Genomic DNA, 191,894 nt, shown 5'->3' with positions numbered 1-191,894 from the left:
TTCCCTTCGGTCTTGCGTTTCCGACTCTATCAGATCTTTTCTCGATCCGATTTCCTCGGTGCTTTCCAGGTTCCCGCTCTCGCGTTTCCCTTTCCGGCGGTTCCGACTTTATCAGAAACTTCGGACCGCTTTGACCGGCCATCTGTTTCCGAAACGTCGGGAGGGGCTTCCTCGAAATCAGCGATCAATGATCGATTTTCGCGAAGCAGATAGGTTACTCACTGCTACCGACCGGTGAACCCAGTTCCAGGCAACTGTTCGAATCTACCTCCCCACCAGCTCCGTGTCAACGGCTCTTGTGGGGCGAAGGAGACAGTAGCAGTTCGATCGCCGTGCTCGCACATCAGGCAGCTGTCGGGACCGTGGCGCTGCGTTCGGCTTCCTCGACGTCGCCGGTGTCGCCTGCTCGGGCCGCACGACCGCCCAGGACGAAGACGTACGCGAGGAAGGCCAGCTCGGCGAGGACGCCGATGGCGAGGCGTGCCCAGGTGGGCAGGCCCGACGGGGTGACGAAACCTTCTATGGCGCCCGAGACGAAGAGGACCAGGGCGAGGCCGATGGCCATGCCCACGGCGGCGCGGCCCTCTTCGGCCAGAGCGGCGCGTCGGGTGCGCGGGCCGGGGTCGATGAGGGTCCAGCCGAGGCGGAGACCGGTGCCCGCGGCGACGAAGACCGCTGTCAGTTCGAGCAGGCCGTGCGGGAGGACCAGGCCGAGGAACGTGTCGAGACGACCGGCGGAGGACATCAGGCCGAAGCCCACGCCCAGGTTGAGCATGTTCTGGAAGAGGACCCAGAGGACGGGAAGGCCCAGGAAGACACCCAGGACCAGGCACATCGCGGCGGCCTGGGCGTTGTTCGTCCAGACCTGGGCGGCGAAGGCAGCCGCGGGGTGGCTGGAGTAGTAGGTCTCGTACTCGCCGCCGGGGCGGGTGAGCTCGCGCAGTTCGCTGGGGGCCGCGATGGTGGACTGGACTTCGGGGTGGGTGCCGATCCACCAGCCCAGGAGGACGGCGACGGCGGTGGAGATCAGCGCGGTGGGTACCCACCATCGGCGCGACCTGTAGACCGCTGCGGGGAAGCTTTGGGTGAGGAAGCGGGTCACGTCGCGCCAGGAGGCACGTCGGTTTCCTGTCACCGCACTACGCGCGCGTGCCACCAGCTGACTGAGCCGGCCGGTGAGCTGGGGGTCGGGTGCGCTGGACTGGATCAGCGACAGGTGAGTCGCGGTGCGCTGATACAGGGTGACGAGTTCGTCGGACTCCGCACCGGTGAGGCGGCGCTGACGGCGGAGGAGGGCCTCGAGGCGGTCCCACTCGGCTCGGTGGGCGGAGACGAAGACGTCGAGGTCCATCGGTTTTCCTGCTCCTCGGCTGTTCGTCGACGACCGGTCTTGAGCGTCAGCTTGTCGTACTGCGGCGCGATGTGCCCTCAGCTTGGCAGACTGGCCGTTCTCGGGGCAGTGCAGGGGAAGGGACGACGGACGTGAGTGAGCTGGTGACCGGCGAGGCGGTGGCGTTGGAGCTGCGCCCCGCGAGGCTGCCCAGCAGGGCGTTGGCCATCGTGCTGGATCTGCTGGTGACCGTGTTCGCCTACATCGTCGTGACGATGGTTCTGGTGGTGTCCGCGGCTTCGTTGGACGAGGCCGCGCAGGTCGCGCTGTCCATCGCCTCGTTCCTGCTCGTGCTGGTGGGTGGTCCGATCGCGGTGGAGACGCTCAGCCATGGGCGTTCGCTCGGGAAACTGGCGTGCGGGTTGCGCGTGGTGCGGGACGACGGCGGGCCCATACGGTTCCGGCACGCGCTGGTGCGGGGAGCGATCGGCGTGGTCGAGATACTGCTGACGTTCGGCGTGGTGGCTTGTATCGCGTCGCTCGTCTCGGCGCGGGGGCGGCGGCTCGGGGACGTGTTCGCGGGGACGCTGGTCGTCCGGGAGCGGGTGCCTGTCGGGCACGCCGGCTTTGTGCCGCCTCCTCCGCCCTGGCTCGCCGGGCGCTTTTCCGGGCTCGACCTGTCGGCGGTTCCCGATGCCCTGTGGCTCGCGATCCGGCAGTACCTGGGCCGAATGCAGCAACTGGATCCGGCGGTCGGCTGGACGATGGCGGAACGCCTCGCCGCCGACCTCGCGACCCGTACGGGCACTCCGGTGCCGCCGGGAGTTCCGCCGACCGCGTATCTGGCGGCCGTGGTGCAGGAGCGGCAGGTGCGGGAGGCGCGTCGGGCCTTCGGGAACGGTCCTGTGGAGGGGCGGCAGACGGTGCCGGGCGCGGAGGGGTCTCCCGCGGGGCAACAACCGGCAGTCGGCGCTCCTCCTCTGACTCTGACGCCCTCCCCTGCGCCCCTTCACGGGCACCATCAAGGGCAGCACCACGGGCAGCACCAGAGGCAGCAGTCTCAGCCGCAGGCGTCCGCGGGCCGCTCCGCGGTCCCGGAGGACGAGCCGCGGGTCGATCTTCCGGCCACCGGGTTCGTGCCGCCTGCGTGACCGGTCGGCCGGCACGTCGGCAGCGCCTCAGCCGAACACCGACGGCGGTGACTCGAGGTCTTCGAGCTCGATGCCGGGGGCCGCGAGGACCACGTCGCCGGCGATGTGCACGGTGTGCTGTTCGCCGGTGTCCAGGGCTGTGACCTGGTATTCGTCCACGCTGAGAGGGCCGTTGTCAGTGGCGTGTGCTTCGCTTTTCACCAGGGCCCAGGACTGGTCGACGGTGCGCGGGGCGAGGACCGGGTCCGTGAAGGCGACGAGGCGTACGCGGGTCGCGGAGGCGGAAGGAGTGAGGCGTAGGAGACGGGTGGTGGCGATGAGAAATGCCGGGGATGTGCCGGTGAAGGCGTGGGCGGGGACGTTGCCTTCCGTGGCCTGAGTGCCGGTGGGGTCGGTGCGGACCCAGGTGACGCCGTCGAGGGCGGCGCCGCGCACCTGCCAGCTCCGGGCGTGGAGTTCGAGGCGGATGGGTCGGCCGAGTTCGTCGAGGACGAGGTCGACGGAGCCGGAGTGGTCGCCCGAGGGGGTGGTCAGCTGGGAGACGTAGCGCCAGCCGGAAGGACCGGGGGCGCAGTGGAAGTGCTCTTCTGCGAGGGGGGTGTGATCGTGCGGATCGTGGAGCGAATAACGGCCGCGGGGCATGGGGGTCCTGGATCTTGACGGGCTGACCGGGGTCGGTGCGGTCGAAGGCCAAAGGGGCAGGCCCCCGGCACGGGGGTGCGGGGGCCTGCCTCGGAGGACCTGCCGCCGCGGGCGCGTCAGTGCACGGGCGCGCTCGCGGCGGGCGGGGCTGCCGACTCGATGGCTGCCATGGCGGCTGCCTCGGCTGCCGCGGTGACTGCCGACCTGCTCAGTAGCGGTAGTGGTCCGACTTGTAGGGGCCCTCGACCTCTACGCCGATGTAGGCGGCCTGCTCCGGGCGCAGCGTGGTGAGCTTCACGCCGAGCGCGTCCAGGTGGAGACGGGCGACCTTCTCGTCGAGGTGCTTGGGGAGCACGTAGACGCCGGTCGGGTACTCGTCGGGCTTTGTGAACAGCTCGATCTGGGCCAGAGTCTGGTCCGCGAAGGAGTTGGACATCACGAACGACGGGTGCCCGGTGGCGTTGCCCAGGTTCAGCAGGCGGCCCTCGGACAGGACGATGATCACCTTGCCGTCGGGGAACTTCCAGGTGTGGACCTGCGGCTTGATCTCGTCCTTGACGATGCCGGGGATCCGGGCGAGGCCGGCCATGTCGATCTCGTTGTCGAAGTGGCCGATGTTCCCGACGATGGCCTGGTGCTTCATCTTGGCCATGTCGGCGGCCATGATGATGTCCTTGTTGCCGGTCGTGGTGATGAAGATGTCGGCCTTGTCGACGACCTCGTCGAGGGTCGTGACCTGGTAGCCGTCCATCGCCGCCTGCAGGGCGCAGATCGGGTCGATCTCGGTGACGATGACACGGGCGCCCTGGCCGCGCAGGGACTCCGCGCAGCCCTTGCCCACGTCGCCGTAGCCGCAGATGACCGCGGTCTTGCCGCCGATCAGGGTGTCGGTGGCGCGGTTGATGCCGTCGACGAGGGAGTGGCGGCAGCCGTACTTGTTGTCGAACTTCGACTTGGTGACCGCGTCGTTCACGTTGATCGCCGGGAACAGCAGGACGCCGTCGCGCTGCATCTCGTACAGGCGGTGGACGCCGGTCGTGGTCTCCTCGGTCACACCGCGGATCTCGGAGGACAGCTGGGTCCACTTCTGCGAACCGTCCGTGATGGTGCGGTGCAGCAGTTCGAGGATGACGCGGTGCTCGTCGGACTCGGCGGTGTCGACGGACGGGACCTTGCCGTCCTTCTCGTACTCGACGCCCTTGTGGACGAGGAGGGTGGCGTCACCGCCGTCGTCGAGGATCATGTTCGGGCCGCCGGTGGGGCTGTCCGGCCAGGTCAGAGCCTGCTCGGTGCACCACCAGTACTCCTCCAGGGTCTCGCCCTTCCAGGCGAAGACCGGGACGCCCTGGGGGTTGTCGGGCGTGCCGTTCGGGCCGACGGCGATGGCGGCGGCCGCGTGGTCCTGGGTGGAGAAGATGTTGCAGGAGGCCCAGCGGACCCGGGCGCCCAGGGCGGTCAGGGTCTCGATGAGGACGGCCGTCTGCACGGTCATGTGGAGGGAGCCGGTGACGCGGGCACCGGCGAGGGGCTGCGCCTCGGCGTATTCCTTGCGGATCGCCATCAGGCCGGGCATCTCGTGCTCGGCGAGGGTGATCTCCTTGCGGCCGAACTCGGCCAGGGAGAGGTCGGCGACCTTGAAGTCCTGTCGGTTCTCGACAGTCGTCATTACGAGCTGCTCCTCGGGATTGGGTCGAGGGTGGGTACGGCTGGTCTGCGCGGCGGCGGACACAGGGGTGCCCGAAGGAGGACACAGGCATGCCCGCGTACGCGCAGCGCAGTCCGTCGGAGGCCCTCTCTCCCTCGGCCGGTCCACGGCGGGACCGCCCGACCGCCATCAGCAGCGACGTCTGGCTCCGTCCCAAGCTACACCGGTCGCCCCGGCCACCCCAGTCCGCCTTCGTGGACATCCTGCCAAGCACCGGCGGTCGTCCGGTGTCCGTGGTCGCGGCTGGGTGCCGTTGACCAGGCGTGCAGCAGGGAATCGGGAGCCGGGAGGGCCAGGGGTCGTCGCGGTTGTGAGTCCCGCAACTGTGGCGCCACGTCTTTGAGGGCGGGCGTGCGGTTGGCAGGATGCGGGGAGATCGGAACGAGTGATCGATCTTGCGGGCCGCCCGGGACGGCGGTCCGTGACAAAGGCGTGAGGAGATCGATGTGACCAGTCCGGCCGGCCCTCCCCCCACGGGCAGCGGCGATGGCGAGCGGAAGCGGCTGAAGCTGCTCGCGGTGACCGCGTGTCCGACCGGCATCGCGCACACGTACATGGCGGCGGAGAAGCTCGCACAGGCCGCCGAGAGCCGCGGTATCGAGATGAAGGTGGAGACCCAGGGATCCATAGGGGTTGAGAATGTCCTCGACGACAACGATGTCAGCACTGCCGACGGCGTCATCGTCGCGGCGGACAAGGACGTGGACCTGAGCCGTTTCGTGGGCAAGCGGGTCCTCACCGTCGGGGTGGCCGAGGGAATCCGGCACCCCGAGCGGCTGATCGAGCGGGTGCGTTCGGCGCCCGTGCACACGGCGGGCGGCACCGCGTCGACCCTGTCGTCGGCCAGTGGCGGTCAGGGCGGTGGCACGGAACGGAGCACGGTGTACAAGGCGCTGATGAACGGCGTCTCCTACATGATCCCGTTCGTGGTCGTGGGCGGTCTGCTGATCGCGGTGTCGCTGGCGCTCGGCGGTGATGCGACGGCCAAGGGCTATGTGATTCCGGAGGGCACGTTCTGGGCCCATGTGAACCAGGTCGGGGTCATCGGGTTCCAGCTGATGATCCCGGTCCTGTCCGGGTACATCGCGTACGCCATCGCCGACCGGCCGGCGCTGGTGCCGGGCATGATCGGCGGGTGGATCGCCAACACCGGTTCGCTGTACGACTCGGAGGCCGGGGCCGGGTTCATCGGGGCGATCGTGACCGGGTTCCTCGCCGGGTACCTGGTGCTGGGGATCAAGCAGGTGCGGGTCCCGAAGTTCGTGCAGCCGATCATGCCGATCATCGTGATCCCGATCGTGGCGACCACGGCGCTGGGGCTGTTCTTCATCTACGTCATCGGCAAGCCGATCTCCTGGGTGTTCGAGCACCTGACCAGCTGGCTCAGTGGGATGACGGGCACGAGCGCGGTGCTGCTGGGCGCGATTCTGGGGCTGATGATCGCGTTCGACATGGGCGGGCCGGTCAACAAGACGGCGTTCCTGTTCGGGGCGGGGCTCATCGCGACCGGCAACCAGACGGTCATGGGCATGTGCGCGGCCGCGATCCCGGTGATGCCGCTGGGTCAGGGGCTCGCAACGCTGGTCCGCAAGCGGCTGTACACCGAGCAGGAGCGGGAGACCGGGCTGGCCGCGCTGTTCATGGGGTGCTTCGGCATCTCCGAGGGCGCGATCCCGTTCGCGGCGGCGCGTCCTGCGCAGGTCATCCCGGCCAACATGCTGGGCGGCGCGGTGGCCGGTGCGGTGGCCGGACTCGCCGGGGTGAAGGACGCGGTGCCGCACGGCGGGCCGATCGTGGCGGTGCTGGGAGCGGTGAGCGGTGTGCCGATGTTCTTCGTGGCGGTGGTGATCGGCACGGTGGTGACCGCGCTGACGACGGTTCTGCTCGTGGGCCTCGGGGAGCGCGGCCGGCCCGGAGCGCCGGGTGTCGGCGCGGGAGTGTCCGGTGCCGAGCCGGTGCTGGTCGGGGCCGGTGTGGGGGCGCCGGGTGCGGGGGGTGCCGTAGCGGCTGAGGGTGCGGGGGTGACCGTACCGGCGCAGGCCCCGGAGTTGGTCGTCGCGCAGAGCGCGGGCGTGGCCGGGCCGGCGGCGGAGGCGGACGCCGAGCCGGAGGTTCTGTCCGGGTATCTCACCGGGCAGACCGTCGACGTGCGGCTCGCGGCCGCCGGGAAGGAGGCGGCGATACGGGAGCTTGCGGGGCTGCTGGTGCGGACCGGGCGGGTCGCGGATCAGGACGAGTTGGTGCGGACGGCGCTGCGGCGTGAGGAGCAGGGCACGACCGGGCTCGGCGAGGGGATCGCGATACCGCACGCCAAGACGGACGCGGTGACCGCGCCGGTCGTCGGGTTCGCGCGGTCCGACGAAGGCGTCGATTGGGGCTCGCTGGACGGTACGAAGGCCCGGCTGGTCTTCATGATCGCCGTACCGGAGGCTGCCGCGGGCGACGAGCATCTGCGGATCCTGGCGTTGCTGTCGCGGAAGCTGATGGACGCCGGGTTCCGGGAGCGGTTGCTGTCGGCGCCGGACGTGCGAGCCGTGCTCGGGGTGCTGGCCGAGATCCGGTAACCGGGGGCTGCCTCGGTCGCACGAGCTGATCGGTCACACGAACTGTTCGGTCGCACAGGCTGTGCGAAGGGGCCCGGCGATGTGGTCACCGGGCCCCTTCGGTGTGTGGCTCAGTGCTCGGCGGGGTGCTGTGCCGGGCCGCCGGGGGTCGCCTCGCGGTCGGGGCCCTTGGCGGCCTCGGCCTCGCTGTAGATGTCGGGTTCGAGGTAGATCACGCGGGCGATCGGCACGGCATCGCGGATACGGCCCTCGGCGGCGTTGATGGCGTTCGCGACCTCGGCGGCCGTGTCGTCGTGCTGGACGGCGATCTTGGCGGCGATGAGCAGCTCCTCGGGGCCGAGGTGCAGGGTGCGCATGTGAATGATGCCGGTGACGGTGTCGCCGTCGACGATCGCGGCCTCGATCTTCTTGACCTCCTCGACGCCCGCCGACTCGCCGAGCAGCAGGGACTTGGTCTCTGCGGCCAGGACGAGGGCGATCAGGATGAGCAGGATGCCGATGCAGAGGGTTCCGATGCCGTCCCAGACGCCGTCGCCGGTGAGGAGCGCCAGGCCGACGCCGCCGAGGGCGAGGATCAGGCCGACGAGCGCGCCGAAGTCCTCCAGGAGGACGACCGGGAGCTCGGGCGCCTTGGCTCGGCGGACGAACTCCTTCCAGGAGAGGTCGCCGCGCAGCGGGTTGGACTCCTTTATGGCGGTCCGGAAGGAGAAGCCCTCGGCGATGATCGCGAAGATCAGGACACCGACCGGCCAGTACCAGTGCTCGATCTCGTGCGGGTGCTTGATCTTCTCGTAGCCCTCGTAGATCGCGAACATGCCGCCGACCGAGAAGAGGACGATCGAGACGAGGAAGGCGTAGATGTAGCGCTCGCGGCCGTAGCCGAAGGGGTGTTGCGGGGTGGCCTCGCGCTGGGCCTTCTTGCCGCCGAGCAGCAGGAGGAACTGGTTGCCGGAGTCGGCGAGCGAGTGCACCCCCTCGGCGAGCATCGACGACGAGCCGCTGAACGCGAACGCCACGAACTTCGATGCCGCGATCGCGAGGTTGGCACCGAGTGCCGCCACGATCGCCTTGGTGCCGCCTGACGCGCTCATGTGTTCGCGTGTTCCCTTCGCCTTCGTGCCTAAGCCGTCCAGGCCTTTGCCCGTGCTTTGCCGGTGGGTCATTGTTGCAGCCCGGTCCGGCAGCGGTGCGGCTGGCCGCCCGCCCGCGGCCCCGGCGGCGGGGTCGTCAGGCGACGACGGTAGCCCGGAAGAGCGTTCCGGTTCCGGACACCTCGGTCTTTTCGCCCGCCGGGACGAAAACCGACTGGCCGGGCGCCAGTTCGTGCTCTCCCGCGCGGACGGTGCCCGACGTGCAGAGCAGGATCTGGGGGGTCGCGCGGGTGAGGTCGTGGGTGCCGCCGCCCTCGGGGAGGACGTAGCGGGAGAGCCGGAACTCGTCGATGGGGGTCTCGTAGACCTCCTCGCCGTCCGGTGCGGCCTCCGGGCGCAGCACGCCCGGGTCGCCGGCCTCGAAGCGGACGACGCGCAGGAGTTCGGGCACGTCGACGTGCTTGGGGGTGAGGCCGCAGCGCAGGACGTTGTCCGAGTTGGCCATGATCTCGACGCCGAGGCCGCTGAGGTAGGCGTGCGGTATGCCGGCGCCGAGGAACAGGGCTTCGCCGGGCTGGAGCCGGACGTGGTTGAGGAGCATCGCGGCGATGACGCCCGGGTCGCCAGGGTAGTGGTGGGCGATGCCGGCGTAGGGGGCGTAGTCGCCGCCGAGGCGGTCGCAGGCGGCCGCGGCCTCGGCGACGGTGTGTGCCATCTCCTCGGGGTCGGCGGTCAGTACGGCGGTGAGGACCTCGCGCAGCGCCGCGTCCTCGGGGTGGGCGCGCAGGACGTCGACGTACGGCTTGAGGGAGTCCACGCCGAGGCCTTCGAGCAGGTCGGCGGCGCGGGCCGGGTCGCGGAAGCCGCACAGGCCGTCGAACTCGGTGAGCGCGCAGATCAGTTCGGGCTTGTGGTTGGCGTCCTTGTAGTTGCGGTACGGGGCGTCGACGGGGATGTCGCGGCGCTCCTCGTCGGCGTAGCCCTCCTTCGCCTGCTCCAGGTCCGGGTGCACCTGGAGGGAGAGCGGGGCACCGGCGGCGAGAAGCTTGAGGAGGAAGGGCAGCCGGGGGCCGAACCGGGCGACGGCTTTGCCCCCCAGTTCCCGCTCGGGGGCGGCGTCGATGACCTCGACGAGCGTGCCGCGCGCGGTGCGCGAGGGGGCGCCCGGGTGCGCTCCCATCCACATCTCCGCCTGCGGTTCACCGGTCGGCTCGACACCGAGCAGCTTCGGGATGGCGGTCGGGGAGCCCCAGGCGTAGGGGCGCACGGTGTTGTCGAGGCGGTCCATGTGCGTCGTGCTTCTCTCTGCCGGTTCTCTCGTACGGCTCTCGGGGCGTCCGTACGGTTCTCAGGGCGTCCGCGCGGTCGCAGGGCGCCGTATGGCTTTCAGCGGCTCTCCGGGCGTCCGTGCGGCTCTCAAGGCGTCGCTGTCATGATCGGGTTTTCGAGGCGAGCGCCAGGTAAACGGCGGCGAAATCCGTGATGGCGATCAGTTCGGCGAGGGTCTCCAGCTCGCCGCCGGGCTCGGGCTCGAGTTCGCTGATGGGTGTGTCGTGGCTGAGGGCCAGGTCGCGGGCGGAGGGGGCGGCCGTGAGTCCCCCGATCGGGCGATCGCGGAGCAGCACCACGCGCGCGTGGAGGGCGGGGGGCTCCTCGACGCGGTCGCGGAAGAAGTCGTCGGGGTCGGCACTGGCGGCCAGCGGGCCGGCGAGCAGGGCGCTGTGGGCGGCGAGTGCCTCGGGCAGTTCGGCGACGACCGCTGGGGTGCCGGAGAGCTCCGCGAGGGCGGCGGCGAAGCGGTGGCCGGCCGGGCCGGCCGAGGTGCCCTCGGTCCAGATCACCGGGAGGGAGTCGGCGAGTTCGGCGGCCAGTTTCTTGGCGGGGTTGCTGTAGGTCGCGATGGCGGGGCCGCAGCGTTCGGCGACCTGGTCGAGGCGGTCGGCGACCTTCTCCAGGGCGTCGGGCTGGGCGGAGATCAGGCCGGCGCGGTCCAGGATCGCGAGGAGCGGGGTGAACAGGGCCCACAGGACGCCGGGCGCCGAGGCGGCGACGGGGGGCTGTTCGTCGAGCTCGTAGGGGGCGGTCGCCATCGGCACGTAGAGGCTGTGCGAGGTGGTCACCGCGTCCGTGAGCGGCGAACCGGTGGGGGCTACGGCGACGACGGTGACGCCGCGTCGGTAGGCCTGCTCGGCGAGCAGGGAGAGGGACGGCTCCGAGCCGTCCGGGGTGGCGATGATGAGCAGGTCCACGGAGCCGGCCCAGCCCGGGAGTTCCCAGCGCAGGGCACCCGCGGCGGGGGCCACGCCGGTGGGAGTGAGCCGGATGACGGGGCAGCCGGTGCCGGCGAGGGAGCCGAGGAGGTCGGCGACGCAGGTGGCGGCGGCGCCGGGGCCCGCGATGAGGATCGCGCGCGGGCGGCCGTCGGGTTTGAGGTCGTTGACCCCCGCCTCGGTGGCGTGCCGGAGGGCTGTGCGGACGCGGGCGCCGGCTTCGGCGGCGCCGCGCAGGAGGGCGCGGCGGTCGGCCTCGGCGAGGGCCTCCGGCGTGTCGAGAAGCGATTCGTCGAGCATGGGCGGGAGTCTCCGATCGCCGGGTCGCGGGTCGTCGGTACGCGTTACGCGGGGCGGCGGGCCTCGTCGACGAGAAGGACGGGGATGCCGTCGCGGACGGGGTACGCCAGGCCGCAGTCCTGTCCGGTGCAGATCAGCTCGGTGTCCTGCTCCTTGAGGGGGGCGTGGCAGGCCGGGCAGGCGAGGATCTCCAGGAGGCCGGCTTCGAGCGGCATGGGGGTTCCCTTCGGGACGGGCTTGTGCGGTTTGAGGTTGTGCGGATGCGCCTGGTCAGGTTACCGCCGGTGGGGTGTGCGGTGGGGGCTGGGCGGAGGGGGGTGGGTTCGGGGGCCCGGCGCTGGGGTTGAGGGCGCCCGGTGCTGGGCTGGGCGGGGGCGGGTCGCGCAGCCCGGTGCCGCGGGTTGCCGCCGCGCCCACCCTCCCGAGCTCTCGGCTTCGCTGGAGCAGGGCCGCCTCGCCCCAGTGGCACGCCTGTCCGCGGGATGGACGGCGTGGCTGGGCATGGCGCCCAAGGGGCGCCGCCCATGTGGCTGGGCGCCGCCCTTGATGCTGGGCGCCGCCCTTGATGCTGGGCGCCGCCCGTAGTGGCTGGACAGCGCCCCTGGTGGCTGGGCGGCGCGGTGGGCCGACGTCCTCCGGTGTTCCGGGGAGCACCCACTGGGCGGGCTCGAAGTCAGCGCCCATCGGTGGCCCCACCGCAGCGGCTCACCGTGGCCCCGCCACTGCGGCGGTGGCCCCGCCACAGCGGCTCACGGAGCCCGGCGGCGCCGTCGTCCGGAGGTGACGTGGCAGCGCCCCTGGCCGGTCGTCAGCCCCTGATGATCGCCAGGACCTCGTCGCGGACCGCGGTGACCGTTTTCTCGTCGCGGGCCTCGGCGTTGAGGCGGAGAAGGGGTTCGGTGTTGGAGGGGCGGACGTTGAACCACCAGTCGAGGGCGGTGACGGTGAGGCCGTCGAGGTCGTCGAGGGTGACGTCGTCGCGGGTCTCGAAGGCGGAGCGGACCGCGGCGAGGCGGCCGGCCTGGTCGTCGACGGTGGAGTTGATCTCACCGGACGCGGCGTAGCGGTCGTACTGGGCGACGAGGGCCGAGAGCGGGCCCTCCTGGCCGCCGAGGGCCGCGAGGACGTGGAGGGCGGCCAGCATGCCCGTGTCGGCGTTCCAGAAGTCCTTGAAGTAGTAGTGGGCGGAGTGCTCGCCGCCGAAGATCGCGCCGGTGCGCGCCATCTCGGCCTTGATGAAGGAGTGGCCCACGCGCGTGCGGACCGGTGTGCCGCCGTTCTCCTTGACGACCTCCGGGACGGACCAGGAGGTGATCAGGTTGTGGATGACCGTGCCCTTGCCGCCGTGCTTGGCCAGCTCGCGCGAGGCGACCAGCGCGGTGATCGCGGACGGCGCGACCGGGTCGCCGTGCTCGTCGACGACGAAACAGCGGTCGGCGTCGCCATCGAAGGCGATGCCCAGGTCGGCGCCCTCCTCACGGACCCGCTTCTGCAGATCCACGATGTTCGCCGGGTCCAGCGGGTTCGCCTCGTGGTTGGGGAACGTGCCGTCGAGCTCGAAATACATCGGGACGAGCTCCAGCGGCAGGCCCGAGAAGACCGTGGGGACCGTGTGGCCGCCCATGCCGTTGCCCGCGTCGACGACGACCTTCAGGGGGCGGATGGAGGTCAGGTCGACCAGGGAGCGCAGGTGGGCCGCGTAGTCCTCCAGCGTGTCGCTCTGGGTGATCGTTCCCGTCGTCGACGTCGGCGCGGGGGCGCCCGCGTCCGTCCACTGCTCCACCAGGGCGCGGATCTCACCCAGGCCGGTGTCCTGGCCGACCGGCGCCGCACCCGCGCGGCACATCTTGATGCCGTTGTACTGCGCCGGGTTGTGCGAGGCCGTGAACATCGCGCCTGGCAGGTTCAGCGCGCCCGACGCGTAGTACAGCTGGTCGGTCGAGCACAGGCCGATCTCGGTTACATCGACACCCTGTGCCGCCGCCCCACGCGCGAACGCCCGTGACAGGCCGGGGGACGACGGCCGCATGTCGTGGCCGGTCACAATCGCCTCCGCGCCGGTCACCCGGGCGAAGGCCGCTCCGAAGAGCTCGGCCAGCGACTCGTCCCACTGGTCGGGGACGACACCGCGTACGTCGTACGCCTTCACGATCTGCGACAGATCAGCAGCCACGGCCAACCCTCCTGAAAGTCCTATCGGTCATCCCAAACTACCCGCCCAGGCCGACAGTCCGCTGTGTGGACCATGAGTGGATTCCAAGCCGTCACCTCAGGTCAGGGCTGAGTTCGCGCACGGCCGAGGAACGGCTCCGGGCAGCCTCCGGTCCAGCAGCGGAGAGTTCTGGCCGGCCACGGCAGGCACATCACCAGCGTCAAGCCCCGTTCCGCGGCAGCGCCTTGCTCAGCAGATCCCCCTCGCGGCCTGTTCGGAGAGGTTCAAGAGGTAGCCGGCGCGGACACGTACGTCACCGTCAGGATCACGAACCGCAGTTCGCGCACGGCCGCGGCCCTCTCCGCGACCGTCACGCGCGCGTGCGCCCAGCAATGGCCGCCGCCCTCTCCGCGACCATCACGCGCGCGTGCGCCCAGGACGACCGCCGTCAGCACCCCTGCGAGCAGCACGAGCGTGCCGCCCGTCGAGACGCCGGGCTCCTCGCTGCGTGCCCGGTCACGACGGACGCGCGGACGGACTCGGCGGCGGGCACACGCGCGTGCGGTACGGCGGCCAGGGCGGCGCCGAGTTGGGCGGAGATGTGCTGGGAGGCGGCGAACTGGGCGACGGCGAAGGGGAGTCCGCGAGGCACACCTGGCGGACCGCACGGGACTCCTGGCGGCCGTCGCGGCCGCCTGGCTCCCGGGTGTGCCATGCCCCGGGCCGGACGCTCTCCAGCGGCGTACAGGGAGCCGTCGTCGGCCTCCCACTGGACTCCGTGCCTCCTTGGGGGTCGTCGGACGCCTGTGCCGGCCCTGGTGGTGCCCGTGATGCCGGTCCGGCCGGTGTCCAACTGGTCGACGGCCGACGCGGGCTGCGCGAGCCCTGGGTGCCCGCCCTGGGAGGCGGACGCCTGCGAGGAGGGCCAGGGCGAAGGACGAAGGGGCAGGGCGCGCCACGAGGGCGGACAGGCCGAGTGAGCGGAGCGGGCTTGTCGCGGACGTGTCGTAGGCCTGTGCGTCCGTTTCAGCCGGAACGAGAAATCGCTTTCCTCATGACGGTGTCGGGGAGGAACCCGAGTGACTCAGTTGTCGGGCGAGCGCAGCACCCGCAGGTGGCCGCGTCGCGCGACCTCCATCGGGTCGGCTCCGCGTCCCCCGCCGCCGCCACCGGCCCCGGCCGCCCGCTCCTGCGGACGGGCCGCCTCGCGCACGGCGTTGGCAAGCGCTTCCAAATCGTCTCCACTGGGCCGCGCGGGAGCCGAGCCGTCGAGGAGACGGACGACCTCCCAGCCGCGCGGGGCGGTGAGGCGCTCGGAGTGCTCGGCGCACAGGTCGTAGCAGTGGGGTTCGGCGTAGGTGGCGAGCGGGCCGAGGACCGCGGTCGAGTCGGCGTAGACGTACGTCAGCGTCGCGACGGCGGGTCGGCCGCAAGCGGTGCGCGAACAGCGACGTACAGGGCTCACGACGTTGGACGGTACCGCACTCTTGAGCGGGCCGCGACGACTCTGCACCAGGTCGCTCCACCGTGTCGCCATGTGAAACGCCCCACACACCCCTCTCGACGCACGTCGCTGACCTGCATCGACCTACTTGTCCGAGGCGTCGGACGACTCCTGATCTGTTCACCAGTCGGTACAAACACTGTCAATTGCCTTGTGTTCGACCGTCTCGGAGGGATACGGAATCGAGCCCAAGCTTGGCTGGAATGGTCATCCCGCGACCTGCCCGTACGCGGCCTCGGGGGGTGTCCTGAAGGGTCCGGCCGAACCGCGTGGGGCCGGGCGCGCGGCCTCGCCTGGGACTACGCTTCACCAGTGATGGACAACCCCGTACCGCCCCGTGCCGCCGGCCCCGGGCCCCGCCGTCGCGACCGACACGGCCGGGGCATGCGCGGCCCGATCGCGCCGCCGCAGGTGCCTCTCGCCGCGAGCCGTGCCGAGGTGTTCGCGGACTTGGTGCAGGACTCCGTGGAACGCCTTGAGCGACGGTGGCCGCAGCTCGCCGACATCGACTTCCTGGTGCTGGAGGTACCGCGCCTCGACGGGCCCGGCGGGCCCTGGAACGACGAGGCCGTGCCACTGGGCGGCACCGTGCCGGCGCGCGACGGACGCCCGGGCCGGGTGGTCGTGTACCGGCGGCCCGTCGAGATCCGCACGAAGGGGCGGGACGAGCGGGCGGCGCTGGTGCACGAAGTGGTCGTCGAGCAGGTCGCCGAGCTGCTGGGGCTGACACCGGAGACGGTGGACCCCCGCTACGGCGAGGACTGACGCCAGAACCGGTGGACCCCGGCCGACTAGGACTGCCGCCGGAACCGGTGGGACCCCGGCCGACGAGGACTGCCGCGGAGAGAGTGGACCCCGGCCCGGTGAGACTGCGCCGGGCCGGTCGGCCGGTCCGGCGGCTACTTGTCCAGCACCGAGAGGTCCTGGTCCGCCTTCGGTACGGCCACCGTGCCCCGGTCGTCCGGCAGGGTCTGGATGGTGAAACCCGGGACGCCCTCCTCGGTGGCCGCCAGGGTGCGTGCGGCATACACCGCGGCGCCGGAGAGCTGCTCCACGGTGAGTGCGTACGTGCCCTTCAGGCCGCTGGGGACGGGCGGCTCGACGTCCTGGGTGGTGCCGGTCTTGATCGTGTACGTCTTCGACACCGCCGTACCGCCCTCGCTGCCCGCGGAGGCAGTGACCTTCACCTTGGCGGTGCCGGTGGGGGACGTCAGGGAGAGCGTGGAGCCCTTGCCGCTGTTGTCGGCGGACGTCGCGCGTGTGCCGACGGGGCGGGTGGCGGGGATGAAGGCCGTCTCCCGCTTGTCGCCCTTGCCGCGGACCACCCGCAGGGCCGCGACGACCGGCACCGACTGGTCCGTCGGGGTCAGCACCAGCGAACCCGCCTCTCCGCGCGTGACGTCGCCCAGGTCGACGGCGGTGGTCATACCGCCCTTGACGTGCACCGTCTCGTTCCCGGCCGGGGTGATCAGGCCGCTGGGTGAGGCGAGGCGCACCTTGAGGTCCGCGTCGGCGTCGCCCGGCGCGAACGCGATCAGACGCACCGACGTGGCGTCCTTCGGGATGCCCGGCATGACCAGGTTCGCCGCCGGGTCGGTGGACGCGGGCAGCCAGTCGCCGCCGAGCTTCTCGTCCAGCGCCTGGACGGCGGCCCCGACGCGGCCGCTGCGGACGTTCACGTGCACGGTGACGTCGTCCTGCTTGGCGTCGGTGAGCGTGGACAGCAGGACCGGCTCACTGGAGTGCGGCTGGACGGTGATGCCCTCCCCCACCGTGGTCTGCAGGGCGCCGTCCTTGCCGTACAGCTCGATGTCGACGACGGCGGCGGAGTCGTCCGGGTTGGTCAGGTGTACGTAGTCGGTGCGGTCGCCGGCCGTGCTGGCACCCGGGAACCAGAACTCCGTGTCCGGAGCGGTGCAGTTGACGCCTTGGAGGCCGCGTCCGGTGCCGGCGGCGACCTCGGTGGTCTCCTGGACGGTCCAGCCGGGGGCGAACTTGCCGTCGGCGGTGCCGACCAGGGCGGGTGAGTCGGCGCCGGAGTCGTCCACGGTGACGGGCGTGCCGGGCTGCTTGGGCGTCAGGACGGACTTCGCGCCCTCGTCACCCCCCTTGCCCTTCTTGTCCCCGTCGCCCTTCTCGCCCTTCTCGCCGTTCTTGTCCTTCTTGCCCTTGGCGTCCTCGTCCCCCGTTCCGTCGTCCGACTGCACGGTGGCGGCCTGGAGTTCGGCCGTGCCGTCGTTCTCCGTGCCGTTGGTGACGGGGGTGAAGGACGTGTAAGACGTCTCGGCGAGGTCGGAGGTGCTGGGCGCCGGGCAGAGCAGGCTGGTTCGCTCCACGGGCAGTTCGGCGGCCGCTTTCGCGGTGTCCGTGGTGCCCGAGGCGTCGGGCGGTGTCAGCGCTGCGAATCCGGTGACGGCGGCGAGCGCGGCCACGCCGGCGAACAGGGAGATGGTCGTGCGGTTCACTGCTGGCTCCCGTCGGGGCGCTCACTGCCGTTGCCGTGCGGTTGCTGCTGCGTCGGGTCGTACGCGGGGCCGTAACCCTGGCCGTACGTGGTGTCGTAGCCCTGGTCGTACGTCGGGTCGTACGCCCCCTGCTGGTTCTGGCCGCCGTAGGCGTACGGGTCGTACTGGCCGCCCTGGTAGGGGTCGTAGGTCTGCGTCTGGTCGTAGCCGCCCGCGGGATAGGGCTGTTGGGCGTCCTGGTACTGGTCGCCGGCGTAGGTGCCGTACTCGGCGCCTCCGTAGGTCGCCGGGTTCCACTCGCCGTAGCCCTGCTGCTGCTGGGGTACGGCCGCGGCGGGCTCCGGCTCCTGCGGAGAGGCAGGGGCTTCCGGGTCCTGGGCGGCTTCCTCGGCCTCCGCCTGGGCGCGCAGCCGGCGGGCGCGACGGCCCTCGCCTTCGACGGCCTGGGCCGGGACGACGGGCTCCTCGGGGAGGTCGTCGTCGACGTCGCGGCGGCGGCCGGGCAGGGCCAGCACGACGAGGACGAGGGCGAGGGCGCCCTGGGCCCACAGCCAGGCGGTGTGGCCGATCGGGTCGTCGTAGGTGACGTCGAGCCTGCCGCCGGAGGAGGGCAGTGTGAAGCCCTGGGCCCAGCCGTCGACGGTGGTGGGGGCGAGCGGCTTGCCGTCCAGGGTGGCGGTCCAGCCCTCGGCGGCGGTGTCGGCCAGGCGCAGGACCCGGCCGTCCGGGCCGCTCGGGATGGTGGTGTGGATGTCGACGGGCCCGGCGGCGACCGACTGCGGGGTGCCGGAGCCGGAGCCGGGGACGATGGCCGCGCGGGAGACCTGCTGGTCGACCCGCCACAGGGCGCTGCCGTGTTGCTCGCTGAGCCGGCGCAGTCCGGGCGTGGCGTCCAGGACGCGGGTGACCTCGCGCGGTGCGCCCTGGTGGACCAGGACGTAGCGCACGGCGAATTTGCCGAGCTGGTCGACCTGGTCGGCGCCGGAGCCCGCGACCAGGTTGGCGACGATCTTGCCGAGCTTGGCGTTCTCCCCGTCGGCGGCGGCGAGTTCGGCGTCGCCGAGGCGGGCGCCGGAGCCGCGGACCAGCACGTAGGCGACGTGCGCGGCGGAGTCGCTGTCGAGGACGAGGGTGCGGGCCTGGTCGCGGTTGTTGCCGTCCTCGGCGACGAACGCGGGTACCTGCACCGGATCGCGGCGCTCCAGGGGGTCGTCCGCGCCGCGGATCATCCAGCCGGCGGCGATGAGCAGCGGGCCCGCGGCGGAGGCGAAGGCGATCAGGGCGGCGACCGGCTGGCGCCAGCCGAAGCTCTGCTCGGCGACGCGGGAGCGGGCCCCGTCGGCGCCGAGCGCGGCGGCGGCCAGCAGGGCGATGCCGTAGACGAGGGTCGCGGGGCCCGCCCAGGTGGAGCCGTTGGACAGGACCGCGAAGAGGAGGCCCACCAGTGCGACGACCCAGGCCGCGAGGATGCCGGCCTGACGCTCGGAGCGCAGCAGTGCGGCGAGCGCGGCGAGGACGATGCCGATGAGCATGAGTCCGCTGACCGTGCCGGGGCCGCCGGGGCTGGCGCCGAGCAGGTCGAGGGCGGATGCGGCCGAGGGGCCGTAGTCCAGGCCGGCCTGCTTGAAGAAGCCGAACGGCAGCAGCGACAGCGACCAGGGCGCGAGGATCAGCAGCGGGGTGCCCAGCTGGGCCAGGAAGCGCAGTCCGTAGGCGGTGATGTCGGAGCGGCGCACGGCCAGCATGCCGATGCCCAGGATCAGCGCGATGGGCCACACGATCGGGGTGAACGCGGTGGTGACGGTCAGCAGCAGCGCGTACGCCCAGGTGGCACGCCAGCTGCCGCGGGTGTCGGCGGCCTTGGTGAGGCCGGCCGCGGCGATGCCGGCGCGCGCGATGAGCGGCAGCAGTACGGCCAGGACGGCGGTGCCGATGCGGCCGCCCGCGAGGGCGCCGGTGGCGGCGGGCAGGAAGGCGTAGACGACGGCGGCCCACGCGCGCAGGAGGCGTGACTCGACGAGGGGGCGGGAGGCGAAGTACGCGCTGACGCCGGCCAGCGGGACGGAGCAGACCAGCAGGATCGTGACCGCCAGGCCGGTCGAGCCGAACAGCAGGGACGCGAGCAGGGCGACGATCGCGAGGTACGGGGGTGCGGACGGAGTGCCGCCGGCGCCGACGGGGTGCCAGGCGTCCAGGTAGCGCGCCCACAGTTCGGAGGCGTCGGCCGGGGCGGGCAGCAGGGCGCCGCCCGCCAGCGCGCCGCCGCCGAGGAGGGCGCGGCAGGCGGCCAGGGAGACGAGCAGCAGCACCAGGAAGAGCACCGGCCCCGGCTTGCGGGCCATGCGCTTGAGGCGGGCGAACTGCTCGATCTCCAGGAAGTCGGCGTCGTCACCGCCGGGTCCGGACTCGACGGCGCCGCCGTGCCGTCCCGCGCCCGCGACGGCCTCGGGGTCGTCGCTGCCGACGAGGTTGCCCGCGACCTGTTCGACGGTGGCCCGCACGGTGGCGCCGGGCGGCGGGAACAACGCCCGCAACTCGCCCTTGTCGATCACCGGGCTGCCGCGCCGGCGCCGCCCGGCGATGATCCGTTCGGGCCGCAGGAGGGTCCCCAGGAGGCCGCGGATCTCGTCGACGGCCTGTCCGGGGACCTTGCCCACGAGGTAGGCGACGGTCCGCAGCAGGGTGCCGAGGACGAGGCGCAGCAGGACCCAGGGCAGGAGGGCGGTACGGGTGTTGACGAGGAGGGTGTAGACGGCACCGGCCTTGTCGACCTTGTGCGGGGAGGCGGTGGTGCGTCCCGCGCAGTCGACGGTCCGGCGCTCGCGGGAGGCTGCCTCGGCGTGCCGTACGACCGCCTCGGGGGCGACGAGCACGCGGTGGCCGGCGGCCTGGGCGCGCCAGCACAGGTCGACGTCGTCGCGCATCAGGGGCAGTCGGCGGTCGAAGCCGCCGAGCTGCTCGAAGACGTCACGGCGGATGAGCATGCCGGCGGTGGACACGGACAGGACGGAGCGGACGTGGTCGTGCTGTCCCTGGTCCTGCTCGCGGCGGTCCAGGCCGGTCCAGCGGCGGCCGGAGTGGGCGATGGTGACGCCGACCTCGAGGAGCTGGCGGCGGTCGTACCAGCCGCGCAGCTTGGGGCCGACGACGGCGACGTCGTCGCGACCGAGTTCGAGTTCGTTCTCCACGACGCGCAGCAGCTCGGCCAGGGCGTCGGGCTCGGGGGCGCAGTCGTCGTGCAGCAGCCACAGCCACTGGACCGGCTCTCCGTGCGGGAGCTCGGGCATGTCGTAGGCGTCGTCGCGCCAGGAGCGGGTGACGGGGTCCCAGCCGCTGGGCCGCTTCAGGTACGGCAGGTCGTCCGGGGTGAGGACGGGGGCGGTGCGGGTGGCCTCCTCGACGGCCTGGCCGAAACCGGTGCGTCGGGCGAGGTGCAGCACCTGGTCGGCGCCGAGGGCGTCGGCGAGCAGCTGGGCGGAGTCGTCCGCGCTGCCGGTGTCGGCGGCCAGGGCGGACTGGACCGGGCGCTCCTGGCCGAGCAGTCCGGCGAGCGCGTCGGGCAGCCAGCGGGCGCCGTCGTGGGAGACGAGGACCGCGGTCACCACATGACGCGGAAACTCGGGTGTGGCAGCGCCGTCTTGGCGGGCTGCCGTGTGGCTGTGCACGGACATCGAGGTACGGGCCCCGGTTCGATGGACTGCGGTGGACGCCTGTGCCACCAGGGGGCGGCGGGGCGTGTCGGACGAGCGACCACACTATCGGCAGAACCAAAAGGGGCGACGCGAAGCGTCTCGATGAGGGGCGGTGGTCGGGCGACGGGCGGGCGGCGAGAGCCCGCCGCCTGTGGACAACCCACCTGCGGCGGGCCGTTCGCCCTGTGGACAACCGGCCGCGCGCGGACGCATGCCCTCCGCTCAGACGGCCGCCTTCTTCAGTCGACGGCGCTCCCGCTCGGACAGACCGCCCCAGATACCGAAGCGCTCGTCGTTGGCGAGGGCGTATTCAAGACATTCGGAGCGGACCTCGCAGGCGAGGCAGACCTTCTTGGCCTCGCGGGTCGAGCCGCCCTTCTCGGGAAAGAAGGACTCGGGGTCGGTCTGGGCGCACAGTGCGCGCTCCTGCCAGCCGAGTTCCTCGTCCGCGTCGTCGACCAGCAGTTGCTGCACCAGCTCGGTCATGTGCGCCCCTCGTCTGCTCTTTCGCGTCCCCGTGACGTTGCCGTTACCGATTCCGGCTGAACGACACGAGTGAAATTACAAGTGTGCGGCTCCGGGCGAGTCAAGCCGAGATCTGCTATTGGGCCCCTTATTCACTCTGCGGAACCAGTCTGGCGCAGAAAGTGTTCAAATCGCCATAAAGATAGACACACAGACGAGCCCCGGAGGGCTTGGGGCTCCGAACAGAACCACGCACAGGAATAGACGCCCGCGAGTTCGATCCCGTTGCGACACGCACGCCGAAGCGAACCGGATCACAGTCGGATCACGGGACCGCAACGACGCTTGCGCGACCGGATGGACGCCATGTGTCCCGAGGACCCCATGCACAAACCTTTCACCTTTGAGGTGAACCGGATGAGGTGAAACACACCCCACCGACCGACTGTCGAGTTGACAGCCGAGGTGTGAACCGATGTCCTTATGGGCATGCTCGCGAACTTGGCACTCACCTCGACCCGCACCGCCGGGTCCCACGGTGCTGCCCGAGCTCGCTGTAGCTGTTGCTGTCCCAGCTGTTGAGCCCAACGCGCTCCGGCTGCCTCTGAGTCCACCGCGACTCGGCTGCTGTTCCCTCGTTGCCCCCATCCGGGCTCCCCTCCCGCTCGCGACCCGGGCGGACGGTACGCGCCATCCAGCCAGCCCCCACTCTTCCGCCGAGGAACAACCGCACCCATGAACAGCGACAGCGACCTCCAGATCGCCGGCGACATCCTCGAAGTCCCGCATCTCCTCCAGACCCCGCGCGAGCACCCGGCCACCGTCGCCGAGTTCGTCGGCCTGGCGCGCTCCATCGCCGCCGACCGCTCCCAGTGGGAGCACCTCGTCCAGTACGACGCGACCACACGCTGGTACCACCGGCTGCGCACCGGCCCGGGCTACGAGGTGTGGCTGCTGTCCTGGGTGCCCGGGCAGGGCAGCGGACCGCACGACCACGGACCCTCCTCCGGGGTGCTGACCGTGCTGGAAGGGACGCTCACCGAGCGCACGGAGCGCGGCACGCGCGTGTTGGCGGCCGGAAACGAGCGGGTGTTCGCCCCGGGATACGTGCACGAGGTCGTCAACGACGCGCTGGAGCCCGCGGTCAGCCTGCACGTCTACTACCCGGCACTGACCGAGATGCCCATGCACGAGCCACGCTGCTCGGTCTCGACGGCGCACGGCCCGGCCCACGCCGTGACAACTGCCTGACGCGTTGTCCTACCCGCCTGCAACACTTCTCCCATGCGCATTGTGGTTCTGGCAGGCGGCATCGGCGGTGCCCGTTTCCTGCGTGGTCTGAAGCAGGCCGCGCCCGACGCGGACATCACGGTCATCGGCAACACCGGGGACGACATCCACCTCTTCGGGCTGAAGGTCTGCCCGGACCTCGACACGGTGATGTACACGCTCGGCGACGGCATCAACGAGGAGCAGGGCTGGGGGCGGGCCGACGAGACCTTCCACCTGAAGGAGGAGCTCGCCGCCTACGGCGTCGGGCCCGAGTGGTTCGGACTCGGCGACCGGGACTTCGCCACGCACATCGTGCGGACGCAGATGATCGGCGCCGGGTTTCCGCTGAGCGCGGTGACCGAGGCGCTGTGCGACCGCTGGAAGCCGGGCGTACGGCTGATCCCGATGACCGACGACCGCGTCGAGACGCACGTCGCCGTCGAGGTGGACGGCGAGCGCAAGGCGATCCACTTCCAGGAGTACTGGGTACGGCTGCGGGCCTCCGTGCCGGCCGAGGCGGTCGTCCCCGTCGGCGCCGAGCAGGCCAAGCCCGCGCCAGGCGTCCTGGAGGCCATCGCCGAGGCGGACGTCGTCCTCTTCCCCCCGTCCAACCCGGTCGTGTCCGTCGGCACGATCCTCGCCGTCCCCGGCATCCGGGAGGCCATCGCCGACGCCGGGGTGCCGGTGGTGGGCCTCTCCCCCATCGTCGGGGACGCGCCCGTGCGGGGCATGGCCGACAAGGTGCTCGCGGCCGTCGGCGTGGAGTCCACGGCCGCCGCGGTCGCCGAGCACTACGGCTCGGGCCTCCTCGACGGCTGGCTCGTCGACACCGTCGACGCGGGCGCGGTCGAGCGGACAGAGGCGGCCGGCATCCGCTGCCGCGCCGTACCGCTGATGATGACCGACCTCGACGCGGCCGCGCAGATGGCCCGGGAGGCGCTGGCGCTCGCCGAGGAGGTACGAACCGCATGAGCGACGCATCCGCCGACGGCTACCGGGTCTGGGCCGTACCCGGCCTGCCGGAGGTCGCCCCCGGTGACGACCTCGCCAAGCTGATAGCCGCCGCCGCGCCCGGACTGGTCGACGGGGACGTGCTCCTCGTCACCTCGAAGATCGTCTCCAAGGCGGAGGGCCGCGTGGTCGAGGCGGCCGACCGGGAGGCCGCGATCGACGCCGAGACCGTCCGGGTCGTGGCGCGGCGCGGCCCGCTGCGGATCGTGGAGAACCGGCAGGGGCTCGTGATGGCCGCGGCCGGCGTGGACGCCTCCAACACCCCTTCCGGGACGGTTCTGTTGCTGCCCGAGGACCCGGACGCGTCCGCGCGGGCGATCCGGGACGGGCTGCGGGACGCCCTCGGCGTCGAGGTCGGGGTCGTCGTCACCGACACCTTCGGGCGGCCCTGGCGCGCGGGACTCACCGACGTCGCGATCGGCGCGGCCGGCGTCAACGTGCTCGACGATCTGCGCGGGGGTGCGGACGCGCACGGCAACCCGCTCAGCGCGACGGTCGTGGCCACGGCGGACGAACTGGCCGCCGCCGGCGACCTGGTGAAGGGAAAGGCCGCCGGGCTGCCCGTCGCCGTCCTGCGCGGGCTGCCGCACGTGCTGGCCGAGGGCGACGGGGAGGGCGCGCGGGCCATGGTGCGCGGCGCGCGCGACGACATGTTCCGGCTCGGGACGTCGGAGGCGGTACGGCTGGCGGTCACCCAGCGCCGCACGATCCGGGCCTTCACCGACGAGCCCGTCGACCCCGGGGCGGTACGGCGGGCGGTCGCCGCGGCCGTGACGGCACCGGCACCGCACCACACGACGCCGTGGCGGTTCGTGCTGCTGGAGTCGGCCGGGGCGCGGACGCGGCTGCTGGATGCCATGCGGGACGCGTGGATCGCGGACCTGCGGCGGGACGGGAAGTCGGAGGAGTCCATCGCCAAGCGGATACGGCGCGGGGACGTGCTGCGCAACGCGCCGTATCTGGTGGTGCCGTGTCTCGTGATGGACGGGTCGCACACGTACGGGGACGCGCGGCGGGACGCGGCCGAGCGGGAGATGTTCGTGGTCGCCACGGGCGCGGGCGTGCAGAACTTCCTGGTGGCGCTGGCCGGGGAGCGGCTGGGGTCGGCGTGGGTGTCGTCGACGATGTTCTGCCGGGACGTCGTGCGGGAGGTGCTGGCGCTGCCGGAGGACTGGGATCCGATGGGTGCGGTGGCGGTCGGGCATCCGGCGGAGGAGCCGAGGGCTCGGGGCGAGCGGGATGCGGGGGTGTTCATCGAGGTGCGGTGAGGGCGCGTCTCGTACGGCTCTTTCCGGCCGCCTAATCTCAGTCTCGTAGGCACCCCCTTCGACTCTCCGGGGACTTTCCCGTGGCAGGACGATTCGCTCCGCGGCCCACGCGTACAACCGTGCGCGGTGGGCATGTCGCCGTGCCCCCGGGTGTGCCCGGGCAGGCCGGGGGGCCGGTGCGCGAGCGCGTGCGGGTGCGGACGTGGGTGCCGGACGGGCCGTTCGATCTGGGGCTCGTGCTCGGGCCGCTGCGGCGGGGGCCCGGGGATCCGACGTTCCGGGCGACGCGGGACGGGGCGGTCTGGCGGACCTGTCTGACCCCCGCGGGGGCGGGGACGCTGCGGGTCGTCGCGGTCGGCGGTGAGGTGCGCGGTCAGGCGTGGGGGCCCGGGGCGGAGTGGCTGCTGGAGCAGTTGCCGGAGTTGCTCGGGGCCGCCGACGACCCGTCCGTCTTCGTGCCCCGGCACCGGGTCGTCGCGCTCGCGCGGCATCGGCGGCCGGGGTTGCGGCTGACGCGGACGGGGCGGGTGCTGGAGTCGTTGATCCCGTCGATCCTGGAGCAGAAGGTCACGACCGACGAGGCGTACCGGGCGTGGCGGTTGCTGGTACGGAAGTTCGGGGAGCCGGCGCCCGGGCCCGCGCCCGAGCGGATGGCCGTGCTGCCCGGGCCTCGGACCTGGGCGCTGATTCCGTCGTGGGAGTGGCACCGGGTCGGGGTCGACAACAAGCGGGCGTCGACGATCCTGCGGGCCGTACGGGTGGCGGAGCGGCTGGAGGAGGCGGTCGGGATGGAGCCGGCGGCGGCTCGGGCGCGGCTGCAGCTGGTGTCGGGGATCGGGCCGTGGACGTCGGCGGAGACGGTGCAGCGCAGTCACGGGGCGCCGGACGAGGTGACCGTGGGGGATCTGCATCTGCCGGGGATCGTGGGATGGGCGTTGGCCGGGGACCGGGACGCGGACGATGAGGTGATGTTGTCGTTGCTGGAGCCGTATGCGGGGCAGCGGCACCGGGCGGCTCGGTTGATCCTGCTGAGCGGGGTTGTGCCGGCCCGGCGGGCACCGAAGATGCCGCGGTTCGACATAGGACGGCTTTGACGTCGGCTCTGCAGTCGGCTTGGTGGGCCGTGCGTCGACGGTGCGCGGTGTGAGGGTCGCCGTCGAGTGGTTCGCCCCCGCCGCCCCTACCCGTCCCGTCCCCTGGGGGCTGCGCCCCCTGACCCCCGCTTCGGCCCTGAACGGGCCTCGTCCTCAAACGCCGGACGGGCTGGAATGCCGACCGGCGTCGGGGAGGACCGTCCGGGTTACTCGTCCGAGGAGAAGCGGACCGCGCCCGCTGGGATCTTGGCGTCGCACCAGACCCGGGCGCCGTCCCGGAGTTCGTTGTCGGGGCCGATGACCGCGCCGTCGCCGATGACCGTGCCGGTGAGGACGGAACGCTCGCCGACGCGGGCCCGGGTGCCGATGAGGGAGTCGGTGATGACGGCGCCGGGTTCGATGACGGCGCCGGGCAGGATCGTCGAGCCGAAGACCCGGGCGCCCTCCGCGACGAACGCGCCCTCGCCGACGACCGTTCCGCCGGTCAGCTTCGCGTCGGGTGCGACGGTCGCCGTCGGCAGGACCAGGCGGTCACCGCAGCGGCCGGGGACCGCGGGGGACGGGGCACGCCCCAGGACGAGGTCGGCGGAGCCGCGGACGAAGGCCGCCGGGGTGCCGAGGTCGAGCCAGTACGTCGAGTCCACCATGCCCTGCAGGTGCGCCCCGGCCGCGAGGAGGTCGGGGAAGGTCTCGCGTTCGACGGAGACCGGGCGGCCGAGCGGGATCGTGTCGATGACCGAGCGGCGGAAGACGTAGGCGCCCGCGTTGATCTGGTCGGTGACGATCTCCTCGGGTGTCTGCGGCTTCTCCAGGAAGGCGAGGACCCGCCCGGTGTCGTCGGTGGGGACGAGGCCGTACGCGCGTGGGTCGGTCACCTTGGTCAGGTGCAGGGAGACGTCCGCGCCCGTCGTCTCGTGGGTGTCGACGAGTCTGCGGATGTCCAGTCCCGTCAGGATGTCGCCATTGAAGATCAGGACCGGGTCGTCGGGGCCCGAGTGCAGACGGGACGCGACATTGCGGATCGCGCCGCCCGTGCCCAGGGGCTCCTCCTCCGTGACGTACTCGATGTGGAGTCCGAGCGACGCACCGTCGCCGAAGTACGGTTCGAAGACCTCCGCCAGATAGCTCGTCGCGAGCACGATGTGTTCCACGCCCGCCGCTCTCGCCCGCGCCAACTGGTGCGTGAGGAACGGCACCCCCGCCGCCCTGACCATGGGCTTGGGCGTGTGCACCGTGAGCGGGCGCAGCCGGGTGCCCTTGCCGCCGACCAGGAGGATCGCTTCTGTCACCTTCGTCTCTGCTTCCTGCCGGGACCGGCCGAACTGTCTTTCGACCGGCCAGTGTATGCAGACCGTTGTGTGGCGCCTTCGATGGCCGTGCGGTTCGGGTGCGTTCCCGTACTCGTCCCGTATCCCCCGGGTCAGCGCCCCTGATAACGCGCCGCCGTCGAGCGGGCCGAGCCGAGCTTGCCGTAGAGCTTCCGCCCTGGGCATTCCGTGGCGAAACCATCCCGGTGTCCGGAGATCACATGCAGTCGCACGTTCCTACCTTTTGCGTAGAGGTTGCCACCGCCGGACTTCAGGTATGTCTTTCCGTTCGGATTCGCCCCGAACAGGCCCAGCTTCCACGCCGTCAGCCGGGCGATGCCCTTGACCGCTGAGGAGGACGGTTTGGACGAGCCGAACGTTCCGAGTACGGCGATCCCCATGCTGTTGGTGTTGAAACCGAGGGTGTGGGCGCCCAGGACGGGCTTCGCCACGCCGCCGGCGCGGCCTTCGTAAATGGTTCCGCACTTGTCGACGACGAAGTTGTAGCCGATGTCCCGCCAGCCCATGCTTCTGACGTGGTAGCGGTAGATACCCCGGATGAGCGAGGGAGACTGCGAACATGTGTACGCGTTGCCGGACGCGGTGTGGTGCACGAAGGCGGCCTTGACCTTCTTCGTGTAGACGAACGTCCTCTCGCGCAGCGACTCGTCGGCCCCCCAGCCGCGCCGGGTGACGATGTGCGGGCGGGGGCCGATGTACGGCTTCGCCCGCTGCTGCTCCGTCAGTTCGCCTTCGCCCAGGCTGGAGAGCTCCTCCTCGGTCTCCTGCGGGCTCAGCGCGGGGATGTCGGTGGCGCCGAGCGGGACGCGCAGGAGGTCGGTGTTGGTGGCTGAGGCCGCGGCGGCCTCCGTGCTCAGGGCGGTCTGGTCGTCGGGGTTGCGCAGGGGGCCGGTGCGCGGGGCGTGCACCGGGACGTGGCGGGGCGGGGCGGCGCCAGCCCGCTCGGCGGGGTCGTCGGCGCCCGGGTCGACGAGTTCGAGGCGCAGACCGGAGGGGAGGGGGGCGGCGGACGTAACCGCGCGGGGGGCGCGGGTGCCGGCGGACCGGTCGGTGTCGTCGTCCGCGTGGACGCGTACCTCGACGCCGTCCGAATCACCCACCCACAGTGGTGTGGTTGCGCCGCGTACCCGGCCCGAGGTGCCTTCCGCGGTGTCGGGGTCGGCGCCGTGGTCGGCGTTGTGCGTCTCCACGTCCTGCCAGCCGGACCAGGTGCCGGTGCCTGCCGCGCGGGTCCGGACCTGGACGCTGCCGTGCAGTTCTGTGGCCGGATCGTCCCAGATGACGCCGACGAGGGAGAAGTGCCGTACGTCGCGGCGGGGCAGGCCCTGGTCGGCGGCGGGGCCACGGGCACGGGAGAGGGGGGCGAGGGGCAGCGACTGGGTGCTGCCGGGGAGGTCGGGAAGGCCAGGGCGGCCGAGGTGGGCCGGGTGTCCGGGGTGCGGGGCCGGCGGGAGGGCGAGGGCGGCCGCACAGGTGACACCGATCGAAGAAGCAAGCAATCCATGCATGCCCCCGATCCTGGACATATCTGATGATTTCTGTCCATCGGGGAACTGACGGACTGTCGGGCGCCGTTCGTCCGATCCGGTGGTGGAGCGGTGGGGTGGCGATGGGTCCGGCGGTGGGTGGGAAGGTGTGTCGGCGCGTACGCTTGCGCGGGTGAACGCCACTGATCGCACCCCTGCCGACCTGCTGCGTTCCGCGCTTGCCGCGGACCCCGCGCGGCCCTTGGTGACCTTCTACGACGATGCCACGGGCGAGCGGGTCGAATTGTCCGTGGCCACCTTCGCCAATTGGGTGGCCAAGACCGCGAACCTCCTTCAGGACGGGCTGTCCGCGGAACCCGGTGACCGGGTCGCGCTGTTGCTGCCCGCGCACTGGCAGACGGCTGTGTGGCTGCTGGCGTGTTCGTCGGTGGGGGTCGTCGCGGACGTGGGCGGTGACGCGGGGCGGGCGGACTTCGTCGTGGCCGGGCCCGGGGAGTTCGAGGCGGGGCTGGCGTGCCGGGGCGAGCGGTACGCGTTGTCGTTGGCCCCGTTGGGGCGGCGGTTCGTGCCGTCCCCTCCGGAGGGGTACGCCGACTACGCGGTGGACGTGCCCAGTCATGGGGACCGGTTCGTGCCGTACGCGCCGGTGGATCCGGACGCGGCGGCGCTGATCGTGGCCGGGCGGGAGTTCAGCGGGGCGGAGATCGTGGAGCGGGCGTCGGCGGAGGCGCCGACGGTGGGGCTCACGGGGCCGGGGGCTCGGGTGCTGTCGGCTCTGCCGTACGACACGTGGGAGGGATTGAGCGCGGGGTTGTACGCGCCGTTGGCGACGGGGGGGTCCGTGGTGTTGTGCCAGCATCTGGAGATGCTGGAGGGGGAAGCGGTGGCCAAGCGGATCGAGAGCGAGCGGGTCACGGCCACGGCGCGGTAGCCCTTCGGGGGGCGGGGGGTGGTCTACCGCCCGCCGGTCTACCGCCCGCCGGGGAGTGTGCCCAAGGCCGCAATTGCTCGATCGTGTGATGGTCGTCTTCCGGTTGCGGTGTCCCGGGCCGTTCGGGGCTTCCCGGGCCGGGCCGGCGGGGCTGCCCGAGGACTGCCGACGGCGGGGCCGCCCCCGGCCCTGAGGGGTTGCCGCCGGGCCCCCTCACCCATTCGGCTCACCCCCACCCCGCACCCCCGCCCGTCCCGCGCCATCGTCGTAGGTGGAGACGCGCGGGTCGGCTGGTTGGGGGGCGGAGGTGGACGTGGGTGGTGATGTGGGGCCAGGGGCCGGGGTTTCCGCTCTGGGGGTGGGGCTGGCGCGGCGGAAGCGGCGGCGGTGGGTGCGGTGGGGGGCGGGCGGGGTCGGTGGGCTGTTGATCCTGGTGGTGGGAGTGGGCTGGGGGGTCTATCTGAAGCTGGACGGCAACATCACCGCCGACGAAGCGGCCGAGGCCGAGCTCAGGCGGTACGAGAAGGACCGGCCGACCTCACTGGTGAGCGGTGCGCAGAACATCCTGTTGATCGGGTCGGACTCGCGTTCGGGGGACGGCAACCGCAAGTACGGGCGGGACAGCGGGACCGAGCGGTCGGACACGACGATCCTGTTGCATCTGGCCGCGAAACGGGACAGCGCCACGGCGATCTCGCTGCCGCGCGACCTCATGGTGGACGTACCCAGCTGCCGGCGGCCCGACGGCACCCGCACCGGCCCCAGGTTCGCGATGTTCAACTCCGCCTTCCAGACGGGCGGGTCGGCCTGCACCATCCGTACCGTCGAGAAGCTGACCGACATCCGCGTCGACCATCACGTCGTCGTCGACTTCCACGGGTTCACGAAGATGGTGGATGCAGTCGACGGGGTCCAGATCTGCCTCAAGGAGCCCGTCAACGACAAGGCCGCCAAGCTGCGCCTGCCCGCGGGGCGGGTGACGCTGAACGGGGAGCAGGCACTCGGGTACGTGCGGGCCCGCAAGTCACTGGGGGACGGCAGCGACACCGAACGCATGGGCCGGCAGCAGCGGTTCCTCGGGGCGCTCGTCAACAAGGTGCAGAGCAATGACGTTCTGCTGAACCCGGTGAAGCTCTACCCACTGCTGGACGCGGCCACGTCCTCCCTCACCACCGACCCCGGTCTGGCCAGTCTGCGTGGTTTGTACCAACTCGTACGCGGGGTGCGGAACATCCCCACCGAACATGTGCGCTTCCTGACCGTTCCGAGGGAGTCGTACCTCTACAACGCCGATCGCGACCAGCTCATGGAGCCGGAGGCCGAGAAACTGTTCGAGCGCTTGCGCCGGGACGAGCCCGTGGAAGTCGCCCAGGGAGGCGGTTCGAGCGCCGAAATCAGGCTCGGGAAGGGCTCCCGGGAACCCGGCGGGGCCGATTCGCCCGCCCCCACGTTCAGCGGCAACACGGCCGCCGAGCACACCTGCGAGTAAAGCGCTTGCCAAGTTGGCGAACCCCAGTTCAAAGAAATGGGCGAATTGCCCAGTTGTAGGGACGTGGAATTTGTCACCGTCGTCGCTTGACGCTGAACTGGGCGGATAGTGTGAGCGATCCGGTGCACCCGGCCCAGTAGGTCCGCCCTGGGGTCGCGCACTTTTGTACGAGACCCGAGCGCCTTGGAGGGGAAAGGCGCCGCGTGGCCCCGACGGAGGATTCAGACAACCGTGGACGCGCAAGGCCGTGGGCGGGCGGACAACATCGACCCCGCAGACCAGTGGGTGCTCAATCCGAACACCGGTGAATACGAACTGCGACTGAGTGCTTCCGCACCGCAGTCGGCGGTTCCCGGGCCCCGTAGACCCGCCTCGCGCGGATCGGGACCCGGCACCGGCGGCGCGGCGCGCGGCGGTACGGCCGCGCCCAGCCGGGATCTGCCGGGCGCGCCCGGCCGTGAGGTCCCGGGGCCGCGCAGGCGGCGGGGTGCGCCCGCACCCGAGGATCCGCTGCCCGGGCGGCGCGGACGCCGGCCGGTGAAGAAGAAGTCGAAGGCGAAGAAGGTCCTGGCGTGGACCGGCGGCACGATGGCGTTCATCGTGCTCGCCGCGGCCGGAGCGGCCTACCTCTACATCGAGCACCTCAACAACAACATCGCGTCCTCGCCGGACGACGGTGCGAGCACCGGTGGCTTCCAGAAGGACAAGGCCATCAACATCCTGTTGATCGGCACCGACAAGCGCACCGGCGCGGGCAACGAGGGCTACGGCGACGCCGGCAGCGTCGGCCACGCCGACACCACGCTGCTGCTGCACGTCTCCAAGGACCGTACGAACGGCACCGTGCTCAGCATCCCGCGCGACCTCATCGTGAACGTGCCGGACTGCCCGACCACGCAGGAGGACGGCTCCACCAAGGTCATCCCGGGCACGCGGAACGTCCGCTTCAACACCAGCCTCGGCCAGTACGAGCGCACGCCCAGCTGCACCATGCGCACGGTCACCGAGCTGACCGGGATCACCCCGGACAACTTCATGGTCGCCGACTTCAACGCGGTCAAGACGCTGACCAGCGCGGTCGGCGGCGTGGATGTGTGCCTCGCCAAGGACATCAAGGACCCGGACTCGCACCTGAACCTGAAGAAGGGCACGCGGCACATCGAGGGCGAGACGGCGCTGGCCTTCGTCCGCACCCGGCACGCCGTCGGCTTGGGCGGCGATCTGAGCCGGATCGCGCTGCAGCAGCAGTTCCTCAGCGCGCTGATGCGCAAGCTGAAGTCCAACGACACCCTCACCAGCCCGACCAAGATGATCAAGCTGGCCGAGGCGGGCACCAAGGCGCTGACCGTCGACTCCAAGCTGGACAGCATCGGCAAGCTCAAGGACCTCGGTCTGGAGCTGGGCAAGCTCGACACCAAGAACCTGACCTTCGTCACCGTGCCGGTGGTCGACAACCCTGCCGAGAAGATTAAGGCGACGGTCATCCCCAACCCGGCGACGGCGCCCCAGGTCTTCCAGGCGATCCAGGACGACGTCTCCTTCACCGCGGTGAAGCAGAAGGAGAAGGAGAAGAAGAGCGCGGCCGCCAAGGCCGAGGCCGCCCGGCTGGAGGGCACCAAGTCCGAGGCCTCCGACGTGCGGGTGCGGGTCCTCAACGGCGGGGCTCCGGCCGGCAGCGCGCAGGAGACGCTCAACTGGCTCCAGAACACCGAGGGCGTGGAGAAGTCCGAGAACGGCGGCAACGCGCCGGCGCAGCTGAGCAGGACCACCCTCGTGTACGGGCCCGACGAGGCCGACCAGGCACGCAAGCTCGCCGAGCTCATGGGGCTCTCCGGGGCCGCGATGAAGCCGGGCAAGAGCGTGACCAACTCGCAGGGACTGCCGGCGATAACACTGACCCTGGGCAAGGACTTCAAGGGCGCGGGCGTCTCGCTCACCGCCCCGACGAAGGCCCCTGACGTCGAGAAGTCCACGGCGGACAAGGTCGAGTGCGCCAAGTGAGCCCACATGTGCGCCGAGTGATCCAAAAAGCGGGTCAAGTCATCTGAACGACACGTCGGATGACCTAACCAAACGGGTCCGTCAAGCGTCTAACGGGGCGCGGGGCGGACCCGTGGCAGGCGCAGGGTGGGGAGGGGCTGGAGTTGGCGGGCAGCAGTGTGCGGGGGGAGGCGCCCGCGGCCGGGGACACGTCGTCCTCCGGATCGCGGGGCGAGGGGACACCGGGCGGGCGTGGCCGGCGCGGCGGCAGTGGGGGCCGGCGCCGTGGCGGCGCGCGCGGCGCCGGACGGGGGCCACGCAGACGGCGCGCGCTGCGCTGGTCGGCGTCGGTGCTGACGATGGTGATACTGGGCACCGCCGGGGCCGGGTACCTCTACTACCGCCATCTGAACAGCAACATCAAGAAGGACGCGCTGAACATCGGCGACGAGAAGGACCGGGCCGCCAAGACGGAGGCCAACGCCGCCGGTCAGACGCCGCTGAACATCCTCCTCATCGGTTCGGACGCGCGGAACACCAAGGAGAACCAGAAGCTCGGCGGTGCCAAGGACACCTTCGACGGTCCGCCGCTCGCGGACGTCCAGATGCTGCTGCACGTGTCGGCGGACCGCTCCAACATGTCGGTCGTCAGCATGCCGCGCGACACGCTGGTGAACATCCCCAGGTGCACCGACCCGAAGACCGGCGAGAAGTTCGAGGCGCTCACCCGGAAGATCACCAACCGCTCGCTGAGCCGGGGTGGTCCGGGCTGCACGGTGGCGACCTGGGAGAAGCTCACCGACATCCACATCGACCACTTCATGATGATCGACTTCTCGGGTGTGGTGTCGATGGCGGACGCGATCGGCGGTGTCCCGGTCTGTGTGCGGGACAACGTGTACTCGCACACCCGCGACGGCAAGGGCTCGGGCCTCAGGCTCAAGGAGGGCACCTGGCCCATCAAGGGCAAGCAGGCCCTGCAGTGGCTGCGCACCCGCTACGGCTTCGAGGACAACACCGACCTCGCGCGCGCCAAGGCCCAGCACCAGTACATGAACTCGATGGTCCGCGAGCTGCGTGAGAACGCCACGCTCAGCAACCCGAACAAGCTGCGCAAGCTCGCCGAGGCCGCCACGAAGGCGATCACGGTGGACCCGGACCTGGGCAGCCTCAAGAAGATGTACGACCTGGCCAACGAGCTGAAGAAGGTGCCGACCGAGCGCATCACCATGACGACGATGCCGAACCAGTACGTCGGCGAGCGGGTGGAGCCCACCGAGGACGCCGACAAGCTGTTCCGGCTGGTGCGTGAGGACATCGCCCTCGACGGCAAGGACAAGGGCAAGGACAAGAAGAAGGCCACCGAGGAGCCGACCGCGACCGATCCGGCCGCCGCGGACGGCGAGATCGCGGTGCAGGTCCGCAACGGCACCGCCGACGCCACGCTGGGCGCCGCCCGCGGGCGCGCGACGGCCGTGAAGGACCTGCTGGTCGGCAAGGGCTTCACGCAGGCCGTGGCGGACCCCTCGACGGCGGCGTCCGAGAAGACCACGGTGATCCGCTACCCGAGCGCCGACCTCCAGGGCGACGCGGAGCGGGTGGCCAAGGTCCTCGGCCTTCCCACCAGCGCGGTGAAGAAGTCCACGGACGTATCCGGCGTCACCCTCGTCGTCGGCGCGGACTGGCGGTCGGGTACGGCCTACGAGGCGCCGAAGGAGGACGACACGACGCCCGACACGGCCAACGCCCTCAACGCCTCCGACAAGTCGGCCTGCATGGACATCGCCCCGGGCTTCACCTGGTAGGGCGGGGGCCCGGGCCCCGTGCGGCGGTGCTCACTGCGAGGTGAGGACCGCCGGGCGGCGGGAGGCGATGACCTTCCTGGCCAGAGCGCGGGGGCTGGTGAGGAAGCCCCAGCCCCACGACATGTGCATGGTGGCGAGAGCCACCGGGATCTGCAGCCGCGCCTTCAGCGGCAGCCCCTTGCCCGCGGGCAGCGACCCGGCGACGATCGCCGCGAGGTAGCCGCCGGGGACGACGAAGCCCCACGGGGTGAGCAGGCCGCCCACCAGGATCCCGGCCGCGATCGCGCACACGGCGGTCGGCGGGGCGAGGTAGCGCAGGTTGATGGAGCCCTCGTGGTAGCGGGCGACGACGTGCCGCCAACGCCCGTAGTCCTTGTACTGCTTGGCGAGCGCCTTCACGCTGGGCCGCGGACGGTAGGACACCCGCAGCTCCGGCGAGAACCAGATCAGCCCGCCCGCCTCCCGTATCCGGAAGTTGAGCTCCCAGTCCTGGGCGCGGATGAACTCCTCGTTGTAGCCGCCCTGTTGCTCCAGCGCCTCGCGCCGGAAGACGCCGAGGTAGACCGTCTCCGCGGGAGCGGCCTGGCCACCGGTGTGGAAGGCCGCGTTCCCGACGCCGATCTTCGAGGTCATCGCGGCCGCGACGGCGTGCTCCCAGTCGTTCTCGCCCTCGGCGTGCATGATGCCGCCGACGTTCTGCGCGCCGGTCTCCTCCAGCAGCCGTACGGCCGTGGCGATGTAGTTCGGCGAGAGCATGCCGTGTCCGTCGACGCGCACGACGATCGGATGGCGGGAGGCCTTGATCGCGGCGTTCAGCGCGGCCGGCGTACGGCCCGTCGGGTTCGGCACGGTGTGCACGCGCGCGTCTTCGGCCACGAGCTGGGCGGCGATCTCGTCCGTGCGGTCCGTGGACGGACCGAGGGCGATGACGACCTCCATCTCGCCGGCGTACTCCTGCGCGAGGATCGCTTGGACGGCTCCGCGCAGATGCCGCTCCTCGTTGAGGACGGGCATGATCACGGACACGGCGGGGAGCTGCACGTCGGAGTTGGCGTTCATAGGGGGCTCACGTTACCGCGAACGGGGGACAGCCCCGCGCCCCGCCGGGTGCGCTGCTCCGGTCGACAGATCGTATGGGCCTACGGTGCTCACGGATCCCCCCACGTCACGGCCGCAGCCCGGAGGTGTCATCTTGCCCACGCCGCCTCGGCCCCCCGCCCGGCCGCAGCGCCCCCCGACCCCGTCCCGCCGCCCGGGCCGGATGCCCGTACGGCGCAAACGGCCGCGTTGGGCCATGCGGGCGGCGACCACGCTGTCGGTGGTGGTGCTGGCCGCCGCCGGGATCGGGCACTCGCTGGTCGCCGGCCTCGACTCGGGCATCGACCGGGTGGACGCCTTCAAGGACATGAAGAACCGGCCCCGGGCGGGCCACGGCATGAACGTGCTGCTGGTGGGGACCGACGGGCGCGAGAAGATCTCACGGGCGGAGCGGCGCAGGTACCGGCTGGGCGGGGAACCCTGCCACTGCACGGACACGATCATGATCGTGCACATCTCGGCGGACCGGGAGCGGGTGAGCGTGGTCAGTCTGCCGCGCGACTCGTTCGTCGAGACGCCCGCGCACATCGACCGGACGACCGGGAAGCGGCACGCGGGACATCCGCTGAAGATCAACGCGGCGTACGCGGAGGGCGGGCCGCAGTTGACCGTGCGGACCGTCGAGCACATGACCCGGGTGAAGATCGACCACTATCTGGAGGTCGACTTCACCAGCTTCATGAAGACGGTGGACGTGCTCGGCGGGGTGCGGATCTGTACCGCCGAGCCGTTGAAGGACACCTACACGGGCCTCGACCTCCCGGCCGGCACGCACACGCTCAACGGCGGGGCAGCGCTGCAGTACGTGCGTTCCCGGCACGTCGACACGGCCTCCGACCTGGGCCGGATGAAGCGCCAGCAGCGTTTCCTGGCGGCCCTGGTGGACCGTGCGAGTTCCTCCGGTGTCCTGCTGAACCCGCTGCGGTTCAGGGACGTGGCACGGGCGGTGCTGGGGTCGGTGCGGGCGGACCGGGGGTTCGGCACGGACGAACTGCTGGACCTGGGGCGGGCGATGCGCAATTTCTCGCCCTCGTCGTCGGAGTTCACGACGGTGCCGATCGGTCAGGTGGGTTACGCGGTGCGGGGCATCGGCTCGACACTGAAGTGGGACCCGGCCCGCTCCGAGCGCGTCTTCCGGGCCCTGCGCGACGACAGGCAGCTGTCCGCCGGGACCCGGCCGCGCAGCCCGTTCACGCGCGTCGAGGTGGCCCCGGAGCAGATCCGCGTCCAGGTGGAGAACGGCACGACGACGTCCGGGCTCGGCCGACGGGTGGACACGGCGCTCGCGGCGACGGGGTTCCGTACGACGGGACGGCCGGTGACGGCGGACCACACCGTCAAGCGCACGGTCGTGGCCCACGATCCCCGTTGGGACCGCTCGGCGGGGTCACTCGCGGCCGCGCTGCCGGGCAGCGAGCTGCGGGCGGTGCCCGGTCTGGGACCGACCCTGAAGGTGATCGCGGGGCCGGACTTCCGCACCGTGCGCAAGGTGCGCGCGGAGGACCCGGACCAGGCGGAGTCGACGGTCGTACGGGGCGACGAGGTGGGATGCCGGTAGCCCATCGTGGGCTTGCCTCGAAGCGCGAGGTCAGTCCTCGTACCCCTCGGCCGCGCGCCGCTCCCGGAGTTCCCTGATGGCGCGGCGGCGGGCCAGGCGGTGGGTGCGGCGGATCTGGGCCTCCTGGTAGCGGCGCTTGTCGCGTTCCGTCTCGGGGACGACCGGCGGCACCGGGCGGGGCTTGCCGTCGGCGTCGACGGCGGCGAAGACCAGGTAGGCCGAGCCGACCTGGGTGGCCGGGGCGGACTCGTTCCAGCGTTCGGCCAGGACGCGCACGCCGACCTCCATGGACGTCCGGCCGGTCCAGTTGACCTGGGCCCTCACATGGACGAGGTCGCCGACGCGGACCGGCTCCAGGAAGACCATCTCGTCCATGGACGCGGTGACGGCGGGCCCGCCGGAGTGGCGCCCGGCCACCGCGCCCGCCGCGTCGTCGACGAGCTTCATGATCACGCCACCGTGCACGGTCCCCAGCAGGTTCGTGTCGTTGTGGGTCATGATGTGGCTGAGAGTCGTCCGGGAGGCCGCGGTCGGCTTGCCCGGGATATCCGGAGTTTCCGATTCCGCTGCCGAGGCCTGTTCTGTCATGGCCTCCACCTTATGTTGAGGTGACATCTGCGGAATTTGTGTCAGCTTCGCAACAGCCGGGCCCTTATTTTCCTACGAACCTTGTAAGCCACATGGCCCTGCCCTGCACACTGGGGCGCATGAACGATTGGCCCGAGGGATGGTCCGACCAGAACCGCGGCTCCCGGTACGGAAGCGGCAGCGGCAGCGCACAGCCCGAGAGCGCGCGCGTCATGCGGCAGGTCCGTCGGCCCGCCCCGGGCGCCTACGGCGGCGGCCCCGACTCCGGCCCGCCCCAGTACGTCGGCGGGATCCCTGAGCAGCCGTCGTACGTCGACGGCGGCGAGGGCTACGACAGCGGCTACAACACCGGGCAGGTGTACGGCGGTGGCGGAGGGGGTGATCTGCCCGGTTCCCGTATGCGGGAGCGCCCCGCGCCGAACTGGCGACGGCGGATCAAGTGGACGACGATCACCGTGGTCACCGTGCTGGTGGTGACCACCGTCGGCACGTACTTCTGGGCCGACTCCAAGCTCAAGCGCGAGGTCGACCTGTCGACGGTCATCGACCGGCCCGAGGCGGGCGACGGCACCAACTACCTGATCGTCGGCTCCGACAGCCGTGAGGGCCTGACCTCCGCGCAGAAGAAGGAGCTGCACACCGGGTCCGCCGACGGCAAGCGGACGGACTCGATGATGATCCTGCACGTCGGCGGCAGCGGCGACACGCTGATCTCGCTCCCGCGTGACTCGGACGTGGAGATCCCGACGTACGTGGGCTCGGAGTCCGGCAAGACCTTCAAGGGCACGGGCCGGCACACCAAGCTGAACGCGGCCTACGCGGAGGACGGCCCGACGCTGCTGGTCCGCGCGGTCGAGTACAACACCGGTCTGCACATCGACCACTACGTGGAGATCGGCTTCAACGGCTTCGCGAACATCGTGGACGCGGTCGGCGGTGTCGAGATCACCATCGACAAGGGCTTCAAGGACAAGTACTCCGGCGCCGACTTCAAGGCGGGCAGGCAGACCCTGAACGGCGAACAGGCGCTCGCCTTCGTCCGCACCCGGCACGCCTTCGCCGCGTCCGACCTGGAGCGCACGAAGAACCAGCAGAAGTTCCTGTCCGCCCTCGCCCACCAGGTGGCGACCCCGTCGACGGTCCTGAACCCCTTCAAGCTCTACCCGACGATGGGCGCGGGCCTGGACTCCCTGATCGTCGACAAGGACATGAGCCTGTGGGACCTGGCGTCGATGTTCTGGGCGATGAAGGGCGTCAGCGGCGGTGACGGAATGTCCCTCAACATGCCCATCTCGGGCAATACACCCAACGGCAACCTTCAGTGGGACAAGACGAAGGTGAAGACCCTGGTGAACGAGCTGAACAACGGCGACAAGGTCACGGTCTCCGGCAACTGAGACCTCGCGCACACACTCAAGGGCACCCTCGGCGGGTGCCCTTGAGCGCGTTCGGGGGACGTCACATCGCGGCGCCCGCCATCGTGCGGCAGCTCTCGGCGCAGCGGCGACACGCCTCGGCGCAGCGCATCATCATGGGGTCGTCCGGCATGGACATACACGCCTCGGCGCACATGTCACAGGCCTTGGCGCACATGGCGCACATCTCGGCCGACATCGGCGAGCGGCGCATCATCATGTCGGCGCACATACGGGTCGTCTCGGAGCAGTCCATCAGGGCGCGCATGATGTGCATGCGGTCCTGGCCGCCGGCCTGCATGCAGGAGCTCATGGTCTCCTCGCAGACGGTGTGGCAGGACATGCACGCCTCGACGCAGGCCTGCATCTCCCTGCTCATGGCGGTCATGCCGGCGGACTGCGTTCCAGGCCGCATTCCGGACTGGGTCATGGCTCCTCCTCGGGTGAGTGTGCCCCGGGCTCTCATGGGTCCGGGTGCCCTTCCGGCATACGCCTCCCCGGGCTCCCTCGCCATTCGGCGGACGTCGGTAATCCGCTTCGTGTCCGAAGGGGCCGGTGGAGTTACGGCTTGCGGCCCACTCCGGCGAAGTGCGTCACGTCGACGATGTCGAACTCGGCCGCGTCGGGGCGCCAGCGCGAGCAGGTGACCACGCCGGGGTCGAGGAGTTCCAGGCCCTCGAAGAAGCGGAGGAGGTCGCCGCGGCCGCGCAGGGTCATCGGGGCCGAACCCTGGCTGTTCCAGTACTCCACCGCGCCCGTCATCGCCTCTCCGTCGACCTCCGTGGTGGGGTGGGAGACGACGAGGTGGCTGCCCGAGGGGACGGCGTCCAGCAGGCGGCGCACGATGGCCACGGCTTCCTCGGTGTCCATCACGAAGTTGAGGACGCCCAGCAGGGTGACGGCCACCGGCCGGTCGAGGTCGAGGGTGCGGGCCGCCTCCCGCAGGATGGACTCCGGGTCGTGCGCGTCGGCCTGTACGTAGTCGGTGGCGCCCTCGGGGGTGCTGGACAGCAGCGCGTGGGCGTGGGTCAGCACGAGGGGGTCGTTGTCGACGTACACGATCCGCGCCTCGGGCGCGACCCGTTGGGCGACCTCGTGGGTGTTGTCCGCGGTCGGCAGACCCGACCCGATGTCCAGGAACTGCCGTATCCCCGCCTCCCCCGCCAGATGGCGCACCGCACGGGCCAGGAAGCGGCGGTCGGCCACGGCCGAGCGGGGCAGCGCCGGGACGAAGGAGAGGATCTGGTCCCCGACCTCCTTGTCGACCGGGAAGTGGTCGGTGCCTCCCAGCCAGTAGTTCCAGATCCGGGCCGAGTGGGACACGTCTGTGCGGAGGTCGGACATGACGGTCGGTCTCCTAGGGGCAGCGGTGATCGGACTGCGCAATAACGTAGTGAGGGAGACGGCGGACCATGACGGCTTTTACCGGGAGCGGAGTCGCGGGCATGTGGCAGGATTCCGCGATGATCCCCAGCACACCCGTCCCTGCCGTCGTCCCCTCCGGCCGGATGGCCGACAACGCCCAGCCGGTGCTGCCGCTGCCTGATTCCGGCCTCGAACTGCGGCCCTGGGAAGCGGCCGACGCCGGCGCCCTGGTGGCCGCCGGTCTGGATCCGGGGATCCGGCAGTGGAACCTCCTGAGCGTGGGGACGGCCGAGGAGGCACGGCTGCGCATCGCGCGCATGCACGAGCGGTGGCGGGCCGAGACCGGTGCCGTCTGGGCCGTGGCGCGGCCGGGCCGTGGTGAGGCCATGGGGCTCGTCGGGCTCAACGACGTCGATCTGGCGGGCGGCAGCGCCGAGGTCGTCTACTGGTTGCTGCCCCCGGCCCGTGGAAACGGGGTCGTGGTCGAGGCGGCCCGTCGAGTCGGCCGGTGGGCTCTGGACGACCTCGGTCTGCACCGGCTGCGGTTGTGCCACGCGGTGGCCAACGAGGCGTCCTGCCGGGTGGCCGCCAAGGCCGGGTACGCCTTCGAGGGCACGATGCGGGGTGCGTTGCTGCACGCGGACGGCTGGCACGACCAGCATCTGCACGCGCTGGTCCAAGGGGACGTGGTTCACAGGGACGTGTGAGAGAAGGGCGCCCGGAGTTCCGGGCGCCCTTCGCAGTCGTCGACCCGCCCGCGGTTACGGCAGGTTGCGGGCCATGACGATCCGCTGGACTTGATTCGTGCCCTCATAAATCTGGGTGATCTTGGCGTCGCGCATCATGCGCTCGACCGGGTAGTCGCGGGTGTAGCCGTAGCCGCCGAGGAGCTGGACGGCGTCGGTGGTGACCTCCATGGCGACGTCCGAGGCGAAGCACTTGGCCGCCGCGCCCTGGAAGGTGAGGTCACTGTCGCCGCGCTCGGACTTCGCCGCCGCCTGATAGGTCAGGGCGCGGGCCGCCTCGATCTTCATGGCCATGTCGGCGAGCATGAACTGGATGCCCTGGAAGTCGGCGATCGGCTTGCCGAACTGCTTGCGCTCCTGGACGTAGCCCTTGGCGTAGTCGAGGGCGCCCTGGGCGACACCGAGGGCCTGGGCCGCGATGGTGATGCGGGTGTGGTCGAGCGTCTTCATCGCCGTGGCGAAGCCGGTGCCCTCCTCGCCGATCATGCGGTCGGCCGGGATGCGCACGTTGTCGAGGTAGACCTCGCGGGTCGGGGAGCCCTTGATGCCGAGCTTCTTCTCCGGAGCGCCGAAGGAGACACCCGGGTCCGACTTCTCGACGACGAAGGCGGATATGCCCTTGGAGCGCTTCTCGGGGTCGGTGACGGCCATCACCGTGTAGTACTCGGAGACGCCCGCGTTGGTGATCCAGCGCTTCACGCCGTTGAGGACGTAGTGGTCGCCGTCGCGGACCGCCTTCGTCTTCATGCCGGCCGCGTCGGAGCCCGCGTCGGGCTCGGAGAGGCAGTACGAGAACATCGCGTCGCCCTTGGCCAGGGGGGACAGGTACCTCTTCTTCAGGTCCTCCGAGCCGGAGAGGATCACCGGGAGCGAGCCCAGCTTGTTCACGGCCGGGATGAGGGAGGAGGACACACAGGCGCGCGCCACCTCCTCGATCACGATCACCGTGGCCAGCGCGTCCGCGCCCGCGCCGCCGTACTCCTCGGGTACGTGCACGGCGTGCAGGTCGTTGGCGACCAGGGCGTCCAGCGCCTCCTGCGGGAAGCGGGCCTCCTCGTCCACCGCTGCGGCGTACGGCGCGATCTTCGCCTCGGCCAGTGAACGGATCGCGTCCCGGAGCATGTCGTGCTCCTCGGACGGGCGGTACAGGTCGAAGTCAGCCGATCCGGCCAAGGTCTCTCACGCTCCAAAAACGCTGGGGTGATGCTGGGTTGATCTCGCTAATTACCGTTAAGTAACTCAAATTTTAGAGCTCCGCCCACGCGACTGATACGTGACCTTGGCGACAGGTGGAAATCTGCCCGGTGAAAGCGCTCGGCACGCCCCGACTATGCTCGCTCCCGCACCGACGACGTCCAGACCAGGAGCACCCATGGCCCTCAAGATCACCGTGATCGGCACCGGTTATCTCGGCGCCACGCACGCCGCGGCCATGGCCGAACTCGGCTTCGAGGTGCTCGCCCTGGACGTCGTCCGGGAGAAGATCGAGAAACTGGAGCGGGGCGAGGCCCCGATGTACGAACCCGGCCTGGAGGAGCTGCTGCGGCGGCATGTCGCCGGGTTCCAGGGTACGACCGGGCGGCTGCGTTTCACCCAGGACTGGGCCGAGGTCGGAGCGTTCGGCGACGTGCACTTCGTCTGCGTGAACACCCCGCAGAAGCACGGCGAGTACGCCTGCGACATGTCCTACGTCGAGTCGGCCATCGCCTCCCTGGCCCCGCACCTGCACGGCCCCGCCCTCGTCGTCGGCAAGTCGACCGTGCCGGTCGGGTCCGCCGACCGGCTGGCCGCCTACCTGGCCGAGAACGCGCCGGCCGGCGCGGACGCCGAGCTGGCCTGGAACCCGGAGTTCCTGCGCGAGGGCTTCGCCGTGGACGACACCCTGCACCCCGACCGGATCGTGGTCGGGGTGCGCAGCGAGCGCGCGGAGAAGTTGCTGCGCGAGGTGTACGCCACGCCGGTCGAGGAGGGATCGCCGTTCGTCGTGACGGACTTCCCGACCGCCGAGCTGGTGAAGACGTCCGCGAACTCCTTCCTCGCCACCAAGATCTCCTTCATCAACGCGATGGCGGAGGTGTGCGAGGCGGCGGGCGGCGATGTCGCCAAGCTCGCCGAGGCGATCGGGTACGACGACCGGATCGGCAAGAAGTTCCTGCGGGCCGGGATCGGCTTCGGCGGCGGCTGCCTGCCCAAGGACATCCGGGCGTTCATGGCGCGCGCCGGTGAGCTCGGCGCCGACCAGGCGCTGACCTTCCTGCGTGAGATCGACTCCATCAACATGCGCCAGCGCGGCCAGATGGTGGAGCTGGCCCGGCAGGTACTGGGCGGCGGCCCGTTCCTGGGGAAACGGGTCGCGGTGCTCGGTGCCACCTTCAAGCCCGACTCCGACGACGTGCGCGACTCCCCCGCGCTGAACGTCGCGGGGCAGATCCACCTCCAGGGCGGTCAGGTGACCGTCTACGACCCCAAGGGCATGGACAACGCCCGCCGGGTCTTTCCCACCCTCGGCTACGCCGACTCGGCGCTGGAGGCGGTCCGGGGCGCCGATGTCGTCCTGCACCTGACGGAATGGCGGGAGTTCCGTGAGCTGGACGCGGCCGCGCTGGGCGAGGTCGCGGCGGCCCGGGTGATCCTCGACGGACGCAACGCCCTCGACCCGGAGCTGTGGCGCAAGGCCGGCTGGACGTACCGGGCGATGGGTCGGCCCACCGCTTAACCGTACGCACGACGCCGGTTCGGCCGAGGCTCAGTCGGCCGAACCGGCGTCTGTGTGCATTCTGCCTCACGGGACGGCCGCGCGGCCGGTGAACTGCCTGTGGATCACGCGTCCTTGGCCCGGTACCTCCGCATCTTCGCGCGGGCCCCGCACACCTGCATCGAGCACCAGCGGCTGCGCCCGGCCGGGCTGCGGTCGTAGTACGCCCAGTGGCAGGTCACGGCCTCGCAGGCCTTCAGTCGGGTCCAGGTGCCCGCGACGAGTGCCTCGGCGACGGCCGCGGCGACCCGGGAGAGCAGCGGGCCCTCGTCGCCGGGCGCGAGCCGGGCGGAGCCGTCCGTTGCGTCGACCGTCACCAGCAGCGGGGCAGCCCGGAGCAGGTCGCCGAGCGGGGTGACCGCGCGGTGCGGGGGGTGGCCGGCGTGGGCGAGCAGGGTCGCGCGCAGGGATTCGCGCAGCTCGCGGGCGTACGGCAGATCGTCCTCGGTGAGCCCGAAGCGCTCACGCACCTCGGCCGCGCCGAGGGCATCGCTGTCTCTCTCGACGTCCAGCGTGTTCACCAGGGACTCGATCAGAGCCAGGCCGCCCGGCGCGAGCGATCTTTCACTCATGGCTGCACGCTACCTCCCGCGATTCCCCTTGCGACGTTACCTCTTATGGGGGAGCATGCGGTAACGGTTACTGGTTAATCGCCTCTATGGGTAACACTCGCTTCGAGGAGGAAGTCATGGCACTCGCCAACCTGGGCGCCGTCGTCCTGGACTGCCCGGACCCGCGTGCGCTGGCCGGTTTCTACGCCGAGGTGCTGGGCGGCACCGTCGAGGGGGAGGGTGACTGGGTCGACCTGAAGGTGCCCGGCGGGCCGTCGCTGTCCTTCCAGGCCGCGCCCGACTTCGTACCGCCGACGTGGCCCGCGGGCGACCGCTCGCAGCAGTTCCACCTGGACCTCACCGTCGACGACCTGGACACGGCCGAGAAGGGCGTGCTGGCGCTGGGCGCGAAGCCGCTGGACGCGGCGGACCGCTCGCGTACGTTCCGTGTGTACGCGGACCCGGCGGGGCACCCGTTCTGCCTCTGCGCCTGCTGAGATCTGGAGGTCCCATGCCGCCCGTGGCACGTATCCGCAACGTCGTGATCGACTGCCCCGACCCGCACGCGCTCGCCGACTTCTACGCCCGGCTCGGCGGCGGGACGCCCCGGGCGGAGGACGACGACTGGGTCGTCCTGCGGATCCCCGCGGGGCCCCGGCTCGCCTTCCAGCGGGCCACGGGCCTCACTCCGCCCGAGTGGCCGCGCGCCGACCGCAACGCCCAGCAGTTCCATCTGGACTTCGATGCCGGAACAACCTGGGAGGAGATGGACGCGGCCCACGAGAAGGTGCTGGCCCTGGGCGCGCGGCCGCTGGACCTGGAGGACCGCGAGAAGAAGGACTTCCAGGTGTACGCCGAGCGAAGCCGAGCGTGGGGGAGTCGGCAACCGACGACAACGCCGCAGGTGGGCGTGCCAGACCCCGCGTCTGCGGCATGATCCGCCGGACAGCCCCTGAGGGCCCGCTCAGCCGTCCAGGTCGGCGATCCTCGCCGTCGACGGTTCCCGGCGCTGCTGGGCCGCCTTGGCGGTGAAGTCCGCCGTGCGCAGGACGCGCTGGACGTTGCCCCAGGCGATGAGGGCCACGTCCGGCTCGGACCAGCCGCGGCGCAGCAGCTCGGCGATAAGACGCGGGTAGCAGGAGGCGTCGGCGAGGTCCTGGGGGTGAGCCGCGCCGGAGTCGTAGGTGCCGGACAGGCCGACGCACTGCGGCCCGGCGACCTCGCGCACGTGGTCGAGGTGGTCGGCGACGTCGCGGACCGTCGGGCCGGTCTGCTCGGCGGTCAGCGGCACCAGGCACAGGCCCTTGGCGGCACCGAGCTCGGCGAGCAGTTCGTCGGGGAGGTTGGCCGGGTGGGGGCGCAGGGCGCGGGCGGCGGAGCGGGTACACATCGCGGGTGCCTTGGACAGGGCGAGGACGCGGCGGATGGTGGCCTCGGAGGCGCCGGAGAGGTCGGCGAGGACCCCGAGGCGGTTCATCTCGCGCACGACCTCCTCACCGAACCGGGTCAGCCCCGCCTCACTCGCCCAGGAGGTGCCCGTAAGAGTGAGCACGCGCAGGCCGAGGGAGTGCAGGACGCGCAGGATGCTCACCGAGTCGTCGACCGCGGCGGCCGCGGCGGGGCCGAGCAGGACGGCGACCCGGCCGCAGTTGCGGGCGTCGATGACCTGCCCGGCGCTGCGGGCCAGGCGCAGCCCGTCGGGATGGGCACCGATCACCGACCGCACCAGGTCCAGCTGCTCCAGGGTCGCCCCGACGGCCCGGTCGGCGGCCAGGCCCTCCGGCAGGTGCAGCGACCACAGCAGCGCGCCGACATGGCCCTCGCGCAGCCGCGGCACATCCGTGTCGACGGCGCTCTCGCCGTCCTCCAGGTCGTACCAGGGCAGATGGCGCAGCGCCCATGGCAGCCCGCTGTAGCCGTCGGCGACGGGGTGCGCGGCGAGGATGGCGTGGGCCCGCTCCAGCGGGGCGGCGTCGGGGTCGGAGACGAGGGTGTACGCGTCGAAGGGATCAGGCAGGTCGTCGAGCTCGCCGACCTCGGGGGTGGTGTGCAGTTCGTCCTGGAGGTCTGCCATGGAGGTCTCCGTACGTCGTGATCGGCGTCCTGATCAGCAGTACGGTTCACCGTCCCACGGAGCCGGGGCGGCTTCCTGGTGGGTGGGGCGTTCGGGGTGCTCCCCCGGTCCCGGCCTCGCCGGTCAGCGGCCCTGGGCCACCTGGATGACCTCGTCCAGGGTGTCCCGGGAGCGGACCAGGTCGCTGATCATCCGGTCGATGCGGTCGCGCTCGGCGGTGAGGTCGGCGACCAGTTTCGGCGTGGCGCGGACGGAGGGCCCGCCGTCGGTGTCCCGCATGCAGGGCAGCAGCTGTGCGATCTTCGAGCTGTGCAGCCCGGACGCGAACAGCTCCTGGATGCGGACGACCCGATCGACGGCCGACTCCGGGTAGTCCCGGTGACCGCCGGGCGTGCGCTCGGGACGCAGCAGCTCCTGCGTCTCGTAGTAGCGCAGGGACCGCTCGCTCACGCCCGTGCGCCGGGCCAGTTCACCGATCCGCATACCCACTCCAGGGCTTGAATCTGACACTGGTGTCAGGTTCTAGCGTACGGGCATGACGCACACGACACAGCTCTTCGAACCGGCCCGGCTGGGGCAGCTCGCACTCCCCCACCGTCTCGTCATGGCGCCGCTCACCCGGAACCGAGCCGCCGCCGACGGCACCCCCACCCCGCTCATGACCACCTACTACGCCCAGCGCGCATCCGCCGGGCTGATCATCGCCGAGGCCTCGACACCGAACCCGGTCGGGCAGACGTACCCGAACATCACCGCCATCCACACCCCGCGGCACGTGGCGGGCTGGCGGCAGGTCACCGACGCGGTGCGGGAGGCCGGCGGGCGAATGTTCCTGCAGCTCCAGCACGGCGGCCGGGTCGGCCATCCCGCGACGAGCGGGCTGACCCCGGTCGCGCCCTCACCGGTCCCGCTGCCCGAGACGATCTTCACGCCGGACGGTCACCAGCCGTCCGTCACCCCCCGCGAGATGACCCCGGACGACATCCGCACCACTGTCGCCGACTTCGCCAGGGCCGCACGAAACGCCCTGGACGCCGGGTTCGAGGGCGTGGAGGTGCACTCCGCCAACGGCCACCTCCTGCACCAGTTCCTGGCTCACAACACCAACCGCCGTACCGACGTCTACGGCGGCCCGGTCGCCGCTCGGATCCGGTTCACCGCCGAGGTGACCGAGGCCGTGGCCGCCGAGATCGGCGCCGAACGGGTGGGGCTGAGGGTCTCCCCCGGGGGCACGGTCAACGGCATCGCCGAGGGCGAGACGGAGGAGCTCTACCCGGCGCTCGTCGAGCGGCTCGGCGGGCTGGGTCTGGCGTATCTGCACCTCGTGCACGCCGACCCGGACTCGCCGGTGTACCGGACGTTGCGGGAGGGATGGCCCGGGACGCTCATCGCCAACCCGGTGCTGCGGGACATGTCCACGGAGGCCGTGCTCAGCGCCTCCGAGCGGCTCCTGGCCGCCGGGGCCGACCTGGTCGCACTCGGCCGGCCCTTCCTGGCCAACCCCGACCTGGTCACCCGGCTGCGGCGGGGCGCACCGCTCAATGCGGTGCGCGACCGGTACCTGATGTACACGGGCGGGGCGACCGGCTACACCGACTACCCCGCCCTGGATCAGCCGTCGAGCGACTCGATCGTGGCGCGGGACGGCGCACGCGTGGCCTGAAGGTCGCGGGCCACGTCCTCCGCCGCGCCCAGCACCCGTACCGCGTTCCGCCAGGTCAGCTTGGCCAGGTCGGACTTCGACCAGCCACGGTCGAGCAGTTCCGCGATCAGGTTCGGGTAGCCGGAGACGTCGTTCAGTCCGTCAGGGGTGAACGCGGTGCCGTCGTAGTCGCCGCCGATGCCGAGGTGGTCGACGCCGGCGACCTCACGCATGTGGTCGAGATGGTCGGCGACCGTGGACACGGTGGCGACCGGACGCGGGTCGCGCTCCTCGAAGGCACGGTGGACCTTCATCGCCTCGGCCGTGGTGTCGAGGTGGTGGAAGCCGTGGGCGCGCATGTTGTCGTCGGCCCTGGCGGTCCAGTCCACGGCCGCCTGGAGCACGAACTTCGGCACGAACGTCACCATCGCCACACCGCCGTTGCCGGGCAGCCGCTCCAGCACGTCGTCCGGGATGTTGCGCGGATGGTCGCAGACGGCCCGTGACGAGGAGTGGGAGAAGATCACCGGGGCGCTCGTCGCGCCCAGCGCGTCCCGCATGGTCGTCGCCGCCACGTGGGAGAGGTCGACGAGCATGCCGAGACGGTTCATCTCCCGGACCACCTCGCGCCCGAACGCCGACAGTCCGCCGACCGCCGGGGTGTCCGTCGCCGAGTCCGCCCACGCCACGTTGTCGTTGTGCGTGAGGGTCATGTAGCGCACGCCGAGTCCGTACAGCCCGCGCAGGGTGCCCAGCGAGTTCGCGATGGAGTGGCCGCCCTCCGCGCCCATCAGCGAGGCGATACGGCCCTCCGCGCGCGCCTCCTCCATGTCGGCCGCGGTCAGGGCGCCCCGCAGGTCCGTCGGATACCGCGCGATCAGCTGCCGTACGCAGTCGATCTGTTCCAGCGTCGCCGGGACGGCGTCCGGCAGGTCCGCGCGGACGTACACCGACCAGTACTGCGCACCGACGCCGCCCTCGCGCAGGCGGGGGAGGTCGGTGTGGAGGTGGGCGCTCTGGGAGGCCGCGATGTCACGGGCGTCGAGGTCGTAGCGCACCTGCTCCCGCAGCGCCCAGGGGAGGTCGTTGTGCCCGTCGACGACGGGGAACTCCCGCAACAGTTCCCGGGCTTCGTCCACCGAGGTCATCGGCGTCACTTCCCGAAGCCGAAGCCGCTGCCCGAGCCCTCGACCTTGGAGCGCAGGCGCTTGCCCTTCTCGGTGGCCTGGTCGTTCAGTTCCTGCTGGAACTCACGCATGCGGCCGAGGAGTTCCTCGTCGTGCGCGGCGAGGATGCGGGCCGCGAGCAGGCCGGCGTTGCGCGCGCCGGCGACCGAGACGGTGGCGACCGGGACACCGGCCGGCATCTGCACGATCGACAGCAGCGAGTCCATGCCGTCCAGGTACTTCAGCGGCACGGGCACGCCGATCACCGGCAGCGGGGTGACGGAGGCGAGCATGCCGGGCAGATGGGCGGCGCCGCCCGCACCCGCGATGATCACCTTGAGACCCCGGTCCGCCGCCTGCTCGCCGTACGCGATCATCTCGCGCGGCATGCGGTGCGCGGAGACGACGTCGACCTCGTACGCGATCTCGAACTCGTCGAGGGCCTGGGCGGCGGCCTCCATGACGGGCCAGTCGGAGTCCGAACCCATGACGATGCCTACAACTGGGCTCATTCGGTGATCGTGCCTCTCAGGTAGCCGGCAGCGTGACGTGCGCGTTCGAGAACGTCGTCCAGGTCGTCGCCGTATGTGTTGACGTGTCCGACCTTGCGGCCGGGCTTCACGTCCTTGCCGTACATGTGGATCTTCAGCTGGGGGTCGCGGGCCATGCAGTGCAGGTACGCCGCGTACATGTCCGGGAAGTCGCCGCCGAGGACGTTGACCATGACCGTCCACGTCGCGCGCGGGCGCGGGTCGCCGAGGGGCAGGTCCAGCACCGCGCGGACGTGGTTGGCGAACTGCGAGGTGACCGCGCCGTCCATCGACCAGTGGCCCGAGTTGTGGGGGCGCATCGCCAGTTCGTTGACGAGGATGCGGCCGTCGCGGGTCTGGAACAGCTCGACGGCGAGGTGGCCGACGACACCGAGTTCCTGGGCGATCCGCAGCGCCATCTCCTCGGCGCGCAGGGCCAGGCCGTGGTCGAGGTCGGGGGCGGGCGCGATCACCGTGTCGCAGACGCCGTCGACCTGCTGCGACTCGACGACCGGGTAGGCCACGGCCTGGCCGTGCGGGGAGCGCACCACGTTGGCGGCGAGCTCGCGGACGAAGTCGACCTTCTCCTCGGCGAGCACGGGGACGCCGGCGCGGAAGGGGTCGGCTGCCTCCTCGACGGAGTCCACCACCCACACGCCCTTGCCGTCGTAGCCGCCGCGGACGGTCTTGAGGACGACCGGGAAGCCGTCGCCCTCGGCGGCGAACGCGGCCACGTCCCGCGGGTCGCTCACGATGCGGTGCCTGGGGCACGGCACACCGATCGCGTCGAGTTTCGCGCGCATCACGCCCTTGTCCTGGGCGTGCACGAGCGCGTCGGGGCCGGGGCGCACGGGAATACCGTCCGCCTCCAGGGCTCTGAGGTGCTCGGTCGGCACGTGTTCGTGATCGAAGGTGATCACGTCACAGCCGCGCGCGAACTCGCGCAGCGTCTCCAGGTCGCGATAGTCGCCGATGACGACATCGTTCACGACCTGCGCCGCGGAGTCCTGAGGGGTGTCACTGAGGAGCTTGAACCTGATGCCCAACGGGATGCCCGCTTCGTGTGTCATACGCGCGAGCTGGCCCCCGCCGACCATGCCGACTACCGGGAACGTCACGCCCCTAGGGTATCGGCCGGGCCGCGCGGCCCTGATTCAGTCCCTCTTACCCATCCCTTTCCGGCCTCATAACGGGTGTTTCACGACCTCTTTCCGTGCTGTGGCCGACCCGTGAGCCGGTCCACAGGCAATCCCCGGAGGGGGTGGTTAGCATGACTGGGTTGACGAATCCGACCGGACGGGGGCCTGTACGACCATGGAACGTGGTTCCTCCGGGCTTCGACGGCTCGTGCACGAAGTGGCCAAGTTCGGTGCCGTGGGTGGTGCCGGAACTCTCGTCAACCTGGGTGTGTTCAACCTGGTACGCCACGTCACCGACCTCCAGGTGGTGCGGGCCAGTGTGATCGCGACCGTCGTGGCGATCATCTTCAACTACTTCGGCTTCCGCTACTTCACCTACCGGGATCGCGACCGGAGCCGCCGAACCAAGGAACTCACGCTGTTCCTGCTGTTCAGCGCGATCGGCCTGGTCATCGAGAACGGCGTTCTGTACGTGGCGACGTACGGATTCGGCTGGGACAGCCCGCTGCAGAGCAACATCTTCAAGTTCCTCGGCATCGGCGTCGCGACGCTCTTCCGGTTCTGGTCCTACCGCAGCTGGGTGTTCCGCACGCTGCCGGCCCGGGAGGCCGTGGCCGACGCGGAGTCGTTCCTGGAGGCGGAGGCACAGGAGAAGCCGAGGTCGCGGGTCAGCTGACGCGCGTCGTGCGAGGGCCGGGGGCGCGTGGCGGGGCTGGAGCGCGCGTCGGCCTCAGCGGACCGTCGGCTCGTCCTCGTCCGGCACCAGGGAGCGCTTGATGGGCTCGCGGGACAGGAACAGGCCGAAGACCGGCGGCTGGGCCTGGAGCATCTCCAGGCGGCCTCCGTCGGCCTCCGCGAGGTCGCGGGCGACGGCCAGGCCGATGCCGGTGGAATTGCGTCCGCTGATCGTCCGCTCGAAGATCCGCGCCCCGAGGTCGGCGGGGACGCCGGGGCCCTCGTCGGTCACCTCGACGACCGCCTGGTTGCCGATGACGCGGGTGCGCAGCGCCACCGTGCCGCCCCCGTGCATCAGCGAGTTCTCGATCAGCGCCGCCAGCACCTGCGCCACCGCGCCGGGTGTCCCGACGGCCTGGAGATGGCGCTTGCCCGAGCTGACGATGGCGCGGCCCGCGCTGCGGTAGGCGGGGCGCCACTCCGCGAGCTGCTGCTGGATGACCTCGTCCAGGTCGAAGGAGACGGCGGAGCCCGTGCGGGGGTCACGGGAGTTGGTCAGGAGGCGCTCGACGACGTCCGTGAGCCGCTCGACCTGCGTGAGCGCGATGGTCGCCTCCTCCTTCACCGTGTCCGGGTCGTCGGTGAGGGTGATCTCCTCCAGGCGCATCGACAGCGCGGTGAGCGGTGTGCGCAGCTGGTGGGAGGCGTCGGCGGCGAGGCGTCGCTCGGCGGTGAGCATGCGGGCGATGCGCTCGGCGGAGGAGTCGAGGACGTCGGCGACCCGGTCCAGCTCATGGACGCCGTACCGCTTGTGGCGGGGGCGCGGATCGCCGGAGCCGAGGCGCTCGGCGGTCTCGGCGAGGTCGGTCAGCGGGGACGTCAGACGGTTGGCCTGGCGGATCGCGAGGAGGACGGCGGCGATCACGGCGAGCAGCGCCACCGCGCCGATGATCAGCAGGGTCCGGCCGACCTCCCGGGTCACGGTGGAGCGCGACTCCTCGACCCGGACGAGCTCGCCCTCCTCGCCCCGCTCCTCGGCGCGGATGACGTCACCGGCCGGTTTGGTGCCGACCTCGATGACCGGGCGTCCGGGGATCGTGATCACGGCGTAGCGGTCCTGGGTGACCTGCTCGTGCAGGATGTCCTCGGTGACGTCCTCCTTGCCGAGCAGCCGGCTGTCGACGATGCCGACCAGCCGGACCGCCTCGGAGTCGACGCGTTCCTGGGCGCTGCTGCTGATCGTGCGGCTCTCTACGATCACCAGGGACACGCCGAAGACCGCGATGACGACGAGAACCACGGCGAGCGTGGACTGGATCAGTCGGCGGCGCATGTCCTCTTATCCCGGAAAGCCCGTTGTCCCGTGGGAGCCCGTGGGCTCAGCTCTTCTCGAAGCGGAAGCCCACGCCGCGCACCGTCGCGATGTAGCGGGGGTTCGCCGCGTCGTCGCCGAGCTTCTTGCGCAGCCACGAGATGTGCATGTCGAGGGTCTTGGTCGACGACCACCAGGTGGTGTCCCAGACCTCGCGCATCAGCTGGTCGCGGGTGACGACCCGGCCCGCGTCCCGCACCAGCACCCGCAGCAGGTCGAACTCCTTGGCGGTGAGCTGGAGCTCCTCGTCACCCATCCACGCGCGGTGCGACTCGACGTCGATGCGCACGCCGTGGGTGGCGGGCGGCTGCTGCGGCTCGGCGGCGCCGCGCCGCAGCAGGGCCCGGACGCGGGCGAGCAGCTCGGCGAGCCGGAAGGGCTTGGTGACGTAGTCGTCGGCGCCCGCGTCGAGGCCGACCACGGTGTCCACCTCGTCGGCGCGCGCGGTCAGGATCAGGATGGGGATGGTGTGCCCTTCGGCACGCAGCCGGCGGGCCACCTCGAGCCCGTCCATGCCGGGCAGGCCGAGGTCCAGCACGACCAGGTCGATGCCGCCCTGGATGCCGGCGTCGAGCGCCGTCGGGCCGTCCTCGCGGACCTCGACCTCGTAACCTTCCCGGCGCAGTGCGCGGGCCAGCGGCTCCGAGATGGACGCATCGTCCTCGGCGAGCAGTACACGGGTCATGAGCTGATGGTAGTCCGCCCGGTGGTCACTCATAGGTGTGATCGACGCCTCTGTTTCTTACCGAGGGACATGCCGGACACAACTGCGCACAGGTTTCTCACCGAGCCCCCGCAACCCCGCCGCGATCTTGGTACGGACCTGCGGTCAGGGGGTGTCATTCTGATGGGGACCTTCGAAACAGCGCCCAGAGTTCCGTGATCCCCTGTGATCCCTGTCTCAAGTCCTTCCATATCCGGCACTGTCCTGCCGTATGGTGAATCTACGCCTGTAGCACCGTGGGGACCTTTGGCGCTCATCTGCCGCTGAAGGTCTCTTTTGTGTGCGGGCCGGCAACCGCCGGCCTCGAAAGGAAAGCCCCTCAGCAAGGAACGACCATGGCGTCCAGCCTGACGACGGACTCGGTCCGACCGGGCACCCCCGGCACCGGGAAGACCTTCTTCGGCCACCCACGAGGACTGGCCACTCTCTTCATGACCGAGATGTGGGAGCGCTTCTCCTACTACGGCATGAGGGCCCTGCTCCCGCTGTACCTGGTGGCACCGGGCGGGCTGCACCTGAGCGCGGCGACCGCGACCGCGATCTACTCGGTGTACGTGTCGCTGGTGTACCTGCTCACCCTCCCCGGTGGCTGGTTCGCGGACCGTGTCCTCGGTCCCCGCAAGACGGTCGCCGTCGCGGGCGCGGTCATCATGGTGGGCCACCTGACCCTGGCCCTGCCGAGCGCCAGCACCTTCTACGCGGGCCTCGGCCTGGTCGCGATCGGGTCCGGCCTGCTGAAGGCCAACATCTCCACGATGGTCGGCCACCTCTACGACGGCCCGCAGGATCCGCGCCGCGACGGCGGCTTCACGATCTTCTACATCGGCATCAACCTCGGTGCCTTCGCGGCCCCGCTGGTCATCGGCACCATCGGTGAGAACGTCGGCTGGCACCTGGGCTTCGCGCTCGCCGCGCTCGGCATGGCGCTGGGTCTCGCCCAGTTCCTGCTGGGCAGCCGTCACTTGAGCGCGCGCTCCAGCGTCGTCCCGACGCCGCTCTCGGCCGAGGAGAAGGCGGCCACGCTGCGCAAGTCTGCGCTGTGGGCGGGCGTCGCGGCGGTCTTCTACGCGATCGTCGGCTTCTCCGGCCACTACACGCTGAACTGGCTGCTGGTCCCGCTCACCCTCGCCGGTGTGATCATCCCGATCCTGGTCATCGCCCGGATCAAGCGGGACAAGGAGCTGACCCGCGCCGAGCAGTCGAAGATGTCCGCGTACATCTGGTTCTTCGTGGCCGCGGCCGTGTTCTGGATGATCTACGACCAGGGCGGCTCGACGGTGTCGCTGTTCGCCGAGTCGTCGGCGAAGAACACCGTCTTCGGCTGGGAGTTCCCGGTCTCCTGGTACCAGTCCGTCAATCCGGTCATGATCATGGCGCTGGCCCCGGTCTTCGCCTGGGCGTGGCTGGCGCTGGCGCGGCGCGGCAAGGAGCCGAGCACGGCCGTGAAGTTCACGATGGGCCTGGTCCTGGTCGGCGCGTCGTTCTTCCTGTTCCTCGCGCCGCTGTCGATCGCCGAGGGCGGTCACAAGGCGGCCGCGCTGTGGCTGGCGGCGATCTACTTCGTGCAGACCGTCGGCGAGCTGACCATCTCCCCGGTCGGCCTGTCCGTCACCACGAAGATGGCTCCCGCGAAGTACGCCTCCCAGATGATGGGCGTCTGGTTCCTGGCCGTCACCGCCGGTGACGCCACGACCGGCCTGCTCTCCATCGCGGGCGTCGACCTCAACAAGACGGGCGTGGTGGCCCTGGAGGCGACCCTCGCCGTCGTCGCCGGCGCGGCGGTCTGGATGTACCGCAAGCGCGTCAAGGAACTCATGGGCGACGTCAACTGACGTCACGTCCGGCTGTCCTGCGGGGGGCCACCGCATCCTCGGATGCGGTGGCCCCCTGGTTTTGTGCGGGGTGCGGGTCAGCGCGTTCGCCTGCCCGGCAGGAGGGTGAAGACCGCACCGCCCAGGAGGACCGCTGTACCGGCGACCAGGGCGAGGGCCTTGAGGCTGCCGTGGTCGGCGGCGCCGGTCTCGGCGAGGCCGCCGGAGGACGACGTACCGCCCGAACCGCCGGAGGTGCCGCCGGAGGAGGATCCGCCCGAGGCGCCGCCCTCCTGCTTGGAGGTGTCCAGGGTGAGGGAGACCAGCGACTGCTTCGGGGTGCAGGTCGTGGTCGTACCGAGGGCCTTGATCGTCAGGGTGCCGGGCGACAGCGTCGACTTGCCGGACGCGCCCGGCTTGTAGGTGCCGGTCAGGTCGGGGATCTCGATGGGGTCGCCCGCCTTGATGTCCGCCGCGTTGGCCGGGCCCGCCACCTGCACGGAGCCGGTGTCCGCGCCGCCCAGGACGATCTGCATCGACGGCTCGACCGAGCCCTTGGGAATGTTCGCCGGGCTGTCCATCACCGACTTCCCGAACTTCACGGTGAGGTCGTAACTCCCCCCGTTCTTCTTGGCGTTGATCTGTACCGGCGAGGTCGCCTCCTTGTCGCCGATGGGCGTCCTGCAGGCGTAGGGGACCTGGACCTGCTTGCCGGTGAAGTCGGTCTGCCCGCCGTCGCCGGTCGGGGTCAGGCTCGGTGACACGCTGGGCCTGCCGGACGGCGTCGGTGAGGTCGACCCGGAGCCCGTCGGATCCGGCGTGGTGCTCGGCGTACCGCCGCTTCCCGCCGTCACCGTGATGGTCGCCGCCGAGGCGACCGCCTGCGTCGGCGCGCACTTGGTGTCGGTCCCCATGGCGTTGACCGTGTACGCGTCCGGCGTCAGCGTCACCTGCCCCGCCGCCGTCAGCTTCAGGGTGCCCTTCATGTCGGACAGCACCATGGCGCCGCCCTTGGGGATGGCAGGGTTCTCCCGCGGCCCCTGCAGCGCGATGTCGGCTGTCTGCGCGCCGGCCGCCTTCAGGGTGCCGGACGGCTGGACCGAGTTCGCGGGCAGGTCGATGATGTCGGGGTTCTTCGATGCGGCCTGTGTGAACTTCCAGACGACGTCGACGGTGTCGCCGACCTTCGCCGTCGCCGGTGCGGTGATCTCGACCTTGGTGGTGCCCTCGACGTCGGGCAGGCCGACGCCCGCCGGCGGTATGCACTTGGTCGCGTACGACACCTCGGCGGCCTGCGCCGGGGTGGCCACCGCCACGCCCAGCAGGGCGGCCGCCCCGCCGCACAGCAGCGCGACGCCCGCCGCGCCCGCTCTCCTTCGCGTTCTCACATGGGTCCCTTCCTGGTGGGAGTCGTAGGACTCGTCGGGCTGTCGTCGTGCGGTGCGGAGAGCCGGCCGGGCGTGCCCGGGTCGGAGTCCGGGGTGAACCACGGCAGGGTCGGGGACGTCGGGGACGCGCTGTCGGCGGCGCCGAACCCCGGCAGGCGCGCGGTGCGTTCGGGCGGGCGCCGGCCACGGAACCGGGCACCGCCGGGGAGCCCGAGTCCGGGCCACGTCCGGCGCGCGCCGCCGGGCCGGGTGCGGCTCGCCGCGCCGGGCTGTGTCCCGCCCCCGCCGCCGTGTCCCGGCCTCCGGGGCCGGACCCGGTCCACCACGGCCATGCCGATGCGGAACAGGGCCGTCGGCACGACCAGGCAGAGCAGGAGCCAGAACAGGGTCACGCCCCAGGGACGGCCCACGGCCCACGGCTGCTCGGCGAGGACCTTCCCGCCGTACTTCAGCGAGACCGTGTAGTCGCCGTGCGCCCCGGCCGCGAGCTCGACCGGCAGTCTGATCCGTGCCTTGCCACCGGGTGCGAGGGTGCCGCGCCACTGCTGTTCCTGCCACTGCGGGGCGAACACGCCGTGCGCGGTGCCGACCTGGAAGACGGGGTTCTTCACGGGGCCGGGGCCGACGTTGCCGACGGTGAGGACGAGCGTGCGGGCCGGTGGCGCCCCGAACCAGGTCAGCAGGCCGCTGGAGCCCTCCAGCCGGGTGTCGGTGAGCACCGAGAGACGTCCGCCGGCCGTCTGCTCGGGCAGCGGCCGGACGGGGTGCCCGGCGACCTGGAAGACGGCGTCAGCCTCCGCCTTCGCGCCCGTCACGGTGGCCACGTGCACCACGCACGGGCACGGCACCGGCGGTTCGGTCACCGGCAGCCTCCTGCTGAAGTGCCCGCCGGCGTCGGTGGTGACGGCCCGGCCGTCCGCGTTGGCGCAGGAGTTGGTACCGCCGAGCACCCCCCGCGAGGGCACCGACTGCCCGCAGACCAGCAGCATCAGCAGCGTCCGGGGACGCCAGCCGCTCCCGCTCGCGGTGATCGAACCCCCTGTCCCCGCCTGGGACTTGTCCAGCCTGACGGTCGGCCCGTCCGCAACGGCCGTGCCCGCCAGGGGCAGCAGGAGCAGCGCGAGCACCGCCACCAGCGCGGTCACGATCCGCCGCCCGCCGCTCATCCCACCGCTCCCGTAAACCCGGCCTCCGGGCTGGGGGATTCGGGGACCGCTCGCTCGTCCTTACGACGCCCTCGCCGCCGTACGGCCACGGCGGTCCCGGCGAGCAGCGCGGCGGCCGCGGTGCCCGCCACCGCGTCCCACGGCACGAACCGTGCGGAGGCCTGCGCGGTTTCGCGCGCGCCGCCCGCAGCGGTCGCCGTCAGCCGGACGTCCACCGCGTCCAGGGCGGGCGGGTCGGGCCACGGTTCGGTGAGCCTCAGGCGGCTGCCCGGGGCGAGTTCGACGGGCAGGGTGCGCGGGGCGCGGTCCAGAACCCGGCCGAGGACCCCGTCCGCCCGCACCTCCAGGCGCGGCGTGAGGGCCGTCGTGCCCCGGTCGACCAGCTCGTACGTGATGCGGTCGCCGCGTACTGCCACGTGCTCCACGGTCAGCGCGGCGAGCTTCGGGCCGCCGGTGCGCAGCAGCAGCCGTACGGTGGTGTGCCGGCCGTCGGCGTCCCGCGCGACGATGGCGCCGGTACGGTCGCCGGTCGCCCTGTCCGCCGGGAGGCGCACGGTGAACGGGATGTCGGCGCGGGTGCGGGCGGGGATCCGGACGGCGGCCTCGGCGAAGGTCACCGGCGCGCCGGTGGCGGTCAGCCGTACGGTGACCGGTCGCGTGTTCCGGTTGGTCACGGACACCGTGTCCCGCAGGTCCGCCCCGGGGACGCCCTCGGCGTAGAAGGACGGCCGCCCGCCGCCGGAGGGCGCGAGGGACCAGCCGTCGGCGGCGCCGGCCGCGGGGATCGGGCCCAGGGCACACAGCGCGGCCAGGAACAGGACACGGGCGGCGAACGACATCGGCGGCTCCAGCGGTGGTATCGACTCCGGGTCGGTCGACTCCAGCGGGTCGGCGGAGGTCAGCGGCGGGTGCGTACCGGCTGGTTGCGCCGGGTCAGCCACAGGGCGCCCGCGGCGCCGGCGAGCAGCACGGTGCCGCCGAGTGTGCCGAGGGCGATGGCGGAGTCCTCGGGGCCGGTCTGCGGGAGCCGGGCGCCGGAGTCGCCGCCGGTCTGCGCGCCACCGGTCCCGGACGTGCCGCCGGAGCCGCCCGACCCGCCACCGGACGCCGCCGTCACGTCGAGGGTGAGGGACGCGCCGGGGTTGGTGGTGGGGGTGCACGTGGTGGTCGTACCGAGGGCCTTGATGGTGAGCGCGCCGGCCGTGAAGGTGACCTTGCCGGTCTTCTTCGGGATGTACGTGCCGGACAGGTCGTTGATCTTGATGGGGGTGTCGGCCGGGATCGCGGTCTGGTTGGCGGGGCCGGTGACGGTGACGGTGCCGCTGTCCGCGCCGCCCAGCTTGACGGTGGCGCTCGGGTTCATCGCGCCCTTGCCCAGCTCTATGGGGCTGGAGGAGACGCCTTTCTGCCAGGACATGGTGATCTTGTAGCCGGAGCCGCTTCTGACGCCCCTGATGTCGATCGGCGAGACGGCACTCTTGTCGCCGATGGGCGTCTCGCAGGCGTAGTTGACGTCGACGACCGCGGCCCGGGCCACCGGTGCGGCCCCCCACACCGCCGACCCCGCCAGGGCCGCGACAGTCGCGAGCGCGGCGGTTCGCTTCTGATTCGACACGGTCCCCTCATTTCTGACGGCACATCAGATCGGTCCGTCAAGGTACGCCCGGGTACGTGAGGAAGGAAGACACGGGCGGACCGGAGTTGTGGGGATCGGGAGCCGGGCGCGGGAGGGGCCGGCGCGGTGCGGGGCACAGCAGGGACAGGTGGGCCGACGCCGCGCGGGCGGCCCGGGTGACGCGGCGAGCCCGGACGGGAAGCGCGGCGCGGGCGCAGGCCCGCCGGAGGAAGCGCGGCGCGAGCACGCCGGACGGGAAGGACCGCGCGAGCACGCCGGACGGGAAGGACGGACGTGGCGTACGTGCGGCAGTGCGGCTGGGCGGGCACGTCGGGCGTAGGCGAGGCGCGGGGCGGGACGGCGCCGTGAGCGCACGGCGGCGGGGGTCGCCGTCGAGCGCCGCAGGTGTGGCGTTGGTTACGCCGGGGCGCCCAGTTCTGCCCAGACCTTCTTTCCGGCCACGCCGGGGATGCGGACGACGCCCCAGTCCAGGCAGAGTCGCTGCACGATGAACATGCCATGACCGCCGGGGCGACCGGCGCGGTGCGGGGTGCGGGGGGCCGGCTGGCCGGTGCCGCGGTCGGAGACCTCGACGCGGATCACCTTGTTGTCGCAGCCGATCTGGAGTTCGTCCGGCCCCTCGGCATGCAGGCAGGCGTTGGTGACCAGCTCGGACACGACGAGCAGCACGTCCTCGGCGGCGGCCCGCTGGTCGGCCGTCGCGGCGGGCAGCCAGCCCCACGCGTACAGTGCCTGACGTGCGAAGTCACGGGCGAGAGGTACGACCCCGCTCACGTCGTCGAAGCTCAGCCGGCGGACCTGGCGGCCCGTCGACGCCGCTCCGGCCGGGCTCGGCGTCGCGGACGCCCCCGGTGCCCCCGTCGTGGCCGACGGCACGGCCGTGCCGTCGCCGGACGCACTGCCCCCCGGCACGCCCCCCGGGGTCGCCCCGGACCCCGGCGCGTCGCCTCCATGGAACGCCCCGGAAGCGCCGCTGGGCTCAGGGGAGCCCGGCGAATAAGGCCGGGTGGTGCTCATCAGCGCTTCACCTCACCGATTCACCAGTTCACGATTCAAAAGTCATTCTGTCCGGTCAGTCAGTACACACGGCTCTTGCAGTACACACGGTTCCGGCTCGGTCCACCGGCGATCCTTCCGGATTCACGGCCGGTCGTCCTCGATTCTGGCTCCGGAACGCCGGTTCCGCGTCCTCCCGCCACCATTTGCCACCGACATGTTCAGGTTGTCTCCTGCCCGGGCGAACCGGCAGAACACCCCTCTGTTCGGCTTGGAAGATGTGACGTGCGGGACGTGCCGACGCAAGAGCGTCGGGGAGGCTGCGGTGAACAGGCACGAAGGGCGGGCCGCGAAGGGCGGTCGTCTCACCGGTCCCGTCCGCCGGGTCAGCCGGCGTCGCCGGCCAGGGCCGCCTCGACCGTCTCGTGCACGGTGAAGACCGCGTCCGCGCCCGTGATCTCGAAGACCCGTGCGACTACGGGCAGCATCCCCGCCAGATGCACCCCGCCTCCGGCGGACTCCGCCTTGAGCCGGGCCCCGAGCAGAACGTTCAACCCGGTGGAGTCGCAGAACTCCAGGCGCGAGCAGTCGACGACCAGCCGACTGAGGCCCTTGTCGAGGCAATCCTCGAGTGGCTCACGCAACAAATCGGCCGTGTGGTGATCCAACTCACCTGCCGGAGTCACGACGGCACTGGAGCCTTCTTGCCGCACCTCCACCAGAAGCCGGCCCGACTGCGCGCTGCCGACCGTCCCGTGGTCCATGCCGTCTCTCTCCCGAGGTCGTGGCTGCTGACTGACGCCCTCGAACACTACGCCTTCCTCACACACTCCGACACCCGAACAACCACCCACAAACGGACATTTGCGAACCAAACGCACTTGCGGGCGGCTCGGGAAAGCGGGTAGGGCTAGTAAGGACACGTACCCGACACGGCCGGCTTTGGAGGCGCCGCACACCGCAGTGCACGAACTGGCTCCGGCAGCCTTATGCCGAGAACGATGGAGGACATCATGTCACCCCGGCTCGACGCCTCGCATACCCGGACGACGACGTCGACACCCCCTCCGGAACATCTGGATCCCATCGAACAGGACCACGGCGTACTCGCCGACCAGGACGACGTCCTGTCCGGACTTCCGGAGATACCCCCGTACGACGAGGTCGGACCCGTCGACGCGCGGGCCCTGTCGAAAACCCTCTTCGAGCGTCTGGAGTCGCTCGAGGAAGGCACCCACGAATACTCGTACGTCCGCAACACCCTCGTCGAACTCAACCTCGCCCTGGTCAAGTTCGCCGCCTCCCGCTTCCGCTCCCGCAGTGAGCCCCTCGAGGACATCATCCAGGTCGGCACCATCGGCCTGATCAAGGCGATCGACCGCTTCGAGCTCTCCCGGGGAGTCGAGTTCCCCACGTTCGCGATGCCAACCATCGTCGGCGAGATCAAGCGTTTCTTCCGTGACACCTCATGGTCCGTACGCGTCCCGCGGCGGCTCCAGGAGCTCCGGCTCGACCTGGCCAAGGCCGGCGACGAGCTCGCCCAGAAGCTGGACCGGGCCCCCACCGTCCAGGAGTTGGCGGAACGCCTCGGCCTCACCAAGGACGAGGTCGTCGAGGGCATGGCGGCGTCCAACGCGTACACCGCCTCCTCCCTGGACGCCCAGCCCGAGGAGGACGACTCCGAGGGCGCGCTCGCCGACCGGATCGGCTACGAGGACCACGGCCTCGAGGGCATCGAGTACGTCGAGTCCCTGAAGCCGCTCATCGCCGAGCTCCCGCAGCGGGACAGAAGGATCCTCTCCCTCCGCTTCGTCGCCAACATGACCCAGTCGGAGATCGGCGACGAGCTGGGCATCTCCCAGATGCACGTCTCGCGACTGCTGTCGCGGACGCTCGTACGCCTCCGCAAGGGACTCACCGTGGAGGAGTAAATCCGACACGGGACAACAAAACCCCACACAGCGGACTGCCTCGCGGCTCTTCTGCGCCGGCCCCAGCCTCCGATCATGAGGCTGAGACTGGTACAGAGGAGCCGCGGCGCTGTCCGGGTGCCCGGTGGGCGGCTCAGGCCACCCGTACGCCCCTGCGCCAGACCTCGGACACCAGCGGAACACCGGGCCGGTAGGCCAGATGAACGTGGCTCGGGGCGTCCAGGAGGATCAGGTCGGCGTAGGCGCCGGGGCCGAGGCGGCCGATGTCGTCGCGGCGCAGGGCCGCCGCGCCGCCCGCCGTGGCCGACCAGACCGCCTCGTCCGGGGTCATGCGCATGTCCCGTACCGCGAGCGCGACGCAGAACGGCACGGACGAGGTGAACGACGAGCCCGGGTTGCAGTCCGTGGACAGGGCGACGGTGACGCCGGCGTCGAGGAGGCGGCGGGCGTCGGGCCACTCGGCGCGGGTGGAGAACTCGGCGCCGGGCAGCAGCGTGGCGACCGTGCGGCTGTGGGCCAGGGCGTCCACGTCGGCGTCGGTCAGATGGGTGCAGTGGTCGGCGCTGGCCGCGTCGAGTTCGACGGCGAGCTGGACGCCGGGGCCGTAGGACAGCTGGTTGGCGTGGATGCGCGGGTGCAGGCCCTTCGCCTTGCCCGCGGTGAGGATCGCGCGGGCCTGGTCGCCGTCGAAGGCGCCCTTCTCGCAGAACACGTCGATCCACCGGGCGTGCGGCGCGCAGGCGTCCAGCATCTCGCCGGTGACCAGGGCGACGTACGCGGCCGGATCGCCGGCGTGCTCCGGGGAGACGATGTGGGCGCCGAGGTAGGTGACCTCCTCGGTGTGGGCGGCGGCGATGCGCAGGGCGCGGGCCTCGTCCTCGACGGTCAGGCCGTAGCCGGACTTGGTCTCGAAGGTGGTCGTGCCCTGGCGGAGGGCCTCGGCGAGGTAGCGGGTGAGGTTGGCCTCCAGCTCGGCGTCGCTCGCGGCCCGGGTGGCGGCGACGGTCGTCCGGATGCCGCCCGCGCTGTAGGGCCGGCCGGACATGCGGGCGTTGAACTCCTGTGTGCGGTCGCCCGCGAAGACCAGGTGGGAGTGGGAGTCCACGAAGCCCGGCAGGACGGCCCGGCCGCCCGCGTCGACCCGGTTGTCAGTGGCGGGTGCTTTGCTTTGATCACCGGTCCACGCGATGCGGTCGCCCTCGATGACGACGGCCGCGTCCTGGACCAGTCCGAGGGGAGAGTTGTCACCGAGGGAGGGGTCGTTGGTGACCAGGGCGGCGATGTTGGTGATGAGCGTGCTCGCGGTGCTCGCGGAGTGGGCGGGGCTGTCGGTCGTCGCGTTGCTCATGGCGTCCTTGCTGGCCTGGTCGGCGGTGGGGTGGGGCTCGGAGGCGGAGGCGGGCCGCGCCGGCGGGCGGCCCGGGGTCATCCGCGCAGGGCTGCGACGGCGTCCGCGAGGGCCTTCGGCACATCCGGTACGAGGCGGTGCACCCCGTCCCGTACGACGTGCCGTCCCCCCACGACCGTATGCGACACGTCTGCTGCCGACGCAGCGAATACGGCCGTCTCGGCCGCGAGCCGCGGAAGCGGTCCCGCTGTCCTGACCGAGTCGAGCGCGATCGTCGTGAGGTCGGCGAGCGCGCCGGCCTCGATGGTGCCGGCGTCCTCCCAGCCGAGGGCGGCGTGGCCGTCGGCGGAGGCGGCCCGCAGCAGGGCGGCGGCCGTCCAGTGGCCCCGGGTGCGGGTGCGCAGGCGCTCGTTCAGCTCCATCGCGCGTGCCTCTTCGAGCAGGTCGATCACGGCGTGGCTGTCGGAGCCGAGCGAGAGCGGGGAGCCGGCCAGCTGAAGGGCGGCGGCCGGGCCGATGCCGTCCGCGAGGTCCCGCTCCGTGGTGGGGCACATGCAGGTGCCGGTCCCGCTGCCGCCGATCAGCGCGATGTCCGCGTCCGTGAGGTGGGTGTTGTGGACGCCAGTGGTGCGGGGTCCGAGGACACCGTGTTCGGAGAGGAGCTGCGTGGGCGTGCAGCCGTGGGCCTGCTCGCAGGCGTCGTTCTCGGCGGTCTGTTCGGAGAGGTGGACGTGCAGCGGGGCCCGCCGTTCCTCGGCCCAGCGCACCACGGTCGCCAGCTCCTTGGCCGGCACGGCCCGCACGGAGTGGATGGCCGCCCCGATCCGCGCGTGATCCCGTTCCTTGAGAACTGAACAGCGTTCGGCCCAGGCCTCCGCGCTGCCGTCGGAGAAGCGGAGCTGGTGGGTGTCGGGCGGCTGTCCGAAGCCGGAGGAGAGGTACGCGGTGTCGAGGAGGGTGATGCGGATCCCGGCGTCGGCGGCGGCCGCGACGAGGGCCTCGCCCATCGCGTTGGGGTCGGCGTAGGGGGTGCCGCCGGGGGCGTGGTGCACGTAGTGGAACTCGCCGACGGCCGTGATCCCGGCCAGCGCCATCTCTGCGTACACGGCGCGGGCGAGCGCGTGGTAGGTCTCCGGGGTGAGCCGGTCGGCCGTGGTGTACATGACCTCGCGCCAGGTCCAGAAGGTGCCGGAGCCGACCTGGACGGTGCCGCGCAGGGCCCGGTGGAAGGCGTGCGAGTGGGCGTTGGCCAGCCCTGGGAGGGTCAGTCCGCGCAGGATCTCGGCGCCGGGTGGCGGGGTTGAGGTGCCGGTGCGGACGTGGGTGATGCGGCCGTCGCCGGTCTCCACGGTCACGCCCGGTTCGACGTGGGTGTCGAGCCAGGCGTGCTCCAGCCAGTACGTCTGCGTCACGAGCAGGCCAGTCCTTCCAGTACGTCGGCGAGTGCGAGCACCCCGGCCACGCAGTCGTCCTCGGCGGCGAACTCGGCCGGGGAGTGCGAGACGCCTGTGGGGTTGCGCACGAACAGCATGGCGGTCGGGACGGTCCCGGAGAGGATGCCGGCGTCGTGCCCGGCCCCGGTGCCGAGCACCGGCACCTTGAGGTCCGTGTCCGTGCCGAGGACGCGGGCGAGTTCGTCGCGCAGGGCGTGGTCGAACTCGACGACGGGTGTGAAGGACTCACGGACCACGTCGAGGTCGACGCCGTGGCTCGCGGCGTACTCGCGGGCCGCCTTCTCGATGCCGGAGACCACCTGGTCGAGGCCGTGCTGGTCGGCGGCGCGGGAGTCGAGCCAGCCACGCACCAGAGAGGGGATGGCGTTGACACCGTTGGGCTCGACGGCGATCTTGCCGAAGGTGGCGACGGCACCGGCGAGCCGTGCCTCGCGGCGGGCGGCGAGGACGGTCTCGGCGTACGGCAGCATGGGGTCGCGCCGGTCGACGAGCCGGGTCGTACCGGCGTGGTTGGCCTCCCCGTGGAAGTCGAACCGCCAGCGCCCGTGCGGCCAGATGGAACTCGCGATGCCGACGCGGTCGCCGGACAGGTCGAGGGCCCGCCCCTGCTCGACGTGCAGTTCCACGAACGCGCCAACGCGGGCGAGGCGTTCGGGGTCCGCCCCGATGGCCTCGGGGTCGTGTCCGGCGGCCTCCATGGCCTGCGGGAGCGTGATCCCGTCCCCGTCGGTGAGCCGGTGCGCCTGCTCGACGGTGAGCCGGCCGGCGCTCAGCCGCGACCCGACACAGGCGAGCCCGAACCGGGCGCCCTCCTCGTCACCGAAGTTGACGACGGCGAGGGGCTTGGCGAACGTCACGTTTCGCGTGCGGAGTTCATCCAGGGCGGCGAAGGACGACACAACCCCGAGGGGCCCGTCGAAGGCCCCGCCGTCGGGCACGGAGTCGAGATGCGACCCGGTGACGACGGCGTCCCCGGCGCCCGGATCCCCCAGCCAGGCCCACTGGTTGCCGTTCCGGTCGACCTCGTAGGCCAGCCCGCGGGCCTCGGCCTGCCCCTGGAACCAGGCCCGGCACTCGGCGTCGGCGGGGGTCCAGGCGAAACGCCGGTAGCCCTGGGTGTCGGGATGGCGACCAAGGGGGTGCAGCTCGCGCCACATCTGGTGAAAGGAGGACCCGGCCGCAGCTCGACCCGCGCCCGGCGACGAGGCATCAGTCCCCGCCGGACGGTCCCCGCCGAGCTCGCTCACGTCGCCTCACCCTCACGCATCGGCACCCGGACATCTCGCTCGTCCGCCACCGACTCCGCGATCTCGTACCCCGCGTCCACGTGCCGAATCACACCCATTCCGGGATCGTTCGTCAGCACCCGCCGGATCTTCTCCCCGCCCAGCTTCGTACCGTCGGCGACCGTCACCTGTCCGGCGTGGATGGACCGCCCCATCCCGACGCCGCCCCCGTGGTGGAGGGAGACCCAGGACGCGCCCGAGGCCACGTTCACCATCGCGTTCAGCAGCGGCCAGTCGGCGATCGCGTCGGACCCGTCGAGCATCGCCTCGGTCTCACGGTAGGGCGAGGCGACGGAACCGCAGTCCAGGTGGTCCCGGCCGATCGCCAGCGGAGCGGCCAGCTCACCGCTCGCGACCATGTCGTTGAACCGTTCACCGGCCTTGTCCCGCTCGCCGTACCCGAGCCAGCAGATGCGCGCGGGCAGGCCCTGGAAGTGGACCCGCTCCCCCGCCATCCTGATCCACCGTGCCAGGGACTCGTTCTCGGGGAAGAGGTCGAGGATCGCCTTGTCGGTCTTGGCGATGTCGGCGGGGTCGCCGGACAGCGCCGCCCACCGGAAGGGACCCTTGCCCTCGCAGAACAGCGGCCGGATGTAGGCAGGCACGAAGCCGGGGAAGGCGAACGCCCGGTCGTACCCGGCGAGCCGCGCCTCGCCCCGGATGGAGTTGCCGTAGTCGAAGACCTCCGCGCCGGCGTCCAGGAAGCCGACCATCGCCTCGACGTGCCGGGCCATGGACTCGCGGGCGCGGGTGGTGAAGCCGGCCGGGTCCTTCGCGGCGTAGGAGGCCATGTCCTCGAAGGCAACGCCGGTCGGCAGGTAGGCCAGCGGGTCGTGGGCGGAGGTCTGGTCGGTGACGATGTCGATGGGGGCGCCCATGGCCAGGAGCTGCGGGAGCAGGTCGGCGGCGTTGCCGAGGACGCCGATGGACAGCGGGCGCCGGGCGTCGCGGGCCTCGACGGCCAGTTGGAGGGCGTGGTCGAGGGAGTCGGCCTTCACGTCGAGGTAGCGGTGCTCGATGCGCCGCTCGATGGCCCGGGGGTCGCAGTCGATACAGATGGCCACGCCGTCGTTCATGGTGACGGCGAGCGGCTGGGCGCCGCCCATGCCGCCGAGGCCGGCGGTGAGGGTGATCGTCCCGGCGAGGGTGCCGCCCCCCTTGCCCAGTGAATGCAGCTCGGCGGCGACGGCGGCGAAGGTCTCGTAGGTGCCCTGGAGGATGCCCTGGGTGCCGATGTAGATCCAGGAGCCGGCGGTCATCTGGCCGTACATGGTCAGTCCGGCCTGTTCCAGGCGGCGGAACTCCTCCCAGTTGGCCCAGTCGCCGACGAGGTTGGAGTTGGCGATGAGGACGCGCGGGGCCCACTCGTGGGTCTGCATGACGCCGACGGGGCGGCCCGACTGGACGAGCATCGTCTCGTCCTGCTTCAGGGTGCGCAGCGTGCGGACCATGGCGTCGAAGGAGCGCCAGTCGCGGGCGGCCTTGCCGGTGCCGCCGTAGACGACGAGCTTGTCGGGATGTTCGGCGACCTCGGGGTCGAGGTTGTTCTGCAGCATCCGCAGGGCGGCTTCCTGCTGCCATCCCAGGGCGCTCAGTTCCGTACCGCGCGGCGCTCGTACGGGGCGGGGTCCCGACATGGTCTGCCTCCTAGAAGCGTGCATGAGTTATTCACATCCTGAACCTCTGAATAGAACTAGTCAATACATCGGGATGTCCCGCACGCCCGCGTCGTGGGTGTTTGGCTGGATGTGTGAACACCGGAGGCACCGGAGACACCGGAGACGGACGGACGGGGGTCGCTGTGGGCGACGGGATCGACGAGGCGCGGGCGGGGCGGCGGGACGAGGCGGTGCGGGCCGCCGTGGAGCAGGGGCTGCTCGGGCCGGGCGTGCCGCTGGTGGGTCTGCTCGACGTCGCCGGTATCCGGGAGTCGGCGGCGGAGCTGCGGGCGGCGTTCGACGCGGTCGTGGCGCCCGGGACACCCGTGCTGCACGCCTTCGCGGTGAAGGCGACCCCGCTGGTGCCGGTGCTGCGGCTGCTGCGGGAGGCGGGGATCGGAGCGGAGGTGGCGAGTGCGGGCGAGCTGGCGCTGGCGCGGGCGGCGGGGCTGCCGCCGGCCCTGACCGTCCTGGACTCCCCCGCCAAGACGCCGGCCGAGCTGCGCGAGGCGCTGGCCCTGGGGATCGCCGTGAACGTGGACAATCCGCAGGAGCTGGACCGGGTGGACGGGCTGATGAGGTCGGCCACCAGCCGCTCTCCTCTCGGCATCCGGGTGAATCCCCAGGTCGGGGCGGGCTCCATCGAGGCGTTGTCGACGGCCACGGCGACCTCGAAGTTCGGGGTGGCGCTGCGCGACGAGGGGGCGCGGGAGTGGGTCGTACGGGCGTATGCGGAGCGGCCGTGGCTGTCGCGGCTGCACGCGCACACCGGGTCGCAGGGTGTTCCGCTGTCGCTGATGGCGCAGGGCATCGCGGAGACCTACGCGCTCGCCGAGGAGATCAACCGCCGGATCGGGCGGCAGCAGATCGACACCATCGACATCGGCGGCGGGCTGCCGGTGAACTTCTCCTCGGACGTGACGACGCCGACGTACGCGCAGTACGCGCGACTGCTGAGCGAGGCGGTGCCGGGACTGTTCGCCGGACGGTACGGGCTGGTCACCGAGTTCGGGCGGTCGCTGCTGGCCAAGCACGGGACGGTGGTGGCCCGGGTGGAGTACGCCAAGAGCGCGGGCGGGCGGCCGGTCGCGGTCACGCACGCGGGCGTGCAGGTCGCGACGCGGACGGTGTACGCGCCGGGGGCCTGGCCGCTGCGGATCGCCGGGTACGACGACAAGGGGCGGCCCAAGGAGGGGCCGGCGGTCGTGCAGGACGTGGCGGGCCCCGCCTGCTTCGCGGGCGACCTGCTGGCCCGGGGATGCAGACTGCCGCTCCTCGGGCAGGGCGACTACGCGGCGGCGCTGGACACGGGCGCGTACTACTTCGCGCACCACTACGGCTACAACTCCCTGGCCCGGCCCGGGATCTACGGCTTCGCGCCGGACGGCGCCGGGGGTGTCGCCTTCGCGACGGTGCGCGAGCCGCAGACGGCGGAGGAGATCGTGGCCGAGTCGGGTGGGGCGCACGCCGCCGCGCTCACCACCTTGCCGACGTCCGGGCGCCGTTGACGCAAGCCGGTGACCTGCGCACTTGATGGGTGATCAACTGCGCTGAAAACAAGGTCAGTTGACCCATGCTAGCCACCGCGCGCATGTTCCACCGGAAAATGCCAGAAGACTCACCCGGCGCACACACGTTGCGTAGTTTCACTGTCACTCAGCCGAACCCCAGGCGGGAGGGGAGCGACGGTGCCCGGAATCGACGAGTGCCTACTGGAGGCCATGCGGCTGCCCGGTGCGTTGGGCGCATCGCTGGTCGACTGGACGAGCGGGCTGGCCCTGGGCACGGTCGGGGACGCCCCGGGCGGCGACCACGAGGCGTCGGCCGCCGAGGCCGCGGAGCTGGCGCGGCTGGCCGCCGAGCAGCGGGCGTTCGCGCCCGGTGCCGCGGCCGCGGCGGAGGCCGGCGACGCGGCCGGGGAGGCGGCCCGCCCGGACCCCCCGGTCGAAGATCTGATCATCAGCAACCACGACAGCTACCACCTGCTGCGGTTCGTGCCGACGTCGTTCGACAGCAGTGTGTTCCTGCACCTGTGGCTGGCCCGCGCGGACGGGAACCTCGCGCTGGCCCGCATCCGGCTGGGCGAGATGGCCGGACGGCTGGTGCTGGGATGACCGTGGTCAGGACGACTCCGCCGCCCCGGCTGCCGGTGCGGAACAAGACGACGGCCGACGAGCCCGCGGCGACGGGCCTCTCGCCCATGCTGAACCGGCTCGCGGCCGAGCGGGCCACGGGTGTCCTGGTGCGCGAGTGCGGCACGCTCTACCTCGCCGACGGCCATGTGGTGCACGCCGAGAGCCCGCTCGCCCCAGGCCTCGATGTCCTGCTCACCACGCACGGCACCCTCGACGCCGAGAGCTGGCGACAGGCGGCCGACCGGGCCGACGAGCGGCACGGCGCCGGCCGTCTCCTGCTCGACGCCCGGCGCGTCACCCAGGGGACGCTGGAGCTGTGCCACCTGGGGGCGCTGTACGACGCCGCGTACTTCGCGCTGGCCCCCAGCAGCGCCCCGGGCCGCTTCCGCTACGGCACCGGGCACTGGCTCGGACCGGTGCGGCCGGTCCCGGTCGCCGCCGTGGAGCGCGAGACCCTGCGCCGCCGCGAACTGCTGCACCGCATCTGGCCGGACCCGTGGGCGGACGGCGCGCCGCTGCTCCGCACCGCCCTCGGGGCCGCCCCCGCCGTGCCGCCACGGCAGGCGGCGGTGCTGACCCTGGTGGACGGCGCGCGCTCGGCGCCGGACATCGCGCGGGAGCTCGGCCGGCCCACGTTCCACACGCTGGTGGACGTACGGCGCCTGACCGCGGCGGGGCTGGTGGCTCCGCACGCCCCGCATGCCCCGCACGCCCCGCCGTCCACCCCCGACCCGTTGCCCGTCGTCACCGACCCCGACATCACCTTGCTGAAGAGGCTCAGGGATGCGCTGGAGGCCCTTTGAACGGCAAAGCCCGCGTGCCGAGAGGAGTAACCCCATGGCGGCCGAGCCCCAGATACTCGACGAACTGCGCCGGCTGAGATCCCGCATGCCCCAGCTGGGCGGCGCCCTGGCGGCCAGCGTGGACGGGCTCGTCCTGGCCCACGACGCACCCGGCATCGAACCGGAGGGGGTGGCCGCGCTCACCGCGGCCGCGCTCGGCGTGGCGGTGCGGATGGCGGACGCCACCGGCCGGGGCGACCTGCGCGAACTGCTAGTACGCGGCGTGCACGGCTATGTCGCGACCTATGCGGCGGGCCGCAGCGCCGTGCTGACGCTGCTCGCCGAGGACCGCGTCAACGTGGGCCGCCTGCACCTGGAGGGCCGCCGCGCCGGCGCCCGCATCGGGGAGCTGGTGGACGCCGAGATCGCCGCCCGGGCGGCGGCCGCCGAGAGCGTGGCCGTCAAGCCCGCTCCCCTCCGGACCAGAACCCCGCGCGCGCCGCGCACCGCTGCTACCAACGCGCGCACGACAACCGAGAGTTGAAAGGAAACGAGGTAACCACCATGGCCAACACCGAGACCGCACTGAAGGAAGCGCTCGCCGCCATCGAGGGCGCCACCGGCGCCGCGCTCGTCGACTACACCAGCGGGATGGCGCTGGGCACGATCGGCGGCAGCAAGAGTTTCGACCTCAATGTCGCCGCCGCCGGCAACACCGACGTCGTACGCGCCAAGATGCGCACGATGGAGCACCTCGGTCTGAAGGCCGAGATCGAGGACATCCTGATCACCCTGTCCGGCCAGTACCACCTGATCCGGCTCCTCAAGGGCCGCGGCGGCAACGGCCTCTTCCTCTATCTGGTGCTCGACGCGAGCAGGGCGAACCTGGCGATGGCCCGGCACCAGTTGCGCAGGATCGAGGAGGACCTGGAGGTCTGATCCCGGCTCAGACCAGCGCGGCGGTGCGGCGCCGGGCCCCTCCCGGGGCCGCGTCGCCCGCCGCGATGCCGGTGCCCCGGTACGCCTTGACGGCCTTGCCGGCCGGGCGACCGCCGCGCCCGTCGAGCCAGTCGACGCGCACCCACAGCAGGATGTCCTCGGCGCGCTCGCGCCGCCCCAGCCAGGCGGCCTTCAGCCGCAGTCCGGCCCCGCAGCCGGCCAGCAGCATCCCGCCGGCCGCCGGCACGGCGAACGCGCTGCCCAGCGCGGCCGCGAAGGCCGGCAGCAGCCACCAGCGGTGCCCCCGGCGCCAGTTGCGCACGGTCACGGCACGGTCCTGGAGCACGTCGTGCTTGCTCGCGCGGGCCGCCGAGCGGGCGAGGTCCATGTACCGCCGACGGCGGCCGGCGGCCACGACGGCGAGGGCCAGCAGGAACGACGCGGCCCCCGCCATGACCCCGATCCGCCGGCCGGTGACGCCGGGTACCAGCACCCCGATGCCCGCCGCGAGCACCCCGAGCCACCACAGGGGCGCCGCCCCGGCCCGTACGACCACCGCCACCCGGGCAAGCCCCTGACCTCCGCGTGCCACGATCCGCCTCCTCGTCGCCTCGGCACAGCTCTCCGGCCGCGCAGATTAGCGAGCGAACGTGAGACGAACCTGAGAGGGAACGCACGCGCCGGGGGCGGCCCTGAGAGGCCGCACCCCCGGGCGAGCTGCCTCACTCCACGAACAGCCCCCGCGCCGCCGCCCTCGCGTCGAACTCCTCCAGCCGCGCCTGCGCGTCCGGCAGGTCGTCGCACATCGCCTCCAGCAGGACGCGGCCGAGCAGCATCGGCGCACAGGCCGTGTCGAAGGCGAGGCCGGTGCCGACGGCGGCGGGAAGCAGCAGGTCGGAGGCCCTGGCGACCGGCGCGAAGGCGGAGTCGGCGACGGTGACCACGGTCAGCCCCGCCTCCCGCGCGTAGTCGAGGGTGTCCACGACCTCGCGCGGGTGGCGCGGCAGTGCGAAGCACAGCAGTGCCGACGCACCCGCCCGCACGGCCGCGTCGATGCGGTCGTGGATCATCGTGCCGCCCTCGTTGAGCAGCCGTACGTCCGGATGGACCTTGGCGGCGAAGTACGCGAAACCGTACGCCTGGGAGGCGGCGGCGCGCAGCCCCAGGACGGGCAGCGGGCGGCTGGCGGCGAGGACCCGCCCGGCCTCGTGCACCGGACGCGGGTCGGCCAGCAGCTCCGCCAGGTGCCGGAGGTTCTCGATCTCGGCTTCGACGGCCTGCTGGTACTCGTTGTACGCGGCCGGTTCCGCCGTCGGTTCCGCGGGCGTGACCTCGCGCAGATGCCGGCGCAGCGCCGGGTAGCCGTCGAAGCCGAGGGCGACCGCGAACCGGGTCACCGACGGCTGGCTGACCCCGGCCAGCTCGGCCAGCTCCACGCTGGACAGGAACGGCACGTCGGCCGCGCGGCGCACCATGCTGTGGGCGATGCGCCGCTGGGTCGGCGTGAGCCGGCGCCCCTCGAAGAGCGCCTGCAGCCGTGCGGCAGGGCTGTCGGTCACGCCCATCGCGTGCTCCCCCTCGACCTATTCAGGCACCATCAACTCTGCATGCCGTTATACAGGCGATCGGGCGGCGGCGCACGACCGGCGGACCGGAGAGGGAACCCGGGGGATATCCCCAGTGCGGCCGCCGCCCCCGCTCCCTACCGTGAGACGCATGACGGGAATGGAGACCGGTATGGACGCGCGGGACACCGAGCTGAAGAAGGAGCTCAACGCCTCCCTGCAGGCCCGCAGGGAACTGGGCGAAGAATACGAGTCCGCGCTGGTCGACTCGTTCCTGGAGAAGGTCGACGAGCGCATCGACGGCGCGGTCGACCGCCGGGTGCGCCGCCGGCTCGCCGAGCAGCAGATGACGACGGCCCGCGACTCCCGGTCGCCGCGCCCCACGGACTCCTGGGGCGAGCGCTTCGGCTTCGGCATCGTCTCGCTGGTCCTGGCCATTCCGCTGTCCGCGATCAGCGCCTCCCTCGCGAACCTGCCCGGCCTGCTGACCACCTGGCTGGGCATCGTCGGGGTCAACGTGGTGCAGGCCGCCCGCGCCAACCCCGGCCTCTTCGGCACCCGGCGCGGCAAGGGCGACCGGGACGGCGACTGGGAGAACTGATCCCTCACGCCTGCCGGGTCGGCAGCACCATGATCTGCCGCAGGTTGACGTGCCGGGGACGGCTCGCGACGTAGGCCACGACGTCCGCGACCTCCTCGGCGGCCAGTCCGCCGATCGCGTCGAACATGCCCTCGACCATCCCACGCAGGTCGGCACTGCCGATGTGCGACGCCAACTCGCTCTCCGTGAGCCCCGGTTCGATGTTGGTGACCCGTACGTCACGCGGCCCGAACTCGGCGCGCAGGCACTGCGAGAGGTGGGTGAGCGCGGCCTTGGTCGCCCCGTACACCGCGAAGTTGGGGAAGGTGAGGTGGGCGCCGATGGACGAGATGTTCACGAGGTCCGCCGTACGGCCGTCCGCGGCCGCGCCCACCAGGTCGCCGGTGAAGGCGCGGATCACCCGCAGGACACCGGTGACGTTGGTGTCGATCATCCGCTGCCACTCGTCGATCCGCCCGTCGTCGACGGGGTTCGCCAGCATCACGCCGGCCGCGTTCACGACCAGGTCGACGGCCCCGTAGGCGGCGTGGACACGCTCCACGGCGGCGTCCACCGAGTCCGCGTCGGTCACGTCGGTGACCACGGCGAGGGCCTGCCCGCCGTTCGCGCGGATCTTCTCGGCGAGGGCGTCCAGCCGTTCCCCGCGCCGGGCCAGCAGCGCCACCCGGGCGCCCTGCGCGGCCAGCAGCACGGCGGCGGCCTCACCGATCCCGCTGGCGGCCCCGGTGACGACGGCGGTACGGCCGGTCAGGTTCTCGTACGACATGAAGTGCTCCCTGGGTGAGGCGAGTCGGTGCGTCGTCGGTCCGTCCGGCGACGACAACCACTCTCGGTCCGACCGTCCGCGCCACCCAGGGCTGCGCTCTTCCTGGGTCTGCCAGTACCAGGTTGGGCGCGCGCCCCTCCCCTACGATCGAACCCATGGACGGGGAACTCGGAAACTTTCTGCGCTCGCGCCGCGCCCGCATCCAGCCCGAGGAGGTGGGGCTGCCGTCGTACGGGCGGCGCCGCGTCCCGGGGCTGCGCCGTGAGGAGGTGGCGCAGCTGGCCGGAGTGAGCGTCGACTACTACATCCGCCTGGAACAGGGCCGGGGGACGAGCGTGTCCGACGCGGTGCTGGACGCGGTGGCGCGGGTGCTGCGGCTGGACGAGACGGAGCACGACTACCTGCGCACGGTGGCCCGCCCCGGCCGCCGGACCGATCCCCGGCCACCGGCGGGCCGTGTCCGCCCGGGGGTCCAGCTGCTGCTGGACAGCATGGACCGCACTCCGGCGTTCGTGCTGGGGCGCCGTATGGACGTCCTCGCCTGGAACGCCCTCGCCGACGCGGTGGGCGGCTTCAGCCGGCTGGCGCCGGGCGAGTGCAACGTCGCCCGCCAGGTCTTCCTCGATCCCGCCGCGCGTGAGCTGTACCCCGACTGGGCCGCGATCGCCGCCCAGACCGTCGCCCATCTGCGCCTGAGCAGCGGTCCCCACCCGGACGACCGCGAGTTGTGCGCCCTCGTCGGCGAACTCTCCGTCAAGAACGAGGACTTCCGCCGCCTGTGGGCCGACCACGAGGTCAAGGCGTGCATGTACGGCGTCAAGCGCGTCCAGCACCCGGTGGCGGGCCTGCTCACCCTCCCCTACGAGACGCTGTCGGTCCCGACGGACCCGGAACAGACGATCGTGGTCTACACACCGGAGCCGGGTTCGGAGACGGCGGAGCGCCTCGCGCTCCTGGGCAGTTGGGCAAGCACACGCGCGTAGAAGATATATGGCGGGGACCGCCGCACCCCCGTGAACGGGGGGCGGGACGACGGCGGTCCCCGCCAGGGACGTCGACCGGGTCAGGCCGGGTCTCACGTCCGGCGTCCTTGGAGGTCCGGGAGCCGCTCCGGAGGTCCTTGGACGTTCGGTGCCGGCCGGGGCGGGGAGCCGCTCCCGCCCTGCCGACACCCACTACTGTGCCGGTCCCGTGTTAAGCGGGTGCTGCGTGGACGTGACACGCTCGTACCACTTCCGCGAAGTCCACCACTCCGGTAGGTAAACGGAAGTTTCGCTTCGGCACCGCCCGTTCACCGGACGTTCCCCGTTACTTTCCGCCCTTGGCGAGGAAGGCCAGCAGGTCCTGCCGGCTGACCACTCCGGTCGGCTTGCCCTCGACGAGGACGATCGCCGCGTCCGCCGCGCCGAGCACGGACATCAGGTCGGCGACCGGCTCGCCGGAGCCGACCTGGGGCAGCGGCGCCGACATGTGCTTCTCCAGCGGGTCCTCCAGCGAGGCCCGCTTGGCGAACAGGGCGTCGAGCAGTTCGCGTTCGACCACGGAGCCGACCACCTCGGCGGCCATGACGTCCGGGTGACCGGCGCCCGGCTTGACGATCGGCATCTGCGAGACGCCGTACTCGCGCAGCACCTCGATGGCCTCGCCGACGGTCTCGTCCGGGTGCATGTGGACGAGGGACGGGATGGCGCCGTGCTCCTTGTCGTTGAGGACGTCACCGACACGGGCGCTGGGGCCCTCGTCCTCCAGGAAGCCGTAGTCGGCCATCCACTCGTCGTTGAAGATCTTGCTGAGGTAGCCGCGGCCGCTGTCGGGCAGCAGGACGACCACCACGTCGTCCGGGCCGAGCCGCTCGGCGACCCGCAGCGCCGCCACGACGGCCATGCCGCAGGAGCCGCCGACGAGCAGGCCCTCCTCCTTGGCGAGCCGGCGGGTCATCTGGAAGGAGTCCTTGTCGGACACCGCGACGATCTCGTCGGCGACGGACCGGTCGTAGGCGCTCGGCCAGAAGTCCTCACCGACGCCCTCCACGAGGTACGGCCGCCCGGACCCGCCGGAGTACACGGAGCCCTCGGGGTCGGCGCCGACGACCTTCACCTTGCCGTCGCTGACGTCCTTCAGGTACCGGCCCGTGCCGGAAATGGTCCCGCCCGTGCCCACGCCCGCCACGAAGTGGGTGATCCGGCCCTCCGTCTGCTCCCACAGCTCGGGGCCGGTGGAGTGATAGTGCGAGAGCGGGTTGTTGGGGTTGGAGTACTGGTCGGGCTTCCACGCGCCGGGCGTCTCACGCACCAGCCGGTCGGACACGTTGTAGTAGGAGTCCGGGTGCTCGGGGTCCACGGCGGTCGGGCAGACGACGACCTCGGCGCCGTACGCGCGCAGCACGTTGATCTTGTCCGTGGACACCTTGTCGGGGCACACGAAGATGCACTTGTACCCCTTCTGCTGCGCCACGATGGCCAGGCCCACACCGGTGTTCCCGCTGGTGGGCTCGACGATGGTGCCGCCCGGCTTCAGTTCGCCGCTCTGTTCGGCCGCCTCGATCATGCGCAGGGCGATGCGGTCCTTCACGGATCCGCCCGGGTTGAAGTACTCCACCTTGGCCAGGACGGTCGCCCGAATGCCCTTGGTCACGCTGTTGAGCCTCAGCAGCGGGGTGTTGCCGACGAGGCTGATCATCGAGTCGTGGAATTGCACCGTTGTCTCCGGATGCTTGCAAAAAAGTGGTCGTAGTTGGTGCCGCCAGCCTACGGCCCGCCGGTGTCCTTCACTCCCCGTTGAGATTGACCCACGGTCGGTACGGGGCAAGGAGTGGTTGTACGGCTACGAGGAGGTGGCGGCGACGTATGAGCAGCATGTCGAGGGCGCGGGTGGCCCGGCGCATCGCGGCCGGCGCGGCGTACGGCGGTGGCGGCATCGGTCTGGCCGGGGCGGCGGTGGTCGGCCTGGTGCTGGCCGAGGTGCAGCTGGCCCGCCGCCAGGTGGGCAACGGCACGCTTCCGCACGTACCCAACGCGCAGGGGCTGTACGGCCCCGGGTACGCGACGCCCACGGAGCCCCCGCTGCGGCTGACGATGCTGGGTGACTCCACGGCCGCCGGCCAGGGCGTCCACCGGGCCGGTCAGACGCCGGGGGCGCTGCTGGCGTCGGGGCTCGCGGCGGTGGCGGAACGTCCGGTGGAGCTGAGCAACGTCGCCCTGCCCGGGGCGCAGTCCGACGACCTGGAGCGCCAGGTGGCCGAGGTGCTGACGGGGCCGGGCCCGGTGCCCGACGTCTGCGTGATCATGGTCGGCGCGAACGACGTCACGCACCGCATCCCCCCGACCCGCTCCGTGCGCTATCTGGCGACGGCGGTACGGCGGCTGCGGACGGCCGGCGCGGAGGTGGTGGTCGGCACCTGTCCCGACCTCGGCACGATCGAGCTGGTCCAGCAGCCCCTGCGCTGGCTGGCCCGCAGAGCCTCCCGCCAGCTGGCGGCCGCCCAGACGATCGGAGTGGTCGAGCAGGGCGGCCGCACCGTGTCCCTGGGCGACCTGCTGGGCCCGGAGTTCGCGGCGAACCCGCGCGAGCTGTTCGGGCCGGACAACTACCACCCCTCGGCGGAGGGGTACGCGACGGCGGCGATGGCGGTCCTGCCGACGGTGTGCGCGGCGCTCGGCCTGTGGCCGGCGGAGGAGGAGCGGCCGGACGTCTTCCGCCGCGAGGGATTCCTGCCGGTGGCCCGAGCGGCGGCGGAGGCGGCGTCGGAGGCGGGCACGGAGGTGGCGGCGGCGATGCCGAGCGGTCCCCGGGGGCCTTGGGCACTGCTCAAGAGGCGGCGGCGTCGGCGGGTGCCGGAGGTGGAGCCGGCGCCTGCGACTCAGTCTCCCTGAGCATCAGCAGCCCGTCCGGCGTTTGAGGACGAGGCCGTTCAGGCCGACGGGGGTCTGGGGGCGCAGCCCCCAGGGACCGGCAGCCCCACCGACCGCGCCCTTCGGCTCAACCGCCGGAGGCAAAAAGCAAGCGCTTAGTAAACTGCGGTCTGAGTCACACCCTCTGGCTCGTGACCCGGGCCATACGTACGGGTAACTTGCCAAGCACAGCCCTGCCCGAACCCCCCGTACGTCAATGGAGCCGTGATGCCCGAAGCCGTGATCGTCTCGACCGCCCGCTCCCCCATCGGGCGCGCTTTCAAGGGCTCCCTGAAGGACCTGCGCCCGGACGACCTCACCGCCACGATCATCCAGGCGGCCCTCGCGAAAGTCCCCGAGCTGGACCCGAGGGACATCGAGGACCTGATGCTCGGCTGCGGTCTGCCCGGCGGCGAGCAGGGCAACAACCTCGGCCGTATCGTCGCCGTGCAGATGGGCATGGACCACCTGCCGGGCTGCACGATCACCCGTTACTGTTCCTCGTCCCTGCAGACCAGCCGCATGGCCCTGCACGCCATCAAGGCCGGCGAGGGCGACGTGTTCATCTCGGCCGGTGTCGAGATGGTCTCCCGCTACACCAAGGGCAACTCCGACAGCCTGCCCGACACGCGCAACCCGCTGTTCGCCGAGGCCGAGGCCCGTACCGCGGCCGTCGCGGAGCAGGAGGGCACCACCTGGCACGACCCGCGTGAGGACGGCCTCCTCCCCGACCCGTACATCGCGATGGGCCAGACCGCCGAAAACCTCGCTCGCACCAAGGGCGTCACCCGGCAGGACATGGACGAGTTCGGCGTCCGCTCCCAGAACCTCGCCGAGGAAGCCATCAAGAACGGCTTCTGGGAGCGCGAGATCACCCCGGTGACCCTCCCCGACGGCACCGTCGTCAGCAAGGACGACGGCCCGCGCGCCGGCGTGACCATGGAGGGCGTGGCGGGCCTCAAGCCGGTCTTCCGCCCCGACGGCCTGGTCACCGCCGGCAACTGCTGCCCGCTGAACGACGGCGCCGCCGCGGTCGTCATCATGAGCGACACCAAGGCCCGCGAGCTGGGTCTCACACCGCTCGCCCGCATCGTGTCGACCGGCGTCTCCGGCCTCTCCCCCGAGATCATGGGTCTCGGCCCGGTCGAGGCGTCCCAGCAGGCCCTGCGCCGGGCCGGCCTCACCATCGACGACATCGACCTGGTCGAGATCAACGAGGCGTTCGCCGCCCAGGTGATCCCGTCCTACCGCGACCTCGGCATCGACCTCGACAAGCTGAACGTCAACGGCGGCGCCATCGCCGTCGGCCACCCCTTCGGCATGACGGGTGCCCGCATCACCGGCACGCTCATCAACTCCCTCCAGTTCCACGACAAGCAGTTCGGCCTGGAGACGATGTGCGTGGGCGGCGGCCAGGGCATGGCGATGGTCATCGAGCGCCTGAGCTGACCCCCCTGGGTAGCCGTCGCGGCACCCATCGTGATCCCACGGCCCAGAGTCCGGGAAGCACCCGGATTCTGGGCCGTTTTGTGATCCAATCTCCCCCAGGATGTGACCTATCTCCCTAACGGAAGGGATCCACGCAGGTCAACGGTGCTTCGCACGGGACGCAACCCCCAAGGGCCTGTCCGTTTCGTGACGTTACGCACTGACAGCTTGATAGTCCACCCTTCAAGCTGATGTAGGAAGTCGGGGGTCGACTTTGAACCGGGAGTACGTCAGTGAGCGCCATGCCGATCGCCTTGCTGGTCACCACGGCCGCCACCGGCGCCGTGGGCGTCGCCGTCCTGCGCACCCTCATGCTGTTGCGCCGACAGGTGGCGGCCCTGCACACGCAGCTCGCCGCGGACGCCGCGCATCACGCCGCCGCGACCCGCGGACTCGTACCGGCCGCTCGCCGCACCGCTGACACCGAGGAGATACGCGCCGCCGTGGCCGAGGCCCTCGCCGAGGAGCGTGAGCGCGAGCTGGCGGAAGCGCGGGCGTTCTGGGCGGCCCAGGAGGCCCGTGACGCCTCGGACGCGCCGTCCCTGCTGGGCCTGCCGGACAGCGAGCTGTTCCTGCCCCGTCAGGCCGATTTCGTGGGCCTGGAGCCGGTGGCCGAGCCGACCGCGGACACCGACGAGTCCCCGGAGCTGGCCGCGGCCCGCCGCCGCCACCCCTCCCACCCGGACTTCGTGCCGGTCCAGTCACCGGCCGCGAACGACCACGAGCGCACCGTCGCGACCCTCGAGGAGCTGGCCGCGTCCCGTGTCGAACTGACCGACGTCCGCCCCGGCCCCCTCGGCACCCTCGACGTCTACGTCTTCGCCGACGGCACCACGCTCTGCATGACCCCGGGCCACCGCGAAACGGCGGACCGCCTCGCCGCCGCTCTCACCGCCGGCGAAACCCCGGTCCTCCTCGGCGGCTCCGGCATCTCGGGCGCGTACACCCTCACCTTCGAGTGCGGCGAGGAGAACGTCTACATCCTGGCGGACAGGGTCATAGCGTCGCTGTAGTCACTGAAGGCGCCGGGTAAGGGTGCGCCCCTTCAGGGGCGCGGGGCTGTTCCGACATGCGGCTCCGCCGCGTGGGCGCGACACGCCACACACAACGCGCGGCCGCCGCACCCTCAAACCCCCGCCCTCCGCTGCGCCTCCTCCACGATCCGCACCGCCTCGGACACCTCACCCTCGTCCCGCAGCACAACCGCCAGATCATGCCCCGCCACAGTGATCTGATCCGCAGCCGCAAACATTCCCGCATCCGGCATCTCCCGAGGCTCCACCTCCGGCGACTCCACCTTCTGCGCCCACCGGGCCAACTCCCTCGCCAGCCCCAGCGCCTCCGCCGCGGCCCCTCTCTGCAACCGGCTCTGCGGCGCCGCCCGCAACCGGTCGGCGAAGTGATCCACTGCTCGGCTCAGACGCGTCGTATCCACCACGCGGTGAGCGTACTCGTCCCCGGACTGTTGCCAATACGCGAACGCTCAGGCACCGTGACCTGAAGGACCGGCTTACATCCCATTGCGTCCGGAGGCGCCGATGTCCCAAGTCTTCTCCGAGGAGACCCACCGCAACATGCTCGCCCGCATCCCCCACTGCACCGGTCGTGAAGTCGCCGACTGGCTGCGCACCGTCGAAGACGGCCCGGCTCTCTTCCGCTTCGAGGAGAAGGTCAGCTGGCTCCGCCACGAACACAACCTCGCGTACGGCCACGCGAAGGCGATCGTCCACGAGTACGACTTGAGGAGGGCCGCGCGCAAACTGCTCTAGGCGCGCACCTGGAGACGGACACAGAACGGCGGCAACAACGCGAAGGGCCCCGGGAGAAGCTCCCGGGGCCCTTCGGTGCTCCACGTCCGGCGGATTACCGCCGACGTGGATCAGTCGCTGTTGAGGATCGAGAGGAGCCTCAGGAACTCCATGTAGATCCACACGAGCGTGAGCGTCAGGCCGAAGGCCGCCAGCCACGCCTCCTCGCGCGGGGCACCGTAGGCGACGCCGTCCTCGACCTGCTTGAAGTCCAGGGCGAGGAAGCAGGCACCGAGCAGGATGCCGATGACGCCGAAGAAGACACCCATCGCACCGCTGCGGAAGCCGAGGCCGTCACCGCCGCCGAACACGGCGAACAGCAGGTTCACCGCCATCAGCAGCACGAAGCCGAGCGCGGCCGCCATCACGAAGCCGTAGAAGCGGCGGTTGACGCGGATCCATCCCGCCTTGTACGCCACCAGCACACCGGCGAACACCGCCATCGTGCCGATCACGGCCTGCATGGCCGCACCGTCGGCGATGCGGTTGTCGACGATGTTGGAGATGACGCCGAGGAACACGCCCTCGAACGCCGCGTAGGTCAGGATCAGCGCCGGCGAGGCCTTGCGCTTGAAGGACTGCACCAGCGCCAGGACCATGCCGATCAGCGCGGCGCCGATACCGATGCCGTAGGACCGGTTGATGTTGGCCTCGTCCACCGGCAGCAGCGCCCAGGCGAGCGCGGCGGTGACGATGAGCACACCGAGCGTGGTGCCGGTGCGCAGGACGACGTCGTCGATCGTCATGCGGCCGGTGGTGGCCGGGGCCTGCGGTGGCGCGCCGTACTGCTGGGCGTACGGGTTCTGCGCGTACGGGTTGCCGGTCGGCTGGGCGTACGGGTTGCCCTGCGTTCCGACGGCGGCGCCCCCGGCCTGCGGCGCGGTGTTGAAGCCCGCGTAGCCGTTGTCGCGGCTGAACCCCCGTCGCGAGAAGACCGGGTTGCTGCTCCTCATTTCACTCCTCCATGGCCACGCTGCGTAGCCTTGGCCTCAAGAGTAATGGAAGGGCAAAGAAAGGCCCTAGTGCTTGAGTAGGATCTTTCCCTGCCATGTGCGCAACACGCTACGCGGAAGCGTGATTCCCGGCACCGTACGGGCTCATTCATGACCAAGCCGCGACACGTCCGGAACCGGCCGGTGATCAGGTCACTCGAACGGGAAGCCGGTGTACCCCTCCGCCAGGTCCGTCTCGGCGGCGCGCGAGGAGGCGATCCGCTCCAGGCGGGCCAGCTGGAGGCGGTCCTCGAAGGGGGTGGCGCCGGGGCTCCGGTGCAGGAGCGTGGTCATGTCGTACGAGAAACGCTCGGCCTGCCAGACGCGGCGCAGGCAGGTCCGCGAGTAGGCGTCGAGGAGGTCGGACGACCCCGTCTCCTGCTGGTGGGTGAGTGCCCTGGCGAAGGTGACGACGTCCCCGACGGCGAGGTTCAGCCCCTTCGCCCCGGTCGGCGGCACGATGTGGGCCGCGTCCCCGGCGAGGAAGAGCCGACCGTGCCGCATGGGCTCGTGGACGTAGGAGCGCATGGGGGTGACCGACTTCTGGGTAATGGGGCCGCGGTCGAGGCGCCAGTCGTCGGCGGTCTCGAAACGGCGCTCCAGCTCGTCCCAGATCGCGTCGTCGCTCCACGCCTCCGCGTCCGTGTCCTCGGGGACCTGGAGGTAGAGGCGGGAGACGGACGGGGAGCGCATGGACAGCAGGGCGAAGCCGCGGTCGTGGCGGGCGTAGACGAGCTCGTCGTGCGAGGGTGCGACGTCGGCGAGGATGCCGAGCCAGCCGAAGGGGTAGGTCCGCTCGAAGACCCGGGTGAGCTCGGCGGGGATCGCCTTCCGGGCGATGCCCCAGAAGCCGTCGCAGCCCACGACGTAGTCACAGTCGAGGACGTCCTCGACCCCCTCGTGCCGGAACCGGACGCGCGGGCTGTCGGTGCCGGCGCCCTCCACCGCCAGCGCCTCGGCCTCGAAGAGCAGCGGGCCGCCGTCCTTGAGCTGGAGGGCGATGAGGTCCTTGCAGACCTCGGTCTGGGCGTAGACCATCACGGACCGGCCGCCGGTGAGGGCGGGGAAGTCGACGCGGTGACGCCTCTTGTCGAAGCGGAGCTCGATGCCGTCGTGGCGCAGCCCCTCGCGGTCCATGCGGTCCCCGGCCCCGGCGGCGCGCAGCACGTCCACCGTGCCCTGCTCCAGGATCCCGGCCCGCTGCCGGTGCTCGACGTAGGCGCGGTCGCGGCTCTCCAGGACGACCGAGTCGATGCCGGCGTTGTGGAGCAGCCGGGCGAGGAGGAGGCCGGCCGGGCCGGCGCCGATGATGCCGACGGTGGTGCGCATCGGTCGTTCCCTTCGAGGACGGAGTTCGCCTGAGAATCGTTCGCCTGGTGAAATTATCTTCATTTTACTGCCGTGAGTCTGCGCTCACGCCCCTCAGGTGTCAACGGCCGTACGGCGAAATCGCGACACTCGCGGTGGGCCGCGGTGAAGCCTCATGAAGAGTGCGGGGAGTCCGCTCAGGGCGTTTTTCGGCCAGGAAGGCGAGCGTGGGCGCCGGGTCCCGTGCGCCCCTGCGGCCCGTGCTCCGGCGACCGGCCTCAGGTGATCGCCTCCATCCGCGGTCGACCGGAGGAAGCCGCGCCGCCGAGGGCGGGCGTATTCGAGCCACGACGGCGCGGCAAGCCCCAACTACCGCAGGGCGAGAAGTCCTTGACGCAACGTAAGAGGAGGGTTTGAATCTCGCTAACTTTTGAAGATCTTGTGACTCTGGGGGGTCTGTGCGGCGCGCACGGGGAGATTCAGGTAAAGTCGGGCGGCTCAGACGCGGCCGGGGCAGGGGGGCGGGAGCCACCACCACCGCCGTGGCCGTGCTGCTGGGGACGCTCGTCCTGCCGGCGCAGCAGGTGGCCGCCGCGCCGGCGGATGCTCAGAGGGAGGAGTCCGCGCCTCCGACGGAGGGGCAGCGGGCGCTGACCGAGGCCAAGGAGTCCGGCCGGCGTGTGGAGGTGACCGGGGAGCGTACGGATCGCACCACGACCTACGCCAACCCCGACGGGTTCACCTTCACGCTGGAGCAGTCGGCCGTTCCCGTACGCGTGGCCAAGCCGGACGGCGGGTGGCAGGCGCCGGACGCGACTCTGGAGAAACGCTCCGATGGTTCCGTCGGGCCCAGGGCGTCCGCCGTGGCGATCGCCTTCTCGGCGGGAGGCGACAAGGCGCCCCTGGCCCGGATCGATGACCGGGGAAACTCGCTGGAACTCCAGTGGCCGGGCAGGCTTCCGGCACCGCGGTTGGACGGCCCCAGGGCGGTGTACGCCGACGTACTGCCGGACGTCGACCTGCAGGTGACCGCGACCCCGGAGAGTTTTCAGCCGGTGTTCGTCGTCAAGACGCCACAGGCCGCGGCGAACGGGGAGCTGAAGAAGCTCACCTTCGGGCTCAAGGCCCGAGGACTGGACGTTCACGAGGGCGCCGCCGGAAACCTCACTGCCATCGACGGCAGTGGCCGTACGGTGTTCAAGGCGCCGCCGGCGCGGATGTGGGACTCGGCGGGCGAGGCGACCGGGACATCCGAGGCGTCCGGGACGCGGACGCAGTCGGTGCGGGCGCGGGCACTCGCCGAGGAGACGGTGAAGCCCTCCTCCGACCCCGCCGAGACGGCGCCGTCCGGTTCGGGTCTGGAGCCCGGCCAGGGCGACAAGGTCGCCAGGATGGACGTCGCCGTCACCAAGAACTCGCTGTCCGTCGTCCCCGACGCGGCGATGCTCGCCAGGACCGACGCCGCCGCCTTCCCGCTCTTCATCGACCCGACCGTGACCTGGGGCGAGTCGGAGCGCACGCTGCTGCGCAGTGACGGCTACGAGTCGTACGGCTGGGGCAACGGCGACGACGACCTCGGCAAGGGCGTCGGCAAGTGCGGTACCTGGAACAACTACTACTGCGGTCCGGGGTACGTGCAGAAGCTGTACTTCGAGTTCTCTCCCGAGAGCCTGAAGGGCAAGAAGGTCCTGGACGCCACGTTCCGGGTGACCGAGCCGTGGGCGTTCCAGTGCGACCCGCGCTGGGTGGACCTGGTCCGCACGAACAACATCTCCTCCGCCACCACCTGGTCCTCGCGCCCGTCGGAACTGGACCTGATGGTCGACCGGAACGTCTCCGCCGGCCGCGGCTCCCTGTGCGACCCGGACTCCCCGGACGCGCCGATCGAGTTCAACGACAACCCGGACGAGACGAACGAGAACCTGACGTCGACGGTGTCGAACTTCGCGGCGGGGAAGTTCTCCCGGCTCACGCTGGAGATCAAGGCACACGACGAGTCCGACACGGGTGCGTGGAAGCGGTTCAAGAACGACGCCGTGCTCGCGGTGAAGTTCGTGGCGGTGCCCGCCCTTCCGACCGAGGTCGGTCTGGTCACCGGCAACGGCTACGTCTGTTCCACCAACTCGGCCGATCCGGATGTCGTGTCCGACCCGACGCCGCTGGTGCAGGGCAAGCCCCGCACCGCGTCCGGGGGTTCGGCGGGTGCCAGCCTGCGCATTCGGTGGCGGGTGGACAAGTACGACGGCAAGTCCTGGGTGACCGCGGCGACCGATCTCGATGGTCCGTCGTCCGGTTACGTCGGGAACCTGGTCAAGCAGTCCCGCAGCCTGGCCACCCTTCAGGAGGGTGTGGCGTACAGGCTGAAGGCGCTGACGCTGTCCTACTACGAGGACGGCAGCAACCGGCAGAACACCGGTTACACCACGCCGTGCTACTTCAAGGTCGACCCGACGGCACCGAAGGCACCCCAGATCACGGTCGGCTCCCCGTACACGGCGTGCACGACCGCCGATTGCACGGCCCACGGCGGGCCGACGGTGAAGGGCACGTTCGCCTTCAAGCCCGCCACGGGAGACGCGAACAACGTCGCCTACCAGTACCGGCTCTCCTCGACGGCCGCGTGGTCGGCCGACCAGAAGGGCTCCTCGGTGTCGGTCGGCATCACGCCCCCGACGGAGGGCACCTACCGCCTGTACGTACGAGCCAAGGACAACGTCGGCCGCTACGGCGCGCAGTCGGTCGTCGACTTCCTGGTCGCCGACGGGGAGAAGCCGGTAGGACGGTGGAACTTCACCGAGGCCGATGGCGTGGCGGTGGACGCCGCGACGTGGGACGGCGCGGACAACGCGACCCTGACCGGTGGCGCGGTGCGCGACGACCGCGGCCGTCGCGGGCTGATCACGCATGACGCCTCCGGGGCGGCCTTGGAGACGCCGGTGACCGACAAGGGCCTGGCTCTGGACGGCAGCACGGGTTACGCGGCCACGTCCAGCGCGGTGCTGGACACCTCCGCCTCGTACACGGTCTCGATCTGGGCCCGCGTGGACGCGGGCGTGTCGCACACCTTGACGGCGCTCAGCCAAGCACCCGACAGCCCGAGCCCCTTCACGAAGAAGTACATCCCCTTCGGGCTGTCGTACGCCGCCGGCGGCGCCGACACCTGGAGCATGAGCGTCATGGCCACGGACGGCACCCTGCACAAGGCCAGTGCTGCGCAGGCGACGCCGCGCGGTGTGTGGACCCATGTCGTCGGTGTCCACGACGCCGAGGCGAAGAAGGTCAGTCTCTACATCAACGGGAAACTGCAGAGCACCGTCGATGCCGGGACGGCGTACAAGGGGTCGGGTCCGCTGCAGATCGGCCGTGGCATCTGGGCCGACGCCTACACCGACTACTTCGGCGGCAGCCTCGACGAGGCCACGACGTGGCAGCGGGCCCTGTCCGCGGAAGCGATCGCCGACGAGGCGAAGCTGCTCACCTCGCAGAGCCACGCCGGCGCCGAGCTGGTAGCCGACTGGAACCCGGAGCGTGGGAGCGGCACGGCCCTCGCCGACACGACCTCCGGCTACGGCAGGAGCCTGATGCTGACCGGCGGTGCCGCGCTGGACGGCGAGGCCGTCGTCCTGGACGGCAGCGACGGCGCGGCCACAGCGGCCGGGCCGCTCGTGGACGACACCGGCTCGTTCACGGTGACGACGGCGGTCGAGCTGGACGGCAAGAAGCTGGCGGCCAAGGACATCGGCTACACCGGTCAGGTGCTGGGACAGCGGACGGCGGACGGCTCCGCCTGGGGGCTCTGGTACCAGCTGACCGGCAAGGAAACCGTGCTGGACGAGGAGACGGCCGAGGAACGCACCGTTCCGGTCGGCAAGTGGCACTTCGGCCGGCTGAACGCGGACGGCAAGTTCAGCTCGGTCGTCTCCGACGAGTCCGCCGAAGCCGACAGCGTCGTACGGCTCACGGGTCTCTTCGACGCCCAGGCCGGCACGATCCGCCTCTACCTGGGCCACAACCAGAACGGCGACGAGCTGATGTTCACCGCCAAGGCGGGCACCGGTGACTTCGCCGTGGGCAGGGGCTTCACGAGCGGTGCCTGGAAGCACTACCTGCCCGAACGGATCACTGACGTCCGAGTGTGGGCCGGTGCCATGGCGAGTCCGGACCAGATCGACGCGCTGGTCGGGGACTGACGACGTGTGAGGTACGGGCGGCGGCCATGACCGCTGCCGCCCGTGCCTCCGTCGGTGTGCCGTGCCGTGCCGCGACCCGGCCGGCAGCACGCGCCACGACCCGACTCGGTGAATTCACATCCCGGTCGGTGGGCCGGAACAGACGGTGGGGCGGAAACTCATGAAGTTGGGCAGGAACGCGTCACGCGTACGCCGTGATGCGCGGATCGTGACTCTCGCGGTGTCACTCACGTTACTCGCGCCCCTGGGACTCGCGCCGATGGCGCAGGCGGCGACCGGCTCGGTGAGCCGGCCGGACGTGCCCGACCAGCGCGTGAGCGAAGTCGAGGAGGTGAACACCCTAGGTGCGAAGAAGGCCCGGGAGAAGGCCGCCGAGTACCGGAAGCTGAACACCGGGCAGGCCCGGCGCGCGGCCGAGGACCGCAAGGCCGCCTGGCCCAAGGCCGGCGCGGCCGTCGTCGAACTCGGCGGCGGGAAACGGGCGGCGGTCTCGACGTCCGGCGTCCCGGTGCGGGTGCAGCCGGCCACGAAGGCATTGACCGGGGCGGGCACCGAGGCCCGCGTCACGGTCCTCGACCAGAAGGCCGCCCTGCGGGCAGGTGTCACCGGTGTGCTGCTCACCGCCGAGGCCGACAGCTCCGGACGGGCACGGGTCGGGGTGGGCTACGACTCCTTCGCCAGCGTGATCGGCGGCGGCTGGGCCGGGCGGCTGCGCCTCGTCCAGCTCCCGGCGTGCGCGCTGACGACACCCGAGAAGGACGAGTGCCGTCGGCAGACCCCGCTGAAGTCCGACAACGACCAGACGTCCCGGACCGTCTCTGCCGTGGCGCCGCTCGCCGCGACCGGCAACGGTGCCTCCGCCCGGCTGGGTGCCGCGGCGGCCCCGACCGTGCTCGCCGTGACCGCTCTCGCCGCGGGATCCGGCGAGTCGCCCTCCGGCACCGGCGACTACTCGGCGACCGAGCTGTCGGCGGCCTCGTCCTGGGAGGCGGGCGGCAGCTCCGGCGCCTTCACCTGGACCCACAAGTTCCCGCTGCCGCCCGCAGCGGCCGACCCGACGCCGACGCTGACACTGTCGTACGACTCCGGGAGCGTGGACGGCCGTACCGCAACCACCAACAACCAGGGCACCGCGGTCGGTGAGGGCTTCAGCCTCACCGACTCCTACGTCGAGCGGTCCTACGGCAGCTGCGACGACGACGGCCACACGGACGTGTTCGACCGCTGCTGGAAGTACGACAACGCGCGCCTGGTGCTGAACGGCAAGTCCAGCCGGCTGGTCAAGGACGACGACACCGGGCGCTGGCGTCTGGAGGACGACGACGCCTCGCAGGTCACCCGGACCACGGGCGCCGACAACGGCGACGACGACGGCGAGTACTGGACGGTCGTCACGGGCGACGGGACGAAGTACGTCTTCGGCCTGGACAAGCTCGACGGCGCCGGGGACCAGCGCACGAACTCCGTGTGGACCGTGCCGGTCTTCGGCGACGACGCGGGCGAGCCCGGCTACAGCAAGGGCGACTCCTTCGGCGGCCGCGCGCTGACCCAGGCCTGGCGGTGGAACCTCGACTACGTCGAGACCACGCGTGGCAACGCGGCCACCTACTGGTACGCGAAGGAGACGAACTTCTACAAGAAGAACAAGTCCGAGACCGCCAACGCCTCCTACACGCGCGGCGGCTACCTCAAGGAGATCAAGTACGGGCTGCGCAAGGGCGCGCTGTTCACCGACGACGCCGACGCGAAGGTCACCTTCGCGCAGGCCGAGCGCTGCACCGCCGACGACTGCTCCTCGCTGACCAAGGACACGGCGAAGAACTGGCCGGACGTCCCCTTCGACGCGATCTGCTCCGACGGCGACAAGGAGTGCGACTCCGCCGGGCCCGCCTTCTTCACCCGCAAGCGACTGACCCAGGTCAACACGTTCTCGTGGTCGGCCGCCGAGAGCGCCTACCAGGCCGTCGACACCTGGGACCTCACCCAGAAGTACCTGGACGGTGGCGACATCGGCGACAGCAGCGACCAGACCCTGACGCTGACGTCGATCCGCCGTACGGCCAAGGCGGGCACTCCGATCGTCAACGAGCCGATCGGCTTCACGTACCAGATGCGGCCCAACCGGGTCGACGGGACCGACGACATCCTGCCCCTGCGCCGGCCGCGCATCTCGACCGTCACCTCCGAGACGGGCGCGCTGACGACGGTGACGCTGTCCGGGGAGGAGTGCGTGCGGGCCGGCGTCATCGATGCCCCGCAGGACACCAACACCCGCTCCTGCTACCCGCAGTACTGGAACATCAACGGCGCCGAGAACGCGTCCGTCGACTGGTTCCACAAGTACCGCGTCCTCGCCGTCGTGACCTCCGACCCGGCCGGCAACAACGACGCCGTGGAGAACTCCTACGCCTACGCGGGAGCGGCCTGGCACTACAACGACGAGCCGTTCACGCCGTCGGACGAGCGGACCTGGTCCGACTGGCGCGGCTACCGCGAGGTGACCGTCACCAAGGGCGCGGTCGGCACGACCCGCTCCAAGACCGTCTCGCTGTACATGCAGGGCATGGACGGCGACCGGAAGGCGGACGGCACGAGCCGTTCGGTCTCCCTCGCCCCGCTGTCCGCCCCCGCCCTGGGTCTCGCCTCGCTGACGGACAGCTCCCAGTACGCGGGGCAGTTGCGCGAACAGGTCGTCTACTCCGGCTCGACGCCCATCACGGCGACGGTGAACAAGCCGTGGTCCAAGGAGACCGCCCACCAGACGGTGCCCGGTGCGACGGACCACCGCGCCCGCTATGTGCGCGGCGCGGAGGCCACCACCTACACGTATCTGACCGGTCCGAAGACGTGGCGCGCCCGCACGGTCGCCAAGACCTACGACGACTACGGCATGGTTTCCTCCTCCGAGGACACCGGTGACACCGCCAAGAGCGGCGACGAGACCTGCACACGCACCTGGTACGCGCGCAACGACACCGCCGGCCTCACCAGCCTGACGGCCCGGGTCCGCGCCGTCGGCAGACCGTGCTCGGTCACCGACGCCCTCCTGGCGCTGCCCGCCGGCACGGACAAGCGCGGCGACGTCCTTTCCGACACCGCCACCGTGTACGACACCGCCGGCGCCACCACCTGGAAGGCGGCGCAGGAGCCGACCAGGGGCGAGGTCACCTGGACGGGCCGAGCCACCGGCTACGCGGCCACGGCCGACGCGGCGGGCCTGCGCCTGCCGTCCGGCTGGCAGACCGTCAGCACCACGACGTACGACACGCTCGGCCGGGTCGTCGGGGTCACCGACGCGAACCGGAAGCCCACGACCACCGACTACACCCCTCCCGCGGCGGGCCCGCTGACCAAGACGGTGGTCACCAACGCCATGGGCCACAGAACGACCTCGTTCCTGGATCCGCGCCGCGGCCTGGCGGAGCGCACCTATGACGCCAACCTGAAGAAGACGGAACTCACCTACGACGCGATGGGCCGGCTGACCGAGGTCTGGCTGCCCAACCGCAACAAGGGCGGCGGCGACGCCCCCAACAGCAAGTTCGCCTACAAGCTCAGTGCCACCAAGCCCTCCTGGGTGTCCACGTCCACACTGAAGGCGGACGGCAAGACCTACAACACGACGTACGACCTGTACGACGCGCTGCTGCGCAAGCTGCAGACCCAGTCGCCCACCCCTCGGGGCACGGGGCGCATCCTGACCGACACCCGGTACGACTCGCGCAGCCTGCCGTACGAGACGTACGCCGACATCTTCGACGACACCAGCACCCCCACCGACACCTACACCCGCGCCGAGTACGGGGAGTCCCCGACACAGACCGCCACGACGTACGACGGCGCCGAGCGGGAGATCGGTCGCACGGTCTCCTTCTACGGGGTGAAGAGGTGGACCAGCACCACGTCGTACACCGGTGACTCGACGGCGACCTCGGCCCTCAAGGGCGGCGTGGCCAAGCGCACCATCGTCGACGCGCGGGGCCGGACCGTCGAGACCCGCGAATACGCCGGACAGAGCCCGGCGGATCCGGAGTTCGGCGACAGCGTGAGCGCCGCCCACACCTCCGTGCGCACCGGTTTCACGCTGGACGACAAGGAACTCGTCGTCACCGGCCCGGACCAGACGAAGTGGAGCTACGTCTACGACCTGTTCGGCCGGCGCACCGACGTCACCGACCCCGACAAGGGCGCGGCGCACACCGATTATAACGCCCTCGACCAGTCCGTCAAGGTCACCGGCGCGAACAAGCAGTCCGTCCTGACCGAGTACGACGACATCGGCCGCATCACCGGCACCTGGGCCAACTCCAGGACGGAGGCCAACCAGCTCACCAAGCAGACCTACGACGCCTCCGCCAAGGGCAAGCCCTCGGAGTCGATCCGCTACGTCGGTGGCAGCGGCGCGAGCGGCAAGGCCTACAGCCGCAAGGTCACCGAGTACGACAGCCTGGACCGCGCGGTCGCCACGCAGCTCACCCTGCCCGCCGACGACCCCCTGGTGAAGGCCGGAGTGCCGCAGACCGTCCTGTTCAGCAGCTACTACAACCTCGACGGGACGCTACAGAACAAGAAGGAGCCGGCGCTCGGCGGACTGCCCTCGGAGACCGTCGACTACGGCTACACCGGACTGTCCCAGGTGAAGTCCATCAACGGCTCCACCGGCTACCTCCTGGACACCGACTACTCCGAGCTCGGCCAGCCGCAGCAGCTCGTCCTCGGCCAGGCCGACACGGAGGAGCAGAAGAAGACCTATGTCACCAACACCTACGACGAGGGCACCGGGCGCCTGCTGCGCACCCATGTCACGGACCTGACCCGCGGTCTGGTCCAGGACCTCAACTACACCTTCGACGACGCCGGCAACATCACCGCCATCAGCGACCCGAGCACGGCGGCCGGTGCGAAGCCCGAGACGCAGTGCTTCGCCTACGACGGCTTCCGGCGGATGACGGACGCGTGGACCCCGTCCTCCCGGAAGTGCTCCGACACGCCCAGCGCAGGCAGCCTGGGCGGGGCCGCTCCGTACTGGACCACGTACACCTACAACGAGGCCGGCCAGCGCAAGACCGAGGTCGACCACAGCAGCGGCGGCGACACCACGACCACCTACTGCTTCGCGGGGACCGCCAAGCACGCGGTGACCGGCACCACCACCAAGGGCGACTGCGCCAAGCCCGAGCGGAGCTACGACTACGACGCGGAGGGCAACACCCGTCACCGCCCCGGCGCCACGGCCCAGCAGGAACTCATCTGGTCCGCGGAGGGCAGGCTCACCAAGCTCACCGAGGGCACGGGCGCGACCGACTACACCTACGACGCCGACGGCAACCTGCTGATCCGCTCCGCCGCGGGCGGTGAGCGAGTGCTGTACGCCGGAGCCACCGAGGTCCATCTCCGCAAGGACGGCACCACCTGGGCCCAGCGGTATTACGGCACGGAGGAGCGCAACGTCGCGGTCCGCACGAACCAGAGCGGCACCAACAAGCTCTACTACCTCGCCGGTGATCACCACGGCACCCAGAGCCTGGCTGTCGAGGCGGGCACGCAGGCCATCACCCGGCGCTACCTGAACCCCTTCGGCGAGGAGCGGGCGCAGGCGTCGGTCGGTACGTGGGTCGACGACCGCGGGTTCCTGGGCAAGACCACCGACAGGAGCACCGGCCTCACCCATGTCGGGGCACGGGAGTACGACCCGGTCCTCGGCGTGTTCATCAGCGTCGACCCGCTGCTGGAGATGGAGAAGCACCAGTCCCTCAACGGTTACGGGTACTCCGAGAACAACCCGGTGACCTTCACCGACCCCACCGGCCAGGGCTCGATCAGCTGCACCATGGGCGTGGACTGCCCCAAGGGGTGGGAGGAAGCCGAGGAGAACGTGGCTCCGCCCTTCGACGGGGGCGGCAGCTCCGGCACCGCCGGGACCTCGTCGGTGCTGCCCAGCGGAGGACTGCCGCCGGCCCTGCTCCAGCAGTTCCAGGCTCCGGTGCTGCTCATGGGCCCGGACCCGCTGCCGCTCACTTTCAGCCAGAGCCCGGAGACGCGCAGGCTCCAGAAGATGATCATGGAGAGGGTGCTGTCCAACCGTCCGCCGGCCGGCCAGTTGGCGAACAAGGACTTCGGCGGCGACGGCAAGGTCCGCAGCGGCGGTCCGTGGAGCCTGGTCTGGCGCTGGATCATCGGCAGCAACCAGTTGGAGAACACCACGGCCACCCAGTACTACGACGGCGACGACGACCTGACGCACGACCTGATCAAGAGCACCAGCATGCAGGACGCGCGCGAGAACATCGCCGCGAACTTCGCGGTGAACGGGAAGAAGAGCGGACGTGAGGACTACAGCGTGACGAAGAACCGGGACAAGGAGGACCTCAACTACCTCCAGATGGCCGGTACTTACATCTCCGACTTCGGCGGCCTCGTCGTCGGCAAGGACGACCGCAAGGCCCAGGGCATCCTCGGGTCCTACGCGCTCCAGTACAACGTCGTCAAAAGCAAGGGCAACACGCTCACGGTCAAGTACCACGCCTGGACCGACATCGACAACGAGTCGCTCATCCCGGGACACTCGGGCTGGCAGAAGACGTTCAACGGCACTCCGCAGTACACCGGCGGCTTCTTCGCGGGCTACCGCGTCGAGGTCGACTGGCAGGAAACCATCTACAAGTAGGCAGGCGTGAAGGTAATTCGTGGGTGCGCGATGGCCGCGGCCGTCCCCGTGCTGCTCCTCGGCGGCCTGTTCGCTCTGAACGGCTGCGGAGGGGACACCGCGGACGAGCTGGGTTCGACGGAGGTCTCCGGGGTCTGGAAGGGCTCCGGAGGCGGCCGCGTCGAGTTCGGCGACGACGGCAGGTTCGAGATGTCGGGCATTCCCCGCGGTGCCATCGAGTTCGGCTTCAGCGATCCCCCGCCCGGAAACGGAAGACTCTCCGGGCGGGGCGAGTGGAGCCTCGTCGGCGACGACGACCGCAGCGACGGCATCGAGCTGCGCTTCGACGCCGCGGGCTCTTTCTCGGACGACTCCGAGTCCACGCTTCTCCGGGTCGAGGAGGCGGGCGACCACCCGACGCTCTACTTCGACACGGACGCGGACAAGGCGTACGGATATGAGGTGCGCCGGGAGGCGGCGCCCTGAGGAACTCCTGAGATCTCGGGTGGGGCTGTCCGGCCGAGGGCCGGGCAGCCCTTCACTGTGAGTGACCGCGGCGACTGGCCGTCTCCGTAGTCACGTGCTGTGACAGCAGCGGTAGTGCCCGGAACCGGACTTGAACCGGTACGCCCGCGAGGGGCAGCGAGGTTTAAGCTCGCCGTGTCTGCATTCCACCATCCGGGCAGGCCATGGGCTCCGCTTCGAGGTTCCGAGCCTATCGGGATACATCCCCCGAACAGCGGACGGGCGGACCGATGTTGTCTTATTTTATTGGCGCCTGAGGGTGCATCAGCCCACGGTACGGGCCATCCGCACTTGCCAATAGCCTGTCGGGTGACGGTCGGTCGTGCATGCGGAATGACGGAATTTCACCGTCCGAACGAGGGGGCTCCACCTGTTCTTGACGTCCCCGCCCCCAGGGGCCGCCGTCATCCCCAGGTATGACACGGCCGCCCTCGGTCAGACTCGAGGCTGTCTTCGGAACCAGAACAACGGGTGACTACAGGGCGCCGTACGGCCGCGACGATGGTTCACGTTCCCGAGGAAACCTTCCCGAGGAAACCTTCCCGGGGAACCACCGTCGTCCACCGTCGTCCCTTCAGGAGCGTCCACCCGTGACCACCACTCCCATCGCCGACCGGACCACCGCCGTGGCCGCGCGTGCCACGGATCTGTCGAAGATCTACGGACAGGGCGAGACCCAGGTGGTCGCCCTCGACCGGGTCTCCGTCGCCTTCCGCCAGGCCGAGTTCACCGCGATCATGGGCCCCTCGGGCTCCGGCAAGTCCACGCTGATGCACTGCGTGGCGGGGCTCGACACGTTCTCCTCAGGGTCCGTGCGCATCGGCGACACCGAGCTGGGCTCCCTGAAGGACAAGCAGCTCACCAAGTTGCGGCGGGACAAGATCGGCTTCATCTTCCAGGCGTTCAACCTGCTGCCCACGCTGACCGCCCTGGAGAACATCACCCTCCCGATGGACATCGCGGGCCGTAAGCCGGACCAGCAGTGGCTGGACACGGTCATCCGGATGGTCGGGCTCGCCGACCGGCTGAGCCACCGTCCCTCCCAGCTCTCCGGCGGGCAGCAGCAGCGCGTCGCCGTCGCCCGCGCCCTGGCGGCCAAGCCGGACATCATCTTCGGCGACGAGCCGACCGGAAACCTCGACTCCCGCTCCGGCGCCGAGGTGCTCGGCTTCCTGCGCAACTCCGTGCGCGAGCTGCAGCAGACGGTGGTGATGGTGACCCACGACCCGGTGGCCGCGGCGTACGCGGACCGGGTGGTGTTCCTGGCGGACGGACGGATCGTCGACGAGGTGTACGGGCCGACCGCGGACTCCGTTCTCGACCGCATGAAGCAATTCGACGCCAAGGGCCGCACCAGCTGACCTCCGGCTGACCCCCGGTCAAGAACCTTCGGAGTAGACACCCTCATGTTCCGTACCGCCCTGCGCAACGTGCTCGCGCACAAGGCCCGGCTCCTGATGACCGTGCTCGCCGTGATGCTCGGCGTGGCCTTCGTGTCGGGGACCCTGGTCTTCACCAACACCATCTCCGACGCCTACCAGAACAGCTCGGCCAAGGGCTTCGACCAGGTCGACGTGGCCGTCGGGGCCAAGTACCAGGAGGACAAGGGCGACACCCTCGGCAAGACCCCCGACCTGACGCGGGCGCTGCTCGACCAGAGCGCAGCGGTGCCGGGGGCCGCCTCCGCCATCGGTGTCGTCAACGGCTTCACTGCGATCGCCGACAAGGACGACAAGCTGATAGGCGGCGGCTTCCAGTCGCAGGGCGGTAACTACTGGGGCGACAAGGACCCCCGCTACCCGCTGAAGTCCGGCTCCGCGCCGCACGGCAAGGGCGAGGTCGCCATCGACTCGGAGACCGCGCGGCGCGCCGGCTACAAGGTCGGTGACACCGTCCGTCTCTCTGTCGACGGCCCCGTCCTGAACCCGAAGATCTCCGGCATCTTCACCACGGACGACGGCAACGTCGCCGCCGGCGGCAGCCTCGCCCTGTTCGACACGGCGACGGCGCAGAAGCTGTTCGGCAAGCCGGGCACGTACGACGAGATCGACGTGAAGGCGAAGGCCGGCACCAGCCAGTCGGAGCTGAAGGCCGCGCTGGACGAGGCGCTGCCGAAGGGCCTCACCGTGGCCACCACCGGCAAGGAGCTCGCCGACGACCAGGCGAGGGCGATCGCCTCGTCGATGAGCGGACTGCGGCAGGGCCTGCTGGTCTTCGCCGGCATCGCCCTGTTCGTCGGAACGTTCATCATCGCCAACACCTTCACCATGCTGGTCGCCCAGCGCACCAAGGAGCTGGCGCTGCTGCGGGCCGTCGGTGCCTCCCGCCGTCAGGTCACCCGGTCGGTGCTGATCGAGGCGTTCGTGGTGGGCACGGCCGCCGGCGTGACCGGTCTGGTCGCCGGTGTCGGCATCGGGGCCGGGCTGCGCTCCCTGATGGGCACGCTCGGCGCGACCGTCCCGGACGGGCCCCTGGTCATCACCCCGAGCACGGTCGCGGCCGCCCTCGCGGTCGGCATCGTCATCACCATGCTCGCCGCCTGGCTGCCCGGCCGCCGGGCCGCGAAGATCCCGCCGGTCGCCGCGATGAGCAGCGTGCACGCCCAGGCGACGACCCGGTCGCTGGTGCTGCGCAACACCATCGGCGCCCTGTTCTCGGCGGCGGGCGTCGCGGTCGTCCTGGCCGCCACGACGATGAGCGGCTCGGACGGGCAGGCGCCCATGGGCCTGGGCGCGGTGCTGCTCATCATCGGCGTGTTCATCCTGACCCCGCTGCTGTCGCGTCCGCTGATCGCGGCGACGGCTCCGGCCCTGCGTGCGTTCGGCGTCTCGGGCAAGCTGGCCCGGCAGAACTCGGTACGCAATCCGCGCCGTACGGCCGCCACGGCCTCAGCGCTGATGATCGGTCTGACCCTCATCACCGGCATGACGGTGATGGCGGGCAGCCTGCAGAAGTCGATCGACAAGATGGCGTCGGCCGCGGTCCGCGCCGACTACGTGGTGTCGATGGCGAACGGCAACGAGCTCTCCGCCGATGTCGGCGAGAAGCTGGCGGCCACGAAGGGCGTCACCGCCACCAGCCCGCTGCGCAACGCCCCCTCCCGCATCGATGGGGAGACCGAGTACCTGACCGGCGTCAACGGCGCCGCGATCGGCAGGCTGACCGACCTCAAGGTCGACAACGGCACGTTCGAGGTCGGCGGAGACAAGGTCGTCGTCGACGCGAACACCGCCAAGACGCACGGCTGGAAGGCCGGTTCCGCCTTCACCGTCGGCTTCGAGGACGGGAAGAAGCAGCGGCTGACCGTGGCCGGGGTCTACGAGGGCAACGAACTGATCCGCGGCATCATGCTCGACCTGACCACCCTGGCCCCGCACCAGAAGGCCGCGGACGCGGCGGACATGCAGGTCATGGTCAAGACGTCGGACGGTGCGTCCGGAGCGGCCAAGGACCGGCTGGAGAAGGCCCTCGGCGACAACCCGGCCATCAAGGTGCAGAGCAAGCAGGACCTCTCCGACGACATCGCGAAGATGTTCACGCTGATGCTGAACATGCTCTACGGTCTGCTCGCGATGGCGGTGATCGTCGCGGTGCTCGGGGTCATCAACACCCTGGCGATGTCGGTGTTCGAACGCTCCCAGGAGATCGGCATGCTCCGCGCGATCGGCCTGGACCGCACGGGCATCAAGCGGATGGTGCGCCTGGAGTCCCTGGTCATCTCCCTCTTCGGCGGCGTGCTCGGCATCGGCCTCGGCGTCTTCTTCGGCTGGGCGGCCGGTGAGCTGATCGGCACGAAGATGCCGACGTACGAGCTGGTCCTGCCGTGGGCCCGGATGACCGTGTTCCTCCTGCTCGCGGCGACGGTCGGCATCCTTGCGGCGCTGTGGCCGGCCCGGCGGGCGGCCCGGCTGAACATGCTGACCGCGATCAAGTCCGAGTAGCGGCGGTCCTACGGCCGTGAGGGCCCCGTTCCCGAGACCGGGAACGGGGCCCTTCCCGGTCAGTTCCAGGTGCGTGCCCGCAGCGGCATCCCGGAGGATCCGGACTCCGGGCTGCGTACCGCGAGGACCTGGTTGACGCCGATGCGGTTGCGTTCGAAGGCCAGCGCGGAGGCCGCCATGTACAGCCGCCAGACGCGGGCCCGGCCGGGGCTCGTCAGCGCCACCGCGCGCGACCACTCGGCCTCCAGGTTGGCGACCCAGCGGCGCAGGGTGAGCGCGTAGTGCTCGCGGATCGCCTCCACGTCCCGCACCTCGAACCCGGCGCGTTCCAGCTGGGTGACGGTGGTGCCGACCGGGGCGAGTTCGCCGTCGGGGAAGACGTAGGCGTCGATGAACTCGTCCACGTCGTACGACGACTCGTCGCGCTGGGGGCGGCGGGCGATCTGGTGGTTGAGGAGCCGGCCGCCGGGCCGCAGCAGGGCGTACAGATCCCGGGCGTACTCCAGATAGCGGTCGCCACCCACGTGTTCGGCCATGCCGACGGAGGAGATCGCGTCGTAGGGCCCGTCCACGACGTCCCGGTAGTCCTGCACCCTGATCTCGACCCGGTCCGTGAGCCCCTCGTCGGCGACGCGTTTGCGGGCGTACACCGCCTGCTCCTGGGAGAGCGTGACGCCGACGACGCTGACGCCGTGTTCACGGGCGGCGTGCACGGCCAGGGAGCCCCAGCCGCAGCCGACGTCGAGCAGCCGCCGACCGGGGCTCAGGCCGAGCTTGCGGCAGATGAGTTCGAGCTTGTCGCGCTGGGCGTCCTCGAGATTCCCACCGTCCTGCCAGTAGGCGCACGAGTAGACCATCGACGGGCCGAGGACGATCTCGTAGAAGTCGTTGCCGACGTCGTAGTGGTGGCTGATGGCGCGTCTGTCGGTGCGCCGGGTGTGGAGGTGGCGGCGGCGCCGGACCTCCTCGGGGGGCGGGGCGGGCGGCAGCGGGAGACCGGCGAGTCTCACCAGGCCGCGGGCACCGGCCCGCACCTGGGGGTCGCGCAGCGCCTGGGCGAGGGTCCTGGCGTCCTCGCCGCGCTCCCAGATCAGGCCGGCGAGCAGGTCGAGGGCCCCGTACAGGTCGCCTTCGATGTCGAGGTCCCCGGCGACCCAGGCGCGGGCCAGACCCAACTCGCCGGGTTTCCACAGCAGTCGGCGCAGGGCGCGGCGGTTGCGTACGACCAGTGTCGGGGCGTCCGGTGGCCCCGACTGCGAACCGTCCCAGGCGCGGATCCTGATCGGGAGCGGGGCTCCCGATACCTGTTCGAGCAGGCTCTTCAGCCGCAGTGCGGCGTCGGCCATGGTGCACACCTCCGTGACGAACGATCCCGGAATGTCCAGCACCACGTAAACATCTGCGGGGCCCGGCCACACTCCCCCACGCGCGTCACAGATCAGGAAAGAAACAGTCAGACGAACGCGGAGGGACCTCCCGCACCACGGATGGCGGGAGGTCCCTCGGGTTGTTCAGGTGACCGGGAGGGTCAGGAGGCCTTGGCCTTCTCCTCGGCCTTCTCGGTCTTCTCGGACTTGCTCGCGGCGGCGACCGGCGCCGGCTTGGCTGCCTCGTAGAACTCCTCACGCGGAGTCTCCAGGGCGCCCAGGGCGACGACCTCACGCTTGAGGAACATGCCGAGGGTCCAGTCGGCGAAGACGCGGATCTTGCGGTTCCAGGTCGGCATGGCCAGACCGTGGTAGCCGCGGTGCATGTACCAGGCGAGACGGCCCTTGAGCTTGATCTTCATCTTGCCCATGACGATCATCGCGACGCCCTTGTGGAGGCCGAGGCCGGCCACCGCGCCCTTGTTGGAGTGCGCGTACTCCTTCTGCGGGAAGCCCCGCATGCCGGAGACCACGTTGTCGCCGAGGACCCTCGCCTGACGCAGCGCGTGCTGGGCGTTGGGCGGGCACCAGGCGTTCTCGACACCGGCCTTGCGGGCGGCGACGTCCGGGACCTGGGCGTTGTCGCCGGCGGCCCAGATGTAGTCCGTGCCCTTGACCTGCAGCGAGGGCTCGCAGTCGATGTGACCGCGGGGGCCGAGCGGCAGACCGTAGCGGGACAGGGCCGGGTTCGGCTTGACGCCGGCCGTCCAGACGATCGTGTTGGAGTCGACCTCGAGGCCGTTCTTCAGCACGACGTGACCGTCGACGCAGGAGTCCATCGAGGTGGAGAGGTAGACCTCGACCCCGCGGGCCTCCAGGTGCTCCTTGCCGTACTGGCCGAGCTTGGGGCCGACCTCGGGGAGGATCTTGTCGGCGGCGTCGACGAGGACGAAGCGCATGTCCTCGCGGGACACGTTCTTGTAGTACTTGGCCGCGTCGCGGGCCATGTCCTCGACCTCACCGATGGTCTCCGCACCGGCGAAGCCGCCGCCGATGAAGACGAAGGTGAGCGCCTTGCGGCGGATCTCCTCGTCGGTGGTGGAGTCGGCCTTGTCGAGCTGCTCGAGGACGTGGTTGCGCAGGCCGATGGCCTCCTCGATGCCCTTCATGCCGATGCCCTGCTCGGCGAGGCCGGGGATCGGGAAGGTGCGGGAGACCGCGCCGAGCGCGACGACCAGGTAGTCGAAGGGCAGCTCGTACGCCTCGCCGACCAGCGGGGCGACCGTGGCGACCTTGCGGTCCTGGTCGATGGTGGTGACCCGGCCGGTGAGGACCTCCGCCTTGGGAAGCACGCGTCGCAGCGGGACGACGACGTGACGCGGGGAGATGCTGCCGGCGGCGGTTTCGGGGAGGAAGGGCTGGTAGGTCATGTACGACCGGGGGTCGACGACCGTGACGGTCGCCTCGCCGTAGCGCATCTTCTTGAGGATGCGCCGAGCTGCGTACAGGCCTACGTACCCACCGCCTACTACGAGGATCCTGGGACGCTCCGTGGTGCTCATGCCATCGAGTATCCACCCGCTCCAGGGGGGTCGCTCGTGCGCCCCTTCACAAGCTCTGACGGGGTGTGTGCTATCCTCCGCGGCCCGCGTGATCCACATCATGATGACAACCGGGAACCCGTGTGCACTACAGCCCGTTGTCAATGCCGCGTGAGCTGCCTCTCTGGCCCGCGAGCACCCCTGTGAGCCACCGCTCGACCCGCCCTCCGGGCCCCCTCTCACGCACCCTCATATCACGCTTCTGAACACGTTCAAAGCCCCATCGGCCCCCCGGAAGGGTCAACGCACCCCTTCTCGTCGCTCAGGAGTGCCGATTTCCTTGTGAAGAACTTCACGAACTTTTCCGCCAAGGCCCGTCCGAAGGGTTCCTCCGAGCCCTTCGGACGCGCTCATACGTGATCCACGCCTGCTCAGAAGGGGCCTACGCCACCGAGAAGGCGATGCCGTCGAGGATGTCGTGCTCGCTCACCACGACCTCCTCGGCGCCGACGCGTTCCATGATCGACAGGAGGACGAGGGCGCCCGCCGCGATCACGTCGACACGGCCGGGGTGCATGGAGGGGATGGCCGCGCGGTCGGCGTGGGTGGAGCGCAGGAGGCGGTCGGTGATCTCGCGGACGGTGTCGCGGGAGACGCGGGAGTGGTGGATGGCGGTCGAGTCGTACTCGGGGAGGTTCTGGGCGATCGCCGACACCGTCGTCACGGAACCGGCGAGGCCGACCAGGGTGCGTGCCTCGCGCAGGGGCACGGTCTCCCCGGCCAGGTCGAGGGCCGCCTCGATGTCGGCCCGCATCGCCGCGATCTGCTCCTCGGTGGGCGGGTCGGTGACCGCGCCGTCGCGCACGAGGTGCCGCTCGGTCATCCGGACGCAGCCGACGTCGACGGAGCGCGCCGCGCGGACGTGGCCGTCGCCGACGACGAACTCGGTCGAGCCGCCGCCGATGTCCACGACGAGGTAGGGCCGCGCGAGGTCGTCGCGCCCCTTGAGTTCCTTCGTCGCCCCGGTGAAGGAGAACTCCGCCTCCTGCTCGCCAGAGATGACCTCGGGCTCGACGCCGAGGATGTCCACCACGCCGCGCACGAAGTCGTCGCGGTTGGAGGCGTCCCGGGAGGCCGACGTGGCCACGAACCGCACCTTGCCCGCGCCCAGTTCGCGGATCACGTCCGCGTACTCGCGGCACGCCGCGAACGTGCGCTCCAGCGCCTCGGGCGCCAGCCGGCCCGTACGGTCCACGTCCTGGCCGAGCCGCACGATCGTCATGCGCCGGTCCAGCTCCAGCAGTTCACCCGTCTCGGCGTTCACGTCCGCGACGAGAAGGCGGATGGAGTTCGTACCGCAGTCGACCGCCGCGACGCGGCTGAAACCGGCGGGCACCGCGGGCGCCTCCGCGAGGGAACCGCTGCGGGCCTCGGCGGGATCGGAGACCGTCCCCTCCTCGCCGGGGTGCTCGTCCGCCGGGTCCGGCGCCACGAGCGGCTGCACGCACGGGCCCTTGCGCCACCACTCCGGCAGCATCGCGAGCGCCTCGTCGCCCAGCGGGTTCACACCGGGCCCCGCGGCCAGCGAGTGGCCCACCAGTACGTGCAGGCACTTCACCCGGTCCGGCATCCCGCCCGCGCTGGGGAAGCCCTTCAGGACCTCGATGGCGTCACGGCGCGCGATGTAGTCCTCGTGCGCGGCACGGTACGCGGCGGCGAGTTCCGGATCGGTCTGCAGCCGCTCCGTCATCTCCTTCATGACGCCGTTCGCCTCCAGCGTGCCGATCGCCGAGGCGGCGCGCGGGCACGTCAGGTAGTACAGCGTCGGGAAGGGCGTGCCGTCGGGCAGGCGGGGGGCGGTCTCGACGACGTCCGGCTGGCCGCACGGGCACCGGTGCGCGATCGCGCGCAGCCCGCGCGGCGGGCGTCCGAGCTGCTGCTTGAAGGCCTCGACGTCGGCGTCGGTGGGCTCGGTGCGCGGGGTGGTCGGCGGGGGCGTTTCCATGCCTGTCTTTCTATCGGTCTCGCTGGTCGGGTCTCACTGGTCCGACGCGTCGGACATGTCGATCCCGTCCCAGACGTTCACGTACCAGGGGCGGTCGGCCGCCACCAGGTCGGCGCGTGCCTGCCTGGCCGCGGCCGGGTCGATCACGATGTAACCGGTCTCGCCGGGCATCACATAGTGCAGCCGCTGCCGGATCTGCTGCTCCGCGTACGCGTCGTCCTGCCAGCGCGCCTTGAGGTCGCGCAGCTGTTCGACCCGCTGTCTGGCCTGTGCCTTCTCCCGCTCCAGATCGGCGATCTCGGCGCGCTGGGAGACGTACGCCCTTATCGGGTAGGCGACGGCCACGATCAGCGTGCACAGCACCAGGGCGAGCAGCGCCGCCCGGCTGGTCAGGCGGGAGCGGCGGGCCTGCCGCTTCGTCTGGGAGCGGTAGACACGGGCCGCCGTCTGCTCGCCGAGCAACCGGATCCTGGTCGCGGTGGAGAAACGGTCCCGGTCCTTCACGGCCATGTCCGCGTCTCCCCTTTCACACGTGCGTACGTCCCCGCACACGGTACGGGACCGAGTACGGGGACGTACGTACGACTGGCTAAGGGTTGACCCTGACGGTCAGTCCGTCAGCCCTTGAAGCGGGGGAACGCGCTGCGGCCCGCGTACACCGCCGCGTCGTCGAGGATCTCCTCGATGCGCAGCAGCTGGTTGTACTTGGCGACGCGCTCGGAGCGGGCCGGGGCGCCGGTCTTGATCTGGCCGCAGTTGGTGGCGACGGCGAGGTCGGCGATGGTGACGTCCTCGGTCTCACCGGAGCGGTGGGACATCATGCACTTGAAGCCGTTGCGCTGGGCCAGCTCGACGGCGTCCAGGGTCTCGGTCAGCGAACCGATCTGGTTGACCTTGACCAGCAGGGCGTTGGCGGCGCCCTCCTCGATACCGCGGGCGAGGCGCTCGGGGTTGGTGACGAACAGGTCGTCACCGACGAGCTGGACCTTGTCGCCGAGCTTGTCGGTGATGGTCTTCCAGCCGGCCCAGTCGTCCTCGAACAGCGGGTCCTCGATGGAGACCAGCGGGTACGCCTCGACGAGCTCGGCGTAGTAGTCGGTCATCTCGGCGGCGGAGCGCGTCTTGCCCTCGAAGACGTAGGAGCCGTCCTTGTAGAACTCGGACGCGGCGACGTCGAGCGCGAGGGCGATCTGCTCGCCGGGGGTGTAGCCGGCTTCCTTGACGGCCTCGAGGATGAGGTCGAGGGCCTCACGGTTGGAGCCGAGGTTCGGGGCGAAGCCGCCCTCGTCGCCGAGGCCGGTGGCCAGGCCCTTGCTCTTCAGGACCTTCTTGAGGGTGTGGTAGACCTCGGTGCCCCAGCGCAGCGCCTCGGAGAAGGACTCCGCGCCGATCGGGGCGATCATGAACTCCTGGATGTCCACGTTGGAGTCGGCGTGCGAGCCGCCGTTCAGGATGTTCATCATCGGCACCGGCAGCAGGTGCGCGTTCGGGCCGCCCAGGTAGCGGAAGAGGGGGAGGTCGCTGGCCTCGGAGGCGGCGTGGGCGACGGCGAGCGAGACGCCGAGGATGGCGTTGGCGCCGAGCGAGCCCTTGTTGTCGGTGGCGTCCAGGTCGAACATGGCCTGGTCGATCAGGCGCTGCTCGGTGGCGTCGTAGCCGACCAGCTCCGGGCCGATCTGCTCGATGACGGCCAGGACGGCCTTCTCGACACCCTTGCCCTGGTAGCGGCTCGGGTCACCGTCGCGGAGCTCGATGGCCTCGAAGGCGCCCGTGGAGGCGCCGGACGGGACGGCGGCACGACCCGTGCTGCCGTCGTCGAGGCCGACCTCGACCTCGACCGTGGGGTTGCCTCGGGAGTCCAGGATTTCCCGGGCTACGACGACGTCGATGGACGGCACGAGCATCTCCTTCATGGGATGTGACGCTGGAAGTGCGGGGCCCGTGGGCCTTGCGACTAGAGCCTAACCGCCCCCGGGGCATCGGCAGCCGACCGACCGCCTCGTGGACAGGCTGACGGTACACATTGTTCCCGGCCGGAACAATCGATGGCGGGTAACGAGCGGCAGACGGGCAGAGAAAACCCCGCCCCGGTGCGTACGGGGGACGACGCACCGGGGCGGGGAGCCCGTGGGGGCCGGGGGCCCTCATCCGTCCCCCCACTGTGGAGGAGACGGCCATCAGGGCGCTATGGACCGGCTGAAGCCCTCGTGTCACTTGAGGTGCAGCTGCTGGCCCGGGTAGATGAGGTTGGCGTCCTCGACGATGTCCTTGTTCAGCTCGAACAGCTTCTCCCAGCCGCCCGCGACCTTCTGCTTCGTGGCGATCGAGCTGAGGGTGTCACCCGCGACGACCTTGTACTCGCCGTCGCCCTTCTTGACCTTCTTGCCGGTCGGGGTGGTGACGGTCTTCTTGGCGGCCGGACGCTCGGTGGAGCGGGAGGCCTGCTGCTCGCTGGAGCGGTCGGCGGTGCTGTTGGAGGAGGAGCCGCTGGAGGAGCTGCTGGAGCTGCCGCTGGAGCTGCTCGACGAGGAGGTGTCGGCGCTGCCGCCGGTGGAGGCGCCCGAGAGGCCCTTGCCGCAGACCGGCCAGGCGCCCTTGCCCTGGGAGGCGAGGACCTTCTCGGCGACCGCGATCTGCTGCGCCTTGCTGGCCTGGTTGGCCTGCGCGGCGTACTGCGTGCCGCCGTACGCGGCCCAGGTGGAGGCGGAGAACTGCAGACCGCCGTAGTAGCCGTTGCCGGTGTTGATGGACCAGTTTCCGCCCGACTCGCACTGGGCGACCGCGTCCCATTCGGAGGTGGTGGCGGCGGAGGCGTTGCCGGCCGCCATCAGCGGGGCGGCGACGGCGGCGCCGGTCACACCGGCGATGGCGATGGCACGGGTGGCCTTGGACGGACGACGGTGCTTGCCCTTGCCGGAAAACAGCATGGTTGGATCCCCTCACCGACGCCTACGAGGTGAGCTGTCGGGTTCGGGCCGGTTGAGTTGCCCGGCCGCACCTCTCACGAGGCGCGGCTTCACCCCAAGCCGGATCCGGTCTCAACGACCGGGCCCAGCACTAACCTTGGGTCCCCCGCTCCTGCCTACGGCGCTTTACGCGACGACTGTTCCCTGGCGGCCGCTGGCAGGATTCGGCGTAGCGGCAACCGGTGCTCGCGGTGGCGAGCGGTCATGACCGTAGACACGCGAACCGCGGAATTTCAAAGACGATCAGGGCTTCTGAGACTCATCCCACACTTTCGCCAAATTGGACATTCAGCGCTAAATGTGGCGTGAACTCCCGCTCTTTTTCGCCCTATTAGGCCCCGACTCGAAGGGTCTGACCGGCGGAGATGTTGTTCGGGTCGGCACCGATCGCCTGCCGGTTCTCGGCGTAGAGCTCGGACCATCCGCCGTCGAGGCCAAGGGAGTCGGCGATGGACGCCAGAGTGTCACCGGGGCGGACGGTGTAGGCGTGACGGCCGGTGGAGGCCGCCTTCGCTCCGGCGTCCACGCTCTCGCCGGCGCCCTCGTCGGCGCTGCCGCCGCGGTGCCGACCGGTGCCGCCACCGATGGAGCCGGTGTCGACGAGACTCCAGGAACCGGCACTTTGCTGCGCCTTGTCCGATTCGTCGGCCTTGCCGACCGTGCGGTCCTCCGCGGGGGAACTCTCGGGACTCTGCGAAGCCTCCCCGCCGGAGTCGGCGGAGGAATCAGACTTCGCGGACTTGTCCGACTCGGCGGAAGAAGAGGGCGAAGAGGATGAAGGGGACGGCTTCTCGGTGGATCCGGTAGCGGAGTCGTCCTGAGCGCTGGCGGGATCCGAGGGCCGATCGGACGCCCCGGAGGAACCGGAGGAGGACTCGGAGGACGATTCGGAAGAACCTGAGGAGTTGGACGATCCGGGCGAACCGGATGAATTGTCCAGACCCCGCGAGGGGACCTCGTCGGCCGCGCCCGTGTCGACGCCGGACGAACCCGAGTCCGAACCGAGCCCGGAGAGCAGTCCGCAGGTGGGCCAGGCGCCGGGGCCGATGTCGGCGAGGACCTTCTCGGCGACGGCTATCTGCTGGGAACGGCTGGCCTTGTCGGCACTGGAGGCGTACTCCAGGCCGCCGTACTTCTCCCAGCGCTCCTGGTTCAGGTGCAGGCCGCCGTAGAACCCGTTGCCCGTGTCGGCGCTCCACGCGCCGCCGGTCTCGCAGTCGGCCACCTTGTCCCACGTGGTGCCGTCGGCCGCGCTCGCGCCCGTTGCGCCGAGCAGCGGGATGGCGATGGCGGAGCCGGTCACTCCGGCGGCGACGAGGAGAGCCGGAGCCTGACGAGGGCGACGGTGGCGACCGTTCCCGGAGAGCATGCGGTGACCTTTCGCGAGACAGCACGTACCCACGCGGCGAGTGAAGCCGAGACGCCGCGTTGACGAGTGAACGTATCGACAGCCGATCACTTGTCACAAGTTAATGCCGCGTAGATCACGTGAAGATCACAGAGTTGCATGCATGCCATCTGGCTGGATCGGGTACACAGCGCACTCGCTCCGTCACCGTGGCGGCGTGAACTCCACGGGCAGTGTGCGCAGTCCCCGCATGATGAGACCGCCCCGCCACCTCAAGTCCGCCGGGTCCGCCGCGAGTCGCAGGTCGGGAAGGCGGGTGAGGAGCGTGGCGAGCGCGGTCTGCCCCTCCAGCCGGGCCAGCGGCGCGCCGAGGCAGTAGTGGATGCCGTGCCCGTACCCCAGGTGCTGGTTGTCACGCCGCCCGAGGTCGAGGACGTCGGGCTCAGCGAACCGCTCCGGGTCCCGGTCCGCGGCCGCGAGTACGACGAGGACGGGGTCTCCGGCCGCGATGTCCTGCCCGCCGATGCTGAGCGGTTCGGTGGCGAAGCGCCAGGTGGCGAGCTCGACGGGGCCGTCGTAGCGCAGGAGTTCCTCGACGCCGGTCTCCAGGAGACCGGTGTGTCCGGCCGCGAGGGAGTCCTGGAGGCGGGTCCGTTGCCCGGGGTGGGTGAGGAGGGCGAACGTGCCGTTGCCGATCAGGTTCACGGTCGTCTCGAACCCGGCGAACAGCAGGATGAACGCCATCGCGGCCGCCTCGTTCTCGGTGAGGTGCTCGCCGTGGTCGGAGGCGCGGATGAGGCCCGAGATGAGGTCCTCGCCGGGCGCGGACGTGGCGGGGAGCGCCTCGCGCTTGCGGTGGATGAGGTCGGCGAGATAGCCGCGCATCTTCTTCACCGACCGTGCGACTCCGCCCCGGGGGCCACCCCCGTGCCGGATCATCATGCCCGCCCAGTCCCGGAAGTCGTCCTGGTCCTCGCGCGGGACACCGAGCAGGTCGCAGATCGCGTAGATGGGGAGGGGGAAGGCGAACTCGTGGATGAGGTCGGCGGAGCCCCGGGTGGCGAACTGGTCGATGAGGTGGTCCGTGAGCTCCTGCACCCTCGGCGCGAATTCGGCGACCCTGCGGGGAGTGAAGGCCTTGCTGACGAGCCGTCGCAGGCGGGTGTGGTCCGGCGGGTCGATGTTGAGCAGATGCGTCATCAACTCGGCCTTGCGCTCGCCCGGAATACCGGTCTTGCCCTTGGCGTGCGCGGGCTCGTCGTGATGCTCGGGGTTCTTGCTGAGCCGCTGGTCGGCCAGCGTCTGCTTCGCGTCGGCGTACCGGGTGACCAGCCATGCCTCGACCCCACTGGGCAGCTTCGTCCGATGCACGGGGGCGTGCTCACGCAGCCAGGCGTACGCGGGGTAGGGGTCGGTCGCGAACTCCCAGGTGAAGAGGTCGGGGGCGGGAGTGGGGGGCTGAGGGGTGTTGGTCACTCCTTGACGGTAGCTGGCCTTCTCGGACCGTCCTGAGTCAGCGGTGGCGTCAGCCCTCCGCCGCCCGTATCGCGTCCCGGTACGCCCGGGCCGCAGCCCGCAGCGCCGCCTCGGGGTCGGCGCCGGCCGCCTCCGCCCGTACGGCCATCGCCAGCAGCTCGTAGCCGATGCCCTCACCCCGGGGCAGCGGGACGTCGAGAGCCGCCGTGCGGGCGCGGGAGGCCAGCTTCGCCGCGAGGGCCAGGCCCGGTTGGCCGAGGGGGACGCCCTCCGTCACCGATGTGCGCTGCTTCTCGACGGCCTTCGTGCGCAGCCAGTGCTCCTTGACCTCCTCGGGGGTCGACGCGGTCTCGTCGCCGAAGACATGGGGGTGGCGGTGGATGAGCTTGGCGACGATGGTGCCCGCGACGTCGTCGATGGAGAAGGGGGTGTCGGGGTCCTCCTCGGCGATGCGGGAGTGGAAGACCACCTGGAGCAGGACGTCGCCGAGTTCCTCGCGGAGTTCGTCGCGGTCGCCGTCCTCGATCGCCTCGACGAGTTCGTACGCCTCCTCGATGCCGTACTTGGCGAGGCCCTTGTGGGTCTGCTGGGACGACCAGGGGCATTCGGCGCGGATTCGGTCCATGACCTGGACGAGGTCGAGGAGGCGGGCGCCGGGCAGGTCGTAGGAGGCGGGGAGCAGCTCCAGCTCCGGCATGTGGACGCGCCCGGAGCCGGCGAGGCGGGCGAGGCCGTCCGTCAGGGTCGGTTCGCCCTCGCCGGTCGCCACGACCACCACCGTGCGGCCGCCGGCACAGGCGTCGACCAGGTCCTCGGAGGTCGGGATCGCCTCGTCGACGGTTATGCCGGCCTCGCGCAGATAGGGCAGCTGCGGGTGCGCGCCGTCCCCGCACAGCACCTGGTCGGCCGCGTGCAGCGCCTGCCAGGCGGGCCAGGACAGCAGGCCGGGGGCGACACGGTGAGAGGTGGTGAGCAGGACGATGCGGCCGGGAGCGGCTTCGGGGCGGGATGTGTTCACGCATCGAACGTAACGCACGCCGCGGACAGCGCAGCGGGGTTGTCCACAGGCCGGGTGACGTGGAGTGATCGTATGATCAGCCGTCCGCCTGGCCTGTGGACAACCCCGCTGGACAACCCCGCTGCGGCGCCCTTACGCCGACTCCTGCGTCCCCGACGCCGTGACCTCACGTACCCACGGCGTCTTCCCGTCCACCCTGCTGACCTTCTGGACGTCCCAGCTGCCGTAACGCGGGTTGAGGTCGACGGCCAGTTCCTCGGATGCCTTGGACAGGGCCTTCCAGAAGGCGGGCTGGCTGGTGTCGGTGCCGAGCCGGGCGGCGAGCTTCTGCGCCTCCAGCTGGAGGCGCAGGTTCTCGTCGAGGCGCTGCGGCGGGACCCCGTACTGCTGGAGCCAGGACACCTCCAGGCCCTTGGCCCCGCCGGCCTGCTGCTCCAGACCCGCTCGCATCCGCTGGACCTCGTTGCGGTCGACGGTGACACCGGCGTCCTGGGCGGCGCGCTGGAGGACCCGGTCGAGGACCATGCCGTGCAGGGTGTCCCGGGTGAGGGTGCCGGTCTGGGCGACCGCCTGCGCGTACTGCGCGTCGTCGCGCACCGCCGCGCGCTGGGCGGAGCGCACCTCCTTCACCCGGTTCTCCAGCTGGGAGACGGTGATCCGCTGGCCTCCGACGACGGCCGCCGCGCCCGGATGCGCATCGCTTCCGCAGGCGGACAGGAGGGGGGCCGACGCGACGATCGCGGCGGACAGCAGGAGCGCGGTGCGACGGCGGCGGTGCAAGGAAACCTCCCGAGGAGATTGTGCGACGGTGCACAAAGTCTTGCGGTGATCGATGGTAGGCAGTGGTCCAGCTCTGGCCAACCCATTCGACCAACGATTCACCACGAGTTCCGGCACCGCCGCGCGCCCGCCCCGGGAAGGCCGAACACGGAAACGGGACGGGAAGGCCCGTCAGCCGGTGATCGCCACCGGTCCGTCCCACGCGTCACGGTCCACGGTGATCGTGTAGCCGCCGCGGGACTCCTTGCTGTTGACCAGGTACTGGTGGCCCCGGCTGTGGTTGGTGAACTGCGTCGACCCGAACGGCCAGTCCGCCGTGGTGGTGTTCTGCTTGTCCCACAGCGCGTACCAGAGGTTGCCCGGCAGGTCCGTCTTGTCGGTGGCGTTCGCGATCGCCTTCGCGCTGGAGCTGGTGAAGCCGTAGTAGCCGCTGCGGTACGTCTTGGCGCGCAGTGCCTTGTCGAAAGCGCGCACGTACGTCAGGACGGCGTCGTTGCACGACTTGTTCGTGATGTCGTACGACTCCATGTCGAGGTAGACCGGGCTGCCGGCCTTGATGCCGAGGGCGGCGGACTTGGCGACCGCGTCCGCGGCGTCGCTCGCGCCGAGGGAGGCGGCGGTGGCGGCGGTGATCTTCTCGGGGCTGGAGCCGGTCTGGCAGGGCGGCTGGGCGCCGACGTAGAGCGGGATGAGCTTCCAGCCGACCGCGCTGACCGACTTCACCCACGAGGCGGTGAGGTTGGGCTGGGAACAGCCGCGGTTCTTGCCGCCGACGTAGACGGCCGCGGCGCCGTAGAAGCCGGTGTGCCAGGCCTTCATCGCGGAGAGGGAGGGCGCGGCGCAGGTGTCGAAGGCGCGGCCGGTGTAGGTGCGCTGCGCGGGCCAGGTGGTCGCCGCCATGGAGGTCTGCGCGGCGATGCCCGCTCCGGCGACGACGGCGGCGCCGGCCACCGTCCACGTGATGTATCTGCGCTTCTTCGACTGACGATGGCTGGACACGCCGGACCCCACCCCAAGGTTGTGCTGGTTGTTGCGAAACGGATCGCAACCTAATCAGCACTTCCACCGAATTTTGAAAACTCCGTCCCCGGAGACGGGCAAGATTCCTTCACGACACGGCAAAAACCTACCCGCGCACCTGTCCCAGCCACTGCAGGGTCCTGCGCACCTCCACGGCGAGCGGGTGCCCGGAGCCCTGGAGCCGCTCCACGTCGTGCAGCAGCCGCGCCAGGGTGTCGTGGGCTGCGGCGCGGTCGCCCAGGGCGAGGAGCAGGTGGCCGATGCGGCGGCGGACGTCGAGGGCGAGTTCGGGGTCGCCGGCCACGTACTGGTTCTCGTAGTACGGCAGCAGCGCGCGGTACTCGGCGAGCGCCGCCGCCGGTTCGCCCAGTTGTTCGAGGCACTGGGCGGCGTCGTAGCGGAAGCGCAGGGACTGCGTGTCGGCCTGGCCGGCTTCGGCGGCGCGTTCGTCGGCGAGGCGGCGCAGTTCGGGCAGCGCGCGCCGGTACTGGCCGTCGTCCATGAGCGTGGCCGCGTACTGCTTGCGCAGGGTGCGTACCACCGGGGAGTGCTCGCCGTGCTGTTCGGCCGCGGCGGGCAGGATCGCGCCCAGGATGTCGACGGCCTGTGTGATGCGGCCCTCCCCGAGCAGTCGCTTGACCTCGTCGACGGCGGCGGCGACGTCCGGCTTGTCGGCGGCGGGCGCGGCAGGGGCGGCCTGCGGCTGGGGCGCCGGCGTGCGCGCGCGGTCCGGCCAGGGGGCGTGCGGGCGGAGGAAGGGGCGCGTGGGGTCGAGGGGCGCCCCGGTGGGCGTCCCGCGCGCGGGCAGCAGGAGCTCCAGGTGCTCGTACACCTCCTGCGCGGAGGCGGGCCGGTGCTGCGGGTCCTTGGCGAGCAGGCGCAGCACCAGCGCTTCGAGCGCCTCGGGGACCTCGGGACGGGTCCGGCGCACCGGCAGCGGCGGCTCGTACAGGTGCCGGTGCAGCACCCCGAGCGCCGTGGATCCGGAGAACGGCACGTCCCCGCTGAGCAGCTCGTGCAGCAGCACGCCGAGCGCGTACAGGTCGGTGTACGGGCCGACCGCGCCGCCCATCGCCTGCTCGGGGGCCATGTACGCGGGCGAGCCGATGGGCGAACCGGTGTGCGTCAGGCGGGTGGTGTCGGTGTCCATGACGGAGGCCACGCCCAGGTCCAGAACGGTGACCGTGCCGTCCTGCTTCACCATCACGTTGCGCGGCTTGAGGTCGCGGTGCACGATCGGCACGGCGTGCACGGCGCTCAGCACGGCGCACAGCTGCGCGGCGACCGCGACCGCCCACTGCCAGGGATACGGCTCGTGCTCGGCGAGGTGGTCGGAGAGGTCGGCGCCGTCGACGTACTGCATGACGAGGAACAACTCCTCGCCCTCACTGCCCGCGTCGTGCACGGTCACCAGGCCGGGGTGGTCGACCTGGGCGGTCACCCGGCACTCGCGCACGAAGCGGCGGCGCAGCTCGTCGGCCTCCTGGCCCGCCACCTTGTCGGGGCGCAGCAGTTTCACCGCCACGCGCCGGTCGAGACGCCGGTCGTAGGCCGTCCAGACCTGGCCCATGCCGCCCTGCCCGATGAGCGTGGCCAGTTCGTACCGGCCGGCGACGACGCGTCCTGTCGTCACGGTCACCTTCCGCCCCCGCTGTCGCTCTCGCGCGTGCCGTCCTGCCGGCGCAAGTAGTCACTGAGCTCGTCGAGCTCCGCGCGCACCTGATCGATCCGGGCGGGCGCGGGACGCTGGGGCGGGCCGGGGGCGGCTGTCGGCGGTTGGGGTATCGGGGTGTGGTGCGGCGGCTGGGGAGCGGGCCCCTGGGGTGCCGGGGGCGGAGTGTGCGGCCCTGGGCGCGGCGTCGTCGTCGCGCCGTAGGCCGACGTGGCCTGCGGGTAGCCGTACGCCGGCGGGCGCGCGGCCCCGTAGGGACCGTGGCGGAGCTGGTGGAAGTGGCGGATGTCCGCCGCGAGGTAGTACGCGATCGCGGCCACGAGCGTGCCCAGGAGCAGCGCGATGCCCGTCCAGCCGCCCACGGTGTGGACCTCCTCGCCGGGCTCCGTGCCCAGCAGCACGATGCTGAGCACGTCGGCCGCCAGCACGGCCACGAACAGGCCCCAGTCGAGGGACTTGCGGGTCACGATCGCCAGCCGCAGCAGCATCGTCCAGGCCAGGAAGCCGATGCTGAAGACCGAGATCACCACGAACAGCACGCGCAGGAAGGCCAGCCACCCCGTGTGGGGCGGCTGCGTCACCGGCTGCGTGTAGCCGTGGCCATGCATGACAGCTCCTGATGTCTGAGGGGACGATGGCTGAGGGGACGTACGAGGCCGGTCGGCGCGCGTCCGACAACGCCGGTCCCGTGATTGCCGCTTTGAGCGTATAGGCCGACACCGACAAGCGGTCCGGGTTGTACCGAACCGTTGTCGTGCCGATCGCTTCGCTTGACGCGGGTGCTCAGTGCTCGTGCTCAGTGCTCGTGCTCAGTCCGGGGCGACCGTGCCGTCCGTCAGACCGTCGTACATCCCGCGCACGAGTTGCTCGCCGAGGCGGCCCGCGTGGCGCAGCGCCCGCTCGAACTCGTCGAGGGCACGGAAGCGGGCGCCGTAGCGGCGCTGTTCGTCCAGCGGGAGCCGGGGCAGTTGGAGGCGCCGCACGTCGAGGCGGGTGGCGGTGGACGCGTAGCTGCTGGCCTGGCGGTTGTTGGCGGTGCCGCGCAGGAACCCGGCGAGGAACCACGGGTCCAGCGACGCCGGATCCGGCCGCAGCAGTACGAGATTGCGCCCCAGAGCGGCACCCCCGGTCGCCTCGTCGATCACACGCGTCACCGCGCCCCCGCCGAGCACCGGGAGCACCACGTCACCCGGCTCGGTCAGCACCGCCTCCTCGTCGCTCTCGGGCAGCGCCCCCGAGGGAGCCGTCCCGGCGAACACGTCATGGTCCGTGAGCACGGGCACGCGCGCGTGCCCGCCGCTCCCACCGGTACGCAGCAGAAGGGCACCCCCGCGCGCGAGTTCACCGACGGTGGTGAGCGGCCAGCGCGTGACCTGCGCGGCCTCGGCGGGCGGCGGGGTGAGGTCGGCGGTCAGCCGCAGCGTCTCCCCGAGACGTTCGCGTACGGCCGTGAGCGCCTCCGCGCCGTCGGCCGCCGGCGGGGGCGGCAGGTGACGGGCCGGGGCCAGGTCCACGTCGTCGTCGAGGAGCTCGATGACCGGCACGGAACGCGCCAGTCCCGGCCGCTCGTCCAGCGTCCCGGCCCGGTCGAAGTCACGCCAGGCGTCGAGCACGGATTCCCGCACGGCCCGCCAGTCCGGCCCGCCGCGCCCCTCCGTGGCGAACTGCCCCACGTCCGCGAGCAGTACTTCCGGTTGCGCGGGCGCCTTGCCGGGCCGGCGCAGCACCCACACGTGCAGCGGGATGTTGTACGGCGGCGCAGCACCCACCGGCAGCGCCACGACGGCCCGCAGCGCCCCCCGTCGCAGCAGGTCTGCGCGGATACGGCGGCCGGAGCGGCGGGAGGCCGAGGCCGGCGGCATGAGCAGCACGGCGGTGCCGCCGTCCCTCAGCCGCGCGAGCGCGTGCTGCACCCAGGCCAGCTCGGACTCGTTGCGCGCCGGGAAGCCGTACTCCCAGCGCGGGTCGTAGGCGAGTTCGTCGTGCCCCCAGTTGCGCTCGTTGAACGGCGGGTGGCACAGCACCGCCTCGGCGCGCAGCTCCGGATAGGCGTCGGCGCGCAGAGTGTCCCCGATGGCGCCGCGCACGGTCGCCCGGGTGTGCAGGGCGAGCCGGAGCGCCGTGAGCGCGGCGAGGTCGGGTGCGCTGTCCTGCGCGTACAGCTGCTGGTCGGGGCGGGCGGCGACGGCGCGCAGCAGGGTGCCCGTGCCGCAGGCCGGGTCGAGGACGCTGTCGGCGGCTCCGGCCAGGTCGGCCATGAGGCGGGCGAGCTCGGTGGGCGTGAGCGTGTACTGGCGCGGGTTGGCGTCGAGGTGCCGGCCGATGAGGAACTCGAAGGTCTGCCGTGCGCCCATCTCGGCGGCGAGTTCGGCGACACCGCGCAGAAGCGGGGCGGAGGGGAGGAGCTCGGGGCCGGAGGGGACGTGGAGGGCGGGGGCGCGGGGGATGGCCTGGGCGCCGGGGGTGTGAACGGTTGGCGTGTGAACAGCCGGCGCTCTGCCGGGCGGGGCGTGAACCGCGGGACTGGTGTTCACAGCCGGTGAGAGGTTCGCCGCCTTTGCCGTGTTTGCCACGTTCGCCGCGTTTGCCGCGTTCACAGCACTACTTGCGCTCACCGCACCCACGCGAGGCCCGATCACCTGCTCCAGCGTGCCCGGAAGCATCGCGGCGAGACGCTCGTCGGAGCCGGCGCTCACCTCCAGCCAGACCGTGGGGCGGTCGTGGATGAGCAGCAGGACGCAGCCGGCGTGCGTCAGTGCGGTGACCGGGCCCTCGGGATGGCCGGCGAGCTGCTGCCACACGCGTTCGCGCAGCGGGACCTCTGCGAGTTTGCCCTGGTGGCGTAGCCAGGACTCGACTTCGACCAGTGCGAATGAGGGGCTGGTCTCGGTGCCGCCGACCGGTTTCGGGAAGTCGGCGTGACGGCGGCGCCAGTTGCTGACGGCGGCACGGCCGACGCCGGCGAGCCGTGCGATCTCGGCGGCGGTCACCTCTGTCGCGTTGTCCTGCACCCGCGCCACTCCCCTCGTCCCCTGTGTGGCGACGAGCATACCGGTGAACGCTGGATCCACCCATTCACGCCGTGTACTCCAACCCTTTTGTGAATCGTGTTGACTCGGTTCACAGTCTCTGTTCTTATTGACCCAGCGAACGAGCGACTGTCGGATGAAGGCAGTTGCCACGCCTCCTCGCGGAGGGGCCGGCCGCAAGGGCCGCCCCACCTTTCTCACCAAGGAACTCCCATGCGTCGCACCGCACTCGCCGCCCTCTGCCTGACCGCTGTCACCGCCGCGGGACTCACCGGCTGCCTTCCGGGTCAGGACAAGGCGGACGACAAGGCGAACAACTCCGGCACGTCAGGCCGGCCCGTCGGGGCCGCCCAGTCGAGCAAGCAGAAGGAACCGTTCGCCGGGCTGAGCGCCGACGACATCGCCGAGCGGGCCTTCAAGGCCACCAACGGCGCCTCGTCGCTGCGCTTCAAGGGCGACGTCCCCGACGACGAGACCAAGGGCACGATCCAGATCGACCTGGCCCTGAACAAGAAGGGCGAGTGCGCCGGCACGATGAGCATGAACGGCCAGGGCAAGGCCGACCTGCTCAAGGCCGGGGACACCCTCTACATGAAGTACGACGAGGCGTTCCTGCGCGCCCAGAGCGAGGGCGACTCCAAGGCGGACACCGACGCGGTGGTGGCGATGCTCGCCGGCAAGTGGACCAAGATGTCCGCGACGGGCGCCGACGCCAAGGACATCGCGGGCTTCTGCGACCTGGACTCGGTACTGGAGGGCCCCGCTGACGTTGGCTCCGACTCGACCGAGGACAGCAACCCGGACGCCACGGTCTCCCGGGGCAAGACGACCACGGTCGACGGAACACCCGCGGTCGTCCTCAACGCCCGCGACGGCAAGGACCGTTACACGCTCTACGTCGCCAGCGAGGGCGAGCCCTACCTGCTGCGCATGGACAGCACCTCCGCCGACGAGCCGGGCACCATCACCTTCACCGACTACGAGAAGCCGGTCCCCGCGCAGAAGCCCACGGGCGAGGTCGTCGACCTGGACGCCCTCGCCGGCTGAGTCCCGGCCGGGAGCGGTGCCCGGACCGCTCAGAGCGGGTGCCGCATCCACACGTTCGGCTCGACGTACACGGCGTACCCGCGCCGCGGCGCGCAGTGCACCGGTACCAGGGCACCGGGCACCTCGGTCTCACCCTCGGTGTCGAAGGGCAGCCCCGTCCAACGGCGCCATTCCTCCAAGGAGGCGGCGACCGTCATCGACGCGGGAGCCACCCGCTCGATGGTCGCCCCGGCCCGCGCGTGGACACGCAGCCACGGGTCGTACGGCAGCCCGTCCTCACGCACCCGGTGGGCGTACTCCTCGATCGGGGTGCGAGGTTCCAGGTGCTTGGCGTTGGGGCGGACGGGGGCGACGACCTCACGGAAGCCGTGGGCTCGGGCGTTGTCGCGCATCGCGGAGAGCATCAGCCCGGACAGGCCGAGGCCCTGGGCGTGCGGAGCGACGACGATGGAGATGGCGCTGACCGTGTCGGGGGCGACACCACCGCGCAGGTCGGTGAAGGCCCACACGAGCACCTCGTCCCAGCCACGGTCCGGCAACTCCCCGCGGCCTTCGGCGGCGAGACAGAAGGGCACGCTGTAGGCGTGCGCGACGACTTCGCCCCGCGCGTCCTCGGCGAACAGCACGTACTCGGGGAGTTCGACCGGGATGCGACCGTAGTGGGCGCTGCCCACATGGTCCTGGACGGTGAACTGCGGCCAGCTGTCGGCCATCTTGGTGACCCGCTCACGCGCCTCGGGCCGCTCTGCCAGACTCGATACCCTGAACTGCATACGGCCACCGTAGGCGTTGACGGGCGACCCCAGAAACGGGTTTCCGCAGCGCGTCGGCCCGGCGCCCCGCGGCCCCGTGGCCCTGACAGCGCGGCCCCACTCGCCCTCAGTTCGCGTGGAACCGCGGCGGTGCCTCGGTCGGGTTGCCGCCGGAGGGGAGTTTCTGGCCGGCGCAGCCCGAGAGGACCTTCTCCATGGCGGCCTTCTCGGCCGCGGTGGCCCACAGCTGGTACTTCTTCTTCACGGCGACCTGCGCGGCGACGTACGTGCACCGGTAGCCCTTGTTGGGCGGGAGCCAGGTCGCGGTGTCGCCGTCGCCCTTGGAGCGGTTGGTGCTCGCGTCGACGGCGAGCAGGTTGAGGGGGTCGTTGGCCAGGGCTATCCGCTTGCCGGCGTCCCAGTACTTGGCGCCCTTCTGCCAGGCATCGGAGAGGGCGACGACGTGGTCGATGTCGACCTGGCTGCGACCGCGCCGGTAGGTCACGTCCTTGCCCGAGTACGGATCGGACTCCAATATGCCGTAGGCGACCTTGCAGGTGCCGCGGGTGAACCTCACCTTCTCCAGATCCCGTTTGAGGATGTCGTCGCGGGTGTCGCAGTCGTTGGAGTCCGTGTCCGCCCAGGGGGTGCCGAACCTGTCGCGGTCGTAGCCGGTCTTGGGCGCCCGGCCCTTCACCGTCAGCGACTTGGCCGCCGCGAGGGCGGCGCCTCCAGCGCTGCCGCCACCGCTGCCCCCGCCGGAGTCTCCGGTGGACCGGCCGGGCCCGGCGGGTCCCGTGCCCGTGGTCTGTTCGGTGCAGCCGGTCACGGTGAGCACCAGTACAGCGGCGGCCACGGCCCCGCCCCTCAGACGCATCACGGCGCGTCCCTCCCCTTGCCTGCCGGTCCGCCCGCCCAGGCGCAGACGGGGCTGTCCTTTGCCTCGTGCCCTGGTACGGCTGCGGCACACCGTAGCGGGCGGGCGCACAGGGGCGTTGGGACGGTCCGGGTCACGCCGGTGCTCGATGCGCATTCTTCGCAACTCGGGCGTATCGTCGGCGGTGAGTCACCTCCGAAGGAGCTGTGCCATGGGCATTTTCGACAAGTTCAAGAGTCAGGGCCGACACAAGGCGAAGGCCAAGGACATGTCCGACACCGCGGAACAGCGGGTCAACGAGAAGACCGGCAGCAGGTACGAGGACCAGGTCGACACCGCACAGCAGAGGACTGAAGGGGCGCTCGGCATCGACCGTGACCGCGAGAGGCCCGACCAGCCGTAGGTCTGCCTGCTCAGACCTTCCCTATCCCCAAGGTGGACTCCGAAGGCAGCAGGCCGGAGCCGAGCACCGCGACCCAGTAGTCGCCGAGCAGTGCGTTGAGGCGGTCCACGCCCGTGGGGCCGAGCGACTGCCAGGGGCGTGCGGCGAGATGGTCGGTGTGCTGTTCGACGCGACGACGCACCTCCCGGCCCGCCTCCGTGGCCGTACCGTCCTCGCCGACCAGGCCACGGGCGGTGAGACGGCGCCGCGCGGACGCCCACTCGTCGGCGCTCCAGCCACGGCTCTCGAAGCGCTCGACGGACGCGGCACCTATGGCGGCGAAGGAGACGAGCGACTCGACCGGGTCCAGGTCGGCCACGAGGAGGGCGGCGAGGTGGCCGTCGCCTCGGTGTTCGCGCAGGATGGTCGCCGCCTGCCACAGCCGCAGGTGCGGCTCGTCGGGCCAGTCCAGTACAGCGTTGGCCGCGGCCAGTGGACGCCCGGCCGTATCGACCGCCTCCGCCGCGCTCCGGGCCAGGGCGGCGGCCTCCGCCAGTTCGGGGCTGTCCACTCGGTCGCCGAACAGGGTGCGGTACGCCCGGTCCATGCCTCGCAGCCGCGCCTGCAGAACGTCTTCCGGGCTCGCCGTCGACCACGCCGACTCCATGTGGGCGGCGACCATGTCGGGCGAGAAGCTGTAGAAGGCGGACGCGACGACCCCACCGTCCACGGGGCCCAACGGCGCGGCTCGCAGCGGGAAGTAGCTCGACCAGCGGTCCTGCCTGTCGTACCCGAGCGCCGACGTCTCCTCGACGACCTCCGGCGCGAAGTACAGCACGGCGTGCAGTGGCTCCAGCAGATGCCAGAGCTGACGCACCCGGCCGAGCTCCACGGCACCCGCCTCGCCCGCGTCCTTCACGAGTTCCGGCATGACGTTCCCCCTCGTCACTCATCCTTCCGGCGCCTCCCAGCGCACAACTTGACACTGACAAGATTGCCCGAGCCGCCGTAACTTGTCAATGCCTAGATTGGGCGTACGCTGATGCCATGAGCCGCGCGCAGTCACAGCCTGAGAAGACCCGGGCCCCCGGGCGCCCGTACCACCACGGTGACCTGCGCCGCGCCATCCTGGCCGCCGCACTCGACGTCATCGCCGCCGACGGGCCCTCCGCGCTCAGCCTGAGGGATCTCGCCCGCCGCGCCGGGGTCTCGCACGCGGCGCCCGCGCACCACTTCAAGGACCGCACGGGTCTGCTGACGGCGATCGCGGCGGAGGGGTTCGGGCTGCTCGCGGCCACGGTCGGCGAGGTGACGGACCTGAAGGACGCCGGCGTGCGCTACGTCCGCTTCGCCCGCGAGTACCCCGCGCACTTCCAGGTGATGTTCACGCCGGAGCTGCTGCGCGCCGACGATCTGGAACTGACCACCGCCCGCGCCCTCGCCTCCGAAGCCCTGCGCGGGGCCGTCTCCGCCGTGCCTCCCGACCGCCGCGGCGGCGACGCCCGCCTCGCCGGCATCGCCGCCTGGTCCCTCGCCCACGGCTTCGCCACGCTGCTCCTCAGCCACAATCTGGACGACCCGGTGGGCGACCAGGACCCCGAGAACGTCTTCCGTGACCTGGCGAGCATGCTGTTCCGCTCGCCCTGACCAGCGGGCTCTCCTTGACCTTGACACCGGCGTCAAGGTCGGACGATCACCGCATGAGCCCCCTCGCGAACGAAGAGAACAACACCCGCACCGTCCTCGTCACCGGCGCCGGAACCGGTATCGGCCGCGCCACAGCCCGCGCGTTCGCCGCCCAGGGCGCACGTGTGGTCGCCGTCGGCCGCCGCGAGGCACCCCTCACGGAGACTGCCGAGGGCCACCCCGGTATCACACCGCTCCCGGCCGACATCACCGCCTCCGACGCCCCCGAGCACATCGTCCGTACGGTCCTCGACACCCACGGCCGCCTGGACGTGCTGGTGAACAACGCGGCAATCGTCCGGACCGAGTCACTGGGCACGTACACCCGCGCCGCCGTCGACCCGCTGCTGGCGACGAACCTCACCGCACCGGTCCTGCTCACCCAGGCCGCGCTCCCCGCCCTCACGGAGAACAAGGGCGTGATCGTCAACATCAGCACATCCGTCGGGCAGCGTGCCTGGCCCGGCAACTCCCTGTACGCCGCCACGAAGACCGCCCTCGAACTCCTCACCCGCAGCTGGGCCGTGGAACTCGCCCCACGCGGAGTCCGGGTGGTCGCCGTCGCGCCCGGCGCGATCGTCACCCCCATCGGAGAGCACATGGGCCTCACATCGGAGCAGTCACGGGCTTTCCGCGCCTGGCAGCTCGCCCACACCCCCGTGGGCCGCCTCGGCGAACCCGAGGAGGTGGCGTGGGCCGTCACCCGACTCGCCTCGCCGGACGCGTCGTTCGTCACCGGCGTCGTCCTTCCGGTGGACGGGGGTGCCGTACTCGCCTGACACTGCTCCCATGCAGATCGGCGAGCTCGCGGCGAAGACCGGCACCACACCCCGCGCCCTGCGCCACTACGAGCAGGCGGGACTGATCACCTCCGAGCGCGCCGCCAACGGCTATCGCGTCTACGACACCGGTGCGGCCGTCCGCGTCCGCAACATCCGACACCTCCTGGACGCCGGGCTCACCCTCGACGACGTTCGCGTGTTCCTGCCATGCCTGGACGGGGACGTCACCGCGGGACCGGCCTCAGCCACGGCCCTACGGGTGGCCGCCGAACGCCTCGCCGTCATGGACGCACGCATCGCCGCCCAGGTCGCCGTACGCGACCGCCTCGCCACGGTCCTGAGCCAGGCCACCGGCACGCACATGCGCCCGGTGGCCTGAGGACCGCACCCGCACCCGATCCCGCTGCCGCACCCGCTCCGGCTCCCGCTCCGGCTCCCGCTCCCGAAGCGACAGGACCGGTCCGGAGGACGGCCCTTCGCCCTATGACCCCAGCACCGACGCCAGGAACTCCCCCACCCAGCCCAGCAACTCCCGCCCGACCAGCGGCTTTCCGCCCACCTTCGCGGTCTTGGGGCGCGGCACCAGCACCTGGTGCACGGTCGGCTTGATGACGGTCCCGGGGTAGAGGCGCTTGAGCCGCAGCTCCTGCGACTCGCGCAACTCCACCGGCGCGAAGCGGATGTTGTTGCCCTGGAGCACGATCTCGCCGACCTCGCAGGCGCGCGCGAGCATCCGCAGACCGGCCACCAGCAGCAGGTTCTCCACCGGTTCGGGCAACTTGCCGTAGCGGTCGACGAGTTCCTCGCGGACGGCCTTGATGTCCTCCTCGGAGTTCGCGGAGGCGATGGCGCGGTAGGCCTGCAGGCGCAGCCGCTCGCCGGGCGCGTAGTCGTGGGGGACGTGCGCGTCGACGGGCAGTTCGATCTTGACCTCGAGCGGCGGCTCCTCCTCGATCTCGCCGGTCTCCAGCTGACGCCGGTAATCGGCGACCGCCTCGCCGACCATCCGCACGTACAGGTCGAAGCCGACACCCGCGATGTGGCCGGACTGCTCGCCGCCGAGCAGGTTGCCCGCGCCGCGGATCTCGAGGTCCTTCATCGCCACGTACATGCCCGCGCCCATCTCCGTGTGCTGGGCGATGGTGGCGAGCCGCTCGTGGGCGGTCTCCGTCAGGGGCTTCTCCGGCGGGTACAGGAAGTACGCGTAACCGCGCTCGCGGCCCCGGCCGACGCGGCCGCGCAGCTGGTGCAGCTGGGAGAGGCCGAAGGTGTCGCCGCGCTCCACGATCAGGGTGTTGGCGTTGGAGATGTCGATGCCGGACTCGACGATCGTCGTCGACACCAGCACGTCGAACTTCTTCTCCCAGAAGTCGACGACGACCTGCTCCAGCGCCGACTCCGACATCTGTCCGTGGGCCGTGGCGATCCGCGCCTCGGGGACGATCTCGCGCAGGCGGGCCGCCGCGCGGTCGATCGACTCGACCCGGTTGTGGATGTAGAAGACCTGGCCCTCGCGCAGCAGTTCGCGACGGATGGCCGCGCCGATCTGCTTCTGCTCGTAGGGGCCGACGAACGTCAGGACCGGGTGCCGCTCCTCGGGCGGGGTGGTGATCGTGGACATCTCGCGGATGCCGGTCACCGCCATCTCCAGCGTCCGGGGGATCGGGGTCGCGGACATCGTCAGGACGTCGACGTTGGCGCGCAGCTTCTTCAGCTGTTCCTTGTGCTCGACGCCGAAGCGCTGCTCCTCGTCGACGACGACCAGGCCGAGGTCCTTGAACTTGGTTTCGGAGGAGAACAGCCGGTGCGTGCCGATGACGACGTCCACCGAGCCCTCCCGCAGCCCCTCCAGGACGGCCTTCGCCTCGGTGTCGGTCTGGAAGCGGGACAGCGCCCGCACGTTGACCGGGAACTGCGAGTAGCGCTCGGAGAAGGTGCCGAAGTGCTGCTGCACCAGCAGGGTCGTGGGCACGAGGACGGCGACCTGCTTGCCGTCCTGGACGGCCTTGAAGGCGGCCCGCACCGCGATCTCCGTCTTGCCGTAGCCGACGTCGCCGCAGATCAGGCGGTCCATCGGGACCGACTTCTCCATGTCGTCCTTGACCTCGGCGATCGTGGTCAGCTGGTCGGGGGTCTCCGCGTACGGGAAGGCGTCCTCCAGCTCGCGCTGCCAGGGGCTGTCCGTGCCGAAGGCGTGGCCGGGGGCCGCCATGCGCGCGCTGTACAGCTTGATGAGGTCGGCGGCGATCTCCTTGACCGCCTTCTTCGCGCGGGCCTTCGTCTTCGTCCAGTCGGCGCCGCCGAGCCGGTGCAGGGTCGGGGCCTCGCCGCCGACGTATTTGGTGATCTGTTCCAGCTGGTCGGTGGGGATGTACAGCCGGTCGCCTGGCTGGCCGCGCTTGGCGGGGGCGTACTCCACGACGAGGTACTCGCGTGTGGCGCCCTGCACGGTCCGCTGCACCATCTCGATGTAGCGTCCGACGCCGTGCTGCTCGTGGACGATGTAGTCGCCGGTCTCCAGGGTGAGCGGGTCGATGGTCTTGCGGCGGCGGGCGGGCATCCGGGCGCCGTCGCGGCCGGCCGCCTTCTGGCCGGTCAGGTCGGTCTCCGTGAGCACGGCGAGCTTGAGCGCCGGGTCGACGAAGCCGTAGTCGATCGAGCCGCACGCCACGTGCACCACGGACGGGCTGAGCTGCTCCAGGTCAGTGTCCAGGCGGGCCGCGATGCCCTCCCCGCCGAGCACCTCGACGGTGCGGGCGGCCGGGCCGTGGCCCTCGGTGACGAAGACCGCGCGCCAGCCGTCGGCGAGCCAGCCCTTGGTGTCGGCCAGCGCCTTCGCGGTGTCGCCGCGGTACGTCTCCGGGGCGTGCATACCGAGCTTGAGGGTGTCCGCGTCGAGTTCGAGGTCGGCGGCGAACGGCGACACCGACCACCACATCATGTCCAGCTCGCGCGCCCGGTCGCGGACGTCCGCGATGGACCACAGGGAGGCCGCGCCGACGTCGATCGGCGCCTCGCCGCCACCGGCGGTGGCCGCCCAGGACGCCTGCAGGAACTCCTGGCTGGTCGCCACGAGGTCGGACGCGCGCGTGCGGACCCGCTCCGGGTCGCAGACGACCGACATGGCGCCCTTCGGCAGTACGTCGATCAGCAGCTCCATGTCGTCGACGAGGACCGGCGCCAGCGACTCCATGCCCTCGACGGCGATCCCCTCGGCGATCTTGCCGAGCAGTTCACCCAGCTCGGGGTGCTGTTCGGCGAGGGCACGCGCGCGTGCGCGGACGTCGTCGGTGAGCAGCAGCTCGCGGCAGGGCGGGGCCCACAGGCCGTGTTCGGCGACTTCCAGAGAGCGCTGGTCGGCGACCTTGAAGTAGCGGATCTCCTCGATGTCGTCGCCCCAGAACTCGATGCGCAGGGGGTGTTCCTCGGTGGGCGGGAACACGTCGAGGATGCCGCCGCGCACGGCGAACTCGCCGCGTTTCTCGACGAGCTCCACGCGCGCGTACGCGGCGGCGCCGAGGGCGTCGACGACGGCGTTGAGGTCGGCCGTCCGGCCCGTTCTCAGGGCGACCGGTTCCAGGTCGCCGAGGCCCTTGACCTGCGGCTGGAGCACCGAGCGCACGGGGGCCACGACGACGGAGACCGGGCCGGCCCCTGGGTCGTCGGGGCTGGGGTGGGCCAGGCGGCGCAGGACGGCGAGGCGGCGGCCGACGGTGTCGCTGCGGGGGCTGAGGCGCTCGTGCGGGAGCGTCTCCCAGGAGGGGTACTCCACGACGCCGTCCGGCGGGAGCAGGGAGCGCAGGGCGGCGGCCAGGTCCTCGGCCTCGCGGCCGGTGGCGGTGACGGCGAGGACGGGGCGGCCGGACTCGCGGGCGAGGGCGGCGATCGCGAAGGGGCGGGCGGCGGGCGGGCCGACCAGGTCGACGTGCATGCGGTTGCCGTCTGCGGCCGCCTTCGTCGCTTCCGCGAGGGCGGGGTCCTTGACTACGGCGTCGAGCAGACCGTGCAGGCTCATTCGGGGGCGGCTTTCGTCCGGGGGTGGGCATCGCGGACCGCCCGACGCGCGCGGCGGGCCGGGGGTCTGTCCAGCGTACGTCGCTGACGGCGTGGCCGTTGGGGGCTGTGGACAAGCTTGGGGTTCGAGGTGCGGGGTGTCTGTGCGGGGTCGGGTTTCGAGGTGCGGGGTGTCTGTGCGGGGTCGGGTTTCGAGGTGCGGGGTATCTGTGCGGGCGTCGCGGGTCCTCGCCCCCGCCGCCCCTACCCGTCCCATCCCTGGGGGCTGCGGCCCCGGACCCCCGCTTCGGCCCTGAACGGGCCTCGTCCTCAAACGCCGGACGGGCTGAAACACACAAAGCACCCGGCGCCGAGAACACCCCCGTGGGTCTCGGCACCGGGCTCCCTCTGTACGGGTCGCTACTCCGTCGCGATCGCGTTCAGTACGTTCATCCGTCCCGCCCGGAACGCCGGGACCAGCGCGGCGAACAGGCCCACGAAGGCCGAGCCGATGAAGACGCCCGTGATGGTCGGCCAGGGGATCTCCAGGACCGTCAGGCCCTGCAGGGCGAGGAGCTTCTGGGCCGTCGCGCCCCAGCCCATGCCCAGGCCGAGGCCGAGGAGGGCGCCGAAGAGGGCGATGACCACGGACTCCATGCGGATCATCCGGCGCAGCTGGCGGCGGGAGAGGCCGATGGCCCGCATGAGGCCGATCTCCCGGGTCCGCTCGACGACCGACAGGGCCAGGGTGTTCACCACACCCAGGATCGCCACGATGATCGCCAGCGCGAGCAGGCCGTAGATCATGTTCAGCAGCTGGCCGACCTGGTCCTTCAGCGCCTGCTTGTAGTCGGTCTGGTCACGGACCTGGTACTGCGGGTAGTCGTGCAGCGCGGACTTCAGCGCCTTGTACGCGGTGTCCTGCCGGCCCTCCTGCGCCGTGGCGAAGACCAGCTGGTCGAGCGGCATCTTGTCGGCCTTGACGTACTTGGCCATCGTGGCGATGGAGGTGTACATCGCGCCCTGATCGATGACGACGTCGCTGCTGGTGATCGCGCGGACCGTCAGCCCGGCGGTGGAGCCGTCCTTGAAGGCCACGGAGATCTTGGAGCCGAGGTGGATCCTGTGGTCCTTGGCGAAGTCCTCGTGGACGGACATCGAGTCGGGCCGGTAGGCGTCCGCGAGCTTGCCGGCGACCGTCTCGACGCGGACGTCGGTGGCGTAGGTCGGGTCCGCCGCGGTGATGGCGGTGTCCTTGAGCTTCTTGCCGTCCGGGGTGGTGAAGTCGGCCTCGGTCCACTTGTACTCGGTGACCCGCTCCAGGCCCGGCGTCTCCTTCACCGCCTTGACGGCCTGCGGGGTGACCAGCTGTCCGCCGTCGTTCTGGATGATGAAGTCCGTGCCGACGGTCTTGTCGAGCTGGTCCGTGGCCGAGGCGACCATGGAGGAACCGACCACCGACAGGCAGGCGACCAGCGCCAGACCGATCATCAGGGCGGCACCCGTGGCGCCGGTACGGCGCGGGTTGCGCAGGGCGTTGCGCTCGGCCATGCGTCCGACGGGACCGAACATCCGCAGCAGGGCCGCGCCCAGCACCCGTACCACGCCGCCCACGAGCAGCGGGCCGACGACCACGAAGCCGATCAGCGTCAGCACCACGCCCAGGCCCAGCCAGAGCGAGCCCTCCTTGGCCTGGTCCGCGGTGGCGGCCACGTAGAGGCCGCAGCCGCCGGCGCCGGTGAGGAGGATGCCGATCAGGGCCCGGATCCAGCTCGACCTGGCGTCGGCCGGGGCGCCCGCGTCGCGCAGCGCGGCCATCGGGGAGACCTTGCCGGCGCGCCGGGCCGGGAGGTAGGCGGCCAGGACGGTGACGACCACGCCGAGCACCAGGCCGATCACCGGGGTGGTCCAGGCGACGGTCAGGTCGTCGGTGGACAGGTTCATGCCGGTCATGCCCATGAGCTTCATCAGTCCGACGGCGAGGCCGACGCCCGCGCCGACACCGAGCACCGAGCCGAACACGCCGAGCAGCAGCGCCTCGGCCAGCACGGAGCGGTTGACCTGCTTGCGGGAGGAGCCGATGGCACGCATCAGGCCGATCTCGCGGGTGCGCTGGGCGACCAGCATCGAGAAGGTGTTGATGATCAGGAAGATGCCGACGAGGAAGGCGATCCCGGCGAAGCCGAGCATCGCGTACTTCATGACGTTCAGGAACTCCCCGACGTCCTTCTGGTTGGCGTCGGCGGTCTCCTTGGCGGTCTGCACCTTGTAGGCGCCGCCGAGTTCGGCGGCCACGTTCTTCTTCAGCTGTGCGTCGGTGACCCCGGAGGCCGCCGTGACGTTGACGTTCGTGTAGACGCCGGTCTCGCCGACCAGCCACTGCTGCGCCGTCTTCGTGTCCAGGTAGAAGATCGCGGCACCGGGGTTGGTGACGGTGAAGGTGGCGATGCCGGAGATCTTGGCGGTGTACGTGCCGACCGCGCTGATCACACCGATCTCGTCACCGAGCTTCAGGTGGTGCTTGTCGGCGGTGTCCGCGTCGACCATGACCTGCTGGGAGCCCTTGGGCGCGGCACCCGAGGTGATCTTCATGGTGCGGGCGTCGTTGCCGTTCCAACTGCCGACGACGGTGGGCGCGCCGCTGGAGGGCGACAGGTTGTCCTTGTCGGCGTCGACGACGGTCACCGAGGTCGAGAAGACGGTCCCCTCCGCCGACTTCACACCCGACGCCTTGCGTACCTCGCCGAGGACGGCGGCCGGGACGACCGGCGGCTTGCCGTTGTCGGAGGTGGTCTCCCCGGTGTCGGAGGCGCCCTTGGCGCTGACGGTCACGTCCGAGGAGGTGGCCGCGAAGAGCTTGTCGAAGGTGGTGTTCATCGTGTCGGTGAACACCAGGGTCCCGCACACGAACGCGACCGAGAGCAGCACCGCGACCGCCGACAGGGCCATCCGGCCCTTGTGCGCGAAGAAGTTGCGCATCGAGGTCTTCATGACGGTCATGACGTGCGCCCCCGGGCGTCGAAGTCCTTCATGCGGTCGAGGACGGCGTCCGCGGTCGGCTTGTACATCTCGTCGACGATGCGACCGTCGGCGAGGTACAGCACCCGGTCCGCGTACGAGGCGGCGACCGGGTCGTGCGTGACCATCACGATGGTCTGGCCGAGCTCGTCCACCGAGCGGCGCAGGAAGCCGAGGACTTCGGCACCGGCGCGCGAGTCGAGGTTTCCGGTCGGCTCGTCACCGAAGATGATCTCGGGGCGGGCGGCCAGCGCCCGGGCCACGGCGACGCGCTGCTGCTGACCGCCGGAGAGCTGGGTGGGGCGGTGCTTGAGCCGTTCGGAGAGCCCGACGGTCTCCACGACCCGGTCCAGCCACCCCTTGTCGGGCTTGCGGCCGGCGATGTCCATGGGGAGCGTGATGTTCTCGAGCGCGTTGAGGGTGGGAAGCAGGTTGAACGCCTGGAAGATGAAGCCGATCCGGTCGCGGCGCAGTTGCGTGAGCTTCTTGTCCTTCAGGCCGGTGATCTCGGTGTCGTCCAGGTGGATCTGACCGCTGGTCACGGTGTCGAGCCCGGCGAGGCAGTGCATCAGGGTGGACTTGCCGGACCCCGAGGGGCCCATGATCGCGGTGAACTGACCGCGGGCGATGTCCACGTCGACGTGGTCGAGGGCGACGACACGGGTCTCCCCGGACCCGTACGCCTTGACGACCTGCCGCGCCCGCGCGGCAACGGCCGTACGCCCTCCAGTGCCCCCGTGCCTGGGAATGGTCACAGCCGATGTCACGGTATGTCTCCTAAGTCGGTCATCAATCGGGCGCACCGGTCCGCGGTCCGTGCGGTGCGGGAGTGGTGCGTGTGCCGCTCGTCGCGGCGGTGGTGCGCTTGCCGGTCGCTACGTCGCTCAGTCTGTCGACGGAAGAGGTCCGGGCGCGCTGGTGCTCGGCACCCTCTTTCCGGGGGGTTAACCCCACCCCCCTCCGGTGGGGGTTGCCGCCCCCCGACGACGTAAAGCCAGGTTAAGGAGCACCCCCGCGCCGTCTCGTCCTCCGACGGTACGAACCCTCCCCGAGCCGTAGGACGGAGGTACCCCTAGGGGCAGTCCACCGCCGGGTGGAGCACTTCTCGGGGGCGCCTCCACCCTCCGGCGCACTCAGCCTGCACCCTCCCCTGACGTGAGGGGCAATGGGAAGCTGTCCGACGGCAGATAGATGCAAGGGGCACGGGAGGGGCTGCGGGTGAGCGGTACGAGCGGTACGACTCCGGCGACACGCGGGGCGGCGCAGCACACGGCCACCGGCAGACGGGGTGCCGTCGTCGCGGCCCTCATGCTGTCGATGGCGCTGGCGGCCCTGGACTCCACCATCGTCTCCACGGCCGTACCGCAGATCGTCGGCGACCTCGGCGGCTTCTCGGTGTTCTCCTGGCTGTTCTCCGGCTACCTGCTGGCCGTCACCGTCACCCTCCCGGTCTACGGCAAGCTCTCCGACACCTTCGGCCGCAAACCGGTACTGATCGCCGGGGCGGCCCTGTTCCTGCTGGGCTCCCTGCTGTGCGCGCTCGCCTGGAACATGGCGGCACTGATCGCCTTCCGGGTCGTACAGGGCCTGGGCGGAGGGGCGTTGCAGGGCACGGTTCAGACGCTCGCCGCCGATCTGTACCCCCTTGAGGAGCGCCCGAAGATCCAGTCCAAGCTGTCCACGGTGTGGGCGGTGTCGGCGGTCGCGGGCCCGGGCGTCGGCGGTCTCCTCGCGGCGTACGCCGACTGGCGATGGATCTTCCTCGTCAACCTGCCCATCGGCGCGGTGGCGTTGTGGCTGATCGTCCGCCATCTGCACGAGCCGCAGCGGGAGAACCCGGGCACGCGCACGCGCGTCGACTGGCCGGGCGCGCTCGCGGTGTTCGCGTGCGGGGGCGTCCTGCTGACGGCGCTGGTGCAGGGCGGGGTGGCATGGCCGTGGCTGTCGGCACCCTCGCTCGCCCTGTTCGGTGCGGGCCTGGCGCTGGTCGCGCTGGTCGTGCTGGTGGAGCGCCGGGCGGCCGAGCCGATCATCCCCGGCTGGGTGTGGCGCCGCCGTACGATCGCCGCCGTCAATCTCGCGCTGGGCGCGCTGGGGCTGCTGATGGTGGCGCCGGCGGTGTTCCTGCCGACGTACGCTCAGTCGGTGCTGGGCCTCGCCCCGGTGACCGCCGGGTTCGTGCTGTCCGTCTGGACGCTGAGCTGGCCGGTGTCGGCCGCGCTGAGCCAGCACGTCTACCGCAGGATCGGCTTCCGGGACACGGCACTGCTCGGCATCGGCGCGGCCGCTCTGGTGCTGTTCGCGTTCCCTTTCCTGCCGTACCCGGGCGAGGCCTGGCAGCCGACGCTGCTGATGCTCCTGCTCGGGGCGGCCCTCGGCCTCTTCCAACTCCCCCTCATCGTCGGGGTGCAGTCGACGGTCGGCTGGGCGGAGCGCGGCACGACGACCGCGTCCGTGCTGTTCTGCCGCCAAACGGGCCAGACCGTCGGGGCCACGGTCTTCGGCGCGGTCGCCAATGGCGTACTGGCCGCGCGGCTCGGCGGAGCGAGCGACCTCGACTCCGTCACCCGGGCCCTCGACGCGGGGACGGCCCCCGAGGCCACACGGCACGCGATCGCGGACGCGGTGCACGCGGTCTACCTGGGCGCGGCCTGCGCGGCGAGCCTGGCGTTCCTGGTGCTGCTGTGCGTGGCACCGCGGCGGTTTCCGGTGCTGAAGAGTCCCGGGGAGTGAGCGGAGCGATCACCCAGGACCCGGGTCAATGCCGGTAACGCCCCAGGTCAGCAACGGTTTTGCGTAGTAAGCGCATACCGACCACTCAGTTTGCCGAAACCCTCCCGCACCCGCGATGCGCCGAGTAGCGTGCGTGGCTCGCGCCCCCCACCTCCCTGCGGTCCGCCGCCACGGACCCGAGCCACGCAAGGAGCCCCGGGTATGTCCCACCACCCGCCGCCCGAGCACCACACCCCGCCCCGGCAACAGCCCTCATCACCCACGCACCCCGCACATTCCACCCACGCCGGCCATCCCTGGCAGCGGTCGCAGCCGTCCCCGTCACCCGACCCCACCCGGCGCGCACCCGACCGACCACCCCTGGGCCACCACAGCGACCTGCGGATCCTGCGCGGCGCCTACCGTCGGCAGCGGCGCGTGGCCACGCTCACCGCACTCGGCTACTTCACCGTGTTCCTGGTCCTGTCCGCGTTCGCGCCCTCGTTCATGACCGGCACGATCACCCCCGGACTGCCCACGGGGCTGGTCCTCGCCCTGCTCCAACTGCCCGTCACCGGCCTGGCGATCGCTCTCTACGAGCGCACCGCCCGCCGCCGCGTCGACCCGCTCGCCGAACGCGTCCGCAAGCAGGCCGCCCTGGACGCCAGGCGGGAGGCGACGACCCGATGACGGAACTCAGCGGCGACGCCCAGACCATGTCACTGGTCGCCTTCACGGCGGTCGTCACCATCACCCTCCTGCTGTGCGTGATGACCGGCCCCGACCGCGACGACCTCGACGAGTTCTACACCGGCTACCGCTCCCTGTCCCCGCTGCGCAACGGCCTCGCCATCGCCGGCGACTACATCTCCGCGGCGACCGTCCTCGGCACCGGCGGCGTGATCGCCCTCTTCGGCTACGACGGGATCGTCCTCGCCCTCAGCACCGCGCTGTCGCTGATGCTGCTGATGTTCCTGCTGGCCGAACCCCTGCGCAACGCGGGCCGGTTCACCATGGGCGACGCCCTGACCCGCGGTATGCCCGGCCGGGCCGTCCGCATCACCGCGTGCGGGGTGACCCTCGCCGCGCTGCTGCCGATGATGCTGGTGCAGCTGGCCGGCACGGGTCAGCTGCTCGCCTTCATCCTCGGCTTCTCCGGCGACTCGGTGAAGACGGGATGCGTCCTCGTGATGGGCGCCCTGATGATCAGTTACGCGGCGATCGGCGGCATGAAGGGCACCGCCCTCATCCAGATGCTGAAGATCGTGATGCTGCTCGGCTCCGGCGCCGTCATCGCCGTACTCCTCCTGAGCCGCTTCGACTGGAACCCGGGCACCCTCTTCGACGCGGCGGCACACCAGAGCGGAGTCGGGTCCGCCTTCCTCCACTCGGGCCTTCAGTTCCAGGGCGGCGCCAGTCCCCGCCTCGACATGATCACCTCCGAGCTGACGGTGGTCCTCGGTGGCGCGTGCCTGCCCCACATCACCATGCGCATGTACACCGCCTCCAGCGCCCGCCAGGTCCGCCGCTCGATGTCCTGGGCGGTGTCGGGCGTGGCCGTGTTCGTGCTGGTCATCACCGTCGTAGGAGCCGGCGCGACGGCCCTCGTCGGCCGGGCCGCGATCGCCCAGGCCGACCCGCGCGGCAACACCGCCTACCTCATGGGATCCCGCGCGGCCTTCGGCGCCGACATCTCCACCGCCGAGACCCTGCTGTTCACGACGGTCACCACCGCGATCTTCCTCACGGTGCTCGCCTCGGTCGCCGGCATGATCCTCGCCTGCGCCAACTCCCTCGCCCACGACGTGTTCGCGGCCCGCGCCAGGGACATGTCCCCGCGCCGCGAGATGCTCGTGGCCCGTCTCTCCGCCCTCGCCGTCGGCGTCCCCACGGTCCTGCTGGCGGTCCAGGTCCAGCACCGCAGCCTGCAACCCCTGGTCACCCTGTCCTTCTGCCTGGGCGCCTCCGCCCTCGCCCCCGCCCTCGTCTACAGCCTCTTCTGGCGCCGCTACACCCGAACCGGCCTGCTCAGCACCCTCATCGGCGGCACCCTCGCCGTCCTGCTGCTGATGCCGGGCACCAACCTCGTCTCCGGCTCCCCCGTCGCCGCGTTCCCCGACGCCGACTTCAACTGGTTCCCCTTCACCACCACCGGCCTGGTCACCATCCCCCTCGGCTTCGCCTTCGGCTGGCTCGGCACGCTCGCCTCCGGCCGGGAGAAGGCGGCGGAACAGCGCAGGCAGTACGAAGCGGTGGAGGCGTGGATTCTGGCCGGGGCGGTACGGAGGGGGAACTGACGGGAGCAGGGTTGCCGGGCCGCTCCCCCGACCACCCGGGGGCGTGTCCGGGACAGCCCGTGACGAGTGACCTGACCAGGCCGGACAGAGCCGGACCGTCCGGGACTGCCGCTTGAACTTCCCGCCTCGACAGCTCCGCAAGCACACTCGCTGTCGACCCGGTCAGCCGATCGGGTCGACAGCGAGAGGACGGGGAAGACCATGAAGAGCGGAAGAGGCGTCATCACGGGGCTGGGCGCCACGGCAGCAGCCGTGAGCCTCCTCGCCTTTGGCGCCGGCCCGGCGGTGGCGGGGCCGGTCAGCGAGAGCGTCGTGTCGTACGACTCGCCCAAGCACGGCTGGGCATCCGCCCAGGCCTACGTGTCTGTCGACGGTGTCTTCCTCGACGTTTGCGACGGCGGCGACCCCGACGGGCGCCGCGCGGTGGGATACCTGTACTTCGGCAGCACAAAGGTGATGACGGCCCAGGCGACCGGCGGGTCGGGAAGCTGCTCGCCTCCGCGCACGAGCCTCGGATGGTCGCGCGGCGCCGGATGGTTCACCGTGATGGCGTGCACCCGGGACGGCGCCGACGGCAGGGACCAAGGCTGCAACAGTTGGCCGTTCTACTTCGACGGCGAGCTGTAACACCGCACAAGACAATGCCGCCGCACCGCGGGCATCTCCGGGCCCGGTCGGGCTGCCCCGTCAGTCCGCCACCTGTCCCGTCAGCGCCGTCAAGCTGCTGCGTACGTGGTCCATGTGGGCCTGTACGTCGTCCCGGCGCTCCTCGTGCTCGCGCAGCACGCGTTCCGTCTCGCACGCGATGTGCTCCTCGCGCGCCCGGGCGTCGGCCACCAGCTCCGCGGCCCGCGCCCGGGCCTCCTCCTCGCGCCGCCGGGCCGACTCCTCCGCCTCGGCGAACGCCTGCTTCGCCTCGGAGAGCGCGGCCTCGGCCCGTGTCAGCAACCGGGCGTGCAGGGCGTCCAGCTCGGCCGCCCGCTCGGCGGCCTCCCCGTCCACCTCGGCGTACCGCTCGGCGAACTCCCTCTCCTGATCGGTGAGCATCTCGGTGGTGCGCAGGCGCATCTCCCGCAGCGCCGCCAGCGCCTCACCCCGGCTCTCCTTCACCTCACGACGGGCACTCACCCGGATCTCGTCCGCCTCGGCGCGCGCCACGAGCAACCGCTGACGGGCGCGCTCCTCGGCCTCCGCGCGCAGCGCGTCCGCCTCCTCGCGCGCCCCCTGACACACCTCCAGGGCGTCCGCCTCGCCCTCGGCGCGGCACTCATCCGCCTCGCGCCGCGCCCGCGCCCGCTCGGCCTGCGCCTCTTCCACCACCAGCTCGAAAAGGCGCCGGGCAGACTCCCCCAACGCCTCGTAGGTCTGCGGAGCGAGGTGCGTCACCGCCTCCCGCAGCCACTCCGCCTCCTCCTCCATGTCCCGGGCCAGCACGGTGAGACGGGCGGCCCGCTCCCACGCGCGGTCACGATCGTCGGAGAGCGCCTCGGCGTAGGCGTCGACCTGGTCGGGCCGGTAGCCACGCCCCCGGACGATCACGAAACCGTGGGGCGACACCGATGCGCTGCTCATCCTGAACCCTCTCCGCCGGATCCATTTCGCGCACATCTTGATGGATCAGACGGAAGTGTTCATAACGCGACACTCCGCTTATAAGCCGCGAACATCATGAGCCATGACCGCCCGCAGAGCACGAGCGGGGCACACGCGGCGCACGAGCGGGGCACACGCGGCGCACGAGCGGGGCACAAAAAGGAGCACATGAAAGGGACACACGAAAGGGGCCGGGCCCGGTCGCACGACCGGGCCCGGCCCCTCACACGCACGGGAGAGCCGCCGTCAGAGCAACCCGTCCCACATCTGCTCCAGCAACACCGACCACCAGCTCTCCGGCGAACCGAGAGCCGCCGGATCGAGCGAGGCCAACTGGGCCTGGAAGTCGACGGTCCAACGGCCCGCCTGCTCCTGGTTCAGCCCGAACCGCAGCCGCCACATCCGCCCGAGCAGCGCGAGACACCGCGCGAACTCCGGCAGACCGGTGTTCACGAACTGCGGCGGTACGGGCGCCCCGCCCGGCCCCGCCTCCACGGGCACGGCGACGATGTTCGCCGTCCCGTACTGCACGCAGATCGCCTTGCCGAAGTCCGTGCCCATCACGAGGTACGAACCCGCGTCCGAGGCCGGCTGCACGCCCCGCTCCTGCGCCAGCTCCGCCAGCGTCGGCACGGGCCGCTGCGGCTGGGCCTGCGCCCAGAAGAACGGCCCCATGTCCGCGGGCAGCCCCGCCACGACCAGCGTGTGCGCCACGATCGGCGGCACGCCCTGACGGGACACAGCGGCCTGGTCGAACCGGAACACCCCGGGCCCGAACGCCGCCGCCAGCTCCTGCGCGATGCCCTCCGGGGGAATCGGCGGGACCGGCTGCACCGGCGGCAACGGCGCCCGCACCGGCGCGGGGCGCGCGGGACCGTCGGCCACCTGATGCAACTCGCCCTGGTGGGCCAGCAGCTGCTGCATGCCCTGCTGCCGGCTCGCGTGATCCGTGCCGTACGGGGCGATGCTCGCGATCCTCGCCTGCGGCCACTGCTCGCGGATCATCCGCGCACAGTACGCACCCGGAAGCTCGCACGACTCCAGTTCCGTGTGCAGCTCCAGCACCTGGTCCGGCGGCACGTTCATGCCCCGCAGCTCGTGGTAGATCTGCCACTCCGGGTGCGGTGTCCCCGGCGCGGAACGCCGGATCAGCTGCTGCTCGGAACCGTCCTGCGCGCGGTAGCGCAACACGGCCTGGTAGCCGGGCCCGACCGTCGGCAACCCGGGCTGCTGCGGATAGCCGTACGCCGGCGGCGGCCCACCCGGCCCCGGCTGCCCGGGCGGCGGAACCGCACCGGGGGGCATGGGCGGCCGAGGCGCACCCGGAGGCACACCAGGACCACCCGGACCACCCGGACCACCGGGGCCTCCAGGACCACCGGGGCCTCCAGGGCCTCCGGGACCACCGACGCCGGGAACGCCCGGCGGAACACCAGGCACACCGGGAGCCCCGGGCACACCGGGAGCCCCGGGCATGCCGGGCGCCTGGGGCGGCGGGGGCACACCCGGGCCGCCGACCGGGGGCCCGGCCAACATGGTCTCGGCGTGGTGAACAGCACCGTGCGCGCCACCCGCGGAGCCGTGCGCGCCCGGAGGCTGGGGTGCACCGGGGGCGCCCGGCGGCCGCGGCGCGCCGGCACCAGGGGCAGCCGGAGCGGCCGGAGGCATCGGGGCACCAGGGGCGCCAGGGGCACCGGGGACGCCAGGCGGATGGGGCGCGCCGGGGACGCCTTGCGCACCCGGCGCATGCGGCACACCCGGCGCATGCGGCACACCCGGGGCTCCCGGCGCGCCGGGCGGCTGCGGCGGGCCCGGAGGCTGCGGCGGCGCACCCGCGCCCATCCGACCGGGGTCGGCGAACATCGTGGCGGCGTGGTGAACACCACCCGGTGGCGTACCACCGGGGGTGTCGGGCGTGCCAGGACCGTTCGGCGGAGGGGGCGTGGGGTGACCGCCCGGCGCACCGGGGACACCCGGGCCGCCCTGGCCCTGGGGGCCGTCGGGGCCGAGCGCCGACACCATCTGCGTAGGCACATATCCACCGGCAGGCGCACCCGGTGCGGAGGGCGGCGGAGGCGTACCGCCCGGCCGCGCGCCCGGCATCCCGGGAGCACCCGGCGGAGGCGGAGGCGTCGCCCCGCGCCCACGCCGAGGAGGCGCCGCCTTACTGGTCGCCGCGTCGGCGATGTCCTCGGCGTTCGGCGGCAACGGCCGCCCCGCCGCACCCGGCCCACCCGGCGCCTGCGGCGCACCCGGCGGATACCCGTACGAGGGCGCACCCGGAGGCGGGGTACCGGGACCACCCGGCGCACCGGACCCCGGCGGATACCCGTAGGACGGCACTCCCGGCCCAGGCGGAGGCGTACCGCCCGACCCAGCGGCCCCCGCCGCGGGAATCCCCGCGCCCTGGGACCCGTGCCCGCCGCCCGGCGCACCCTGCTCGCCGACCGCCGGCGCCACCGTCGTACGAGGCAGCTGGCTGCCGCCCGACATCAGCGCCGTCTTGGCGTCCGGAGCGACAGGCGGCGGCGTGTCGTCGCCGACATCGGTCAGCGGCGGCGCGAACACCGTCGCCGGCAGCGGTACGGAACGGTCCTCGCCCGCGTTGGTGTCCGTCCCCGCCCAGGGCGTCGCCCCCGCGGGCGCACCCGGCGCACCGGGCGCACCCGCACCGACTCCCGCACCAGCCTCCTCATCACCGCTGCCCGCGGCCGCCGGCCACGACGCCCCACTCCCCGGCGCCGCGGAGCCCCCGCCGGACGAGGAAGCCGAGGACGACGGCGAGGAAGAAGAAGGCGAAGGGGCGGGCGGAGGAGTGGGCGAAGGAGGCGGAGGAACGGGCGAAGGAGCCGCCGACGACGGAACCCCACCCTGCGTCTCAGGCAACGAACCCGCAGCAGCCCCCGAAGAAGCCCCGCCCCCAGCCCCCCGCCGATCCGGAAGCCCCAACCTGTCCGCCGCCTCCTGCAACCACTCCGGCGGCGACAACAGGAACGACGTCTGGTTCAGGTCCACCCGAGCCGCGGGCGCCGGCACCGCATCGGCCACACCCTCAGGACGGCCGTACTCCTCCTCGTACCGGCGGATCACCTCACCCACCGGCAGCGCGGGCCACAACGTGGCCTCCCCGCTGTCCCGGGCGACCACCAGCCGCTGGTCACCCCCGTCCGAACGCGGCCCGTCCGCACGGTCCTCACCCCACACCACGAACCCGAGCTCGAACTCCCGCACCCGCACCTCACGATGCTGGTACGCCGGAACGTCCCCGTTGACCCACTCTTCCGCACGCTCCTGCGCCTGCGCGAACGTCACCATCGCTACAGCTCACTCCCCCACGGAAGAAACCGGAACGGCACGCGCGAACCCGCCGTCCACCATCAGGTTCGCCACCGTCTCCAACTCCGGCGGATTGCCCGCGAGCCGCGACAGGAACACGTCGAAATCCTCACCGCACGGCAGCAACAACCGCGCCGTACGCTCCGCCGGCGGCAACGCCGGATCCACGTCCCGCACATCGTCGTACGCGCAGAACCACACCGAACCGATCCGGTCACCCTTCACCTTCACGGCCAACAACCCACCCTGGACGAAACCGACACTGAGGTAGTCCTTCGTCAAATGGTCACGCAAGCACTTGTTCACATAAACCAAGTCATTGACCGCCGCCTCGTCCCGCACCGTGAAGAACGGCTGATCCACCAGCAGCCCCAACTCCGCGTCCAGCGCCGCACCCACCGGAGCACAACCACCCGCCGCCTTCAAAAACGACCGGTACGCACCCGGCAACCGGTACCCGAGGTCCTCCTCGACCCCCTGCACCTGCTGCTCAGTCACCGCCACACCCGACTTGGGCAACCGGACATGCACCGGCCGCGTCTCCTGCAACGGCCGCGTCCCCCGCTTGCCCTGGTCGACCTGCGCCGTCGCCACCCCACCGTGGTGCCGCAACAACGCCTTCACCTCGACCGGAACCAACTCCAACCGCCGCGAACCCACCACGTGATGCCACGTCCAGCCGTGCGGCGTCGCCACCGCCGGCACCGTGTCCCACAGGTCGTGCCCCGACGCCGCCAGCGCCGCGTTCGCCGACACGTAGTCCGTCAGCCGCAACTCGTCGACCCCGAAACCCTCCGGCGGATCGGCGATCTCCGCCGCCGCACGCGCATAGGGCGAGAAGTCGGGGTAACCGTGCTCATCCACCCGCACCCCCCTCGGGTGACGAGTGGCCCGGACCGGATCCGGGAAATGCACGACCTGCCCGGCATAGGCCGCGTTCGGCGGCGCGGCTTGTCCCCCGGCCTGGCGGCCGGGAGGTGCCCCCAGCCCGAGCCGACCTGTCGTCATGGCGGTAGCCCCCTGCGGCACTCTGTACGACCCGCGGCGGCCGGCACCGTTCCGGTCCCGGCACGCCACGGCCGTGTTCGACTGTCTCCAACGGCACCGACGCGCGTTGACCGCACCTGTCGCGGTGCCGACAGCCTATGCGGTACGACGACACCGGTCACCGGGCCTCCAGTTCCGTGACCAGCCGTCACCCCGCCGTGACGGACCGCCCGAACACGGGCGTGTCGCAGCGCCCCAGCTACCGCACCAGCCCCACGATTTGGCACCCTGTGACGTCCGGGGGATGCTCGGGAGGGGAAGACGATCATGAACACGACGCAAACAGGACCGCACGCCAGCCGCTCCGGCGACCCCCGAATCGGGTGGAGCAGCAACGAAACCCCCACCATCCCCACCCTGCTCCACCGCCGCGACGGCATACTCCCCACCGTCGCCGCCGCCCTCTCCGTCCGCGGCGCCACCCTCACCGGCACCGCCGCCCGCGGCGACCAACCGCCCGCACTGCACCCCCTCGTCCAGGACTTCCTCGACACCCTCAGCAGCGCCCAACGCGACCGCTTCACCGGCCGCTGCGCCGAGGCACTCCTCATCTCACGCCACATCACCGCCGCCGACGCCGCACGCAGCAGGCGCGCCGCACGCAGACCCATGACCAACGGCGAAGCCCGAAAAGCCCTCAAACAAGCCAAACTCACCGCCCGCCGCATCCGCGAGGACGGCGACCCCCTCCACGGCAGCTTCGCCACCCCCTGCCGCGCCTGCACCGCCCTCAGCGCCCACTTCGGCGTCCGCATCGTCGACCCCACGGCCACGAACGACTGACACGACCAGCACTGACCGCACGACGCACACCACCTCGACGAACAAAGGGCAGATGCACACCGACCGCACCTCAACCACCCGCTTCCCCGTCCCCGTGGACGCCGCCCTGCGGGGCGCCGGCTGGCAACCCGGACACTGGGACATCAAACAAGCCGAAATCTGGGCCGACACCCTCCGCGAACACAGCTCCCCCGCAGGCCACCGCCACGCCGTCTTCCCCGCCGCCGTAGAAGCCTGGGCCGAATTCGGCGGACTCCACATCACCCCCAAAGGCCCCGGACGCCAAGTCGCCCCCGCCACCCTCCACCTCGACCCCCTGCACGGCCTCCACCTCGCCCGCACCCTCGGCGACCTCGGCCGCGCCCTCGACACCGAGGTCAGCCCCCTCGGCGCCGAAACCGACACCCACGCCCTCCTCGCCATCGACACCGAGGGCCGCGTCTACGCCCTCGACCACACCGGCGACTGGTACCTCGGCCCCGACATCGACCAAGCCCTCGTCGGCCTCGTCACCGGCATAGAGCCCACCCGCCTGACAACGGGCTGAACCAGAAACCCCGGCACTACGACGCCGCCGGAATCACCGCCGACACCCGAAAACCCCCCGCATCCGTCGGCCCCGACACGAACACCCCACCCAGGGCCGACACCCGCTCCTTCATCCCCACCAACCCATTGCCCCCCGACGGCAACCGCGCAGACGACGCCGACCCCACCTCCGGCGGCGGCTCGTTCTCCACCTGCATCGCGATCTCCGACACCCGATGCGCCAACCGCACATGCGTCTTCGCCCCCGCCGCATGCTTGTGCACATTCGTCAGCGCCTCCTGCACCACCCGATACGCCGTCTGCTCCACCTCCCGCGCATACGCCCGCGCATCCCCCTCCACCGACAGATCCACCACCATCCCCGCGGCCGCCGACTGCCCCACCAACTCCTCCAACTCCGACAGACACGGCCCCTCCTCCCCCACCACCTGCGAAGCCGCCGCAACCAACGCCACCGACGCCACCGACGCCGGCCTCCGCGGCGCATCCCCGCTCCGCAACACCCCCAGCATCTCCCGCAACTCCGTCAACGCCTGCCGCCCCATGTCCCCCACCAACGCGGCATTGCGCACCGCCTTCTCCGGATCCTTCCGCGCCACCGCCTGCAACGCCGCCGCATGCACCACCATCAGACTCACCCGATGCGCGACCACGTCATGCATCTCCCGCGCGATCCGCGTCCGCTCCTCGCCCCGCGCCCACTCCGCCCGCTCCTCGGCACGCTCCGCCAGCAGCTGCAACTCCCGCTCAAGACTGTCCGCCCGCTCCCGCAAGCTCTCCATCAGCCTGCGCCGCGCCCCCACGTACAACCCCAGCAACACCGGCGGGGCGGTCAGCCCCAGCGACGTCGCGATCGCCGCGAACGGCACGAACCAGTCCCCCAGCGTCAGGCTCCCCTGATCCATCCCCTGCCGCACCCGCACGAACGTCACGATCAACGTCCCCACCAGCGACATCCCCGCGAGCGACGCGATGATCCGGCGCGGCATCTCGGCGGCGGCGAGCGTGTACAGCCCGACGATGCCCATCAGGTAACCCATCTGGGCGGGCGTGATGGCGATCGCCACCAGCACCACCGCGATCGGCCACCGCCGCCGGACCAGCAGAACCGATCCGGCCAACAGCCCGAACAGCACCCCCAGAGCCAACGGCATCCCCGCGGCCCGCGCGAACGGAACTCCCTCCCCCGCACACTCCAGCGCCGACACCACCGCGAGGCTCGTGTCGAACACCGCGCTACGCCGTCTGTCCCACCACCACGGCCCTCCCAAGGCCGTCCCGTGGTCTTCCCCCGTCGTGGTCATGCCCCCCAGCCTACGATCGCCCACCCCCTCTTTTCCGGCGAGTTTCTCCGACTGGCCTACACCACACTCCGTAACGGAATGTCTCCGAAACCGCCCCCTATCCCTCGAACTGCTGAACCAGGACTGTTCGAGGGCGGAACCAGCCATTCCGGCCGGACGGTATGCGTATGGCACATTCCCATGGCAAGTACGCGGACTTCGAGGGGTTGAGGGAGCAGGCGGTCGCCTTGCGGCGGGCGGGACTCAGCCTTCGGCAGATCAGGGACGAGCTCCAGGTCCACAACAATGAGACACTTCAGCGACTCGTGGAGGGCGAGCCTCCCCCGGAATGGACGAAGCGGCCGCGCGCGAAGGACGACCTCAAGGAGAGGGCGCGAGAACTGCGGCGACAGGGCTGGTCGTACAACCAGATCCAGGCCGAGCTGGGCTGCTCGAAGAGCTCCGTCTCGCTGTGGGTGCGGGATCTACCGCACCCGGAGCCGAAGTGCACACCGGAGGAGCAGCGAGCACGCATGAACGCGGGGCTTGCGCGGCTGCACGCCTCTCGCGACAGCGAGCGCGAGGCGACGAAGCAGGCAGCCGCGTCGGCCATCGGGAAGCTGTCCGACCGGGAACTGTTCATCGCTGGCGTTGCCCTGTACTGGGCCGAGGGCTCCAAGGACAAGCCGTACCGCCGCACCGAGGTTCTGCAGTTCATCAACAGCGACCCGAACGTGATCAAGCTTTTCCTGCGGTGGCTCAAGTTGCTTGACGTGGGTCCGGACCGCTTGACGCTACGAGTCAGCATCCACGAAACGGCCGACGTCGAGGCCGCCGAGTGCTTCTGGGCCGAAGTCGTGGGCGTCGACGTCTCGGCGTTCAGCAAGGCCACCCTGAAGAAGCACAACCCCCGCACGGTCCGTAAAAACACGAGCGACTCCTACCGGGGTTGCCTCACGATCTACGTCCGACAGAGCGCTGACCTATACCGTCGCATGGAGGGCTCCTGGTACGGCATAGTAGGAGCTGTCCGTCCGGGCGATCTATCGAACCGGACATAGGGGCGATCCCGGGTCGTCTAAGGGCAGGACAGCGTCTTTTGGTGTCGCTTATGGGGGTTCGAGTCCTCCCCCGGGAGCCCTAGCAGAAGTGGGCCCTGACCTCGCCGTCAGGGCCCACTCTCATGTCCCCCACGAAACGCCCCGGTATCCTGCGGATGTCAACCCCCACCTCTCCACAGCCGAAGGGCATCCCCGTGAGCGCCATCCGCCCGGCAGCCGTCGTCGTACTCGCAGCGGGTGAGGGCACCCGTATGAAGTCGGCCACACCCAAGGTCCTGCACGAGCTCTGCGGTCGCAGTCTCGTCGGTCATGTGCTTGCCGCAGCCCGAGAGTTGGACCCGCAGAACCTGGTCGTCGTGGTCGGGCACGCCCGTGAGAAGGTCACCGGGCACCTCGGCGAGATCGACCCGGACGTCCGTACGGCCGTCCAGGCGGAGCAGAACGGCACCGGCCACGCCGTCCGCATGGCGCTCGAAGAGCTCGGCGGCTCCGTCGACGGCACCGTCGTGGTCGTCTGCGGCGACACCCCCCTCCTCACCGGCGACACCCTCAAGCGGCTCGCCGGCACGCACGAGGCCGACGGCAACGCGGTGACCGTGCTGACGGCGGAGGTCCCGGACGCCACCGGCTACGGCCGTATCGTCCGCGACGAGGCCTCCGGCGCCGTCACCGGGATCGTCGAGCACAAGGACGCCACCGACGCGCAGCGCGCGATCCGGGAGATCAACTCGGGTGTCTTCGCGTTCGACGGGCAGTTGCTCGCCGACGCGCTCAAGAAGGTCCGTACGGACAACTCGCAGAGTGAGGAGTACCTCACCGACGTTCTCGGCATTCTCCGTGAGGCCGGTCACCGTGTGGGCGCCTCCGTGGCCGTGGACCACCGTGAGATCGCGGGGATCAACAACCGGGTGCAGCTTTCGGAGGCCCGTCGGACCCTGAACGACCGGCTGCTCACCGGCGCCATGTTGGCGGGGGTCACCGTCGTGGACCCGGCGACCACCTGGGTCGATGTCACCGTCACCTTCGAGCAGGACGCCGTCGTCCACCCGGGCACGCAGTTGCTCGGGGCGACTCATGTGGGCGAGGGTGCCGAGGTCGGTCCGAACAGCCGGCTGAAGGACACGCAGGTCGATGCCGGGGCGCGGGTGATCAACACGGTCGCGGACGGGGCGGTCGTCGGTCCCCAGGCGTCCGTGGGTCCGTACGCCTACCTCCGGCCCGGTACCCGTCTGGGACTGAAGTCCAAGATCGGTACGTACGTCGAGACGAAGAACGCTTCCATCGGTGAGGGCACCAAGATTCCGCACCTGTCCTATGTCGGTGACGCGACGATCGGTGAGTACTCGAACATCGGTGCCGCGAGTGTCTTCGTGAACTACGACGGGGAGGCCAAGCACCACACGACGGTCGGGTCGCATTGCCGTACCGGTTCGGACAACATGTTTGTGGCGCCTGTCACGGTCGGGGACGGTGCCTACACGGCCGCCGGCTCGGTGATCACGAAGGATGTGCCGCCCGGTTCGCTGGCCGTGGCCCGTGGTCAGCAGCGGAATATCGAGGGTTGGGTGGCTCGTAAGCGTCCGGGCAGCGCGGCTGCGAAGGCGGCCGAGACGGCCTCCCGCCAGGAGGAAAGCGGAAGCTGACCGGATTCCGGTGCTTCGAACACGGCGTACCGTGATAAGTGCACACCCGCACCCCCCAGCTGAGACGACCTCTCATGCCCAGCCGAGGTCTCGACAGCCAGCTGAGAAACCTCTGAGGAGACAGTGCTGTGACCGGGATCAAGACGACCGGCGAGAAGAAGTTGATGTTCTTCTCCGGCCGCGCCCACCCCGAGCTTGCCGAGGAGGTCGCCCACCAGCTGGATGTCGGGGTCGTCCCGACGAAGGCCTTCGACTTCGCCAATGGTGAGATCTATGTGCGGTATCAGGAGTCGGCCCGTGGGGCGGACTGTTTCCTGATCCAGAGCCACACGGCTCCCATCAATAAATGGATCATGGAGCAGTTGATCATGATCGACGCGCTGAAGCGCGCGTCGGCCCGTTCCATCACGGTCATCGTGCCGTTCTACGGTTACGCGCGGCAGGACAAGAAGCACCGTGGACGTGAACCGATCTCGGCGCGTCTGATCGCGGACATGATGAAGACGGCGGGTGCGGACCGCCTCCTGACCGTGGATCTGCACACGGACCAGATCCAGGGCTTCTTCGACGGTCCGGTGGACCACCTGTTCGCGCTGCCGTTGCTGGCGGACTACGTGGGTGGGAAGGTCGACCGGAACAAGCTGACGGTGGTTTCCCCGGACGCGGGTCGGGTGCGGGTCGCGGACCGGTGGTGTGACCGTCTGGGTGCGCCGCTGGCGATCGTGCACAAGCGTCGTGACAAGGACGTGGCGAACCAGGTGACCGTCCATGAGGTCGTGGGTGAGGTCGAGGGCCGGGTCTGTGTTCTGGTGGACGACATGATCGACACCGGTGGCACGATCTGCGCGGCGGCCGACGCGTTGTTCGCGCACGGTGCGGAGGACGTCATCGTGACGGCTACGCACGGTGTGCTGTCGGGGCCTGCGGCGGATCGTCTGAAGAACTCGAAGGTGAGTGAGTTCGTCTTCACGAACACGCTGCCGACGCCGGGTGAGCTGGAGCTGGACAAGATCAAGGTGCTGTCGATCGCGCCGACGATCGCGAGTGCGGTGCGTGAGGTGTTCGAGGACGGTTCGGTGACGAGCCTGTTCGACGAGCAGTAGGTTCCGCGAGCGGTTGGCCCCAGGACCTCCCGCTTGATCGATTTTTCTGCGGCCTCCCCTGCCGAGTAGACTGCCCCAGTTGCTCGGCGAGGGAGGCCGTACCCGTTTCTGACGGGGTGCGGACGTCCGTTATCGACGCGCTCTTCGTAGCAGGCCGTTCGTGGCCGGGTGACCACGTCCGTTCCTATGTTCTACGAGGAGTGATCCACATGTCCGAGGTGAAGCTCGCCGCCGAGACGCGTACCGAGTTCGGCAAGGGTGCCGCGCGTCGTATCCGCCGTGACGACAAGGTTCCCGGTGTTCTGTACGGCCACGGCGAGGCCCCGCTGCACCTGACCCTGCCGGGTCACGACCTGCTGATGGCGCTGCGTACGCCGAACGTCCTGATCGCGCTGGACATCGACGGCAAGAACCACCTGGCGATCCCGAAGTCCGTGCAGCGTGACCCGATCAAGGGCTTCCTGGAGCACGTGGACCTGCTTCTGGTCAAGCGTGGCGAGAAGGTCAACGTCGAGATCTACGTTCACACCGAGGGCGAGCTGGCCCCGGGTGGCAACCTGCTGGAGCACGTGCTGAACGCGCTGCCGGTCGAGGCCGAGGCGACGCACATCCCCGAGTCCGTGACCGTCTCCATCGAGGGTCTCACGGCCGGTGACGCGATCCACGCGAAGGACATCACCCTGCCGTCCGGTGTGAAGCTGGCCGTCGAGGAGGACGCTGTCGTCCTGCAGGTGCTGGCCGCGCAGGCCGAGGAGTCCGTCGAGGCTGGAGAGGGCGCCGAGGGCGAAGAGCCCGCCGAGGCCTGATCCTCGCCCTTTTGTTCGTTTGCCGGCCGCCGCTCCCTCCCGGGGGCGGCGGTCGGCGCGTATCAAGGAGACATGCAGGTGACGACCGATGCGAACGCCCCCTGGCTGGTCGTGGGGCTGGGCAATCCGGGGTCCGAGTACGCGGGCAACCGGCACAACGTGGGCTTCATGGTGGCCGATCTGCTGGCGGAGCGGGTGGGGGCCCGGTTCAAGCGGGCGGGGAAGGCGCAGGCGCAGGTCGTGGAGGGGCGTATCGGTCCGCCGGGGCCGGCGAACCGTCGGGTGGTGCTGGCGAAGCCGATGTCGTTCATGAACCTGTCGGGGGGTCCGGTGAACGCGTTGCGGGAGTTCTACAAGGTGCCGCTCGCGAACGTCGTGGCGGTGCATGACGAGCTGGACATCGACTACGGGGTGTTGCGGCTGAAGCTGGGTGGGGGTGACAACGGGCACAACGGTCTGAAGTCGATGACGAAGGCGATGGGTGCGGAGTATCACCGGGTGCGGTTCGGGATCGGGCGGCCGCCGGGTCGTATGCAGGTGGCGGACTTCGTGTTGAAGGACTTCGCGTCGGCGGAGCGCAAGGAGTTGGGCTACTTCGTGGACCGGGCGGCGGATGCGGTGGAGTGCCTGGTGATCGAGGGGTTGGAGCGGGCGCAGGGTACGTACAACTCCTGACTTGTCGGGTGCTGGGCGGAGTTGACTGGCCGTGCGGGTATGGCCAATGATCCCGGCCATGCCTGCCACCCCCACCTCCCCCCGCCGGGCCTCGGTCGTCGCGTTGCGGTTCGGGCGGCTGGCGGCGATGGGGGCGGTCGCCTTGCTGATTCTGATCGCGGGGGTGTGGGCGTCGTGGGGTTCCGCTCAGCACGTGATGCTGACGAAGGGGCGTGAGCGGGGCACGATCGAGGTGACGCGGTGCGGTGAGGAGACGTGTTCGGGTCCGTTCACGCCGGTGTCGCAGGGGGCTTCGGCGCGCAGGCAGGTGGTCATCGCGAAGTCGGTGGCGGTGCGCAAGGGGCGGACGTACACGGTGGTGGTGAAGCCGGAGTCGGACGAGGTGGTGCGTTCGGGGCCGGCGGGGGTGTTGTTCGCGTGGATTCCGCTGGGTGGTGCGCTGCTGCTGGCGTCGGTGGTGGTGGCGGGCGGGGTGGGACGGGTGCGGGTCGGGTGGGCGCTGGCGGGTGCTGGGGTGGCGTTGCTGACCTTGGCGTTCGTGACGGTCTGAGTGAGCGTTGTGCGTTCGTGATTGACCTGGTCCCGGTCGAGGCTGGAAGCTGAGCCGCCCCCTCCACATCTTCTGTTGGTTCACTCGAAGATGGACTGCCCATGCGTACCCTCATCCGCGCCGGCGCTGTGTCGACAGTCGCCGTGGCCGCCTTGATCGCGGCCCCTTCCGCTTTTGCCGCCCCTGCTGGGGACAACGGCACCGTGAAGATCCATGACGCCTCGACCGGCGAGGAGCTGAAGCGCAACGAGCCGCACGTCTGCGCGTTCTACCTGGACGCCTTCGGTTTTGACGGCGTCCAGGAGGTCGACTGGCACATCGAGGCCTGGGCGCCGACCGCCGCCCCGAAGGGCGAGACGGTGAAGTCCGGTGAGATCGCGCTGGACGGCGAGGGTCACGGCCGTACGGCGGACCTGTCCTTGCCGGACGGGCACTACAAGCTGTTCTGGAACTTCGACGGCGAGAAGGGTGCCGCGAAGCACAAGGTGTTCTGGTCGGACTGCGAGGACTCCGGGGGCGGCGGTGGTTCGACGCCGTCCGCGTCGGTGTCGCCGAGTTCCTCCGCGAGTGAGGGGGCGTCTCCGTCGGCGTCCGCGTCTTCCTCCGCGTCCTCGTCGGCGTCGCCGGGCCCGGGCTCGTCGGTGTCGGCGTCCGCGTCTTCCTCCTCTGCTGCCGATCCGTCGCCGCAGGGTGGCGGTGACGGCGGCGATCTGGCCGAGACGGGCAGCAGCGCCCCGGTCGGGCTGCTGTCGGGTGTGGCGGCCGCGCTGGTCGGAGCCGGCGGTTTCCTGGTGCTGCGGCGCCGGCGGGCTCAGCGGGGCTGACGGGCGGTTGAACGGAAGTGCCCCCGAGGACCCCGAGAATCCGCCGTGGTCCTCGGGGGCACTCGTGTGTCCGGGGTCAGCCGGTGTTGCGCAGGCCCGCCGCCACACCGTTGACGGTGAGGAGCAGGGCGCGGGAGAGCAGCGGGTCGGGCTCTTCGCCGGCGGCCGCCGCTTCGCGCTGGCGCTTGAGGAGGGTGACCTGGAGGTAGGAGATGGGGTCCAGGTAGGCGTCGCGGATGGCGAAGGTCTGCTTGAGGACGGGGGTGGCGTCGAGGAGTTCCTTCTCGCCGGTCACCTTGAGCACCTCGCGGACGGTGAGCTCGTGTTCGGCCTTGATGGTGTCGAAGACGTGGCGGAGCTCGTCGGGGACGAGGGTGTCGACGTAGTGCTGGGCGATGCGCAGGTCGGTCTTGGCGAGGGTCATCTCGACGTTGGAGATGAAGTTGCGGAAGAAGTGCCACTGTTCGTGCATCTCGTCGAGCACGGTGTCGAGGCCGGCCTCGCGCAGGGCCTTGAGGCCGGAGCCGACGCCGAACCAGCCGGGGACGATCTGCCGTGACTGGGTCCAGCCGAAGACCCAGGGGATGGCGCGCAGTCCGTCGAGCGAGACGCCGGAGCCGGGGCGGCGGGAGGGCCGGGAGCCCAGGTGCAGGTCGGCGAGCTGGTCCACCGGCGTCGAGGCGAGGAAGTACGTCGGCAGGTCGGGGTCCTCGACGAGCCTGCGGTAGGCGTTGTGGGCGGCGTCGCTGACGACGTCCATGGCGGCGTCCCAGCGGGCGAGGGCCTCGACGGACTGGCGGGGTGCGGTGTGCAGGGCGGACGCCTGGAGGGTGGCGGCGACGGTGAGTTCGAGGTTCTCCCTGGCCAGGGACGGGATGAGGTACTTGTCGGAGATGACCTCGCCCTGCTCGGTGACCTTGATCTCGCCTTCGAGGGTGCCCCAGGGCTGGGCGAGGATGGCGTCGTGGGAGGGGCCGCCGCCGCGGCCGACGGTGCCGCCGCGGCCGTGGAAGAGGCGCAGGCGGACGCCGTAGCGGTGGGCGACGTCGCGCAGGCGGCGCTGAGCGCGGTGGATCTCCCACTGACTGGTGGTGATGCCGCCGAACTTGGAGGAGTCGCTGTAGCCGAGCATGACCTCCTGGACGTCGCCCCTGAGTGCGACGAGGCGCCGGTAGGAGGGGTCGGAGAGCATGTCCTCGAGGATGGTGTCGGCGGCCTTGAGCTCGTCGGTGGTCTCAAGGAGCGGCACGATGCCGATCTTGGCCCAGCCGGCGTGCAGGTCGAGGAGGCCGGCCTCGCGGGCGAGGACGGCGGCGGCGAAGACGTCGTCGGCGCCCTGGCACATGGAGATGATGTAGGACTCGACGACCTCGGGGCCGAAGACCTCGAGGGCGCGCTTGACGGTCTGGAAGACGCCGAGGGTCTTGGCGCCGGCGGCGTCGACGGGGGCCGGGGTGGGGGCGAGGGGCCGTCGGGAGCGGAGTTCCTTGGCGAGGAGCTTGGCGCGGTAGTCGCGCGGCATGTCGGTGTAGCGCCAGGATTCCTCGCCGAGGCGGTCGAAGAGCTGGCCGAGGGCGTGGTGGTGGGCGTCGGCGTGTTCGCGTACGTCCATGGTGGCGAGCTGGAGCCCGAACGCGGCGAGCGTTCTGATGGTGCGGTTCATGCGGCCGTCGGCGAAGAGGGCGCCGCGGTGTTCGCGCAGGGAGGTCTGGATGAGGGTGAGGTCGGCCAGGAGTTCGCTGGTGCCGAGGTAGTCGCGGCCGTCCTCGTGTGGGGTGCCCTTGGCGAGGCGCTGCTTGGTGTTCTCGAGCTTCTGGCGGATGCAGGTGGCCTTGAGCCGGTAGGGCTCCTCGGCGTTGAGGCGCTTGTAGCGGGGGCTGATCTCGGGCAGGCGTTCGAGGTCGGACTGGAGGGACTGCAGGAGTTCCTCGGTGGCGCCGGTGTAGCGGATGCTGTTCGACAGGAAGCCGCGCAGCTCGTCGATCATCTCCAGGGCGTCGTTGATGCCGTGTTCGTGCTGGAGGATGAGGACGTCCCAGGTCACCTGGGGGGTGACGTTGGGGTTGCCGTCGCGGTCGCCGCCGATCCAGGTGCCGAAGGTGAGGGGGCGGGTGTCGTCCGGGAGGGTGACGCCGACGCGTTCGAGTTCGGCGGTGAGGTCCTCGAGGACGTCGCCGACGGCGCCGGCGTGGAGTTCGTCGAGGTAGTAGACGGCGTTGCGGGCCTCGTCGGCGGGTTCGGGGCGGACGACGCGCAGTTCGTCGGTCTGCCAGACGAGGTCGATGTTCTCGGCGAGGCGGATGTCGTAGCGGCGGCGGTCGGCCTCGATGACGGGGGTTTCCAGGAGCGCGGCGATGCGCCGGAGCTTGTTGAGTACCGACCGGCGCGCGGCTTCGGTGGGGTGTGCGGTGAACACCGGGCGGACGTTGAGGTGGCGGACGGTCTGCCGGATGTGCTCGGGGTCGGCGTCCTTGAGGCGGTCGGCGGTGCGGGCGAGGAGGCCGCCCTCGGCGGCGCGGCGGGCTCGCAGTTCGCGGCCGCGGTGGACCTGCTCGGTGACGTTGGCGAGGTGGAAGTAGGTGGAGAAGGCGCGGACGAGCTTGGCGGCGGTCTCCAGTTCGGTTCCGCGCAGCAGTTCGGCGGCGGCTTCGCCGTCCTCGCGGGTGAGGCGGCGGACCTTCTCGACCAGGTCGAGGAGCTCGGGGCCCTCCTGCCGGACGAGGGTCTCACCGAGGAGGTCACCGAGTCGGCGGATGTCGGCGCGCAGCTCGCTGCTGGTTGTCGTCTGGTCGTCGGCACTGCTCACAGGTGCGGCTCCTTGCAGTGTTGAAGCTCGTCCGGGAGGGGAACCCGGAGGGCGGCCCGGCGCGGCTGGCGCCGCATACGGGCGGAAACATCCGGGAAAGGATTCAGAGCGGACCGCGCTGTCCGACCGACTCCCAGGATATGGGTCGGTCCGGACGCGCAGTCCTTCGGGCTCTTGCCGCGGGGCGTCACGCTGCCATACTTACGACGCCGTAGGTTACGGAACCGTAGGTGAGTCCCGCTCGACTCCCACCCGGCCCGTGTACCCGGTATCTCTCACAACCCTCGACCCCACAGGGGACGCCCATGACCACAAGTTCCGACGTGATCCAAGACGCCCAGAAGGCGAGCGGCGACGCGGCCATGCCCTCCGCCACGCTGGGTGGGGAGCAGAAACGCTCGATCGAGCAGATCACCCTTCTGCTCTTCATCACCGTCCCGTTCCTCGCGCTGCTGGCGGCGGTGCCGCTGGCGTGGGGGTGGGGGGTCAGCTGGCTGGACCTCGGTCTGCTGGTCTTCTTCTACTTCCTGGGCTGCCACGGCATCACGATCGGTTTCCACCGGTACTTCACGCACGGTTCCTTCAAGGCCAAGCGGCCCCTGCGGATCGCGCTGGCGATCATGGGGTCGATGGCGGTCGAGGGGCCGCTGGTGCGCTGGGTGGCGGACCACCGCAAGCATCACAAGTTCTCGGACGCGGAGGGTGACCCGCACTCTCCGTGGCGGTTCGGTGAGACGGTTCCGGCCCTGATGAAGGGCCTGTGGTGGGCGCACATCGCCTGGATGTTCGATGAGGAGCAGACCCCGCAGGAGAAGTACGCGCCGGACCTGATCAAGGACAAGGCGATCCGGATGATCTCCCGCCAGTTCATCCTGTGGGCGGCCCTGTCCCTCGCCCTGCCCGCGCTGATCGGCGGCCTGGTGACGATGTCCTGGTGGGGCGCGTTCACCGGGTTCTTCTGGGGCTCCCTGGTGCGGGTGGCCCTGCTGCACCACGTCACGTGGTCGATCAACTCGATCTGTCACGCGGTCGGCAAGCGGCCGTTCAAGTCGCGGGACCGCTCGGGCAACGTGTGGTGGCTGGCGGTCCTGTCGTGCGGCGAGTCCTGGCACAACCTGCACCACGCGGACCCGACGGCGGCACGGCACGGGGTGGAGCGCGGCCAGGTGGACTCCTCGGCGCGCTTCATCCGCGTCTTCGAGATGTTCGGCTGGGCGTACGACGTGCGCTGGCCGTCACGCTCGCGTATCGATTCGCGCCGGAACACCGCGGAAGGCGGCTCCCCGCGCCGGAAGGAGACGGCCGAGGCGGCATGATTGACGCCGTGGCGACCGACTCCAGCAGCACCCCGAGCAATGAGAAGCCGCGGCGTGCGCGTCGCACCCGGATGACCGGGGCGGAGCGTCGCCAGCAGCTGCTGGAGATCGGCCGCACGCTGTTCGCGGCGAAAGGCTTCGAGGGCACGTCGGTGGAGGAGATCGCGGCGAAGGCCGGGGTGTCCAAGCCGGTGGTGTACGAGCACTTCGGCGGCAAGGAGGGCCTCTACGCGGTCGTCGTCGACCGTGAGATGCGACGCCTGCTGGAGATGGTCACCAGCTCCCTCACGGCCGGCCACCCCCGGGAGCTGTGCGAGCAGGCCGCCTTCGCGCTCCTGGACTACATCGAGGAGTACACGGACGGATTCCGCATCCTGGTCCGTGACTCCCCCATCCCCCAGTCGACGGGTTCCTTCGCGTCCTTGATCTCCGACATCGCCACCCAGGTGGAGGACATCCTGGGCCGCGAGTTCAAGAGCCGCGGCTTCGATCCGAAGCTCGCGCCGCTCTACGCCCAGGCCCTGGTGGGCATGGTCGCCCTGACCGGCCAGTGGTGGCTGGACGTGCGCCGCCCGAAGAAGGCGGAGGTCGCGGCGCATCTGGTGAACCTGGCGTGGAACGGTCTGGACGGGCTGGAGGCGAAGCCGCACCTGATCGGGCGCCGGAAGAGCTGAGCACGCGAGTGGGCCCCCGTCCGTCGGACGGGGGCCCACTCGGGCTTTCGGGCGTCAGTGCCGGAAGACGTCCTTCGCCTTCTCCTTGGACTGGCGCGCGTCGCCCTTGGCCTGGTCGGCGCGGCCCTCGGCTTCCAGCCTCTCGTTGCCCACGGCCCGGCCCGCGGCCTCCTTGACCTTGCCCTTGGCCTGCTCGGTCTTCGCCTGGGACTTCTGCTCGTGTGCCACCGTCGATCACTCCCACTCGTTGACTTTCGGTGTCGTCACAGCGAGTGACCCGACCGGTGCCACTCAAACCTCGTGGGCGGGCTCCAGGAACTCCAGCCGGTTGCCCACCGGGTCCTCGGCGTAGAAACGCCGGTGGCCGGGGAGGTCGCCGTCCCAGACGACCGTCACGCCGTGTCCGCGCAGGCGGGCGGCGTAGGTCTCGATGCCGGTGACCCTGAGCCCCGGGTGCGCCTTCTTCGCCGGGCGGAAGTCGGTCTCGACGCCCAGATGCAGGTGCACGCCGTCCGCCTGGAACCAGCAGCCTCCCCGGGCGGCGAGCGCGGGTGGCTTCGGGATCTCCGTCATGCCGAGGGCGTCGACGTAGAAGCGGCGCATGAGGTCCTCGGTGCCGGATGGGACGGCGAGCTGGACGTGGTCGACGGCGGTGAGCATCAGGTTTCCTTCCGGGCCACGGCGAAAAGACGGCGGAACGGCAGGACCGTGCCGTGGTCGGTTACCGGGTAGGCCTCGCGGAGCAGGTCGCGGTATTCGGTGACGAAGGCGTCGCGGGCCTCGGGGTCGTCGGCGAGTGCGGTGAGGACGGGGCGCAGGCCGGTGCCCTTGACCCAGTCGAGGACGGGGTCGTCGCCCGGCAGGACGTGGTGGTACGTGGTCTCCCACACGTCCGTCCCGCAGCCGAGGCGGGCGAGCCGGTCGAGGTAGACGCCGGGCGCGTGCACGGAGTCCCCCCGGCGCAGGACAGTGGCGAGCCGGTCCTTCCAGCGGGCGGTGCCGGCGAGCTCGCGCATGAGGGCGTGCAGGGGCGCGTCGATGTTGTGGGGGACCTGGAAGGCGAGGACCCCGCCGGGGGCGAGGGCGTCGAGCCAGGCGGGGAAGGCGTCGAGGTGCCCGTCGACCCACTGGAGCACGGCGTTCGACACGATCAGGTCGTACGTCTGTGGGGGCGCCCAGGTGGCGGCGTCGGCGTGGGCGAAGTCGAGGTGTCCGCCGCCCGGGGTGGGGCCGGCGTAGGCCTGTGCCCGCTGGAGCATCTGCGGGGAGTTGTCGTAGCCGGTGATGCGGGCGGTGGGCCAGCGGTCGGCGAGGTGGGCGGTGACGTTGCCGGGGCCGCAGCCGAGGTCGGCGATGCGGGGCGGGTCACCGGGGAGGTCCGGGACACGGGCCAGGAGGTCGGCGAAGGGGCGGGCGCGATGGTCGGCGTGTCGCAGGTACTGGGCGGGATCCCAGACGGGAGCGGGCATGGTGGTGCCTCCCTCGGAAGTCGCCGGGGGCGAGGTCGGGTCCCGTCCAGCCTCCTTCCAAAGTCTCTTGACGTCAAGAGACTTCATGTCGACACAACCACTACACTGATCGTCATGGAGGACGAGGTCGATCGGCTGGTCGCTGCGTGGCGCCGGGAGCGCCCGGACCTCGACGTGGAACCGCTCGAGGTGCTCAGCCGGGTCAGCAGACTGGCCCGGCATCTGGACCGCGCACGTCGTCTGGCGTTCTCCGAGCATCAGCTGGAGCCCTGGGAGTTCGACGTCCTGACCGCGCTCAGGCGCGCGGGATCGCCGTACCAGCTCTCACCCGGTCAACTTCTCACGCAGACGCTCGTCACTTCGGGCACGATGACGAACCGCATCGACCGCCTGGCGAAGAAGGGGCTGGTGGAGCGCCTGCCCGATCCGAGCGACCGGCGCGGTGTGCTGGTCCGCCTGACGGAGGAGGGCCGCGACCGCGCCGACCAGGCCCTCGCCGGCCTTCTGGACCAGGAGCGCGCGATCCTCGCCGAGCTCTCCCGGGCCCAGCGCGGCGAGCTGGCCGGCCTGCTACGCCAGCTGACCGCCCCGTTCGACAACATCCCCGGCTAGGTCGACCGGACCCACCCCGGCGCGGCGGGCCAGCGCGACGGCGGCGAGGGTGGAGTGCACGCCGAGTTTGCCCAGCACGTTCTGCATATGGGTGCGGACGGTGTGCGGGGAGAGGAACAGGCGCTCGGCGACCGCCTTGCGGCCGAGCCCGGCGACCATGCACCGCAGCACCTCACGCTCGCGGGGTGTCAGCGACTCCACGAGCCGCTCGCTCTCCGTGCGGTGCTTGCGGGCGGCGGTCAGCTCGCGCAGGACGCCGGTGAGCAGTGCGGGCGGCAGATGCGTCTCGTCCCGCAGCACACCCCGGATGACGTTGAGCAGCCGCGACAGGGAGCAGTCCTTCGCCACCCACCCGGACGCCCCGGCCTGCAGGGCGAGGGCCGCCCGCCGGGGATCGTCCTTCTCGGCGAGGACGACGATCCGTACGGCGGGTTGTGCGGAGCGGACTCCGGCGACGAGGGAGATCCCGTCGACCACCCCGTCCTCCCCCACGTCCGGCACCGGCACCGCAGGCCGGTTCCCGGGCAGCCGGCCGCCCAGATCGGCGTCGACGAGCAGGACGTCGAACCGGCGCCCCTCGGCCGCAGCGCGCTCCAGGCTGCGCAGCGCGGCCGGGCCACTGCCGGCGGCGGACACGTCGACGTCCGGCTCGGCGGCCAGGGCCGCGGCGAGCGACTCGGCGAAGATGCGGTGGTCGTCGACGACCAGGACTCGGATGCGAACCATGAAACCCCCTTCCCCAAGCTCCTGACAGAGCAGGGGATACCCAGGTCCGGAGAACGACGACCGGCGCGGATACGACGCCCCGTGGGGTCGCCACCGCACGGCCGCCGCCATGCGGACACTGCTACCCCCACTGCGGGCGCCGTACCCGACTTGTCTCGCCCCCTGATCAGCACCGGCCCCCACCGGTGCTGTTCATCAGAGTACGGCTGGGCGGCAGGAGCGGAAGTCGATTTGCAGAACTGGCCGTCCAGCGCGTTTATGGTGTGCCGCATGTTTCGTATTGAGACAGAAGTCGACAAGACCCGGCGCGATCTTCTCCGCTCGCGGCTCCTGGCCACGAACACGGCCGCCTCCCCCGTCCTGCGCGCCCTGCGCGGCACCCCGGCCGAGCGCGAACTTCCCCTCCACATCTGGGCCTTGACCGACAGCGGCGATCTCGCCGGAGGCCTGGTCGGCCACACCTGGACCACCTGGCTCCACGTCACCTACCTCTGGGTCGACACCCCCCACCGTGGCACCGGCCTGGGCACCCGCCTCCTCGCCGAGGCGGAACACCTCGCGTCCGAGGAGCGGGGGTGCACCCACTGCCGCCTGGAGACCTGGGACTTCCAGGCCCCCGACTTCTACAAGCGGCAGGGGTACGAGGTGGTGTGCGTCATCGAGGACTATCCACCGGGGCACACGGAGTACACGCTGACGAAGCGGCTGGGCTGAGCGGGGCGGCGGGTGGCGGCGGCTGGGGCTCCGGCGAGAGCCGTGGGCGAGGGGTCGCTGCCCAGGTGTGACGGACGGGGCCGGAGACGTGGTGGGCGGCGCCACCGCGGGCAGCACCGGCCCGCACACAGCCGTTCGATGGTCTGCCCGGCGCGGCGGCGGGCGTGCGGAGCGGCGTCACGTTCGTTGAACCGGGGGATGTCGCCCGGGGCGCGACGACCTCCTCGTCCTTCAGCGGCCCCGCTCCCCCGAAAGACCGTCAGCCCCGCACGTCCGTGCGGGGCTGACGAACGTGTCGGAACCGCTCAGCTCACCCGCCGCGCCCCCGCGGAAGGCACCGCCTCGAACACGCGCGGGGCCGTGAAGCCGGCCGTGGCGAAGGCCTCCTCGACGGCCTTGGTGATGGTGTCGACGTCGGCCGCCTCGGCGAGGACGATCGCGGAGCCGCCGAAGCCGCCGCCGGTCATGCGGGCGCCGAGGGCGCCGGAGGCGAGGGCGGTGTCGACGACGAGGTCGAGCTCGGGGCAGGAGATGCGGAAGTCGTCGCGGAGGGAGGCGTGGCCCTCGGTGAGGACCTGGCCGATCGCCCTGCTGTCGCCCGCCTCAAGGAGCGTCACGACCCGTTCCACCCGCTCGTCCTCCGTCACCACGTGGCGGACCAGACGGCGGACCTCCTCCTCGTCGCCCAGGCGGGCCAGGGCCGCGTCCAGGTCGGCGTAGGGGATGTCGCGGAGGGCGTCGACACCGAGGAGGGCGGCGCCCTTCTCGCAGCCGGCGCGGCGCTTGCCGTACTCGCCGTCGCTGTGGGCGTGCTTGACCTGGGTGTCGACGACCAGCAGGCGCATGCCCTCGGCGGCCAGGTCGAAGGGGATCTGCTTCTGGGACAGGTCACGGGTGTCGAGGAACAGGGCGTGCCCGGCCTCGCAGCAGGCGGACGCGGTCTGGTCCATGATCCCGGTGGGGGCGCCTACGTAGACGTTCTCGGCGCGCTGACACAGGCGGGCCAGCTGCCAGCGCTGCAGGCCGAGGTCGTAGAGGTCGTTCAGGGCGAGCGCGATCACGACCTCGAGCGCCGCGGACGAGGACAGGCCCGCCCCGGCCGGGACCGTCGAGGTCAGGTGGACGTCCGCGCCGGTGACCGGGTGGCCCGCCTCGCGCAGGGCCCACACGACACCCGCCGGGTAGGCGGTCCAGTTCCGGTCGGACTCCGGCGCCAGCTCGTCCAGCCGCAGCTCGACCACGCCACCGTCGACGTCGGAGGAGTGCAGCCGCAGGACGCCGTCGCCGCGGCGGGAGACGGCCGCGACCGCGGTGTGCGGCAGCGCGAACGGCATCACGAAGCCGTCGTTGTAGTCGGTGTGCTCGCCGATCAGGTTGACCCGGCCCGGCGCCGACCAGACGCCCTCGGGCTCGGCTCCGTACAGCTCCACGAAGCCGGCCCGGACCTGCTGCTGTGCCGCCACTACTGCTCCCTTGCGATGTGCTGCGCGAACTCCCACGCGTCCGCGACGATACCCGCGAGGTCCGCGCGGGACGGGTTCCAGCCCAGCTTCTCGCGGGCGGTGGCGGCCGAGGCGACCAGGACCGCCGGGTCGCCGCCCCGGCGTGGGGCCGCGACCTCGGGGATCGGGTGGCCGGTGACCTGGCGGACGGTCTCGATGACCTCGCGGACGGAGAAGCCGTTGCCGTTGCCGAGGTTGCAGATGAGGTGCTCGCCGGGCTGCGCGGCCTTGAGCGCGAGCAGGTGGGCCTCGGCCAGGTCTGCGACGTGGATGTAGTCGCGTACGCAGGTGCCGTCGGGGGTCGGGTAGTCGTCGCCGTAGACGGAGATGGCGTCGCGGCGGCCCTGGGCGACCTGGAGGACGAGGGGGATGAGGTGGGACTCGGGGTCGTGGCGCTCGCCCTGCGTGCCGTAGGCGCCGGCCACGTTGAAGTAGCGCAGGGAGACCGCGCCCAGGCCGTGGGCCGCGGCCTCGCCGGTGATCATGTGGTCGACGGCGAGCTTGGAGGCGCCGTAGGGGTTGGTCGGCTTGGTCGGGGCGGTCTCCACGATGGGGACCTGCTCCGGTTCGCCGTAGGTGGCGGCCGTGGAGGAGAAGACGAGCTTGCGCACGCCGGCCTCGCGCATGGCGCCGAGGAGGGCCATCGTGCCGGCGACGTTGTTGTCCCAGTACTTCTCGGGCTTCACGACCGACTCGCCGACCTGCGAGAACGCGGCGAAGTGCAGAACCGCGTCGAAGGAGGAGTCGAGCCACTTCGCGGCGTCGCGGATGTCGCCCTCGATGAAGGAGGCACCTGCCGGGACGCCCTCGCGGAAGCCGGTGGAGAGGTTGTCGAGGACGACGACCTCGTCTCCCGCCTCCAGCAGGTGCTGGGCGACCACACTGCCGACGTACCCCGCACCGCCCGTGACCAGATACTTCCCGCTCATGAACTCGCTACCTCTCGCAGTCGCTCGGCCGCGCGCTCCGGCGGCACGTCGTTGATGAACACGTTCATGCCGGATTCGGAACCCGCGAGGAACTTCAGCTTGCCGGAAGTGCGGCGGATGGTGAAAAGCTCGAGGTGGAGCGCGAAGTCGTCGCGGTTGACGCCGTCGAACTCCTCCAACTGGCCGAACGGCGCCTGGTGCCAGGCGGCGATGTACGGCGTCGGAGGCTCACCCTCGCCGAAAATACGGTCGAAGCGCCTCAAGAGCTCCAGGTAGACCTTGGGGAACTCGGTGCGCGCCTCCTCGTCGAGGCCGAGCAGGTCGGGCACACGGCGCTTCGGGTACAGGTGCACCTCGTACGGCCAGTGCGCCGCGTATGGCACGAATGCCACCCAGTGTTCACCCTCCAGGACGACCCGCTCGTCGGCGAGTTCACGCTCCAGGACGGCGTCGAAGAGGTTCTCCCCTCCGGTGGCGTCCTTGTGGGCGGCCAGCTGGCGCAGCATCAGGGCGGTGCGGGGGGTGGTGAAGGGGTAGGCGTAGATCTGCCCGTGCGGGTGGCCCAGGGTCACGCCGATCTCGGCGCCGCGGTTCTCGAAGCAGAACACCTGTTCCACGGAGGGCAGATGCGACAGCTCGGACGTACGGTCCGTCCAGGCGTCGAGCACCAGTCGCGCCTGCTCCTCGGTGAGGTCGGCGAAGGCCGCGTTGTGGTCGGAGGTGAAGCAGACGACCTCGCAGCGGCCGGAGTCACCCGCGAGGGAGGGGAAACGGTTCTCGAAGACGACGGCGTCGTACGACGAGTCCGGGATCTCGCTGAGCCGGTCGCCCTGGGAGGGGCACAGCGGGCATTCGTCGGCCGGCGGGTGGTAGGTGCGCCCCTGCCGGTGCGAGGCGATGGCGACGGAATCGCCGAGCAGCGGGTCGCGGCGTACCTCAGACGTGGTGACGGTCCGCTCCAGGGGACGCCGGTCCACCGCGTCGCGCAGCGAGTCGTCCTTCAGGTCGAAGTAGATCAGCTCACGACCGTCGGCCAGCCGGGTCGAAGTCTTCTTCACGCCGGACTCCCCATCCCTGCACCGTTCAAGGCACTCAACTCACTCAACAGAACCGAACACATCAAACCACAAAGACCCACGCTCGTCACCATCACAATCAAACAAAGAACACCAAAAGAAGCGAGCAGTGCATGCGACCCCCCACATACCTCGCAAGCGATCTTGCGACAGAGCGCGCGCCCCTTCTCGCGGCAGAGCTGCGACTCCCTACGAACTGGCTCGACTACACGATCCTCGGGATCTACTTCGTCGTGGTCCTGGGCATCGGCTTCGCCGCCCGCCGCTCGGTGAAGACCAGCCTCGACTTCTTCCTCTCCGGCCGCTCGCTGCCCGCCTGGATCACCGGCCTGGCCTTCATCTCGGCCAACCTCGCCGCCACCGAGATCCTCGGCATGGCCGCCAACAGCGCGCAGTACGGCGCCTACACGGTCCACTGGTACTGGATCGGCGCCATCCCGGCGATGGTCTTCCTCGGCCTGGTGATGATGCCGTTCTACTACGGCAGCAAGGTCCGCTCGGTCCCCGAGTTCCTGCTGCTGCGCTTCGACAAGGCGGCCCACCTGCTGAGCTCACTGCTCTTCGCGTTCGCGGCGATCCTGATCGCGGGGGTGAACCTGTACGCGCTGGCGATCGTGGTGGAAGCCCTGCTGGGCTGGCCCCAGTGGGTCGCGATCGTCGTCGCCGGCTTCTTCGTCCTCGCGTACATCACGCTGGGCGGCCTGTCCTCGGCGATCTACAACGAGGTGCTCCAGTTCTTCGTGATCCTGGCGGCACTGATCCCGCTGTCCGTGCTCGGTCTGAAGAGGGTGAACGGCTGGGACGGCCTGTCGGACTCGTTGACGAAGACCCACGGGGACGACTTCGTCACCGCGTGGGGCGGCACCGGCATCGGCAGCGACAACCCGCTGGGCGCGAACTGGCTGACGATCGTGCTGGGCCTCGGGTTCGTTCTCTCGTTCGGCTACTGGACGACGAACTTCGCGGAGGTGCAGCGGGCGCTGTCGGCGAAGAACCTGTCGGCGGCGCAGCGGACGCCGCTGATCGCGGCGTACCCGAAGATCTTCATCGTCTTCCTGGTGATGATCCCGGGGCTGGTGGCGGCGGTGCTGGTGCCGAAGATCGGGACGTCGGGCTCGGATCTGCAGTACAACGACGCGATTCCCTATCTGATGTCGCAACTGTTGCCGAACGGGGTGCTGGGCATCGCGGTGACGGGTCTGCTGGCGGCGTTCATGGCCGGTATGGCGGCCAACGTCTCGTCCTTCAACACGGTGTTCACGACGGACATCTGGGCGAAGTACGTGGTGCGGGGCCGGGAGGACGGGTACTACGTCCGCTTCGGCCGCCTGATCACGGCGATCGGCGTCGCGGCATCGGTGGGTACGGCGTTCCTGGCGTCCTCGTTCTCGAACATCATGAGCTACCTCCAGACGCTGTTCAGCTTCTTCAACGTGCCGATGTTCGTCGTCTTCATCGTCGGCATGTTCTGGAAGCGGGCGTCGATGAAGTCGGGATTCTGGGGCCTGCTCGCGGGCACCACGGCCGCGATGATCAACTACTTCGTCCTCTACAAGCGGGACATCATCTCCATCCCCTCCGACCAGGGCGCGAACTTCGTCTCCGCGATCGCGGGCTTCGTCGCGGGCGCGGTGGTGATGGTGGCGGTGTCGCTGTTCACGGCACCGAAGCCGGAGAAGGACCTCCAGGGCCTGGTCTACGGCACCCGCTCCCCCGGCATGGCCGAGCCGCCGGCCGCGGGGGACGACGCCTGGTACCGGAAGCCGGCGCTGCTGGGGTGGGGCGCGGTGATCCTGGCGGCGGCCTGCTACATCCCGTTCTCGTTCTGAGCCCGCCGCTGAGTATCGCGGGAGGATGGAAGAACCATGGCTGAGCAATTCGAACCCGACGAGCGCGCCGAGGCGGCCGAGCGACTGCGGCGGGCGGGGTACTCCGACGCCGACGTCCAGCGGGAGGTCACCGCACTGGAGGAGAAGTCCGCGACCGCGGCCCGCATCTTCGACCTGCGCCGCATCATCGGCGGCCTGTTCGTCCTGTACGGCGTCATCCTGGTCATCACTGGCCTCACCGACAGCGACGCCGACATCGACAAGGCCCAGGGGATCAACATCAACCTCTGGACGGGGGTGGGGATGCTGGCGCTGGGGATCTTCTTCCTGGTGTGGCTGTGGCTGAGGCCTGCGGCAACGGCGGCGCCGCCGTTGCCTGTGCCGGAGGAGAAGGCTTCGGAGTAGTTCGAGCAGCGGGCCGGGGCTGGAGCCATGGGCGGGTCCAGCCCCGTCAGCCACCGACTACTCGGCGGCGAACAAGTCCTCTGGAGCGGTGACGTGATACGCACGCTCCCGCCAGACCTGGAGCTGGGCGAGGTCTTCGGTTTCCAGCAGTCCCTGCATGACGGAGGCCGGCACCTCGATCCGCCGCCAGTAGAAAAGCCGGAGAATCAAACTCGGGCAGCCGCCAAGGTGTCCGCTTGTCGCCGTGCGTGTCAGCAGCGACGTCCGGAACCTTCGTCATCGAACAGCCCCTCCGCGTTGTTCACGTCCATGGCGCGTCGAGCCCAGCGTTCGAGTAGTTGCTCGTCGGTACACGTCTCCACCCGGGAGCGAACGGCATCGGGCACCGGGATACCGCGCCATTGAAGGATGTTGAGGGTCATCTCGACACCCTTCTTGACCCGTCCTTCTTCCCGTCCTTCTTCCCGTCCCTGTTCCCGTACCTCCTCGGCGAGCGGGTGGCGCCAGAAGTACTGCATCGTCGTCACGAGGTCCCTCCACATCTGCTGGGCCTGGGGATCCGCCAGGCACGAGTCGACGAACTGCACGAAGACCGCGGCGGTGTCCGCGTCGAGGGTCTTCAGGGCGGCCACCAGGGATTCCAGTATGCCCGCGGCCTTCGGTCCGCGGCCGTGTGTCATCGCCGAGAGCACCGCGAGAGCCGGGTCGCGCACCGCCTCCCGCTCGTCCGCGATCACGGGGACGTTGTCCGGTCCGAGAACGAACGGACGCACTGTCAGCGAGGGCGCGCCCGGCACCCCGAGGTGGATGGGCCGGGCCGCCCAGCGAGCCGTGGCGCTGCTCTGGGTCACGACGATGAGCACCGGCGCGCAGCGGTACTTCTCGTAGAGGTAGCTGAGGCAGTACGGCCAGCTCCCGCGCTTGCGCTCGTCCGGCTTGCCCTGCGACTCCACGACCAGGAGGTACGGCCCCTCGTCGGTCTCGGCCCGCAGGAGTGTGTCCACCCGGCGCTCGACGGGCTCGATCTCGGTGAGGTCGACGTTCATGGCGGCGAAGTCGTGCGGCTCGGGGAAGGGGATGTGTAACACCTGCTGGAGCGCGTGGGTGAGGAGCGCGGGGTCCTTCTGGAAGATCCGGTGCAGCGCCTCGTGCGACGAGCCGACCATCGGCTCTCCTTTCTGTCCGATGTGATCAACGAGCTACGCCGTCAGCAGGTCACACCAGACCAACTTGCCCCCGCTTCCTTGGTTCGACATGGGCTGCCAGCCCCATACGTCGGCGCACGCGCGCGTGAGGGTCAGCCCCCGGCCGTTCTCGGCTTCCGTCAGCTCGTCCGGGTGGTCCGGCGGCTCCGGGGGTTCAGGGTCGGTGTCCCACGCCCCGATCTGCAGGACTCCCCCCGCCCAGCACACCCGCAGCGCCGCAGGACCCTTCGTGTGCAGTACGGCGTTGGAGACCAACTCCGATGCGATGAGCTCCGCGGTGTCGGCGAGGCGGATCAGGCCGTGCAGGGTCAGGATCAGGCGGAGGGTACGGCGGCAGACGGTGACGGCTCTGGGGTCGTTGGGGATGGAGAGGGAGTACTCCCAGGGGTCGGACATGGGTCAGCTCCGGGTGGGTCGGGGGGCGGTGGCAGTGCCGCAGCCGTCATGGCAGGACGGCGTGGTGCGCTTCCGCAGCGTGAAGGTTGCGTCACTGACAGTAGGGTAGAAATTAATACCCCCGCAACTGCCTCCCGTAATCTGTCCCTCGAACGTGGAGCCCCGGAGAGGCAGTTACTCGGATGACCATGCGGAACCAGCCCACGGCACGGCAGATGCGTCTGGGCGCCGAGCTGCGGAAACTACGGGACGCCGCCGGCAAGTCGGCCAAGGATGTGGCCGGGCTCCTCGGCATCAGCTCGGCTCACATCAGCCAGATCGAAGCGGGCAGTTCGGGGATCAGCGAGGAGCGGCTACGCAGGCTGGCAGCACACTGCGCCTGCACGGACGAGGGGTTGCTCACGGCCCTCGTGGCGATGGCAACGGACCGCACTCGGGGCTGGTGGGAGGAGTACCGGGGCGTACTACCCCAGGTGAACCTGGACGTGGCCGAGGCGGAGCACCATGCGACGCACCTGCAGGAAGTGGTCATCACCTACGTTCCCGGGCTGCTCCAGACCCCCGACTACGCCCGGGCAGTGTTCAGTTACATGCGCCCGGAACTGCCCGAGAGCGAACTCGCACCCCGGGTTGAACACAGGATGCGCCGACAATCGGCCATCGGGGGTGACCACCCGGCCCCGTACGAGACGATCGTCCACGAGTTCGCCCTGCGCGTCCGTGTGGCCGACCGACGGACGTCTCTCGCGCAACTCCGTTGCATCCTCGACCGGATCGAGCAGGGTCACCCCTCCGTACGTGTCATCCCCACAGACCAGGACGGCTTCGCCGGGGCCGACGCCTCGATGATGTACGTGGGCGGGCGGCTGCCCCAGCTCGACACCGTGCTGCGTGACGCTCCCACCGGCACCCTGTTCATCGATGCGGAAGCACAGCTGAAACGGCTCCGAACACTCTTCCGTAAGGTGGAGAAGGCGTCGTTGGACCCCAGCGCGTCACGGGATTTCATCCACCGCATGACGAAGGAGCTGTGAGCCGCTCATGAACCATGCCCTGCGCTGGCAGAAGTCCACGTTCTCCGGAGGCGGCGAGGGCAACACCTGCGTCGAACTAGCCACCTCCCCCACCGCCCTCCACCTCCGTGAAAGCGACAGCCCCGGTACGGTCCTGACCACCACGCCTGGTGCCGTCGCGAACCTCTTGGCAGGCATACGTACGGGGTCGGTCTGAGCCTCCTCCGGCGAGTGACCTACGCGTCCGGGGGCGTGCCCAGGTGGGGGGCCGCTCGGTCCAGTAGGCCTGTTCTTGCTGCCAGCGCCGCTGCCTCGAGGCGGGAGCCGACGCCCAGTTTCATGAGGACGCGTTGGACGTGGGTGCGGGCCGTGGACGGGGCGATGTTCATGCCGGCGGCGATCAGGCGGGTGTCCTCGCCTTCGGCTACTCGGACCAGGACCTCGATCTCGCGCGGGGTGAGCATCTGGAGGAGGCGTTGGCCCTCGTCGTCCGGCTGGGCCGCGGGGTTGAGCAACTCGCTGAAGGCTCCTTGGAGGAGCTGGGGGGCGACCGCCGCTTCGCCTGACCTTGCCTTCATGATCGCTCGTTCGACGGCTTCTATGCGTTCGTCGTGACGTACGTAGCCCGAGGCGCCGGCGGCGAAAGCTGCCGCGATGCCTCGGGGACTCGGTACCGGGCCGAGGACCAGGACCGCCACTTGTGGGCGCTCCCGTTTGATGCGGATCACCGGGTCGAACATCCCGGGCTCCGCCGGGGTCGCCGTGCCCAGCAGGCACACCTCCGGTGCGCGCGCGATGACCAGCTCCGCCGCCCCGGCGGCGGGCGCCGCCGCGGCCAGCACCCGGTGCCCCCTCAGCTTCAGCGCCGAGGCCAGTGCCTCGGCCAGCAGTCGGTGGTCGTCGACCACCATCAGCCGCACTCCCATCGAGCCCAAACCCCCCAGTCCCCCCAGTGGACGCCCACGTGGTCGCCCACTATGGATGCCACCGGCCCACATGGACAGAGGGTGCCCCCCGGCACCCTCGCCCTTTCATGCCCCCGGAAGCTACACGCTTGTTCGACGTTGCGCTTCCCCTACTCGTGAGAAGTGCCCCTGATCGTGGAAATACCGCTCATTCGAGGGTGATGAGCGGTAAGTGAATGACCCCGCCCCTGGGCAGGGGCGGGGTCGAGGGGAGCGAGGGCCTCTGGTTCAGCCCTTCGTGCCGAAGCCGACTGCCAGGTACTCCTTGTCCTTGCTGCTGGACGAGTCCGCGTATACCTGGGACATGAACAAGTGGCCCTGGGCGTACAGGATCTCGGAGTAGTCCGGGGACATGCTGGTCTCGATGTCCCGCACCGCCTCGGTGTCCGGGTTCTGCAGCAGCTTCGTCTGCTTGAAGGAACCGCCGGCGATGCTGACGACCTGGCCGCCCTCGTCGTAGGGCGGGCGCTTGTAGGCGATCAGGTTGGTGCCGTCCATGCGCAGCGGGGTGATCTCGAAGCCGTCCCCGGCGTCGGCGCGCTGGCCGGTCTGCTTGCCGGTGCCCAGGTCGAAGGCGACGATCTCGTTGGTCCTGCTGTACTCGCCGGTGCCGTCGTGTTCCTCGGTGGAAATGTAGAGGCGGTCGTTGCCGACGACCAGGCCCGAGCAGTACTCGATGCGGGTGATGCCGTCGCAGCGGGCCGCGTACTGGTCGCCCGGCGCCGAGATGCGGGTGCGCAGCTTGCCGGTCTTGTTGTCGATGGAGAAGAAGTCCGAGATGCCGCTGCCGTCACCGGCGCTGTCGCCGACGTCGGCGGCCACGACCAGAGGGTCGGTGGAGACGATGCTGGCGTACTCGATGCCCTTGGCAAGCTTGTACTCGGAGATCACCTTGCCGGAGACCGGGTCGATGGTCTGGATGTGCAGCTCACGCGCGTCGTAGTCGCCGCACTTGCGGACCGCGACAAGCTTGGGGCCGCCGCCGTAGCCGTCGTCATAGCAGGTGTCGGTCTGCTTCGGCTGCCACAGCACCTTGCCGGAGTCGAGGTCGAAGGCGGCGCCGCCGTCGGTGCTGCCCACGGCGACGGTCTTGCCGCTGATGGTGACGTTCTCGAAGGTGATCGGGTAGTCACCGGATTCGACGGTCTTCTCCCACAGCTTCTTGCCCCCGGCGAGGTCGATCGCCGCGACCTGGCTGCAGCCCGCGGTGTCGTTCTTGGCGGACATCTTGGGCCGGAAGACGATCGCCGTCTTGTCGTCGTCGGAGGCGAACCGACTCGCCTGGCACACCTCGCCGGGCAGCTTGATGGTCCACAGCTTGGTGCCCTTGTCGAGGTCGTAGCCGGTGACCTCGGCGAAGCCGGTCTTGACGTACGCCTTGTCGGTCAGCCAGGAGCCGTTCACCGAGGCGCTGTCGTCCTCGCCGACCTTCGGCGACGGGATCTTGAAGAGGACCTGGGCGCTGGGGTCGGCGGGAGCCTTCTCCTTGCCGCCGGAGGACGTGCCGCCGGAGCCGCCCTTGTCGTCCTTGCCGCCGGTGCCGCCGCTGGAGCCGGCGGTGTCGTCCTTCTTGGTGTCGTCACCGGAGGACGAGGCGTACCAGACGCCGCCGCCGATGATCAGTGCGATCGCCACGACCGCCGCGACGATGATGGCCACCTGCGCGTTGAACTTGCCGCCGGCGGTGGGCGCCTGCGGCTGCATCGGCATGGTGGGGTGGCCCGGGTAGCCGTAGCCGGGCTGCTGGGCGTAGCCGGGCTGCTGGCCGTAGGGGTTCGGCTGAGGGGGCTGGCCGTACGGCGGTTGCTGCTGCGTGTAGGGCTGTTGCTGCTGCGCGTACGGGTTCGGCTGCTGGCCCGGGTAGCCGTAGCCCGGCTGCGGCGGCCCGGGTGGGGCGGCCGGAGGTGTCTGGGGGGCCTGCGGGTAGCCGTAGCCCGGCTGCGGGGCGGGTGGTGTCGGTGGGCCCGGTGGGGTCTGCGGGGGCTGGGGGGCGCCGAAGCCCGGCTGCTGCGGCGGGGGGTTCTGGGGCGCGCCGAAGCCGCCCCCCTGCGGGGGCTGGTTGGGCGGTGGGGGCGGCGGCTGGGTCATGGTGTGGGTACCTCGGGGAGACGGAGCGGGAGAAGTCGGGGACTCGGCGGGGGCGTCGGCCGGCTCACTTGCCGAAGGCGAGCATCAGCTTCTCCTTCGCCTCGTCCCTGCCCGACAGCTGCGTGCTGGAGATGTAGAAGCGCCCGTCGGCCCAGTCGATGTCCCGCGAGTAGAAACTGTTCTCGATCTTGGCCGTGGCCTCCGGCAGTTGGAGCAGCTTCGTCGTCTTGTGGCTGCTGCCGATCGTCGGGATCGAGACGACCTGCCCGGCGGCGTCGTACGACGGCTCGACGTAGGCGATGAGCTTGCCGTCCTCGACCTTGACCGGGACCATCGACTCGTCGGTCGGGGACTTCACGCGCCACTTCTCCTTGCCGTCGGCGAGGTTGATGGCGACGATCTCGTTGGGTCCGCTCTTCGCCTCGGTGGGCAGGTAGAGGGTGGACGCGTCGGACGCGACGCCCTCGCAGCCGGTGAGGTTGCGCTGCAGGACGGTGAAGCCGCAGTCGGCGGCGAAGTCCTCGTCGAAGTCGACCTGGGAGCGGAAGTTGCCGTCGGACTTGAACGTGGCGATGTTCCAGGCGTTCTTGTCCTTGTTGGTGCTGTAGATGACCAGTGGGTCGACGGAGTAGGTCCGCGAGACCGTCCAGCCCTTGTCGAATTTCTGGGTCCACTTGACCTTGCCGGTCCTCGGGTCCAGCTCCTGCACCTCGTCGTGTTCGTTGGCTCCGGTGGCGTCGCAGGACGCGACGGAGATCAGCTTGGGGCCGCCCGCGAACGCGGACGGGAAGCAGGCGTCGCCGTACTTCGTCTTGTCGAACAGCTTCTTGCCGGTCTCCATGTCGAACGCCGAGCCGGACTGCGAGCGGCCCACCATCAGCGTCTTGCCGGCGATGGAGAGCTCGATGGTGAGCGCGCTGTCGAACAGTTCGCCGTCGGAGACGGTGCCGCTCCAGCCCTTCTCGCCGGTGTCGAGGTCGATCTGCTGGAGCTGGTTGCACTTGGCGCGGTCGCTGGTGCCGCTCATGGAGGCGACGACGATCTTGTTGTCGGAGGTCTGCTGCGGGGTGACCGCGCAGATCTTCTCCTTGAAGCTGATGGCGTCCCAGGTGGGCACGCCGTTACCGACGTTGTAGGCGACGAGCTGCTTGTAGGCCGCCTTCACCGCGGTCTTGTCGGTGATCCACATGCCGGGGGCGTCGGCGCCGGAGGCGGGCGCGTCGGGCGCCTCCTTGTACCAGAGCACCTTCGCCTCGCCGGCCTGCCGGTCGGCGTTGAAGTCCTCGGGGTCCTCGCGGCCGTCGCCGCTGCCGTCACCGGGGTTGACCGGACTGTCGGAGGCGGTGGGCTTGTCGTCGTCGCTCTGCTTGGCGACCGGCTTCTTCTCGCCGCCGTCGTCGTCGCCGCCCGAGACGGCCCACACGGTGCCGCCGACGACGAGCAGTGCCGCCACCGCTGCCCCGATGACCATCGCGGGCTTGCCCTTGAAGGGGTTGCGGGAACCGGAGCCGGGCGGCGGGGTGCCGGGCGCGCCGGGGAACTGGGGTTGGGGCGGGTAGCCGTAACCGGGCTGGCCGTACGGCCCTGGCTGCTGCGGCTGGCCGTAGGGGCCCGGCGTGCCGTACGGGCCCGGCTGCTGGGGCTGACCGTACGGGCCGGGCGTGCCGTAGGGGCCCGGCTGCTGCGGCTGGCCGTGGGGGCCGGGCTGCTGCGGGTAGCCGTAGGGGCCGGGCTGCTGCGGGTAGCCGTAGCCGGGCTGTTGGGCGGGCGGGCCCTGGGGCGCGGCGGGCGGCTGCCCCTGCGGGGCCGATGGTGGCTGGGCGGGCGGGCCCTGGGGTGGCGGTGGGGTTTGGGGAGCGCCGAAGCCGCCGCCCTGCTGGGGCGGTTGGTCCTGCGGTGCTCCGAAACCGCCCTGCTGGGGCGGTTGGTTGGGCGGCTGAGTCATCAGCGTGTGTCCCCCTCGCTCACTGATTTTTAGCCACGCCCTGAGGTTCGTGAAGGACTCAGAGTCGTACTCATGCAGTTACAGACGGCTCTTTCTATCACCCGGTACCGACAGCAGACCGGCCCGGATCCGCCGCTGTTCCCAAGGGCGAACCGGGCCGTGACACCCCCGTTATGCGGCTTCACGCCCCCTTCACGCGGCGTGCGCGCCGCCTACGCGTCCTCGGCGAGTTCCAGCCAGCGCAGCTCGAGTTCGTCCCGCTCACCAACCAAGTCGCGCAGTTCGGCGTCGAGTTCGGCCACCTTGGCGAAGTCGGTGGCGTTCTCGGCGATCCGCGCGTGCAGCTTGGACTCCTTCTCCGAGATCTTGTCCAACTGCCGTTCGATCCGCTGGAGTTCCTTCTTGGCGGCGCGCTGGTCGGCGGCGTTCTTCTCCGGCGCGGGCCGGGCCGCGACGGAAGCGACGGCGGCCGCGGCCTCCTCCATGCGCTGCCTGCGCTCCAGGTACTCGTCGATGCCGCGCGGCAGCATCCGCAGCGTGCCGTCACCGAGGAGGGCGTACACCTTGTCGGTGGTGCGCTCGACGAAGAACCGGTCGTGGGAGATGACGATCATCGAGCCGGGCCAGCCGTCGAGGACGTCCTCCAGCTGGGTCAGGGTCTCGATGTCGAGGTCGTTGGTGGGCTCGTCGAGGAAGAGGACGTTGGGCTCGTCCATCAGCAGCCGCAGCAGCTGGAGCCTGCGCCGCTCACCGCCGGAGAGGTCGCCGACCGGCGTCCACTGCTTCTCCTTGTTGAAGCCGAACGTCTCGCACAGCTGCCCGGCGGTCATCTCGCGCCCCTTGCCGAGGTCGACGCGCTCGCGGACCTGCTGTACGGCCTCCAGCACGCGCAGGGCCGGGTTCAGTTCGGCGACCTCCTGGGAGAGGTAGGCGAGCTTGACCGTCCTGCCGACGGCGATCCGCCCGCCGGCGGGCTGCTCCTCGCCCTCGGTGCGGGCCGCCTGGGCCATCGCCCGCAGCAGGGACGTCTTCCCGGCGCCGTTGACGCCGACCAGGCCGATGCGGTCGCCCGGACCCAGCTGCCAGGTCACGTGCTTCAGCAGCACCTTGGGGCCGGCCTGGACGGTGACGTCCTCCAGGTCCATGACGGTCTTGCCGAGCCGGGAGGAGGCGAACTTCATCAGCTCGGAGGTGTCCCGGGGCGGCGGCACGTCCGCGATGAGCTCGTTGGCGGCCTCGACGCGGAAGCGGGGCTTGGAGGTACGGGCGGGCGCGCCGCGGCGCAGCCAGGCCAGCTCCTTGCGGACCAGGTTCTGCCGCTTGACCTCCTCGGTCGCGGCGATGCGTTCGCGCTCGGCGCGGGCGAAGACGTAGTCGGAGTAGCCGCCCTCGTACTCGTGGACGGCGCCCCGCTGGACGTCCCACATGCGGGTGCAGACCTGGTCGAGGAACCAGCGGTCGTGGGTGACGCACACCAACGCGGAGCGACGCACCTGGAGGTGCCGGGCGAGCCAGGAGATGCCCTCGACGTCGAGGTGGTTGGTCGGCTCGTCGAGGACGATCAGGTCCTGCTCGTCGATGAGCAGCTTGGCGAGCGCGATACGGCGCCGCTCGCCGCCGGAGAGCGGGCCGATGACCGTGTCCAGGCCCTGCGGGAACCCGGGCAGGTCCAGGCCGCCGAACAGCCCGGTCAGTACGTCCCGGATCTTGGCGTTGCCCGCCCACTCGTGGTCGGCCATGTCCCGGATGACCTCGTGGCGGACGGTCGCCTCCGGATCGAGGGAGTCGTGCTGGGTGAGGACTCCCAGCCGCAGCCCGCCGGAGTGCGTGACCCGTCCGGTGTCCGCCTCCTCCAGCTTGGCCAGCATCCGGATCAGCGTCGTCTTTCCGTCGCCGTTGCGGCCGACGACTCCGATCCGGTCCCCCTCGGAAACGCCGAGCGAGACGCCGTCGAGCAGGGCACGGGTGCCGTACACCTTGCTGACGTTCTCGACATTGACCAGGTTGACGGCCATTTCACTCCTGCCCGGGGGGATGGATCGACCCTCCAGGGTAGTCGGGCGGAGCGGGGCGCCGGATCGCGGCGTCAGGCCCCCTCGTCCGCCTTCCGGAGGCGCTGCTGGTATCGCCACACGTCCAGCAGTCTCTCGTCCTCGCGCAGGTCCTCACCGACGGGGCCGATCCGGTGCTCGGCCTCCACGCAGCGCGGGTCGTCCCGCAGGGCCAGGCCGGACACCGCGTAGAGCCGGGTCTGCTGCCGCTCGTCGTGGGTGAGCGCGACCAGTACGTCACCGGCCTCCGGTTCGCTCCCCCGCTGATGCGCGAGCCAGTAGCACAACGCCTGGCGTACGTCGGGGTCCGGATCGCGGGCCAGGGTGAGCACCGCGGTCAGGCTCTCGGGGCCGGGCGGGCACCAGCCGTCGTCCGAGTAGTGCCCCAGGGTGTCCGGCACGAGGGCGCGCACCCTCGGGTCCGGGTGCGTGAGGTACGACAGGCCGACCGTCTCGATCTCCGGGGCGCTGTCATGGGTCATCGCCTGGAGGATGACCGCCAGCACCTCGGGGTCCTCCTCCTGTTCGGCCCAGGGCACGAGCTGCCGCCCCCGGTCCCAGAACGGGTCGCGTCCTGTGAGGAAGTCCCCGAGGACCAGGAACATCAGTACGTCGGCGGCGAGGAGGCGATGCAGGCGGTCGGGGTGGTTGAGCAGGTCCCGGGTCCACTCCCAGGTCTCCTCGTCGAACCGGCGGCCGAGCGTGAACACCACCTCCGACCACACGACGTGGTCCCGGTCGGGGCGGGCGAGGGCGCGGGCGACCAGCTCGTCGAAGGGCGTACGCCTGCCGTAGCGCGCTTCCATGGTGGTGATGATCGCCAGGTGCTCGTCGCGCACGGTCAGCCCGCCGAGCGTCAGCTCCTCGCTCCACCAGCCGATCTCGTCGTCGACGACGCGCGCCCGCGTCACCGGTCCGGCGAGGCCGGTCCTGCGGCGCAGCTCGGCCTCCGTGCCCGCCTCCGCCCAGCGCCGGGCATGGTTCAGCAGTTCCTCGCGTTCGGGGACCGGGAGCGGTACGCCGTGCCGGAGCAGCACCTCGGTCATCCGTTTCGACCCGCTGTCCACCGCCCGCAGCAGTGCGGTGGTCCCGTCCGGGAGCCGGCGCAGGGGGTCGGCGCCGCCCTCCAGCAGCGCTTCGACGACCGGTTCGTCGTACGCCGCCACGGCGAGGCACAGAGGTGGGAGCCCGTCGGGGCCGTCGAGCGGGTCCGGGTCCGCGCCGGCCTCCAGCAGCTCCCTGACCGCGTCCGCGTCTCCGCGCCGTACGGCCGCCACCAGTGACTCCATGCCCACGCCATGCCCCCGTCTCCTCCGGTCTCGCAGAACCGGCCGGTGGAGCCTAGGTGGGCGGGGCCGGTCGCGGCACCTGATTAACGGCCGAGCACCGTCGCCCCGGGCGCCGGTGCGGACGCGATCCGTACCGTCCTGCACGTTCCGGAGGATCCCAGCGACGCCGCCACCCTCGTCGCCGACTCCCGGTCCCGTACCAGGAAGGCCGTGGTCGGACCGGAGCCCGAGACCAGGGCGGCGAGGGCGCCCGCGGCGCGGCCGGCGGCGAGGGTGTCAGCGAGCTGGGGGAAGAGGGAGAGGGCGGCGGGCTGGAGGTCGTTGGAGACGGCGGCGGCGAGGGCGTCCGGGTCGCCCTTGGCGAGGGCGTCGAGGAGTTCCTGGGAGGCGACGGGCTCGGGGATGTCCGTGCCCTCGCCGAGGCGGTCGAACTCGCGGAAGACGGCCGGTGTCGACAGGCCCCGCTCGGCCATCGCGAACACCCAGTTGAAGGTGCCGCCCACTTCCAGGGCTGTGAGCTTCTCGCCCCGGCCGACCCCGAGGGCCGCCCCGCCGACCAGGCTGAACGGCACATCGCTGCCCAGCTCGGCGCAGATGTCCAGGAGCTCCTCGCGGGAGGCACCCGTGCCCCACAGCGCGTCGCACGCCACCAGCGCGCCCGCGCCGTCCGCGCTGCCGCCCGCCATGCCGCCGGCGACGGGGATGTCCTTGGCGATGTGGAGGTGGACTGCGGGGTCGATGCCGTACCGGCCGGCGAGCGCCTCGGCCGCGCGGGCCACCAGGTTCGTACGGTCCAGGGGGACCTGGTCGGCGCCCGGGCCCTCGCAGGTGACGGTCAGCTCGTCGGCCGGGGTGACCGTGACCTGGTCGTAGAGGCCGACCGCGAGGAAGACGTTGGCCAGGTCGTGGAAGCCGTCCGGGCGGGCCGCACCCACCGCGAGCTGAACGTTGACCTTGGCCGGCACGCGCACGGTGACGCTCACGCGGCGGTCTCCTTGTTCTCGGCGGCCTCGGCGATGCGGGCGAACTCCTCGACGGTGAGCGACTCGCCGCGTGCCTGCGGTGAGACACCCGCCGCGACCAGGGCCTTCTCCGCCGCGGCCGCCGACCCGGCCCACCCGGCGAGGGCGGCCCGCAGGGTCTTGCGGCGCTGTGCGAACGCGGCGTCGATCACGGCGAAGACCTCGGCCTTGGAGGCCGTTGTCCTGATGGGCTCGGTCCGCCGGACCAGGGAGACCAGTCCGCTGTCGACGTTCGGCGCGGGCCAGAAGACGTTGCGGCCGATGGCGCCGGCCCGCTTGACCTCGGAGTACCAGTTGGCCTTCACCGAGGGGACGCCGTACACCTTGGAACCCGGCGGTGCGGCGAGCCGGTCGGCGACCTCGGCCTGGACCATGACGAGGGTGCGCTCGATGCTCGGGAAGGTGTCGAGCATGTGCAGCAGCACGGGCACGGCCACGTTGTAGGGAAGGTTCGCGACCAGCGCGGTCGGCGGCGGTCCGGGCAGCTCGGCGACGTGCATCGCGTCGGAGTGGACCAGCGCGAACCGGTCGGCGCGTCCGGGCATCCGCGCGGTGATCGTGGCGGGCAGGGCGCCGGCCAGTACGTCGTCGATCTCGACGGCGGTGACCCGGTCGGCCACCTCCAGCAGGGCCAGCGTGAGCGAGCCGAGCCCGGGGCCGACCTCGACGACCACGTCGTCGGGGCGGACGTCGGCGGTGCGGACGATACGGCGGACCGTGTTCGCGTCGATCACGAAGTTCTGGCCGCGCTGTTTGGTGGGGCGTACGCCGAGGGCGGTCGCCAGTTCGCGGATGTCGGCGGGGCCGAGGAGGGCGTCGGGGGTGGGGCTGGTCACGGGCACAAGGGTACGGGGCGGGCCGGAGGCACCCGGCCGGAGGGAACCTCGACTCAGCCGTGCAACCGTCCTCCGCAGTGCGGCCAAGGCGCTGCGCCCCGGCGCATGTACAGCTTCTTCGCTCGGTAGGTCTGTTCCACCGCCGGGGCGTCCTGGGGGCGGCCGGTGCCGCCGAGGCTCTGCCAGGTTCGGGTGTCGAACTGGTAGAGGCCGCCGTAGGTGCCGGAGGGGTCGACGGCGTGGGGGCGTCCGCCCGACTCGCAGACCGCGAGGCCCTGCCAGTCGAGCCGGTCCGTGCCGGCGCCCATCGACGTGGGGAGCGGCTTGGTGCCGACCCGCACGACCTGCGCCCGTGCCTCGCGCACCATCTCGGTCCTGGTCCGGCGCGGTCTCTGCCGTACTCCGTTGACCGTGCGCAGGAGGTAGGTGATCCGGCGCAGGCCCGGGCGGCCGGGGCGGTCGACGACCTCCGTGCCCCGGAACAGCGTGGGGTCGGAGGTCCGTCGTACCGCGAACGGGATCGCCTCCTCCCGGATCTCCTTCGTGCCGGTGATCCGCATCACGGTGACGGTCTGTCCGTCACGCGGGAAGCTGCCGGGCGGGACCGAGGTGGTGTCCTGGCCGCGCAGGGTGATCCCGGCCTGTTCGACGGCCTCGCGGACGGTCGCCGCGTTGGTGCGGATCGCGCGGGCCCGGCCGTCCGCCATGATCGTCAGGGCGCGCTCGGTGCGTACGACCAGCGCCAGCCCTTCGCGTCCGATCCGCAGGTGACGCGCGGCGGACACGTACGCGCCCTGCGCTCGCACCCCGAGCTGTCCGAGTGCCTCCTCCACCGTGTGGGCCGTCGTCCACACGTCGTGCCGCTGCCCGTCCAGGGTGAGCCGCAGGGGCCGCCCGTACTGGACGTCGATCTCGTCGCCGCTGGTGAGGGCGGTGCCGGGGGCGGGGGCCACCACGTCGTGGGCGCCCACCTCGACGCCCTCCTCCGCGAGCAGTTCGGTGACGTCGTCGGCGAAGGTGTGCAGGGTGCGGGGCTTGCCGTCGACGGTCAGCTCGACCGCCTTGTCGTCGGCGACGAAGGCGGTGGTGCCGCCGGCGAGGAAGGCGACGACCAGCGCCTGCGGGAGCAGCCGGCGCAGCGGGCCGTCGGCGCGCTCGGCGTACCGCGTCCTGCCCCGGCGCGCGGAGCGCCGCCCCGCCACGGTCCGCGAGGGCGCGGGCAGGGCGGGGGGCGTGGGGAGGGCCGGGGGTGTGGCGCCGTTCCCCTGGCGAGGCACCGGCGGATCGGCGGCCTCGTAGGCGGGCCGGTAGGTGTCCTCGTACGTGCCGGGTGCCGCGTTCACGCCGAACGCCTGGGTGGGCGCCGTGTGCACGTCGGGCGCGCCCGGGCCGTCGGTGCCGCCGTAGGTCTGATACGTCTGCTGGTTGCTCACGCCGACGCGCTCCAGAGGGCCAGAGGGGTCCGGATCGGGCCCCCAGAACCTAGCGGAGCGACCGTCACTCTCCAAAGCGACGCGGCTACGGAAAGTCAGTTGTGACGGTCGGTCGGTACGGTCAGTAACCGAAGGCGTGGGCGGTGTTCGCGCCGAGGGCGGTCGCCAGGGTGTCCTCGTCGATGCCGCGCACGGCGGCCATGGCGCGGACGGTGACCGGCACGAGATAGGGGGCGTTGGGCCGCCCCCGGTAGGGCGCCGGGGTCAGGAACGGCGCGTCGGTCTCGACGAGGACCAGCTCCAGCGGGGCGACGGCGAGGGCGTCGCGCAGGTTCTGGGCGTTCTTGAAGGTGACGTTGCCCGCGAAGGACATGTAGTAGCCGGCGCGGGCGCAGATCTCGGCCATCTCGGCGTCGCCGGAGTAGCAGTGGAAGACGGTGCGCTCGGGCGCGCCCTCCTCCTTGAGGACGCGCAGGACGTCGGTGTGGGCGTCGCGGTCGTGGATGACGAGGGCCTTCCCGTGCCGCTTGGCGATCTCGATGTGCGCCCGGAAGGACCGCTCCTGCGCCGCCTTGCCCTCGGGTCCGGTGCGGAAGTAGTCGAGTCCCGTCTCACCGACGCCCTTGACCTGCGGCAGTGCGGCCAGCCGGTCGATCTCGGCGAGCGCCTCGTCGAGGCCGGCGTCACCGCCCGGCTCGCGTGCCCCCTGCCGGGACCACCCTCCCCCAGCCCCGGGGGGCTGGGAGGTGCCCCCAGGGTCTCCGTGCACGATCCGCGGTGCCTCGTTGGGGTGCAGGGCGACCGTCGCGTGGACGCTGTCGTGCGCGGCGGCCGTCTCGGCGGCCCACCGCGAGCCCTTCACGTCACAGCCGACCTGCACGACGGTGGTGACCCCGACGGACGCGGCTTTCGCGAGCGCCTCCGCCACGGTCCCCGACTGCATGTCGAGGTGGGTGTGGGAGTCGGCGACCGGTACCGCCAGGGGCTGCGGAAGTGGCGGCGCGGCGTTCTTGTCCTGCTTGCCGGACGTGCCGGGGGCGTTCGAAGGCATGCCCCGATCCTACGAAAGGAGCACGCCCCGCCTTCGAGTGCGTTCGCTCAGCTCGCCTTGCGCTGGAACGGATGCAGCAGGTCGGACAGGTGCCAGTGGTGCTGGCCGGCCGCCTCGTCCTGCGGGTGGTCCGGTGCCGCCGTGTCGGCGGCGGGCGCGCCCTGCCGGGGCACTGGCTGCTGCCGACGGGCGGCGCTCAGCGCGGACGAGACCTGGCCCGCGCGCATGATCCGCACGACGTGGCCGTCGCAGTTGCGGCACGCGGGGCGGCTCAGCGGCGACGGCACGATGTGGCCGTCGGCCACGTAGGTGACGAACTCGTGGCCTTCCGCGTCGACGTGGTGCTCTATCTCGTACGACTGCTCCCAGCCGTGTCCGCAGCGCATGCAGACGAAGGAATACGACTCGTGGACGACGGCAGTCTCACTCATGCCAGCTCCTCAGGTCCGCCTGGCGAAGGGGACGGGTGATGTCCCTCAACCCAGTGGACGCCTCCGCCGACGTGAACGCATCGGGCCTGTCGAGTGTTGGAGCCGATTTGGACTTTCCTTGCCGAAGCGGCCCCGCGAGCGGGGTCTGGTCTTTGCCTTTCCCGCCCGTGCTTTAACCGCCCATGGGGCGCTCGCTCATCGGAAGTGCGCCCTGCTCAGAGGCGGTTCCTGGCCGAAAATCAGCGTGCGTTCTTGGCCGCCACGACCGCGTCGAACACCTCTCGTTTCGGGAGTCCCGCCTCTACCGCGACCGCCGCGATGGCCTCCTTGCGCCGCTCCCCCGCCTCCTCGCGCACCCGCACCCTGCGCACCAGTTCCGCCGCGTCGAGTTCCTCGGGCCCGCGCTCGGGGGCGCCCTCGACGACGACGGTGATCTCGCCCCGAACGCCCTCGGCCGCCCATGCCGCCAGCTCGGCCAGCGGGCCGCGCCTGACCTCCTCGTACGTCTTGGTCAGCTCGCGGCAGACGGCGGCCCGACGGTCGGTGCCGAAGACCTCGGCCATGGCGGCGAGGGTGTCGTCGAGGCGGTGCGGGGCCTCGAAGTAGACGAGTGTGCGCCGCTCCCCGGCGACCTCCCGCAGCCGCGACAGCCGCTCGCCGGCCTTGCGGGGCAGGAACCCCTCGAAGCAGAACCGGTCGACGGGCAGGCCGGAAAGCGCCAGCGCGGTGAGCACGGCGGACGGGCCGGGGACGGCGGTGACCCGGACGTCCTTCTCGACGGCCGCGGCGACCAGCCGGTAGCCCGGGTCGGACACGGACGGCATCCCGGCGTCCGTGACGAGCAGCACACGCGCGCCGGAGAGCAGTTCGTCGACCAGTTCGGGCGTACGGGCGGACTCGTTGCCCTCGAAGTACGACACGACCCGGCCCTTGGGCGTCACGCCCAGCGCCTGGGTCAGCCGGCGCAGCCGCCGGGTGTCCTCGGCGGCGACGAGGTCGGCGGCGGCCAACTCCTGTGCGAGCCGGGGCGGCGCGTCCGAGATGTCGCCGATGGGGGTGCCCGCCAAAACAAGGGTTCCAGTCACCCGTCCATCCTCGCAGGGGCGGGCCTCGGCCACGGTTGGGGCCCAAGCACGGGACGCGCACAGAAGGGTTCCCTACGATGGCGCGGTGACCAGTACCGCGTCCTCAACGGACACCCGGCAGGGCCAGGCGCCGCACGACCAGCGGCCTACCTGGCAGCAGCGGCTGCGCCGTTTCGGATATCCGGCGAAGCCCGTCTCGGACGTCCGCGAGCGGCTGGTGCCGCCGTTCACACGGCCCAGCCCCCGGTTGTGGCAGGTGTTCGGGGTGCCGCCGGTGCTCGCCGACCGGATCACGCGCTGGTCCGGCTGGGGCGGTCCGCTGCTGGTGACGCTGATGGCGGGCTTGATGCGGTTCTGGAACCTGGGCAGCCCGAAGAAGGTGATATTCGACGAGACGTACTACGCCAAGGACGCGTGGGCGCTCGTCCACCGGGGCTACGAGGTCAACTGGGCCAAGAACGCCAACGATCTGGTGCTGTCGTCGAACGGGCACGTCCGGATCCCGACGGACGCGGCGTATGTGGTGCATCCGCCGGTGGGCAAGTACGTCATCGGGCTGGGCGAGCTGATGTTCGGGTTCAACCCGTTCGGCTGGCGCTTCATGACGGCGCTGCTGGGCACGCTGTCGGTGCTGATGCTGTGCCGTATCGGCCGCCGGCTGTTCCGTTCGACGTTCCTGGGCTGTGTGGCGGGCGCCCTGATGGCCGTGGACGGCATGGCCTTCGTGATGAGCCGTACCTCGTTGCTGGACGGCGTGCTGATGTTCTTCGTGCTGGCCGCGTTCGGCTGTCTGGTGATCGACCGGGACAGGACGCGGGAGAGGCTCGCGGCGGCGATCCCACCCGACGCGGACGGCCGCTACCGGCCCGACGCGCACGCCGCCGAGACGACCCGCCTGGGGTGGCGTCCGTGGCGCTGGCTGGCGGGACTGATGCTGGGCCTGGCCATCGGCACGAAGTGGAACGGCCTGTACGTGCTGGCCGCGTTCTGTGTGATGGCGGTGCTGTGGGACATCGGCTCCCGCAAGGTCGCCGGCGCCCGTCACCCGTACTCGGCGGTGCTGAAGCGGGACCTGGGCCTGACGTTCCTGGCGACCGTCCCGGTGGCGATCGTCACCTACCTCGTCTCGTGGACGGGCTGGATCCTCTCCCCCTCCGACGGCTCGGGCGGCTTCTACCGCGACTGGGCGACCGCCAACGGCAGGTCCAGCAGCTGGTCCTGGCTGTTCCCGGACTGGTGGCTGAGCCTGTGGCACTACGAGCACGAGGTCTACAAGTTCAACATCAACCTCTCCTCGCCGCACACGTACCAGTCCAACCCCTGGAGCTGGATCGTCCTGGGCCGCCCGGTCTCCTTCTTCTACGAGTCCCCCTCCCCCGGCACCGACGGCTGTCCCGCCGACGCGGGCGAGAAGTGCGCCCGTGAGGTGCTGGCGCTGGGCACGCCGCTGCTGTGGTGGGCGGCGTGCTTCGCGATCCTGTACGTCCTGTGGCGCTGGGCGTTCCGCCGCGACTGGCGCGCGGGCGCCATCGCCTGCGGCATCGCGGCCGGCTACCTCCCCTGGTTCCTCTACCAGGACCGCACGATCTTCCTCTTCTACACGGTCGTCTTCGTCCCCTTCCTCTGTCTCGCGGTGGCCATGCTCATCGGCGCCCTCGCCGGGCCCCCGGGCTCCTCCGACACCCGCCGCGTGGCGGGCGCGACGGGCGCGGGCGTCCTGGTCCTGCTGATCGCGTGGAACTTCATCTATTTCTGGCCGCTGTACACGGGGACGGCGATCCCGATCGACGACTGGCGGTCGCGGATGTGGCTGGACACCTGGGTCTAGCGGGTCGGACACGTCACGAGGGCCCAGCGCGCTGCTGGGCCCTCGTGGTCGTTGTCACTGGTCATCTGCGCCAGAAGAGGTGGTGCGTCACGCCGCTGCGGCTGGGCACGACCTCCATGTGGAACCGGTCCAGCAGTTGTTCGGGCGACTCCCAGAGGCGTAGCCCGGACCCGAGCTTCACCGGTGAGACGGCCACGTGCAGGGTGTCGACGAGGTCGGCGTCGAGGAACTCCCGGATGGTGGTCACGCCGCCGCCGAGCCGGACGTCCTTGCCCCGCGCGGCCTCCCGCGCCTGCGCGAGAACGGTGGCGGGGTCGCCGTCCACGAAGTGGAACGTGGTGTCGGAGAGCGTGAACGACGGACGCTTGTGGTGGGTCAGGACGAACACCGGCGTGTGGAAGGGCGGCTCGTCACCCCACCAGCCGCGCCACTCGTGGTCGTGCCACGGGCCGCGCTGGGGTCCGAACTTGTTGCGGCCCATGATCTCGGCGCCGATGTTGTGGCTGAAGTCCCGGGTGAAGTAGTCGTCGAGGCCCCGGCTCCCCCCGGGTTCGGAGCGGTTGGGCCAGCTCGCCGTGGCGCCGGCCCAGGCGAAGAGCCTTCCCGGATCGATGTTGTGTCCGAAAGGCCGCTCCAGGCTCTGGTCCTCGCCGGCGGCGACGCCGTCACTGGAGATGGTGAAGTTCTGCACTCGCAGCAGCTGATCCATGTGTTCCCTCATCAGGTCCTGTCACCTCCTCGTAGGGCGATGTGTCCCTACATCAGGATGTCGAACGGGACGCGGCTGGATCGACAGCCGCGCCTGAGTTTCGGAGCAGTCGACTCCTGGCGTTCACGTATGTGGCTGGATCTGGGGGGCTCGATCACGTCTCTGATCTCCGTTAGGACACAAGTTCCGTAAACACCTGTCCCATCAGGCCCTCGCTCCGCTTACAGTGCCAAGCACGAACAACTTTCTGAACGCGTTCAGAAAACGCGGGGGAAGTGCAACGGGGAACGGGGAAGGACGGGACATGCACAAGGGGGCCAAGGCCGGCATAGTCGGCACGGTGTTCGCCGTGATGGTGGGTGGGGCCGGATACGGGGCCTACAACCTCCTGTCCGCGGTGAACGGCGACAGCGGCACGGGCGGCAGCACGAGCACCGCCGCGGCGACCAAGAAGAGCGGTCCGCCGAGCAGTGCGGAAGTGAAGGAGACGACCGCCGCCTTCTTCGAGGCCTGGCGCAAGGGCGACGCGGCGACCGCGGCGAACCACACCAACAACGCGGAGAAGGCCGAGCCGCTGCTCACCTCGTACAGCGAGAGCGCCCACATCACCGACGTGAAGATCACGCCGGGGCCGGCGAACGGCGCCACCGTGCCCTTCACCGTGACCGCGAAGGTGTCCTACGACGGCAAGTCCAAGGCGCTCGACTACAAGAGCGAGCTGAGCGTGGTGCGCGGGCTGACGACCGGGAAGGCGCTGGTCGACTGGCAGCCCTCCGTGGTGTACCCGCAGCTGAAGAACATGGACGACACCCTCGTCACCGGCGAGTCGGCGAGCCCGCCCATCAAGGCCGTGGACCGCGACGGCAAGGTCCTGACGAAGGAGAAGTACCCCTCCCTCGGGCCGATCCTGGACGAGCTGCGCGCCAAGTACGGCGAGCAGGCGGGCGGCACCCCCGGCGTCGAGCTGGCGATCCACCACGCCGACCCGAACACCGCCGACACCTCGCTGCTCACCCTCGCCAAGGGCAAGGCGGGCAAGCTGCCCACGACCATCAGCGCGAGCGCGCAGGCGGCGGCCGAGCAGGCGGTGAAGAAGTACCCCGAGGCCTCGGTCGTGGCCGTGAAGCCGAGCACCGGCGAGGTGCTGGCGGTCGCCAACCACCGGGGCGACGGCTTCAACGCCGCGTTCCTCGGCAAGGTGCCGCCCGGCTCCACCATGAAGATCGTCACCGCGGCCACGCTCATCGACAACAAGCTCACCACCGCGAACGGGCCCGCGCCCTGCCCCGACAGCGTGCTGTGGGAGGGCCAGACCTTCCACAACCTCAAGGGCCTGAAGCCGAACGAGAGCGCCACCCTCTCCGACAGCTTCGCCATCTCCTGCAACACCGCCTTCATCAAGTACGTGAAGTCCCTGAAGACGGAGTCGCTGACCGAGGAGGCGCAGAGCCGCTTCGGACTCGGCGGGGACAACTGGAAGACCGGCATCCCGTCCTTCGACGGCTCCGTCCCCGCGGCCGGCGGCCCGGACAAGGCGGCCAACCTCATCGGCCAGGGCCAGGTCCAGATGAGCCCGCTCAACATGGCGTCGGTGACGGCGACCGCGATGACCGGCGCCTTCCGGCAGCCGGTGATCGTGCCGCGGAGCCTCGACGACCGTGAGCTGGCCACCGCCAAGGGGCTGTCCGACAGCACGGTCCAGCAGCTGCGCGCCATGATGAACCGCACCGCCACCAGCGGCACCGCGGCCGGCGTGATGTCCGGACTGAGCGGCCGGATCGGCGCGAAGACCGGCTCCGCGGAGATCGGCGGGCAGTCCAAGTCCGACAGCTGGTTCACCGGCTACCGCAACGACGTGGCCGCGGCGGCCATGGTCCAGGACGGCGGTCACGGCATCGACGCGGCCGGTCCGATTGTCGCAGCCGTGCTACGAACTGGCGGCTGACGTCACCCCCGGAGATCGGGACTCTAGTGTGGTTGCCGTCGTTGGGATGTGTGAGGGCAACGAGGGCAGTGGGGCGGCGGGGGCGCCCGGGAACCACACGGAGGAACACGAGCAGTGGGCAAGAGAGGGCGCGCCGCCGAGCGGCGAAAGACGAAGCCCGCCGTGATCGGCGGGATGATCGCCATCGTCGTCGGCGGCGCCGGCATCGGGGTCTACGCGCTGTACGGCGGCGGAGCGATGGCCGACGACGGCAGGAACGCCTCGTCGTCGGCCGGCGAGAAGTCCCCGTCGGTCAAGACCGGCCCACTGTCGGCGAAAGAGGTGACCACCGCCGCCCGGACGTTCCTGACGTCCTGGCAGCGGGGCGAGGTCGCCGCGGCGGCCGCCGGCACGGACGACTCCGCGGCCGCCACCTCCCTCCTGGCCGGCTACACCAAGGACGCCCACATCAAGGACGTCACGCTCACCGCGGGCGCCCGGGAGGGCGACAAGGTGCCGTTCAAGGTGAAGGGCACCGTCGAGTACCAGGGCGTCAGCAAGCCGCTGGCCTACGACAGCGCGCTCACCGTCGTGCGGCGGGCCAAGGACGGCAAGCCGCTGGTCGACTGGCACGCCTCCGTGGTCCACCCCGACCTCCAGGACGGCGACACACTCATCACCGGCGAGTCCGGCAACCCGCCGGTGAAGGCGCTCGACCGGGACGGCGGGGAGCTGACCACGAAGAAGTTCCCGTCCCTGGAGCCGGTCCTCGACGGGCTGCGCGAGAAGTACGGCAAGAAGGCCGGCGGCAAGGCCGGAGTCGAGCTGCGGGTGGTCCGCGGCAAGGAGTCGAAGGCGAAGAAGGCCTCCGACAAGACGCTCGTGGAACTCAGCAAGGGCACTCCGGGCACGGTGAAGACCACGCTCAGCCCGAGCCTCCAGGCGACCGCCGAGCAGCAGGTGGCCAAGAGGGACCGGGCGTCGGTGGTGCTGATGCGGCCGTCGACGGGCGAAATCCTCGCGGTGGCCAACTCCAACCCGCACTTCAACGCCGCCTTCCAGGGCTCGCTCGCCCCCGGCTCGACGATGAAGGTGATCACCTCCTCGCTGCTGATCGAGAAGAAGCTGGCGTCGGCGGACAAGCCGCATCCGTGCCCCAAGTTCTTCAAGTACGGCGGCTGGAAGTTCCAGAACGACGACAAGTTCGAGATCAAGGGCGGCACGTTCAAGGCGAGCTTCGCCCGCTCCTGCAACACGGCCTTCATCAGCCAGGCGCCCGACCTGAAGAACGACGACCTGACCAAGCAGGCGCAGCAGGTGTTCGGCCTGTCGATGGACAACTGGGCGATCGGCGTCCCGACCTTCGACGGCCGGGTCCCGGTGCAGTCGCAGGCCCAGATGGCGGCGTCCCTGATCGGCCAGGGCGGGGTGCGGATGAACCCGCTGAACATGGCGTCCGTGGCCGCCACGGTCAAGTCGGGTGTTTTCCGCCAGCCGTACCTGGTCGCCCCGTCGGTCGACGACCGCACGCTGGCCAAGGCCTCGCGCACGATGTCCGCGTCCACGCTGTCCCAGCTGCGTGAGCTGATGAACTACACCGCCGCCGCCGGCACCGCCGCCGAGGCGATGTCGGGGCTCGGCCCCGACTACGGCGCCAAGACGGGCTCGGCGGAGGTCGACGGCCAGAAGAAGCCCAACGGCTGGTTCACCGCCTACCGCGGTGACCTCGCCGGCGCGGGTGTGGTCCAGGCGGGCGGCCACGGCGGCGACACGGCGGGCCCGATCGTGGCGGCGCTGCTCAGGGCCGGTGGCTGAGCGCGTGTCACGGACGCCGTACGCCGACGGCGAGGGGCTCTGCTGGGAGCTCGTGGGCTGGGAGGGTGACGATCACGCGGCGCACGTCACCGAGCTCACGCGGGATGAGATCCGCCGGGTGAGGGACCTGTTCCCCGACCGCACGGACGACTGGTTCACGGGCGGCGTCCATCCGGTGCCGCCCGGGCTGCAGGACGCGGTGCGCGCGGCCGTCCCGCGCCTGGAGTTCCAGCCGGGGCTCGACTACTTCCTCGACGGGGTCCGCACCACTCCCTAGCGGACAGGCTCAGTGGGCCACCGGCCTCACCGCCGCCATGTAGGTGCGGCGCAGGAAGCGCAGGAGCGTCTTGGACTCGAACTGGACGACCGAGACGCCGTGGTCGGAGTGGAACTCGACGACCGTCTGGACGCGCCCACAGGGCCAGACCACGACGTCCCCGAAGCGGGCCGGGGCGCGCAGGCCCTGTTCGAGCAGGGAGCGCGAGAACGTCCATTCGTGGGGGCCCGGAAGACGGATCCGGACGGAACGGGGGTCGGTCTCCGGGTCGTAGCGCAGGATCACCGGGACGGCCGCGTGTTCTTCCTCGATCAGGTCCGCGTCCGTGACGACGTGGGCCCGCGCGTACTGCTCGACTACGGACATCCGACCGGCCCCTTACGCTGCGTGACCTGTGCGAAGGCTGTGCATCCGCTTCCCCTCCAATGTCGCATATTTTCCCGAACGCGCTTCCCGGGACCGCCGCGTCTCACTCCGCGATGCACGACCGATGCGCTCTTGCGAACCATTCGCATCAAGCCACTATCATCGAACGGTGCACGTACCTGACGGATTCATCAACGCCCCGACCTCCGCCGTGACGGGAGTCGTCGCCGCGGGCGCCATCGCCGTGAGCCTGCGCGGTGCGCGCCGGGAGCTCGACGAGCGGACGGCGCCGCTGGCCGGCCTGGTGGCCGCGTTCATCTTCGCGGTCCAGATGCTCAACTTCCCCGTGGCGGCCGGGACCAGCGGCCACCTGCTGGGCGGTGCGCTCGCCGCGATACTCGTGGGCCCCTTCACCGGGGTCCTGTGCGTGTCCGTGGTCCTGCTCATGCAGGGCATCCTGTTCGCCGACGGCGGGCTGACCGCGCTCGGCGTCAACATCACCGACATGGCGATCGTCACGACGGTCGTGGCCTACGCCGTCTTCCGGGGCCTGGTGAAGGTGCTGCCGCGCACTCGCCGTTCCGTCACCATCGCCTCCTTCGCCGCCGCGCTGCTCTCCGTCCCGGCCGCCGCCGTCGCCTTCACGATCGTCTACGCGGTCGGCGGCACCACGGACGTCTCGATCGGCAAGGTCGCCACCGCGATGATCGGCGTGCACGTGCTGATCGGCCTCGGCGAGGCCGCGATCACCGCGCTGACCGTCGGCGCCGTCATCGCCGTACGGCCCGACCTCGTGTACGGAGCTCGGGGTCTGACGCAGAAGCTGAAGCTGCGGGTGAACGGCGAGCTCGTCGACGCGCCCGACGCGGCCCCGGTACCGCTCGCCGCCCGGTCCCACCGCAAGGTGTGGATCACCGGCCTCGTCACCTCCCTCGTCCTCGCCGGGTTCGTCAGCTTCTACGCCTCCGCCAACCCCGACGGTCTGGAGAAGGTCGCCGCCGACCACGGCATCGACAGGAAGACCGAGAAGCACGCGTCCAGCGACTCCCCGCTCGCCGACTACGGCGTGAAGGACATCACCGACGCCCGCCTCTCCGGCGGCCTCGCGGGCGTGATCGGCGTCGGCGTCACCGTCGTCGCCGGCAGCGGGGTGTTCTGGGCGGTGCGCAGGCGCCGTACGGCGGACGCCTCCCCCACGGCCGTAGAGAACGTCTGACGTCATGGGAGCGGGACACGCGCACAAGCTGTACCGGCACGGGCACTCGCCCGTGCACGGACTGCCACCGCACACCAAGCTCGCCGCCGCGTTCGCCTTCGTGGTCGTCGTGGTGTCGACGCCGCGCGAGGCGATGTGGGCGTTCGGCCTCTACGCGGTGCTGCTCGGTGTGGTCGCGTACGTCGCGCGCGTGCCGGCCCGCTTCCTGTTCGGGCGGCTGCTGATCGAGGTGCCGTTCGTCGCGTTCGCCGTGCTGATGCCGTTCGTGGCGCAGGGCGAGCGGGTCGACGTGCTGGGCCTGTCGCTGAGCGTGAACGGCCTGTGGGGCGCCTGGAACGTGCTCGCCAAGGGCACCCTCGGCGTCGCCGCCTCCGTGCTGCTCGCCGCCACCACCGAACTGCGCGAACTCCTCCTGGGCCTGCAGCGGTTGAAGCTCCCCCCGCTGCTGGTGCAGATCGCGTCCTTCATGATCCGCTACGGCGACGTCATCACCGACGAGATGCGCCGGATGCGGATCGCCCGCGAGTCACGCGGCTTCGAGGCCAAGGGCGTACGGCACTGGGGCGTCCTCGCCAAGTCGGCGGGCGCGCTGTTCATCCGCTCCTACGAGCGTGGGGAGCGCGTGCACCTGGCCATGGTCAGCCGGGGGTACGCCGGTTCGATGCCGGTCATCGACGAGGTGACCGCCTCCCGGGCGCAGTGGTCGTACGCCCTGACCCTCCCGTTCGCCGCCCTCGTCGTCTGTCTGCTGGGATGGACCCTTTGACATCCTCCCCTCCCGTGGACGGAGGGGATTCCTGGCTCAGGCTGCCTCCGGGAGCAGCGCTCCCGAAGGTCTTACGCCCTCAGCACCAGCCGGGTTGAGACCAGCCCGGACGAGCATCACGCACGCGGAGTTCTTGTCCCTGGGGGACACGACTCCGCACGCGCTGCAGGTGTAGGTACGTTCCGAAAGAGGAAGTGCGTGCTTGGTTCTCGCTCCGCACGACGCACAGTCCATGGTGATGTGCGCGGAATGCACGAGACGGATGTCCCGCCCGTGCTTGCGGCCCATCTCGATCAGGGCCGTTTTGGTGGCACCGATCGCCGCGTCAGCGGCTTTGCGGGCCATGGTGGTCTTCGCGAGAAACTTCGGCCGGAAGTCCTCGGCCGCAATCGCGTCGTGGTCGCGGATGACGCGCTTGGCCCACTTGCGGGCGGTGTCCTGCCGCTGACACGCGATCTTC

The 191,894-nt window shown here is 70.9% G+C and carries 161 protein-coding genes, 2 tRNA genes, 2 pseudogenes and 1 riboswitch; of the genes and pseudogenes, 70 read left to right on the top strand and 95 right to left on the bottom strand.

Annotated features, from left to right (window positions below; translation table 11 throughout):
* Nucleotides 1–343: 343 nt before the first annotated feature.
* Entirely contained in the window at nucleotides 344–1,351 is a 1,008-nt protein-coding gene (locus IG99_RS24745) for a stage II sporulation protein M (protein ID WP_037677250.1), read from the bottom strand.
* Nucleotides 1,352–1,482: 131 nt separating this feature from the next.
* Between IG99_RS24745 and IG99_RS24740 the strand changes: the two genes are divergently transcribed.
* Entirely contained in the window at nucleotides 1,483–2,481 is a 999-nt protein-coding gene (locus IG99_RS24740; RefSeq protein ID WP_037677248.1) for an RDD family protein, read from the top strand.
* A 27-nt stretch (nucleotides 2,482–2,508) separates the two neighbouring features.
* On the opposite strand, the gene IG99_RS24735 is transcribed toward IG99_RS24740, so the two are convergent.
* Together IG99_RS24735 and ahcY are read right to left on the bottom strand one after the other, a co-directional pair.
* The gene (locus IG99_RS24735) at nucleotides 2,509–3,123 is read right to left on the bottom strand and encodes a hypothetical protein (protein WP_037677244.1); all 615 of its coding nucleotides are present in this window, start codon (nucleotides 3,121–3,123) and stop codon (nucleotides 2,509–2,511) included.
* A gap of 208 nt (nucleotides 3,124–3,331) precedes the next feature.
* The gene (ahcY, locus tag IG99_RS24730) at nucleotides 3,332–4,789 is read right to left on the bottom strand and encodes an adenosylhomocysteinase (RefSeq protein WP_037677242.1); all 1,458 of its coding nucleotides are present in this window, start codon (nucleotides 4,787–4,789) and stop codon (nucleotides 3,332–3,334) included.
* 485 nt (nucleotides 4,790–5,274) lie between these two features.
* Between ahcY and IG99_RS24725 the strand changes: the two genes are divergently transcribed.
* Nucleotides 5,275–7,392 (top strand): fructose-specific PTS transporter subunit EIIC, encoded by a 2,118-nt coding sequence (locus IG99_RS24725; RefSeq protein WP_037677240.1) that lies wholly within the window; start codon nucleotides 5,275–5,277, stop codon nucleotides 7,390–7,392.
* Nucleotides 7,393–7,502: 110 nt separating this feature from the next.
* Here IG99_RS24725 and IG99_RS24720 read toward each other — a convergent pair whose 3' ends face one another.
* The 7 genes and pseudogenes from IG99_RS24720 to IG99_RS24695 form a co-directional block, all read right to left on the bottom strand.
* On the bottom strand, nucleotides 7,503–8,483 hold the full coding sequence (locus tag IG99_RS24720; protein ID WP_037677237.1) for a cation diffusion facilitator family transporter: 981 nt from the start codon (nucleotides 8,481–8,483) through the stop codon (nucleotides 7,503–7,505).
* 136 nt (nucleotides 8,484–8,619) lie between these two features.
* Nucleotides 8,620–9,771, bottom strand: coding sequence for a mannose-6-phosphate isomerase, class I (gene manA, locus IG99_RS24715; protein ID WP_037677235.1), 1,152 nt, complete (start codon nucleotides 9,769–9,771; stop codon nucleotides 8,620–8,622).
* Between the two features lie 142 nt (nucleotides 9,772–9,913).
* Nucleotides 9,914–11,053 carry an SIS domain-containing protein gene (locus tag IG99_RS24710; RefSeq protein ID WP_037677233.1) on the bottom strand — a complete coding sequence of 380 codons (1,140 nt, stop codon included), beginning with the start codon at nucleotides 11,051–11,053 and terminating at the stop codon, nucleotides 9,914–9,916.
* A gap of 44 nt (nucleotides 11,054–11,097) precedes the next feature.
* A complete protein-coding gene (locus IG99_RS45780; protein WP_007382472.1) occupies nucleotides 11,098–11,268 on the bottom strand; it encodes a Trm112 family protein in 171 nt (56 codons plus the stop codon).
* Between the two features lie 593 nt (nucleotides 11,269–11,861).
* On the bottom strand, nucleotides 11,862–13,226 hold the full coding sequence (locus IG99_RS24705) for a phosphomannomutase/phosphoglucomutase (protein WP_037677229.1): 1,365 nt from the start codon (nucleotides 13,224–13,226) through the stop codon (nucleotides 11,862–11,864).
* Nucleotides 13,227–13,469: 243 nt separating this feature from the next.
* Nucleotides 13,470–13,863 (bottom strand): annotated as a pseudogene (locus IG99_RS51690) (L-lactate permease); the annotation flags it as partial.
* A gap of 426 nt (nucleotides 13,864–14,289) precedes the next feature.
* The gene (locus IG99_RS24695; RefSeq protein WP_037677300.1) at nucleotides 14,290–14,718 is read right to left on the bottom strand and encodes a DUF3499 domain-containing protein; all 429 of its coding nucleotides are present in this window, start codon (nucleotides 14,716–14,718) and stop codon (nucleotides 14,290–14,292) included.
* A 306-nt stretch (nucleotides 14,719–15,024) separates the two neighbouring features.
* Here IG99_RS24695 and IG99_RS24690 point away from each other — a divergent pair, with 306 nt between their 5' ends.
* A complete protein-coding gene (locus tag IG99_RS24690) occupies nucleotides 15,025–15,474 on the top strand; it encodes a metallopeptidase family protein (RefSeq protein WP_107056016.1) in 450 nt (149 codons plus the stop codon).
* Between the two features lie 134 nt (nucleotides 15,475–15,608).
* Here IG99_RS24690 and IG99_RS24685 read toward each other — a convergent pair whose 3' ends face one another.
* The 3 genes from IG99_RS24685 to IG99_RS24675 form a co-directional block, all read right to left on the bottom strand.
* Nucleotides 15,609–17,174 (bottom strand): DUF5719 family protein, encoded by a 1,566-nt coding sequence (locus IG99_RS24685; RefSeq protein ID WP_037677222.1) that lies wholly within the window; start codon nucleotides 17,172–17,174, stop codon nucleotides 15,609–15,611.
* Nucleotides 17,171–20,845, bottom strand: a complete 3,675-nt coding sequence (locus tag IG99_RS24680; protein ID WP_078947881.1) for a glycosyltransferase family 2 protein — start codon at nucleotides 20,843–20,845, stop codon at nucleotides 17,171–17,173. The genes IG99_RS24685 and IG99_RS24680 overlap by 4 nt, the downstream gene beginning before the upstream one ends.
* A 243-nt stretch (nucleotides 20,846–21,088) precedes the next feature.
* Entirely contained in the window at nucleotides 21,089–21,352 is a 264-nt protein-coding gene (locus IG99_RS24675) for a WhiB family transcriptional regulator (RefSeq protein ID WP_003975777.1), read from the bottom strand.
* Between the two features lie 714 nt (nucleotides 21,353–22,066).
* On the opposite strand from IG99_RS24675, the gene IG99_RS24670 reads away from it, so the two are divergent.
* The 4 genes from IG99_RS24670 (at nucleotide 22,067) to IG99_RS24655 (ending at nucleotide 25,976) form a co-directional block, all read left to right on the top strand.
* Nucleotides 22,067–22,582 (top strand): cysteine dioxygenase, encoded by a 516-nt coding sequence (locus IG99_RS24670; RefSeq protein WP_037677217.1) that lies wholly within the window; start codon nucleotides 22,067–22,069, stop codon nucleotides 22,580–22,582.
* Between the two features lie 33 nt (nucleotides 22,583–22,615).
* On the top strand, nucleotides 22,616–23,575 hold the full coding sequence (gene cofD / locus IG99_RS24665) for a 2-phospho-L-lactate transferase (RefSeq protein WP_037677216.1): 960 nt from the start codon (nucleotides 22,616–22,618) through the stop codon (nucleotides 23,573–23,575).
* On the top strand, nucleotides 23,572–24,882 hold the full coding sequence (locus IG99_RS24660) for a coenzyme F420-0:L-glutamate ligase (RefSeq protein WP_037677213.1): 1,311 nt from the start codon (nucleotides 23,572–23,574) through the stop codon (nucleotides 24,880–24,882). Before cofD ends, IG99_RS24660 begins: the two co-directional genes overlap by 4 nt.
* Before the next feature lie 80 nt (nucleotides 24,883–24,962).
* Entirely contained in the window at nucleotides 24,963–25,976 is a 1,014-nt protein-coding gene (locus tag IG99_RS24655; RefSeq protein ID WP_037677211.1) for a DNA-3-methyladenine glycosylase family protein, read from the top strand.
* 206 nt (nucleotides 25,977–26,182) lie between these two features.
* Here IG99_RS24655 and manB read toward each other — a convergent pair whose 3' ends face one another.
* Together manB and IG99_RS24645 are read right to left on the bottom strand one after the other, a co-directional pair.
* Complete coding sequence (gene manB, locus IG99_RS24650) at nucleotides 26,183–27,265, bottom strand: mannose-1-phosphate guanylyltransferase (RefSeq protein ID WP_037677208.1); 1,083 nt, start codon at nucleotides 27,263–27,265, stop codon at nucleotides 26,183–26,185.
* Nucleotides 27,266–27,396: 131 nt separating this feature from the next.
* Nucleotides 27,397–28,812 carry a peptidoglycan recognition protein family protein gene (locus tag IG99_RS24645; protein ID WP_037677206.1) on the bottom strand — a complete coding sequence of 472 codons (1,416 nt, stop codon included), beginning with the start codon at nucleotides 28,810–28,812 and terminating at the stop codon, nucleotides 27,397–27,399.
* 151 nt (nucleotides 28,813–28,963) lie between these two features.
* On the opposite strand from IG99_RS24645, the gene IG99_RS24640 reads away from it, so the two are divergent.
* From IG99_RS24640 to IG99_RS24625, 4 genes are all read left to right on the top strand, one after another.
* Nucleotides 28,964–29,722, top strand: a complete 759-nt coding sequence (locus IG99_RS24640) for a TIGR03089 family protein (RefSeq protein ID WP_037677203.1) — start codon at nucleotides 28,964–28,966, stop codon at nucleotides 29,720–29,722.
* Between the two features lie 307 nt (nucleotides 29,723–30,029).
* Nucleotides 30,030–31,211 (top strand): LCP family protein, encoded by a 1,182-nt coding sequence (locus tag IG99_RS24635; RefSeq protein WP_078947879.1) that lies wholly within the window; start codon nucleotides 30,030–30,032, stop codon nucleotides 31,209–31,211.
* 231 nt (nucleotides 31,212–31,442) lie between these two features.
* Nucleotides 31,443–33,212: an LCP family protein gene (locus IG99_RS24630; RefSeq protein ID WP_037677199.1), complete on the top strand. Its 1,770-nt coding sequence runs from the start codon at nucleotides 31,443–31,445 to the stop codon at nucleotides 33,210–33,212.
* 143 nt (nucleotides 33,213–33,355) lie between these two features.
* Nucleotides 33,356–34,996, top strand: a complete 1,641-nt coding sequence (locus IG99_RS24625; RefSeq protein WP_463607324.1) for an LCP family protein — start codon at nucleotides 33,356–33,358, stop codon at nucleotides 34,994–34,996.
* A 30-nt stretch (nucleotides 34,997–35,026) separates the two neighbouring features.
* Here the strand turns inward: IG99_RS24625 and IG99_RS24620 are convergent, their stop codons facing one another.
* Nucleotides 35,027–36,055: a glycosyltransferase family 2 protein gene (locus IG99_RS24620; RefSeq protein WP_037677197.1), complete on the bottom strand. Its 1,029-nt coding sequence runs from the start codon at nucleotides 36,053–36,055 to the stop codon at nucleotides 35,027–35,029.
* Nucleotides 36,056–36,188: 133 nt separating this feature from the next.
* On the opposite strand from IG99_RS24620, the gene IG99_RS24615 reads away from it, so the two are divergent.
* Nucleotides 36,189–37,652, top strand: coding sequence for an LCP family protein (locus tag IG99_RS24615; protein ID WP_463607322.1), 1,464 nt, complete (start codon nucleotides 36,189–36,191; stop codon nucleotides 37,650–37,652).
* Nucleotides 37,653–37,682: 30 nt separating this feature from the next.
* Here the strand turns inward: IG99_RS24615 and IG99_RS24610 are convergent, their stop codons facing one another.
* Nucleotides 37,683–38,267 carry an acyl-CoA thioesterase gene (locus IG99_RS24610; RefSeq protein ID WP_107056013.1) on the bottom strand — a complete coding sequence of 195 codons (585 nt, stop codon included), beginning with the start codon at nucleotides 38,265–38,267 and terminating at the stop codon, nucleotides 37,683–37,685.
* 92 nt (nucleotides 38,268–38,359) lie between these two features.
* Between IG99_RS24610 and IG99_RS24605 the strand changes: the two genes are divergently transcribed.
* On the top strand, nucleotides 38,360–39,637 hold the full coding sequence (locus IG99_RS24605) for an LCP family protein (protein WP_037677298.1): 1,278 nt from the start codon (nucleotides 38,360–38,362) through the stop codon (nucleotides 39,635–39,637).
* A gap of 61 nt (nucleotides 39,638–39,698) precedes the next feature.
* Here IG99_RS24605 and IG99_RS24600 read toward each other — a convergent pair whose 3' ends face one another.
* Nucleotides 39,699–40,085, bottom strand: coding sequence for a four-helix bundle copper-binding protein (locus IG99_RS24600; RefSeq protein ID WP_037677191.1), 387 nt, complete (start codon nucleotides 40,083–40,085; stop codon nucleotides 39,699–39,701).
* A gap of 131 nt (nucleotides 40,086–40,216) precedes the next feature.
* The gene (locus tag IG99_RS24595) at nucleotides 40,217–40,999 is read right to left on the bottom strand and encodes an SAM-dependent methyltransferase (protein WP_051865847.1); all 783 of its coding nucleotides are present in this window, start codon (nucleotides 40,997–40,999) and stop codon (nucleotides 40,217–40,219) included.
* Nucleotides 41,000–41,118: 119 nt separating this feature from the next.
* Here IG99_RS24595 and IG99_RS24590 point away from each other — a divergent pair, with 119 nt between their 5' ends.
* Nucleotides 41,119–41,727: a GNAT family N-acetyltransferase gene (locus IG99_RS24590; RefSeq protein WP_037677295.1), complete on the top strand. Its 609-nt coding sequence runs from the start codon at nucleotides 41,119–41,121 to the stop codon at nucleotides 41,725–41,727.
* A 54-nt stretch (nucleotides 41,728–41,781) separates the two neighbouring features.
* Here the strand turns inward: IG99_RS24590 and IG99_RS24585 are convergent, their stop codons facing one another.
* Nucleotides 41,782–42,939: an acyl-CoA dehydrogenase gene (locus IG99_RS24585; protein ID WP_037677190.1), complete on the bottom strand. Its 1,158-nt coding sequence runs from the start codon at nucleotides 42,937–42,939 to the stop codon at nucleotides 41,782–41,784.
* 199 nt (nucleotides 42,940–43,138) lie between these two features.
* On the opposite strand from IG99_RS24585, the gene IG99_RS24580 reads away from it, so the two are divergent.
* On the top strand, nucleotides 43,139–44,482 hold the full coding sequence (locus tag IG99_RS24580) for a UDP-glucose dehydrogenase family protein (protein ID WP_037677189.1): 1,344 nt from the start codon (nucleotides 43,139–43,141) through the stop codon (nucleotides 44,480–44,482).
* A 104-nt stretch (nucleotides 44,483–44,586) separates the two neighbouring features.
* Here IG99_RS24580 and IG99_RS24575 read toward each other — a convergent pair whose 3' ends face one another.
* Nucleotides 44,587–45,093 carry a CGNR zinc finger domain-containing protein gene (locus IG99_RS24575; RefSeq protein WP_037677186.1) on the bottom strand — a complete coding sequence of 169 codons (507 nt, stop codon included), beginning with the start codon at nucleotides 45,091–45,093 and terminating at the stop codon, nucleotides 44,587–44,589.
* Between the two features lie 116 nt (nucleotides 45,094–45,209).
* Between IG99_RS24575 and IG99_RS24570 the strand changes: the two genes are divergently transcribed.
* Complete coding sequence (locus IG99_RS24570) at nucleotides 45,210–45,569, top strand: VOC family protein (RefSeq protein ID WP_037677185.1); 360 nt, start codon at nucleotides 45,210–45,212, stop codon at nucleotides 45,567–45,569.
* Between the two features lie 14 nt (nucleotides 45,570–45,583).
* Nucleotides 45,584–46,009, top strand: coding sequence for a VOC family protein (locus IG99_RS24565; protein WP_158973234.1), 426 nt, complete (start codon nucleotides 45,584–45,586; stop codon nucleotides 46,007–46,009).
* Between the two features lie 27 nt (nucleotides 46,010–46,036).
* Here IG99_RS24565 and IG99_RS24560 read toward each other — a convergent pair whose 3' ends face one another.
* A complete protein-coding gene (locus tag IG99_RS24560; protein ID WP_037677183.1) occupies nucleotides 46,037–47,146 on the bottom strand; it encodes a dipeptidase in 1,110 nt (369 codons plus the stop codon).
* A gap of 123 nt (nucleotides 47,147–47,269) precedes the next feature.
* Nucleotides 47,270–47,629 (bottom strand): MerR family transcriptional regulator, encoded by a 360-nt coding sequence (locus tag IG99_RS24555; protein WP_037677180.1) that lies wholly within the window; start codon nucleotides 47,627–47,629, stop codon nucleotides 47,270–47,272.
* 52 nt (nucleotides 47,630–47,681) lie between these two features.
* Between IG99_RS24555 and IG99_RS24550 the strand changes: the two genes are divergently transcribed.
* Nucleotides 47,682–48,809 (top strand): alkene reductase, encoded by a 1,128-nt coding sequence (locus tag IG99_RS24550; protein WP_037677177.1) that lies wholly within the window; start codon nucleotides 47,682–47,684, stop codon nucleotides 48,807–48,809.
* Here the strand turns inward: IG99_RS24550 and IG99_RS24545 are convergent.
* From IG99_RS24545 to IG99_RS24535, 3 genes are read right to left on the bottom strand one after another with little or no spacing between them, the layout of a single operon-like run.
* Nucleotides 48,758–49,936 carry a dipeptidase gene (locus IG99_RS24545; RefSeq protein ID WP_037677176.1) on the bottom strand — a complete coding sequence of 393 codons (1,179 nt, stop codon included), beginning with the start codon at nucleotides 49,934–49,936 and terminating at the stop codon, nucleotides 48,758–48,760. The genes IG99_RS24550 and IG99_RS24545 overlap by 52 nt on opposite strands.
* A 5-nt stretch (nucleotides 49,937–49,941) precedes the next feature.
* Nucleotides 49,942–50,466 carry a 5-(carboxyamino)imidazole ribonucleotide mutase gene (gene purE / locus IG99_RS24540; RefSeq protein WP_078947878.1) on the bottom strand — a complete coding sequence of 175 codons (525 nt, stop codon included), beginning with the start codon at nucleotides 50,464–50,466 and terminating at the stop codon, nucleotides 49,942–49,944.
* Nucleotides 50,463–51,602: a 5-(carboxyamino)imidazole ribonucleotide synthase gene (locus IG99_RS24535; protein WP_037677171.1), complete on the bottom strand. Its 1,140-nt coding sequence runs from the start codon at nucleotides 51,600–51,602 to the stop codon at nucleotides 50,463–50,465. The genes purE and IG99_RS24535 overlap by 4 nt, the downstream gene beginning before the upstream one ends.
* Nucleotides 51,603–51,798: 196 nt before the next feature.
* Here IG99_RS24535 and IG99_RS24530 point away from each other — a divergent pair, with 196 nt between their 5' ends.
* Nucleotides 51,799–52,299 carry a GtrA family protein gene (locus IG99_RS24530; RefSeq protein WP_037677170.1) on the top strand — a complete coding sequence of 167 codons (501 nt, stop codon included), beginning with the start codon at nucleotides 51,799–51,801 and terminating at the stop codon, nucleotides 52,297–52,299.
* Nucleotides 52,300–52,353: 54 nt separating this feature from the next.
* Here IG99_RS24530 and IG99_RS24525 read toward each other — a convergent pair whose 3' ends face one another.
* The gene (locus tag IG99_RS24525) at nucleotides 52,354–53,631 is read right to left on the bottom strand and encodes an ATP-binding protein (protein ID WP_037677169.1); all 1,278 of its coding nucleotides are present in this window, start codon (nucleotides 53,629–53,631) and stop codon (nucleotides 52,354–52,356) included.
* 46 nt (nucleotides 53,632–53,677) lie between these two features.
* Entirely contained in the window at nucleotides 53,678–54,355 is a 678-nt protein-coding gene (locus tag IG99_RS24520) for a response regulator transcription factor (RefSeq protein ID WP_037677291.1), read from the bottom strand.
* A gap of 374 nt (nucleotides 54,356–54,729) precedes the next feature.
* On the opposite strand from IG99_RS24520, the gene IG99_RS24515 reads away from it, so the two are divergent.
* A complete protein-coding gene (locus IG99_RS24515) occupies nucleotides 54,730–56,226 on the top strand; it encodes an oligopeptide:H+ symporter (protein ID WP_037677167.1) in 1,497 nt (498 codons plus the stop codon).
* A 77-nt stretch (nucleotides 56,227–56,303) separates the two neighbouring features.
* Here the strand turns inward: IG99_RS24515 and IG99_RS24510 are convergent, their stop codons facing one another.
* The 6 genes from IG99_RS24510 to IG99_RS24485 all read right to left on the bottom strand — a co-directional run bounded on the left by IG99_RS24510 (nucleotide 56,304) and on the right by IG99_RS24485 (nucleotide 62,155).
* Nucleotides 56,304–57,593, bottom strand: coding sequence for a hypothetical protein (locus IG99_RS24510; RefSeq protein WP_051865845.1), 1,290 nt, complete (start codon nucleotides 57,591–57,593; stop codon nucleotides 56,304–56,306).
* On the bottom strand, nucleotides 57,590–58,759 hold the full coding sequence (locus IG99_RS24505; RefSeq protein WP_037677165.1) for a hypothetical protein: 1,170 nt from the start codon (nucleotides 58,757–58,759) through the stop codon (nucleotides 57,590–57,592). The genes IG99_RS24510 and IG99_RS24505 overlap by 4 nt, the downstream gene beginning before the upstream one ends.
* Nucleotides 58,756–59,598, bottom strand: coding sequence for a COG1470 family protein (locus tag IG99_RS24500; RefSeq protein WP_037677163.1), 843 nt, complete (start codon nucleotides 59,596–59,598; stop codon nucleotides 58,756–58,758). The genes IG99_RS24505 and IG99_RS24500 overlap by 4 nt, the downstream gene beginning before the upstream one ends.
* Before the next feature lie 59 nt (nucleotides 59,599–59,657).
* On the bottom strand, nucleotides 59,658–60,374 hold the full coding sequence (locus IG99_RS24495) for an LPXTG cell wall anchor domain-containing protein (protein ID WP_037677160.1): 717 nt from the start codon (nucleotides 60,372–60,374) through the stop codon (nucleotides 59,658–59,660).
* A 417-nt stretch (nucleotides 60,375–60,791) separates the two neighbouring features.
* Nucleotides 60,792–61,412 (bottom strand): ATP-binding protein, encoded by a 621-nt coding sequence (locus IG99_RS24490; RefSeq protein ID WP_037677159.1) that lies wholly within the window; start codon nucleotides 61,410–61,412, stop codon nucleotides 60,792–60,794.
* Nucleotides 61,413–61,777: 365 nt separating this feature from the next.
* Nucleotides 61,778–62,155 (bottom strand): STAS domain-containing protein, encoded by a 378-nt coding sequence (locus IG99_RS24485; RefSeq protein ID WP_037677288.1) that lies wholly within the window; start codon nucleotides 62,153–62,155, stop codon nucleotides 61,778–61,780.
* A 237-nt stretch (nucleotides 62,156–62,392) separates the two neighbouring features.
* Here IG99_RS24485 and IG99_RS24480 point away from each other — a divergent pair, with 237 nt between their 5' ends.
* Nucleotides 62,393–63,322, top strand: coding sequence for an RNA polymerase sigma factor SigF (locus tag IG99_RS24480; protein WP_037677156.1), 930 nt, complete (start codon nucleotides 62,393–62,395; stop codon nucleotides 63,320–63,322).
* A gap of 133 nt (nucleotides 63,323–63,455) precedes the next feature.
* On the opposite strand, the gene hutI is transcribed toward IG99_RS24480, so the two are convergent.
* The 4 genes from hutI to hutU form a co-directional block, all read right to left on the bottom strand.
* Nucleotides 63,456–64,751 carry an imidazolonepropionase gene (gene hutI / locus IG99_RS24475; protein ID WP_037677155.1) on the bottom strand — a complete coding sequence of 432 codons (1,296 nt, stop codon included), beginning with the start codon at nucleotides 64,749–64,751 and terminating at the stop codon, nucleotides 63,456–63,458.
* Nucleotides 64,748–66,088 (bottom strand): formimidoylglutamate deiminase, encoded by a 1,341-nt coding sequence (locus IG99_RS24470; protein WP_107056012.1) that lies wholly within the window; start codon nucleotides 66,086–66,088, stop codon nucleotides 64,748–64,750. The genes hutI and IG99_RS24470 overlap by 4 nt, the downstream gene beginning before the upstream one ends.
* The gene (locus IG99_RS24465) at nucleotides 66,079–67,281 is read right to left on the bottom strand and encodes an allantoate amidohydrolase (RefSeq protein WP_037677150.1); all 1,203 of its coding nucleotides are present in this window, start codon (nucleotides 67,279–67,281) and stop codon (nucleotides 66,079–66,081) included. The genes IG99_RS24470 and IG99_RS24465 overlap by 10 nt, the downstream gene beginning before the upstream one ends.
* A gap of 86 nt (nucleotides 67,282–67,367) precedes the next feature.
* Nucleotides 67,368–69,047, bottom strand: coding sequence for a urocanate hydratase (hutU, locus tag IG99_RS24460; RefSeq protein ID WP_037677148.1), 1,680 nt, complete (start codon nucleotides 69,045–69,047; stop codon nucleotides 67,368–67,370).
* A gap of 164 nt (nucleotides 69,048–69,211) precedes the next feature.
* Here hutU and IG99_RS24455 point away from each other — a divergent pair, with 164 nt between their 5' ends.
* The 5 genes from IG99_RS24455 to IG99_RS24435 all read left to right on the top strand — a co-directional run bounded on the left by IG99_RS24455 (nucleotide 69,212) and on the right by IG99_RS24435 (nucleotide 72,924).
* Nucleotides 69,212–70,576, top strand: coding sequence for a type III PLP-dependent enzyme domain-containing protein (locus tag IG99_RS24455; RefSeq protein WP_037677146.1), 1,365 nt, complete (start codon nucleotides 69,212–69,214; stop codon nucleotides 70,574–70,576).
* A 180-nt stretch (nucleotides 70,577–70,756) separates the two neighbouring features.
* Nucleotides 70,757–71,182, top strand: coding sequence for a hypothetical protein (locus tag IG99_RS24450; RefSeq protein WP_037677142.1), 426 nt, complete (start codon nucleotides 70,757–70,759; stop codon nucleotides 71,180–71,182).
* Nucleotides 71,179–72,006 (top strand): hypothetical protein, encoded by an 828-nt coding sequence (locus tag IG99_RS24445; RefSeq protein WP_037677134.1) that lies wholly within the window; start codon nucleotides 71,179–71,181, stop codon nucleotides 72,004–72,006. The genes IG99_RS24450 and IG99_RS24445 overlap by 4 nt, the downstream gene beginning before the upstream one ends.
* A gap of 34 nt (nucleotides 72,007–72,040) precedes the next feature.
* Nucleotides 72,041–72,529 (top strand): roadblock/LC7 domain-containing protein, encoded by a 489-nt coding sequence (locus IG99_RS24440; protein ID WP_037677133.1) that lies wholly within the window; start codon nucleotides 72,041–72,043, stop codon nucleotides 72,527–72,529.
* Between the two features lie 20 nt (nucleotides 72,530–72,549).
* The gene (locus IG99_RS24435; RefSeq protein ID WP_037677132.1) at nucleotides 72,550–72,924 is read left to right on the top strand and encodes a roadblock/LC7 domain-containing protein; all 375 of its coding nucleotides are present in this window, start codon (nucleotides 72,550–72,552) and stop codon (nucleotides 72,922–72,924) included.
* Nucleotides 72,925–72,931: 7 nt separating this feature from the next.
* On the opposite strand, the gene IG99_RS24430 is transcribed toward IG99_RS24435, so the two are convergent.
* Together IG99_RS24430 and IG99_RS24425 are read right to left on the bottom strand one after the other, a co-directional pair.
* The gene (locus tag IG99_RS24430) at nucleotides 72,932–73,516 is read right to left on the bottom strand and encodes a hypothetical protein (protein ID WP_078947876.1); all 585 of its coding nucleotides are present in this window, start codon (nucleotides 73,514–73,516) and stop codon (nucleotides 72,932–72,934) included.
* 130 nt (nucleotides 73,517–73,646) lie between these two features.
* Entirely contained in the window at nucleotides 73,647–74,489 is an 843-nt protein-coding gene (locus IG99_RS24425) for a MurR/RpiR family transcriptional regulator (RefSeq protein ID WP_037677130.1), read from the bottom strand.
* 172 nt (nucleotides 74,490–74,661) lie between these two features.
* Between IG99_RS24425 and IG99_RS24420 the strand changes: the two genes are divergently transcribed.
* Complete coding sequence (locus IG99_RS24420; RefSeq protein ID WP_037677287.1) at nucleotides 74,662–75,090, top strand: hypothetical protein; 429 nt, start codon at nucleotides 74,662–74,664, stop codon at nucleotides 75,088–75,090.
* Between the two features lie 4 nt (nucleotides 75,091–75,094).
* On the opposite strand, the gene IG99_RS24415 is transcribed toward IG99_RS24420, so the two are convergent.
* The gene (locus IG99_RS24415; protein ID WP_037677129.1) at nucleotides 75,095–75,856 is read right to left on the bottom strand and encodes an SDR family oxidoreductase; all 762 of its coding nucleotides are present in this window, start codon (nucleotides 75,854–75,856) and stop codon (nucleotides 75,095–75,097) included.
* 155 nt (nucleotides 75,857–76,011) lie between these two features.
* On the opposite strand from IG99_RS24415, the gene IG99_RS24410 reads away from it, so the two are divergent.
* Nucleotides 76,012–76,839 carry a helix-turn-helix transcriptional regulator gene (locus IG99_RS24410; RefSeq protein WP_037677125.1) on the top strand — a complete coding sequence of 276 codons (828 nt, stop codon included), beginning with the start codon at nucleotides 76,012–76,014 and terminating at the stop codon, nucleotides 76,837–76,839.
* 325 nt (nucleotides 76,840–77,164) lie between these two features.
* Here IG99_RS24410 and IG99_RS24405 read toward each other — a convergent pair whose 3' ends face one another.
* On the bottom strand, nucleotides 77,165–78,553 hold the full coding sequence (locus tag IG99_RS24405; protein WP_037677123.1) for a cystathionine beta-synthase: 1,389 nt from the start codon (nucleotides 78,551–78,553) through the stop codon (nucleotides 77,165–77,167).
* Between the two features lie 149 nt (nucleotides 78,554–78,702).
* Between IG99_RS24405 and IG99_RS24400 the strand changes: the two genes are divergently transcribed.
* The 3 genes from IG99_RS24400 to IG99_RS24390 all read left to right on the top strand — a co-directional run bounded on the left by IG99_RS24400 (nucleotide 78,703) and on the right by IG99_RS24390 (nucleotide 82,247).
* Nucleotides 78,703–79,728, top strand: a complete 1,026-nt coding sequence (locus IG99_RS24400) for an SGNH/GDSL hydrolase family protein (RefSeq protein ID WP_037677120.1) — start codon at nucleotides 78,703–78,705, stop codon at nucleotides 79,726–79,728.
* A gap of 246 nt (nucleotides 79,729–79,974) precedes the next feature.
* Complete coding sequence (locus IG99_RS24395; RefSeq protein ID WP_037677118.1) at nucleotides 79,975–81,195, top strand: acetyl-CoA C-acetyltransferase; 1,221 nt, start codon at nucleotides 79,975–79,977, stop codon at nucleotides 81,193–81,195.
* A gap of 272 nt (nucleotides 81,196–81,467) precedes the next feature.
* Complete coding sequence (locus IG99_RS24390; protein ID WP_037677117.1) at nucleotides 81,468–82,247, top strand: hypothetical protein; 780 nt, start codon at nucleotides 81,468–81,470, stop codon at nucleotides 82,245–82,247.
* Nucleotides 82,248–82,360: 113 nt separating this feature from the next.
* Here the strand turns inward: IG99_RS24390 and IG99_RS24385 are convergent, their stop codons facing one another.
* Nucleotides 82,361–82,672 (bottom strand): hypothetical protein, encoded by a 312-nt coding sequence (locus IG99_RS24385; RefSeq protein WP_199815585.1) that lies wholly within the window; start codon nucleotides 82,670–82,672, stop codon nucleotides 82,361–82,363.
* Between the two features lie 100 nt (nucleotides 82,673–82,772).
* Between IG99_RS24385 and IG99_RS24380 the strand changes: the two genes are divergently transcribed.
* The gene (locus IG99_RS24380) at nucleotides 82,773–83,003 is read left to right on the top strand and encodes a DUF4287 domain-containing protein (RefSeq protein WP_037677114.1); all 231 of its coding nucleotides are present in this window, start codon (nucleotides 82,773–82,775) and stop codon (nucleotides 83,001–83,003) included.
* Nucleotides 83,004–83,113: 110 nt separating this feature from the next.
* On the opposite strand, the gene IG99_RS24375 is transcribed toward IG99_RS24380, so the two are convergent.
* Both IG99_RS24375 and IG99_RS24370 read right to left on the bottom strand, forming a co-directional pair.
* Nucleotides 83,114–83,995, bottom strand: a complete 882-nt coding sequence (locus IG99_RS24375) for a Bax inhibitor-1/YccA family protein (protein WP_037677113.1) — start codon at nucleotides 83,993–83,995, stop codon at nucleotides 83,114–83,116.
* Nucleotides 83,996–84,187: 192 nt separating this feature from the next.
* Nucleotides 84,188–85,363 (bottom strand): 4-hydroxybenzoate 3-monooxygenase, encoded by a 1,176-nt coding sequence (locus IG99_RS24370; protein WP_037677111.1) that lies wholly within the window; start codon nucleotides 85,361–85,363, stop codon nucleotides 84,188–84,190.
* Nucleotides 85,364–85,890: 527 nt separating this feature from the next.
* On the opposite strand from IG99_RS24370, the gene IG99_RS24365 reads away from it, so the two are divergent.
* The 3 genes from IG99_RS24365 to IG99_RS24355 all read left to right on the top strand — a co-directional run bounded on the left by IG99_RS24365 (nucleotide 85,891) and on the right by IG99_RS24355 (nucleotide 96,664).
* Nucleotides 85,891–89,532: a LamG-like jellyroll fold domain-containing protein gene (locus IG99_RS24365; protein ID WP_199815587.1), complete on the top strand. Its 3,642-nt coding sequence runs from the start codon at nucleotides 85,891–85,893 to the stop codon at nucleotides 89,530–89,532.
* Nucleotides 89,533–89,692: 160 nt separating this feature from the next.
* Entirely contained in the window at nucleotides 89,693–96,199 is a 6,507-nt protein-coding gene (locus IG99_RS24360; protein WP_078947875.1) for an RHS repeat domain-containing protein, read from the top strand.
* Nucleotides 96,200–96,205: 6 nt separating this feature from the next.
* Nucleotides 96,206–96,664 (top strand): hypothetical protein, encoded by a 459-nt coding sequence (locus IG99_RS24355; protein WP_158973233.1) that lies wholly within the window; start codon nucleotides 96,206–96,208, stop codon nucleotides 96,662–96,664.
* Between the two features lie 115 nt (nucleotides 96,665–96,779).
* Here the strand turns inward: IG99_RS24355 and IG99_RS24350 are convergent.
* Nucleotides 96,780–96,862, bottom strand: a tRNA-Leu gene (locus IG99_RS24350).
* A gap of 431 nt (nucleotides 96,863–97,293) precedes the next feature.
* On the opposite strand from IG99_RS24350, the gene IG99_RS24345 reads away from it, so the two are divergent.
* Entirely contained in the window at nucleotides 97,294–98,064 is a 771-nt protein-coding gene (locus IG99_RS24345; RefSeq protein ID WP_037677110.1) for an ABC transporter ATP-binding protein, read from the top strand.
* A 45-nt stretch (nucleotides 98,065–98,109) separates the two neighbouring features.
* Nucleotides 98,110–100,644: an ABC transporter permease gene (locus tag IG99_RS24340; protein ID WP_037677108.1), complete on the top strand. Its 2,535-nt coding sequence runs from the start codon at nucleotides 98,110–98,112 to the stop codon at nucleotides 100,642–100,644.
* Nucleotides 100,645–100,703: 59 nt separating this feature from the next.
* Here the strand turns inward: IG99_RS24340 and IG99_RS24335 are convergent, their stop codons facing one another.
* The 15 genes and pseudogenes from IG99_RS24335 to IG99_RS24270 all read right to left on the bottom strand — a co-directional run bounded on the left by IG99_RS24335 (nucleotide 100,704) and on the right by IG99_RS24270 (nucleotide 118,848).
* Complete coding sequence (locus tag IG99_RS24335) at nucleotides 100,704–101,990, bottom strand: class I SAM-dependent methyltransferase (protein ID WP_037677277.1); 1,287 nt, start codon at nucleotides 101,988–101,990, stop codon at nucleotides 100,704–100,706.
* 182 nt (nucleotides 101,991–102,172) lie between these two features.
* On the bottom strand, nucleotides 102,173–103,573 hold the full coding sequence (locus IG99_RS24330) for an NAD(P)/FAD-dependent oxidoreductase (protein ID WP_078947874.1): 1,401 nt from the start codon (nucleotides 103,571–103,573) through the stop codon (nucleotides 102,173–102,175).
* 421 nt (nucleotides 103,574–103,994) lie between these two features.
* Complete coding sequence (locus tag IG99_RS50450; protein ID WP_037677275.1) at nucleotides 103,995–104,948, bottom strand: Ppx/GppA phosphatase family protein; 954 nt, start codon at nucleotides 104,946–104,948, stop codon at nucleotides 103,995–103,997.
* Nucleotides 104,949–105,152: 204 nt separating this feature from the next.
* A pseudogene (locus tag IG99_RS50445) lies at nucleotides 105,153–105,557 on the bottom strand (DUF501 domain-containing protein); the annotation flags it as partial.
* A gap of 33 nt (nucleotides 105,558–105,590) precedes the next feature.
* Nucleotides 105,591–106,067, bottom strand: a complete 477-nt coding sequence (locus IG99_RS24320) for an FtsB family cell division protein (RefSeq protein WP_037677106.1) — start codon at nucleotides 106,065–106,067, stop codon at nucleotides 105,591–105,593.
* A 107-nt stretch (nucleotides 106,068–106,174) separates the two neighbouring features.
* Nucleotides 106,175–107,455 (bottom strand): phosphopyruvate hydratase, encoded by a 1,281-nt coding sequence (gene eno, locus IG99_RS24315; RefSeq protein WP_037677274.1) that lies wholly within the window; start codon nucleotides 107,453–107,455, stop codon nucleotides 106,175–106,177.
* A gap of 312 nt (nucleotides 107,456–107,767) precedes the next feature.
* Nucleotides 107,768–108,484: a LysM peptidoglycan-binding domain-containing protein gene (locus IG99_RS24310; RefSeq protein WP_037677105.1), complete on the bottom strand. Its 717-nt coding sequence runs from the start codon at nucleotides 108,482–108,484 to the stop codon at nucleotides 107,768–107,770.
* 4 nt (nucleotides 108,485–108,488) lie between these two features.
* Nucleotides 108,489–108,657, bottom strand: a riboswitch (cyclic di-AMP (ydaO/yuaA leader).
* A 197-nt stretch (nucleotides 108,658–108,854) separates the two neighbouring features.
* Nucleotides 108,855–109,892, bottom strand: a complete 1,038-nt coding sequence (locus IG99_RS24305) for a LysM peptidoglycan-binding domain-containing protein (protein ID WP_037677104.1) — start codon at nucleotides 109,890–109,892, stop codon at nucleotides 108,855–108,857.
* Nucleotides 109,893–110,075: 183 nt separating this feature from the next.
* A complete protein-coding gene (locus IG99_RS24300) occupies nucleotides 110,076–111,347 on the bottom strand; it encodes a cytochrome P450 family protein (RefSeq protein ID WP_037677103.1) in 1,272 nt (423 codons plus the stop codon).
* Nucleotides 111,348–111,396: 49 nt separating this feature from the next.
* Nucleotides 111,397–112,365, bottom strand: coding sequence for a nucleoside triphosphate pyrophosphohydrolase (locus IG99_RS24295; protein ID WP_037677101.1), 969 nt, complete (start codon nucleotides 112,363–112,365; stop codon nucleotides 111,397–111,399).
* 132 nt (nucleotides 112,366–112,497) lie between these two features.
* Nucleotides 112,498–113,145, bottom strand: coding sequence for a SurA N-terminal domain-containing protein (locus IG99_RS24290; RefSeq protein WP_037677099.1), 648 nt, complete (start codon nucleotides 113,143–113,145; stop codon nucleotides 112,498–112,500).
* A gap of 171 nt (nucleotides 113,146–113,316) precedes the next feature.
* The gene (locus IG99_RS24285) at nucleotides 113,317–114,144 is read right to left on the bottom strand and encodes a glycoside hydrolase domain-containing protein (protein WP_037677097.1); all 828 of its coding nucleotides are present in this window, start codon (nucleotides 114,142–114,144) and stop codon (nucleotides 113,317–113,319) included.
* Between the two features lie 127 nt (nucleotides 114,145–114,271).
* On the bottom strand, nucleotides 114,272–115,762 hold the full coding sequence (locus IG99_RS24280; RefSeq protein WP_267882556.1) for a serine/threonine-protein kinase: 1,491 nt from the start codon (nucleotides 115,760–115,762) through the stop codon (nucleotides 114,272–114,274).
* A 38-nt stretch (nucleotides 115,763–115,800) separates the two neighbouring features.
* Nucleotides 115,801–116,445 (bottom strand): hypothetical protein, encoded by a 645-nt coding sequence (locus tag IG99_RS48850; RefSeq protein WP_037677094.1) that lies wholly within the window; start codon nucleotides 116,443–116,445, stop codon nucleotides 115,801–115,803.
* A 201-nt stretch (nucleotides 116,446–116,646) separates the two neighbouring features.
* The gene (locus tag IG99_RS24270; RefSeq protein ID WP_037677272.1) at nucleotides 116,647–118,848 is read right to left on the bottom strand and encodes an N-6 DNA methylase; all 2,202 of its coding nucleotides are present in this window, start codon (nucleotides 118,846–118,848) and stop codon (nucleotides 116,647–116,649) included.
* A gap of 231 nt (nucleotides 118,849–119,079) precedes the next feature.
* Between IG99_RS24270 and IG99_RS24265 the strand changes: the two genes are divergently transcribed.
* On the top strand, nucleotides 119,080–119,913 hold the full coding sequence (locus tag IG99_RS24265) for a hypothetical protein (protein WP_037677093.1): 834 nt from the start codon (nucleotides 119,080–119,082) through the stop codon (nucleotides 119,911–119,913).
* Nucleotides 119,914–119,942: 29 nt separating this feature from the next.
* On the opposite strand, the gene IG99_RS24260 is transcribed toward IG99_RS24265, so the two are convergent.
* Both IG99_RS24260 and IG99_RS24255 read right to left on the bottom strand, forming a co-directional pair.
* The gene (locus IG99_RS24260) at nucleotides 119,943–120,686 is read right to left on the bottom strand and encodes a GNAT family N-acetyltransferase (protein WP_037677092.1); all 744 of its coding nucleotides are present in this window, start codon (nucleotides 120,684–120,686) and stop codon (nucleotides 119,943–119,945) included.
* A 106-nt stretch (nucleotides 120,687–120,792) separates the two neighbouring features.
* Nucleotides 120,793–121,542 (bottom strand): HNH endonuclease family protein, encoded by a 750-nt coding sequence (locus IG99_RS24255; RefSeq protein ID WP_107056008.1) that lies wholly within the window; start codon nucleotides 121,540–121,542, stop codon nucleotides 120,793–120,795.
* A 211-nt stretch (nucleotides 121,543–121,753) separates the two neighbouring features.
* Here IG99_RS24255 and IG99_RS24250 point away from each other — a divergent pair, with 211 nt between their 5' ends.
* A complete protein-coding gene (locus tag IG99_RS24250; protein ID WP_037677089.1) occupies nucleotides 121,754–121,945 on the top strand; it encodes an antitoxin in 192 nt (63 codons plus the stop codon).
* A 10-nt stretch (nucleotides 121,946–121,955) separates the two neighbouring features.
* Here IG99_RS24250 and IG99_RS24245 read toward each other — a convergent pair whose 3' ends face one another.
* Entirely contained in the window at nucleotides 121,956–122,855 is a 900-nt protein-coding gene (locus tag IG99_RS24245; RefSeq protein ID WP_051865841.1) for an SCO6745 family protein, read from the bottom strand.
* A 116-nt stretch (nucleotides 122,856–122,971) separates the two neighbouring features.
* Here IG99_RS24245 and IG99_RS24240 point away from each other — a divergent pair, with 116 nt between their 5' ends.
* The 3 genes from IG99_RS24240 to IG99_RS24230 are packed head-to-tail and all read left to right on the top strand — an operon-like array spanning nucleotide 122,972 to nucleotide 124,771.
* A complete protein-coding gene (locus IG99_RS24240) occupies nucleotides 122,972–123,571 on the top strand; it encodes a TetR/AcrR family transcriptional regulator (RefSeq protein WP_037677086.1) in 600 nt (199 codons plus the stop codon).
* A gap of 53 nt (nucleotides 123,572–123,624) precedes the next feature.
* Entirely contained in the window at nucleotides 123,625–124,389 is a 765-nt protein-coding gene (locus tag IG99_RS24235; protein WP_037677085.1) for an SDR family NAD(P)-dependent oxidoreductase, read from the top strand.
* 10 nt (nucleotides 124,390–124,399) lie between these two features.
* A complete protein-coding gene (locus tag IG99_RS24230; RefSeq protein WP_037677082.1) occupies nucleotides 124,400–124,771 on the top strand; it encodes a MerR family transcriptional regulator in 372 nt (123 codons plus the stop codon).
* 102 nt (nucleotides 124,772–124,873) lie between these two features.
* Here the strand turns inward: IG99_RS24230 and mfd are convergent, their stop codons facing one another.
* The 3 genes from mfd to IG99_RS24215 form a co-directional block, all read right to left on the bottom strand.
* On the bottom strand, nucleotides 124,874–128,407 hold the full coding sequence (gene mfd, locus IG99_RS24225; protein WP_037677080.1) for a transcription-repair coupling factor: 3,534 nt from the start codon (nucleotides 128,405–128,407) through the stop codon (nucleotides 124,874–124,876).
* Between the two features lie 398 nt (nucleotides 128,408–128,805).
* Nucleotides 128,806–131,385 carry an ABC transporter permease gene (locus tag IG99_RS24220; protein WP_037677076.1) on the bottom strand — a complete coding sequence of 860 codons (2,580 nt, stop codon included), beginning with the start codon at nucleotides 131,383–131,385 and terminating at the stop codon, nucleotides 128,806–128,808.
* Nucleotides 131,382–132,170 carry an ABC transporter ATP-binding protein gene (locus IG99_RS24215; protein WP_037677074.1) on the bottom strand — a complete coding sequence of 263 codons (789 nt, stop codon included), beginning with the start codon at nucleotides 132,168–132,170 and terminating at the stop codon, nucleotides 131,382–131,384. The genes IG99_RS24220 and IG99_RS24215 overlap by 4 nt, the downstream gene beginning before the upstream one ends.
* Before the next feature lie 424 nt (nucleotides 132,171–132,594).
* Here IG99_RS24215 and IG99_RS24210 point away from each other — a divergent pair, with 424 nt between their 5' ends.
* From IG99_RS24210 to IG99_RS24195, 4 genes are all read left to right on the top strand, one after another.
* Complete coding sequence (locus tag IG99_RS24210) at nucleotides 132,595–134,136, top strand: MFS transporter (protein ID WP_051865839.1); 1,542 nt, start codon at nucleotides 132,595–132,597, stop codon at nucleotides 134,134–134,136.
* 201 nt (nucleotides 134,137–134,337) lie between these two features.
* Nucleotides 134,338–134,805 carry a DUF485 domain-containing protein gene (locus IG99_RS24205; RefSeq protein ID WP_037677069.1) on the top strand — a complete coding sequence of 156 codons (468 nt, stop codon included), beginning with the start codon at nucleotides 134,338–134,340 and terminating at the stop codon, nucleotides 134,803–134,805.
* Nucleotides 134,802–136,412 (top strand): sodium/solute symporter, encoded by a 1,611-nt coding sequence (locus tag IG99_RS24200; RefSeq protein WP_037677067.1) that lies wholly within the window; start codon nucleotides 134,802–134,804, stop codon nucleotides 136,410–136,412. Before IG99_RS24205 ends, IG99_RS24200 begins: the two co-directional genes overlap by 4 nt.
* Before the next feature lie 201 nt (nucleotides 136,413–136,613).
* Nucleotides 136,614–137,039: a hypothetical protein gene (locus IG99_RS24195; protein ID WP_037677063.1), complete on the top strand. Its 426-nt coding sequence runs from the start codon at nucleotides 136,614–136,616 to the stop codon at nucleotides 137,037–137,039.
* 60 nt (nucleotides 137,040–137,099) lie between these two features.
* On the opposite strand, the gene IG99_RS24190 is transcribed toward IG99_RS24195, so the two are convergent.
* The 3 genes from IG99_RS24190 to IG99_RS24180 form a co-directional block, all read right to left on the bottom strand.
* A complete protein-coding gene (locus tag IG99_RS24190; RefSeq protein ID WP_037677061.1) occupies nucleotides 137,100–137,984 on the bottom strand; it encodes a coiled-coil domain-containing protein in 885 nt (294 codons plus the stop codon).
* A gap of 267 nt (nucleotides 137,985–138,251) precedes the next feature.
* Nucleotides 138,252–141,320: an SUKH-4 family immunity protein gene (locus IG99_RS45755; protein WP_078947872.1), complete on the bottom strand. Its 3,069-nt coding sequence runs from the start codon at nucleotides 141,318–141,320 to the stop codon at nucleotides 138,252–138,254.
* Between the two features lie 9 nt (nucleotides 141,321–141,329).
* A complete protein-coding gene (locus tag IG99_RS24180) occupies nucleotides 141,330–142,349 on the bottom strand; it encodes an SMI1/KNR4 family protein (RefSeq protein WP_078947883.1) in 1,020 nt (339 codons plus the stop codon).
* A 306-nt stretch (nucleotides 142,350–142,655) separates the two neighbouring features.
* Here IG99_RS24180 and IG99_RS24175 point away from each other — a divergent pair, with 306 nt between their 5' ends.
* The gene (locus IG99_RS24175; RefSeq protein WP_037677057.1) at nucleotides 142,656–143,171 is read left to right on the top strand and encodes a YwqJ-related putative deaminase; all 516 of its coding nucleotides are present in this window, start codon (nucleotides 142,656–142,658) and stop codon (nucleotides 143,169–143,171) included.
* Nucleotides 143,172–143,223: 52 nt separating this feature from the next.
* The gene (locus IG99_RS24170; RefSeq protein ID WP_037677056.1) at nucleotides 143,224–143,718 is read left to right on the top strand and encodes an SUKH-3 domain-containing protein; all 495 of its coding nucleotides are present in this window, start codon (nucleotides 143,224–143,226) and stop codon (nucleotides 143,716–143,718) included.
* Between the two features lie 16 nt (nucleotides 143,719–143,734).
* Here IG99_RS24170 and IG99_RS24165 read toward each other — a convergent pair whose 3' ends face one another.
* Entirely contained in the window at nucleotides 143,735–145,024 is a 1,290-nt protein-coding gene (locus tag IG99_RS24165; protein ID WP_037677264.1) for a sensor histidine kinase, read from the bottom strand.
* A gap of 167 nt (nucleotides 145,025–145,191) precedes the next feature.
* On the opposite strand from IG99_RS24165, the gene IG99_RS24160 reads away from it, so the two are divergent.
* The 8 genes from IG99_RS24160 to IG99_RS24125 all read left to right on the top strand — a co-directional run bounded on the left by IG99_RS24160 (nucleotide 145,192) and on the right by IG99_RS24125 (nucleotide 151,665).
* Complete coding sequence (locus IG99_RS24160; protein ID WP_037677054.1) at nucleotides 145,192–146,064, top strand: hypothetical protein; 873 nt, start codon at nucleotides 145,192–145,194, stop codon at nucleotides 146,062–146,064.
* A 6-nt stretch (nucleotides 146,065–146,070) separates the two neighbouring features.
* Nucleotides 146,071–146,141: transfer RNA gene (locus IG99_RS24155), tRNA-Gln, on the top strand.
* A gap of 117 nt (nucleotides 146,142–146,258) precedes the next feature.
* The gene (gene glmU, locus IG99_RS24150) at nucleotides 146,259–147,707 is read left to right on the top strand and encodes a bifunctional UDP-N-acetylglucosamine diphosphorylase/glucosamine-1-phosphate N-acetyltransferase GlmU (RefSeq protein ID WP_078947871.1); all 1,449 of its coding nucleotides are present in this window, start codon (nucleotides 146,259–146,261) and stop codon (nucleotides 147,705–147,707) included.
* A 128-nt stretch (nucleotides 147,708–147,835) separates the two neighbouring features.
* Complete coding sequence (locus tag IG99_RS24145) at nucleotides 147,836–148,810, top strand: ribose-phosphate diphosphokinase (RefSeq protein ID WP_037677051.1); 975 nt, start codon at nucleotides 147,836–147,838, stop codon at nucleotides 148,808–148,810.
* 209 nt (nucleotides 148,811–149,019) lie between these two features.
* Nucleotides 149,020–149,616 (top strand): 50S ribosomal protein L25/general stress protein Ctc, encoded by a 597-nt coding sequence (locus IG99_RS24140; RefSeq protein ID WP_037677048.1) that lies wholly within the window; start codon nucleotides 149,020–149,022, stop codon nucleotides 149,614–149,616.
* 72 nt (nucleotides 149,617–149,688) lie between these two features.
* On the top strand, nucleotides 149,689–150,291 hold the full coding sequence (gene pth, locus IG99_RS24135; RefSeq protein WP_037677046.1) for an aminoacyl-tRNA hydrolase: 603 nt from the start codon (nucleotides 149,689–149,691) through the stop codon (nucleotides 150,289–150,291).
* Between the two features lie 46 nt (nucleotides 150,292–150,337).
* Complete coding sequence (locus tag IG99_RS24130; protein ID WP_107056007.1) at nucleotides 150,338–150,841, top strand: hypothetical protein; 504 nt, start codon at nucleotides 150,338–150,340, stop codon at nucleotides 150,839–150,841.
* A 101-nt stretch (nucleotides 150,842–150,942) separates the two neighbouring features.
* Nucleotides 150,943–151,665 (top strand): LPXTG cell wall anchor domain-containing protein, encoded by a 723-nt coding sequence (locus tag IG99_RS24125; protein WP_037677043.1) that lies wholly within the window; start codon nucleotides 150,943–150,945, stop codon nucleotides 151,663–151,665.
* Between the two features lie 76 nt (nucleotides 151,666–151,741).
* Here IG99_RS24125 and ppc read toward each other — a convergent pair whose 3' ends face one another.
* Nucleotides 151,742–154,471, bottom strand: a complete 2,730-nt coding sequence (gene ppc, locus IG99_RS24120; RefSeq protein ID WP_037677040.1) for a phosphoenolpyruvate carboxylase — start codon at nucleotides 154,469–154,471, stop codon at nucleotides 151,742–151,744.
* Between the two features lie 305 nt (nucleotides 154,472–154,776).
* Between ppc and IG99_RS24115 the strand changes: the two genes are divergently transcribed.
* Nucleotides 154,777–155,787: an acyl-CoA desaturase gene (locus tag IG99_RS24115; protein ID WP_037677036.1), complete on the top strand. Its 1,011-nt coding sequence runs from the start codon at nucleotides 154,777–154,779 to the stop codon at nucleotides 155,785–155,787.
* Nucleotides 155,784–156,461 (top strand): TetR/AcrR family transcriptional regulator, encoded by a 678-nt coding sequence (locus IG99_RS24110; protein ID WP_037677034.1) that lies wholly within the window; start codon nucleotides 155,784–155,786, stop codon nucleotides 156,459–156,461. The genes IG99_RS24115 and IG99_RS24110 overlap by 4 nt, the downstream gene beginning before the upstream one ends.
* 54 nt (nucleotides 156,462–156,515) lie before the next feature.
* Here the strand turns inward: IG99_RS24110 and IG99_RS45750 are convergent, their stop codons facing one another.
* From IG99_RS45750 to IG99_RS24100, 3 genes are all read right to left on the bottom strand, one after another.
* Nucleotides 156,516–156,689 carry a CsbD family protein gene (locus tag IG99_RS45750; protein WP_078947870.1) on the bottom strand — a complete coding sequence of 58 codons (174 nt, stop codon included), beginning with the start codon at nucleotides 156,687–156,689 and terminating at the stop codon, nucleotides 156,516–156,518.
* A gap of 63 nt (nucleotides 156,690–156,752) precedes the next feature.
* Nucleotides 156,753–157,121, bottom strand: coding sequence for a VOC family protein (locus IG99_RS24105; RefSeq protein ID WP_037677032.1), 369 nt, complete (start codon nucleotides 157,119–157,121; stop codon nucleotides 156,753–156,755).
* Complete coding sequence (locus IG99_RS24100) at nucleotides 157,121–157,930, bottom strand: trans-aconitate 2-methyltransferase (RefSeq protein WP_037677030.1); 810 nt, start codon at nucleotides 157,928–157,930, stop codon at nucleotides 157,121–157,123. Before IG99_RS24100 ends, IG99_RS24105 begins: the two co-directional genes overlap by 1 nt.
* 114 nt (nucleotides 157,931–158,044) lie before the next feature.
* On the opposite strand from IG99_RS24100, the gene tamR reads away from it, so the two are divergent.
* Complete coding sequence (tamR, locus tag IG99_RS24095; RefSeq protein WP_037677027.1) at nucleotides 158,045–158,542, top strand: MarR family transcriptional regulator TamR; 498 nt, start codon at nucleotides 158,045–158,047, stop codon at nucleotides 158,540–158,542.
* Here tamR and IG99_RS24090 read toward each other — a convergent pair.
* Nucleotides 158,501–159,268, bottom strand: coding sequence for a LuxR C-terminal-related transcriptional regulator (locus IG99_RS24090; RefSeq protein WP_037677025.1), 768 nt, complete (start codon nucleotides 159,266–159,268; stop codon nucleotides 158,501–158,503). The genes tamR and IG99_RS24090 overlap by 42 nt on opposite strands.
* 270 nt (nucleotides 159,269–159,538) lie before the next feature.
* Between IG99_RS24090 and IG99_RS24085 the strand changes: the two genes are divergently transcribed.
* Nucleotides 159,539–159,982, top strand: a complete 444-nt coding sequence (locus tag IG99_RS24085) for a GNAT family N-acetyltransferase (RefSeq protein WP_037677260.1) — start codon at nucleotides 159,539–159,541, stop codon at nucleotides 159,980–159,982.
* Between the two features lie 305 nt (nucleotides 159,983–160,287).
* Here the strand turns inward: IG99_RS24085 and galK are convergent, their stop codons facing one another.
* From galK to galT, 3 genes are read right to left on the bottom strand one after another with little or no spacing between them, the layout of a single operon-like run.
* A complete protein-coding gene (galK, locus tag IG99_RS24080; RefSeq protein WP_037677023.1) occupies nucleotides 160,288–161,445 on the bottom strand; it encodes a galactokinase in 1,158 nt (385 codons plus the stop codon).
* Nucleotides 161,445–162,413 (bottom strand): UDP-glucose 4-epimerase GalE, encoded by a 969-nt coding sequence (galE, locus tag IG99_RS24075; protein ID WP_037677022.1) that lies wholly within the window; start codon nucleotides 162,411–162,413, stop codon nucleotides 161,445–161,447. Before galE ends, galK begins: the two co-directional genes overlap by 1 nt.
* Nucleotides 162,410–163,471 carry a galactose-1-phosphate uridylyltransferase gene (gene galT / locus IG99_RS24070; RefSeq protein WP_037677020.1) on the bottom strand — a complete coding sequence of 354 codons (1,062 nt, stop codon included), beginning with the start codon at nucleotides 163,469–163,471 and terminating at the stop codon, nucleotides 162,410–162,412. The genes galE and galT overlap by 4 nt, the downstream gene beginning before the upstream one ends.
* Nucleotides 163,472–163,602: 131 nt before the next feature.
* Between galT and IG99_RS24065 the strand changes: the two genes are divergently transcribed.
* Nucleotides 163,603–165,318 carry a sodium:solute symporter family protein gene (locus IG99_RS24065; protein WP_037677019.1) on the top strand — a complete coding sequence of 572 codons (1,716 nt, stop codon included), beginning with the start codon at nucleotides 163,603–163,605 and terminating at the stop codon, nucleotides 165,316–165,318.
* Between the two features lie 36 nt (nucleotides 165,319–165,354).
* A complete protein-coding gene (locus IG99_RS24060; RefSeq protein WP_037677016.1) occupies nucleotides 165,355–165,723 on the top strand; it encodes a hypothetical protein in 369 nt (122 codons plus the stop codon).
* A gap of 251 nt (nucleotides 165,724–165,974) precedes the next feature.
* On the opposite strand, the gene IG99_RS24055 is transcribed toward IG99_RS24060, so the two are convergent.
* On the bottom strand, nucleotides 165,975–166,889 hold the full coding sequence (locus IG99_RS24055; protein WP_037677014.1) for a hypothetical protein: 915 nt from the start codon (nucleotides 166,887–166,889) through the stop codon (nucleotides 165,975–165,977).
* A 33-nt stretch (nucleotides 166,890–166,922) separates the two neighbouring features.
* Nucleotides 166,923–167,324, bottom strand: a complete 402-nt coding sequence (locus tag IG99_RS24050; RefSeq protein WP_037677012.1) for an ATP-binding protein — start codon at nucleotides 167,322–167,324, stop codon at nucleotides 166,923–166,925.
* A 182-nt stretch (nucleotides 167,325–167,506) separates the two neighbouring features.
* Between IG99_RS24050 and IG99_RS24045 the strand changes: the two genes are divergently transcribed.
* Nucleotides 167,507–168,358 carry a helix-turn-helix domain-containing protein gene (locus IG99_RS24045; RefSeq protein ID WP_037677010.1) on the top strand — a complete coding sequence of 284 codons (852 nt, stop codon included), beginning with the start codon at nucleotides 167,507–167,509 and terminating at the stop codon, nucleotides 168,356–168,358.
* A 7-nt stretch (nucleotides 168,359–168,365) separates the two neighbouring features.
* Nucleotides 168,366–168,554 carry a DUF397 domain-containing protein gene (locus IG99_RS24040; RefSeq protein ID WP_037677007.1) on the top strand — a complete coding sequence of 63 codons (189 nt, stop codon included), beginning with the start codon at nucleotides 168,366–168,368 and terminating at the stop codon, nucleotides 168,552–168,554.
* Nucleotides 168,555–168,573: 19 nt separating this feature from the next.
* Here IG99_RS24040 and IG99_RS24035 read toward each other — a convergent pair whose 3' ends face one another.
* The 11 genes from IG99_RS24035 to rsmI form a co-directional block, all read right to left on the bottom strand.
* Nucleotides 168,574–169,263, bottom strand: coding sequence for a helix-turn-helix transcriptional regulator (locus IG99_RS24035; RefSeq protein ID WP_078947869.1), 690 nt, complete (start codon nucleotides 169,261–169,263; stop codon nucleotides 168,574–168,576).
* Between the two features lie 267 nt (nucleotides 169,264–169,530).
* The gene (locus IG99_RS24030; RefSeq protein ID WP_037677005.1) at nucleotides 169,531–171,390 is read right to left on the bottom strand and encodes an outer membrane protein assembly factor BamB family protein; all 1,860 of its coding nucleotides are present in this window, start codon (nucleotides 171,388–171,390) and stop codon (nucleotides 169,531–169,533) included.
* Between the two features lie 64 nt (nucleotides 171,391–171,454).
* Nucleotides 171,455–173,335, bottom strand: a complete 1,881-nt coding sequence (locus tag IG99_RS24025) for an outer membrane protein assembly factor BamB family protein (protein ID WP_037677003.1) — start codon at nucleotides 173,333–173,335, stop codon at nucleotides 171,455–171,457.
* A 212-nt stretch (nucleotides 173,336–173,547) separates the two neighbouring features.
* On the bottom strand, nucleotides 173,548–175,350 hold the full coding sequence (locus tag IG99_RS24020) for an ABC-F family ATP-binding cassette domain-containing protein (protein WP_037677001.1): 1,803 nt from the start codon (nucleotides 175,348–175,350) through the stop codon (nucleotides 173,548–173,550).
* A gap of 71 nt (nucleotides 175,351–175,421) precedes the next feature.
* A complete protein-coding gene (locus IG99_RS24015) occupies nucleotides 175,422–176,675 on the bottom strand; it encodes a HEAT repeat domain-containing protein (protein WP_051865837.1) in 1,254 nt (417 codons plus the stop codon).
* An 83-nt stretch (nucleotides 176,676–176,758) separates the two neighbouring features.
* Complete coding sequence (locus tag IG99_RS24010; protein ID WP_037677000.1) at nucleotides 176,759–177,658, bottom strand: 4-(cytidine 5'-diphospho)-2-C-methyl-D-erythritol kinase; 900 nt, start codon at nucleotides 177,656–177,658, stop codon at nucleotides 176,759–176,761.
* Complete coding sequence (gene rsmA, locus IG99_RS24005) at nucleotides 177,655–178,533, bottom strand: 16S rRNA (adenine(1518)-N(6)/adenine(1519)-N(6))-dimethyltransferase RsmA (RefSeq protein ID WP_037676999.1); 879 nt, start codon at nucleotides 178,531–178,533, stop codon at nucleotides 177,655–177,657. The genes IG99_RS24010 and rsmA overlap by 4 nt, the downstream gene beginning before the upstream one ends.
* Before the next feature lie 53 nt (nucleotides 178,534–178,586).
* Complete coding sequence (locus tag IG99_RS24000) at nucleotides 178,587–179,966, bottom strand: resuscitation-promoting factor (protein WP_037676997.1); 1,380 nt, start codon at nucleotides 179,964–179,966, stop codon at nucleotides 178,587–178,589.
* Nucleotides 179,967–180,087: 121 nt separating this feature from the next.
* Nucleotides 180,088–181,017, bottom strand: a complete 930-nt coding sequence (locus tag IG99_RS23995; protein ID WP_037676996.1) for a TatD family hydrolase — start codon at nucleotides 181,015–181,017, stop codon at nucleotides 180,088–180,090.
* Nucleotides 181,018–181,064: 47 nt separating this feature from the next.
* A complete protein-coding gene (locus tag IG99_RS23990; RefSeq protein WP_037676994.1) occupies nucleotides 181,065–181,448 on the bottom strand; it encodes a hypothetical protein in 384 nt (127 codons plus the stop codon).
* A 239-nt stretch (nucleotides 181,449–181,687) separates the two neighbouring features.
* Nucleotides 181,688–182,533: a 16S rRNA (cytidine(1402)-2'-O)-methyltransferase gene (gene rsmI / locus IG99_RS23985; protein ID WP_037676993.1), complete on the bottom strand. Its 846-nt coding sequence runs from the start codon at nucleotides 182,531–182,533 to the stop codon at nucleotides 181,688–181,690.
* A gap of 85 nt (nucleotides 182,534–182,618) precedes the next feature.
* Here rsmI and IG99_RS23980 point away from each other — a divergent pair, with 85 nt between their 5' ends.
* Entirely contained in the window at nucleotides 182,619–184,361 is a 1,743-nt protein-coding gene (locus IG99_RS23980) for a dolichyl-phosphate-mannose--protein mannosyltransferase (protein WP_037676992.1), read from the top strand.
* Between the two features lie 61 nt (nucleotides 184,362–184,422).
* On the opposite strand, the gene IG99_RS23975 is transcribed toward IG99_RS23980, so the two are convergent.
* On the bottom strand, nucleotides 184,423–185,070 hold the full coding sequence (locus IG99_RS23975; protein WP_037676991.1) for a dihydrofolate reductase family protein: 648 nt from the start codon (nucleotides 185,068–185,070) through the stop codon (nucleotides 184,423–184,425).
* 304 nt (nucleotides 185,071–185,374) lie between these two features.
* On the opposite strand from IG99_RS23975, the gene IG99_RS23970 reads away from it, so the two are divergent.
* The 3 genes from IG99_RS23970 to IG99_RS23960 all read left to right on the top strand — a co-directional run bounded on the left by IG99_RS23970 (nucleotide 185,375) and on the right by IG99_RS23960 (nucleotide 189,086).
* Nucleotides 185,375–187,015, top strand: coding sequence for a penicillin-binding transpeptidase domain-containing protein (locus IG99_RS23970; protein WP_037676990.1), 1,641 nt, complete (start codon nucleotides 185,375–185,377; stop codon nucleotides 187,013–187,015).
* A 114-nt stretch (nucleotides 187,016–187,129) separates the two neighbouring features.
* Nucleotides 187,130–188,809, top strand: coding sequence for a penicillin-binding transpeptidase domain-containing protein (locus tag IG99_RS23965; RefSeq protein WP_037676988.1), 1,680 nt, complete (start codon nucleotides 187,130–187,132; stop codon nucleotides 188,807–188,809).
* 4 nt (nucleotides 188,810–188,813) lie between these two features.
* A complete protein-coding gene (locus tag IG99_RS23960) occupies nucleotides 188,814–189,086 on the top strand; it encodes a hypothetical protein (protein ID WP_051865835.1) in 273 nt (90 codons plus the stop codon).
* Nucleotides 189,087–189,095: 9 nt separating this feature from the next.
* Here the strand turns inward: IG99_RS23960 and IG99_RS23955 are convergent, their stop codons facing one another.
* Nucleotides 189,096–189,452 carry an SsgA family sporulation/cell division regulator gene (locus IG99_RS23955; RefSeq protein WP_037676986.1) on the bottom strand — a complete coding sequence of 119 codons (357 nt, stop codon included), beginning with the start codon at nucleotides 189,450–189,452 and terminating at the stop codon, nucleotides 189,096–189,098.
* A gap of 169 nt (nucleotides 189,453–189,621) precedes the next feature.
* Between IG99_RS23955 and IG99_RS23950 the strand changes: the two genes are divergently transcribed.
* Nucleotides 189,622–190,668, top strand: a complete 1,047-nt coding sequence (locus IG99_RS23950; RefSeq protein WP_037676985.1) for an energy-coupling factor ABC transporter permease — start codon at nucleotides 189,622–189,624, stop codon at nucleotides 190,666–190,668.
* Between the two features lie 4 nt (nucleotides 190,669–190,672).
* On the top strand, nucleotides 190,673–191,434 hold the full coding sequence (cbiQ, locus tag IG99_RS23945; RefSeq protein WP_037676983.1) for a cobalt ECF transporter T component CbiQ: 762 nt from the start codon (nucleotides 190,673–190,675) through the stop codon (nucleotides 191,432–191,434).
* 36 nt (nucleotides 191,435–191,470) lie between these two features.
* On the opposite strand, the gene IG99_RS23940 is transcribed toward cbiQ, so the two are convergent.
* A partial coding sequence (locus tag IG99_RS23940; protein WP_037676982.1) for a zinc ribbon domain-containing protein occupies nucleotides 191,471–191,894 on the bottom strand: 424 nt, incomplete at its 5' end.

Source organism: Streptomyces griseus subsp. griseus (assembly GCF_000720255.1).
Classification (GTDB): domain Bacteria; phylum Actinomycetota; class Actinomycetes; order Streptomycetales; family Streptomycetaceae; genus Streptomyces; species Streptomyces griseus_I.
Note: the sequence above shows the minus strand (reverse complement) of the source record. Positions and strands in the feature narration are given on the sequence as shown.

Coding starts and splice junctions, on each gene's coding strand:
- IG99_RS24465 (WP_037677150.1), bottom strand. CDS start 67,281: ATGTGGCGCGAGCTGCACCCCCTTGGTCGCCATCCCGACACCCAGGGC.
- IG99_RS24035 (WP_078947869.1), bottom strand. CDS start 169,263: ATGGGAGTGCGGCTGATGGTGGTCGACGACCACCGACTGCTGGCCGAG.
- IG99_RS24590 (WP_037677295.1), top strand. CDS start 41,119: ATGATCCCCAGCACACCCGTCCCTGCCGTCGTCCCCTCCGGCCGGATG.
- IG99_RS24680 (WP_078947881.1), bottom strand. CDS start 20,845: ATGTCCGTGCACAGCCACACGGCAGCCCGCCAAGACGGCGCTGCCACA.
- galE (WP_037677022.1), bottom strand. CDS start 162,413: ATGAGCGGGAAGTATCTGGTCACGGGCGGTGCGGGGTACGTCGGCAGT.
- IG99_RS24620 (WP_037677197.1), bottom strand. CDS start 36,055: ATGAACGCCAACTCCGACGTGCAGCTCCCCGCCGTGTCCGTGATCATG.
- IG99_RS24565 (WP_158973234.1), top strand. CDS start 45,584: ATGCCGCCCGTGGCACGTATCCGCAACGTCGTGATCGACTGCCCCGAC.
- IG99_RS24605 (WP_037677298.1), top strand. CDS start 38,360: ATGAACGATTGGCCCGAGGGATGGTCCGACCAGAACCGCGGCTCCCGG.
- IG99_RS24125 (WP_037677043.1), top strand. CDS start 150,943: ATGCGTACCCTCATCCGCGCCGGCGCTGTGTCGACAGTCGCCGTGGCC.
- IG99_RS24610 (WP_107056013.1), bottom strand. CDS start 38,267: ATGTCACCTCAACATAAGGTGGAGGCCATGACAGAACAGGCCTCGGCA.
- IG99_RS24305 (WP_037677104.1), bottom strand. CDS start 109,892: ATGCTCTCCGGGAACGGTCGCCACCGTCGCCCTCGTCAGGCTCCGGCT.
- IG99_RS24690 (WP_107056016.1), top strand. CDS start 15,025: ATGGACAACCCCGTACCGCCCCGTGCCGCCGGCCCCGGGCCCCGCCGT.
- IG99_RS24710 (WP_037677233.1), bottom strand. CDS start 11,053: ATGCTCGACGAATCGCTTCTCGACACGCCGGAGGCCCTCGCCGAGGCC.
- IG99_RS23970 (WP_037676990.1), top strand. CDS start 185,375: ATGCACAAGGGGGCCAAGGCCGGCATAGTCGGCACGGTGTTCGCCGTG.
- cofD (WP_037677216.1), top strand. CDS start 22,616: ATGCGCATTGTGGTTCTGGCAGGCGGCATCGGCGGTGCCCGTTTCCTG.
- IG99_RS24505 (WP_037677165.1), bottom strand. CDS start 58,759: ATGAGCGGCGGGCGGCGGATCGTGACCGCGCTGGTGGCGGTGCTCGCG.
- IG99_RS24065 (WP_037677019.1), top strand. CDS start 163,603: ATGCGACCCCCCACATACCTCGCAAGCGATCTTGCGACAGAGCGCGCG.
- IG99_RS24235 (WP_037677085.1), top strand. CDS start 123,625: ATGAGCCCCCTCGCGAACGAAGAGAACAACACCCGCACCGTCCTCGTC.
- IG99_RS24550 (WP_037677177.1), top strand. CDS start 47,682: ATGACGCACACGACACAGCTCTTCGAACCGGCCCGGCTGGGGCAGCTC.
- IG99_RS24360 (WP_078947875.1), top strand. CDS start 89,693: ATGAAGTTGGGCAGGAACGCGTCACGCGTACGCCGTGATGCGCGGATC.
- tamR (WP_037677027.1), top strand. CDS start 158,045: ATGGAGGACGAGGTCGATCGGCTGGTCGCTGCGTGGCGCCGGGAGCGC.
- IG99_RS24255 (WP_107056008.1), bottom strand. CDS start 121,542: ATGCGTCTGAGGGGCGGGGCCGTGGCCGCCGCTGTACTGGTGCTCACC.
- IG99_RS24250 (WP_037677089.1), top strand. CDS start 121,754: ATGGGCATTTTCGACAAGTTCAAGAGTCAGGGCCGACACAAGGCGAAG.
- IG99_RS24435 (WP_037677132.1), top strand. CDS start 72,550: ATGGCCAACACCGAGACCGCACTGAAGGAAGCGCTCGCCGCCATCGAG.
- IG99_RS24425 (WP_037677130.1), bottom strand. CDS start 74,489: ATGGGCGTGACCGACAGCCCTGCCGCACGGCTGCAGGCGCTCTTCGAG.
- IG99_RS45780 (WP_007382472.1), bottom strand. CDS start 11,268: ATGCCGCTCGAAGCCGGCCTCCTGGAGATCCTCGCCTGCCCGGCCTGC.
- IG99_RS24245 (WP_051865841.1), bottom strand. CDS start 122,855: ATGCCGGAACTCGTGAAGGACGCGGGCGAGGCGGGTGCCGTGGAGCTC.
- IG99_RS24735 (WP_037677244.1), bottom strand. CDS start 3,123: ATGCCCCGCGGCCGTTATTCGCTCCACGATCCGCACGATCACACCCCC.
- IG99_RS24330 (WP_078947874.1), bottom strand. CDS start 103,573: ATGAGCACCACGGAGCGTCCCAGGATCCTCGTAGTAGGCGGTGGGTAC.
- IG99_RS24020 (WP_037677001.1), bottom strand. CDS start 175,350: ATGGCCGTCAACCTGGTCAATGTCGAGAACGTCAGCAAGGTGTACGGC.
- IG99_RS24015 (WP_051865837.1), bottom strand. CDS start 176,675: ATGGAGTCACTGGTGGCGGCCGTACGGCGCGGAGACGCGGACGCGGTC.
- IG99_RS24580 (WP_037677189.1), top strand. CDS start 43,139: ATGGCCCTCAAGATCACCGTGATCGGCACCGGTTATCTCGGCGCCACG.
- IG99_RS24040 (WP_037677007.1), top strand. CDS start 168,366: ATGAACCATGCCCTGCGCTGGCAGAAGTCCACGTTCTCCGGAGGCGGC.
- IG99_RS24670 (WP_037677217.1), top strand. CDS start 22,067: ATGAACAGCGACAGCGACCTCCAGATCGCCGGCGACATCCTCGAAGTC.
- IG99_RS24520 (WP_037677291.1), bottom strand. CDS start 54,355: ATGACCCGTGTACTGCTCGCCGAGGACGATGCGTCCATCTCGGAGCCG.
- IG99_RS24660 (WP_037677213.1), top strand. CDS start 23,572: ATGAGCGACGCATCCGCCGACGGCTACCGGGTCTGGGCCGTACCCGGC.
- IG99_RS24395 (WP_037677118.1), top strand. CDS start 79,975: ATGCCCGAAGCCGTGATCGTCTCGACCGCCCGCTCCCCCATCGGGCGC.
- IG99_RS24560 (WP_037677183.1), bottom strand. CDS start 47,146: ATGGCAGACCTCCAGGACGAACTGCACACCACCCCCGAGGTCGGCGAG.
- IG99_RS24050 (WP_037677012.1), bottom strand. CDS start 167,324: ATGTCCGACCCCTGGGAGTACTCCCTCTCCATCCCCAACGACCCCAGA.
- IG99_RS24240 (WP_037677086.1), top strand. CDS start 122,972: ATGAGCCGCGCGCAGTCACAGCCTGAGAAGACCCGGGCCCCCGGGCGC.
- IG99_RS24500 (WP_037677163.1), bottom strand. CDS start 59,598: ATGTCGTTCGCCGCCCGTGTCCTGTTCCTGGCCGCGCTGTGTGCCCTG.
- purE (WP_078947878.1), bottom strand. CDS start 50,466: ATGAGCCCAGTTGTAGGCATCGTCATGGGTTCGGACTCCGACTGGCCC.
- IG99_RS24025 (WP_037677003.1), bottom strand. CDS start 173,335: ATGACTCAGCCGCCCAACCAACCGCCCCAGCAGGGCGGTTTCGGAGCA.
- hutU (WP_037677148.1), bottom strand. CDS start 69,047: ATGTCGGGACCCCGCCCCGTACGAGCGCCGCGCGGTACGGAACTGAGC.
- hutI (WP_037677155.1), bottom strand. CDS start 64,751: ATGACCCCGGGCCGCCCGCCGGCGCGGCCCGCCTCCGCCTCCGAGCCC.
- IG99_RS24100 (WP_037677030.1), bottom strand. CDS start 157,930: ATGCCCGCTCCCGTCTGGGATCCCGCCCAGTACCTGCGACACGCCGAC.
- IG99_RS24515 (WP_037677167.1), top strand. CDS start 54,730: ATGGCGTCCAGCCTGACGACGGACTCGGTCCGACCGGGCACCCCCGGC.
- IG99_RS23955 (WP_037676986.1), bottom strand. CDS start 189,452: ATGTCCGTAGTCGAGCAGTACGCGCGGGCCCACGTCGTCACGGACGCG.
- mfd (WP_037677080.1), bottom strand. CDS start 128,407: ATGAGCCTGCACGGTCTGCTCGACGCCGTAGTCAAGGACCCCGCCCTC.
- IG99_RS24160 (WP_037677054.1), top strand. CDS start 145,192: ATGGCACATTCCCATGGCAAGTACGCGGACTTCGAGGGGTTGAGGGAG.
- IG99_RS24490 (WP_037677159.1), bottom strand. CDS start 61,412: ATGAGCACCACCCGGCCTTATTCGCCGGGCTCCCCTGAGCCCAGCGGC.
- IG99_RS24175 (WP_037677057.1), top strand. CDS start 142,656: ATGAACACGACGCAAACAGGACCGCACGCCAGCCGCTCCGGCGACCCC.
- IG99_RS48850 (WP_037677094.1), bottom strand. CDS start 116,445: ATGCATGGCCACGGCTACACGCAGCCGGTGACGCAGCCGCCCCACACG.
- IG99_RS24205 (WP_037677069.1), top strand. CDS start 134,338: ATGTCCCACCACCCGCCGCCCGAGCACCACACCCCGCCCCGGCAACAG.
- IG99_RS24375 (WP_037677113.1), bottom strand. CDS start 83,995: ATGAGGAGCAGCAACCCGGTCTTCTCGCGACGGGGGTTCAGCCGCGAC.
- manA (WP_037677235.1), bottom strand. CDS start 9,771: ATGGACCGCCTCGACAACACCGTGCGCCCCTACGCCTGGGGCTCCCCG.
- IG99_RS24030 (WP_037677005.1), bottom strand. CDS start 171,390: ATGACCCAGCCGCCGCCCCCACCGCCCAACCAGCCCCCGCAGGGGGGC.
- IG99_RS24220 (WP_037677076.1), bottom strand. CDS start 131,385: ATGACCGTCATGAAGACCTCGATGCGCAACTTCTTCGCGCACAAGGGC.
- IG99_RS24380 (WP_037677114.1), top strand. CDS start 82,773: ATGTCCCAAGTCTTCTCCGAGGAGACCCACCGCAACATGCTCGCCCGC.
- IG99_RS24115 (WP_037677036.1), top strand. CDS start 154,777: ATGACCACAAGTTCCGACGTGATCCAAGACGCCCAGAAGGCGAGCGGC.
- IG99_RS24530 (WP_037677170.1), top strand. CDS start 51,799: ATGGAACGTGGTTCCTCCGGGCTTCGACGGCTCGTGCACGAAGTGGCC.
- IG99_RS24180 (WP_078947883.1), bottom strand. CDS start 142,349: ATGACGACAGGTCGGCTCGGGCTGGGGGCACCTCCCGGCCGCCAGGCC.
- IG99_RS24420 (WP_037677287.1), top strand. CDS start 74,662: ATGGACGCGCGGGACACCGAGCTGAAGAAGGAGCTCAACGCCTCCCTG.
- IG99_RS24055 (WP_037677014.1), bottom strand. CDS start 166,889: ATGGTCGGCTCGTCGCACGAGGCGCTGCACCGGATCTTCCAGAAGGAC.
- ahcY (WP_037677242.1), bottom strand. CDS start 4,789: ATGACGACTGTCGAGAACCGACAGGACTTCAAGGTCGCCGACCTCTCC.
- IG99_RS24440 (WP_037677133.1), top strand. CDS start 72,041: ATGGCGGCCGAGCCCCAGATACTCGACGAACTGCGCCGGCTGAGATCC.
- IG99_RS24570 (WP_037677185.1), top strand. CDS start 45,210: ATGGCACTCGCCAACCTGGGCGCCGTCGTCCTGGACTGCCCGGACCCG.
- IG99_RS24340 (WP_037677108.1), top strand. CDS start 98,110: ATGTTCCGTACCGCCCTGCGCAACGTGCTCGCGCACAAGGCCCGGCTC.
- IG99_RS24645 (WP_037677206.1), bottom strand. CDS start 28,812: ATGCATGGATTGCTTGCTTCTTCGATCGGTGTCACCTGTGCGGCCGCC.
- IG99_RS45755 (WP_078947872.1), bottom strand. CDS start 141,320: ATGGTGACGTTCGCGCAGGCGCAGGAGCGTGCGGAAGAGTGGGTCAAC.
- IG99_RS23975 (WP_037676991.1), bottom strand. CDS start 185,070: ATGGATCAGCTGCTGCGAGTGCAGAACTTCACCATCTCCAGTGACGGC.
- IG99_RS24090 (WP_037677025.1), bottom strand. CDS start 159,268: ATGGTTCGCATCCGAGTCCTGGTCGTCGACGACCACCGCATCTTCGCC.
- IG99_RS24085 (WP_037677260.1), top strand. CDS start 159,539: ATGTTTCGTATTGAGACAGAAGTCGACAAGACCCGGCGCGATCTTCTC.
- IG99_RS24595 (WP_051865847.1), bottom strand. CDS start 40,999: ATGTCCGACCTCCGCACAGACGTGTCCCACTCGGCCCGGATCTGGAAC.
- IG99_RS24600 (WP_037677191.1), bottom strand. CDS start 40,085: ATGACCCAGTCCGGAATGCGGCCTGGAACGCAGTCCGCCGGCATGACC.
- IG99_RS24170 (WP_037677056.1), top strand. CDS start 143,224: ATGCACACCGACCGCACCTCAACCACCCGCTTCCCCGTCCCCGTGGAC.
- IG99_RS24140 (WP_037677048.1), top strand. CDS start 149,020: ATGTCCGAGGTGAAGCTCGCCGCCGAGACGCGTACCGAGTTCGGCAAG.
- IG99_RS24045 (WP_037677010.1), top strand. CDS start 167,507: ATGACCATGCGGAACCAGCCCACGGCACGGCAGATGCGTCTGGGCGCC.
- IG99_RS24575 (WP_037677186.1), bottom strand. CDS start 45,093: ATGAGTGAAAGATCGCTCGCGCCGGGCGGCCTGGCTCTGATCGAGTCC.
- IG99_RS24060 (WP_037677016.1), top strand. CDS start 165,355: ATGGCTGAGCAATTCGAACCCGACGAGCGCGCCGAGGCGGCCGAGCGA.
- IG99_RS24410 (WP_037677125.1), top strand. CDS start 76,012: ATGGACGGGGAACTCGGAAACTTTCTGCGCTCGCGCCGCGCCCGCATC.
- IG99_RS24485 (WP_037677288.1), bottom strand. CDS start 62,155: ATGGACCACGGGACGGTCGGCAGCGCGCAGTCGGGCCGGCTTCTGGTG.
- IG99_RS24200 (WP_037677067.1), top strand. CDS start 134,802: ATGACGGAACTCAGCGGCGACGCCCAGACCATGTCACTGGTCGCCTTC.
- IG99_RS24165 (WP_037677264.1), bottom strand. CDS start 145,024: ATGACCACGACGGGGGAAGACCACGGGACGGCCTTGGGAGGGCCGTGG.
- IG99_RS24400 (WP_037677120.1), top strand. CDS start 78,703: ATGAGCAGCATGTCGAGGGCGCGGGTGGCCCGGCGCATCGCGGCCGGC.
- IG99_RS24320 (WP_037677106.1), bottom strand. CDS start 106,067: ATGGCCGTGAAGGACCGGGACCGTTTCTCCACCGCGACCAGGATCCGG.
- IG99_RS24720 (WP_037677237.1), bottom strand. CDS start 8,483: ATGAGCGCGTCAGGCGGCACCAAGGCGATCGTGGCGGCACTCGGTGCC.
- IG99_RS24445 (WP_037677134.1), top strand. CDS start 71,179: ATGACCGTGGTCAGGACGACTCCGCCGCCCCGGCTGCCGGTGCGGAAC.
- IG99_RS24210 (WP_051865839.1), top strand. CDS start 132,595: ATGCAAGGGGCACGGGAGGGGCTGCGGGTGAGCGGTACGAGCGGTACG.
- IG99_RS24265 (WP_037677093.1), top strand. CDS start 119,080: ATGCGTCGCACCGCACTCGCCGCCCTCTGCCTGACCGCTGTCACCGCC.
- IG99_RS24480 (WP_037677156.1), top strand. CDS start 62,393: ATGGAGGACATCATGTCACCCCGGCTCGACGCCTCGCATACCCGGACG.
- IG99_RS24105 (WP_037677032.1), bottom strand. CDS start 157,121: ATGCTCACCGCCGTCGACCACGTCCAGCTCGCCGTCCCATCCGGCACC.
- IG99_RS24555 (WP_037677180.1), bottom strand. CDS start 47,629: ATGCGGATCGGTGAACTGGCCCGGCGCACGGGCGTGAGCGAGCGGTCC.
- IG99_RS24190 (WP_037677061.1), bottom strand. CDS start 137,984: ATGAGCAGCGCATCGGTGTCGCCCCACGGTTTCGTGATCGTCCGGGGG.
- pth (WP_037677046.1), top strand. CDS start 149,689: ATGCAGGTGACGACCGATGCGAACGCCCCCTGGCTGGTCGTGGGGCTG.
- IG99_RS23995 (WP_037676996.1), bottom strand. CDS start 181,017: ATGCCTTCGAACGCCCCCGGCACGTCCGGCAAGCAGGACAAGAACGCC.
- IG99_RS24260 (WP_037677092.1), bottom strand. CDS start 120,686: ATGCAGTTCAGGGTATCGAGTCTGGCAGAGCGGCCCGAGGCGCGTGAG.
- IG99_RS23990 (WP_037676994.1), bottom strand. CDS start 181,448: ATGAGTGAGACTGCCGTCGTCCACGAGTCGTATTCCTTCGTCTGCATG.
- IG99_RS24545 (WP_037677176.1), bottom strand. CDS start 49,936: ATGACCTCGGTGGACGAAGCCCGGGAACTGTTGCGGGAGTTCCCCGTC.
- IG99_RS24310 (WP_037677105.1), bottom strand. CDS start 108,484: ATGCTGTTTTCCGGCAAGGGCAAGCACCGTCGTCCGTCCAAGGCCACC.
- IG99_RS24370 (WP_037677111.1), bottom strand. CDS start 85,363: ATGCGCACCACCGTCGGCATCATCGGCGCCGGCCCGGCCGGCCTCCTC.
- IG99_RS24745 (WP_037677250.1), bottom strand. CDS start 1,351: ATGGACCTCGACGTCTTCGTCTCCGCCCACCGAGCCGAGTGGGACCGC.
- cbiQ (WP_037676983.1), top strand. CDS start 190,673: ATGGGAGCGGGACACGCGCACAAGCTGTACCGGCACGGGCACTCGCCC.
- IG99_RS24230 (WP_037677082.1), top strand. CDS start 124,400: ATGCAGATCGGCGAGCTCGCGGCGAAGACCGGCACCACACCCCGCGCC.
- IG99_RS24195 (WP_037677063.1), top strand. CDS start 136,614: ATGAAGAGCGGAAGAGGCGTCATCACGGGGCTGGGCGCCACGGCAGCA.
- IG99_RS24415 (WP_037677129.1), bottom strand. CDS start 75,856: ATGTCGTACGAGAACCTGACCGGCCGTACCGCCGTCGTCACCGGGGCC.
- IG99_RS24525 (WP_037677169.1), bottom strand. CDS start 53,631: ATGCGCCGCCGACTGATCCAGTCCACGCTCGCCGTGGTTCTCGTCGTC.
- IG99_RS24675 (WP_003975777.1), bottom strand. CDS start 21,352: ATGACCGAGCTGGTGCAGCAACTGCTGGTCGACGACGCGGACGAGGAA.
- IG99_RS24335 (WP_037677277.1), bottom strand. CDS start 101,990: ATGGCCGACGCCGCACTGCGGCTGAAGAGCCTGCTCGAACAGGTATCG.
- IG99_RS24130 (WP_107056007.1), top strand. CDS start 150,338: ATGATCCCGGCCATGCCTGCCACCCCCACCTCCCCCCGCCGGGCCTCG.
- IG99_RS24110 (WP_037677034.1), top strand. CDS start 155,784: ATGATTGACGCCGTGGCGACCGACTCCAGCAGCACCCCGAGCAATGAG.